Annotated in this window: 150 protein-coding genes and 1 pseudogene; 60 read left to right on the top strand and 91 right to left on the bottom strand. The window is 62.4% G+C overall.

Annotated features, from left to right (window positions below):
- Positions 1-165 precede the first annotated feature (165 nt).
- Complete coding sequence (locus M0D65_RS21880) at positions 166-1587, bottom strand: DUF1254 domain-containing protein (RefSeq protein ID WP_266254533.1); 1422 nt, start codon at positions 1585-1587, stop codon at positions 166-168.
- Between the two features lie 279 nt (positions 1588-1866).
- On the opposite strand from M0D65_RS21880, the gene M0D65_RS21885 reads away from it, so the two are divergent.
- Positions 1867-4407, top strand: a complete 2541-nt coding sequence (locus M0D65_RS21885) for a heavy metal translocating P-type ATPase (RefSeq protein WP_266254534.1) — start codon at positions 1867-1869, stop codon at positions 4405-4407.
- A gap of 25 nt (positions 4408-4432) precedes the next feature.
- Here the strand turns inward: M0D65_RS21885 and M0D65_RS21890 are convergent, their stop codons facing one another.
- The 6 genes from M0D65_RS21890 to M0D65_RS21915 form a co-directional block, all read right to left on the bottom strand.
- On the bottom strand, positions 4433-5044 hold the full coding sequence (locus M0D65_RS21890; protein WP_266254535.1) for a flavin reductase family protein: 612 nt from the start codon (positions 5042-5044) through the stop codon (positions 4433-4435).
- Positions 5045-5049: 5 nt separating this feature from the next.
- On the bottom strand, positions 5050-5973 hold the full coding sequence (locus M0D65_RS21895) for a 3-hydroxyacyl-CoA dehydrogenase family protein (protein WP_266254652.1): 924 nt from the start codon (positions 5971-5973) through the stop codon (positions 5050-5052).
- A gap of 211 nt (positions 5974-6184) precedes the next feature.
- Complete coding sequence (locus tag M0D65_RS21900; RefSeq protein ID WP_266254536.1) at positions 6185-6442, bottom strand: hypothetical protein; 258 nt, start codon at positions 6440-6442, stop codon at positions 6185-6187.
- A 408-nt stretch (positions 6443-6850) separates the two neighbouring features.
- The gene (locus tag M0D65_RS21905; RefSeq protein ID WP_170275672.1) at positions 6851-7009 is read right to left on the bottom strand and encodes a hypothetical protein; all 159 of its coding nucleotides are present in this window, start codon (positions 7007-7009) and stop codon (positions 6851-6853) included.
- A 337-nt stretch (positions 7010-7346) separates the two neighbouring features.
- Positions 7347-8615: a hypothetical protein gene (locus tag M0D65_RS21910; RefSeq protein ID WP_266254537.1), complete on the bottom strand. Its 1269-nt coding sequence runs from the start codon at positions 8613-8615 to the stop codon at positions 7347-7349.
- Positions 8616-8739: 124 nt separating this feature from the next.
- Positions 8740-9426 carry an MgtC/SapB family protein gene (locus tag M0D65_RS21915; protein ID WP_091012416.1) on the bottom strand — a complete coding sequence of 229 codons (687 nt, stop codon included), beginning with the start codon at positions 9424-9426 and terminating at the stop codon, positions 8740-8742.
- 146 nt (positions 9427-9572) lie between these two features.
- Here M0D65_RS21915 and M0D65_RS21920 point away from each other — a divergent pair, with 146 nt between their 5' ends.
- Entirely contained in the window at positions 9573-10691 is a 1119-nt protein-coding gene (locus tag M0D65_RS21920; RefSeq protein ID WP_266254538.1) for an AGE family epimerase/isomerase, read from the top strand.
- 194 nt (positions 10692-10885) lie between these two features.
- Positions 10886-11887, top strand: coding sequence for an alpha/beta hydrolase (locus M0D65_RS21925; protein WP_266254539.1), 1002 nt, complete (start codon positions 10886-10888; stop codon positions 11885-11887).
- 11 nt (positions 11888-11898) lie between these two features.
- Here the strand turns inward: M0D65_RS21925 and M0D65_RS21930 are convergent, their stop codons facing one another.
- Positions 11899-12783 carry a LysR family transcriptional regulator gene (locus tag M0D65_RS21930; RefSeq protein ID WP_266254540.1) on the bottom strand — a complete coding sequence of 295 codons (885 nt, stop codon included), beginning with the start codon at positions 12781-12783 and terminating at the stop codon, positions 11899-11901.
- Positions 12784-12919: 136 nt separating this feature from the next.
- Between M0D65_RS21930 and M0D65_RS21935 the strand changes: the two genes are divergently transcribed.
- Complete coding sequence (locus M0D65_RS21935) at positions 12920-13324, top strand: carboxymuconolactone decarboxylase family protein (protein WP_266254541.1); 405 nt, start codon at positions 12920-12922, stop codon at positions 13322-13324.
- Between the two features lie 41 nt (positions 13325-13365).
- Here the strand turns inward: M0D65_RS21935 and M0D65_RS21940 are convergent, their stop codons facing one another.
- Together M0D65_RS21940 and M0D65_RS21945 are read right to left on the bottom strand one after the other, a co-directional pair.
- Complete coding sequence (locus tag M0D65_RS21940) at positions 13366-13977, bottom strand: GNAT family N-acetyltransferase (protein ID WP_266254542.1); 612 nt, start codon at positions 13975-13977, stop codon at positions 13366-13368.
- Between the two features lie 14 nt (positions 13978-13991).
- Positions 13992-14213 carry a hypothetical protein gene (locus tag M0D65_RS21945; protein ID WP_091012866.1) on the bottom strand — a complete coding sequence of 74 codons (222 nt, stop codon included), beginning with the start codon at positions 14211-14213 and terminating at the stop codon, positions 13992-13994.
- 155 nt (positions 14214-14368) lie between these two features.
- On the opposite strand from M0D65_RS21945, the gene M0D65_RS21950 reads away from it, so the two are divergent.
- The 8 genes from M0D65_RS21950 to M0D65_RS21985 all read left to right on the top strand — a co-directional run bounded on the left by M0D65_RS21950 (position 14369) and on the right by M0D65_RS21985 (position 21592).
- On the top strand, positions 14369-14911 hold the full coding sequence (locus tag M0D65_RS21950; protein WP_266254544.1) for a DUF1003 domain-containing protein: 543 nt from the start codon (positions 14369-14371) through the stop codon (positions 14909-14911).
- 19 nt (positions 14912-14930) lie between these two features.
- Entirely contained in the window at positions 14931-15104 is a 174-nt protein-coding gene (locus M0D65_RS21955) for a hypothetical protein (RefSeq protein WP_170275640.1), read from the top strand.
- A gap of 313 nt (positions 15105-15417) precedes the next feature.
- Positions 15418-15621, top strand: coding sequence for a cold-shock protein (locus tag M0D65_RS21960; protein ID WP_091012403.1), 204 nt, complete (start codon positions 15418-15420; stop codon positions 15619-15621).
- Positions 15622-16601: 980 nt separating this feature from the next.
- The gene (locus M0D65_RS21965; protein WP_266254545.1) at positions 16602-17042 is read left to right on the top strand and encodes a hypothetical protein; all 441 of its coding nucleotides are present in this window, start codon (positions 16602-16604) and stop codon (positions 17040-17042) included.
- Between the two features lie 396 nt (positions 17043-17438).
- A complete protein-coding gene (locus M0D65_RS21970; protein ID WP_266254546.1) occupies positions 17439-17690 on the top strand; it encodes a DUF1488 domain-containing protein in 252 nt (83 codons plus the stop codon).
- 141 nt (positions 17691-17831) lie between these two features.
- Complete coding sequence (locus tag M0D65_RS21975) at positions 17832-18578, top strand: enoyl-CoA hydratase/isomerase family protein (RefSeq protein WP_266254547.1); 747 nt, start codon at positions 17832-17834, stop codon at positions 18576-18578.
- A gap of 169 nt (positions 18579-18747) precedes the next feature.
- Positions 18748-18960: a hypothetical protein gene (locus M0D65_RS21980; RefSeq protein WP_091012388.1), complete on the top strand. Its 213-nt coding sequence runs from the start codon at positions 18748-18750 to the stop codon at positions 18958-18960.
- A gap of 364 nt (positions 18961-19324) precedes the next feature.
- Positions 19325-21592 (top strand): glycoside hydrolase family 3 protein, encoded by a 2268-nt coding sequence (locus M0D65_RS21985; protein WP_266254548.1) that lies wholly within the window; start codon positions 19325-19327, stop codon positions 21590-21592.
- A gap of 2 nt (positions 21593-21594) precedes the next feature.
- Here the strand turns inward: M0D65_RS21985 and M0D65_RS21990 are convergent, their stop codons facing one another.
- Genes M0D65_RS21990 through M0D65_RS22005 form a run of 4 tightly spaced genes read right to left on the bottom strand, consistent with a single transcriptional unit; the run spans position 21595 to position 30656 of the window.
- A complete protein-coding gene (locus tag M0D65_RS21990; RefSeq protein WP_266254549.1) occupies positions 21595-23235 on the bottom strand; it encodes an efflux transporter outer membrane subunit in 1641 nt (546 codons plus the stop codon).
- 2 nt (positions 23236-23237) lie between these two features.
- Positions 23238-26453 carry an efflux RND transporter permease subunit gene (locus tag M0D65_RS21995; protein ID WP_266254550.1) on the bottom strand — a complete coding sequence of 1072 codons (3216 nt, stop codon included), beginning with the start codon at positions 26451-26453 and terminating at the stop codon, positions 23238-23240.
- Positions 26454-26459: 6 nt separating this feature from the next.
- Entirely contained in the window at positions 26460-29525 is a 3066-nt protein-coding gene (locus M0D65_RS22000; RefSeq protein ID WP_266254551.1) for an efflux RND transporter permease subunit, read from the bottom strand.
- Between the two features lie 12 nt (positions 29526-29537).
- Positions 29538-30656, bottom strand: a complete 1119-nt coding sequence (locus M0D65_RS22005; protein WP_091012860.1) for an efflux RND transporter periplasmic adaptor subunit — start codon at positions 30654-30656, stop codon at positions 29538-29540.
- Positions 30657-31090: 434 nt separating this feature from the next.
- On the opposite strand from M0D65_RS22005, the gene M0D65_RS22010 reads away from it, so the two are divergent.
- Entirely contained in the window at positions 31091-31894 is an 804-nt protein-coding gene (locus M0D65_RS22010; RefSeq protein WP_266254552.1) for a lipid II flippase Amj family protein, read from the top strand.
- Between the two features lie 26 nt (positions 31895-31920).
- Here M0D65_RS22010 and M0D65_RS22015 read toward each other — a convergent pair whose 3' ends face one another.
- Positions 31921-32217, bottom strand: a complete 297-nt coding sequence (locus M0D65_RS22015; RefSeq protein WP_143098075.1) for a hypothetical protein — start codon at positions 32215-32217, stop codon at positions 31921-31923.
- A gap of 722 nt (positions 32218-32939) precedes the next feature.
- Here M0D65_RS22015 and M0D65_RS22020 point away from each other — a divergent pair.
- Entirely contained in the window at positions 32940-33410 is a 471-nt protein-coding gene (locus M0D65_RS22020; RefSeq protein ID WP_091012373.1) for a PaaI family thioesterase, read from the top strand.
- A 108-nt stretch (positions 33411-33518) separates the two neighbouring features.
- On the opposite strand, the gene M0D65_RS22025 is transcribed toward M0D65_RS22020, so the two are convergent.
- The 9 genes from M0D65_RS22025 to M0D65_RS22065 form a co-directional block, all read right to left on the bottom strand.
- Positions 33519-34367, bottom strand: coding sequence for an ureidoglycolate lyase (locus tag M0D65_RS22025; RefSeq protein ID WP_266254553.1), 849 nt, complete (start codon positions 34365-34367; stop codon positions 33519-33521).
- Between the two features lie 80 nt (positions 34368-34447).
- A complete protein-coding gene (locus M0D65_RS22030; RefSeq protein WP_266254554.1) occupies positions 34448-35191 on the bottom strand; it encodes an SDR family oxidoreductase in 744 nt (247 codons plus the stop codon).
- An 82-nt stretch (positions 35192-35273) separates the two neighbouring features.
- Positions 35274-36140: an amidohydrolase gene (locus M0D65_RS22035; RefSeq protein WP_266254555.1), complete on the bottom strand. Its 867-nt coding sequence runs from the start codon at positions 36138-36140 to the stop codon at positions 35274-35276.
- Positions 36112-37161 carry an aldo/keto reductase gene (locus M0D65_RS22040; RefSeq protein WP_091012364.1) on the bottom strand — a complete coding sequence of 350 codons (1050 nt, stop codon included), beginning with the start codon at positions 37159-37161 and terminating at the stop codon, positions 36112-36114. The genes M0D65_RS22035 and M0D65_RS22040 overlap by 29 nt, the downstream gene beginning before the upstream one ends.
- 47 nt (positions 37162-37208) lie before the next feature.
- Complete coding sequence (locus tag M0D65_RS22045) at positions 37209-38516, bottom strand: UxaA family hydrolase (RefSeq protein ID WP_091012362.1); 1308 nt, start codon at positions 38514-38516, stop codon at positions 37209-37211.
- Positions 38517-38544: 28 nt separating this feature from the next.
- Positions 38545-38868, bottom strand: coding sequence for a UxaA family hydrolase (locus M0D65_RS22050; RefSeq protein WP_266254556.1), 324 nt, complete (start codon positions 38866-38868; stop codon positions 38545-38547).
- Positions 38869-38918: 50 nt separating this feature from the next.
- A complete protein-coding gene (locus M0D65_RS22055; RefSeq protein WP_266254557.1) occupies positions 38919-39971 on the bottom strand; it encodes an ABC transporter permease in 1053 nt (350 codons plus the stop codon).
- Complete coding sequence (locus tag M0D65_RS22060) at positions 39961-41484, bottom strand: sugar ABC transporter ATP-binding protein (protein ID WP_266254558.1); 1524 nt, start codon at positions 41482-41484, stop codon at positions 39961-39963. The genes M0D65_RS22055 and M0D65_RS22060 overlap by 11 nt, the downstream gene beginning before the upstream one ends.
- Positions 41481-42533 carry a sugar ABC transporter substrate-binding protein gene (locus M0D65_RS22065; RefSeq protein WP_266254559.1) on the bottom strand — a complete coding sequence of 351 codons (1053 nt, stop codon included), beginning with the start codon at positions 42531-42533 and terminating at the stop codon, positions 41481-41483. Before M0D65_RS22065 ends, M0D65_RS22060 begins: the two co-directional genes overlap by 4 nt.
- A 285-nt stretch (positions 42534-42818) precedes the next feature.
- Between M0D65_RS22065 and M0D65_RS22070 the strand changes: the two genes are divergently transcribed.
- Together M0D65_RS22070 and M0D65_RS22075 are read left to right on the top strand one after the other, a co-directional pair.
- Positions 42819-43607 carry an IclR family transcriptional regulator gene (locus tag M0D65_RS22070; protein WP_091012349.1) on the top strand — a complete coding sequence of 263 codons (789 nt, stop codon included), beginning with the start codon at positions 42819-42821 and terminating at the stop codon, positions 43605-43607.
- Positions 43608-43674: 67 nt separating this feature from the next.
- Complete coding sequence (locus tag M0D65_RS22075; RefSeq protein WP_266254561.1) at positions 43675-44106, top strand: GNAT family N-acetyltransferase; 432 nt, start codon at positions 43675-43677, stop codon at positions 44104-44106.
- A 9-nt stretch (positions 44107-44115) separates the two neighbouring features.
- On the opposite strand, the gene M0D65_RS22080 is transcribed toward M0D65_RS22075, so the two are convergent.
- Positions 44116-44886 carry an SDR family oxidoreductase gene (locus M0D65_RS22080; protein ID WP_266254562.1) on the bottom strand — a complete coding sequence of 257 codons (771 nt, stop codon included), beginning with the start codon at positions 44884-44886 and terminating at the stop codon, positions 44116-44118.
- 209 nt (positions 44887-45095) lie between these two features.
- Between M0D65_RS22080 and M0D65_RS22085 the strand changes: the two genes are divergently transcribed.
- Positions 45096-45638, top strand: coding sequence for a hypothetical protein (locus M0D65_RS22085; protein WP_266254563.1), 543 nt, complete (start codon positions 45096-45098; stop codon positions 45636-45638).
- Positions 45639-45689: 51 nt separating this feature from the next.
- Here the strand turns inward: M0D65_RS22085 and M0D65_RS22090 are convergent, their stop codons facing one another.
- Positions 45690-48053, bottom strand: coding sequence for a GNAT family N-acetyltransferase (locus M0D65_RS22090; protein ID WP_266254564.1), 2364 nt, complete (start codon positions 48051-48053; stop codon positions 45690-45692).
- A 326-nt stretch (positions 48054-48379) separates the two neighbouring features.
- Between M0D65_RS22090 and M0D65_RS22095 the strand changes: the two genes are divergently transcribed.
- The 4 genes from M0D65_RS22095 (at position 48380) to M0D65_RS22110 (ending at position 52246) form a co-directional block, all read left to right on the top strand.
- Entirely contained in the window at positions 48380-49249 is an 870-nt protein-coding gene (locus tag M0D65_RS22095; protein ID WP_266254565.1) for a LysR family transcriptional regulator, read from the top strand.
- A 103-nt stretch (positions 49250-49352) separates the two neighbouring features.
- A complete protein-coding gene (locus tag M0D65_RS22100; protein WP_266254567.1) occupies positions 49353-51416 on the top strand; it encodes a hypothetical protein in 2064 nt (687 codons plus the stop codon).
- Positions 51417-51614: 198 nt separating this feature from the next.
- Positions 51615-51845, top strand: coding sequence for an antitoxin (locus M0D65_RS22105; protein ID WP_266254568.1), 231 nt, complete (start codon positions 51615-51617; stop codon positions 51843-51845).
- 11 nt (positions 51846-51856) lie between these two features.
- Complete coding sequence (locus M0D65_RS22110) at positions 51857-52246, top strand: type II toxin-antitoxin system VapC family toxin (protein ID WP_266254569.1); 390 nt, start codon at positions 51857-51859, stop codon at positions 52244-52246.
- Between the two features lie 83 nt (positions 52247-52329).
- Here the strand turns inward: M0D65_RS22110 and M0D65_RS22115 are convergent, their stop codons facing one another.
- Positions 52330-53931: a peptide chain release factor 3 gene (locus tag M0D65_RS22115; RefSeq protein WP_266254570.1), complete on the bottom strand. Its 1602-nt coding sequence runs from the start codon at positions 53929-53931 to the stop codon at positions 52330-52332.
- A 10-nt stretch (positions 53932-53941) separates the two neighbouring features.
- Positions 53942-54112 (bottom strand): hypothetical protein, encoded by a 171-nt coding sequence (locus M0D65_RS22120; protein ID WP_266254571.1) that lies wholly within the window; start codon positions 54110-54112, stop codon positions 53942-53944.
- 406 nt (positions 54113-54518) lie between these two features.
- Between M0D65_RS22120 and M0D65_RS22125 the strand changes: the two genes are divergently transcribed.
- Positions 54519-55625 (top strand): OpgC domain-containing protein, encoded by a 1107-nt coding sequence (locus tag M0D65_RS22125; protein WP_266254572.1) that lies wholly within the window; start codon positions 54519-54521, stop codon positions 55623-55625.
- Positions 55622-57307, top strand: a complete 1686-nt coding sequence (locus tag M0D65_RS22130) for a tannase/feruloyl esterase family alpha/beta hydrolase (protein ID WP_266254573.1) — start codon at positions 55622-55624, stop codon at positions 57305-57307. Before M0D65_RS22125 ends, M0D65_RS22130 begins: the two co-directional genes overlap by 4 nt.
- A gap of 4 nt (positions 57308-57311) precedes the next feature.
- Here the strand turns inward: M0D65_RS22130 and M0D65_RS22135 are convergent, their stop codons facing one another.
- The 7 genes from M0D65_RS22135 to M0D65_RS22165 all read right to left on the bottom strand — a co-directional run bounded on the left by M0D65_RS22135 (position 57312) and on the right by M0D65_RS22165 (position 64461).
- On the bottom strand, positions 57312-58727 hold the full coding sequence (locus M0D65_RS22135) for an MFS transporter (RefSeq protein WP_266254574.1): 1416 nt from the start codon (positions 58725-58727) through the stop codon (positions 57312-57314).
- Positions 58728-58791: 64 nt separating this feature from the next.
- A complete protein-coding gene (locus M0D65_RS22140; protein ID WP_266254575.1) occupies positions 58792-60231 on the bottom strand; it encodes an NAD-dependent succinate-semialdehyde dehydrogenase in 1440 nt (479 codons plus the stop codon).
- Positions 60232-60238: 7 nt separating this feature from the next.
- Entirely contained in the window at positions 60239-61276 is a 1038-nt protein-coding gene (locus M0D65_RS22145) for an aldo/keto reductase (RefSeq protein ID WP_266254576.1), read from the bottom strand.
- A 47-nt stretch (positions 61277-61323) separates the two neighbouring features.
- Positions 61324-61848 carry a formaldehyde-activating enzyme gene (fae, locus tag M0D65_RS22150; protein ID WP_091012320.1) on the bottom strand — a complete coding sequence of 175 codons (525 nt, stop codon included), beginning with the start codon at positions 61846-61848 and terminating at the stop codon, positions 61324-61326.
- Positions 61849-62531: 683 nt separating this feature from the next.
- Complete coding sequence (locus M0D65_RS22155; RefSeq protein ID WP_091012318.1) at positions 62532-62825, bottom strand: H-NS family nucleoid-associated regulatory protein; 294 nt, start codon at positions 62823-62825, stop codon at positions 62532-62534.
- 163 nt (positions 62826-62988) lie between these two features.
- Positions 62989-64188 (bottom strand): serine hydrolase, encoded by a 1200-nt coding sequence (locus M0D65_RS22160; RefSeq protein WP_266254577.1) that lies wholly within the window; start codon positions 64186-64188, stop codon positions 62989-62991.
- A 72-nt stretch (positions 64189-64260) separates the two neighbouring features.
- The gene (locus M0D65_RS22165) at positions 64261-64461 is read right to left on the bottom strand and encodes a hypothetical protein (protein ID WP_266254578.1); all 201 of its coding nucleotides are present in this window, start codon (positions 64459-64461) and stop codon (positions 64261-64263) included.
- 347 nt (positions 64462-64808) lie between these two features.
- Here M0D65_RS22165 and M0D65_RS22170 point away from each other — a divergent pair, with 347 nt between their 5' ends.
- Positions 64809-65963 carry a helix-turn-helix transcriptional regulator gene (locus M0D65_RS22170; RefSeq protein ID WP_266254579.1) on the top strand — a complete coding sequence of 385 codons (1155 nt, stop codon included), beginning with the start codon at positions 64809-64811 and terminating at the stop codon, positions 65961-65963.
- 36 nt (positions 65964-65999) lie between these two features.
- On the opposite strand, the gene M0D65_RS22175 is transcribed toward M0D65_RS22170, so the two are convergent.
- Complete coding sequence (locus M0D65_RS22175; RefSeq protein WP_091012309.1) at positions 66000-66272, bottom strand: hypothetical protein; 273 nt, start codon at positions 66270-66272, stop codon at positions 66000-66002.
- A 216-nt stretch (positions 66273-66488) separates the two neighbouring features.
- Here M0D65_RS22175 and M0D65_RS22180 point away from each other — a divergent pair, with 216 nt between their 5' ends.
- Positions 66489-67889, top strand: coding sequence for a GntP family permease (locus M0D65_RS22180; protein WP_266254580.1), 1401 nt, complete (start codon positions 66489-66491; stop codon positions 67887-67889).
- Positions 67890-67936: 47 nt separating this feature from the next.
- Here M0D65_RS22180 and M0D65_RS22185 read toward each other — a convergent pair whose 3' ends face one another.
- The 6 genes and pseudogenes from M0D65_RS22185 to M0D65_RS22210 all read right to left on the bottom strand — a co-directional run bounded on the left by M0D65_RS22185 (position 67937) and on the right by M0D65_RS22210 (position 75243).
- Positions 67937-68848, bottom strand: coding sequence for a glycosyltransferase family 9 protein (locus M0D65_RS22185; RefSeq protein ID WP_266254581.1), 912 nt, complete (start codon positions 68846-68848; stop codon positions 67937-67939).
- A gap of 264 nt (positions 68849-69112) precedes the next feature.
- Entirely contained in the window at positions 69113-70270 is a 1158-nt protein-coding gene (locus tag M0D65_RS22190; RefSeq protein WP_091012302.1) for a porin, read from the bottom strand.
- Between the two features lie 649 nt (positions 70271-70919).
- Positions 70920-71480, bottom strand: a complete 561-nt coding sequence (locus M0D65_RS22195; protein ID WP_266254582.1) for an H-NS histone family protein — start codon at positions 71478-71480, stop codon at positions 70920-70922.
- 247 nt (positions 71481-71727) lie between these two features.
- Entirely contained in the window at positions 71728-73578 is a 1851-nt protein-coding gene (locus tag M0D65_RS22200) for a TonB-dependent siderophore receptor (RefSeq protein WP_266254583.1), read from the bottom strand.
- A gap of 37 nt (positions 73579-73615) precedes the next feature.
- A pseudogene (locus tag M0D65_RS22205) lies at positions 73616-73912 on the bottom strand (hypothetical protein); the annotation flags it as partial.
- A 173-nt stretch (positions 73913-74085) separates the two neighbouring features.
- The gene (locus tag M0D65_RS22210) at positions 74086-75243 is read right to left on the bottom strand and encodes a pyridoxal phosphate-dependent aminotransferase (RefSeq protein WP_266254584.1); all 1158 of its coding nucleotides are present in this window, start codon (positions 75241-75243) and stop codon (positions 74086-74088) included.
- Between the two features lie 32 nt (positions 75244-75275).
- Between M0D65_RS22210 and M0D65_RS22215 the strand changes: the two genes are divergently transcribed.
- Positions 75276-75932 carry a GntR family transcriptional regulator gene (locus M0D65_RS22215; RefSeq protein WP_266254585.1) on the top strand — a complete coding sequence of 219 codons (657 nt, stop codon included), beginning with the start codon at positions 75276-75278 and terminating at the stop codon, positions 75930-75932.
- A gap of 32 nt (positions 75933-75964) precedes the next feature.
- On the opposite strand, the gene M0D65_RS22220 is transcribed toward M0D65_RS22215, so the two are convergent.
- Positions 75965-76501: a methylated-DNA--[protein]-cysteine S-methyltransferase gene (locus M0D65_RS22220; protein WP_266254586.1), complete on the bottom strand. Its 537-nt coding sequence runs from the start codon at positions 76499-76501 to the stop codon at positions 75965-75967.
- The gene (locus tag M0D65_RS22225) at positions 76498-77934 is read right to left on the bottom strand and encodes a DNA-3-methyladenine glycosylase 2 family protein (protein ID WP_266254587.1); all 1437 of its coding nucleotides are present in this window, start codon (positions 77932-77934) and stop codon (positions 76498-76500) included. The genes M0D65_RS22220 and M0D65_RS22225 overlap by 4 nt, the downstream gene beginning before the upstream one ends.
- A 499-nt stretch (positions 77935-78433) precedes the next feature.
- On the opposite strand from M0D65_RS22225, the gene M0D65_RS22230 reads away from it, so the two are divergent.
- From M0D65_RS22230 to M0D65_RS22240, 3 genes are all read left to right on the top strand, one after another.
- On the top strand, positions 78434-78685 hold the full coding sequence (locus tag M0D65_RS22230) for a hypothetical protein (RefSeq protein WP_091012288.1): 252 nt from the start codon (positions 78434-78436) through the stop codon (positions 78683-78685).
- A gap of 277 nt (positions 78686-78962) precedes the next feature.
- Entirely contained in the window at positions 78963-79955 is a 993-nt protein-coding gene (locus M0D65_RS22235) for a DedA family protein/thiosulfate sulfurtransferase GlpE (RefSeq protein ID WP_091012286.1), read from the top strand.
- 53 nt (positions 79956-80008) lie between these two features.
- Positions 80009-81718 (top strand): FAD-dependent oxidoreductase, encoded by a 1710-nt coding sequence (locus tag M0D65_RS22240; protein WP_266254588.1) that lies wholly within the window; start codon positions 80009-80011, stop codon positions 81716-81718.
- Between the two features lie 75 nt (positions 81719-81793).
- Here the strand turns inward: M0D65_RS22240 and M0D65_RS22245 are convergent, their stop codons facing one another.
- Both M0D65_RS22245 and M0D65_RS22250 read right to left on the bottom strand, forming a co-directional pair.
- Complete coding sequence (locus M0D65_RS22245; RefSeq protein WP_266254589.1) at positions 81794-82996, bottom strand: pyridoxal phosphate-dependent aminotransferase; 1203 nt, start codon at positions 82994-82996, stop codon at positions 81794-81796.
- A 112-nt stretch (positions 82997-83108) separates the two neighbouring features.
- Complete coding sequence (locus M0D65_RS22250; RefSeq protein ID WP_266254590.1) at positions 83109-83837, bottom strand: transporter substrate-binding domain-containing protein; 729 nt, start codon at positions 83835-83837, stop codon at positions 83109-83111.
- A 123-nt stretch (positions 83838-83960) separates the two neighbouring features.
- On the opposite strand from M0D65_RS22250, the gene M0D65_RS22255 reads away from it, so the two are divergent.
- Positions 83961-84812 (top strand): LysR substrate-binding domain-containing protein, encoded by an 852-nt coding sequence (locus M0D65_RS22255; RefSeq protein ID WP_091012278.1) that lies wholly within the window; start codon positions 83961-83963, stop codon positions 84810-84812.
- Between the two features lie 143 nt (positions 84813-84955).
- Complete coding sequence (locus tag M0D65_RS22260; RefSeq protein ID WP_266254591.1) at positions 84956-86176, top strand: winged helix-turn-helix domain-containing protein; 1221 nt, start codon at positions 84956-84958, stop codon at positions 86174-86176.
- 59 nt (positions 86177-86235) lie between these two features.
- Here M0D65_RS22260 and M0D65_RS22265 read toward each other — a convergent pair whose 3' ends face one another.
- Positions 86236-86487, bottom strand: coding sequence for a hypothetical protein (locus M0D65_RS22265; protein WP_266254592.1), 252 nt, complete (start codon positions 86485-86487; stop codon positions 86236-86238).
- Positions 86488-86573: 86 nt separating this feature from the next.
- Positions 86574-87047: an Lrp/AsnC family transcriptional regulator gene (locus M0D65_RS22270; protein WP_091012851.1), complete on the bottom strand. Its 474-nt coding sequence runs from the start codon at positions 87045-87047 to the stop codon at positions 86574-86576.
- Positions 87048-87199: 152 nt separating this feature from the next.
- Between M0D65_RS22270 and M0D65_RS22275 the strand changes: the two genes are divergently transcribed.
- Positions 87200-88381 carry a M20 aminoacylase family protein gene (locus tag M0D65_RS22275; RefSeq protein WP_266254593.1) on the top strand — a complete coding sequence of 394 codons (1182 nt, stop codon included), beginning with the start codon at positions 87200-87202 and terminating at the stop codon, positions 88379-88381.
- A 25-nt stretch (positions 88382-88406) separates the two neighbouring features.
- Complete coding sequence (locus tag M0D65_RS22280; protein WP_266254594.1) at positions 88407-89642, top strand: diaminopropionate ammonia-lyase; 1236 nt, start codon at positions 88407-88409, stop codon at positions 89640-89642.
- 112 nt (positions 89643-89754) lie between these two features.
- Here the strand turns inward: M0D65_RS22280 and M0D65_RS22285 are convergent, their stop codons facing one another.
- On the bottom strand, positions 89755-90627 hold the full coding sequence (locus M0D65_RS22285; RefSeq protein WP_091012268.1) for a LysR family transcriptional regulator: 873 nt from the start codon (positions 90625-90627) through the stop codon (positions 89755-89757).
- A 146-nt stretch (positions 90628-90773) separates the two neighbouring features.
- Between M0D65_RS22285 and M0D65_RS22290 the strand changes: the two genes are divergently transcribed.
- Positions 90774-92213, top strand: a complete 1440-nt coding sequence (locus tag M0D65_RS22290) for an MFS transporter (protein WP_308076698.1) — start codon at positions 90774-90776, stop codon at positions 92211-92213.
- Positions 92214-92329: 116 nt separating this feature from the next.
- Here the strand turns inward: M0D65_RS22290 and M0D65_RS22295 are convergent, their stop codons facing one another.
- Positions 92330-93229 (bottom strand): DMT family transporter, encoded by a 900-nt coding sequence (locus M0D65_RS22295; protein ID WP_266254596.1) that lies wholly within the window; start codon positions 93227-93229, stop codon positions 92330-92332.
- A 139-nt stretch (positions 93230-93368) separates the two neighbouring features.
- Between M0D65_RS22295 and M0D65_RS22300 the strand changes: the two genes are divergently transcribed.
- The 3 genes from M0D65_RS22300 to M0D65_RS22310 all read left to right on the top strand — a co-directional run bounded on the left by M0D65_RS22300 (position 93369) and on the right by M0D65_RS22310 (position 96662).
- The gene (locus M0D65_RS22300) at positions 93369-94331 is read left to right on the top strand and encodes a helix-turn-helix domain-containing protein (protein ID WP_266254597.1); all 963 of its coding nucleotides are present in this window, start codon (positions 93369-93371) and stop codon (positions 94329-94331) included.
- A 237-nt stretch (positions 94332-94568) separates the two neighbouring features.
- Positions 94569-95699, top strand: coding sequence for an aminotransferase (locus M0D65_RS22305; RefSeq protein ID WP_266254598.1), 1131 nt, complete (start codon positions 94569-94571; stop codon positions 95697-95699).
- A 6-nt stretch (positions 95700-95705) separates the two neighbouring features.
- A complete protein-coding gene (locus M0D65_RS22310) occupies positions 95706-96662 on the top strand; it encodes a threonine/serine dehydratase (protein ID WP_266254599.1) in 957 nt (318 codons plus the stop codon).
- 115 nt (positions 96663-96777) lie between these two features.
- On the opposite strand, the gene M0D65_RS22315 is transcribed toward M0D65_RS22310, so the two are convergent.
- Genes M0D65_RS22315 through M0D65_RS22325 form a run of 3 tightly spaced genes read right to left on the bottom strand, consistent with a single transcriptional unit; the run spans position 96778 to position 102751 of the window.
- Positions 96778-98286, bottom strand: coding sequence for an efflux transporter outer membrane subunit (locus M0D65_RS22315; RefSeq protein ID WP_266254600.1), 1509 nt, complete (start codon positions 98284-98286; stop codon positions 96778-96780).
- On the bottom strand, positions 98283-99500 hold the full coding sequence (locus M0D65_RS22320) for an efflux RND transporter periplasmic adaptor subunit (protein ID WP_266254601.1): 1218 nt from the start codon (positions 99498-99500) through the stop codon (positions 98283-98285). Before M0D65_RS22320 ends, M0D65_RS22315 begins: the two co-directional genes overlap by 4 nt.
- A gap of 29 nt (positions 99501-99529) precedes the next feature.
- Positions 99530-102751 (bottom strand): efflux RND transporter permease subunit, encoded by a 3222-nt coding sequence (locus M0D65_RS22325; protein WP_266254602.1) that lies wholly within the window; start codon positions 102749-102751, stop codon positions 99530-99532.
- Between the two features lie 192 nt (positions 102752-102943).
- Between M0D65_RS22325 and M0D65_RS22330 the strand changes: the two genes are divergently transcribed.
- Positions 102944-103618 carry a heavy metal response regulator transcription factor gene (locus tag M0D65_RS22330; RefSeq protein ID WP_266254603.1) on the top strand — a complete coding sequence of 225 codons (675 nt, stop codon included), beginning with the start codon at positions 102944-102946 and terminating at the stop codon, positions 103616-103618.
- On the top strand, positions 103618-105006 hold the full coding sequence (locus tag M0D65_RS22335) for a heavy metal sensor histidine kinase (RefSeq protein WP_266254604.1): 1389 nt from the start codon (positions 103618-103620) through the stop codon (positions 105004-105006). The genes M0D65_RS22330 and M0D65_RS22335 overlap by 1 nt, the downstream gene beginning before the upstream one ends.
- 18 nt (positions 105007-105024) lie before the next feature.
- Here M0D65_RS22335 and M0D65_RS22340 read toward each other — a convergent pair whose 3' ends face one another.
- From M0D65_RS22340 to M0D65_RS22360, 5 genes are all read right to left on the bottom strand, one after another.
- Positions 105025-105303, bottom strand: a complete 279-nt coding sequence (locus M0D65_RS22340; protein ID WP_266254605.1) for a DUF4148 domain-containing protein — start codon at positions 105301-105303, stop codon at positions 105025-105027.
- A 174-nt stretch (positions 105304-105477) separates the two neighbouring features.
- A complete protein-coding gene (locus tag M0D65_RS22345) occupies positions 105478-108516 on the bottom strand; it encodes an FAD-binding and (Fe-S)-binding domain-containing protein (RefSeq protein ID WP_266254606.1) in 3039 nt (1012 codons plus the stop codon).
- Between the two features lie 37 nt (positions 108517-108553).
- Positions 108554-109285, bottom strand: a complete 732-nt coding sequence (locus M0D65_RS22350) for a 2-keto-4-pentenoate hydratase (protein WP_266254653.1) — start codon at positions 109283-109285, stop codon at positions 108554-108556.
- A gap of 47 nt (positions 109286-109332) precedes the next feature.
- Positions 109333-110622: an MFS transporter gene (locus M0D65_RS22355; protein ID WP_091012242.1), complete on the bottom strand. Its 1290-nt coding sequence runs from the start codon at positions 110620-110622 to the stop codon at positions 109333-109335.
- Positions 110623-110799: 177 nt separating this feature from the next.
- Positions 110800-112020 (bottom strand): alanine--glyoxylate aminotransferase family protein, encoded by a 1221-nt coding sequence (locus tag M0D65_RS22360; protein ID WP_266254607.1) that lies wholly within the window; start codon positions 112018-112020, stop codon positions 110800-110802.
- A 162-nt stretch (positions 112021-112182) separates the two neighbouring features.
- Between M0D65_RS22360 and M0D65_RS22365 the strand changes: the two genes are divergently transcribed.
- Positions 112183-112908, top strand: a complete 726-nt coding sequence (locus tag M0D65_RS22365) for a GntR family transcriptional regulator (RefSeq protein WP_091012235.1) — start codon at positions 112183-112185, stop codon at positions 112906-112908.
- A 19-nt stretch (positions 112909-112927) separates the two neighbouring features.
- On the opposite strand, the gene M0D65_RS22370 is transcribed toward M0D65_RS22365, so the two are convergent.
- Positions 112928-113644, bottom strand: coding sequence for a FadR/GntR family transcriptional regulator (locus M0D65_RS22370; protein WP_266254608.1), 717 nt, complete (start codon positions 113642-113644; stop codon positions 112928-112930).
- 139 nt (positions 113645-113783) lie between these two features.
- On the opposite strand from M0D65_RS22370, the gene M0D65_RS22375 reads away from it, so the two are divergent.
- From M0D65_RS22375 to M0D65_RS22385, 3 genes are read left to right on the top strand one after another with little or no spacing between them, the layout of a single operon-like run.
- Positions 113784-114590, top strand: a complete 807-nt coding sequence (locus tag M0D65_RS22375; RefSeq protein WP_266254609.1) for a (Fe-S)-binding protein — start codon at positions 113784-113786, stop codon at positions 114588-114590.
- The gene (locus tag M0D65_RS22380; RefSeq protein ID WP_266254610.1) at positions 114587-115288 is read left to right on the top strand and encodes a lactate utilization protein; all 702 of its coding nucleotides are present in this window, start codon (positions 114587-114589) and stop codon (positions 115286-115288) included. The genes M0D65_RS22375 and M0D65_RS22380 overlap by 4 nt, the downstream gene beginning before the upstream one ends.
- Positions 115285-116730: a LutB/LldF family L-lactate oxidation iron-sulfur protein gene (locus M0D65_RS22385; protein ID WP_266254611.1), complete on the top strand. Its 1446-nt coding sequence runs from the start codon at positions 115285-115287 to the stop codon at positions 116728-116730. The genes M0D65_RS22380 and M0D65_RS22385 overlap by 4 nt, the downstream gene beginning before the upstream one ends.
- A gap of 36 nt (positions 116731-116766) precedes the next feature.
- On the opposite strand, the gene M0D65_RS22390 is transcribed toward M0D65_RS22385, so the two are convergent.
- Positions 116767-117456 (bottom strand): haloacid dehalogenase type II, encoded by a 690-nt coding sequence (locus M0D65_RS22390; protein ID WP_266254612.1) that lies wholly within the window; start codon positions 117454-117456, stop codon positions 116767-116769.
- A 33-nt stretch (positions 117457-117489) separates the two neighbouring features.
- On the bottom strand, positions 117490-118122 hold the full coding sequence (locus M0D65_RS22395; RefSeq protein WP_266254613.1) for an ABATE domain-containing protein: 633 nt from the start codon (positions 118120-118122) through the stop codon (positions 117490-117492).
- A gap of 145 nt (positions 118123-118267) precedes the next feature.
- On the opposite strand from M0D65_RS22395, the gene M0D65_RS22400 reads away from it, so the two are divergent.
- On the top strand, positions 118268-118963 hold the full coding sequence (locus tag M0D65_RS22400; RefSeq protein ID WP_266254614.1) for an alpha/beta fold hydrolase: 696 nt from the start codon (positions 118268-118270) through the stop codon (positions 118961-118963).
- 79 nt (positions 118964-119042) lie between these two features.
- Positions 119043-119813, top strand: coding sequence for an SDR family oxidoreductase (locus M0D65_RS22405; protein WP_266254615.1), 771 nt, complete (start codon positions 119043-119045; stop codon positions 119811-119813).
- 3 nt (positions 119814-119816) lie between these two features.
- Here M0D65_RS22405 and M0D65_RS22410 read toward each other — a convergent pair whose 3' ends face one another.
- From M0D65_RS22410 to M0D65_RS22425, 4 genes are all read right to left on the bottom strand, one after another.
- Complete coding sequence (locus M0D65_RS22410) at positions 119817-120155, bottom strand: multidrug efflux SMR transporter (protein WP_266254616.1); 339 nt, start codon at positions 120153-120155, stop codon at positions 119817-119819.
- Positions 120156-120285: 130 nt separating this feature from the next.
- The gene (locus tag M0D65_RS22415; protein WP_266254617.1) at positions 120286-121491 is read right to left on the bottom strand and encodes a porin; all 1206 of its coding nucleotides are present in this window, start codon (positions 121489-121491) and stop codon (positions 120286-120288) included.
- 37 nt (positions 121492-121528) lie between these two features.
- Entirely contained in the window at positions 121529-123013 is a 1485-nt protein-coding gene (locus tag M0D65_RS22420) for a sodium:solute symporter (RefSeq protein ID WP_266254618.1), read from the bottom strand.
- Positions 123010-123291: a DUF3311 domain-containing protein gene (locus tag M0D65_RS22425; protein WP_266254619.1), complete on the bottom strand. Its 282-nt coding sequence runs from the start codon at positions 123289-123291 to the stop codon at positions 123010-123012. The genes M0D65_RS22420 and M0D65_RS22425 overlap by 4 nt, the downstream gene beginning before the upstream one ends.
- Positions 123292-123549: 258 nt before the next feature.
- Between M0D65_RS22425 and M0D65_RS22430 the strand changes: the two genes are divergently transcribed.
- The 3 genes from M0D65_RS22430 to M0D65_RS22440 are packed head-to-tail and all read left to right on the top strand — an operon-like array spanning position 123550 to position 125508.
- Positions 123550-124086: a cupin domain-containing protein gene (locus M0D65_RS22430; RefSeq protein WP_091012209.1), complete on the top strand. Its 537-nt coding sequence runs from the start codon at positions 123550-123552 to the stop codon at positions 124084-124086.
- Between the two features lie 4 nt (positions 124087-124090).
- On the top strand, positions 124091-124456 hold the full coding sequence (locus M0D65_RS22435; protein WP_266254620.1) for a TIGR04076 family protein: 366 nt from the start codon (positions 124091-124093) through the stop codon (positions 124454-124456).
- Positions 124453-125508, top strand: a complete 1056-nt coding sequence (locus tag M0D65_RS22440) for an aldo/keto reductase (protein WP_266254621.1) — start codon at positions 124453-124455, stop codon at positions 125506-125508. The genes M0D65_RS22435 and M0D65_RS22440 overlap by 4 nt, the downstream gene beginning before the upstream one ends.
- Positions 125509-125605: 97 nt before the next feature.
- On the opposite strand, the gene M0D65_RS22445 is transcribed toward M0D65_RS22440, so the two are convergent.
- On the bottom strand, positions 125606-126232 hold the full coding sequence (locus tag M0D65_RS22445; RefSeq protein WP_266254622.1) for an NADPH-dependent F420 reductase: 627 nt from the start codon (positions 126230-126232) through the stop codon (positions 125606-125608).
- A gap of 98 nt (positions 126233-126330) precedes the next feature.
- Between M0D65_RS22445 and M0D65_RS22450 the strand changes: the two genes are divergently transcribed.
- Both M0D65_RS22450 and M0D65_RS22455 read left to right on the top strand, forming a co-directional pair.
- Entirely contained in the window at positions 126331-127221 is an 891-nt protein-coding gene (locus M0D65_RS22450; protein WP_266254623.1) for a LysR family transcriptional regulator, read from the top strand.
- Between the two features lie 84 nt (positions 127222-127305).
- The gene (locus M0D65_RS22455; RefSeq protein ID WP_266254624.1) at positions 127306-128115 is read left to right on the top strand and encodes a DUF72 domain-containing protein; all 810 of its coding nucleotides are present in this window, start codon (positions 127306-127308) and stop codon (positions 128113-128115) included.
- A 13-nt stretch (positions 128116-128128) separates the two neighbouring features.
- Here M0D65_RS22455 and M0D65_RS22460 read toward each other — a convergent pair whose 3' ends face one another.
- From M0D65_RS22460 to M0D65_RS22480, 5 genes are all read right to left on the bottom strand, one after another.
- The gene (locus M0D65_RS22460; RefSeq protein ID WP_245811501.1) at positions 128129-128884 is read right to left on the bottom strand and encodes an ROK family protein; all 756 of its coding nucleotides are present in this window, start codon (positions 128882-128884) and stop codon (positions 128129-128131) included.
- Positions 128885-129083: 199 nt separating this feature from the next.
- On the bottom strand, positions 129084-130625 hold the full coding sequence (zwf, locus tag M0D65_RS22465) for a glucose-6-phosphate dehydrogenase (protein WP_091012192.1): 1542 nt from the start codon (positions 130623-130625) through the stop codon (positions 129084-129086).
- A gap of 131 nt (positions 130626-130756) precedes the next feature.
- Positions 130757-133489, bottom strand: coding sequence for a glucosidase (locus M0D65_RS22470; protein ID WP_266254625.1), 2733 nt, complete (start codon positions 133487-133489; stop codon positions 130757-130759).
- A 98-nt stretch (positions 133490-133587) separates the two neighbouring features.
- Positions 133588-135558 carry an amylo-alpha-1,6-glucosidase gene (locus M0D65_RS22475; RefSeq protein ID WP_266254626.1) on the bottom strand — a complete coding sequence of 657 codons (1971 nt, stop codon included), beginning with the start codon at positions 135556-135558 and terminating at the stop codon, positions 133588-133590.
- Positions 135555-135680, bottom strand: a complete 126-nt coding sequence (locus M0D65_RS22480) for a hypothetical protein (RefSeq protein WP_266254657.1) — start codon at positions 135678-135680, stop codon at positions 135555-135557. The genes M0D65_RS22475 and M0D65_RS22480 overlap by 4 nt, the downstream gene beginning before the upstream one ends.
- A gap of 193 nt (positions 135681-135873) precedes the next feature.
- On the opposite strand from M0D65_RS22480, the gene M0D65_RS22485 reads away from it, so the two are divergent.
- From M0D65_RS22485 to M0D65_RS22500, 4 genes are all read left to right on the top strand, one after another.
- Positions 135874-136233 carry a hypothetical protein gene (locus M0D65_RS22485; protein ID WP_266254627.1) on the top strand — a complete coding sequence of 120 codons (360 nt, stop codon included), beginning with the start codon at positions 135874-135876 and terminating at the stop codon, positions 136231-136233.
- Positions 136234-136286: 53 nt separating this feature from the next.
- Positions 136287-138425 carry a phosphocholine-specific phospholipase C gene (locus tag M0D65_RS22490; protein WP_266254628.1) on the top strand — a complete coding sequence of 713 codons (2139 nt, stop codon included), beginning with the start codon at positions 136287-136289 and terminating at the stop codon, positions 138423-138425.
- 1110 nt (positions 138426-139535) lie between these two features.
- Positions 139536-139898, top strand: a complete 363-nt coding sequence (locus M0D65_RS22495) for a hypothetical protein (RefSeq protein ID WP_266254629.1) — start codon at positions 139536-139538, stop codon at positions 139896-139898.
- Between the two features lie 244 nt (positions 139899-140142).
- Positions 140143-140667 carry a hypothetical protein gene (locus M0D65_RS22500; RefSeq protein WP_266254630.1) on the top strand — a complete coding sequence of 175 codons (525 nt, stop codon included), beginning with the start codon at positions 140143-140145 and terminating at the stop codon, positions 140665-140667.
- 1007 nt (positions 140668-141674) lie between these two features.
- Here the strand turns inward: M0D65_RS22500 and M0D65_RS22505 are convergent.
- From M0D65_RS22505 to M0D65_RS22535, 7 genes are all read right to left on the bottom strand, one after another.
- Complete coding sequence (locus M0D65_RS22505) at positions 141675-143075, bottom strand: MFS transporter (RefSeq protein ID WP_266254631.1); 1401 nt, start codon at positions 143073-143075, stop codon at positions 141675-141677.
- 260 nt (positions 143076-143335) lie between these two features.
- The gene (locus tag M0D65_RS22510) at positions 143336-144226 is read right to left on the bottom strand and encodes a LysR family transcriptional regulator (RefSeq protein WP_266254654.1); all 891 of its coding nucleotides are present in this window, start codon (positions 144224-144226) and stop codon (positions 143336-143338) included.
- A 111-nt stretch (positions 144227-144337) separates the two neighbouring features.
- Positions 144338-145153, bottom strand: a complete 816-nt coding sequence (locus tag M0D65_RS22515) for a CoA ester lyase (RefSeq protein WP_266254632.1) — start codon at positions 145151-145153, stop codon at positions 144338-144340.
- Positions 145150-146556: an MmgE/PrpD family protein gene (locus tag M0D65_RS22520; RefSeq protein ID WP_266254633.1), complete on the bottom strand. Its 1407-nt coding sequence runs from the start codon at positions 146554-146556 to the stop codon at positions 145150-145152. Before M0D65_RS22520 ends, M0D65_RS22515 begins: the two co-directional genes overlap by 4 nt.
- 19 nt (positions 146557-146575) lie before the next feature.
- On the bottom strand, positions 146576-147757 hold the full coding sequence (locus M0D65_RS22525; protein WP_266254634.1) for a CaiB/BaiF CoA-transferase family protein: 1182 nt from the start codon (positions 147755-147757) through the stop codon (positions 146576-146578).
- Between the two features lie 11 nt (positions 147758-147768).
- Complete coding sequence (locus M0D65_RS22530) at positions 147769-148932, bottom strand: acyl-CoA dehydrogenase family protein (protein ID WP_266254635.1); 1164 nt, start codon at positions 148930-148932, stop codon at positions 147769-147771.
- An 18-nt stretch (positions 148933-148950) separates the two neighbouring features.
- Complete coding sequence (locus tag M0D65_RS22535) at positions 148951-149808, bottom strand: MaoC family dehydratase N-terminal domain-containing protein (protein WP_266254636.1); 858 nt, start codon at positions 149806-149808, stop codon at positions 148951-148953.
- Between the two features lie 697 nt (positions 149809-150505).
- On the opposite strand from M0D65_RS22535, the gene M0D65_RS22540 reads away from it, so the two are divergent.
- On the top strand, positions 150506-151435 hold the full coding sequence (locus M0D65_RS22540) for an HpcH/HpaI aldolase/citrate lyase family protein (RefSeq protein WP_266254637.1): 930 nt from the start codon (positions 150506-150508) through the stop codon (positions 151433-151435).
- 133 nt (positions 151436-151568) lie between these two features.
- Positions 151569-152930: a DHA2 family efflux MFS transporter permease subunit gene (locus tag M0D65_RS22545; protein ID WP_266254638.1), complete on the top strand. Its 1362-nt coding sequence runs from the start codon at positions 151569-151571 to the stop codon at positions 152928-152930.
- Positions 152931-152981: 51 nt separating this feature from the next.
- On the opposite strand, the gene M0D65_RS22550 is transcribed toward M0D65_RS22545, so the two are convergent.
- Together M0D65_RS22550 and M0D65_RS22555 are read right to left on the bottom strand one after the other, a co-directional pair.
- Positions 152982-154313 carry an MFS transporter gene (locus M0D65_RS22550; protein WP_266254655.1) on the bottom strand — a complete coding sequence of 444 codons (1332 nt, stop codon included), beginning with the start codon at positions 154311-154313 and terminating at the stop codon, positions 152982-152984.
- A 5-nt stretch (positions 154314-154318) separates the two neighbouring features.
- Positions 154319-155794 (bottom strand): M20 family metallopeptidase, encoded by a 1476-nt coding sequence (locus M0D65_RS22555; RefSeq protein WP_266254639.1) that lies wholly within the window; start codon positions 155792-155794, stop codon positions 154319-154321.
- A 121-nt stretch (positions 155795-155915) separates the two neighbouring features.
- On the opposite strand from M0D65_RS22555, the gene M0D65_RS22560 reads away from it, so the two are divergent.
- Together M0D65_RS22560 and M0D65_RS22565 are read left to right on the top strand one after the other, a co-directional pair.
- Positions 155916-156815, top strand: coding sequence for a LysR family transcriptional regulator (locus M0D65_RS22560; protein WP_266254640.1), 900 nt, complete (start codon positions 155916-155918; stop codon positions 156813-156815).
- A gap of 166 nt (positions 156816-156981) precedes the next feature.
- Positions 156982-157386 (top strand): transposase, encoded by a 405-nt coding sequence (locus M0D65_RS22565; RefSeq protein ID WP_266254641.1) that lies wholly within the window; start codon positions 156982-156984, stop codon positions 157384-157386.
- Positions 157387-157424: 38 nt separating this feature from the next.
- Here M0D65_RS22565 and M0D65_RS22570 read toward each other — a convergent pair whose 3' ends face one another.
- Together M0D65_RS22570 and M0D65_RS22575 are read right to left on the bottom strand one after the other, a co-directional pair.
- Positions 157425-158825: a sigma-54 dependent transcriptional regulator gene (locus M0D65_RS22570; RefSeq protein WP_266254642.1), complete on the bottom strand. Its 1401-nt coding sequence runs from the start codon at positions 158823-158825 to the stop codon at positions 157425-157427.
- A gap of 475 nt (positions 158826-159300) precedes the next feature.
- Complete coding sequence (locus tag M0D65_RS22575; RefSeq protein ID WP_266254643.1) at positions 159301-159987, bottom strand: response regulator transcription factor; 687 nt, start codon at positions 159985-159987, stop codon at positions 159301-159303.
- 746 nt (positions 159988-160733) lie between these two features.
- On the opposite strand from M0D65_RS22575, the gene M0D65_RS22580 reads away from it, so the two are divergent.
- Positions 160734-161246: an OmpA family protein gene (locus M0D65_RS22580; RefSeq protein WP_308076695.1), complete on the top strand. Its 513-nt coding sequence runs from the start codon at positions 160734-160736 to the stop codon at positions 161244-161246.
- Between the two features lie 90 nt (positions 161247-161336).
- Here the strand turns inward: M0D65_RS22580 and M0D65_RS22585 are convergent, their stop codons facing one another.
- The 9 genes from M0D65_RS22585 to M0D65_RS33155 all read right to left on the bottom strand — a co-directional run bounded on the left by M0D65_RS22585 (position 161337) and on the right by M0D65_RS33155 (position 171695).
- On the bottom strand, positions 161337-162602 hold the full coding sequence (locus M0D65_RS22585; RefSeq protein ID WP_266254645.1) for a glycosyltransferase family 9 protein: 1266 nt from the start codon (positions 162600-162602) through the stop codon (positions 161337-161339).
- A 28-nt stretch (positions 162603-162630) separates the two neighbouring features.
- Positions 162631-163413, bottom strand: coding sequence for a class I SAM-dependent methyltransferase (locus M0D65_RS22590; protein WP_266254656.1), 783 nt, complete (start codon positions 163411-163413; stop codon positions 162631-162633).
- A gap of 124 nt (positions 163414-163537) precedes the next feature.
- Positions 163538-165352 (bottom strand): hypothetical protein, encoded by a 1815-nt coding sequence (locus M0D65_RS22595; RefSeq protein ID WP_266254646.1) that lies wholly within the window; start codon positions 165350-165352, stop codon positions 163538-163540.
- An 87-nt stretch (positions 165353-165439) separates the two neighbouring features.
- The gene (locus tag M0D65_RS22600) at positions 165440-166567 is read right to left on the bottom strand and encodes a DUF2827 domain-containing protein (RefSeq protein ID WP_091012125.1); all 1128 of its coding nucleotides are present in this window, start codon (positions 166565-166567) and stop codon (positions 165440-165442) included.
- The gene (locus M0D65_RS22605) at positions 166564-167040 is read right to left on the bottom strand and encodes a DUF4019 domain-containing protein (protein WP_266254647.1); all 477 of its coding nucleotides are present in this window, start codon (positions 167038-167040) and stop codon (positions 166564-166566) included. The genes M0D65_RS22600 and M0D65_RS22605 overlap by 4 nt, the downstream gene beginning before the upstream one ends.
- A 52-nt stretch (positions 167041-167092) precedes the next feature.
- A complete protein-coding gene (locus M0D65_RS22610) occupies positions 167093-167689 on the bottom strand; it encodes a hypothetical protein (protein WP_266254648.1) in 597 nt (198 codons plus the stop codon).
- The gene (locus tag M0D65_RS22615; RefSeq protein ID WP_266254649.1) at positions 167686-168843 is read right to left on the bottom strand and encodes a DUF2827 domain-containing protein; all 1158 of its coding nucleotides are present in this window, start codon (positions 168841-168843) and stop codon (positions 167686-167688) included. The genes M0D65_RS22610 and M0D65_RS22615 overlap by 4 nt, the downstream gene beginning before the upstream one ends.
- Positions 168844-168845: 2 nt before the next feature.
- The gene (locus M0D65_RS22620; protein WP_266254650.1) at positions 168846-170006 is read right to left on the bottom strand and encodes a DUF2827 family protein; all 1161 of its coding nucleotides are present in this window, start codon (positions 170004-170006) and stop codon (positions 168846-168848) included.
- A gap of 105 nt (positions 170007-170111) precedes the next feature.
- Complete coding sequence (locus M0D65_RS33155) at positions 170112-171695, bottom strand: YadA-like family protein (protein ID WP_308076696.1); 1584 nt, start codon at positions 171693-171695, stop codon at positions 170112-170114.
- Between M0D65_RS33155 and M0D65_RS33160 the strand changes: the two genes are divergently transcribed.
- On the top strand, positions 171688-173953 hold a 2266-nt coding region (locus M0D65_RS33160), incomplete at its 3' end, for a hypothetical protein (RefSeq protein WP_308076697.1). The two genes, M0D65_RS33155 and M0D65_RS33160, sit on opposite strands and share 8 nt — an antisense overlap.

Genomic DNA, 173953 nt, shown 5'->3' on the forward strand with positions numbered 1-173953 from the left:
GCAAATGTGCGGCAATTTGCACGGTACTGCGCTCATCGATGCAACAAGCATGCATGTGCATCGACAGGCTTCACACACACGATCCCACCCGCGGACGACACGCCCGAAGGGCAGCGAAGCACCGGCTCGCTGCCCCACCCGTGCGGTTATCCGCGCGTCGCTGCGCTACTGGCGCACAACAGCAGGCGGCGCCCACGAACCATCCGTGGCCTCGGGCTTCGGCGCATACACACGCATCATCAACTGGAAGTCGGCGCGCGGCACCGGCAGCCAGTTCGCAGCCTTCGCCCGCACCGCCGACACCGTCACGTCGACCGAACCGTCGCGGTTGCGCCGCAAGCCGTTGCGATCGCCGACCGCGAGGTGCGCCGGCGCACTTTCGCCCAGTGCGCCATCTTTCGTGTACGCGGTGATCGACCAGAAGCCGCGCGTCGGCGGCAACTGGTTCGGCGCGAAGTGGATCTGGTAGCGGTTCGCGCCGTTCAGCGCGCGGCCGTCGCCGTCAACCGCGACCGTGGCGCGGACTTCGTCGTCGCGGGTACCGATGCCGGGCTGCGCGAATGCCGCATACGCGCGCAGCGAGTAGTCCGGACCGTAGTTGCCGATGCCGTCGCCAAACCAGCTCCAGCCGTTGCCGGTCAACAGGTTGGACGGCGCAGTGGCGACGCGGTCGTGACCGTCGGCAAGGCCCGCGGAGATCGCATCGCTCGCACCCGACGGCAATGCCGCCGATCCGCCCGGCGTCACACCCAGATCGGAGAGGGTCTTCAACGCGTGCGGATCGACCGGTTCCGGCGGATTGTCTTGCAGCGCCTGGGCGAGCCGGCCGAAGAACGCATTGGCGTCATAACCGGCCACGAGGATGGCCGGCGTGGCGGCGGACGGCACATCGGCGGGATTGCCGCCTGCACGCGCCGCGGGCACCGCCGCCGCTGTCGCGGCATTCGACCAGGCGCTGAGCGGCGCGACGCGCATCGCGCGCTGCAGCTTGCGGACCGCCACGACGTCGCGCGGACTGCTCGACTGGACGCGCACCGTGAGCCATACGTTGCGGGTCGGCACGTTGACGCGCGTGACGCCCTTCGGCAGATCGCCCTGCCAGCCGGGGCCGACGAACGCAATCGTTTGCGCCTTGAGTCCCGCAGCGTGCGGGCCGATTTGCGCGGCCGTCGACCAGATCACGTTGGTCCACATGTCGAGCGCGCGCGCGTCGACATAGCGGCCGTGCGAATCGGGCAGCGAAACGATGACGGGTTCGGCACCGACGTCGAGCCAGCCGGTCGAGTCGAGCGTATCGAGGCTTGGCGTGGTCGGGTTCGCCGCGCCGACCGGCGGCAGGGTCTGCGCATGGCGCAGCGTGTTGACCGGCGCCTGGCCCATGCCGTCACCGACCGCGGCGTCGCGTGCGACGCTCATCAGTACGAGCGGGTAGCCGAACACATAGGAGTCAGCCACCTCGTCCTTGATCCAGCCCGTCGACTTCGGACTGTCACCCGGCGGGGCGGCACAACCAGCGAGGAAAGCGAGGCCCGCGAGCGATGCGCAGGTCCAGTAAAGCGAAACGGAATCTCGGCGACTTTTTATCATTCGTTGATTGTTACAGGCGTTCGGTGAAATAGCGCGAGCCGGATGCGGCTGGGTTCGCTGAGCCCCCGCTCATTGGCGAACCGGCGTGTCTCCGACCCTAACATCGGGTTTTAACGTATCCGTGACGGCGAAGCAAGTCCGAACGCGGTGACACCGGTCTGTCATGTGCGAAAGCGGCGTTTTACCAGGCGATTGCATATGTCCTTGACCTTCCCATGATAGGAAGGTCGATACTCCGTTTTATCGTGCGGCCAATGCCGCCTCAGACCGAGCCCCATCATGACTGACCTTGCCGTGCCAGAACGCACTGCCCTAGCGCAGGCGGAACTTGAAATCAGCGGGATGACCTGCGCGTCGTGCGCCATGCGCGTCGAGAAGGCGCTGGCGAAGGTGCCAGGCGTCTCGCATGTCTCCGTCAATCTCTCCACTGAAAAAGCCACCGTCGATCTGCACGACGCCGCCGGCACCGGCGCTCTTGTCGAGGCCGTTCGCAAGGCCGGCTACGACGCGACGCCGGTTGCGCCTGAAGCCAACCCAGGCGCAGCCGATACCGCGTCAGCGGGGCAGACCGCAGAATTTGCGATCGACGGGATGACCTGCGCCTCATGCGCGATGCGCGTCGAAAAGGCGCTGGCGAAGGTGCCGGGTGTCTCGCATGTCTCCGTGAATCTCGCCACGGAAAAAGCCGCCGTCGATCTGCACGACGCCGTGCCCATCGATCAACTCGTCGCGGCCGTGACGAAAGCCGGCTACACCGCCACACCGCTCGCTCGCGAAGCCGACGTAGAGGCGACGCAAGGCGCAGCCGGCCGGCCCGCGCAAGCCAACATCGCACAACGCGAACTCGTTGCCGTCGTCGTGTCCGCGCTGTTGACACTGCCGCTCATCGCGCCGATGGCCGGCGCGTGGCTAACAGGAATCGGCCTCGACCTCACGCCGCCGGTCTGGCTTCAGTTCGCGCTCGCCACGATTGTGCAGTTCGGCTTCGGCGCGCGCTTCTACCGCGCCGCGTGGCGGGCAGTCCGCGCGGGCGCGGGCAATATGGATCTGCTGGTCGCGCTTGGTACGTCGGCGGCGTATGGCATCAGCGTGTATGAGCTGGCCGTTCACCCCGGCGCCACGGAACATCTGTACTTCGAGGCCGCGGCCGTCGTCATCACGCTGGTGCGCTTCGGCAAATGGCTCGAAGCGCGCGCGAAACGCCAGACCACCGACGCCATCCGCGCACTCAACGCCCTGCGCCCCGAACGCGCACGCATCGTGGTCGGCGAACGCGAGCACGAGGTACCGCTTGCGCAAGTGCGCGTCGGCATGATCGTCGCGATACGGCCTGGCGAACGGGTGCCTGTGGACGGCAAGATCCTGCAAGGCCGCACGCACATCGACGAATCGCTGATCACCGGCGAGAGCCTGCCTGTGCCGAAGGAATCCAACGATCCGGTCACGGCCGGCTCGATCAACGGCGAAGGCGCGATCACCGTCACCACGACCGCCACTGGGGCAGAGACCATGCTGGCGCGGGTGATTCGCCTCGTCGAGAGCGCTCAGGCCGAGAAGGCGCCGATCCAGCGGCTGGTCGATCGCGTGAGCGCGATCTTCGTCCCCGCGATCCTCGTCATCGCCACGCTGACCCTGGTCGGCTGGCTGCTCGCGGGCGCATCGGTCGAAAGCGCGATTCTCAATGCGGTCGCAGTCCTTGTGATCGCGTGCCCCTGTGCGCTCGGTCTCGCGACGCCTGCCTCGATCATGGCCGGCACCGGCGCGGCAGCGCGCCGCGGTGTGCTGATCAAGGACGCCGAAGCGCTCGAGATCGCTCATCAGGTGAATATCGTCGCATTCGACAAGACCGGCACGCTGACGATCGGCCAGCCGTCGGTCACGGCTTTCGAGCCGCTCGGCATCGAGCGCGACGAAGCGCTCGCTCTGGCCGCGGCGGTGCAGCGGCACAGCGATCATCCGTTGGCGCGCGCGATACTCAAAGCAGCCGACGAGGCTTCCGCCGGGCAATCGCCTGGTGCCGATGCCGCTGACACTCGCGCCGCAACGCAGGCGCGTGCCGTGCCAGGCCGCGGCGTCGAGGCGCAGGTCGATGGCCGCACGCTCGGCATCGGCAGCAGCCGCTGGCTGGAGGAACTGCATATCGCACTGCCGCCCGAAGTCGCGGCTCGCGCCAAGGCGCTGGAGCAGGCTGGCAATACCGTGTCGTGGCTGATGGAGCTGGGTAGCGATAACGGGCCGTCAACCGCACCTGCCGCGCTCGCGCTGATCGCCTTCGGCGACACGCTGAAACCAACGGCGCGCGCGGCGATCGAACGGCTCGCAAAAATGGGCGTGAAAAGCGTGCTCGTAACCGGCGATAACGCAGGCAGCGCGGCCAGTGTCGCCGCCGCGCTCGGCATCGACGAGTTTCATGCGCAGGTGCTGCCCGAAGACAAGGCCCGCGTGATCCACGACCTGAAGATCCGCACCGCCGGCGTCGTCGCAATGATCGGCGACGGCATCAACGATGCACCCGCGCTTGCCGCCGCCGACATCGGCATCGCGATGGCGACCGGCACCGACGTCGCAATGCACGCGGCCGGCATCACGCTGATGCGCGGCGATCCGGCGCTGGTCGCCGATGCGATCGACATCTCGCGCCGTACGTGGCGCAAGATCCAGCAGAACCTGTTCTGGGCGTTCGTCTACAACCTGATCGGCATTCCGCTCGCCGCTTTCGGCCTGCTCAATCCGATGCTGGCCGGTGCGGCGATGGCGTTTTCGAGTGTCAGCGTCGTGACCAATGCGCTGCTGCTGCGCGGGTGGCGCGGCGCGAAGTGAGCCGCGGTGGCAGCTTCACCTTTGCTCACGCCGTCGGTCGCACCATCTGGAACATCGCTCCGATCTCCGCGTAGTCGGCGCGATACCCCGCACGCATGATCGGCTGGGCGGCCTGCGTATCGAACAGTCCGTCCTTCAGGTACGCAGGATCGATATGCACGCCAACCACCTGGCCAAGCGCGAGGAAGTTGTCCATCGGTGTGCCGTCGAGCGTATGCAGGCGGATTACCTGCAGCAACCGGCACTCGAGTGCCGCGGGCGTCTCGCCGACGTGCGGTACCGCGACGTTGCGACCCGGTGCCGGCGTCAGACCGGCCAGTGCGAATTCGTCGACATCGGGTGCGACCGGAGCCGACGAGCGGTTCATCTGCTCGGCTAGCGGCTTCGTCGCGAGATTCCACACGAATTCGCCGGTCGCTTCGATATTGCGGATGCTGTCCTTGTAGCCTTCGCTGCAGAATCCGATGATCGCTGGAAACGTCGCGAACGCGCCGAAGAAACTGTACGGCGCGAGGTTCAGGCGGCCTTCGGGATCGCGTGTCGAAATCCAGCCGATCATGCGCGGCGCGACGATCGCCTTGAACGGATCGTGCGGCAAACCGTGGCCTTGCGCGGGGTCGTAGAAAAGATGCGACATGGGGCTTATCCTCCGCCAATCAAACGCTTGCGCAGCGCGCGGACTTGCGCAAGACGCGCCTCGTCCCATTCGTAAAAGCCCGCGCCGCTCCGCACGCCGACGCGGCCTGCGTCCACCTGTTCGCGCAGTAGATCGAGCACGTCGTTATCGGTGGCGAGTTCGGGCAGCAGATGTGTGCCGACATTGAGCAGCGTATCGAGGCCACCCAGGTCCGCGCTTTCGAGCGGACCGACAATGCTCCAGCGACGCCCGAGCGATGCCTTCATCACGCGATCCACGACTTCCGGCGAAGCCGCCCCCGAGCGCACGATGTTGAGCGCTTCGCGCAGCAGCGCAAACTGCAACCGGTTACCGACAAACCCCGGAATCGCTTTCGTGAGCACGACCGGTTCCATGCCGATCGCTTCCATCAGCGCGACGGTACGGGCCGTGACGTCGGCGGACGTGGCCGAACCGGGCACGACCTCGACGAGCGGAATCAGGTGCGGCGGATTCCAGAAGTGCGCGATGACGAAACGTTCGGGTGCCTGCAAAGCGGACGCGAGCCGGTCGGGCGGAAAGCCGCTGGTATTGCTCGCGAAAATCGCGGCCTCGCCAAGCACTTCCGCAAGCGACGCATACAGACGATGCTTGAGTTCGAGTACTTCGGGAATCGCTTCGATCACGAAGTCTGCAACGGCCATCGCGTCGAGCTGCGCGCTACGCTCGATGCGCGCCAGCGCGGCCTGCTTTGCCGCAAGGTCGATACGACCGGCGTCGAGCAGTTCGTCGAGGATCGCCTCGGCCTTCGACGCAACACTCGCAAGGCGCGATTCATCGACGTCGTACACGATCGTCCGGTAGCCATGCAACGCGCTTTGCGTAGCGATGCCGACGCCCATCAACCCGCTGCCGATCACGCCGATGACGGTCGTGCCGGGCCAATCGATGCGCGAAGTACTGGCGCGCGAAGTATCCACGTTATCCAAGCTGTTCCCCTGCCGAGCCTTCGATAGAAGCTCCAGAGAATAGCCCAACGCGCCGCTTCGCGACGCCAGATGCAGCAAAGGCCGGCGCCCTTGCGAACGCCGGCCTTGCTGGGCCTGCTACCCGACGCCGCCCCACGCCGCATCGGGTTGACTGCTCGTTACACCGCGCCCGTTAAGGACGACGATCGTGGTCGCGCCGCGGATCCCGATCGTGCGGATGGCGGTGCATCCACTCGTCGTGCGCCCAGTAGCGGTGACCGTCCCAATACCGATCGCCGTGCCAGCCGATATTGATCTGCACACCAACCGGCATCATCTGCGGCTGTTCGTATACCACCGCCTGCGCGAACGCACTGCTTGCAGCCAGTAGTGCACCGCCTGCGAGCGCTGCGGCGAGGATCGTTTGCGAAACCCTGTTGCGTGTCTTCATGGAACATCTCCCTTTTTCTCAGGTTTGCCGCGAGGCGGTCGGCGTGCCCGATTAACTGGACATGTCGTCGTGATTCGGCCCCGCGCTTGCAATCCACTCTAGCGACCGATGCCGCGTGAATACGTGAGGACTTGTAAGCGCAGATTTCAGGATGACCGGGAGGTAAAAAACCGTATCGATACGGTCGGACCGCTGTTTATCGGGGCGATCGGAAGGCACGCGGCAACCGTCTGCCGGCGCGGCCGGTCAGCGGTCGTTACATTCATTTCGGTCTCGAAATATCGCGTAAAAGCAGAGGTGTGGATGACTCGAAGCGCAAAACCGTCAGACAAAACAAAACGGCGCGTCCAGACAGGACACGCCGCTTACCGACGATGCGCGAAACAGACCGCGCGATGTCAGCTGTGTTCAGTCGATCAGGCGGATACCGAACAGCGTGGACTGCGACTCGCGAACGCGTTGCGCTTCACGTGCGCGCGCTTCGTACGAGTAATCCGAGTCCATCGGCAGATGCGGCGACGCGAAGAGGCCGCTGACCTTTTGAAACAGTGCGAGGATAAAGCTCATGGCGACTCCCGGTTGATAGATGACTAGGGTTTTCCCTTAAGTTGAATTCTAGGGTTTTCCCTAGTCGATGTCTAGTGCATCGCACCATTTTTAACAATTGATGGTGTTTCTACGGTGGGAAGGCGGTTGATGCGTTGCATCAATGCAACGGGCGAGTGGCTGACTCGCGGTCAGAGCCGGTCTCCTTCGCCACGCGCAAACGCACGCCTGGCAAGCGTTACGGCCGGCTAGAGGGAATGGGGGGAGCCACCGGCGGAAAGGAAAGGCGGCAGGACGCGGCGCCGAATAGCCGCAACCCGCCTCGCCAGTACCCGCGCCAACCGCGGGCTCGCAAAGCTCAGTGCGCGTTCGTCGGCTTCGACTTATGCCCGTGCTGCGCTTTCGAAGGATGCCGGGCCGGCGCCGCCGGACGCGGTTGCGCCGCTGCCGGCGCGGGCGCCGTTGCAGCGGGTACCGGTACCGTGGCCGAATCGGTGTCGAGCAGCGTCGCGAGCGTCGCCTGCTGGTTCAGCATCATCTGCTCCATACGCTGTTGCTGCAGCATCGTGTTGCGCGCGAGACGCATCAGCAGCAGCGTTTGCGCGATACCGATCGCGACCGTCACGAGCAACGCACCCACGACGATCGACAGCATCCACTTCATACGACGCGAGTGATCGGTTGCCGAGCGACGTTGATCGGCGATCACGCCGTACAGCGCATCGACGGTATCGGCGAATGCCGTGGCGCGGGCGCGATCGAGCTCAGGCGTGGCGCGCGGGGTCTCATGCTGCATCGGTGTAGCCGCGGGCGGTATTGCGCGGAACGTGCTCGATGTGGACGGTGCGGGTGTTGTGGCGGCACTCGACGCAGTGTGGGTGGTACTCGCTGCTGTATCGGCAGGAGGTGCTTCCGTTGACGGTGTTGCTGACGCCGATGTGCCCGCTTCGCGCGATGCGCTCGCAGCTTTTGCAAACGTCGCGGCGAAACGTTGCGGCGGCGTTGCCGGCTTAGTGCCGCTCGTCGTGCCGGACGAGGACACGGTTGCGTCATCGGGTGACTGACGCAGCGCGGCGATGCTGCGCGCCACGCTTGCCGTCGCACTGGCCTGTGCGGCCTCGTCCGATACGGCCGGTTCCGCAGATTCGACTGCCGGTTGCGACGTACCGCTTGTAGCGTTCACGTTCGCGGCCGGTTCGCCAACGTTGGCCGAAGCAGGTGCATCGCTCCACTGGCCAGCACGCTCACCCGTTACCGCCTCCGGTGTGGTGTCGTCGGATTTCGGCGAGCGCGAAACGCGCCGCACGGCCTTCGTATCGGTGCCGTCCGGTGCCCCAATCGCAGCGAGCACCACTTCCGGCAACTCGAACCCCGACAGCGTGCCCTGGCGAACGTCGATATTCATCGCCTGCAGCGTCGCGCGAGTGGGATCGTCGGGGAACAGGTCGAGCGTGCTGTCGTCGCTGGGAACGTCGCTCAGCTGGGCAAGGCGCTGCGCGGATTGCGCGGCGCGTGCAAGCTTGTTCTCGGTTTCAGTCGAAACGCTCGAGGCTTGCGGCTTCGCTGCGTCGGAACGGCGCCGCCGGGTGGTGGGGGATGCGTGGGGATCTGCGGAATCTGCTGCCATAGCGATGCAAGAAAAGAGTAGTCGCGCAGCGCTCGTCGCCGGACATCGGGCGCCGGTCGCTGCTGCGCGATGCGGTCTGTGTTTTTTTGAAGACCGCATTGTCGCACGCCCGGGCGCGCTCGCATCACGATGGCAAGTTCTCCTCCTTGAATTCTTTCACGCCGGGCAGTTGTCGCAGTTGCTGGCAGATCGCCGCATATTCGGGTGCCGACACCCGGTGCAGCGTGATCATCACCACATCGAACTCGGGTGCGTCGTCGCTTTGCTGCATGACGAACTGCTTTACGCGCGGGCTCGCCGTACCGAGTGCGTCGTGCAGCGAATGAAACGTGAGCGCGCCGCGTTCAACCAGCATGGTGAACTGGCGTCGCTGCTTGACCGTGATGAAACGCCGCTCGATCGGCTTGATACCCGCGAGAATGATCAGGATGATCACCGTCGCTGCGATCGATGCGGTGTACAACCCGCCGCCCACCGCAAGACCGATGGCTGCGACCGACCAGAGGCTGGCCGCCGTCGTTAGCCCGCGGACAATCTCGCCGCGCAGCAGGATCGAGCCCGCGCCGAGAAAGCCGATGCCGGACACGACCTGGGCTGCCATCCGCGACGGATCGAGCACGATGTGGTCGCCGCCCAGTACGTCTGCGAAACCGAATGCCGAGACGATCATGATGAGCGCAGACCCCACGCACACGAGCATGTGTGTACGTAGCCCCGCAGCCCAGGAAAGCCGTTCCCGCTCGAAGCCGATGACGCTGCCGAGTGCGGCAGCCACGATCAGTCGTGAGATGAGTTCTACATTCCCCAGCATTGCTTTACCTCCTTATCGATATCGATGAATCAGAGCTCGCCCAGCCGTGACACCGTGCCGGATGCAAGCCCGGGCGCTGCGCCCCGGTCCAGCCGGTGTACAGTGCTGCATCCGTCGCCCTCTACCCGACTTCACGATACACACGCATGAACCCGTCCGCACCCCTGTCCACTTCCGCCATTTCCGCCATTTCCGCCGCTGCGCAACTACGCGAGCATTTCGCACAGGTCGTTCTGCCGGCCTGGCGCGGTCCTGGTTTCAACACGACATTGCATCTGCCGTATGAGGCGGTGCACAGCGACGGGCGTACTGCGCTGCCTGCCGTACGCTACCGCGCCATGGCATGCGCACGCCAGCTGTTTGTGTTTTCGCAGGCGGGCGATGCCGCACATGCCGATACGCTGTTCGACTCGCTGCGCCGCTACTTTCTTGACAGCACGCGCGGCGGATGGTTTTACAGCGTCGACGAAAAAGGTGCGCCGCTCGATACGACAAAAGACCTGTATACCCACGCATTCATCGTGTTCGCTTGCGCCGAATACGGTGCGCGCTCGGGCAACAGCGAAGCGCTCGATATCGTGCAGCACACATCCGCGCTCATCACCGAACGCTTCGCCGCGTCTGATGGTTTGCTCAACGCGGCTCTCGATGCGGACTTCTCGAACGTCACTGGCGCACCGCTGCAAAACCCGTTGATGCATTTAACCGAAGCCTGGCTCGCCGCCCGCGAAGCAACGCATGACGCCGCCTACGACGACGCGTTGCGGCAACTCGGCGGCGCTGTTGCACGCACGTTCGTCCACACGCCGACCGGTTGCATCGCCGAGCTGCCGATCGGTGCCGACGATAATCGTCTTGAGCCGGGTCATCAGTTCGAATGGTTCTGGCTCGTGCGGCGTGCTGGCGCATTGCTCGATGGATCGGGGCTCGCCGATGCGCTGCCGCGCGCGTTTGCATTCGCGCAGCGGCATGGTATCGACACGGCGACGGGCAGCGTGCACGCGGCGCTCGACGAAACCGGGCGCGTCAAGGATGCAACCCAGCGCATCTGGGCACAAAGCGAATATCTGCGCGCGCTCGCCACCCACGACGACGCTGCCGTGCAAGCGGAATTGACACCGCAGATCGCGCGTTTTCGCGAGCGGTTTTTGCAGCCGCATGGCTGGTTCGAATGCAAGACGCCCGATGGCAACGTCGCGCGCGCCGACATGCCGTCGACCACGCCCTACCATCTCGCCACGGCCTACGCTGCGTTGCCTGGCTGAGCGTGTGGTGCTGGGTGTCGTGTGATGCCCGGTGTGACGCCTGCGATATTTTCCAAATATCGCAGGCTACGTAAATATATATTTTACGTCCCATACGACGATCGATAAGCTACGTTTCCAGCGCCGCTTTTCGCATGAACTTCATCGCATGCGACGACGCGCGTTCGCTTTCGCAACAATCGCAAGGAAACGGTGTGAACAGGAATCGTCGATTGATCATGGGCGCTGGGCTGTCCGCCGTCGCTACGATGGCGTTTGCCCGTGGCGAGAAGCATCGCGGGCTTCGCGATGTCAGTGACGTCAGCGACGTCCGTGATGCCCGCACCGCGAGCCGCGCTTCGGAATCGCTGGCGCTATGGCCGAGCGGCAAGATGCCGGGCGGTAGCGGCCCCACCGGCCCCGAACACGTCAGCGCAAAAGGTTCGGTGACCAACGTCTCGCACCCGCGCATGAACGTCTATCGGCCACGCAAGGCAAATGGTGCTGCGGTTCTGGTGATCAGCGGCGGCGGTTACCGGCATATCGAACTCGGCAGCGAGAGCGGGCCGGCGTGTCGATGGCTGCAATCGCTCGGCGTGACTGCGTTCGAACTGATCTACCGCCTGCCCGACGAGGGATGGGTACGGACCGCGCCGCTGCAGGACGGCCAGCGTGCCATGCGCGTTATCCGCGCGGCCGCGCCTTCGTTCGGCATCGACGTTCAACGCATCGGTGTGCTGGGTTTTTCCGCGGGCGGACATCTGGCCGGTATGACGGCGGTCACGTCGCAAATCGACCGGTACGCATCTATCGATGCAACCGACAAGCTCTCGTCAAAGCCCGGTTTCGCTGGTTTGATCTACCCGGTGTTGAGTCTGGTGCCGCCGTTCGACAACACGGAAACGCGCCGTCAGTTGATCGGCGAGCATCCGAGCCTCGCAGAGGCAATCGAATTCTCAGTGGACCGGCAGGTCACCGGCACCTCGCCGCCCACTTTTCTCGCACAGGCAAAGGACGATCCGGTCTCGCCAGTCGACAACAGCCTGATGATGTTCAACGCGCTGCGCAAAAACGACGTGCTCGCCGAGATGCACATCTTCCAGGCGGGCGGTCACGGCTGGGGGATGGGTCAGCCTGGCTCGCTCGTTCACGCGTGGCCCGCGTTGTTCGAAACCTGGGCGGTGTACAACAAGCTGATCTCCGGCGTGCCCGTCTGAACAGCGCGCGGCTATCGCAACGACTCCACCACGAAGTCGACAAAGCTTCTTAACTTCAACGTGAGCCGCCGGTCCGCGAGATACAACAGATGCACCGGCCGCGACGGCAGTTCGTAGTCGGGCAGAAGGCGAATCAGCCGGCCCGTTGCAACGTCGTCTTCGACCAGCACCTCAGGCTGCATGATGACACCGAGCCCCGCAATAGCCGCCGTGCGCAGCGCCTGACCGTTGTTCACCGTGAGACGGCCCTTCACCGGCACGCTTTCCGTCAGCTCGCCGCGACTCAGCCGCCAGATGTTCTTCTTCTGCCAGTAGCTGAAGCCGAGACAGTTGTGCGCACTCAGATCGGCTGCCGTTTGCGGTATGCCCGCTTCCGCGAGGTACACAGGCGCCGCGCATAGCCACATCCGGTAACGCTTGAGCTCTCTCGCGACGAACCCCGAATCGGCCAGCTCGCCGATCTGTATCGCCGCGTCATAGCCCTTCTCGACCCAGTCGATCGGACGATCGGCCAGCGTCAGATCCACATCGACACCGGGATAGCGCCGCAGATAGCGAGCAAGCGCAGGCACGAGACGCTGACTGCCGAACGATACGGGCGCATGTACCTTCAATACGCCGCGCGGCGCGGCGCGCATTTCATCGGCACACGCGTCCGCTGCGTCCGCATCGGCCAGCACTTGCCGGCACCGCTCGTAGTAGAGCCGCCCAACTTCCGTCAGCGACTGCTGGCGCGTCGTGCGATTCAGCAGCTTCGCGCCGACCCGCTCCTCGAGAAAGCGCACGTGCTTGCCGACCATCGTCGGCGAGATGCCGAAGACTTCGGCGGCGGCGGCAAAACTGCGCCGGTCCGCGGCGCAGACGAACACCGACATGCTGAGCAGACGATCGAGCATTCCGAACCTATGGTTCTGAGTGAAGGCACCCGAGCCTACTTCAAAACATAGCGGTCAACAACGATATTAGAGGCACGGCACAGACGGCGCCGATGTCCGACGGGCCGCTTCCTTCAACCTCTTCAGGAGTGACACGATGCCTACCGATTCCCCTCTTCGTCGCCGCGGTCTCGAACTGTTCGAACAGCTTCACGGCGGTCATGCCGGCGCGGCAATGGTCGCCGAGGTCGCGGAGATCTGCCCGGCGTTTGCGGACATGACGATCGAATGGTCGATCGGTTCGATCATGGATCGACCCGGACTCGACCTCGCAACGCGCGAGTTGATCCTCGTCGCGTCATGCGTAACGCTCGGCAATGCGATGCCGCAATTGCGCGCGCATGCCGAGGCAGCACTGAGGGTTGGTGCGACGAAAGAGCAGATCGTCGAGACAGTTCTACAACTGACGTTCTATGCGGGTGGTCCCGCCGTCAGAAATTCGCTCGTGTTTTTGAAGGAGGTGTTTGCGCAGATGGAGAACGAAGCGACTGCTACTGAATGAATCACGGGTGTTTGCTGTTGGTCGTCGCTTGCTGTTCGTCGTCAATACGCAGCCGATCTCGCGATCTTCTGCTGCAGCAGCGCCTTCACGTCCGCCCACTCGGAATCGATGATGCTGAAACGCACCGAGTTGCGTTTGCGCCCGTCCGGCATGATGCGCTCGTGCCGGACAATGCCTTCCTGTTTCGCACCGATGCGCAGAATCGCCGCGCGCGATTTCTCGTTGAGTTCATCGGTGGTGAACTGCACACGCACTGCGCTCATGACTTCGAACGCGTGGGTCAGCAGCAGCAGCTTCGCTTCGGTGTTGACGCCCGAGCGTTGAACCGACTCGCTCAACCACGTGTGGCCGATTTCCATCTTCCGGTTCGCGCGATCGATCTTCCAGAAGCGTGTACTGCCGACCAGCGCACCGGTATCGCGCCGAACGATCACAAACGGCATCACCGTACCGGCGCGCTTTCCTTCAAGTGCGCTTGCGATGTACGCGTGCATCGTCGTGGGTCCGGGAACGACGGTCACGCTCATGTTCCACAACTCGCCGTCGGCCGCGGCCGCAAGCAGGCTGGATGCATGTTCCGGTCGCAGCGGATGAAGCTCGACGAGCGTACCTACCAGCGTGGGCTGAACAAGTTCGGAGACGTTGTGACTCATCGATGAGCGCGCGATCAATCCCAGAGGTTGCGAAACGCAACGGCTGCGATCACCGGTACGCAGACCACTAGCGGAATCGCGAAGTACGGCACTTCGAGATCGACGAACCAGGTGTAGATGAGCCAACCGATACCGGCGCCCAGCGTGATCACGCCAACCAGTGCGGTCAGGATATTCAACGTCAGGGTGGAAGGACGCTTGCGCGTTTTTTCATTATTGGCAGGAGGCGTTTTCATCGCAGCACCGAAGCATGTCATGACGGATATCCAGTCATCGATTCTACTCCGGCGCGTGTTATTTTCATTGCGCTGCAAACTGCTGGCTTTCGTCGCGTGCTGCGCTACGATTCCCTTCGGCCTCACTCCGTTCTCATCCCCGAACAGGATTCCCCATGACCGAGCCGACCCTCCCCCCCACCGACACGCCCAAGCATCATTCACACGGCATACATCTGCGTTTTCATCTTCCTTACGCGCATCTGTCGTCGCCGTTCGGCGACGACTGGTTCGCGCTAAAAGCCGAAGCGTTCGCGCGCTTCTTCGGCACGCCGACGTTTCTGATCGCGCAAACGCTGATCGTGCTGCTATGGGTTATAGCGAACGTGACCGGCATGACGAAGTTCGACGTCTACCCGTTCATTCTGCTGAATCTTGCATTCAGTCTGCAGTCGGCCTACGCCGCACCGCTGATCCTGCTCGCGCAAACGCGTCAGGCCGATCGCGACAAGGCGCATGCGGACGCCGACGCACGACATCGCGAAGAACTGGCGCTCGCGGCCGAACAGCGTGCCGTGCAGATTGGCGAGCAAACCGCGCAACTCACCGCGCTTGTCGAGCAGAACACGAAACTGACTGAACTCACGCGGCAACTCAGCGAGCGCATCGAAGCGCTGACAAGTGAAATGCATCGGAAGGTTTTGTCGGGCAACTTGTGACGTGTAGCCGGCGGGATGGGTGACCAAGGCGCAGATTTCGCTCGATGCGCCTTCAATGCTCCACTATTTCTTCTTGACGGGGACAGTGACCGGCGCGGTTTTCGGCGCAGTCGCCCAGGATACTCCGGCCGCGGGCGACGCCGGTTTTTTCGGTTGTTTAGGTTTTTTCACCTCGCGATTACTGCGCAGCTGACCCTTTGCCATCATGCTTCTCCCGTTTCGTCAGCCGCGAAAGCGGCCGCGCTTCAGGCATGATCGCTGCATTTGGCGAGGTTGTCGCGATGTATTTCGTCCGATATTTGGTGCGACAGTCGGGTTACATCGATTTCTTATAGTCCTTGACCTTTCCGGTCGCATCAGCGTATTGTGCGCGACGACGTTCAAGAAAGTCGATTGCTGCTCATCAATTGATCGCTGTGTTAGCGGTATTCGTGGTCCTCTCACTCCTTGATCGCTTCGAACGCTCCATTCCGGAGCACATTTTATTTTTCACCAAGGATTTGATTATGGATACCGGTACCGTCAAGTGGTTTAACGACAGCAAGGGCTTTGGCTTCATTACTCCGGATGCAGGCGGCGAAGACCTTTTCGCGCATTTCTCCGAAGTAACCGGCGAAGGCTTCAAGACGCTCGCTGAAAACCAGAAGGTTTCGTACGAAACGAAGCGCGGCCCGAAGGGTCTGCAAGCGGCTAACATCAAGCCGCTGTAATACAGGCGCAGCAAGTCTGAAGTGCGGCATCTGGTCTTGTACCAGGTGCCGCACTTCACAATACGCTTGCGTGCCCGCTGAAACACCCAGCACCACGTGAAGTTGAAGTGTGCTCGGGTTGCCGCCACGGCTTCAGCGCCGAACTAGCTTTGGCAGGCGCTACACCAGTAGCAGCTCAAAGACACCCACATCTCGGTCTACAGTCAGGACAAACTTGAAGCCATCGCGCTGACAGTCTGCCTCGTACGACTCTCGCCTCTCATTCATCACGCGAATTCTTCGCCGCGAACCTCGTTCCAGCCAGTCAATCCTTGGGCTTTGAACGTTAATCCCTCTATCGCGCTGCATCCTTGAAACTGCTTCGCGTAAAAGCGTCCGGTGCGTCGGTTAGACGTTGGTGGGCCAGCCTGGTCGTCCAGTCGGAACCGGATCCCCGAGATGGATTTGCATATGCGGCCGCCGGCTGCGTGGTGCTTGCGCTCACGGTTGCGGCCTGACGGAGTGGGTCGTCGAAGATCTTGACCGCTTCTTCCAGTGTCGCAGACATAAAGAAAGGCGAAGTCGTATCCTCGGGATCCAGAGACGGCGCAACCCGAGCGACGACGCGCGGTGCCGGCGCTACGGCCGACTTGCGGATTGCCGGCCCGGATGTCGCGCGTGCCACGACGAGAGGTTCGCTCCGGAATTTCTCACGTAAGCCAGCGCTATTGGCACCTGCCTCGGTACGTGTCGCGTCGTGTTGCGACAACGGTGTAGTAGACGATGAAGTCACCCCAGCGATTCGTTCCGGTGATGCCGGCGGCACGGTTTGCGGCACATTCGCCGTGGGCGTGGTCGCAGCGAGCCGGTTGTGCGATTGCTCGATATCGCCGGGCGCCGGGATGGACGGTCGCACGGAGTCTCCAGCGGTAGTTCCGGACACCACTTGGACCGATGTCGTGACGTGAGACGTCGGCGTGTGCGCAACGATGAGCCAACCGATGATTCCGAATCCACCGATGCTCAGGCCGGTCGCAAGTATTGTGCGTCGCCGGCGCATGGCAGCCGCAGTTGGAACGGTTGCCGCAGCTGGCAAGACAGCTGGCAAGACTCGCGCAACCGGGATGACTGGCGGCACAACCGGTAGTGACGGCGGCGTGACCGCTGCCTTGCCGGGAGGCGTCCAGATGCACCTGCTATGCGGTGCCTCGACGTCCATGCAGGTCGTCTTCGTCCAGGCGATTAGCGCGTTATGCATGCCCCGGTACGTCCACTCGCGGCCGAACGGAACGCCGTCGAAGAGCGTGGACCGAGGGCTGGCAAAAATGCCTTCGATGGTGATGGAGTCCGGTTCATTCATGGATATAAAGCGTCGTGCGGAGCAACGGTACGCCGGAGCCGGCACGAAGTCGGTAAATGAAATGGTGCGCCATATTGTCTGACGAGCAGTACGCCACCAATCAGATTGATCTGATTTTCATTTCTTTCGAAAAATGCGATTCAATGGCGTATTGAGCGGCGAATCCGTCCTCATAAAAAACCAACAAACGATGCTTTTATCGTGAACTCCTGACATTCGGGATGCCACCTATCCAGCGTGATTTTCACGGGTTTTCTGCAGTCGCAAATACAAGGCAGCGCACTTACAAACAAACCCTTGACCGCGCGAGTCTGCGGGGGCACTGTTCATCGCAAAGCTTGGAAAGTTTCGAGTATCCATCCGTCATATGTATCTCGTTTGTCTCGCGCCTGTAGCACCGTTTGCCGGTCGCAACGCCGTGCAGAACCCCTCGCGACGTGATACCGATACTCAACGCCTCAAGAACCGGGATGAGAACATGGCGCTCAATTTCCCCAATCCCAGCCGCAGCTACGATGCCTCACGACACTGCGTGTGCTTCTGGGGCTACGACAATGCTCGCGAGATCGCTTTTGCCATCAATGACTCGGTGATATCGAGCCTCGGGCCCGAAACAGCCCAGGACGAATCGGCCGTGCTTGCCGCATTCGATCGCCACCGCGAACGCATTTTGTCGCTGGCCAGGAATGTTTATATGGGCGGGCCACAGAACCGCTATACGATTTCCTGAAGGCATTTCTAACGCAGCGATAAAGCGGTGTATTTGTCGGCGGTTTTCTTTGTCTGCATGCGCGTGCGCAAAAGCAGCGCATGAATATGCGACGGTGTAGCCTTCCTGTTCAACCCGAACGCACACCACTCCCCGAACACCATGAACGACGAAACAACCGGCGGCACGCCGCGCTTTGCGATCCGCAACCAGATCGCCGAAATCACGCTCGATCGACCGCATCACCACAACCGGATCGACCCAGACGATCTCGCTCCATTGATGGAGCATCTACAGACCGTGCGCGCATCGCAAGAATGCCGCGCGCTCGTCATCACAGGAACGGGCACGCAAACCTTCAGTTCCGGCTACACGTTATCGGCCATCGTCGAACAACTGGACGGCCGCTTCGAAGCGTTTCTCGATGCACTCGAACAATGTCCGGTACCGACAATCTGCGCATTGAACGGCAGCGTCTACGGCGGTGCAACCGATCTCGCGCTGTGCTGCGATTTCCGTATCGGCGTGAACAGCGCGCAGATGTTCATGCCCGCCGCGCGCATCGGGCTGCACTACTATCCCGGCGGCATGCGCCGCTATGTCACAGCACTCGGCATCGCGAACGCCAAGCGCCTGTTCCTGACCGGCATCACGATCGACGCCGCTGAAATGCTGCGTATCGGTTTTCTGACCGACCTCGTCGACAGCCACACCGATGCATTGAACGAGCGCGTCGCACACTACGTCGATGCGATTCGCGCGTGCGAACCAGGTGTCGTGCGATCGATGAAGACACAGCTAAACCAGATCGCAGCCGGCGAACGCGACGCGCTAATCTCACGCACAGGTTACGAAAACTCGCTGGTATCGGAGGAGCTGCGTGCGCGGCTGGCGGCACTCAAACGTTGAACTGCGTCGTCGTACCCAAACGCAGTTCCGCCTTACATCCACCCGCGTCATCCGAAGCCTTTTCGTCAGCGATGTAACAGCGTAATCCGCGGAAAAAAGCCTGTAGCCAAACGTCAGAAGCGGCTCACTAGTATGACGCCATTGTCTGTGCTCGCCACGGAGGTGTCGAATGTTGAGCCATCACGAACTCGCAACCTTGCTGCTGTTTCGCGACGCAACCTTGCGCTTCGAGGAATTCGATCCCGACGTTCTCGCCTTGTGTCGCTACGAACTCGTGGAAGTGCGAGGACGCGATCCTCGCGGCTCGACGCTGGAGCTAACCACACGCGGCCGCGACCTGTTGCGACGCCTGCACCTCGATGGCAGCGACGCCCTGCAGTAGCCCTGCTGCAACCCCGGCGCCCCCTGCTCCATATAAACCCTGATTGACCCCATTGTGCGCGCTGGATAACTTACCAAATGTTAAATGGAAGCGCTTCCATTCGACGCGATTTCCCACCTGGCGCAACAACAATCTCCCCTCGGGTCGAGGGTAATTACTTCAGCTCGCATCATGAAAGTGTCCGCACGTCGCGCAGCACGACGAACGGGCACGTATCCATGATGCATAGCATTTCTTTACGTTTCTCCAACGTCACATTACGGCGCGCACGAGGCGACCAGAGCCGGCATCAATAGTCACGGTACGTATCTGCCTGTTTCAAGGGCGCATGCAGTGAACTAGACACGAACAATGGAGGGATGACATGAGATCACGTTATTCATTATGGATAGGCATCCTCACTACGGCGGGCGTAGTGAGTGTGGTGAGCGGTTGCGGCGGAGATAGCGGCAGCAGCCCAGGCAGCGCTGCGGCGCAACTATCCGCCAAGACCGCCGTAGCGGCGGCCGCTTCGAGCCCCGCAGCGAACCTGTCCGCTTCGCTCGGACTGGCCAACTTACGCGCGAAGGCGCTGCTGGCCCTGCTCACGCAGGATGAAAAGCTTCAACTGATTCACTCCGAGTACCAGATGAGCCAGGTTCCGCTTGGCGGCGGCGGCTATATCCAGGGCGTTCCCAGGCTGGGCATTCCCGACCTGAACATGGTCGATTCGTCGACGGGCGGCGGCAGCACCATGGAACCGAGCACGACATTCCCTGCCACGATCGCGGTCGCCGCAAGCTGGAACCGGCGACTGTCGTATGACTACGGTGCCCAGATCGCGAAGCAACTGCGCGAGCAGGGTTTCGCCATGGGACTCGGCGGCGGTACGAATCTCACGCGCGAACCGCGCGGCGGCCGAACCTTCGAATATCTCGGCGAGGATCCGCTGCTCGCGGGCGAAATGCTCGCGCAGCGTACGAGCGGTACGCAAAGCCAGAAAGTCATCGCAACGATCAAGCACTTCGCCGGCAACGAACAGGAAACCGGCCGCGGCGGCGGCAACAGCCAGATCGACGAGCGCACCTTGCGCGAACTCTATCTGCGGCCGTTCGAGATCGCCGTCAAGGAAGCCAACCCCGGCAGCGTGATGTGCGGCTACAACATGCTCAACGGTTTCTATACCTGCGAGAACCAGCACCTTCTGAACGACATTCTGAAAAACGACTGGCAATTCCAGGGGCAGATTCAATCGGACTGGGGTGCAACTCACAGCACCGCGAATGCAATCAATGCCGGACTTGATGAAGAAGAAGATGTCGGACCGACCGTCTTCCTGACGCCGACTCTCGTGACCCAGGCCCTGCAGAGCCATGCGATCACCCAGTCGCGCCTCGACGACATGGTGCGACGCAAGCTCTACACGATGATCCGCCTCGGCGTGATGGACGACCCGGCGAAGCCTGGCGGCACCGTGGACTTCGATCAGGCCAACGCGTTTGCGCAGAGAACCGCGGAACACAGCATGGTCTTGCTGAAGAACAACCAGGGACAACTGCCGCTTGCCGCAGCGAGCCTCAAGAACATCGCGGTGATCGGTGGGCATGCCGATGCGGGCATTCTCGCGGGCGGTGGGTCAGGCAATACGCGCGACCCGGTGACCGGCGCGTTCGCAGGGTGCGGCGGCTTGACGTTCCCGTCGGGCACAGGCTGCCACTGGTGGCCAGTTCCATGGTTGAAGGTGAATCCGACAATCGTCCAGTCGATTCAGCAAATGGCGCCCAACGCCACGGTCACCTATTCGGGCAATACCGACCAGAACAATCCGTTCGTCGCCTACACCCAGCAGCAGATCGACGCGGCAGTGGCGCTGGCCAGCAAGTCCGACGTGGCCATCGTCGTCGTGGTGCAGCCAGCAGGCGAGGATTTCGCCGATCTCGGCAGTCTGAGTCTGTCGAACCCGTCGAATCAGAACGAACTCGTCCAGGCGGTAGCAAACGTCAATCCGCACACGATCGTCGTACTCGAAAACGGCAACCCTGTGCTGATGCCGTGGATCGACAACGTCTCTGCCGTGGTCGAAGCCTGGTTCCCAGGTCAGGCCGGCGGACCGGCGATTGCCAACCTGCTGTTCGGCAAGATCTATCCGGAAGGCCGGTTGCCTGTGACCTTCCCGGTCCGCGATCAGGACACGCCGACGTGGGGACAAAACGGCACGTTCTCGCCGAATCCGGTCTACAGCGAAAAGCTGAAAATGGGTTATCGCTGGTATGACAGCCAGAACATCAAGCCGCTGTTCGAGTTCGGGTATGGCCTGTCGTACACGCACTTCAAGTACTCGCGTCTGTCCGTGCATACCACGCCGTGGCACGACCTGATCGTATCGTTCCGGGTCAAGAACGATGGGCAGGTTGCAGGTGTCGATGTGCCGCAGCTGTATCTCGGCATCAACGATCCGAGCGAACCACCGAAGCGACTCGCCGGATGGGACCGCCTGAACCTGCAACCGGGTGAAGAGCAGACCGTCAGGCTCGTGGTGTCGCCGCAAGATCAGAGCATCTGGGATGTCGCGAACAATGCGTGGAAGTTCGTTCCTGGCAGCAAGGTCTATGTCGGCGCATCCTCGCGTGATATTCGCCTGACGGGAGGCTGATGTTAGTCCGCGTGTGAAGTAGAGGTCGTCGTTGCATCTGCGTCGGGCGCCGGCTGCGAAACTGCAGTCGCAGCGGCCGGCGCGGCCATCGCAACGGCGGCCTCTTTCTGATCGTCCCACTGCCAGCCGCCGCCCAGATTCTTGACCAGTGCAACACTGCCCTGTGTCAGCAGCGCCTGTGTGTCCTTCAGGTTCTGTTGCGCCAGCAACAGCGTCAACTGTTGCGTAAGCAGCCCCTCTTCACTTGCCGTGCCGGCCTGCAACTGCGCGTTCTCGCTTGCAAAGAGCTGCTGGTTGCGCTGATACACGTTGTCGAACGCGTGCGCCTGTTGCCGCAGATGATTGCAGGTCGACAGACTGTCCTCGACATTCTGGAACGCGGTGAGCACCGTCTCGCGATAGTTCGCCACGTCCGCGTCGTAGGTCGCTTCGGCTTCGTGCACAGCCGCCGTGCGCGCACCGCCGTCGAAGATCGTCGCCGCGAGGTCGGGGCCGAGCGTCCAGATGCGGTTCGGCATCGAAAACAGATTCGCGAACGTGTTGTGCTGAAAGCCACCTTCGGCGCTCAGCGTGAGCGTCGGGAAGAACGCTGCTTTCGCTACACCGATTTTCGCGTTGGCCGATGCCGCCGTGCGCTCTGCACTGACCACGTCGGTACGCCGCTCGAGCAGTTGCGACGGCAATGCCAGCGGTATCGCCGGATCGGGAAACGTGTAGTCCGTTTGCGCGGCTAGTGAAAACGTCGCGGGCGGCACACCGATCAGCACTGCAATTGCATGCTCATCCTGTTCGCGTGAAGTCTGCGACGTCTGCAGATCGGCGATCACCACTTCGAGCGTGTCCTGTGCGGCAAGCACGTTATCGTTCGATGCCGTCCCCTGCTGGAAACTCACGCGTGTCATCTCGAGAATGCGCGCGTCAATACGTTGCTGTTCGCGCAACAAGCCGATGTCGACGTCGAACTGGCGCAGCGCGAAGTAATCGGTTGCGAGCGTCGCGGCAATCGACAGGCGTTCCCCTGCGAGCTGTGCATCGGATGCCTGCGCCGCGCCCTTGCTCGACTCGATTTCGCGGCGCACCTGGCCCCACAGGTCTGGCTCCCAGCTCGCTGCTGCCGTTACGCCGACGGTATTGCGCACGCCCGCCGTGGTGCCGTTATTGCTCGTGCTGCCTGTCGTCAGTCCGTTTGAACCCGCGCCCGATGTCGAACTGTTGCGGCTGCGGCTCCCAGACCCGTCGGCGGAGATCACCGGGAACAGGCTCGCGGTGCTGGCCGCGACGGTCGCTTGTGCAAGCCGGTACGCGGCTTCCGCAGCGACGATCGACTGGTTCGCCTGCTGCGACTGCTCGATCAGATGCGTCAACGTGTCGTCGTGGTACGCAAGCCACCAGGTGCTCGACAGCGAAGCCTGCGGGTCGGCCTGCGCACGTTGCCAGTCCACGCCTTCCTTGAATGTCGCGGGTACGTCGACCGGTGGCTTGTGATAGTCGGGGCCGACCGCGCACGCGGCAACGCTCAGCGTGACCGCAACCGCGCATGCGCGACGCAGAAGCGGAACAGCGAATCCGCCGGATAACAGCACTGCACGCGTACTACGGCGAGATGCGCCGCGGCGCGCCGCGCGAAGAGATCGTAGTTTCATCCTCAAGCTTCCTTGCGTCGACGGCGCAGGCGGCGATACGCCCGGTCGAGCCACAGATAGATCACCGGCGTCGTGTACAGCGTCAGCACCTGGCTGAACAGCAACCCACCGATGATCGAAATACCAAGCGGCTTGCGAAATTCCGACCCGTAACCGGAGCCAAACACCAGCGGCATCGCACCGAGAATTGCCGCCATCGTCGTCATCATGATCGGCCGGAAGCGGATCATGCAGGCACGCGTAATCGCTTCCTCGGGTTCGAGGTCGCGCTCGCGCTCTTCAGTGATCGCGAAGTCGATCATCATGATCGCGTTCTTCTTCACGATGCCGATCAGCAGGATCACGCCGACGAGCGCGATGATCGACAGTTGTGTGTTGGTCACGAGCAATGCGATCAGCGCGCCGACACCCGCCGACGGTAACGTCGAGAGAATGGTGAGCGGATGCATCAGGTTTTCGTACAGGATGCCGAGCACGATATACACCGACAGCAGCGCGGCGACGATCAGGAGCGGCTCGCTGGCGACCGACTGCTGGAACACCTGCGCGGTGCCCGCAAACTGTCCGATGATGCTGCCCGGCATACGCAGTTGCGCAACCGATTCGTCGACCTGCTGCGTAGCCTCGCCGATCGACGCGTCCGGGCGCAGATTGAACGACGCGGTCACGGCGGGGAACGTGCCTTGATGGTTGATCGAGATCGCGGTGCGCTGGATCGAGAAGTTCGCCATCGACGACAATGGTACGAGCGCATTGCCGTTCGTCAGCGCAGCGGTGGACGGTGTCGCGGTCGTCGTGGCGGGCGCGCCCGTCGGCAAAGGCGAGGCAACGCTCGCGGCCGAAGCCGCACTCGCTACCGTCGCGGCCGTTGGACTAGCGCTGCCGTTCGCCCCACTCGCCGTCGAACTCGGCGCGCCCGAAGGGATATAGATCCCCTTCAGCGCAGACGGATCCGTCCAGTACTCCGGCGCCAGTTCCATCACGACGTGATACTGGTTCGCCGCCCTATAGATCGTCGACACCTGGCGCTGGCCAAACGCGTCGTACAACCCCTGATCGATCGAATCGAAGTTAACGCCCATGCGCGCCGCCGTATCGCGATTCACGTTGACGGCCGCCTGCATGCTGTTGTCCTGCTGGTCGGTATTGATGTCCTGGAGAATCGGCAGCTTGTGCATCTGCGCGACGACTTGCGGCACCCACTTGTCGAGATCGGTCTGATCGTCCGCGGTCATCGTGAACTGGTATTGCGCGCCGCTCTGCCGGCCGCCCACAGTGATGTCCTGCGCCGATTGCAGATAGAGCCGCGCGCCGGGAATATCGCCGAGCGTACGGCGGATCTGCGCGATCACCTGGTCCGCATTCGCCTTGCGCACGCCGAGTGGCTTCAGCGTGATAAACATCTGCGCGCTGTTCACCGCATTGCTGCCGCCGATAAAACCGCCCACCGACGCCACGTTCGGATTCTTCAGTACGATCTGGTTAATCTTCAGGAATTTCTGCTGCATCGCGTGGTACGAGATGCTCTGCGACGCCTGGATCTGCCCGACCAGTCGCCCCGTATCTTCCTGCGGGAAAAAGCCCTTCGGCACGACGATGTAGAGCACGACGTTGAGCACCAGCACGAGCAGCGTGACGCAGCCCATCAGCAGCGGACGACGGATCACCCAGCCAAGCGTGCGTGCATAGAAGCGATGAAAGCGCGAGTCCGGATATTCCTCTTCGTGATGCCCCGCGTTGCTGCTACGCAGCGCGATGCTGGACAGCATCGGCGTGACCGTCAGCGAAATCAGCATCGACATCAGGATCGCTGCCGACAGCGACACCGAAAACTCGCGGAACAACCGCCCGACAATGCCACCCATCAGCAACAGTGGAATGAACACCGCAACGAGCGACACGCTGATCGTCAACACCGTGAAGCCGACTTCGCGCGCACCGGACAGCGCCGCCTGCACCGGCCCCTCGCCGCGCTCCATATGCCGCATGATGTTCTCGACGACAACGATCGCATCGTCGACGACAAAGCCCGTCGAAATCGTCAACGCCATCAGCGACAGGTTGTTCAGACTGAAGCCGAGAAAGTACATGATGCCGAACGTGCCGAGCAGCGACAGCGGCACGACGATCGCGGGCACAAGCGTCGTGCGCCAGTTGCGGAAGAACGCGAACGTCACGAGCGTGACGAGCAGCACCGAGATCGCCAGCGTGATTTCCACGTCGAGCAGCGAGGCACGGATCGTCGTCGTGCGATCCATCAGGATGTTCAGCTTGATGGTCGGCAGGATCGATGCTTCGAGAAACGGCAGCGCGGCTTTGACGTTGTCGACCGTATCGATGACGTTTGCACCAGGTTCCTTGAACACGACCAGCAGCACCGCGGGCTTGCCGTTCGAAAGGCCGTAGTTCTCGAGGTTCTCCACGTCCTGACGCACGTAACCGAGATCGGAGATATGCACGACATCGTTGCCGTTGCGCCGCACGATCAGCGGACGATAGTCGGCGGGCGCATACAGCATGTCGTTCGCGCCGATTTCGTAGCCGTTGCCGCTGGCCGTCACCGAGCCTTTCGGCAGATCGACGTTCGAGTTCGAGATCGCCGTGCGGATCTGTTCGAGGCTGATGCCGTAGTGGCTCACACGATCCGGATTCAGTTCGATGCGCACGGCCGGCAGCGCGCCGCCGCCCACCGTGACATCGCCAACGCCTGGTGTTTGCAGCAGCTTCTGTTGCAGCACTGTCGAAGCCGCGTCGTACAACTGGCCGCGTGTCGCCGAATCGGACGTGAGGCTGATGATCAGAATCGGCGCATCGGCCGGATTCACCTTGCGGTAGGTCGGGTTGCCGTCGAGGTTCGCAGGCAGGTTGGTACGTGCCGCATTGATGGCTGCCTGCACATCGCGCGCAGCGCCGTCGATATTGCGGTTCAGATCGAACTGCATCGTGATGCGCGTCGCGCCGAGCGAACTCACCGACGTCATCTGCGTGATGCCGGAGATCTGGCCGAACTGACGTTCGAGCGGCGTCGCCACCGAAGTGGCGACCGTCGTCGGATCGGCGCCAGGCAACGTGGCCTGCACGTTGATAGTCGGGAAATCGACTTCGGGCAGTGGTGCAACCGGCAGCAGCTTGAACGCAAGCACGCCGAACAGCGCGATGCCGATCGCAATCAGCGTGGTCGCAATCGGCCGCCGGATGAACGGTTCAGACAGGTTCATCGCACGTCACTCCATCGCGGGCTGTGCGCGTCGACTGAAGTAGCTTTCGACACGATGCATCGCCAGGTAGATCACCGGCGTCGAGAACAGCGTAAGCAGCTGGCTCACAAGCAACCCGCCGATAATCGCGATGCCGAGCGGATGGCGCAGCTCCGAACCCATCCCGGTACCGAACGCGAGCGGCAGCGCACCGAAGAGCGAGGCCATCGTCGTCATCAGGATCGGGCGGAAGCGCAGGCCGGCGGCGCGGCGAATCGCCTCGACCGGTGGCAGCCCTTCGTTACGCTCGAGCTCGAGCGCGAAGTCGATCATCATGATCGCGTTCTTCATCACGATGCCGATCAGCAGCACGATACCGATCAAGCCGATGATGTCGAACTGCGTGCCGGTAATCACGAGTGCGAGTAGTGCACCCAACGCGGCGGAGGGCAGCGTCGACAGGATTGTGACCGGATGGATAAAGCTCTCGTACAAAATGCCGAGCATCAGGTAGACGACGATGATCGCTGCCAGCACCAGGTACGCCTCGTTCGATAGCGACTGCTCGAACGTTGCTGCCGATCCTTCGAGCGTAGCCTGTACGGTCGTGGGCAAGCTGATCTTCGACTCAACGTCTTGCAGGTGTGTCAACGCCGTGCCGAGCGTGTAGCCGGGCGCAAGATTGAACGACACGTCGGCGTAGGGGAACTGCCCCTGGCGGTTGATCGTCACCGGCGACGGAATGATCTTCATCGTCGCCATCGATGCCAGCGGTGCAACATCGCCCGACGACGTATCGACATACAGCCCGGACAGCAGATGGCCCAGATCGTCGGCACTGCGATCGGCGGTCAGCACGACGTGGTACTGGTTGAGCTGCGTGTAGATCGTCGACACCTGACGCTGGCCGAACGCGTCGTACAGCACGTCGTCGATTGCCTGCGGCGTAACGCCGAGGCGCGATGCGGTATCGCGGTCGAAGGTCAGCTGAATCTGGTTGCCCTCCTGCAACGCCTGGCTCTGCACATCGGCGAATGCGGGGTCCTGCTTCAGCGCGGCGATCAGCTTCTGGGTCCACTGGGTCAGCACCGTCGGGTCGGTAGCCTGCAAGCCCACGCGGTAGCTGGTCGTCGAAATCGTGTCGTCGAGCGTCAAGTCCTGCACCGGATGCAGAAACAGCTTCATGCCGGCATTATTCGCGGTCACATCTGCAAGACGGCGGATCACCGCGGCGCTGCTATCGCGATCGCCTTTGTCCTTCAGGTTGATCAGCACGCTGCCCTGGTTCAGCGTCGGGCTCGTCTGGTTGATACCGACGAACGACGACAGACTCTCGACGGCCGGGTCTTTCATGATCTGCGCGACCAGTTGCTGCTGTTTCTCGACCATGTGGCTGAACGAGATCGACGGTGCCGCCTGCGAAATCCCTTCGATCAGCCCGGTGTCCTGTTCGGGGAAGAAGCCCTTCGGCATCAGCATCAGGATCAGGAACGTCAGCGCCGCCGTCACACCGACCGAGATCAACGTCAGCCCGCGATGCCCGAGCACCCAGTCGAGACCCTGCTCATAGCGCCGGTTCACGCGGTCGAAGAAGTCGACGCGGCGCTCGCCTTCGTGCTCCTTCAGCATCCGCGAGCACATCATCGGTGTGAGCGTCAGCGACACGATCGCCGACAGCACGATCGCGATGGCGAGCGTCAGCGCGAACTCGCGGAACAAACGCCCCACCACATCGCCCATGAACAGCAACGGAATCATCACCGCGATCAGCGACACCGACAGCGAGATGATCGTGAAGCCGATCTGCTTCGCGCCTTTCAACGCCGCCGCGAGCGGCGCTTCGCCTTCTTCGATGTAGCGCGTGATGTTCTCGATCATCACGATCGCATCGTCGACGACGAAACCGGTGGCGATGGTGAGCGACATCAACGTCAGGTTGTTCAGCGAGAAGCCGAGCCCCCACGCGACCGCGAGTGTGCCGATCAGCGAGAGCGGTACGGTAACGGCCGGAATCACGGTGGCCGGCACGTTACGCAGGAACAGGAAGATCACCATCACGACCAGCGCAACGGCCACGCCGAGTTCGTACTCGACGTCGGTGACCGACGCGCGGATCGTCTGTGTGCGGTCGGTCAGCACGTCGACCTTCAACGTAGCGGGCAGGCTCGCGCGAAGCTGCGGCAGCAGCTTCTGCACGCGGTCGACTACGTCGATCACGTTGGCGCCCGGCTGGCGCTGGATGTTCAATATGATCGCCGGCGTCTTGCCGGTCCATGCCGCCTGGCGCGTGTCCTCTGCCCCGTCGATCGATTTCGCAATCTGCGTGAGGCGAATCGGTGCACCGTTTTTGTACGCGATCACGAGGTCCGCATAGTCGGCAGCCGATTGAAGCTGGTCGTTCGCGCCGATCGAATACGCCTGGTACTTGCCGTCCAGATTGCCCTTCGCCTGGTTGACGTTGGCATTGCCGAGCGCGGTACGCACGTCGTCGAGCGACATGCCGAGCGAGTTCAGCGCGCCCGAATTCGTTTCGATGCGCACCGCGGGCCGCTGCCCGCCGCTGATCGTGACGAGGCCTACGCCGGAGATCTGCGAGATCTTCTGTGCGAGCCGCGTATCGGCCAGATCTTCGATCTTCGTGAGCGGCAGCACGCCGGACGTCAACGACAGCGTCAGCACCGGCGCATCGGCCGGGTTGACCTTGCTGTAGACCGGCGGATACGGCAGGTTCGCTGGCAGAAAACTCGCCGACGCGTTGATCGCCGCTTGTACTTCCTGTTCGGCAACGTCGAGCGACAACGCGAGATCGAACTGCAGTGTGATCACCGACACGCCGTTCGAACTCGTCGAGTTCATTGTCTTGAGGCCCGGCATCTGGCCGAACTGACGTTCGAGCGGCGAGGTGATCGACGAGCTGCTCACGTCGGGGCTCGCGCCCGGATACTGGGTGTAGACCTGGATCGTCGGATAGTCGACTTCCGGCAACGCGGATACCGGCAGCAGGTGATAGCCGAGCAGACCCGCGAGCAACAGCGCGATCATCAGCAGCGACGTCGCAATCGGTCGCTCGATAAAGGGACGCGAAATATTCATTGGACGCGCCCGCTAGTGCGAGACGACGCGCACACGCGAGCCGTTGTCGAGCTTGTCTGCGCCGTCGGTGACGACCTGTTCGCCGGCTTTCACGCCGCCGTCGAGAATCGCCGTGTTATCGCCGCTCACGGGGCCGACCTTCACGTTGCGTAGCGCAACCTTGTTGCCCGCGCCAACGATAAACACGAAGTCGCCGCTGCTGCCGTGCTGGATCGCCGAGGTCGGCACGACCGGAACCTGCTGCAGCGTATCGGCCTGCATCCGTGCGTTGACGAACTGATTCGGAAACAGCGTATCGCCCGATTGCGGGAATTCGGCCTTGACCTTCACCGTGCCGGTGGACGTATCAACCTGATTGTCGAGCGCGAGCAACGTGCCCTGCGCGAGCAAGGTCTTCTTGTCGCGATCGTAGGCAAGCACCGGCACCGCACCGCGCGTCATCGCCTTGTGGATCTGGCCGAGGTAGTCCTCCGGCACCGCATAGACGACCGTGGCCGGTTGCAGCTGCGTGATCACCGCGATGCCGGTCGTGCTCGCCGTAGTCACATAGTTGCCCGGATCGACGAGCCGCAGACCCACCACTCCATCCACCGGCGACGTGATCGTGCAATAGCTGACCTGCACCTGCAGGTTCTGCACGTTCCCGGTGTCGGCTTTGACGGTGCCTTCGTCTTCATTGACGGTGGCGACCTGGGTATCGAGCGTCTGCTGCGTGATCGAACCGGCCTTGATCAACTGACGGTAGCGCTGCAGGTCCAGACGCGCATTCGCCAGCGATGCCTGGTCGTGCACCAGCGTGCCCTGCGCCTGCACGAGCTGCGCTTCGAGGCTGCGCGAGTCGATATGCGCGATGGTCTGGCCTTTGCGAACAACCTGGCCTTCCTTGAAGTCGACGCTATCGAGAATCCCGTTGACCTGGGTGATGACCGTGACCGAGCGCGTCGGCGTGACAGTGCCGAGCGAATCGATATAGACAGGGACATCGGCAAGTTTCGTCGCCACCGCGGAGACCGGCGTGCCCGGTGCCGGCGCGGCTTGCTTGCTGGCCGGATGGCGGAAATGAAAGAACCACACCGCAAGGACCACCACTACCAGGACGACGATCGCCCAGCCGATATGCCTTCTCTTCATGAACCCCTCGTGCGGAAACCTGGACATGAACGGCATCGCCTGCAGCGCGGCGCCGTTCTGTCATCGATGGGCCGGAGGATGTCACGAAGAACTGCGCGAACGCGTTACGTGGGCTGTTTCGGCGGTCTCGAAATATTACTGACAGATTGACAGGTTTCCTTCGATTAGCTGAACGATCGGGCGCCGATTTTTGGCACATAAGTGTGGCTCATCGTCGCGCGAACGGTGTGCCCGTTCGGCGTCACGTCGATAACAAAAGCCTTTCATTCCGACGATGCACGATGCATTCCGGCAGCGGGCGGCGCACGTTACAAGCGATCACCGTTCCTTTCGTCAAGAATCTATTACGCGAGGTGACAGAATAGACTCGCGTTGCGCGCCGCGACCCTCCTATACAGTCATGCGTGCCTCACCCCATCACTTCGATCCCGACCATGGACATTCAACTGCTGGCCATCTGCGCACTGACGTTCGTCATCCACGTCATCGCCACGCTTGCGTACGCGGTGCGCATTGCCGGTGTGCGGACACGCCGCATCGCGGTTTCGTTTGCGCTGTTCGGCATCATCGCGCTCGTGTCGCGCACGGCGAACTCGTTTCAGGGACCGCTGCTCGCGAAGCGTGTCGAAGAAGGGCTCGCGCATCACATCGAACAGAACATGCTCGGAGACTTCCGCCTGTTCCTGCTCGCGGCAACGCTCGCGACAGTGATCGGTGCGATTCTGGTCCCGACGTTTCAGCGTTACTTCAGCCGGGCGGTCGTGCACTTTCATGCGCATCGCTCGATGCCGCGGCTCGTGCTGCATGCGTTCAGTCGCGGTGGACTGTCGTGGCTGCGCGACGGTGTGAGTCTGCCGGCAGCGGCCAACGTGACGCAGTTGCCCGCCGGTGCCGGCGTGTCGTGGAAAGTCGTCGTGCTGAATGTGCTGGCGATGGCGCTCTGGACGGTCGGCGTATTCGCGTCGCTGTATGCGGGCTTCCTGAAGCCGGAGTTGCGTGTGACATGTGCGAATCTTTCTGCGGTCGTCAACGGCTTTGCGACGATCGTGCTTACCGTTGTCATCGATCCGCAGATCTCGGTCATGACCGATGACGTGATCGAAGGACGCGTCACCGAGAATCGCTTTCGGCGGGCGATTACGACGTTGATTGGGGCGCGGTTCGTCGGGACACTGCTCGCACAGGCAATGCTGGTGCCGGCGGCGCTGGTGATTGTGCGGGTGGCTGAAGCAATTTAAGCGCACCCCGCCGCGCGGAATACCGGCTAGCTATTGATACACCCGCTCTCGTCGACGATATCGTCGGGGTGCGCCACACGCACGACCTCCGCAGCGGTCAGCGTCAGCACTTCGACCGCTTCCGCCAGAGCGGCGCGCTCTTCTGGGCTCAGGGCATCGTGCCGGGTGGGCCAGACTCTTGTCAGACGGTCGAGCGCAGCCCGCACACGTCGTTGCAGCTGCTGCGCCGAGTCCACTTTGTCGGCCAGCTTGTGGAGATTGCGTCGCGCGTTCTCTCTGCCCGTTTCCGTGCCATGCTCGATGGCCGAAATCAGTATCGGCATCAGGACCGTCCATCGTGGCGTCAGATCCACGACGTCGAACCTTGTCACGTGTCTGCGTCTATGCGCTTCGACTGCCATGGCGTCACTCCGTCTTCGACTGGCCGCAGGTGAGTTCGTGGACCAATTCCTCATCACCACCCCGAATTCTGAGGATCCGCAGTTCGCGCCGGCCCGGTATGCGTCAAACCGTCGGGCACGTTCGCGAGCGTGGTTACAGACGGCACGTACGTATGGCGCTCAGTTCCCCATCCGTGTACGACGTAAGCGAGCAGACACAGGCACGCAAGAACAGAGACAGCAAGGATTGACCACGCAACCCGGTTTGCCCACTGCATAGGCTCTGTCTCCCATTTCAGTTCAGCTGGTGGTCTCCCCGCGCCGCGTTGCCGCGATCGAACGACCGTCGGCACGCGAAATGGTGGCCAGCGCGATTGGCTGAAATGTTTGAATCCCGCGCTCAATCGATCGAAGGTTGCCGGTCGACTCGCTCGTGCCGAAGTCGAACCACACTGCATACCCGGGCCGATGTCGACGCGATCATACCGGGCACCAACGGCTTTTTCGCCCTCTTGCAAAGGCCATAAAATCGGTGTAGCCGCCGTTCGGATTTGCATTGTTTCGCGCAACAGTTCAGCAGCGATTTCTTCGATTTACCTTGACTCCGCGCCGCTGCTTCCTAGAGTGGGTAGAACCAGTGCGGGCTCAGCCCGAAGGAACCGGCGATGACAGATCTTCTCGATCGCGCGCGCGGCGCGTTGCACGCACAGCCGTTCAGCGTGCTGCTCGGTGCCGAACTGGTACACGTCGGCACGCAAGAACTGACGCTATGTCTGATGATCCGCGACGAACTGAAGCAGCAACACGGCTTCGTGCATGGCGGCGTTATCAGCTATCTGGCGGACAACGCGCTGACGTTCGCCGGCGCGCTGGCGCTCGGGCCGCGGGTCGTCATGGGCGAATACAAGATCAACTATCTGCGCCCTGCCGTGCGCGGCACGCTGGTGGCACGCGCGCAGGTCGTTTACGCGGGACGACATCACGCGACCTGTCAGTGCAACCTGTTCGTGATAGACGACCACGACGAACGGCTGATCGCCGTCGCGCAGGGCACCGTCGACCGGGTCGGCGACGGAACGGAAACCAGTGCGCCGGGGTGGGCGCCTTCGGTGGATAGCACGGGGCAAGCGACTTGAGGCCACGCTAGTCAACGTGGTGTTCGAGGGATCGAGCGGACAACAAAAAGGCCGCCTCGCGGCGGCCAGTTCGTTGTGCATGAAGAAGTACGCGAGCACCCTGCAGCGTTACTCCGCCGCGTACGTGCGCTGCTGCTGCTCGCCAAGCCCTTCAATGCCAAGTCGAATCGTCTGACCCGGCTTCAGATACACAGCTTCCGGCTTCACACCCATGCCGACGCCCGGCGGCGTGCCGGTCGAGATGACATCGCCAGGTTGCAGGCTCATACACTGCGACAGATACGACACGAGCTTCGCGACGCCGAACACCATCGTCTTCGTGCTGCCGTTCTGGTAGCGGTGGCCGTCCACTTCGAGCCACAGCGAGAGATTCTGCGGATCGGCAACTTCATCGCGTGTCACAACCCACGGGCCGATCGGGCCGAACGTGTCGAAGCCTTTGCCCTTGTCCCACTGGCCGGCGCGCTCGATCTGCCATTCGCGTTCCGACACGTCGTTGATCACGCAGTAGCCCGCGACGTAGTCGAGTGCGTTCGCTTCATCGACGTATTTAGCCGGCTTGCCGATCACGACGCCGAGTTCGACTTCCCAGTCGGTCTTCTTCGAGCCGCGCGGAATTTCGACGCCGTCGTTCGGCCCCGTGATCGCGCTCGTCCATTTGTTGAACACGACCGGTTCGGGCGGCACGGGCAGGTTCGATTCGGCGGCGTGGTCGGCGTAGTTCAGGCCGATGCAGACGAACTTGCCGATCTTGCCGACACACGGCCCGATGCGCGGATTGCCTTCCACCACCGGCAGCGAATCCAGGTCCAGCGCGCGCAGTTTGGCGAGACCGGCATCGGTCAGCGCGTCGCCGTCGATATCGTCCACCACCTTCGACAGATCGCGAATCCTGCCTTGCGCGTCGAGCAGGCCGGGCTTTTCCTGACCTTTCGGTCCATAACGAAGCAGCTTCATCGTGGCACTTCCTCTTTATCCAATGTGTGTCCAGTAACAACAACCTGTGCGCGGTCTGTCCGCCAGTGCTGCCAGCTCTCTTAGTTCGACCAGCCGCCGTCGATCACATGTGCCTGGCCGGTCGTGAACGCAGATTCGTCCGAGGCCAGATACAGCGCAAGCGCCGCGATTTCCTCGGGCTTGCCGACCCGGCCCATCGGCTGGCGTGCGACGAATGCAGCCTGAACCGCGTCGACCGAGGCGTTCTGCGCGGCCGCCTGCGCGGCGATCCGCTGTTCGAGCGACGGCGAATGAACAGTGCCCGGGCAGATCGCGTTACAGCGTACACCACGTGTGACGAAGTCTGCAGCGACGGCCTTCGTCAGTCCGATCACCGCAGCCTTCGACGCGCCATACACGAAGCGGTTCGGCACACCCTTCACGCTCGATGCCGCCGACGACATATTGATGATCGAACCACCGCCCTTCTCCAGCATCGCCGGTAGAAACGCGCGGATGGTCCGGTACATCGCCTTCGCGTTCAGATCGAACGCGAAGTCCCAATCTTCTTCGCTCGCTTCGAGAATCGACCCGGCGTGCACATAGCCCGCGCAGTTGAACAGCACGTCGATTGCGCCGAGTTCGGCGGCCAGCGCCGTAATGGCCGCACCATCGCGCACGTCGAGCTTGCGCGCCTCGACCGGCTTGCCGGCGAGACCATCGATACGCAGGTCGGTCGCGATCACGCGGGCGCCTTCACGGGCGAACAGTTCAGCCGTCGCGAGTCCGATGCCTTGCCCGGCGGCGGTAATCAAGGCCGTCTTGCCGGCCAGTCTTTGTATCATCTACGGCTCCAGTTGAAATAGCGTTTGCGTCATACCCGGTATTGCAGCGTGCGCTCACCTGCGTGCTGCGGGCATTTTATGGTCACAGGCGATAAAACGCCGCCGCGTTCGCGCCGAATATCGCGTCGCGCTGCGCATCCGGCAATGCGCCAAGCAGCTCGCTCGCCACAGCATGCCACTGCAGATAATCGCCGTTCAGATTCAGCACCGGCCAGTCGCTGCCCCACATCAGGCGCCCGGCGCCAAAGCTCGCGAGCAGATGCGCAACATATGGCTGCAAGCTGGCTTTGGTCCAGTCGTGCGACGCTTCGGTGGCGAGACCCGACACCTTGCAATGTACGTTCGGCAGACGCGCGAGCCGCTCGATCCCATCGGCCCACGGTTGCAAGCCTGCCGCGCCGTCGCGGACCGGCGGTTTCGCACCGTGATCGACGACGATGCGCAGGTCCGGAAACCGCGTTGCGAAGATTTCGAGCGGCGCGACGTGGCGCGCGAAGATCAATGCGTCGAATGCGAGATCGTGTGCGATCAACGCATCCACGGCGGGCGCGAGTTCGGGGTTCGCAATCCAGTCGTCGTCGGGGATATCCTGCAGCATCGGGCGCACGCCCTTGAATTTCGGCTGTGCAGCCAGCTCGCCGATCAGCGCCGGTGTGTCCGGCAGCAACATCGGCACCCAGCCGACCACGCCCGCAATCGAAGCTTCATCGCGCGCAAGTGCGAGCAAATAGCGGGTTTCATCGACGGTTGCTGCGGCCTGCACAACGACAGTACGCGAAACGCCCGCGCGTTCGCGTAGCGGCGCGAGATCTGCGGGACCGAAACGGCGATAGAGCGCCGCAAGATCGGGCGTGAGCCAGCCGTAGTCGTCGCGCGCGGGGTCCCAGTAGTGCTGGTGCGCATCGATCTGCGTCGTCACGTCAGACTCCCGGCACCGGCGCACGCGCATCGATCAGCCCTTCTTCGCGGAGCTTTTGCCACAACTCCACAGGAATCGGGCGTTCGAACGATGCGACGTTTTCATGCAATTCGGCGGGGCTACGCGCACCGGTGAGCACCGAGGCGATCGCCGGATGCGCATACGGAAACTGCAGCGCCGCCGCAGCGAGCGGCACGTCGCAGCTCTTGCAGACCGCTTCGAGCCGCGCGACACGCGCGATGATCTCAGGCGGCGCCTCGCCATAGTTGAACTTCAGATCGCCCTGCACGCCACGCGCAAGAATCCCCGAATTGAACGCGCCGCCCAGCAGGATGCTCACATTGCGTGCAGTGCAGGCAGGCAACAGGTCGTCGAGCGTCGCCTGTTCGAGCAGCGTGTAGCGGCCCGCAAGCAACGCGCAATCAATGTCGAACTCCGCCATCGTTTCGAGAATCGCCGCGCCTTCGTTGACGCCGAGACCGACTGCCTTCACCGCACCGGCCGTACGCAGGTCGTCGAGCGCGCGAAAGCCGCCGCCCGCTGTGAGCTGGTTCCAGTAGTGCGCGTTGCGCTCGCCATGCGTGACACGACCGATGTCATGGATGAGCAGGATGTCGATATCGACCATGCCGAGACGCTGCTGGCTGTCTTCGAACGAACGCAGGATGCCTTCGCGCGTGTAGTCGTAGTGCGCTTCGAACGGCAGCGGGTTCTGCCAGCCTTCGCTGCCGTCGTACGGTGTAACGCGCGGCACGAAGTGGCGTCCCACTTTGGTCGACAGCACGTATTCGCTACGCGGATAGCGACGCAACGCGGTACCGAGGCGATGCTCGGCTTTGGTATGGCCGTAGTGCGGCGCCGTGTCGAAGAGCCGCACGCCCGCGTTCCAGGCGGCATCGACGGTGGCCTGTGCTTCTTCTTCCGATAAATCGCGGTACAAACCGCCGAGCGGCGCGGTACCGAGCCCGAGTCCGCTGACCTGCAGCGCGCGCCGGCCGATGTTGCGGCGCTGCGCGACTGCGGGCGTCGTTGTTGATCCAGCCTCTGTCATTGCATCCGTCTCCGAGATTGAAGAGTGCGGTGCCGCACTCCCGCCCTTCAATGCGCCGCGATCTCAACCACACGCCGCGGCACCGCACCCGACGGCAAACAAGCCGGCCCGACCGGCTCGAACGTCTTGTACACCAGGATAAATTCCTGATGCCCCAACGACTCCGACTTCGACGCCGCGCCCTGTGCGATCGCCACGGTCTGATCGAACACCTCGCGCCCGACTTCATCGAGCGTGCCGCGACCTTCGAGAATCCGCCCGGCGTCGACGTCCATGTCGCCTGACAGATTGCGATACGTAGCCGGGTTCGCGCACACCTTGATCACCGGCGAAATCGCCGAGCCAACCACCGAGCCGCGTCCCGTCGTAAACAGAATGATGTGCGCGCCACACGCAATCAGCTCACCGATCTCGGTGTTGTCGCTGATATTCGGAAAACCGAAGCGCGGTTCGCCGTCCGGCACGACATCGAGCAGATACAGCCCGCCGGTAGGCGGGACGTCACCCGGTTTGATGATACCGACGATCGGTGACGCACCGCTCTTCGCATACGCACCCAGCGATTTCTCTTCCTGCGTCGTCAAACCGCCATCCGCATTACCGACCGCGAAACTGCCATGACCGAGAATCGAGTAATAGCGCGCGGCCTTCGCGACACATTCGACGATCGCATCGCCGAGTTCGGGCCGCGCCGCACGGCTCTTCATGTGGAATTCGCAACCGACGAGTTCGCCAGTCTCTTCGAAAATACAGCTCGCGCCCGCCTCGATCAGATGATCGAAGGCGCGGCCCACCGCCGGATTGGCGGTAATCCCGCTCGTACCGTCGGAGCCGCCGCAAATCGTCCCGATGATCAGTTCACTGAGCGCCATCGGCACCTTGGTCTGCGCCGCGAGCTGACGGCGCGCATCGCGCACCCAGTCGACACCGTATTGAATCGTGCTGCGCGTGCCGCCCTTTTCCTGAATGGTCAGCACCTCGACCGGCCGCCCGCTCGCGCGCACGACGTCGACGAGGTAATGCTTGTTCATGCTCTCGCAACCGAGCGAGACGAACAGCACCGCACCGACATTCGGATGCGTGGTGAGCTGCTCCAGCATCCGTTCCGCGTAACTGTTCGGATAGCAGCCCGGAAAGCCGATCAGATGCACGGGCGGTTCGCGTTCGGCAAGCGGATCGTCGAAGGCATCGAGCGGTTCGCGAAACTGCGTGACAATTTCACGCGCAACGTGATGCGCGCATTCGACCAGATAGGCCACCGCGACGACATTGCGGATACCCTTGCGGCCATCGCTGCGCAACCAGCCTTGCAGCACCGGTTCGGCGGTGGTATTTGCTACGGAAGAGTCAGTCATGATCGTTCCAGCACGGCACGAAGCCGCTTCAGTGATGCACGAATTCGTGGCCCGCGTCGTGCGTATAAGTGGGCAGATAATCGCTTTCGAGGTTGTGCGTATGCAGATGCTCGCCGCGCGCAACCGGTCCGTTGACATGGCCGATCACCGCACCGTAGCGCAGCACCTTCTCGTCCTTGACGAGCGCGCGGCGCGCAACCTTGTGGCCGAGTTCGATGGTCTTCACGAGCGTCACGCGCTCGCCTTCGATGTCGACCTGCGTACCCGCTTCGAGCCGCGCCCCCGCGATCAGGCAGTTGTCCTGCGGGCTCAGCAGGATCAGACGCGTGTCAGTGTTCGATAGACTACTCAAGAGAATTCTCCCCGTATTGCGTGCGCCGCCTGAGGCGGCGCTATGCGTTCTCAGTTCTGCCCTTCACCACTCGCGAGCCGCGCCACCATCAGCGAGCCGAGAATGATCGCGCCGTAGATCGCCTGAATCCAGAACGACGGCACCTGCGCAAGCGTCAACATGTTCTGCACGATGCCGAGCAGTAGCACGCCGGTCAGCGCGCCGAGCATCGTGCCCTTGCCGCCGTCGAGCGAAATGCCGCCGATCACCGCCGCCGCGAACACCGTGAAGATCATCCCGTTGCCCTGGTTCGCGTTGATCGCGCCAACATAGCCGGTTACCACGAGCCCACCGAGCGCCGCGAGCACACTGCCCAGCACGAACACGCCCCATGTGATGCGTTCGACGCGAATACCCGCAGCGCGCGCCGCTTCCGGATTGCCGCCGATCGCATATAGCGCGCGGCCGAGCCGGTGATAGCGCAGCATGAACGCGGCAATCGCGAACGCGGCGGCGGCGAGCCACACCGACAACGGCAGGCCGAACACGATCGTGGTGGCGAGTTCGAAGAACGACGGCGGCATATCGAACAGCGTGCCGCCCTTGGTTGCACCGACCAGCATGCCGCGCAGCACGATCAGCATCGCGAGCGTGACGATGAACGCATTCAGCCGCAGCCGCACGACGAGAAAACCGTTGATAAAGCCGATCAACGCGCCCACCGCGACGATGGCAAGCAGACCGATCGCCGCGGGCCACTGCGTGCCGAAACCGGCGGACGCAGCGGGCATAACGAGCATTGCGCCGACAGCCGGCGCGATACCGACCGTCGATTCGAGCGACAAATCGAACTTGCCGGTCAGCACGATCAGCGATTCGGCGAGTACGACCAGCGCAAGCGCCGCCGATGCACCGAGCACGCTAATCAAATTCGCTTTGGTCAGGAAATTCGGATTCACGAACGCGCCGATCACGAGCAGCAGGATCAGCGCCGGCACCAGGGCGAGGTCGCGCAGCCGGGCGAACTCGATGCGCGGACGTGCGGGACGCGCCGCGCCTTGCGCCGGGTTCGCAGATTGCCCGTGGCCCGCCGGAAAGGCGGGGCTTGGCACACTATTCTTCATGGAGACTGACTCCTTCAACGGATGCGATCAGGTCGTGGTCTTGCCAGCCTGCAGGAAATTCGGCCGCGATACGGCCACGGAACATCACGAGCACACGGTCGCAGGTGCGCAGGTCGTCGAGTTCGCCGGATACGACGAGCACCGCCTTGCCTTCCTCGCGTACGCGGTGCACGACCGCTAGTAACGCTTCTTTCGATTTCACATCGACGCCAGCGGTCGGATCGATCAGCACGAGCACGTCGGGATTGGTGGCCAGTGCGCGGGCCATGACGACCTTCTGCTGATTGCCGCCCGACAGTCCGGACACGACGTGATCGGGTCCGGGTGCGACGATTCCGAGCGCCTCGATCATCTTCTGGCCGAACGCGTTCTTCTTCGCGGGCGTTGCAATGCCGAACCGGCCGAGCAACCGTGCAATCGTCATCGAGGCGTTTTCCGCCACCGACTGCGTCAGCACGAGCCCTTCGTGATGGCGATCTTTCGGCACACAACCGATGCCGCGCGCGAGCGCCGCGGGCACATCGCCCGGCGGCAACGCGGTACCGTCCACGCGGATTTCGCCGCGCTGGGGCCGGCGCAGACCGGCAATCGCTTCGGCAACGCTGGTACGGCCGCTGCTCGTCGCTCCTGTGAGGCCGATTACTTCGCCGCGCTTCAACGTGAACGACACGTCTTCGTAATCGCCACCGCACAACCCTGCGAGTTCGAGCGCCACCGGCGTGCCAGCCGGCAATGCCGCACGGCCCGCCGCATCGGCGACTGCGAGGCCGCCGCGTTCGCCGGTCATCGCTTCGATCAGTTGTTCGCGTGGCAACGCCGATACCGGCGCACTGACGATATGCCGCGCATCGCGCAACACCGTCACCGCCTGGCAGATCTCGTACACCTCCTGCAAATGATGCGAGATGAACAGAAACGTCACACCTTCGCGCTGTAGTTCGTCGATACGCCGAAACAGCCGCTTGATCTCGTCGCCATCGAGTTGCGCAGTAGGTTCATCGAGAATGATGAAACGCGCGCCATACGACAGCGCACGTGCAATCTCGACCAGTTGGCGCGCTTCGACAGTCAGATCGCCGGCGCGCGCATCTTCGCGCACGTCAATCTTCCAGTGATCGAGCAACGCGCGCGCATCGCGGCGCATCACGTTCCAGTCGATCACGCCGCGTCGCTGCGGTTGCCGGTTGATAAACAGATTCTCCGCCACCGTGAGGTCGCGGATGATCGTCGAATGCTGATAGACGCAGGCCACGCGTTCGCGCCAAGCATCGCGATCGGCGATTACCGGCGCGGCCGTACCGGCAAACCGCACCTCGCCGATATCAGGTTTGCGCAGGCCGGTCAGTATCGACACCAGCGTCGATTTGCCGGCCCCGTTACGCCCGACGAGCGCATGCGACTCGCCGGGCATCACGCGGATGCTCACGTCGTTCAGCGCAGCCGTCGAACCGAAGCGCTTCGTGACACCAAGCGCTTCGACCACGGCCACTGCTTCACTTACAGGCACGTTCATTTGAGCGTATTGCCCCACAGGTTCTTGTCGTTGACGTTCGCCTTGGTGACGAGCGGCGCCGGCAACTGGTCTTCAAGCACGCCCGGCGACAACTGGATGATCGTGCTGTCGTGATCGGTCGGACCTGCCTTGAAGGTCTTTCCTTCAAGCGCGGCCTTGATGTAATAGAGGCCGTACTTCGCGTAGAGATCGGCAGGTTGCGAAATGGTTGCATCGATGTCGCCGCGGCGGATCGCGTCGTATTCCTGCGGAATGCCGTCATTGCTGACGATCACGATGTGCTTCGCATCGCCGGCGGGGAACAGCATCTGTTTGCGACGCAGCGTTTGCAGCGTCGGCGACAGATATACGCCACCCGCCTGCATATAGATCGCTTTCACATCCGGATTCGCGGTAAGCAGACTGTCGAGCGCGGTCGCGGCGACGTCGCCCTTCCATGCAGCCGGAATTTCGAGCAACGACAGGCCCGGATAATTCTTCAGGCAGGCGCGAAACGCTTCAGAGCGGTCACGACCGTTCACCGATGCGAGATCGCCCATGATCTGCACGACCTTGCCCGACTTCACGTGCTCGCCGATGTACTTGCAGGCGTTCGCACCATATGCGTGGTTGTCGGCGCGTACCACCATCGCAACCGTGCCCTGGGTCGGCGCGACATCGACGGCGACGACCTTGACGCCCTTCGCGGCGGCGTTGTCGAGCGCACGGCTGATCGCGGCGGAATCGATCGGCCCAACCACGATGCCCTTCGCACCGAGGTTCACCATATTGTTCATGTCGGTGATCTGCTGCGCGGGGTCGTTATTCGAATTGACCGGCGCGAGGATGTCGATGCCCATCTCTTTCGCGTACTTCGGCAGATACTTGTTATACGACTCCCAGAACGGCGAAGTCAGCAGCGGCAGGCCGAGGCCAACCTTGCCGATGTCCGCGGCTTGAGCCGCGCCGCTGGCGGCAAAACTCGCCACGCATGCAGCGGCCAGACCGGCCGATAAAACGGTGCGTAATGCCGAACGGCGAGCCGTGCGCGGCCCTTTTGCGAATGTCATGTCTGTCTCCTGATCTGCGCGTTGTGGGAACTGCGGGGTACTGCGTGAACCGGCCGGCAGATTGACCAGTGCATCGTCCTGCGTGTTGTTGTTAAATTGGCGAGCATCAATTCACCAATGAACGTATTATTCATATGCGGACTTTTTGAAGTCAAGTGAAGTGAGCATTGCAAACGTCCGTGTTTTCCCTGGCCTGCTTGCTGATACTGTATGCACCTTGGCCGGCGCGCGACGCTCTACACTCACGCGCCACTTACGAAAACCGCAATCGAACACCGACTCACGATGGATCAAGAAGAAAAAGACGACGCCGACCGTTATCGTGCTCCCGCGCTCGACAAAGGTCTCGACATTCTCGAATTGCTCGCCGAGCAGCGCGACGGGCTCACGCGCGCGGAAATCACCAAGTTGCTCAATCGCAATGCCAGCGAGATCTACCGGATGCTCGAGCGGCTGGTCGCGCGACAGTATGTGGTGCGCTCGGCATCGGGTGACCGCTACTCGCTGAGCCTGAAGCTCTACGCGCTCGCGCATCGCCATCCGCCGATGAGCCGGCTCATCGCCGAAGCGTTACCACGTATGCAGCGCTTCGCCGACATCGCCGAACAGTCATGTCACCTGGTCGTCTACGACCGCGGCAATCTGCTTGTCATCGCGCAGGTGGATGGACCTGGTTCGTGGGGGATGTCGGTGCGGCTCGGCTCGCGTGTGGGGCTGATCGATACCGGTTCGGGGCGGGTGATGCTCGCGTTCCAGAGCGACGAGCAGCGCGAACAGATGCTCGCCGAACATACGAAGGTGAAGGGCGAAGTGACGATCGATCGCGCCGCGCTCGATGCCACATGCGCCAAGATCCATCAGGCGGGTTTCTGGCAGAAGGACAGCCAGCAGACGTTCGGAGTCACCGACGTGACGTTCCCGATACTCGGGCCGTCGGGGCAGGCGATTGCGGTGCTGACGTGTCCTTATCTGCGGCGTATCGACGAGTACGCTGCGCCGACCATCGAAGCCGCGGCGGTGCTGCTGCGTGAGATGATCGAGGGGCTGTCGATGTTCCGCGAAGCGGAGGCTTGAAGGTTGCCATCTGCTTAGGTGCGGCAGCATCGACACGTTGCCCTTAACTCACCGGACCCCGCAGATCATGACCGCCCCTCTCGTTGCCGTTGCCGATACCTATGATGCCGAATTCGACGCACTGCTCGGCGAAGGGCTCGACCGTTTCAATATCGACACCACGGGTATCGACGACAAGCGGCCGCTGACCGTGCGGGTCACCGACCCAACTACCGGCGAAGTGGGTGGCATCACGGGCCGCACGTCGCTCGGCGTGCTGTTCATCGATCTGTTCTATCTGCCGCCATCGCTACGCGGCTCGGGCATCGGCAGCACGCTGCTCGCTCGGGCCGAAGAAGAAGGCCGACGGCGCGGCTGCCATACAGGCTTCCTCTACACGATCAGCTTCCAGGCACCCGACTTCTACGCACGGTACGGCTGGCGTGCGTTCGGTGATATCGCCAGCAATCCGCCGGGCACACGTCGCGTGTTCATGACCAAGAGTCTGAACGACGCCTAGCAAGCGGCATCACTGCGGCGGCAGTTCCCGCACATCCGCAGTCGGCACACTGCCGAAGCCATCGCTCAACGCATAGTCGAGCAGTTGCCGGGCCGCATCATCCGGCGTCGTGAGTTTGCCGCTGCGCTTCAGTTCGTCGAAGCGCTCGCGTTGCGGGAAACGTTCGATATCCACATTGCGGATCGCCGCCTGCATGTCGGTATCGACGACACCTGGCGCCACGCTGCAGATGCGCAGCGCGCGGTTCTTATCGAGTGCAACTGCGCGCGCGTGATGATCGAGCGCGGCCTTCGTCGCGCAATAGATGCTCCAGCCCGCAAGCGCATTGCGCGCCGCGCCGCTCGAAATATGCACGATGCGCCGGTCCGTTGCCGTAGCGCTTGCGGCAGCCAGCGCGCTCGCGAACATCAGCGGCGCGGCGACATTGACGCTCACCGCACGCACGATCGCCGCGATATCCTGGCCTTCGACCGGTCCGACCGGCTCGACGACACCCGCATTGTTGAACAGCACCACGCGCTCCGCACCGCCGACAAAGCGTCGCAACGCATCGCTCGCGAGCCATTGTGCGGTTGCATCGGAGTCAGCGAGATCGAGCGCGACTTCCTCATACAGACTGCCGAAGTGCTCCGCGAGCGCCGCATTGCCACCACGGGACACGCCGAGCACCGCGATGCCGCGTGTGAGCAATTGCGCGGCCAGCGCAGCGCCGAGCCCGCGCGTATGACCGGTGACGATCGCACGTGTGGCGGAAGAGGACGGAGAAGACGAAGAGGTCATGGCGATTTCCACAAGGAGATAGACGATGCGCGGCAAGAACATTCGAAGCAGGACGTCATTGTCGTCGATACGGAAAAGACTTGCAGCACATAGCCTGCCGCACAATTTGCTCGAACGACTGGAACCGCATCGCGCATGACGCTAGAATAGCGGCCCTTCCGGACCCACCGCACGCGATGCGCGCTCCTTCTCTTCCTTCACGACACGTCATGGCGAAACTTCTGACCGATTCCGAATTCCAGCGCTTTTCCGAGCTTCAGCAGAAGCAGGCAAACTTCACGATCAGCGCCGACGAGGCCGACGAACTGCGTGACATCGTCGCGCGCGCACAGCAAAAACGCGACGACCGCGCCGCCGCGATGCAGGCCATCGAAACCTACATCGAGCAATTCGCCATCACGCCCGACGAACTCTTCTCGCCCGATCAGATCGGCGACGCCGCGCGCACTTACGGCCTGATTCCCGCGACGAAAAAAGAACGCGTGCTGCCGCCGTCGATTACCTTCAACGGCAAGCCGTACCAGTGGACCCGCAGCCTGCCCGACGAAGTGCGCGATCCGCTGTTCGATGCGTTCAAGGCGGGGCAGTCGGTCAAGAGTTTCATCTCGACGCCCAAAGACGCTGCCCGCTGTGCGGCGACGATCGCGCGGCTCGAGCGTGAAACGGGTGCGGTTTACGCGGACTCGTGGCTCGACGAGCTGGCGGTGTCGCGTGGTCAGGTTGAGGACGCGGCGGCGAAGCTCGCGGCTTAAGCGGTTTTAAATCGGCTTAAGCAGTTTCCAGTCGTTTAAGCGCCTCGAGTGTCAAGGCTGAGCAGGCGCATCGAGCGCCATGCGAAAGCCGACGACGCCCGGGTCTTCAGTGGTGGTCATCGTGAAGCCGCAGTGCGTCGCGAGCGCGATCATCGCGGCGTTCTCTCGCAGCACCTCGCCGACCAGCCAGTGCGTGCCGCGTGCCCGCACGTACGCGATGATCTTCTCCATCAGCAGCCGTCCGAGCCGCTTGCCTTTCAGGTCGGAGCGGATGGCGAGCGCGAACTCGGCGGTCTCGTTGTCCGGATCGGCGACGGCGCGCACCACGCCGAGCGTGCTTGCGGTGCCGTCGTCGTTGGTAATGGTGGCGATCAGCGCCATCTCGCGGTCGTAGTCGATCTGCGTCATGCGGGCGAGCTGCGTGTGATCGAAGCTACCCACCGATCCGAAGAAGCGCAATCGTAAGTCATCCCGTGTCATCGAGCCAACGAACGCACGATGCGCGGCTTCGTCTTCCGGGCGAATCGGCCGCACCGTCACGCGCAGGCCGTGCCAGTCGAGCGTCGTTTCGAAGCGCCGCGGGTACGGCATGATCGCGAGCCGGCTGCGCGTCGTTGCAACGCGCACGATCGGTGCCACGAGCGTCGCGCGGTCTTTCAATACGCGCAGCGTAAGCGTCAGGCCGACAACTTCCTTGATCTCGCAGACGGTCTGCGATAACGCCGTCAGCGCGGCAAGCGTCGGCTCGGGTGTAACGCGCCGCGCGTATGGCGAATTGGCGGTAATGTCGCGGGCCAGCGTCGGATTGAACGGCGGCAACCCGTACACGCGCATCGGCGCCGCAACGCCGTCCGGTGACGGAGTCGTGAAGCGAAACACCGGGCCGAAGTTGTCGTCGTCGTGCAGTTCGACGGCGACATCGACGATGGCTGTGTCATCGGTCTGCTGTTCGTCGACCGTTAAACCAAAGTGACCGAAAAAACGCGCGGCCGCTGCGCCGCTCAGTTGCGTTGCGCCCTGTGCAAGCGCTGCGCGCGCTTCGGCCTGCGCTGCGTCAATCTCGGCGGGTAGTTGCGCGGGCGAACCCTCCGGCGTCTGCATCAGCAGTTCACGGCCCAACCGGTAATCGACAAGCCGCGCGAATGCGCGCGCGAGTCGCTGCGGTGTGGTGTGCACCGGGATGCCCTGCGCGTGCAGCGCATCGCGCGTCGCCGCATCGAGACCGCCGAAGAAACACGCGAGCAAGCCGCGATACGCGTAACGCTGATGAGCAATCAGCACGCGCGCGACATCGGCGGCCGGTGCACTGTGCGTCGATGCATGCACGACGAAGGCCGTGCCGCTCGCGCGATGTTCGGCGAGCGCCTGCAACGCAGTGCCGAAGTGTTCGGGACGCGCGTCGTCGCCGAGCACGAGCGGGTTGCCCGCGGCGACGTGCGGCAGGGCTCGCGCGAGCGCATCGGTGGTCGGCTGGGGCCAGTGCGCGAGTGTATCGCCGGCCGCACCGAACGCATCGCATGCGAGCGTCGCGACGCCGCGGTCGCTGGTGATCAGCGTGGCCGTGTCGCTCGCCGCAACTCGGCCCACGCCGAGCGTTTCGATTTCATCGAGCAGGTCGTCGAGTGCGTCGACGCGCACCATCCCGGCACGCCGGAACGCGGCGGTGTACAGCGCGTCAGCGGGATCGGCGCGGCCGCTGCGTAGCGCGAGCACCGGCTTGTTGCGTGCAGCCGCGCGTGCCGCCGACATGAACTTGCGCGCCGCGCGCACGGTGTCGAGCTCCAGCAGGATCGCCCGGGTGCCCGGGTCGCTCGCCAGATAATCGAGCACGTCGCCGGCATCGACATCGGCCTCGCCGCCGAGCGCCACCGCATGCGAGAAGCCGAGTCCACGCGCGTGCGCCCAGCCGAGCACCGCATTCGTCAGCGCATTCGATTGCGACACCCATGCAACGCCACCGGCGGGCACCGTGCACGACGGCGCGCCGAGATGCGCGCGCAGCGCGGGAGTGATAACACCGAGGCTGCCCGGCCCGACGATACGCAGCAGATGCGGCCGGGCAGCCGCGAGCGTGTCCTGCACGGCGCGGCGATCCGCTTCGCTACGCGCTTCGCCGACGATAATCGCCGCCCGCGTGCCGAGACCGCCCAGCCGGTGCACGATGCCGGGCCACGTCGCGGGCGGCGTGCACAGCAACGCGACAGTTGGCGCGTCGGGCAGATCGCCGGCGTCGGCGGCAACCGGATAGCCATCGAGCGTATCGAGCTTCGGATTGACCGGCCACAGCGGCCCCTTGAAGCCGCCTTGCAGCAAGCGTGTCCAGACCATCGCGCCGACGCTGCCGGGCCGCTGCGACGCGCCGATCACGGCAACCGATTGCGGGCGAAACAGCGCGTCGAGATTGCGAACGGTCACAGGGGGCTCCGCAGTTGGGTGGGTGCGCGATGGGCGGCAGGCAGCCGCGCACGTCATCAGGATAGGCGAAGTCGCGTGGAAACGCGCCGCCCGATGCGACGAATTCAACGCGCCGACAATACTGCAAGGCACACGAAGCCGCCTCTAACCGCAGTAAGATGCGGGCGGAGCATGGGCGGGTTTCCGGATGGCGTTCTCTGAAGGGCACCACATACCTGCGGCCGACGCGAACCGGCGCCATGCAACGGACGACATCAATAACCGCAGAGATTGCGAACGGCGAGGCAACACCTCGCCCGACAACCATCGAGACAGAAGGACCCGGTATGCGACGCTTGCCATCGCTGATTGCGTTGCGCTTCTTCGAAGAGACCGCTCGCCATATGAGCTTTAACCGCGCCGCAGCGGCGCTGTGCGTGACCCAGGGTGCCGTGAGCCGCCAGATCAGGATTCTCGAGGAATCGCTGGGCGCCAAGCTATTCGAGCGCGACCACAAGGGCATTCGCCTGACCGCGGCCGGCATGCAGTTGCTGCCATGCGTGACCGACGCATTCGATACGATCGAGCGCGGCGCGCGCCAGGTCGCCTCCGCCACGGGCCGCCGACGGCTCGTGCTGTCCGTGCCGCCAACCTTCGCGACGCAATGGTTTTCGCCGCGCTTAGGCTCGCTGGCCGTCGAGTTGCCGGACGTCGAACTGTCGGTACGAACGGGACCGAGCGACGACTGCCACTGCAATATCCGCTTCGGCAACGCGGCGCTGCCCGGCGCGCAATCCGAACTGTTGATGATCGAACGACATACGTTAGTCGGTGCGCCGCGTTTCGTGAGCGAATCGCTCGACGCGCTGCTGGCGCGTCTTCCCGCCCTGCATGTGCTGCACAACGATGCGCGCCTCGAGCTGTGGCCGAGCTGGCTCGCCGCGGCTGGGTTGCCTGCGCATCATGCCGAGAACGGCATCGAGTTTTCGACGCTCGAGCAGGCGATTCACGCGGCGCGCAAGGGCGCGGGACTGGCGGTCGTCGATCGCAACATGATCGTCGAAGAACTCGCGGAGGGTAGTCTCGCGCGGATGTCGGAGGTCGAGGTGACCGGGCCCTATGGGTACTGGCTCGATATCGCGCCGCGACATGCGGCGCTCGAACATGTGCAGGCGCTGGCGGGGTGGATGCGGGAAGAGGTGCTGAAGATGGGATGAGCCGGATTCGTTTTATGGGCGGTTGCTTCGCCTGGTTTTATCGGTCGATCGCGGAAAAACCTACGATGGGTCATGTCGTTCAATTTCCCGTGAAGATGGAATCATGACCAATATCTCCCGAAGCTCAAGCCCGGTCAGCGGGGACTCCGCTTATACGTCAGCGCGCGAAGTCCAGGTGCCAAGCGAATACGACACCGCGCCGGAGACTCAATCCCCACGCGCCGGTCATCCGCTGGAGAACATGAGTCCGCCTCCACGCCCCGATCAGTCGACCACCACTGGCAGCACAACCAACCCGCAATCCATGCCGGTCAGGCGCAGGGAATTTTCGTCGCGACCACTGCCCGCGCGGGTGCTACAGACAGGTTCAAGATCGTCGTCGTCCGACAGCCGCGCATCGATCAACAACCTCGCGAACCTGCCGGTCGGCGTTCCCGACGAGGAAGGCCTGAGCCAGCTCGGCGACGACGAGCGCGGGGATGAACCCGGTTCGTCCGACAACGCATCAGGCCGCTCGTCGCCGGTCGATCACACCGCATTACCCGCCGACCTGCTGCTCACGCAATTGCGGCCGCAACGCATGATCGGCCCGCTTGGCGGCCCAGGAACAGGTCGGTCGCGCGCCGATTCGCCGCCACAACCGGCATCGAAAGCCGGTTCGACTTCCGCCGCCAGTGGCGCATCGCGCGCCGGTTCAGTAGCCGGAAGCCAGAAGGTCGGGAAAACAGCCGCGCTCGACGAGACCGGCAGCGTGGCGCCCGTCGAAAACCCCGTTACGCCGGAGCAGTTAGAAGCGACAGTCAACGAAATCCAGCAGGCCGTGGACGATGTGGCTGCGGGAATTGTCGATGAGGTCGCAAGAGACGCCGACGCCGCGGAAGTGGCCGGGAGCAGCGCTACGAGCTCGTCTTCCGAAGCGCCTGCGCCGGGCACGCGCAACGACGCATCGCGCCCTTCGTCGCCGCTCCAGCGCTCCGCATCTCCCGGACCGACGCACGCAGAAACGATACAGATGCACCGTAACGTCAACGATATCTCTTATCTGAAGAACGCGTTACCGGAAGATCTGCGTGGAGGCGTGCGCCACATGCTTCTGCCACTGCGAGAGCAATTCCCATCCCGCGGCGCATTCGAAACGTTCGTCAACGACCAGAGTACCGTCCTCGAGGAATGCGGCATTCGCGGAAAGCGGGACCTCATCAACCTCATGCGCACGGTGAATCGCTCCGACAATCTGATGCGCGTCGCCCAGGGGACCGTAGGCGGTTTGCATTTCAACGGGCCAGGTCTCGCGTTTTCGTACGGCCCACTGTCAACCGAGATGACAGTCGGCACGGCGGTAGACACCAATGTGCTGCAAGGCGCGGCGAGTGGCTTCCTCGCGGGAGCGTCGGATGCGATCGCAACACCCGCCAAGGAAGCAACGTTCAAGGACGCCTACTACAAGCGTCCCGCAGCAGACCATCTGCCGGAGTTTCTGCGCAACTTCAATCCGCCGAGCCTCGGCGAGTCCATTAACGAAACCAACAAGGCCTGGGTCGGCGGCTTTGCCGCAGGCTATGTGGTGCGCGGCAGCGTGATGGCGGCGGTCACCTATACGAAGGGCGCAGAGGCGGCGGCCGCGATCGAGACGGCCATGGCTCCCGTGACGAACATCGCGTCAGGCGTCACCGCAACCTTCATCGGTCACTCGCTGGACGAACAGCTCGGCCGTACCGGGTTGCCGTATTTCCTCGCGCGGGACAACCTCGGGGAATGCGTCCGCGCGGCGCAGCAGTCCAACCTCGCCTACGCAGGCAAGGCTGTGGTCGGCGCAGGTACGCACGTGGTGAATGCAGTGACGAAGTTTCCGGAAGGCCTCAAACGTGCTGTCACCGACCCGGCGCTTATCGCGTCGACAGCGTCCCTCACTGGTGTTCTGACGGTACCAGGCACGGTCGCCGGCGTCACCGCGAATGCTATTTCCGATCCGAACACGGCCCATGTTGCGTCGTCGCTTGTGCATTACCCCGCGCTCCTTACCGCATGGGCCGGATGGGGCACGTCCTTCGCGGCTGCGGCACACGTGCACGCGGAACGGACCGCGAGAAACCGCCCGGGCGATGAGGAACAAGGCGCGCAGCTGACAGCGCAGCCGGCTACTTCCGGACGAACCAGCGGTAATTGAACTGCCGCTAGTGCACTGAGTGCGGGTGTGTGGGCTTATTGCGAGGCCACACACCGCGTATTCACAGCGCCTTCTTGAACGGCGCCCCCGAATGCAGCCGACAAAGGACACCAGCAAGCGGAAACCGGGGTAGATATTGACATATCCATTTTAGTATCTATACTTGTATCTACTTTATCTTGTGCGCTGGAGCCCGGTATGTCTCGCATTGCAAAGTTGTTTACCAGTGGCGGCAGCCAGGCTGTTCGGCTTCCCGCTGAATTTCGTTTTGATGGGAAAGAGGTCTTTATCAGTCGCGATGGAGAACGCATCGTTCTCTCTCCCAAACCGGATTCATGGGCCGAATATCTTGCGTCGGGACCACGTGCTACGTCGGACTTCATGGAAGGTGTAATCGATCTGCCTGTTCAGGACAGGGAGCCGATCTGATGCCGTTGTACATGCTCGACGCTGACACATGTGCATTTGTAATGCGTGGTCCATCCGAAAATCTCCGCGACAAACTACTGGCGACACCGATCGATACACAGGCGATTTCAGTCGTCACTCTTGCGGAATTGTTATTCGGTATCAAGATGTCGTCACAAGCAAAACGCAATCGGCCGGCGCTAGACGCTTTTGTGAAACACCTGACGGTGATGGAGTGGCCCGAAGAAGCCGCCGAGCACTACGCTGAGATTCGCGCGCATCTACACAAAAACGGCCAGATGATCGGTGCCAACGATCTCTTGATCGCTTCACATGCGCGCTGCGTCGGCGCGATTGTGGTCACGAATAACGTGCGCGAATTCAAGCGCGTACCGGGGCTAAAGGTCGAGAACTGGGTGTAGCAGACGTAACGAAAATACTCGACGTAAGCGGGCCTAAGCAGCCCCTGTCCGAAATCGCTTTCTATCGCCCCCCCCGCTTACCCTCACAGTGCCTTCTTGAACGGCGCCCCCGAATGCTCGCGCAGTTCGTTGAACACGATCTTCGGCCACGCCTTCTGCGCAACTTCGATCTCGGAGATATGCGACGCGAGATAGGTCGGCGCATTCGATGCATCGAGCGCAATCCGCGCCGAGTATGAATCGGTGAAACGCCGCAATTCCGCGGCATCGTCGCAGGTCACCCAACGCGACATGCGGTAGCGTGCCGGCATGATCCGCACGTCGACCTTGTATTCCGTCGACAACCGGTGCGACACCACTTCAAATTGCAGTTGCCCAACGGCGCCAAGAATCATCGCGCCGCCCATCACCGGACGAAACACCTGGATCGCCCCTTCCTCGCCGAGCTGCTTCAGCGCTTCGCCAAGCTGCTTCGCGCGCATCGGATCGACCACTTCGATCGTCTGGAAAATTTCCGGCGCAAAGAACGGTAGCCCGACGAACTGCAAGTCTTCGCCCTCAGTCAACGTATCGCCGAGACTGAGCGTGCCGTGATTGGGAATACCGATGATGTCGCCCGGATACGCTTCGGCCACCGTCTCGCGACGCTGCGACAGAAAGCTCACCACATTATTCGCGCGGAACGTTTTGCCCGAACGCGTCACCTTCAGCGCCATGCCGCGCTCGAAGTGCCCCGAGCACACGCGGATAAACGCCACGCGGTCGCGGTGCGCCAGATCCATATTCGCCTGCACCTTGAACACGACACCGGTGAACTTCGGCTCGTCGGGTTCGACTGCGCGCTGCACGGCCATCCGTGCGGACGGCGGCGGCGCGAGGTCGACGAGCGCATCGAGAATTTCTTTCACGCCGAAGTTGTTGATCGCCGAGCCGAACAGCACCGGCGACTGCTGACCAGCGAGAAACGCCGCGCGATCGAAGGTCGGCGTCGCGCCGGTAATCAGATCGATCTCTTCCTTCGCCTTGATCCACGAATGGCCGAAGCGTGCTTCGCCGTCCGCGTTGCTCAATGCGTGCAGCGTTTCGACAGCGCCGCCCGCCTTGTCCTGCCCCGCGCGGAACAAACGCACCTGGTCGCGCTGGATGTCGTAGACACCCTGGAATTCCTTGCCCATGCCGATCGGCCACGTGAACGGCACCGCCGCCACGCCGAGATGCTGTTCGATTTCGTCGAGCAGATCGAGCGGCTCGCGCACTTCGCGGTCGAGCTTGTTGATGAACGTAACGATCGGCGTCTTGCGGCTGCGGCACACCTCGAGCAGCTTCAGCGTCTGCGCTTCGACACCGTTCGCACCGTCGATCACCATCACGGCCGCGTCGACTGCCGTCAGCACGCGGTACGTGTCTTCGGAAAAGTCCTCGTGGCCCGGCGTATCGAGCAGGTTGATCACCGCGTCGCCGTATTCGAACTGCATCACCGAGCTCGCCACCGAAATGCCGCGCTGCTTCTCGATCTCCATCCAGTCTGAGGTCGCATAGCGGCTACTCTTGCGGCCCTTCACGGTGCCCGCGATCTGGATCGCGCCCGAGAACAGCAGCAGTTTTTCGGTCAGCGTGGTCTTGCCCGCGTCCGGGTGGGAAATGACCGCAAAGGTGCGGCGACGGTTGAGTTCTGAAACTGGCATCGGAGCTGGCTTAACGAGAGGTCGGGCGGCGGATCGAATAGCGCTGCGCGTCTAAAAGAGACGAAAAGCGTTCAAAAACGCAAACAGGAATCTGGCCGGACGCACGTGCGGCGGTGAGTTGGGCAAACGTGGCGAGCGCGGCGGCGATGACTGCGGAAGGGTCCGGATCGGCCCGCGTCATGCGCGACACCGTCCGACAGGTCGTGATGCGTCGTAACGGAAATAGCACGAGCGGTAAGAAATGCTGGAAACGCCAGCACAGAACAGCGCCGGGACGAATGATACACGTCGCGGACGGGAGCGGCTCGAAATGCACCCGGTGGATACAGACCCTACAACCCGTGCCCACCGCGACTGGAATCGCGCTCACTTACGTTTATATACAGCCTTGCCTGCGATTTGCCCGCGCGAAAATATGCTGTCTTACACAACCGTATGCGAACTGCCGCGCTCGCTGCAGCAGGTTCGGGTCGGAGCGCACAATGATTTCGCGCACGGGAACATTCCCGGCGCACGGTGTTCGTACCGGTTATGCGCGACGGCCAGCGCGCTGCATTTCTGCTTCCCTGTCAGCCAGCGAGAATCCAATGGAATCACGCCAACGGCGTTCAATCGAGGTCGATTTCTTTCGCGGTATCGTGCTGATCGTCATCGTGCTGGATCACATACCGGGCAGCGTGTTGTCGCACGTGATGTTGCATGCGTACGCGCTGTGCGACTCGGCGGAAGTGTTCGTGTTTCTGGGCGGGTATGCGTCGGCGGCGGCTTATATGGCCGTGCTTGCACGCGGTGGTGCAGTCGCTGCGCGAACGCGCTTCTTCCGGCGCTGCTGGGAAATTTACCGCGCGTACCTGCTCACCGCGATTCTTACGCTGCTGTCAGGCGCGATTCTCGCGCTGTTGCGCCTGAATCACCCGATGCTCGATCTGAGCGGCTGGCAGCCGTTCGCGGCGCACCCGATACGCACGGCATTCGATATCCTCACGCTGCGCCGGCAGCCGTATCTGTCGAGCGTGCTGCCGATGTATGTCATATTTGCGCTGTTCGTGCCGCTGGCGGTACCGCTCGCGCGCCGTTCGGCGGTCGCGGCGCTCGCGTGCAGCATCGGCATCTGGTGGTTCGCGCCGCTGCTCGCGTCTGCGTTCAGCATGGACGACGTCGGCGACTGGGCTTTCAATCCGTTTGCCTGGCAGTTGATGTTCGTGCTCGGCATGGTGTGCCGTCTGCATCCGGTTTCAGCGGTGCGGATGACATCGCCTGCGGGCCAGTGGCTCACACGTATTGCATTCGCGGTCGTCGTTGCCTTCGCAGTAGTCAAGCTGTTCGTTCTCGTTCAACCGTTGCCGGGTGCCATGAAGCAGCATCTATCGTTGGTGAGGGTCGTGAATTTCGGCGCCATCGCGTGGCTCGCCGCGTACTGCGTTGCGCGCGGCGCGGTCGCACGGCTCGCGCAGCGACTGCCGGCCGTGATCACGGTGGGCCGGACGGGGCTCGTGTGTTTTGTCGGCGGCACGCTGATTTCGCTCGTCGTCGATACCGCCACACCGCACGCCTGGCACGGTCTGGCGGGCTTCCTTGCCGCGCTCGCCGGCGATTTCGCCGCCATCGCCGCGATGCTCGCGCTCGCGAAAACCTGGCGCGACTGGCGCGGTCCGCATACGCGCGCGGCCGTGCAAGGGGCACGCATCGGATGACGGCGCGGGTCCGCAACGCCTGCGCCGTCGGCGCGCTCGTGTGGACGTCGCTCGCGATGGGCCGCGGCACGCCTGGTTCGGGTGGGGAGAAAGCACCGGTCCCACCGTTGCGCCTGCCGCCCACGGTGCCGATGCGTTGCACCGAGCTCGCCGGGCTCGCGCTACCCGCCTCCGAAATCGGCCTGCCGACACGCGGCGCGCAGATCGACAGCGCGACGATGATCGCAATCGCCGCGCCGGGGAATGTCGATGGCGAATACTGCCGCGTAGTCGGCAGCATCAAGCCGCTGAAGGCAAGCGCACCCGACATCCGTTTCGAACTGAACCTGCCGCGCCGCTGGAACGGCCGCGCGCTACAGTTTGGCGGCGGCGGCTACAGCGGCGTCGTAGTAAGCGGCACCGGCACCGTGCCGTTCTCGCCCGAGCAACCGCCGCTTGCGCGCGGCTACGCGACCTTCGGCGACGACTCGGGCCACGTGGGCAATCCGGGGCTCGCCGCGTTTGGCCTCGTCGACGAAGCGGTGATCAATTTCGGCTACGCGCATCTGAAGAAGACCCACGATGTCGCCCTCGCGCTGATCGCGCGTAGCTACGGGCGGTTGCCCGAGAAGATGTACTTCGCCGGGGGATCGACGGGCGGCCGCGAAGGCTACACCGTGATCCAGCGCTTTCCCGACGACTACGACGGCGTGATCGCCAACTCGCCGGCACTGAATTTCTCCGGTGTGCGCCTGCTCGGCGTGCAAGTCGGCCAGGCCGAATATCGCAATCCAGGTGGATTCATCCCGCCGGCGCTGCTCGATCTCATGTATCGGCGCACGCTGGCCGCATGCGACGCGCTCGACGGCGCCGCCGACGGCATCGTCAGCAACGTGGCCGCCTGTCGCGCACTCGAACCGCAACTGATCCAGTCGCTGCGCTGCGCACCACAAGCTCAAGCCGAGGACGACAACGACAACTGTCTCACCGACGCGCAGCTCAAGACGCTTCTGGTACTGCGCGACGGGCTGCAGTTGCCCTACCCGCTCGCATGGGGCGTCACCCGCTATCGCGGCTACAACGTGTTTCAGGGGACGCACTTCACCGGCATGCTCGGGCTCGCGCATTCAACCGAACGCCTGCCCGAGCCGGGGTTCTTTTCGAACGGCTATCTCTACGCGCAGGGCGACGCGTACATCCGCTACTTCGTCACGCGCGACGACACCGCCAGTTCCATGCAGTTCGATGTCCAGCATCCGGGGCGCTATCTGCCGCGGCTCGTCGATCTGTCGGGCACGATCGGCGCGATGAACCCGGACATGTCGCGCTTTATCGCGCATGGCGGCAAGCTGATCACGCTACAGGGTCTCGCCGACGAAGTGATCAGCCCGAACCAGACCATCGCGTACTACCGCGCATTGATCGCGCGTTACGGCGATGCGCAGGTCGATTCGTTCATGCGTCTCTATATGGTGCCCGGCTTCCAGCACGGCAACGGGGTATTCATCCCATCGGTCGACATGCTCGGTGCGCTCGACGACTGGGTCACGCACGGCCTCGCGCCGCAAACGCTCGTCGCCGTCGATCTCGCCCGCGCCACCAACGGCCGCTCGCGGCCGCTGTGCCGGTACCCCGCATTTCCGCGCTATACCGGACACGGCAATCTCGATCGCGCGGAAAATTTCCGCTGCGTCGAGCCTTAGAACTTCATTCGCCGCTCGCCTGGTTTAGCGTCAGGTGGCGCGTCTCCGGTGCCAGGACGATCGACACCAGCATACCCACGAGCAGTACCGCGGCGAGCGCAAACATCGTCGCGTGAAAACCGATCTGGGCAATGCCGAGCGGCAACAGGAACGTGCCGACGGCTGAGCCGAGCCGGCTGCATGCAATAGCCAGGCCCACGCCGCACGCCCGCACCTCGGTCGGAAAGCACTCGGGAGGAAACACACCGACCAGGTTCGAGAACGCAGACATCGTCAGCGTGAATACGGCGAACGCAAAGATCATCGCGAGCGCTGCCGAGTCGGGCAGCAACGACAGTGCCACCAGCGACAGGCAGGTCACCGCGAACGAACCGATCAGAAACACGCGGCGCGGCAGCTTGATCGTGAGCCAGATGCCGAGCACCGCGCCGAGTACGAGAAAACCGTTCAGCAGGAAATCGGCGCCGAAACCTTCGTTCAGGTGGATCGCCTTGAGGATGGTCGGCAGGAACGTGTAGATCGCGAAGTATGGGATCACGAGGCACACGAAGAACGTGCAGTTGAAGAATGTGCGACGGATCAGCTCCGGGGTGAAGAGGCGTGCGAAGCCGCCGCGTGCCGTGCGTGTTGTGTGATCGTGCGCGCCGCCGTCGAGCGTCACGTGCGGCCCGAAGTACTTGAGCACGATCGCCTTTGCTTCGGCTGCGCGCCCCTGGCCGAGCAACCAGCGCGGAGACTCGGGCGTGCCGATGCGCAGCACCAGCACGATCAACGCAGGCACACCGGCCGACGCAAGCAGCCAGCGCCACGCATCCGGTGAGGCATCGCCGTACAACATGCCCAGCACGTTCGCTGCGACATAGCCGACGGTCCAGATCACGCTGAACGAACCGAGCAACGCGCCGCGATGCCTGCGCGGCGAGAACTCCGCAAGGATCGCGTGGCCGACGGCGAAATCGCCGCCCATGCCGAAGCCGATGACGACACGCAACGCGCACAACATCAGCGGCGAGCTGACATAGAACTGTCCGAACGCCGCGAGCGTGATGATCAGGAAGCTCAGCAGAAAAATCTTCTGCCGCCCCATGCGGTCCGACAGCCAGCCGAACACGAGACTGCCGAGAAAAATCCCCATCAGCGCCGAACTGCCGATCATGCCCATCCAGAACGCGTCGAGCGGCATCTGCCGGTTCAGCGAGGCGAGCGCATAGCCGATCGTGCCAAGCGCGTAGCCCTCGGTGAAGTGCGCGCCGAACGTCAGGCCCGCGATCTTCACGTGAAAGCGATTGAGCGGCACGTCGTCGAGCGGGATGGAAGCGCGTGCGGCACTGGCCGCCGTCGGTACCACTCCTAACGTTGTGCGCGCTGCACCGGGCGTACGCCCGAGCGGTGCGGCCTGCATGTCGTGATGGATGCTCACGCTGTCTCCTATCTTCTAGTAGTGGTGCTGCCCTTACTGCCCCTGCTGCCTGGTACCGCGCGCATCAACCGCCCAAGCCCGCCATCATCATGTACTTCAGTTCGACGTATTCATCGAGCCCGTACTTCGATCCTTCCCGGCCCAGACCCGACTGCTTGACGCCGCCGAACGGCGCCACCTCGGTCGAGATGATCCCTTCGTTGATACCGACCATGCCGCTTTCGAGCGCGTCGGCGACACGCCATGCGCGGCCGAGATCGCGTGTGTAGAAATAGGCGGACAGACCAAACGGTGTGTCGTTGGCTGCGGCGATCGCTTCGGCTTCGGTCTTGAAGCGGAAGCACGCGGCAACCGGCCCGAAGGTTTCCTCTTCGGCGATCTGCATCGCGCGCGTCGCGCCGCTCAACACCGTAGGCTCATAGAACGTACCGCCGAGCGCATGACGCTTGCCGCCCGTCAATGCGGTCGCGCCTTTCTGCAACGCGTCGGCGACGTGGCTCTCGACTTTACGCAGCGCCGCTTCGTTGATCAGTGGTCCCTGCTCGACGTCTCCTTCGAGCGCATTGCCGACGCGCATCGTCCGCACAGCCCGCGTCAACGCTTCAGTGAACGCGTCGTAGATACCGTCCTGCACATAGAAGCGGTTCACGCACACACAGGTCTGCCCGGTGTTGCGAAACTTCGAGGCAATCGCACCCTGCACGGCCGCATCGAGATCGGCGTCGTCGAACACGATAAACGGCGCATTGCCGCCGAGTTCGAGCGACAGCTTCTTCAACGTATCCGCCGATTGCTTCGCGAGCAGCTTGCCGACCCGCGTCGAACCGGTGAACGACAGCTTGCGCACGACCGGCGAAGCCGTCAGCACGTTGCCGATCGCAACTGCATCGCCGGAGACGATGTTGAACACGCCCGCCGGAATGCCGGCCTGTTCCGCCAGCACAGCCAGCGCGAGCGCGGAGAGCGGCGTTTCTTCGGACGGCTTGAGCACCATCGTGCAACCTGCGGCAAGCGCGGGACCGGCCTTGCGCGTGATCATCGCGAGCGGGAAGTTCCACGGCGTGATCGCTGCCACGACACCGACCGGCTCGCGCGTCACGATGATCTTCGAGCCAGGCTTCGGGCTCGGAATCACGTCGCCGTAGCTGCGCTTCGCTTCTTCCGCAAACCATTCGAAGAAGCTCGCCGCGTACGCAACTTCGCCGCGCGCTTCGGCGAGCGGTTTGCCTTGTTCGCGTGTCAGCAGTTCGGCAAGCGCTTCGCGATGCTCGAGCATCAGTTCGCCCCAGCGCTTCACGCGTGCGCCGCGCTCTTTCGCGGTCAACGCGCGCCAGGCGGGAAATGCCCGCTCGGCCGCGGTAATCGCCTGCGCGGTTTCGTCGGCACCTGCCTTCGCAACCTGCGCGATCACGTCGCCTGTTGCCGGGTTGAGAACCGCATACGTGCTTTCGCTTTGATACCACTCGCCGCCGATGTAATGCCCTGTCCGGAGAAATTCGCTCATGTGTGCCTCACGCTGCCTTGCCGAACGTTTCGGCGAACGCGCCCTCGGCGGCTCGCGGTTCGCGTGCGATGCGCCGGCCGGCCGTGTAATCGTTGATCAGATCGCACGGGGTGTAGTTGCGTTCGAGTTCGAACAGTTCGTCGGCGTCGAGCTTTGTCTCGAGCGCGGCCAGCGCGCTATCGAACTGCGCAGCCGAATCCGCACCGACCAGCATGCTCGACACGCCGCCGTGGTTGAGCACCCACGCCTGCGCAATCTGCGCGGGCGTCACGCCACGGCGCGCCGCGACGCGCGCTACCGATGCGGCAATCTCGCGAGTCGTTGCGTCGCCGTACATCTGCGCAGTGAAGAAGTCGGTCTGGTTGCGTGTCGAGGTCGGATCGCTGGTCAGAAAACCGCGCGCGAGCGGACTGAACACCGAGACGCCCACCCCCTGGTCTTTGCAGTACGGGATCATTTCGCGCTCTTCCTCGCGGTAAGCGAGGTTCAGTTGCAATTGCATATTGATCGGCTTATGCCAGCCATTGCGTTCGCAGACCTGCATGATCTTTGCGAACTGCCACGTGTACATCGTCGACACGCCGAGGTAGCGCGCCTTGCCTGCACGCACGATGTCGTTCAGCGCGCCCATCGTTTCTTCGACCGGCGTATTCACGTCGAAGAAATGCAGCATGAAGATATCGACGTAGTCCATGTCGAGGCGTTTCAACGACCCGTCGATGCCGTCCATGATGTGCTTGCGCGAATGGCCGCCCGCGTTCTGGTAGCTGCCCATGTCGTAGCCGACCTTGGTCGCGACGACGATCTCTTCGCGGCGCGTTGCGCGCTTCAGTATCCGACCGACGACTTCCTCGCCGACACCGGTCGAATAGAAATCGGCGAGATCGATGAAGTTCACGCCGGCATCCAGCGCGTGACGCACGATGGGTTCGCTTTGCGCTTCATCGAAGATCCACGGCTTCCATTGCGGCGTGCCCATGTTCATCGTGCCGAGGCACAGACGCGAAACTTTCAGGCCGGACTGGCCGAGGCGGGTGTATTCCATGAAACTGTCTCCAGATTTTTTTAGCGGCGCCGAGTGGAGCGCTACGCTCAGCGTTGCTTCGGCGTATAGAACGGATTCGATACCTCGCGCGCGGCGGCAAACACTTCGTCGCGATGCGGCAAGCCCTTCATCGCCGCGACGATCGCGTTCTTGCAGGCGCGATAGTTGTTCTCGAACACGGCATCGAGATCGTCGGTCTTGGGGTTCACCCAGTTCGCCGACACCACCACCCAGTCGTTCTCCGCCTCGGGCGGCAGCGTGCCGTTCTCCAGCGACTCGGCCACGGCCTTCGCGATCCCGGCCTGCGATGCACCCCACGTCGCATTGCCGTGGAACTCGCCATCGATCTGCGCCTTGTTCACATACAGCGTCAGCGGCTTGGTCGGGATGCCGGGGCGCGCAATCACGACGAACGGCGCGTGACCCGTGCTCGGCGTGGCGAGCGCGGTCGCGAATGCCTGGCCTGCCGGGCCGTTGCGCGGGCCGACCAGCACATTGATGTGGGCGAGATTGACGCCCGGTCCTTCAAATCCTTCGCCGATATAAAGTTGTTTGTCCGTCGTGGCGCTCATGGTCGTTCCGTCAGCGGTTGAGTGAATGGCGCGATTGTGCGGGCCGCGACGAACGGCGGTGAATCGATGTTTTTTGATGCGGGGTATGAGGCGCGCTCATTTCCGGGTTTGTCCCAGGCGCGTGCTGCAGGTCTCGATCCGCCCAAAGGTGAGCGTTTTCAGGAGGGGCGAATTCTGGCGCTGTTCACGCGTTAGACGTGAGCGGAGATCGTCTTTGGTTTGCACCGTATGCAGCGTGCGTGGCACGTGCTTTGATAGCGGCTTCCGCATGCATACGCATGCGTGTTCTGTGTGTGTGCGAATCGTTTATGCGAGCTTCTTCGAGCGCCGCAAAGCCTTGTCAAATAAGCCTGTGCAGCCGATCTACCCAGACGACGCAAGTGACTTCGATACGAGGTTCGAGCATTCATCCGCATCGAACGGATGTCCGAATCGACATCGCCTCGACTCGGCGCCCTCGCGTGCGAGCAGCCTCCGCCGAACCACTCCATCACCCACGCGAGATCGGTCAAAGGTGAGCGTTTTCGGGAATTGCTCAACGGTGCGAAAAACGACACGTGACGCGTCACCGCGACATCGTCATCACGCAGCGCGCTATCGCTGCGCAAAGCAGACGGCCGATGCATCGCGTGGATGCATCGGCCGTCGGACGCTTCTGTCGTGCGGCGAAAACGCCGCCCGCTTCAGTCTTCGATCAGGAAGCGATCGCGGTTCTTGCCCACGAGCCAGCCTGGGGTGCGGCCGCGACCGCTCCATGTTTCATCAGTCTTGGGGTTGCGATAGCGCGGCGGCAGTGGCGCCTTGCGTGCACCGGGAGCGCGTTTGCTCGAGAAGCCGAGTTCTTCCGCCGTGATCCCGTATTCGGCGATCTGCTGTCTGATGTCGGCGATCGCCTGTGCCACTTCTTTATCGCGCGCGACGGCCACCTCCTTATGAAGCTTTTCGAGTTGAGCAGTCAGTTGCTTATAGGTGGCCATGACAGCAGTCTCCAATTGGTGTTAGGGCAACGGGGAGTGTGACCCTAACAGATCGAAAAAGTGCCGGATAGGTCCGGTTTCGCCCCAAGTGCTAAAGGTCAGTCAGTCGTGCGTTACGTGCCAGTGTCCCCGTAACGCCACACCACACCACATCACTGCACATTCAATCGTCGATTGCGTCGTACAGGCGCCGCTCGTATTCATTCGCCATCGGAAACGGTCCGTCGGTACGAAGCTGGATCAGCATGATGCCGATCATCTGCTCCACGGGATCGGCAAACCAGCTCGTGCCGAATGCGCCAGGCCAGCCAAACGAACCCGTCGACCGGTAGCCGAGCGGCAACTGTTGCGCCGGATCGTCGACCACCGACAAGCCGAGCCCGAAGCCCTGCCCCGCCCACGTAATCGGACCGATGGCCGGCATGCGCCGCTGCTCGCGGGTCAGGAAGTTGCTGCGCATCAGGTCGACCGAGCGGTGCGACAACAGCCGCGTATCGCCGACGCGCCCGCGTCCGAGCAGCAGCCGGGCGAACTGTAGATAGTCGTGGGCCGTCGAGACGAGCCCGCCACCGCCACTCTGGAAACGCGCCGCATTGGCCCAGCGACTCCCCGCCGCGCGCTCTTCGACAACGCGGCGCCGGCTCGGCGAATCGAAGCGCCATGCTGTGCTGAGCCGCTCGAGCTGCGTGCCCGCAATCGAGAACGCGGTATCGCGCATGCCCAACGGCTCGAAGATGCGCGTGCGGAAGAAGTCGCCGAGCGACAGGCCGCTCACGCGCTCGACGAGAACACCGAGGACGTCGGTAGCGACGCTGTAGTGCCAGCGCGTACCGGGTTGAAACATCAGCGGCAGTGACGCGACGCGCGCGAGCCATCCGTCGGAGCCGGCCCCCGAGTCGACTCCGTTGAACGCTTTGGCATAGGCCTCGGCAAGCGGTCCCGTCGAAGTGAAGTGATACGCGAATCCCGCACGATGCGTCAGCAGATCGAGCACCGTGATGGGCTCACGCAACGGGTCGGTGGTATCGAGGGCGCCTGCTGGATCGCGCAGCACGCGCAATGTTGCGAGTTCCGGTAGCCACCGGCTCACGGGCGCGTCGAGCGCCAGCTGGTCCGCCTCGATCAGCATCATCGCTGCGGCGCTCGTGACCGGTTTCGTCATCGAGGCGATCCGGAACAGCGTGTCGCGCTCCATCGGCAGCCGGTCCGCTTCGTCTCGCAGACCGAGCGCATCGAATTGCGCAATCTCGTCGCGACGCCACGCCAGCGTCACGGCACCCGCCACGTCGCCGCGCTCGACATAGGCCTGCATGGCCTCGGTCAAGCGTGCGAGCCGGTCGGGTGAAAAACCTGCTCTCTGCATCGCGGTCCCTGCAAGCTCGGTCGTTCTTCTACTGTAAACAGAAAGATGTGCAATCGGCCAGTACTGCCGGCATCATTTTTGGAGCCCCTCAAGGACGAGAAGCGCTTCGTTGAGCCGCTTCACGCGGCTCGCCTGCGATGGAACGAGAATCGCAGCCAGAACCGAATTGACCCGGTTGCGCCAGTAGGACAACGGGATGCGGTCGTCGGCTGAAATGCGCGGCATCACGTGTTCGAGATGTTCAATATCTTTTTCGAGTTGCTGGTGGTTCATTGCCTTTCCCCGGAATGCCAGTCTAAATCCACTACAAGCATTAACTGTGCCGTATACCGTCGAGTAAAAACGGGAGCAACTACCGATTTGTCTGCCTTTTTCAGACGCCTCTGGAAAAATTTACGGCGAATATTCGATTACCGGTCCTGAATCGACTCTAGAACTGCGGCGAGTGCTTTTCCGTTAGGCGCCGCACCGAACCCGGCGTCTCGTCAGAAGATAATCCAGCGTAAGAAACGGAAGATTAACGTCAGCTATTGGGACTGTATATTCCCCGTTTGTGGAAGACATAAGTCCAACCTGGTAGATCGAGTACGTGCAGTGTTTATGGAAAAAATCGAGGTCGCGTGGAATCAGATGAACAACAATATGACCGGCTTGTGCACCGCATTTATGACACCGTCGGCGAAGCCGCGGGATGGCAGGCGTTATACGCGGACCTCGCCGCACTGACCGGGGCCAGCACGATTCATGTGCTCGCCTTCGACAAGCATCACGACACGCTGTCCTTCAGCGACGGCTTCAATCTCCCGGTGGCGGCCGAACTCGGCTATATCCAGCACTACCATCGCGTCGATCCTCGGCTCGCGCTGTTATGGACGCAGCCTGTACTGCACTGGATGCATTGCCACGAGCATTTCGACGACGCGTTCGTCAGCGAGAACCGCTTTTACCAGGAGTTCCTGCTGCCGATGGGGCATCGTTATGTATCGGGTTGCAAGCTGATCGACGAGGCGCGCCTCACGGTCGTGTTCGCCTGCACGCGCAACGATAGCCAGGGGCCGATGACCGGGGACGCGATCGCGTTTTTGCAGCGCCTGACACCGCATCTGGCGCGCGCGATGACGCAGCAGATGCAGCGCTATGTGTACTCGACGGATGCGCTGGTCGGCCATGCGTTCGTGAGCCGCTGGGGGCAGCCCGTGATCCTCGCAACGACCGGCGGCGAAGTGCTGCACGTGAACGGAGCGGCCGAACGTCTGCTGCAATCGACCGAGCTGGTACGGATAACCGGTCGCACGCTGATGCTGCCGCCGCCCTTCATGAGCCGCTTTCTCGATGACTGCGCGCAGACCGAAGGGCAGTTGCGCGTGCCCGATCACGCCACCCAGGCGAGCGCCGCACAGTACCGGGTACTGCGCATCGCCGGCGACGACAGCGAGAAGACCGCGCTCTATGTGTTCTACAACCTGATCGTGCCCGGCGACGTGTCGGCGAGATTCGGCCTGCGTGCGATTGCCATGCTGATATTTTTCGATCCGCAATCGTCGCCGGTGGTCGACACCGATCTGCTCGCGGCGGCATTCAATCTGACGCCAGCCGAATGCCGGGTCGCATACTGCCTCGCGGAAGGACTCTCGCTAAAGGACATTGCGCTGCGTCTTGGTGTGCAGCACGACACCGTACGCAAGCAGTTGCAATCGATCTACCAGAAGACATCGACGAACCGCCAGCCGGATCTGATCCGGCTGCTGTTGCATCTGCCAGGCGCGATTGTCTGAGGCGGTGTTCGTTCGTGCTATTCGCGTTAGTTCGCGTTACTTCGCCTTGCATGCGTACAGCAAGGTACGCTGGCCGTCGTCGGTCGACTGGCGCACGGTATCGAACGCGCCGCCGCACGCGGCACGCGCCTGCTGTTCGCACGAGGTCTGGCTGTCCGGGCATTGCACCTGGGTGGTCGGACGGCCATCGGACAGAAACAGCGGCGCGCTGCTGCCGCAGCCCGCGAGTCCGGCTAACGCAGCGAGCGCGGCCAACCCGGCTAGCGAGCGCACGACAGCTACCTGAAATGATTGACGGCTGTGTTCCATGGAGAACCCCGATCGGCGTCTTGTTTTTCGACGATAGCGATTGTGCCATGCATAGCTTGCAAAGCGTTATTCGTGTCGTAGCGATTCTCCAGCGATGACGCGCAACAAACCTGGCCGGCGATTGCCCGCAAACAATAGAAACATTTATCCTGTATGAATCAATAACCAGCCGGCATTATCGATGCCTGCATTAAACGCACTCAATACGGAGACCCAATGTCATTTGTGATCGTCCTCGCCGCGCTAGTGTTTCTGATGTTTGCGGCCTATCGCGGCTACAGCGTGATTCTCGTTGCACCAATCGCGGCACTCGGCGCCGTATTGCTGACCGAACCATCCGCGGTCGCGCCGGTGTTCTCCGGCATCTTCATGGACAAGATGGTCGGCTTCGTGAAGCTTTACTTTCCGGTATTTCTGCTTGGCGCGGTATTCGGCAAGGTAATCGAACTGTCGGGATTCTCCGAATCGATCGTGGCCGCCGCCATTCGCTATATCGGCCGCTCGCGCGCCAATGCGGTAATCGTTGCGGTCTGCGCGCTGCTGACTTACGGCGGCGTATCGTTGTTCGTGGTCGTCTTCGCGGTCTATCCATTCGCCGCCGAACTCTATCGGCAGAGCAACATTCCGAAACGTCTGATGCCGGGCGCCATCGCGCTCGGTGCGTTCTCGTTCACGATGGATTCGCTGCCGGGCACACCGCAGATCCAGAACATCATCCCGACCACCTTCTTCAAAACGACCTCCTGGGCCGCGCCGGTGCTTGGCGTAGCGGGATCGCTGTTCATCGTCGTCGTGGGCCTGACGTATCTGGAATGGCGCCGCCGCGCCGCGATGGCTAAAGGCGAAGGCTACGGCACGTCGCTCGTCAACGAGCCGGAGCGCGTCGAGTCCTCGCATCTGCCGCATCCGCTGCTCGCCGTCGCACCGCTCGTTCTTGTTGGCGTCGCCAACTTCGCGCTGACGCGGCTGATTCCCGACTGGTACGGCGCCTCGTATACCGTCGCGCCGGACGTGCTGCCCGGCATACATGCGCCCATCACGACGCCGATCAAGGCCGTGGTCGCGATCTGGTCGGTGGAGGGTGCGCTGCTGCTCGGCATCGTGCTGGTCGTGCTGACCGCGTTTGGCCGCGTACGCGAACGGTTCGCGACTGGTACCAAGGCAGCCGTCGCTGGGGCGCTGCTTGCGTCGGTGAATACGGCGTCGGAGTACGGCTTCGGTGGCGTGATCGCGGCGTTGCCCGGCTTTCTCGTGGTCAGCGATGCGCTGAAGAGCATTCCGAATCCGCTCGTCAACGCGGCGGTGTCGGTCAGCTCGCTGGCGGGTATCACCGGGTCGGCATCCGGCGGCATGAGCATCGCGCTCGCTGCCATGTCCGATACTTTTATCAAGGCCGCGGACGCCGCCCATATTCCAATGGAAGTGCTGCACCGGGTCGTCGCCATGGCGAGCGGCGGCATGGACACGCTGCCGCACAACGGTGCCGTCATTACACTGCTTGCCGTGACGGGGCTCACGCACCGCGAATCGTATCGCGACATTTTTGCGGTGACGATCATCAAGACGCTGGCCGTGTTTTTCGTGATCACGGTGTATTACACGACTGGACTCGTTTGACGCAGTCGCTACGGACAGTTGCTAAGGCGGCCCGTTAGCGAACCCGCTTAGGCGGGTTCGCTGCTTTTCGCGTATAGGTCGACGGGGCGTTCGTCTTCAGGCTGATGCTCCCGAACCATGCGCTGAAACACCCGCAAAACTCGCGCGCATGTCAGTGTCTCGCGCCAGAATTTTTCTTTAAGCCGCGCAGTGGGAATCCATTGCCAGGGCAACACAACTGTCACCGTTCCCCATGCCGGACGCCAACGCTCTGAGACGCCTCGTCGGCGGAACAGACTGGTCGTCGGAATGCCGAGATTCGACGCAAGATGGCCGACGCCGGAGTCGTTGCCGATAAACCAGCCGGACTCGTAAAGCCAGCACGCGAGTTCGTGCAAATTGTCGAAAGCCGGTGCGGGAATACCGCCTCTCTCGCGTTCGCTCCAGTGCTCGCGTTCGTGCGGTGCGATCACGAACTGCACGTCGTAGCCACGTTTGCGCAGGCGCTGCGCCAGTTTCACGAAGCTTCGACGCGGCCAGCGCTTGTCGTCGGTGCTGGCCTCGGGATGAATCGCAATGCGGCGCACGTACTGGCGATGCCGTAACGAGGATGGCGGTGTGATGCCGTTGGTCAGGCCGACATCGCTAAGCCCGAGCTCCTGCCGGCAGAAGTCGGCGAAGCGCTCGGCCATGCAGCCTGGTGGATCGCTGTATGAGACCTCATGCAGATCGTAGACGCGGGAATGGAGATCCGCGAGGTTCGCCACCGGTTTATGTCGATGCATTTGCACGACGATCTCGTACGGCGCGAGCCATGCGTTGCTATCCGTTACCTCCGGTAACGGCCTGATCGCGACGTCGGGAAACCACTGCCGAAGCGCGTACGCCGGACGCCCAAAAACATCGACATCGATCCCGTTTCGCAAAAGATTGCGGACGATGACCATCAGGATCAGGGTGTCGCCAATTGCGTTCGACATAACGATGGCGAAGCGCCTCGGTCCATCTGCGTCTGTGGGATGCGGCAACAGTGGGTTCATGCGGGCGAGCAAGTTGGGCGCATTGCCTGAAGCGCCTGACGGTAGGAAAAGGATGCTCAGATGAGAGACGGGGACCTGTCCGCTAAAGCGACGTAGTGTAGATCTCCAGCGGATTATTTAAGTTACCGCGTTCATTACCTTCGCTTACGCCACCGATACATGGACGGCAGCGTGCCTAAGCCATGCTGCCGTCCATGCGCTTGCCTAGAACTTGTGACGAATACCCAGACTGATGATTTCCTGCGTAGAGGTCCCCGCGACCCCATACGATCCTATCGACGCCTCGGCACTGCTCACCGTGCCGTCCGCATTCAACTGGTTGCCGCTCGCGTGCTGCCATGCGCCCACCAGATAGACGTCGGTACGCTTCGACAGGTTGTAGTCGGTGCCCAGTGAAATCTGGTTGTAGGTCGCCGCCGTATCGCCACTTGCCTTCGTGTAGCTGTAACCGAGCCCTAAGAGCAGCGCTGGCGTTGCCTGGTAATTCAGGAACGCTTGCCCGGTGTTGAACTTCTCCGTCGCAGCGAAGGCCGACTGGGCATCCGCCTTGTATTGCGAATTGCTGTAGCTCGCGCCGATCGTGTAGGGGCCGGCAACATATTGCGCGGCGACGCGGGCGATATTGATCGACTTCGCCGTCGCATAGCCCGTATTGACCGGCCCGTCGAACGTACCATCCGAGGTCGACGACCAGCCTGTGCGTAGCGCCGCCGTGGTGCTGGCGTTGTCGGCGACGTAGTAGCCGGCCGACACCGCGATCGGACCGTTGGCATAGGCCGCCGCCAGCGACCATGTCTGGCCGGAGCCGGTCTGGCCGGCAACGCCGCCCAACGCGTACATGCCTTCGACCTGCAATCCGCCAAACAGAGGCGACACGTACTTGACTGCATTGTTGGTACGCGAGCTATTGTCGTAGTTGTCGACGTCGCCGGCAGTCGCAAACGTGCTGCCGAAGTAGTTGTCCGCCGTGATGCCCTGGACCAGGTCGACGAGCGGATCGTACTGGCGACCTAGCGTGAACGTACCGTATCGATCGCTCTGCAATCCGACGTACGCCTGACGGCCGAACTCCGACGTGGTGCCGTTATAGCTGCCCATCTTGCCGTTGTTGACGTTGAAACCGTCTTCCAGCTGGAAGATCGCTTTCAGGCCGCCGCCTAAGTCCTCCGAGCCCTTGAGACCCCAGCGGCTCCCCGACAGATTGCCCGAGTAGAGCCCGACCTGGTTCGTGCCGGTTGGCGTGGCGTTATGGGTGTACTGAATCGACTCGTCGATTACGCCGTACAGAGTGACGCTGTTCTGCGCGTGAGCCACTCCGATTGTGGCTCCCAGCAGCGCCAGGGTAATGGCGGACTTTTTCATTCCGGACTCTCCAAAGATACTGTTGAATAACGCGCGGCGCGCTTGCCGACGAATCGGCTACGAAACGGATTCGTCGGAGCATGCGCGCATCGCTTTGCTTTGATATCCGGTCGGTCGACTGGCCAACATCGGCCGGATGTCGCCATTAGGTCACAGCGCGTGTGGTCATCTGTTGGCAACGGACCACAGGCGCACTTACCACGCGTTGCATTCGCCTCGGTGCGTAATACGAGCGGTTTTGCGTGGGGTTTAGTGCGGCAATGGAGACTGGAACACGCGTGCCTTAGTAGGCTTGTGTTTGTGGCAAACCGGGCGGGAGGAACTGGTTCGTTCCGCACGCAGACCATCGGATCGACTTTGCGTCCGGTTGTGACGCGCCGTCATGCGATGAAAGACCTTGCAATGGGTTCGACACGTTGGGCGAATGCGCGCTCGATGCGGATTAACGTCTGTTCAGACGCGCCTTAACCGGGACGAGATGCAATGCGACGACTGCACGGAATGTTTGCAACCGATGGAGGGATTTGCAGCGGGGTTTGATGCGGGACGATCGGGTAACGCGTAAGCGACACGTTACCGGCAACACTTAGATAGGAGGGCGCTCCGTGCGCGGTAGCGCATCGGTGCAGCCCTCTCGCGTATTTACGCGTTACGCCGCAGCCGATGACGCTACCGGTGCCTTCTTCGCTGCCGCTTTCCTGCCAGCCGTCTTTCTGGTTGCCTTCTTCGCCGCCTTTTTGACCGGCGCAGTTTTGGCGCTTACTGCCTTTTTAGCCGCGGCCTTCCTGCCTGCTTTCTTCGCTCCGCGGGCACCTTTTACGGCCGCCTTAACCGTGCTCGCCGCGCTATCCACCGCGCCTGCGATCAGAAACTTCGAACGATCCTTAACGTCCTTGATCCATGCCGGCGGGCGGGCGTGGCCGCTCCATGTTTCGCCGGTCTTCAGATTCAAATATTTCGGCGGGAGTTTTCCCTTTTTGGTGGCGACCTTGACGCGTTTGCCCGTTACGCCTTTTGCGGCATTCGCCGCTTTACGGGTACCTTCGCGTCGTGCCTTTGCGCGAGCTTCGATATCTTCGGTGGTCAAACCATGCTTGATCATCAACGTGCGGATCTGATCGACTGCGGCTTGCGCGCGCTTCGCAAGGATCTTTTCTGCTTGCGCCTGTAGCTTTTTCATACGCGCCTGAATCTGTTCGAGCGTAGCCATATGGACCTCCCAGTGAGTTATGTAGGGGCACTATGCCATGAATGGCAAAACCAAAGCTAGACTTTGAGCAATTAACCAGCCTGCTTTGCAACAGTCGATCTTCACTGGGATAGGTGTGTCATTGAATCCAACGCATGCCTTAGCCGTGACGATCTCGAGATCCATTCGTCCTGCAAAACGCATATAACGTAGCGCGCGACATTCGATCCTATTTTTAGCTTTAGCGACGACTAGAACCCGGCATGCATCAGAAATCGACCCGCGCGCTCAGGATGAACTCACGCGATGGGCCAATCGTGACGAACGGCGTGCCAGTACAGCAGCTCGACGTGTAGTAGGTCGAATTGAAGACGTTCTTTGCGTTGAACTGCCAGGCAATGTTCTGACCGACGATTCGCGAATCCCACGCGATAAACGCATCGGCGACGCGCCCCCAAGGCATGTGATAGACCTTGCCGGTGCCGTCGCCGACTGGCAGCGTGCTAAATACCCGGCCGCCCGCACCGGCGCGCAGCCTGCCGCTCACGGGCGCCGCACCGATCACGCCGAAATCGTGTGTCAGATACAGCGCTGCTTCGTGCTTCGGCGCATTGGGCAAAGGGTTGCCCGCAAGTTTCGGATCGTCCTGATAGCGGGCCTCGGTATACGCATAGCTACCGATCGCGCTCCACGTATCGCTTAGCTTTCCGTTCACTTCGAGTTCGACGCCACGCGAATGGGCGCGACCCGCGTTGCGCGTGTAGTTGATTCCACCGATGGTTTCGGTAGTCTGGATGTTGCGCTTGCGAATATCGAACAGCGCAAGCGTCGCGGTCAGATTGTGCGCCACGTACTTCGAACCGATCTCCCAGGCTTTGGCCTGCTCGGGCGGCAATTCGCCGATCGGTTGCGCGATCGATGTATTCGGGCGGAACGATTCGCTATAGCTGGCATACAGCGACCACTGCGGATCGATCTTGAAGACGACGCCCGCGCGCGGAACCACCTTGCTCGCATTAACGTTGGTGCCCACGACGAACGGTCGCCCCTTGCCGGTCATTTCGCTAAACGACTCGTAGCGCAGGCCGCCCAGCACGATCCAGCGGTCGCTGAGGTGTATCGCATCCTGAATGAACGCGCCGCGCGAAATGAGCTTGTCGGTCTGGTCGCTATCGGCCGGCGAGAGCGTGCTGATCTGCGGCAGCAAACCGTATACCGGCGCGTACAGGTTAAAACCCGAATTGTTCCTGCCGCGGTACAGATCGCCCAGCACGCGATAGCTGCGCATATAGTCGACGCCCGCGAGCACATCGTTCTGCAAGCCGGCAATCTGCACCTTGCCCTCGAGGTTCAAGGTCAGATTGTGCGTGGTCTGCGTACCGTTCTGCGTCGCGTCCACACGCCGGGTCAACACGCCGGTGTTGAAGTTCGCGCTCATTACACGCGCTTGCCAGTCGTTGTAGTACGTTCGATTGAAACCGTACCCGGCATGCACGGTCCAGTTGCTGTCCAGCTTGTGATCGATGCGCAGATTGAGCGCATCCGAACGACCCGCCGACACGTTGTAGCGCTCGTCGAGACGTTCCTCGTTCGGTATCGCAACCGGGTTGCCGGTACGTGTGTCGATGATCGTGCCGCGATCGAACGGCACCGCGTAGCTCATGTGTTCATACGCGAGCAGCACGGTGGTGTCGCGACCGTACCAGGCGACTGACGGCGCAATCACGTCCTGGCGCGTCTCGCCGAAGTCGCGCCAATAGTCGGTGCGGCGATGGTCGGCAATGAAGCGATACGCGAGACCCGACGAACCGATCGGGCCGGTCAGATCGATCTGCGCGCCGCCGCCACCGTAGCTACTGCCGGATCCTGTGACAGAACGCGCAGCCTCGAGCTGCGGTTTTTTCGTCACGACGTTGATGATGCCGCCAGGATCCTGGATGCCGTACAGCATCGATGCCGGACCCTTGAGTACTTCGATGCGCTCGGTGGTCGGTGTGAAATTGCGTGGCTGAACGGATTGCATGCCGTCGCGCAGAATCGAATTGTCGCGGTTGTCGCCGAAACCGCGCTTGACGATCGCATCGAGTGATGCCGGCCAGCGTATTGCCCATGCGGACACCGGGTACCGCCGATAACGCGTCGGCGAGACTGTCGGGCGCGCGATCGCTGATCGATTGCTGGGTCACGACGTTGACGGCCTGCGGCACGTCGATCAACGGCGTATCGGTGCGCGTCGCAACCGATGCACGGCGCGGCTGGTAACCCACTTCATCGATTGGCTTCGTGCTGTTGACGGTGACCGCCGGCAGCGTACCCCGGTCGCTGGCGACGGTATCTATCGCGCTGTCCTGCTCGACCGCTTCGCACGCTCCCGCCACGAGCAACCCGTGCGAGAGGATCAACGACCCCAAAACAATCCCCCGACGCCCACTGCGCCGCTGACAGCCTTTCATCCTCACACCCCGTAGCCATACGATTAGCTTTCGACGGGGCGGATAATATCGATAATGAGAACCATTCGCAACTGCAAATTATTCTTTCCGCATGTGTGCGAACGATTCGGACAAGCTCTTTCGATGCCGCAACACGACCGCTGCGTACTATATAGAGCAGCAAAGCAAACCCATCAGACACCCCACGCAGCGCGCACACGGCTACGAATATCGGCAAGCCGCGACACCGGTTCGTTGGAAAACACGAAGCGCAGATAGCGGCCGGCTTCGGGCCCCCAACCCGTCATCGGCGTGGCCGCCACTTCACCGAACTCGAACAGCCGCCGCGATGCTTCCGGCGAGGTGAAGCCCAGTTGCTCCGTATCGATCAACAGCGACCAGCCGCCGTCGGGTCGCACGAGCGGCAGGTCGTGCAGTTCACGCAACAGGAAGTCGCGCCTCGCCTGCCACTCGGCCACCGCCTGCGCAACGCCGTCATCCGCCGACGTCAATGCAGCCGTCGCGCCCGGCATACCAATGCCGACCTGGCACACGACGTTGCAAAGACTCGTCAGGCGAACATCGGCCATGATCGCTTCGGGCCCAACGATCCAGCCGACCCGCCAGCCGATCATCCGGTATTCCTTCGATACCGAGCCGACCGTGATGGTCCGCTCGCGCATCTCCGGCAACGACGCCGGATGAATGATTGCGCGCCCATCGAAGACAATGCGCTCCATCGCGGCGTCGTAGACGAGCCATGCGTTCGTGCGCCGGCAGTACTGGGCGATCGCGTCCCACTCGGCACGATTGGCGACGAAGTCGGTCGGCATCGACGGCGACATCACGAGCAGTGCGCGGGTGCGCGGACCGACCGCCGCGGCAAGGCTGTCGAGGTCGAGCCGCCAGCCATCGGCTCCCGGAATGAGTCGCGCGAAACGCGGCTCGCCGCCGGCAAGCCGCACACGATTGATCAGCCCGGCGTAAGTCGGGTCGGTCAGCACGACCTCATCGCCGGGCTCGAGAATGGACAGCAGCACGTTGAGAACGCCAGCCATACCGCCCGCGGAAATCACGCATTCGCGTCCGGCGTCATACTCGACGCCGGCACTGCGTGCAATCCGCGCGACAACCGCCTCGCGCAGCGCCCGCTGACCGATGAACGGCAGATAACTGTTTGCGTCGTCGTCCTCGACGGCCTCGTGCGTGCGCCGGATCGCGTCGGCGGGCGGCCGCAGGTCGGTGTCGAGATTCTCGAGCCTTAGAATGTTGTGATTGTTCGTCGCATCGGCTGCATCGCCCATCTTGTCGACACCGATACCGGGAATATTTCTCAATCTAGATACCGTCATAACAACCTCCTCACTTGTTTTAATATATTAAGATGAAGAAGTCAGCCGACGCAAAAGTTTTCTCCGAGTCGCTGTCCGAACGTTTGCGCGAGCGCATCCTGCGCGGCGAACTGGCGCCCGGCACACAGTTGCGTCAGGACCGGATCGCCGAGGAATTCGGCACGAGCCACATCCCGGTACGCGAAGCGTTCATCCAGCTCGAGGCCCGCGGCTTCGTCACGATCGTGCCGAATCGCGGCGCGTTCGTCTCGTCGATGACCCGTGATGAAGCGGAGGAATTGCAGGCCATGCGCGTCGCGCTCGAACTGCTCGCGCTCGACGCCGCGCTCGACGCGTTCACTGCCGCCGACGTCGCGACGGCCCGCGCGGCGCTCGATCAGGACGCGCACGCCACCGAGGTGGACCAATGGTCAAAGGACAACTGGGCGTTTCATCGCGCGATCTATGCCCCGAGTGACAAACGGCATTTGATGGAAGCGCTGGAATCGCTGTGGCAGAAGGCCGATCGGTATCTGCGGCTGGTCTGGCAACTGGCCGCGTATCAGGACACGTCGTTTGCGGAGCACACGCGCATTCTCGAAGCGATCGAAGCGAAGGATCGACGTCTCGCCAAACGTCTGACGAAAGAACACATCACCGAGGCAGGTGTCGTGATGATCGAAGCGCTGCATGCGCATCGTTCGAAGTAGAAGCTTGTGTTGCAGCGTTGGGAAGCCGTCGATTACACGCTGCCCAGATCGAGCAGCTCCATCTGCCGCGGCGCGATCGAACGTGGCCGTTCTAACGCAAGCAACGCCTCCTTCCGATGCAGACCGCCCGCATAGCCCGTGAGATCGCCCGCACTCGACACCACGCGATGACACGGCACGACAATCGAAATCGGGTTACGTCCATTTGCGGCACCGACCGCACGCGCACTGCCCGCCGCGAGGCCGAGACGCTGCGCAATACGCCCATAACTGTCGATTTCACCAAACGGAATCTTCACGAGCTGATCCCACACGCTGCGTTGAAACGCGGTCCCGACAGGACGTAGGCGCAGCGTGAAACGTTCGCGCTCGCCCGCGAAATATTCGTCGAGTTGTTGCTGGGCTTCGCGCAGAACACGCGGCGCATCGGCAATCGAATAGCCATGCGCGGATGCATCGGCGGAAGGGAAATATTTCTGGCCGACGAAGAAGACACCGGTCAGCGCGTCGTCTTCGGCGCGCAGCAGAATCTCGCCGAGCGGGCCCGGTATCAGTGTGCAGTACTTCATGCGGCGCTCGCCTCCTGTCCCGCTGCATACGCAAAATGTTGAGCTGCATAGGCGCGCCACGGCGCCCAGCATGCGCCGTCGTCGGGTGCCATCTGTGCGATCAACGGATCGCCGAGCGGATAGGCGTTAGGCCAACCAAGCGCGCGCATCGCCACATATTGAACCGACCATTCGTCGAGACCGATCACGTCGCGCAAATGCGCGAGCGTTTCGTCGAGTGGCGTAAAAAGTTCGAGAAACACGCGTTGCTGTACGACCTCGTCGGCTAGCTTCAAGAGACACGTCACACCGCGCAACGGCAAACCCGTCGCACGCAGCGTCTGCACCGACACGCCGGTCAACGCATGCGCCGACGGAAACGCCGTGCGCAATCCATCGGGCGCCTGCGCGACCGGCGTGCCAAACGCATCCGCGATACGTTGCAGCCAGGCATGTGCGTCGGCGTGCGGCCAGTGACGCAGCGCAATCGCCCGCACACCGGTTTCGAAACCGTCGAACGCACCCGGCACACGCATGCCGGGCAGCGCCGCGGCCAACGCACCGAGGCGCGCATCGATCAGATCCGGCCGGCAATCGAGATCGAAGAATCGCCGCACCTGCGCAAGCAGCGACGGCACGACCGGCGTCAGCGACGACGACAGCGTAATGCGCAGCGCGAGCCGCTGCGGCAGATGGTCCGCGCGCAGCCAGCCGGTTACGCGCGTACCGTCGTGCGGCACCTCGATCGCACGCGTATAGCTGTCGTGCGTCACGCGCTCGACACCGCTAATCGCCTGACCGGTGAGGGAATACAGGAGCGCGTCCCACGCAAACGGCGGCCGGTACGGCAAGTCGAGCGTGAGCGTATCGGCAGTGGCGGCGCGCGCGGCGTCGGTGGCATGTTTGCGCACGCGAGCCGGGGTGAAACCGTAGCGACGGCTAAACAGATCGTTAAAGCGCCGCACGCTGCCGAACCCCGCCGTCAAGGCGACCTGCGCAGCCGGCAAGGTCGTGTCCGCCAGCAGACGCTTGGCCATCAACAGACGCTGCGTTTGTGCGTAGTCGATCGGCGACACGCCGAATTCCGCCTCGAAGATGCGCCGCAAATGCCGCGTGCTGACGCCGACACGTGCCGCTAGCGCGGAAAGATTCGCATCGTTGAGAAAGCCCGCGCCGATCAGCGCGGCCGCGGCCTGGGCCAGCCGACGCGAAACATCGAGCAGCCCGTGGCCGGGCGCAAGTTCCGGGCGACAGCGCAGGCAAGGCCGGAAACCGGCCTGTTCCGCCGCAGCGGCGTTCGCATAGAAACGGCAATTCGCGAGCTTCGGCGAGCGCACCGGACAAACCGGCCGGCAGTAAATACCCGTCGACGTCACCGCCACGAAGAACCAGCCGTCGAAGCGCCGGTCGCGCGCCAGCACGGCTTCATAACAGGAATCGCGATCGAAGGTCATGGCATTACTCTAGCGCAGGCCGCCGCTGAACTCTGGCCGGAATCGGACATGAGCATGCAGCGGCAGTCGAAGCCGTAGGGTTTGCGCGCTGGGCACGCCGCGCTCGCAGCGTTTCCTCTGACAGTTGCGCTGTCGCGCGCAGACGGTCTTCGTAGTCGGCGCGCTGCGACATCGCGCTCGTGCCCGTTCCCTACGAATTCTTTCTGTCCGCTAACACTTTGGCACACGAGCACTGCGCACTTTCCCGCTCAGCCTTAATACACGGGTACGACACAGGCATGACACCGGCGGCCCGCGCGATGCACCGCGCCAGGGCACGTAAAAAGGCAGTCGTCGAAATGGCGAGTCGCGTTAAACTGGCTCCCACTACTCTGCGGCAGGTCAGGCGCGCAGTGGCGCAAATCGCCGGATACGTACGCCGGTATGAGCGCCACGCGACAAACAGCGCGTGCACCAGCCCGTAAAATGGTTCGATCCAACAATGAAACGAGGACACTCGATGCGCACTACCGGGTCTTCCGGGTCCATGGCCCTGCTCACCGAATTCGACGATGCGACGGCGCGCGAACTTCGTTCGCTGCGTCTCGAATCGACAGAAGACGGTAAAGGCATTCTTCTGGTCGAAGTCGACGAGCGCAAGCCCGGCATTCATCGCGAAGTGCGCTACGAAATTACACCCGCGGAACTGATCGCCGCGATCCGCGCCCACGGCGCCGAATTGCCCGGCGAACAGCACAACCACCGTCAGTGACACGATAAGCGGCAGCGTGCGGCCGGTGCCGTATCGCTGCCGTATCCGATTCCCTCGCTGCTGTCTTTCCCGCGATTCGTAGTGCGCCCAGCCGGACGCTTGACCGGCTATCCGGGCCGCGCGACACCAGGTGGCGCGCGCAGCCGTCCGCATATCTCAGTCGTCTTCGCAGTTGCCATCACAGCGCGCATTCCAGAAGGCTTGCACGTCTCTAAAATGCGTCCATAATCGTTGGGTTACCGTCAGATCGCAGCCTGCAAGGCCGCCAAGTAAGCCGATGCTACATGACCTCGTTGAGCAATACGGACCTGCACTGGTGTTCGCCAATGTGCTCGCCGCTTCGCTCGGATTACCCGTGCCCGCCCTCCCCACCATCGTCCTGTTCGGGGCGATGGCGGCGCTTCATCCCGGTTCCATCGGTACGCAGTTGGGACCGGTGCTCGTGCTGTCGGTGTTCGCGACATTGATCGGCGACAGCGTCTGGTTTTTCGCCGGGCGCGTGTACGGCGGCAATACGCTGAAAACCATCTGCAAACTGTCGCTGTCGCGCGATACCTGTGTGAAGAAAACCGAGCGCTTTTTCGGCCGCTGGGGCGTGCGCGTGCTCGCCGTGGCGAAGTTCGTGCCGGGCCTGTCGATCGTGTCGATTCCGATGGCCGGCGCGATGGGCACGTCCTACCGTGCGTTTCTCGGTTATGACGGCATCGGTGCTGCGCTATGGGCCGGCGTCGGTCTCGTGATCGGCGTACTATTCGCGCCGCAGATCGACATGCTGTTCGCAGGCGCGAGCCGCCTCGGCCGGATGACCGCGGCGGTGGTCGTCGTTCTGCTGCTGCTCTATGCGAGTTATCGCTGGTATCGCCGCCGGCAACTGATCAAGAAACTCGCCACGGCGCGCATCGGCGTCGACGAGCTGTATCAGTTGATGCTTGCGAAGGCGCCACCCATCGTGGTGTTCGATATCCGTTCGCACGAAAAGCGCAAGCTCGATCCGTTCGTGATTCCGGGCTCGCTGTACGCGGACGAACGGCAGCTCGACGAGATCGTCGCGAAGTATCCGCACGACCAGAAGCTCGTCATCTATTGCTCGTGTCCGAACGAAATTTCTGCGGCGTGGATGGCCAAGCAGCTTACCGAAGCAGGTTTCAGCGACGTGGTCCCGCTGGCGGGCGGTCTCGACGCCTGGCGCGACGCGGGCTGCGAACTCGAAGCGATCGTTGAGGAAGCGCAGCATCACGTCGAGGCGCATATCGCGCCGAACGCGGTCTAGTACCACTGCCGCGGCCGTCCCTCACGGCGCGCGGAAGGTGAAGGAGTCATTCGATGGGGTCGATTCAGGCAGTAGAAGTGCAACCGGACGTCGTCGCCGACGCGCCGTTCTCGACGCTGTCCACGCGGCGTCACCAGATGTTCCCGAAGCTCACCGCCGAAGAGATCGAGCGCATGCGCCGCTTCGGCGAACTGCATCACTGGCAGCCCGGCGATCTGCTGTTCGAAACCGGCCTGCCCGGTCCCGGCATGTTCGTGATGCTGTCGGGCGCGGTCAAGGTTTATCAGCGCGATGGGCTCGGGCGCGAGCACATCATCACCGAGCACACTCGGGGCGACTTCATGGCCGAAGTCGGCCAGTTGTCCGGGCGGCCGGCGCTCGTCAACGGTGTCGCACTCGAACCGGTCGATTGCCTGTTGATCGCACCGGAGCGGCTGCGCGCACTGATCATCGCCGAGGCCGACCTGGGCGAGCGCATCATGCGCGCGCTGATCCTGCGCCGCGTGTCGCTGATCGAAAAAGGCGCGGGCGGCCCGATTCTGGTCGGCAAGCGCAACGACTCGCGGCTCGTCGCGCTGCAAGGCTTCCTGTCGCGCAACGGTCATCCGCATTCGGTCATCGACGAAAGCGACGAAGACGCGCTGGGTCTGATCGAACAGTACGCAGCGCGCCTTGAAGACCTGCCGCTCGTCATCTGCCCGGATGGCTCGGTGCTGCGTCGACCGAGCGATCCCGAACTCGCGACATGCCTCGGCCTGCTGCCCGATCTCGACAACTCGCATGTGTACGACGTTGCGATTGTCGGCGCTGGACCTGCCGGGCTCGCGACAGCCGTTTATGCAGCCTCGGAAGGACTGTCGGTGATCGTGCTCGATAGCCGCGCGCCTGGCGGCCAGGCCGGCGCCAGTTCGCGGATCGAAAACTACCTCGGCTTTCCGACTGGCATCACAGGTCAGGCACTCGCGGGCCGTGCATTCGTGCAGGCGCAGAAGTTCGGCGCGCACGTCGCGATTCCGGTCAGGGTGAAGACGCTGCATTGCGAGGAAATGCCGCATCGGCTGGAGCTGAAGTGCGGCGGCAGCATCACCGCGCATGCGATCGTGATTGCGAGCGGCGCGGTTTACCGGCGGCCCGAGATCGAAGGGCTCGAGCGTTTTGATGGACGCGGGGTGTACTACTGGGCATCGCCGGTCGAAGCGAAGCTGTGCAAGCACGAGGAAATCGTGCTGGTGGGCGGCGGCAATTCGGCGGGACAGGCGATCGTCTATCTCGCGACGCACGCGGCACGCGTGCACGTGCTGATTCGCCGCAGCGGGTTCGAAGCGACGATGTCGCGCTATCTGATCGATCGCATCAAGTCGCTGCCCAACGTGATCGTTCATCCGTATTCGGAGATCGCGCGGATCGACGGCGACGACAGCGGTATGACGACGGTGGGACTCAAGAAGCCGCTCGCGGACGGCACTGACCATTTCGACACGCGGCATCTGTTCCTCTTCACCGGCGCCGATCCGAATACCGACTGGCTGCGCACCTGCGGCGTGCAGCTCGATCAGAAAGGTTTTGTGCTGACCGGCATCGACGGTGTCAATCCGGTGTGCGGGCTCGGTACTAGCGTCGAGGGTGTGTTCGCGATTGGCGATGCGCGTGCTGGATCGACCAAGCGTGTGGCAGCGGCTGTCGGCGAAGGTGCTGCGGTCGTGTCGCAGATTCACCAGATGCTCGCCGCCACTTCCGGCGAGGCGGTAGCGCTCGGCGCATAACAGCGCTTTCGTAGCCTGGCACACCAGCCGGCCTTGCACGACGATGCGAGGGCCGGTCGGTGTGCAGCAACAACTTTACTTCAGACGTTCCGCGAAATCGGCAATACGGTCCATCCCCTTGCCGATCGTCTCGTGTCCAAGCGCGATGGACATGCGGATGAAGGGCCCCGCTCCGAATACTTCACCCGGCACCGTAGCGACATCGGCCTCTTCAAGCAGTGCCTCGACAACCGCCACGTCGCTCGTCAACACACGGCCGCCACGCGTAACCCTCCCGATCCATCCTGCGCAATCGACCAGCACATAGAACGTACCGGCAGGCTTGATCGCCTTCAGACCGGGGATCTGCGCGAGGCGTTGCAATGCGAAGTCGCGGCGCTCCTGGAACGTCTTGCGGTTGCGCTCGATATGTGACTGATCGCCTTCGAGCGCTTCGATGGCCGCCGCCTGGGCCACGCTATTGGGCGAGCCGGTGATCGTGCTCAAAAGATCGCCAATCGACTTCATCACCGGTTGCGGGCCAGCCGCAAATCCCAGGCGCCAGCCTGTCATCGCATAGCCTTTCGAGAAACCATTGATCGTGATGATCTGCCCCGCGAGTTTCGGCATGGCTTCGACAAAAGTGACTGTGCGCTGCTCGTCGTAGTAGAGATGCTCGTACAGTTCGTCCGTGATGATCCAGACGTCCGGATAGTCCTTCAGCACCTCACCGAGCGCCTGAATTTCCTCGCGTGTGTAGATCGCGCCGCTCGGATTCGTCGGCGAGTTGAAGATGAGCGCGCGGGTACGTCTGGTCAGCGCGGCCGCGAGTTTTTCGGGCGTGAGCTTGAAGCCCGATGCCGCGTCGGACGCTACAAAGACAGGCGTACCACCGGCGATCTGCACATGGTCCGGATAGGTGACCCAGTACGGCGCGGGGATGATGACTTCGTCGCCGGGGTTGACGGTGCACATGATGGCGGCCAGCAAGATGACCTTGGCACCGGAACCGATGACGATCTGACCCGGCTCGTACTGCGCGTGGTTCTCGCGCAGCAGCTTGTTCGCCACCGCTTTCTTCAGCGGACCGAAGCCATCCGCTGCCGTGTACTTCGTGAAGTTGCCGTTGATGGCCGCGATCCCGGCCGCCTTGATGTTTTCAGCGGTGTGGAAATCGGGCTCGCCGAGGCTAAAAGGCACGATGTCTCGTCCGGCGCGCGTGAGTTCGGCGGCTCGCACGTTCATTGCGATCGTCGGTGACGGACGGATTTCGTTAACCCTGTTAGCGATGCTCGGCATGTCTGACTCCGCTTGTTATGAGTGTTTGATGTTTATCGGTTTATCGAAAATCTGGATGCAGCGTTTGCTTCGACGGCGATGAGGTCGTGCCGCAACCGTCGAATATCGGTGCTTATACTCCGGCGCGCCTGAATGCGGCCTCTACAAACCCGGACGACTTCGCCTGTTCGAGGAAATCGCTTGCTGCGTCCAGCGCGACAGGCTTCCCTTTCGGCACGGCAATGGCTACCTTGATCGCATGGAAAGCGCCATCGAGCACCCTGGAACCTGGAAAGCGCGTCTGATAACGCTCAAGCACATCGCGTGAGAGAGCCACGGCGTCGGCGTCGCCCGCCTTCAACAACTCGAGGGCCGCGCTGACCGAACTCACTGCCTTGAACTGCGCCGCGGGCAACGCCTTTTGCGCGGCCCGGATGGTGGTGGTTTCAGCGAGGCCGACAACCGTCATCCGGGCATCGTCGAGCGCCGCGAAGTCGGGCACGACGGCTGCATCGCGCACGAGGCAGGTGCTCTCGACGACGTAGTATTCCGGTCCAAAATTCACGCGCTTCCTGCGCTCATCGTCGACCGGCATAAATGCGACGTCGAGTTGCCCTTGCTCGAGGGCATCGACGAGCTGGCCGGAACCGGAGAAACCGAGCACTTCGCCCGGTACGTTCAGCCTCCTCGCGAACTCGTTTGCCAGGTCGACCGTCACGCCATGCAGACCGCCATCAGCGGTTCGAAGCGCGAAAAATGCCGAGGGCTCGGGCGCATACACCACGCCGACACGCAGCACACCCGTTGGCGTGAGTTCGCTGCGTCCAGACTCGCTAGTGAAGCTGCCCTGCAAGTTGCCCATCTGCGTCGCTCCTCGTGTCTTCGTAGTCTTCGTGCGCGCCTCCGCGAGACCTCAGTATCCAACAGCTTGAAGAGTTAGCAAAACGGGATAAACTTAACAAATTATTAAGATTTTCTTTTTAACATGAAGAAACTCGATCTCGACGTGCTGGAGATGGTGGTGACAGTCGCCGACGTGGGCTCGTTTGCGCGCGCCGCCGAACTTATCCATCGGTCGTCTTCGGCTGTCAGCCAGCAGGTCAAAACGCTCGAAGACGCACTGGGCAAGCCGATCTTCACGCGAACCACGCGCAACGTCACGCTCACGCACGACGGCAGCGTGCTGGTCGAATACGGCCGCAAGATGCTTGCGATGCGCGCGGAAGCGTGGGCGACGGTGGTGCGGCCGGAGGTACGCGGCAGCGTGACGATCGGTGTGCCCGATGACTACGCTTCGTCATTGCTGCCGCCGGTGCTGCGTCGCTTCGCGGTGGCGCATCCGCGCGTGGAGATTCGCGTGATCGGCATGCAAACCACCGCACTCGTGCCCTTGCTGAAGGACAACACGCTTGACCTCGCATGCTTCACACGACCGAAAGGCATCGTGTGCGAGAAGATTCGCAATGAACCGATGGTGTGGGCCGCGGCCCGCGGTTTTCGCTCGGTGTGGACGGACCGCCCGCTTCCGCTGGCCGTGTTCGAGCACGGCAGCACGGCACGCGCGCATGCCATCCGCGCGCTCGAGAAAGCGCGCATCGAGTACTGGATGTCGTCGGAGAGTCCGAGTCTGCTCGGGCTGCTCTCGGTGGTCGAAGCCGGGCTCGCCATTGCTCCGCTCCCCAAATGCAGCGTGCCGCCGCACCTGCTTCATCTGGGCGAAGCCGAAGGTTTGCCGCCTCTGGAGGATGTCGAGATCGTCCTTGCCCGGAGCGCGCGGTCGGCCCGCCCGCCCTGCGATTTCCTCGCCGAACAATTGATGCGGGACCTTCGTTCGTGAGCACGATGTCTGCGCGAACGCGTGGCGATCTAGTCGCACGCGGCCCATCGCACACGCGCCGTTCACGCTAAAGTAACGCTTGTCCCGCACGGCAACCGGCCCACCGCCGGCGCCGCCGCATCCGTCAACCACCGATCGCCCGCGTGAACACTCTTCCTCTCTCCGCCGCCCGCACGCTGCATCTCGCCGCCCAGGGCCTGCTAACGCCGCCGCGCCGCAAGGCGACCAAGCCCGACGTACTCGCCGCGATCCGGCAGATGGCGCAACTGCAGATCGACACGATTCACGTCGTCGCGCGCAGCCCCTACCTCGTGCTGTTCAGCCGGCTCGGGCCGTATCTGCCGCAGTGGCTCGACGAACATCTCGCTGAAGGCAACCTGTTCGAATACTGGTCGCATGAAGCGTGTTTCGTGCCGATCGAGGACTACGGTCTGCTACGTCACCGGATGCTCGATCCGTCCGGGATGGGCTGGAAGTACGCCGCCGACTGGCACAAGAAGTACCGGCGCGACATCGCAAAGCTGCTCGAGCACATTCGCGCAACCGGCCCGGTACGTTCCGCCGATTTCGCGCGCGAGGGCGGCACAGGCGGCGGCTGGTGGGACTGGAAGCCCGAGAAGCGGCATCTCGAAGTGCTGTTCGCAATCGGCCACCTGATGGTCGCGGAGCGGCGCAATTTCCAGCGCGTCTACGACCTCACCGAGCGTGTGCTGCCTGGCTGGGACGACGCACTCCATCTTCAGCCCGTCGACGTCGTCGAGCAAACATTGCTGAACCGCAGTTGTCGCTCGCTGGGCGTGGTTCGCGCCGACTGGGTCGCCGATTACTACCGCTTGCCGCGCCGTCCGTACACCGACGCGCTGCATGCTCTCGCGGATGCGGGCGAGTTGCTGCCGGTGCGTGTCGATGGATGGAAGCAGGATACGTTTGTGCATCGCGAGCTGGCACCGCTCATCGACGATGCAACCAGTGGGCGCCTCGCGTCGACGGTGACGACCGTGCTGTCGCCGTTCGATCCGGTCGTGTGGGATCGCAAGCGGGCGGCCGCGTTGTTCGATTTCGACTATGTGATCGAGTGCTATACGCCTGCTGAGAAGCGCAAGTACGGTTATTTCGTGCTGCCGCTGCTAAGCCGCGGCAAGCTGGTCGGGCGCATCGATGCGAAGGCGCATCGCGCGAGCGGCGTGTTCGAATTGAAGTCGGTGCATCTTGAGGAAGGCGTGCGTGAAAGCGGTCGCCTGATCGCGGATCTGAAACGCGCATTGCAGCGCTGCGCGCAATGGCACGGCACGCCGCAATTGCAGATCACGTCTGCGCCGGCGGCGCTAAAGGCAGCGCTGCTCGCCGACGACGAGAGCGAGTAAGCTGCTGCGTCGTCGCTGATAGCAGACGGTCTACGCACCGCCTGCATGAAGCTCCGGCGTTAAAGCTTCGTGCGCAGTTCGCGTGCGGATTCGAGCAGATCTTCGTAACCGGAGCGCACATGCTCGGGCAGGTCCGGGTCGCCGACCAGCGTGCCCAGGCTTTCGATCAGGCCATACAGAAGACCCTTCGCGGCGCTCGTCGCGATGCTGCCGGACGAAACCAGTTTGTCGATATGAGTGACTGCCGCATCGAGATGTTCGAGATCGGGACGTTCGCCCGCTTCCTGCTTGTCTGGGACATCGCGCGTCATGATGGTACGGCTCTCCTTCCAGGCTGCGTTGAATGGATACGTGATGGTGTTATATACCGATCGCGAGTAGTCGTCCATTCGGCGCATTAGTCCGACGGTTCGTCGAGCGCGATCTTCGTTTCGAATTTCGAGCAGTTCATCGCAAAGTTGCTTTTGAAATTGCGCACGTTGTTGTTCGACGAGAAAACGCGTCGCGTAAACGCGTGATAAGCATCCATCGATGTCGAATTGACAATCAGCATGAAATCGAATTCGCCGGATACTTCGTAGCAGGCCATCACGTCGGCTTCCGCGGCCATTCTCTTTTCGAATGCGCGCAGCAGTGCGTTGTTCTGCCGATCGAGTTCGACGGAGACAAACGCGGTTAGCGCACGGCCCACGCGCATGCGGTCGACGATCGCGACCTGCCGGATCAGCACGCCGTCTGCCTTCAACTGGTTGATACGCCGCTGGCATGTCGCCACCGAGCTATGCACACGCTCCGCCAGCGCGCGCAGCGGCATCGATGCGTCCTCCTGAAGCAGGTTCAGTATCTGCACATCGAGACGATCGAGCGTCATCGCAGCCTCCAGTCCGTGTAATCCGATGAACGGATTTTCCATTCTCGCAGGCAACTGTGCAAAGTTTTCTCATTGATCTGGTATTTGCTGGGAAAACGTCTCATGGACCGCTTTTATACTCGTTGCACCATTCCTTTTCCGGAGTCGTCGTCATGAGCACTGCAACCTCGTTCGAGCAGCAACTGACGCAATGGCGTCACGGCCTGCACCGTCATCCGGAAACCGGCTTCGAGGAAGCGCACACGTCAGACTTCGTCGCGCAGGTGTTAGGCGGACTCGGCATGGAAGTGCATCGCGGCATCGGCAAAACAGGGCTGGTCGCGAGTCTGACACTTGGTAGCGGCCGTGGCGTAATCGGTTTGCGTGCCGAGATGGACGCGCTAAACATCGCCGAGGATGCAACCGCCCGCCCCTACGCGTCGCAGATCGCCGGTAAGTCGCACGCGTGCGGACACGACGGCCACATGACGATGATTCTCGGCGCCGCACAACTGCTGTGCGAGCGGCGCGACTTCGAGGGCACCGTGCGCTTCATCTTCCAGCCGGCGGAAGAGCATGGCCGCGGTGCGAAAGCGATGATCGACGACGGCCTGTTCGAACGCTTTCCCGTCGACGAGATCTACGGCGTGCACAACATGCCTGGCATGCCGGCAGGACACATCGCCACGCGCGTGGGCGGCATCATGGCCAGCGAAGACAACTTCACGATCCACGTGAAGGGGCGCGGCACGCACGCGGCGCGGCCGCACATGGGTGTCGATCCGATCGTGATTGCCGCGCAGATCGTGCTCGCGTTGCAAACCATCGTGTCGCGCACGCTCGACCCCGGCGTGCCCGCCGTCATCTCGTGCACCGAGATTCTCACCGACGGCATCCGTAATGCGATTCCGGGCAACGTGATCATCAAGGGCGATACGCGCAGCTATACGCCGGAGGTGCAGGCGCTGCTCGAAAAACGCATGCGCGAAATCAGCGAGGGATTGTGCGCGTTAAACGGCGCGCAATGCACGTTCGAATACACGCACGAGTTCGCGCCGACGGTGAACTGGGAAAGCTGTGTGCCGACCGTCGTCGAAGCGGCGACGCGCATCGTCGGAGCCGAGCGTGTCGAGGCAAACGTCCCGCCGATGATGATCTCCGAAGACTTCGGCGCCTTCTTGCGTGTCGTGCCGGGTGCCTTTGCGTTTATCGGCAACGGCGATGGTAGTGGCGACGGCCGCGGTAGCACGCCGCTGCACAACGCGCACTACGACTTCAACGACGATGTGCTGGTAACCGGCGCACGCTACTTCGCCGAAATTGCGCGCCTGCGATTGCCGCGCCTCGCACAGTAAATCGAAACCACCTGTACAAGACGATATGACGACGTTCATCACCAACCCGCAAGCCGTGCGCGACACCTACGACGCAGCGCTGCGGCAGATCATGAGTATCGAGCGCGCCGAAGAAAGCCGTCGCTGGCTCGCGCACTGGCCGATGCTTGCGGCCGGACCGACTCCGCTGTGGTCGCTGCCCGATCTCGCCGCGCGCCTCGGCATCGCGCAGCTTGCGCTCAAGGATGAATCGAAGCGCGCGTCGGCTGGCAGCTTCAAGGTGCTCGGTGCGCCGATTGCGCTCGTGCGATTGATCATCAGGCAGTTTGCCGCGCAGGGATGGAGCGCGGCGGATCTGTTTGCCGGGCGGCACGCGGAGGCGCTCGGCAGCTTCACTGTCGTCAGCGCCACCGACGGCAATCACGGCCGCGCGCTGGCTGCCGCTGCGCAGAGCATCGGCTGCCGCTGCGTGATCGTGATTCATCGGCACGTGAGCGACGAGCGGGCTGCATCGATTGCGGCGTTCGGTGCACGCGTGATTCGCATCGACGGCAATTACGATGCGTCGGTAGTCGAGGCCGCGCGTCTTGCCGAGGAACATGGCTGGCATGTCGTGTCGGACACGTCGTGGGACGGCTACGAAGAGATTCCACGCGATGTGATGCAGGGCTACGGCACGATCGCCGCCGAAGCGATCGAACAGGCCGGCGGCGCGTCGCACGTAACCGACTGTCCGTTTACGCACGTACTGTTGCAGGGTGGCGTGGGTGGGCTCGCCGCCGGCATCGTCAGTTATTTTGCGGAGATGTGGGGCGCGCAGCGACCGACGTTTATCGTCGTCGAGCCGCAGCAAGCCGACTGCCTGCTGCAAAGCGCGCTCGCACAGCGCGCGGCGCTCGCGACCGGTTCGGTCGATTCGGTGATGGCCGGGCTTGCGTGCGGTGCGACTTCGCCGTTGGCGTGGCGTTTTCTGGCGCCGTCGGTGGACGGCTTCATGACCGTCGATGACGACGAAGCCATCGCCGCGATGCGGCTCATCGCTGCAGGCGGGCCGCGGGATGTACCGATTGTCGGCGGTGAATCGGGTGTGGCGGGACTCGCGGGCCTGATCGCGCTTGTAAACCACGCCGAGTGGCGCGAACGTGCGGCACTCGATGCAGCTTCACGTGTGTTGCTAATCAACACCGAAGGGGCAACCGCGCCGGCTCTTTATCGCGAACTCGTCGGCCGTAGCGCGGACGATGTGCTTGCTGCGCAAGCGCGTCACCCTGGCAGCCGTTAAAGCGAAACGCTCAATACACCGCCCCGCAATGGCCCGTGAGCGGTATGCGCGGCGATCAACCGGGTCCGCTCAAGATCCCCTCGCGTTGACGCAGAACGCACACCGTCCGCACTCAATGCGCGAGCGAAGCAAACTCATCGGTCACGGCCGCGATCAACGCCTGCATCCGCGCGGTCTTGTACAGGTCGGCATGCGCGACGAGCCAAGCATCGAAGCGATCGGTGCGCTGCGGCATCACGCGCACCAGCTGCGGCTCGTGGTCGGCACGAAAGCACGGCAACTCGGTCACACCGAGCCCGGCGCAGGCGGCCTCGAACAGCATCATCGTCGACGAGGTCTGAAACACCACGCGCCCGCGCGTCGTCGGCTCGCCGCATAACGCGTCCCACATCGACGGCACGACCGGCTGCTCGTACATCACGAGGTCGTGTCCTTCGAACGCTTCGCCTTCACGCGGCTCGCCGCGCGCCGCCACATACGAATGCGACGCGTAGAGACCCGCTTCGAGCTGGGCCAGCCGCCGCGCGATCAGGTCCGGCGCGTCGGGCCGCAGCGTGCGGATCGCGAGATCGGCCTCGCGTCGCGTCAGGTTGGCGATGGCCGGCGAAGTCAGACAGACGATGTCGATGCCTGGATGCTCCTTGCGTACCCGCGCGATGGCGGGAATCACGAAGCGCTTCGCCAGCGAATCGGTCGTCGCGACGCGGATCGTGCCGGACAGCTGGTCGTCGAGCCCCGCGACGCGACGCTCGATCTGCAACGCAGCCTGCTCCATCGATTCGGCCGGTTCCAGCAGCGCCTCGCCCGCCGGCGTCAGTACGTACAACGTCGGCGTGCGCAGGAAGAGCCGCGCGGCCAGCGTTTCTTCGAGCGCGGCAATGCGCCTGCCGACCGTTGCCTGATCGACGCTCAGGCGCGCCGCCGCGCCGCGCAGCGTGCCCACCCGCGCTACGGCCAGAAAATAGCGTGCGTTGTCCCAGTTCATCGTCTTCCGCCTCCTTGTACGGGGTCTTGCACGTCCCGACGTACCCTCGCCCGATGATGCAATTCTGCATCATATACCTGCGAAATCACTGCTTTATTGCATCGTAGAACGTTTGTAGACTGCAGGCTATGAATCAGGAACCCGCCATGGCCGATTGCGCACTTGCCCCGCTGTCTCCTGCTACGACGTCGACCGACGACGCCGCGGCACGCCGCATCGCCAACCAGCGCCGCCTGACGCTCGCGCTCGTCGCGAGCGGCATGTTCATGGCGGTGCTCGACACGACAATCGTCAACGTCGCGCTGCCCGCGCTGCGCGCCGATCTGCACGCGAGCGTCGGCGGGCTCGCGTGGATCGTCGATGCGTACACGCTGAGCTTTGCCGCGCTGATCCTCGCCGGCGGTCTCGCCTCCGATCGCTTCGGCGCGAAAACCGTCTACCTGTGGGGACTGGCGCTGTTCGTCGGAGCATCCGCGGCGTGCGGACTGGCGCCGACGGTCGGCCCGCTGATCGTCGCGCGCTTCGTGCAAGGCATGGGCGCCGCGCTGTTCCTGCCGGCGTCGCTGGCAATCGTGCGCAGCACGTTCGAAGATCCACGCGAACGAGCCCGCGCGATTGCGATGTGGGCCGGCATTGCATCGGTGGCGGCGTCGATTGGACCGGTCGCGGGTGGCGTGCTGGTGGACGGCTTCGGCTGGCGCAGCGCGTTTCTGATCAATGTACCGACCGGCCTCGCCGCGCTTGCGGGCGCGTGGATCGTCGTGCGAAGCGCCACACGCAGCCGCGCGCGACGCTTCGACTGGGGCGGCCAGCTCGCGAGCATGGTCGCGCTCGGTGCGCTCTGCTACGCCGCCATCGAGCTGCCTACCCGCGGCCTCGCGTCACGCGAAGTCTGGGTGGCGGCACTCGTCGCGGGGCTCGCCACGCTGACGCTGATTGCCGTCGAGCGGCGCGCGCACGATCCAATGGTGCCCGTGCACTGGTTCCGCAATCGCGTGTTCGTCGCGATGAACCTTGCCGGCACGCTCGTCTATATCGGCTACTTCGGGTTGCTGTTTGTGCTGAGTCTGTATCTGCATGGCGAGCTCGGGCTCAATGCACGGCAGACCGGGCTTACGTTGCTGCCGCTCGCAGCAAGCCTGTCGCTCGGCAACCTGCTGTCGGGCAAGCTGCATGGTCGTTTCAGCGCGACTCAACTGATGGCGAGCGGCCTTGGACTCGCCGCGTGCGCTGTCCCCGCGATGGCCGCACTGCTCGAGGCGCACGCGCCGTGGCTGCTGGTGTACGGCACGATGGTCGCCTTCGGTATGGGCACGGCGCTGTCAGTTGCACCGATGATCTCGACGGTACTCGAACAGGTGCCCGCTGAACTGGCCGGTGTGGCGTCGGGTCTGCTCAACGCGTTGCGTCAGTCGGGCAGTCTGTTCGGCGTCGCCATCGCGGGGGCTGCGACGATTCTTGCGCCGCATCTTTCGGTGGCGTTGTGGGTGGTGGGCGCGGTGGGTTTTACGACCTATGCGATCGCAGCGGTGGTGGCCGGCACGGCTACGGCGACTACGGCGAGCAAGCGGAATGCCGCGCGGTAATCGCGTGAGCTTGCGCGCGGCGATCCGTAGCTAGACCTCCATACGCACAACTCCCGAACCTTCTCACCTTTGGCGTCCGGCCACGCTGCTTCGCGCAGATCCACGCGGCCTGCGATCTACCGTGACACAGCTGGCCGCACGAAGAACCGCCGCGTCAGATTAAATGCAACGAGGTTGCCGGCGACGACGAGCACGAGGCCGAGCACGGCGAGTGCGGACCACTGGTAGCCCTCGAATACCGTCGATACCGCAAGCGCCACGATCGGAAACAGCACCGTGCAGTACGCCGCGCGCTCCGGCCCGATCCGCCCGACGAGCGTCAGATACGCAGTGAAACCAATCACCGAGCCCGGCACCGCGAGATACGCAAGCGCGCCCAGATAGCGCGCAGTCGGTTCGACCGTGAACGGCAGACCCGCAAGCGCACTGCCAACCGTCAGCACGACGGCACCGATCAGCATCGCCCAGCTATTGGTCACGAGCGGATGCAGCCCCATCGATTGCATCCGGCTCGACAGCAGATTGCCTGCCGAAAAGCACAGCGTGCCGAGAAACGCGATGCCGAGGCCGAGCCACGTAGCGTGGTCGCCGATGTGGCCGGCCATCTGTTGCAGGAACAGGCACACGATACCGGCAAGGCCGAGCAACGCGCCGACGATCGCCGCCGGTTGCAGCGGCCGCCCCATGAACAACCGGCCATTGAGCGAATTCAACAGCGGCGCCGTGGAAAACACGACCGCTACGAGACCGCTCGGCACGACCTGCTCCGCGTAGTAGAAGCACAGGAAATTCACGCAGAACAACGCGAGGCCCTGCGCGACAAGAAAGCGCCATGCCTCGCGCGGCGGGAGCACGGGCCGACGCATCACACGCAGCAGCGCGAACAGCACTGCCGCGGCGAGCCAGAAGCGCCACGCAATCGACACCGGCGGCGCCACGACGCCGAGCTGCCACTTGATGGCAATCCAGGTGGTGCCCCAGATCAGGACGGTCAGCGCGTAGAGCGAAAGATTCATGACGGCTTGCGGTAAAAGGACCCGGACAATCCCGGAGCACGACTATGCGCCGCACGCCGTCGGGCCGCTTGTCCAGGATTGCGCACTTTTTCGCTGGCGCGGGCAGTGCTGACAGCTCACGCTCTATACTTCACCCATCATGTCCCGCCGCTCATCGCCTCCCGCTCCCGACGCCGTTTTGCTGCCTGCCGGAGCGCCCATTCCGCAAGCCGGTTCCGCCGATACCCCGTTCGGCCTGCAATCGGTATGTCATACGCTGCGCGACGCCAACGCAACGCTCGAACGTTTTGCATGGCTCGGCGACCACCTGGCCGTCGCCGAATGGACACGCCTCACTGAAGAAGCGGAAACCGTCTACGAACAGCCTGGCCATCACACACTGTCGTGCTATCTGGACGGCGGCTACCGCACCGAGCGCCAGAAGCTGCCGGGCCGCTTCGGCGCGCCGAGCCGTCTGTGCGCGCTGCCCGGCGATCACGAATCGCGCTGGTGGGTGCGCGGCCATATGCACTTCATCCATCTGTACTTCCTGCCCGAGCATTTCACGCAGCGCGCCGTTCAGGAACTGGACCGCGAGCCGCGCGAAATGACGCTTGCCGATCGCACTTACTTTGAGGATGCGCGTATCGCCAGCTTGTGTCAGTCGCTGGTGTTCGAGCAGTGGGATGATCCGGATGGGCGGCTGCGGACCAACGAAACAGCACACGAAGTTCTAAGTCTGCTGCTGCGTTCGCAGGGTGTGCGCCGGATCGGCGCGGCATTGAAGGGCGGGTTGTCGGTGGCGATACGCCGCAGGCTGCGTGACTACATCGATAGTCATTTGACGCAATCGATTACGCTCGGTGAGCTTGCCGGTGTCGCGGGTTTGTCGGAATTCCACTTTGCCCGGATGTTTCGCACATCGTTCGGTTTGCCGCCGCATGCGTGGGTTGCGCAGCAGCGTCTGGAACGTGCACGTACGCTGTTGCGTACGACCGCGCTTCCGCTAGTGCAGGTTGCTGCGGCGTGTGGGTATGCGAATGCCAGCCACTTTAGTCACCGGTTTCGCGAGGCGTTTGGGGTTGCGCCGGTGGTTTTTCGGCAGGCTGTGCAGGCGGCTTGATACGAGTGGCCTGTGTGGCTGTTCGCTTGAAAATTCGCCGGGTTCGACTACGCACTTCTTCCGTCTTTTCTGCCCGGTGCCTGTTGCCGCGGCCCGTCCACGACCGCTTCGACACGATTTATTCTAATTCGTCCACTTGAGACTTTTAGTCTATACTCGTTCGCTTATACGTCGCGAGCTACGTACGACGGCATATGCAAGCAACGAAACGCGTACCCAACCGGTGAGGCAGAAGTCATGAAGATCAGGGAATTCGGTGTCGAGCGCTGGATGGATCAGTACGAAAACCACTGCGAGCTGAATCTGGCCGAAACCTGTGTGGAATCGCTGACTGTCGAAGAGCTGCTCGATCTCGCTGGCAAGAAGGATGCGATCCTGGCCGACGTGCTGCCGATGAAGCTGACCTACGGAGCCATCGACGGTACCGAGCGGCTCCGTTCAAACGTCGCGTTGTTGTATGAGAAGCAAGCCGTGCCGAACGTGCTGATCACACACGGTGCGATCAGCGCGAACGCGCTGGTCTACGAAACCCTCGTCGAACCTGGCGATCACGTTATCTCGGTGTTGCCCACGTACCAGCAGCACTATTCGATTCCGGAGAGCTATGGCGCGCAGGTGGAGATTCTGCGACTGCGTCCCGAGAACGGTTTCCTGCCCGACCTCGACGAACTCAAGCGCATGATCCGGCCCGACACGCGGCTCATCGCGATCAACAATCCGAACAACCCCACCGGCTCGCTCATGGAGCGGCCGTTCCTCGAAGCGCTCGTCGCGATTGCGCGGTCCTGCGGCGCGTACATTCTGTGCGATGAGGTCTATCGCGGCACCGATCAGCATGGTGACGGCTTCACCGCATCGGTTGCGGACCTGTACGAAAAGGGCATCAGCACCGGCAGCATGTCAAAAACGTGGTCGCTTGCGGGCCTGCGGGTAGGCTGGATCGTCGCGCCGGTCGAACTGATCGGCCGTGTGCAGATTCACCGCGACTACAACACGATCAGCGTCGGCATGCTCAACGATCTGTTCGCGTCGATTGCGCTGGAGAACCGCGCCGCGTTGCTGAAGCGCAATCACGAGATCCTTCGCACCAACCTCGCGGTGCTCGATGCGTGGATCGCTAAAGAACCCGTGCTCTCGTATGTGAAACCGAAGTCCGGCACGACGGCGCTGGTGCGCGTCGATCTGCCGGTTTCGTCGCGTGACTTCTGCGTTGCGTTGCTGGAGAAGACTGGCGTGATGTTCACGCCCGGTAGCGCGCTCGACATGGAAGGCTACGTGCGTATCGGCTACACCAACAGCCGTGCGGTGCTCGAAGCGGGACTTGCACGCGTCTCCGAGTTTCTGACCACATACGCTGCACCGAGGTAAGCGACCATGGATCAACTGTACGAGCGCATCGTCGAAGCCCATCGCGCGATCCGGCCGCAGGTTGCAGTGACGCCGCTCACGCATAGTCCGCTGCTGTCCGCCGCGACCGGCTGCGACGTGTACCTCAAGTGTGAACATCTACAGCACACGGGCTCGTTCAAGTTCCGCGGCGCGACGAACAAGCTGCGCCTGCTCGATCCCGTGCTGCGTCGTAACGGCATCGCCGCTGTGTCGACCGGTAATCACGGTCAGGGTGTGGCACTGGCCGGCAAGCTCGCCGGCGTGCCGGTCACTGTATATGCGTCGGTGGCTGCATCGCCTGTAAAGCTCGAAGCAATGCGGGCGCTCGGCGCGAACGTCGTGACAATCGATGCCTCGACACTCGAAGTCGAACTCGAAGCCGCGCGTCGCGCGCAACGCGATGGCCTGCCGTTCGTGCCGCCGTACAACGACATCGACGTGATCGCCGGACAAGGCACGATCGGTATCGAACTCGCGGAGCAACATTCACAGCTTGCGGCGGTGTTCGCATCGGTGGGCGGCGGCGGAATGATCTCGGGCATCGGCGCCGCGCTCGAACAGGCGAGCCCGACTACCGATATCGTCGGTTGCTGGCCAACCAACGCGCCGGCGCTCTATCGATGCCTGGAGGCCGGCAAGGTGATCGACGTCGACGAAACCGATACGATCTCGGACGGCACTGCGGGCGGTGTCGAGCCTGGTGCGATCACGTTCGCGCTTGCACGGCGTTTGATCGACAGGACGGTGCTGGTTTCGGAAGACGAGATCAAGGCTGCGATGAAACGCCTTGCGCAGACTGATCGCTGGATGGTTGAAGGCGCGGCCGGCGTTGCGCTCGCGAGCATGCTGCGATGTGCTGCTGCCTATCGCGGCAAGGCAGTCGCGGTCGTTCTATGCGGGCGTAACATCATGCTCGACAAGTTCGTCGCGGCGGTGCAATGAAGATCCAGACGATGCCCGATGTCATCGTGCGTTTCGAAGCGACACAATAATCCGCGCAACCCGTACGAATGTCCTTCCTTGACTCGCTGTACGGTGCCGCGCAGGTCGTCCCGGGTTACCAGATTCCCCCCAGCGCCTTGACGAGCAAAACGCTGGCGTCCATCTGACGACGCTCCAGATCGACAGCGGTCCGCTCATTCGTCAATGCCGTGCTCTGCGCGGTCACCACTTCGAGATAGCCCATCGTCCCGATCCGGTACTGGTCCAATGCAAGCTGCAGGGTCTTCTGGGCCGACGCCACAGCTTCATTCTGCTTGCTGGCCTCCTGATGCAAGATACGCAGCGACGCGAGGTTGTCTTCCACCTGCTGGAAGGCGGTCAGCACGGTTTGGCGATAATCGGCCACGCTGGCATCGTATTGCGCCCGCGCCTTCTCGGTCATCGCGTGACGCCGACCGCCATCGAACAGGGTGCCGACCAGCGCCGGCCCGATCGCCCACATCTGCGACGGCGCAGTGAGCCAGTTCGTCAGTGTCGAACTCTCGATGCCTCCAGTGGCCGACAACACCAGATCGGGAAAGAACGCGGATTGCGCAATGCCGATCTGGTCGTTGGCCGCTGCGACGCGTCGCTCGGCAGCGGCGATGTCGGGCCGGCGCTGCAGCAGTTCCGAAGGCAACCCCACTGGAATCGCAGGCGGCGCGAAATCCGCAGTGGCAGGCGCTAACGTGAACGTCGACGCGGGCACGCCCGTCAGCGTCGCAATCGCGTGCTCGTATTGCGCGCGGGCAACACCGAGGTCGATATCCTGCGCTTCGGTCACCTGCAGTTGCGTCTCTGCCTCGCTCACGTCTGCCTGCGACGACACGCCGACCGTGAAGCGGCTTTTGGTCAGATCGAGCGTCTGCCGGTAGTCGGCAATCCTCTCGTCGAACAACTGTTTTGACGCGTCGAGTCCGCGCAGGTTGAAGTAGTCGACCGCCAGTTCGGCATGCACGCCTAGACGTACGCTCTCGAGATCGGCCGCGCTCGCCTCGGCACCGGCGCGCGCCGCATCGTTTTCATGCGCAATCCGGCCCCACAGATCCGGCTCCCAGCTCGCATCGAGCGCGCCCCCATAGTCGCCGAATGTCCTGCCAGCCGTCTGCTGATGGCCGATCACATTCGCCGAATCGTGCAGGCGGCTCGCGTTAGCGGTGGCGCCGACCGTCGGCAGATACGCGGCGTGCGCGGCCTGCACCATTGCGCGCGCTTCCTGAAGCTGCGCGACGGCCTTCTGGATCGTCTGGTTCGACACGTTGACGCGTGCTTCGAGTGCCGTCAGTTGCGGGTCGTTGAAGTGCGTCCACCATGCGCCGCGCGGTTCGGTATCGGCGGGCGCGGCGGCAATCCAGCCGGAGTCGGCCTGCAATGACGCTCCGGATGCCTCGCCGCCGGCTGTCGACAGCACGCCGCTCCCGGTGCCGTTCTCCTTATAAGCCGCGGGCACCGTCACCGTGGGTCGCACATAATCCGGTCCAATCGAGCAGCCTGTCGCGCTCAACACGCTGGCCACACAGAGCGTACCGAGCAGCAGCGAGCGGACCGAGTACAACCGCACAAGGTCGAACGGTCTGAGCTTCATGAGCGACCTCCCGCGCCATTCGCTGTGGCGTTCGAGGTTCCCGTACCCGCACTACTCAATACCCTCACGGCCTGACCATCGGTAATCGAGTCAGACGGATTGAGAATCACCCGGTCCGTCGCGGCGAGTCCGTCCGTCACTTCGATCCGCATGCCGAAGTCACGGCCGGGTTTGATCGTCTTCAGCAGCACTTTCTGCTGCGCATCGACGGTGGCGACCTGCAAGCCCTGTGGCCGGTACAGCAAGGTGTTGACCGGCAGCGACAGGCCCGGCCTCGCGCTGCGCACCGATACGCGTATCTGGCCGAACGAACCCGGCAGCACCGCACCGTCCGCATTCGGCACGTCGACCTCGATGCGCAGCGTGCGGGTGACCGGATTGATTGCGCCGCTGTTGCGCGCCACCGTCCCCGGCACGCAGCGGCCTGGAAATTGCGCGATCTCGAGGCACGCCGGTGTGCCGTCCAGCGACGTGCCCACTTCGTTCTGCGGCACATCCGCATAGACGCGCAGCAGGCTCGTCTGCGCCAGATCGAACATCTCTTTCGAGGGACCACCAGCGCTACCCGCATCGATCAACGCGCCGACGTCGACGTTGCGCGCGGTGATGACGCCATCGAACGGTGCATAGACTTTCTCATACGACTGCATTTGCGCAAGCCGTGCCACGTTCGACTGCGCTGCTGCGAGCGCCGCGTGTTTGGCTTGCGCATCGCTTTCCTTCATATCCGTTTCCTGCTGCGAGACCGCATGCGTCTGCACAAGCTGTTGCCAGCGCGTCGCCGTGACCTCGGCAAGCTGATCGTTCGCCTGCGCCTGCTGCGCATCCGCGCGGGCCTGACGAAGCGCGGCATCCACTTCGGGGGCATCGATCCTCGCCAGCAACTGGCCGGCTTTCACATGCGTGCCGATGTCCGCATACCAGGCCTTCAGATAACCGTTGGTGCGCGCAAAAATCGCCGTCTGCTGATTGGCCTCGATATCGGCGGGCAACACCAGCGTCTGGTCCGGCGGCGCGACGACGGGTTGCGTAATCTGGACGGCCTGCACGGCAAGCGCCGCGGTTTGCCGTCGCAACGCGGCGCGCGCATCGAGTCGCGGCACGATGCCCACGGCCAGCGCCAGTGCCAGGCCCGCGGCGATTGCAGCAAGACGCAACGCGCGACGCTTGCGGTCGACCGCAGCCGGTGCGGACTCGGGATGTTGAGTGGACATACGACGTACTCCGGTCAAGTCAGATGAGATCAGGTCAGGTCGGATTGCGGCACACCGTGCGGCCGGCGCTTCGCGAGCCAGCCGTGCACGAGCGAGAACACCACCGGCAGGAAGATCAGCGTCGTGACCGTGCCGATCATCAGGCCGCCGATTACCGCCCTACCGAGCGGTGCGTTCTGCTCGCCGCCGTCGCCCATGCCGAGCGCCATCGGCACCATGCCGATCACCATTGCGAGCGCCGTCATCAGCACCGGACGAAACCGCCCGACACCGGCGGCCAGCGCCGCCTGCAGCGGTGCCATGCCTTGCGCCAGTTGCTCGCGTGCGAAGTTCACCACCAGAATGCTGTTAGCCGTCGCCACGCCGATGCACATCATGGCGCCGGTCAATGCGGGCACGCTCAGCGTCGTGCGTGTCACGAACAGCATCCACACGATGCCGGTCATCGCACCGGGCAAACCGGCGATGATCACGAGAGGATCGAGCCACGACTGGAAATTGACCACCATCAGCAGGTACACGAGCAGCACCGCGAAGGCGATGCCCATCGCCAGACCGTCGAACGAACTCTGCATGGTCTGCACCTGGCCGCGAATCACGACACGCACGCCGCGCGGCAAGTCCGCTTTGGAGGCGTCCACGATCTTCGTCACGTCCGTCGCTACACCGCCAAGATCGCGGCCCTGCACCGAGCCGAAGATATCGATCACCGGCTGCACGTTGTAGTGCGACACCACTGCCTGCTCGGTTGCTCGCGAGAACGTGCCGAGCGAACCGAGAATGCCGCTCACGCCGCCCGCGTTACTGCCCGAGCCGCCGGTGCCCGGCGTGAAGGTCGACGCTAGCGGGATATTGGCGAGCGCCTGCAGCGAGTTGATGTCGTATTGCGGCGCTTCCGTCGTCACCGGGTAGCTCACACCGTTCTGCGGATTGAGCCAGAAGTTCGGCGAAGTCTGCGAGCTGCCCGAGAGCGCGATCAGCAGACTGCGCGCGACGTCCTGCTGTTGCAGTCTTGCCTGCAGTGCTTTCGTGCGGTCGACGTCGACATCGATCGCCGGCTGGTCATCCGGCTGCTGGATGCGCAGATCGACGAGTCCCTCTACATTGCGCAGTTTGTTCAGCAACGTATCGGCGAAGGCACGGTTGTCGTTGAGGTTGTTACCGACCACCTGAATGTCGATCGGAGCCGGCAGTCCGAAGTTGAGAATCTGGCTGACCATGTCGGCGGGCAGGAACGAAAACGTCACGGCCGGGAATTGCTCGTCGAGCATCTGCCGCAGCTTCGCAACGTACTGCGCGGTCGGCTTGTGGTTTGCGTTCAGCGTGATCAGGATGTCCGCATCGGCCGAGCCGATCGGCGCGGAGCTGCTGTACGACAGGTTGATACCGCTGGTCGGCAGACCGATGTTGTCGACGATGGTGGTGAGCTCGCTGGCCGGAATCACGGCGCGAATGCTGTTCTCGATTTCGTCGGCGAGGCGCGCGGTCTGCTCGATGCGCGTGCCGGTCTTCGCCCGCATATGCAGACGGATCTGCCCGGAATCGATCTGCGGAAAGAAATCGCGACCGAGAAACGGCACCAGCGCCAGCGAGCCGATACACACAAGCAGAAAGCCCGCGATAAAGCGCCGCGGCGTAACGAGTGCCCGCTCGAGCACACGCTGGTAACGGTCCCGCAGCCCTTCGAAGCCCGCTTCGAAACGCTTCTGGAAGCGCTCGAAGCGGTTCAGCGAACGTGTGTACTGGATGCCTTCCTCGCCTGCCGGACGCGAGCGGCGCAGCAGGTACATCGCCAGCGTCGGCACCAGCGTGCGCGACAGAAAATACGAGGCCAGCATCGCGAACACTACGGCTTCCGCAAGCGGCGTGAACAGATAGCGGGCCACACCGGACAGCAGCAGCATCGGTACGAACACGATGCAGATGGACAGCGTCGAGATCAGGGTCGGCACGGCGATCTCGCCGGACCCGTCGAGAATCGCCTGCAGCAAGGGCTGGCCTTTCTCGAGATGGTGCGTGATGTTCTCGATCGCGACCGTCGCGTCGTCAACCAGAATCCCGACCGCCAGCGCCAGCCCGCCGAGCGTCATGATGTTGATGGTCTGGCCGAGCAGCGACAGCATGATCAGCGACGAGATCATCGCGAGCGGAATCGAGATCGCAATGATCAACGTCGCGCGCCAGCTGCCGAGAAACAGCAGGATCATCACCGCGGTCAGACCCGCCGCAATCAGCCCTTCGCGAATCACGCCCCGCACCGCGGACTTGACGAATACGGACTGGTCCGTGACGGTCTGGATATCGAGCGCGCTCGGCATTTCGGCGCGAATCCGCGGCAGCAAGCTCTTGATATTGGCAATGATGTCGAGCGTCGACACATTGCCGCTCTTTTCCACTTCGAGTAGCGCGGCACGCTGACCGTCATGGCGCACGATATTGGTCTGCGGTGCATAACCGTCGCGTACGGTGGCGACGTCGCGCACATAGGTCACGGTGCCGTCGGGCTGCGTGCGGATCGGGATCGCGTTCAGTTCCGCCACCGAGCGCGCCGCGCCGTTCATGTTCACGTTGTATTCGAAGGTGCCGATCTTGGCCGTGCCGCCCGGCAACACCAGGTTCTGCGCGTTGACGGCATTGACCACATCCGTGGGTGTCAGGTGCTTCGCCTGGAGTGCCTGCTCGTTGATATCGACCATGATCTGCCGCACCTTGCCGCCGTACGGAATCGGTACGGCCGCCCCTTCGACGGTGGCCAGTTGCGTGCGGATAAAGTTGTTGCCGAGGTCGTAGAGCGTCTGTTCCGGGAGCGTCTTGCTCGACAGCGCCAGTTCCATGATCGGTACTGTCGACGCGTTATACGTCAGCACGAGCGGCGGTAGCGTGCCGGGCGGCAGCACGCGCAGCAGCGACTGGGCGCTCGTCGACGCCTCCGTCATGGCCCGCGTGATATCCGCACCCGGGTGAAAAAACACCTTGATGACCGCCACACCGTTGAGCGACTGCGATTCGACATGCTCGATATCGCCGACATCCGAGGTCAAGGCGCGTTCATACGGCGAGACGATGCGGTGCGCCATATCCTCCGACGACATGCCGGTGTAGCTCCACACGATGCTGATCACCGGGATGTCGATGTTCGGGAAAATATCGACGGGCGTGCGCAGGATCATCAGCGGCCCGATGATCAGAAGCAGCAGCGCCAGCACGACGAACGTGTACGGGCGACGGAGAGCGACTTTGACGATCCACATGAGAAGACGACGCCTGAAGGGAAGCAATGGCCGCAGTCTAGTGAGCCGCGTTTTGCGTCGCGATTGCGCCTGCATGACAAACCCGTAATGAACCGCGAGGCGCCGCCCGGGTATCATCGGCAGCATCTGCCGGGCTCGAAACCGACGGCAAACTAGACCAACCCGAAAGCAACCCGATGGAGGGCGACTGCGATGAAGGTCCTCGTGATCGAAGACGAACCGAAGGCTGGCGATTACCTCAAGAAGGGTCTGGAAGAGTCGGGCTTCGTGGTTGACGTGGCGCGCAGCGGCGTAGACGGCCTGCACCTGGCACTCGAAGAATCGTACGACGTCGTCGTGCTCGACGTGATGCTGCCAGGCATGGACGGCTGGCAGGTACTGCAGGAATTGCGGGGCCGCAAGGACACGCCGGTCCTGTTTCTGACCGCGCGCGACGAGATCGAAGATCGCGTACGCGGCCTCGAACTCGGCGCCGACGACTATCTGATCAAACCGTTCGCATTCGTCGAACTGCTCGCCCGGGTGCGCACACTGGCGCGCCGCGGCCAGACGCGCGAGAGCGACACACTGACGATCGGCGACCTCGAGATCAACGCGAACCAGCGCAAGGTGCGGCGCGCGGGCCAGCGCATCGACCTCACGCCGCGCGAGTTCGCGTTGCTGCATCTGCTCGCGCGACGCAGCGGCGAAGTGCTGAGCCGCACGCAGATCGCGTCGTATGTGTGGGACATGAATTTCGATAGCGACACTAACGTCGTCGATGTGGCGATTCGCCGGTTGCGCGCGAAGATCGACGACAACTATGCCGTGAAGCTGGTGCACACCGTGCGCGGGGTCGGCTATGTGCTCGAAGTGAAGGACGCATGATGCGTGAACTCTCCCTGACCGCCAGACTCGCGACCTGGTTTGCGCTGATCACCGTGCTGGTATTCGGTGTGGGCGGTGGCGTGCTGTATCACGCGATGGCGCAGCAAATCCGTGCCCAGGACGATTTCGACCTGGTGCTGACTGCCCGGCATCTGCGACGCCTTGCCGAAGAACTGGATTCGCCACAAGGCGTCGTGCTGCACGAATCCCGGCTCGACAGCCTCGTGCTCGGCAATCAGGCGTTCTTCCTGAGAGTGCAGGACGAAAGCGGTCACGTGCTGCTCGATCGCAATCCATCACACATTGCGATCGGCGACCTGAAGGAAGTAAAACCAACGAACCGGATTCTCGAGCACGACGTGCAGGAGTGGCATACGCCGGGCGGCCTGACGATGCGCGGCGTTGCCACCGATATCGCGCTGAGCGATGGCTCGGTGGTGGACGCTGTAGTGGGGCGCGAGATGAGCGATCGCGAAGCACTGCTCGCACGCTATCGCAACACGTTGTACCTGACGACGCTGAGCGCGCTGCTGGCGACGCTCGTGCTCGGCTATCTCGCCGTGCGCGTATCGTTGCGCCCGCTGCGCGATATCGCAGGCAGCGCAACCCATGTCACGGTGGGCAAACTCGATACGCGCATTCCGTCCGGCGGCGTACCGCGCGAACTTGCGGCTCTCGTCAGCGCGCTGAACTCGATGCTCGCGCGGCTCGAACTAGGTTTTCAACGGCTGTCGCAATTCACCGCGGATCTCGCGCACGATCTGCGCACGCCGCTCGGCAATATGCGCGGCGCAAGCGAAGTGGCGCTCGCGCGTTCACGCTCGGCCGACGAATATCAGGCCGTGCTGATATCGAATATCGAAGAGTGCGAGCGTTTGTCGCGGATGGTGGAAAACGTGCTGTTTCTCGCCCGCGCCGACAATCCGCAATACATGACGACGGCAACCCGCTTTCCTGTGCGCGACGAGCTTCAGCGCGTGGCCGAATACTTCGAAGGCATCGCCGACGATGCGGGCATCGCGATTCAAGTCGCGGCGAGCGGCCAGTTGCATGCGGACATCGATCTGTTTCGCCGCGCGGTCAGCAATCTGCTGGCGAACGCGTTGCGTTATACGCCGCGGGGCGACACAGTCACGCTGACAGCCAGCGAAACTCACGACGGGGTAACGGTGACGGTCGCCAATCCCGGCACACCGATCGCGCAACAACATCTGTCGCGGCTGTTCGACCGCTTCTACCGCGTCGACGAATCGCGCAGTAATCCGTCGGGCTCGACCGGCCTGGGACTTGCCATCGTGCGAACCATCATGGAACTGCACGGCGGCAGTGCATCCGTCGAAAGCGACACAACCGCCACGCAGTTCCATCTGCATTTTCCGCTCCGCTGAGCACCTGGCAGTTCTCCGTCATTTCGCTGCGGTACTGACGTTGTCGTGCATGTAGCGCGCCTGATATTCGGTGCGGTTGCGGGCAATCGTCTGTGCTGACGGCGGGTAGTCGGTCTTCGAAACGGGAAGCAGCCCGTCCGCTTCGGCCCGGATCAGCTCGGCGCGAACCTCGGCGCGGGTCTTGCCGGTATTCACTGCGGCATTGCCAGGGTCCACGTTCTGCGCGAACGCGGCTTGACCGAACGAGAACATCGCGCCAACGAGTGTGGCGAGTACGGCATATCGAATGGGTTTCATGAGAGGCTCCTGAGTAAGGGTTTGCCGGCTTCACGATTGCCTCGTGCTTCACCGGACACGTAGCTATCAGGCTACGAACCCATTCTCGGCAGCAGCGGTTTGCGTCGCGGTGACGCGGACATGACGAATCTGTAACCTCGTGTTGGGTTATCGCTTCAGGCAGCGATAAAACGACTAGCTCGCTGCTTTCAGCGCCCGCTCCAGCACCCGCACAACATGCAGCGCATCGACACCCGCGCCGTCATGAATCTGATGCCGGCAACTCGTACCGTCCGCCACCGTCACCGTATCCGCACCCGCGCGCCGCACAGCCGGCAGCAGCGACAACTCCGCCATCGCCAGCGACGCATCGTAGTGCTCGGCCTCATACCCGAAGCTACCGGCCATCCCACAGCACGACGACTCCACCGTCGACACCTTCAGCTGCGGAATCCATCCCAGCACGGTCTGCACCGGGGTGAACGCAGCAAACGCTTTCTGATGACAATGCCCATGCACGAGCGCCTGTGACGCCTCCGGCAACGGCTGCAGATCGAGCTGCATCCGTCCCGCCTCTGCCTCGCGAACGAGAAATTCTTCAAACAGGAAAGCAAGCTTCGACAGCTTCACGGCATCGTCGCCGAAGCCGTAGTGCAGGAATTCATCGCGCAAAGTAAGTAGGCACGACGGTTCGAGGCCGACCACCGGCACACCGCGCGCGACGAACGGTCGCAACGCATCGAGCATGCGGCGCGCTTCCCGCTTCGCTTCATCGACGAGCCCGGCCGCGAGAAACGTACGGCCGCAACACAACGGCCGCTCGCCTGCCACCGTGTTGAAATGCACCGTATAACCCGCCGCTTCCAGCACGCGTTGCGCTGCACGCGCGTTGTCGGGTTCGATATGGTTGTTGAACGTATCGACGAACAGCAACACCTCTTTCTGCGCGACTGCGTTCGACACTGGCGCAACAAGCGGCGGTACCGTCGACAGAAACGATTTGCTGAAACGCGGCAACGCGCGCTGCGCCGCGAAGCCGAGCATGCGCCGCGTCCATGCGGACAACACCGGTACGTTGTTCGCCAGCGCGACGAGTCGAGGCATACGACTCGCAAACGGCGCATACCGCGGCAGGTACGCGACCAGCTTCTCGCGCATCCGCACACCATGGCGGCCAGCCCAGGCCGCACGCGCTTCGATCTTCAGCTTCGCCATATCGACGCCGGTCGGGCAATCGCGCTTGCAGCCCTTGCACGACACACACAGGTCGAGCGCATCCTTCACTTCGACGCTAGCCAGCCCGGCATCGCCGAGCTGTCCCGACAGCGCGAGGCGCAGTGTGTTCGCGCGACCACGCGTGACATGTTGCTCGTCCTTCGTCACGCGATAGCTCGGGCACATCGTGCCCGCATCGAACTTGCGGCAATGGCCGTTGTTGTTGCACATTTCGACCGCTTTCGCGAGCCCGCCGGTCAGATCGCCGCCGCTACCGGCCGGCGTTTCGGCGCCGGTCAACGGATCGCGTTCGACGTTCCATGCGGACCAGTCGAGCGCGGGAGTCAGCGCGCGCTCGCGATACCCAGGCGCGAAGCGGAAATGACGTGCGTCATCCATCGCCGGCGGACGCACGATCTTGTCCGGATTGAAGCGGTTGTCCGGATCGAGCAGCTGCTTGATCTCTCCGAATGCCCGGTTCAAACGCGGACCGTACTGCCACGCGATCCATTCGCCGCGACACAACCCGTCGCCGTGCTCGCCCGAATACGCGCCCTTGTATTCGCGCACGAGCGCCGCCGCTTCATCTGCGATGGCGCGCATCTTGTGCGCGCCGTCACGACGCATGTCGAGAATCGGCCGCACGTGCAGCGTGCCAACGCTCGCGTGCGCGTACCACGTGCCTTCGGTGCCGTGACGATGAAACACCTCGGTCAGGCGGCTCGTGTAGTCGGCGAGATGTTCGAGCGGCACCGCGCAATCTTCGATAAACGACACCGGCTTACCGTCGCCCTTCATGCTCATCATGATGTTCAGACCGGCCTTGCGCACTTCCCACAAGGCCTTTTGCGCATTCGCGTCCGGCATCTGCACGACCGACCCGGGCAAGCCAAGATCGCCCATCAACTCGGTCAGTTGGCCGAGCGCGGCGAGCTGCACATCGCGCGCATCGCCGGCGAACTCGACCAGCAGGATCGCTTCTGGCGCGCCAACCAGCGCCTGCTCGATCACCGGACGAAACGCCGGGTTGCCGATCGCGAGATCGATCATCGTGCGATCGACCAGTTCGACTGCAACCGGATGCAGCTTGACGATGTGTTGCGTGAGTTCCATCGCCTGCCGGAAAGTCGGGAAGTTCACGACGCCGAGTGCCTTGTGTGCCGGCAATGGCGCAAGCTTCAACGTCAGCTGCCGACTGAACGCGAGCGTGCCTTCCGAGCCGACCAGCAGATGCGCGAGGTTCGCCGAACCATCGTCGGTATAGGCGCGCGGGTTCTGGCAGTCGAACAGGTCGATGTTATAGCCGCCCACACGACGCAACACTTTCGGCACGCGTTCGACGATCTCATCGCGTTCGCGCAACGCGATGCGTTTCAATCCATCGACGATCTGCTGCATCCACGCACCGTCCGGCGCCGTATGCAACGACCCAAAGCGCGCGTTTGTACCGTCCGCAAGCACGGCATCGATCGCGTCGACGTTGTGCACCATGTTGCCGTATTCGATCGAGCGCGAGCCGCACGAGTTGTTGCCGGCCATTCCGCCGATCGTGCACTGCGCAGCCGTCGATACATCCACCGGAAACCACAAGCCATGTGGCTTCAGCCACGCGTTCAGATGATCGAGCACGACGCCGGGTTCGACGGTGACGGTGCGCGCGGCTGCATCGAACGCGACGATGTTGTTCAGCCATTTGCTCGTATCGATCACCAGCGCTTCGCCTACCGTCTGTCCGCACTGGCTCGTGCCCGCGCCGCGCGCAAGCACCGGCACTTTTTCGCCGCGCGCGACTTCGAGCGCGATGCGCAGATCGTCCTGATCGCGCGGCACGACGACGCCGAGCGGCGTGATCTGATAGATCGACGCATCGGTTGCATAGCGGCCGCGGCTGGCTGCATCGAACAGCACGTCTCCTTGCAGCGCACTGCGCAGGCGGCTTGCGAGCGGCGTCAACATGCGCGACGCGGTCGGCACCAGATGAATCGGTTGCGCGAGCAGTGAAGCAGTGGGATTCGTCATGAGGTCGTCGATCGGGGAGATGGGCTACACGCTACGTTCAACGCAGCACGAGATTCACCGGAGCGAGGCCATCGATATGCCCGCTCAGTTCGCCCGCGGTTTCCGGGAAGAACATGCCGGTGTACGAGCCAGTCGTGATCACCCATTCGGGCGTCACTGCAATGCGCAGCTTGCGAGTGCAATGATTGACGAGCCATGGCAGCAACCGCCGCGGATCGCCCGCTGGATTCGACGGTGCGTTGTGCAACACGTCGCGACCTTCAAAGTGAAGTTGCAACGCGGGTGCGACGAACGGGAAGTCCGTGCGATAACGCGTGAACTCGCCGACAATCAGCGCCCCGTGATTCTGCAGATCGGCGAGCTGCGCAAGCCGGTCGATTTCGGGCCAGCCCGTGTAGCGACTCGCCACGATCTCGACGGCGGCAGCGATCCCATCGATACCTGCGAGTACTTCGGCATCGCTGTACGGCTCATTCGATGGTTCGAAGCGGCGCGCAAAACGAAACGCGATCTCCAGCTCGAGACCCGCCGGCACGTACTCGCTGCGCGTCAGGCGCGCACCGCTCGCGTGGATGCCGGCAGCCGGCAACGGTGCGCCCTGCACCGCCGCTACCGGCGATTTCGCGCCAACCTTCCAGCCGCCGATGCGCGCATCGGCAAGCCACAGCGTCTCGTGCTGGATCGCATACGCGGCATCGGCGTCTGCAGGCACGAGGTCCGGTGCGGGTGCGTCGAGCCGCGTACGCGCCGCGCGGGCACTCGCGAGCATCTCGCTCAATGCATGAAGTGGCGCATCCAGGCGCCCGGCGAACGAGCTCATGCTCCGACTCCTGTTACCGGCGGATGTGCGCCTGGGGGCACGTCCAGTTCGAAACGGCTGTCGGGCTGCATGCGGAACGCGAGCACGACGCCAATCGCCATCAACAGCATGCTGCCGGCAAACGGCAGCTCCCAGCTACCGAACGTATCGATCAGGAAACCCGAGAAAACCGGCGAGATGATCGCCGCGAGCGCAGAGCCGGTATTCATCATGCCGCTCGCGGTGCCCGAATACTGCGGCGCGATGTCCATCGGAATCGCCCACATCGGACCGATCGTCATTTCCGCAAAGAAGAAGCCGCCCGCGAGACATACCATCGAGACATACAGGTTGTGCACGAACATCAACGGCACCAGCGAAAGCAGGGTAAGCAGCATGCAGATCGACACCATCCAGCTGCGCGCCCGCTTCAGGCTGCGCGTGCGTTCGAACAGACGATCGGTCACCACGCCGCCGAGCGTATCGCCCAGCACCCCCGCGAAAAACACCGCCGAGGCAAACACCGCCGACTTCTTCAGATCGAGCTGATAGCTATGCAGGAAGTACTGTGGAATCCAGCTCAGAAACAGCCACAACGTCCAGCCGTAGCAGAAGTACACAATCGTGACCGGCGTCATGCGCTTGAAGAGACGCCGCCACGGCACGTCGGCGGCTTTCGGTTTCGGCGCGGGCAACACGTCGAGTTCGTCCGTCGTGATACGCGGATGATCCTTCGGATATTCGGTGAACGTCACCGCCCACACAATCACCCACAACAGACTGATCGCGCCGCAGATATAGAACGATTCGCGCCAGCCCCACGTCGCCATCACGAGCACGATCGCACCGGGAGCGATGGCGTTGCCGATGCGCGCTGCGGCATGCGTGATGCCCTGCGCGAAGCCGCGCCGTTCTTTCGCAACCCAGCGCGACATCGCGGCGGTGGCCGCCGGAAACGTGGCGCCCTCACCGAAGCCGAGCAGAAGGCGAGCGGCGAGCAGCGACGTGAGACCTCCGGCAAAACCCGTCAGCAGCGTGGCCAGTGCCCAGATCGCACCGCACGCGATCAGAGTGCGCTTCGCGCCGAAACGATCGCTTACCCAGCCGCCGACAATCTGGAACACGAGATACGGATACGCGAACGCCGAGAACACCAGTCCGACTTCGGTATGCGACAGCTGAAACTCCTTGCCGAACCCGGCCGCCGCAGTGCTGACGTTGACGCGGTCGAGGTACGTGATGAAGTACATGATGCACAGCATGATGAGAACGATACTGGTCGGACTGGTCACGCGAAACCGCTTCATCGTTTGTCTCCGTTGCTGGTCGACGGCGCGCCGGTGTGGGTCCGGCGCCCGCATGGGGTGAACGGCTGCGTTCAGTTCGCGCAGTCCGGTTCGCCACTCGCTAATGTGATACCGACGTGTGATGCCTGCCGGGTTTGCGGGGTTTGCTCGACCCGACGCCGAGCGCCCCGCGACACCTCAAGCCGCGGCTTTCAAACCCGCCGCATGCGCTTGCCCGGTCAGCCACGCCATCGCCTCAGGCAAACCGCTCGCGGCCAGCGGCACACCGGCGAGTTGCAACCCCATCTCGCAGCCAGCGAGCGTCGCCAGCAACGTGAGGTCGTTGCAGTCGCCAAGATGACCAATGCGGAACATGCGGCCTTTCATCTTGCCGAGCCCCGTGCCCAGCGACATGTCGAAGCGCTCGTAGATGAGCTTGCGCACCGCATCCGCGTCGATGCCGTCGGGCATCATCACGCCCGTGAGCACCGGGCTGTACACCGCGGGGTCCGCGCACTGGATCTCAAGGCCCCACGCACGAACCGCACGACGACACGCTTCGGCAAGCCGCGCATGACGGGCAAATACGTTGTCGAGCCCTTCGTCGAGAATCATGTCGAGCGCTTCGGACAACCCGTACAGCAGGTTCGTGTTCGGCGTGTACGGCCAGTAGCCCGTCTTGTTCATCTCGACGATCTCGGTCCAGTCCCAGAAGCTGCGTGGCAACTTCGCCTCGCGGCTCGCGGCGATGGCTTTCGGCGAGAGCGCATTGAAGCTGATACCCGGCGGCAACATCAAACCCTTCTGCGAGCCCGACACGGTGACGTCGACGCCCCATTCGTCATGGCGATAGTCGGCGCACGCGAGACCCGAGATCGTATCGACGAGCAGCAGCGCCGGATGGCCGGCCGCATCGATGGCGCGGCGCACAGCCGCGATGTCCGATGTCACGCCCGTCGAGGTTTCGTTGTGCACGACGCAGACAGCCTTGATCGCGTGCTGCGTGTCTTCGCGCAGCCGCGCTTCGATCATCTGCGGCTGCACGGCGCGCCGCCAGCCTTCGATGCCCGGCAAACCGATGAACTCCGGCTTCAGTCCCAGGCTTTCGGCCATCTTCTTCCACAGTGTGGCGAAGTGACCGGTCTCGAACATCAGCACGGCGTCGCCGGGACTCAGCGTGTTCGACAGCGCGGCCTCCCATGCGCCGGTGCCCGACGCCGGGTAGATCACGACCGGCTGCTGCGTCTTGAAGATCTGTTTGATGCCGTCCAGCACTTTCAGACCGAGCGCGCCGAACTCCGGGCCGCGGTGGTCGATGGTCGGATAGCTCATCGCCCGCAAAATCCGGTCGGGCACCGGGCTCGGCCCGGGGATCTGTAGAAAGTGGCGGCCGGCGGGGTGGAAGTCCAGTTTCAGCATGCGATTTCCTTGAGTTGAATTTTGCATTCAAAAAACTATATCAAACGAATCAGCTCGTACCCAAGGTCAAAATCGCCAGGGTATACGCCTGTCATTGCTCATGCTTACTTATTTCGACGCCTTTCGCTAAAATGACGCGAAACCTAGGTTGGAGATTTTTGTATGCAAAATTCGGACTTTGACGCGCAATTTGCCGGTGCGACGCGGATGCCGAAGGTGGAGCGCCAGCGGCTCCACGACACGGTCGTCGAGCACATCCGCCGTTTTATCGTCGAGGGGGTGCTGGAGCCGGGCAAGAAGCTGAACGAGCGCGAGCTGTGCGAAACGCTCGGCATTTCGCGCACACCGCTGCGCGAAGCGTTGAAGGTGCTCGCCGCCGAAGGGCTGATCGATATCGAACCGAATCGCGGCGCGTCGGTATCGAAGATGTCGGAAGCGGAACTGCGCGAAACCTTCGAACTGATGAGCGGGCTCGAAGCATTCTCAGGCGAACTCGCGTGCGAGCGCATCACGGCCGCCGAACTCGCGGAGATCAAGGCACTGCACTACGCAATGCTCGCGTGTCGCGCGCAGAACGATCTGCCGGGCTACTACAGCCGCAACCAGGCGATCCACGAAAAGATCAACGAGGCAGCGCGCAACACCGCGCTGCGGCAAACGTATATCGCCGTGAACCGGCGCCTGCAGGCACTGCGGTTTCGTTCGAACTATCAGATTCCGAAATGGGACCGCGCGATTCATGACCACGACGAAATGCTGAAGGCGCTCGAAGCGCGCGACGGCAAGCGGCTCGCCGCGATCCTGCGTCAGCATCTGCTCGACAAGCGCGACGCGGTGCTGCAACTTCAATCCAGCGAGAACGCAGCGGGCTCGTCGTTGCAGGCCTGAGCGCTGCGCGGGCTAGCGCTTACTCGTCGTCCTCTTCCGTCCTGCTGCGCACATAGTCGATGTGCGCCTGCATTGCCGTGCGCGCCTCCTCGGGGCGTCGTGCGCGAATCGCCTCACACAGCGTGCGATGCTGCAACAACAGCAGCGTCGACGCCTCTTCGTCGCGCTCGCGCAAGCCCGTGCCGCTAATCGCAATGTGTTCGCGCAGCATACCGATCACGCTGGCATGCAGATGCAGGAACATCGTGTTGTGTGACGCGTGGGCAATCGCTTCGTGAAGACGGGCGTCGGCGATGGCCTCGGCGGATTTATCGTCGGTGCGCCTTGCGTGCTCCAGCTCGCGCATCTGCGCACCGATGCGCTTCAGGTCCGCCGCATCCGCGCGTTGTGCCGCAAAGTAAGCGGTCGCCCCTTCCAGCACGCGTCGGAATTCGAGGATGTCGTCGCGCAACGCCGGGTGATCCGCTACCAGTTGGCCCCATGGCGACGCGATGCCGGTGCGTAGTTTGTCCGTGACGAACACGCCCGCGCCGCGCCTGCTCTGCAGCAGGCCGCGCGCCGCCAGCCGCTGGATCGCCTCGCGCACCGTGTTGCGCGACACGTCGTATTGCTCGGCCAGCACACGCTCGGCGGGTAGTCGCATGCCGACGCTCCACGTACCGTCCAGCAACGCGGTTTCGAGCCGGCGCATCACCGCTTCGACGCGGCCGCGCGTGAGCGTGCCCGATGGTTTCATCGTTGCGTTTCCATTTTGTATGTTTGTCTGTAGTGGTCCAACCAATTTGAACCCGCGCGAGGAAGCTGGGATTATGCGCCGATCGATGCGGCGGCCGATACGAATACGGCACCACCGCGTGTCATACGGAGCGCTCCCCATGCACGACCGGCACTATCCCTCGACGCGGCCCGACCACGTCTATCTGTTCGCGACCTGCCTCGTGGATATGTTCGTGCCGCAAGCCGGGCTCGATGCGGTGAAACTGCTCGAACGCGAGGGGCTGACAGTCCACTTCCCGCGTGCGCAAAGTTGCTGCGGGCAACCGGCCTACAGCAGCGGTAATCCTGAGCAGGCGCAAGCGGTTGCGCGCGCGCAACTCGATCTGTTTGGCGAACCGTGGCCGATCGTCGTGCCGTCGGGTTCGTGCGCGGGCATGATGCGCCATCACTGGCCGCTGCTGTTCGAGCACGACCTCGATGCGCAGAAGAAAGCTCAGGCACTGGCTGGCCGTGTTTACGAACTAAGCGAATTCCTGTTGCGCGTATTGAACGTGCGGTTCGATCGCGCAACCACCGCTGCGGCTGCGTTGCCCACGGAAAACGTGGTGCTGCATACGTCCTGCGCCGCGCGCCGCGAAATGGGTACGCGTGTGCATGGCGTCGAACTGGTCGACGCGTTGCCCGGCGTGACGCGAATCGAACACGTACGCGAGTCGGAATGCTGCGGCTTTGGCGGTACGTTCTCGCTGAAGCATCCGGACATCTCCGGTGCGATGGTGCGCGACAAGGTTGCTTCCGCGTGTGCGACCGGGTGCGACCGGCTCGTGTCGGCGGATTGCGGTTGTCTGCTGAACATCGGGCACGCTGCGGCTCATCAGAAGGCGCCGTTGCCGGTCGAGCATCTCGCGACATTTCTGTGGCGACGCACCGGTGGCGATCGTGTGAGCGAAGGAGAGTCCGCATGAACGCGCGCGAACGGATGCTGGGCCGGTTGCGCGCTGCGCCGCCTGCGGCTGCAGTAGCAATCGACGATCTCGACCAGCGCATCGACGCGCACTACGCCGCCCGACATGCTCGCGATCCGCACTCCGCGCAGGCACGGATCGAGTCGATGCAGGCGGCGCTGACGGCGGCGCACGCCGAAGTGTGGTGTGCGGATGCTGCGTCGTGGGCGACCCAGCTCGCCGATCGGCTCGCTGCCAACGGCGTGCACCAACTGCTACTCGATCCCAACACACGCGAAGGTGCTGCCCTGACGCGTGCGTTGCCGCCGTCCGTTGCAGCACGCGCCTATACACAACCGATCGAAACCTGGAAAGCCGAACTGTTCGACACCGTCGACGCCGGCTTCACCGTCGCGCGCTCGGGACTTGCAGCAACCGGCACGCTGGTGCTGGCACCCGATGCCGGCACACCGCGCACCGTCTCGCTCGCGCCGCCGCTCCATATCGCGCTCGTCTACGCGCATACGTTGCACGCAGACCTGCACGCGGCAGCTAAGGCCGAGCGCTGGTGCGACGGCATGCCGACGAACCTGGTGCTGATCTCCGGCCCGTCGAAAACCTCCGATATCCAGCAGACCCTCGCATACGGCGCACACGGCCCACGCCGCGTGTGGGTCATCATCGTGACGGACGACACCAACGACGGAGCCAACCGATGAGCACCCAACCGCTGCACTTCGTCCCCTCCGCCGATTTCAAAACCCGCGCCCGCGCCGCGCTCGATGATCCGAAGTTGCGCAACAGCTTCCGCGGCGCCATGGATTTCCTGCAACAGAAACGCGCAGTCCAGTTTCGCGACGACGCCGAACTCGACACACTGCGCGATCTCGGTGAAGCGGTGCGTCAGCACGCGCTCTCACGACTGCCCGAACTACTGGTCCAGCTCGAAGAGAAACTCACCGCGGCCGGTGCTCACGTCCACTGGGCCGAAACCGCCGAAGAAGCGAACGAGATTATCCATCGCATCGCGCAGTCGCATGAGGCGCGGCGTGTGATCAAGGGCAAGTCGATGGCGAGCGAGGAAATCGAGCTCAACCATTACCTGGCGGCGCGCGGTATCGAATGCATCGAGTCGGATATGGGCGAGTACATCGTCCAGCTCGCCGGCGAAAAACCGTCGCATATCGTGATGCCCGCGATCCACAAAACGCGCGGCGACATCGCCACGCTGTTCGAGCAGCACATCCCCGACACGCCCTACACCGAAGATGTCGACGAGCTGATCCAGACCGGCCGGCGCGCGCTGCGCCACGCGTTCGTCGATGCCGACATCGGGTTATCGGGAGTAAACTTCGCCGCCGCCGACACCGGCACGCTGTGGCTCGTCGAGAACGAGGGCAACGGCCGCTTATCGACGACGGTGCCCGATGTGCACATCGCAATCATGGGCATGGAGAAAGTGGTCGCGAAGCTCGAGCACATCGTGCCGCTGTCGAGCCTGCTGACGCGCTCGGCGACCGGTCAGGCGATCACCACCTACTTCAACCTGATCTCGGGGCCACGCCGCGCAGGCGAACTGGACGGTCCGCGCGAAATGCACGTCTTGCTGCTCGACAACGGCCGCACCCAGGCGTATGCCGACACGCAACTGCGCGCGACGTTGCAATGCATTCGCTGCGGTGCGTGCATGAACCACTGCCCGGTGTACACGCGGATCGGTGGACATGCGTACGGCACGACCTACCCGGGGCCGATCGGCAAGATCATTTCGCCGCATCTACTCGGCCTCGACGCAACCGCCGATCTACCCACTGCATCGAGCCTGTGCGGCGCCTGTGGTGAAGTATGTCCGGTACGCATTCCGATTCCGCAACTGCTGATCCGTCTGCGTACCGAAGCGAATCGCTCACCGGATGAAGCGGTGGCGCATCCGCTGCGCGGTCAGGGAGCAAACTTCAGTCGCCGCGAGCATATCGTCTGGCGTTTCTGGAGTGGCGCGTTTGCGCATCCGCGCGTGTATCGGATGTTTCGCTGGGCTGCTACGCGGTTGCGTGCGTTGACGCCGGCAAAGCAAATGGGTTGGACCCAGCATCGGATGCCGCTCAAGCCAGCGGCGCGCAGTCTCGCGGATTTATTGCGTGAGCGGGGGCAGGCGGAATAGGTTTTAAATCCGGTTGGCGCCAGGCGGCTACGAATCTCAAGTGGCTGCGTTGGCCGCATCGAACAACCGCACGATCTCATCCACCCCACCCACCTCCCAGTCCGGCCTCTGCCCCATCTCTTCGAAGACGTTGTCGGCGCGATTGATCCAGCAGGTCGGGAAGCCGAAGTAACGCGCCCCGGTGGCATCCCAGGCATTCGACGATACAAACAGAATGGCGGTGCGGTTAACACCGAAAGCCTGTTCCGCCAGGGTGTAAACGCGGTCGTCCGGTTTGTAGATGCGGAGTGGATCGACACTAAGCAGATGATCGAATGCGTCACGCAGTCCGGCATGGTCGACCACAGCGCCTATCGAATGCGGCGAACCATTCGACAGCACCGCGAGCTTCAGGCCACGACGCCGGAGTTCGCGCAGTGCATCGGGGACCTCGGCGAACGGCTTTAACCGCAGATAGGCCTCGCACAGCGCATCGCGGGTAGAGTCGTCGAGTGCAAGCCCTAGATGCCTGCACGTATAACGCAGTGCATCTTCCGTCGCCTGCTCGAACGTCACGTAGCGGTTCATCAAGCTGCGCAACCACGTGTATTCGAGTTGCTTCTGCCGCCACAACGCGCTGATCTCGCGTCCACGACCTGGAAACCGCTCATTGCACTGCTCGGCAACCGAATGGACATCGAACAACGTCCCGTACAGATCAAATGCTATCGCACGAATGTGCTTCATCTCACGCCTCCTCGATTACTCATTAGCCGCGCTTCAACCGGCCGCCTGTTCCTTGAGTCGCCGCCGATGCGCCGCCACCTTCGCACGGTTACCGCAGATCGCCATGCTGCACCAGCGGCGCGCGTGGCCACGCGTGTGATCGGCAAACATCAACGTGCATCTCGGACCTTCGCACGCCTTGACCTGCGTGAAGTCTTCGTCGCACACAAGCTTCGCCATGGCTTCGGCGAGCGGTAGCAGCAACGACTGCGCCGAATGCCACCGGCGCGTCTCGCGAAACTCGAACACGGTCTCGTCATCACGTTCGCTGGCGACGATTTCGCTATATCGCTCGTCGCGCTCGAGCAACTGGTTTAGCGGTTCGAGTTCGCGCAGATTTTTCGCGCTCAACGGCTTGCCTTTGCGTTTCTGTACGAACTCTCTGAACCACTCGCGCAGGCCCCGCGCCTGCGCTGCGATCTCGTCGAGCTCAATGGCCGTCGATTGAACCCGCATCGTTTCGAGCACCGTGCGCGGCACCATCCCCGCCTGCTCCAGCCACGCCAGCAAACCCTCCCCGTCGCTGATCCAGTCGACTTCCTCATCCACCGGCGTAGCAACCGAATTGAGGAAATCGAGCCCGGGCGCATCGGCCACGAATATCGCGGGAATCTGTCGGTAGTTCATATCTCGGACGAGTGTGAAGTGATGATTACACATCGTAACCATCAAAATACTTCTTGACAAGTTACATCTCCATTTTGTAACCTCTAAAACAACATCAATTAGGTTACAAACACAAAACAACCCCGTCTTTCAAAGGAGCGAAGAAATGAGTTCTGACAACGTGAGCGCGGTACTGGTACACGGCGCATGGGCAGACGGCTCGAGCTGGAGCAAGGTGATCGACCGTCTGGCGGCGCGAGGTATTCATGCGATCGCGGCACCGCTGCCGCTCACGTCGCTCGATGACGACGTGGCCGCCCTCGAAAGAACGCTCGAAAGGATCGAAGGTCCGGTGGTGCTGGTGGGCCACGCGTATGCCGGCGCAGTCATCGGTTCGGCACGCGCCGCGAATGTCAGGGCTTTGGTCTATGTTGCAGCGCTCGCGCCGGATGAAGGCGAGACGGTTGGCGACGTGTTCAATCGCGGTGAAGCGCACCCGCAGGCGCCGAAGATTGCACCGGACCGTCACGGTTTGATCTGGCTACCGCAAGACGCATTCGCACAGGCGTTTGCACAGCATGCGAGCCCGCATGAGTTGACGGTGCTCGCCGCCGTTCAGCGGCCCATTGCGGTTGCATCGATTGGCAACGCTGTCGCGCGGCCGCTCTGGAAAGACCTGCCGTCGTGGTTCCTCGTAGCCGGGCAGGACCGGATGATCAACCCGGACACGCAACATTTCATGGCGAACCGCATGAACGCAAACGTGCGTTCACTCGAGGTCGACCATACGCCGAGCGTCACGGCGCCCGATGCGGTAACCGACATCATCGGCGAAGCAGTCCAGTCCGTATCGGCGCACTAACTCGTTAGCGATTCGTTGTAAGCGCGCCAATGCAGTAGTCATCGCCCACCCATTCATCATTGAGCCAAGGAGAAACGAAATGTCCACGAAAGTAGCCATCGTCACAGGTGCGAGCCAGGGTATCGGGCGCTCGACTGCAATCAGACTGGCGCGCGACTTCACGTCGATCGTGCTGGTTGCGCGTAATCGCGAGAACCTCGAGCAGACCGCCGCGGAAGTGACCAAAGCGGGGGCTACGCCGCTTTTGATCGACGCTGACCTCTCCGAGCCCGAAGTTGCACAGGATGTGGTCAATCAAACGCTCGCCGCATTTGGGCGGATCGACGCGTTGCTCAACATTGCGGGTGCGGTACCGCAAATCGACGTGTTCGATATGACCGACGAACAGTGGGACAAGGGGCTGGCGCTGAAACTCCATGGCGCGCGTCGATTGACGATCGCAGCGTGGCCGGCGTTGAAGGAATCGTCAGGGTCGGTCGTATTGATGTCGGGTAATTCGGCGTTGTTTCCGAAGGCACCGTATGCCGCCGTAGGTACGATCAACGCGGCGATCGTGGCGCTGGCCAAAGCGTTCTCGGATCGCGGTATTGCCGACGGCGTGCAGGTCAACAGCGTATTGCCCGGCCCTGTGATGACCGGTCGGCGGCAATCGTATCTCGAGCATTGGGCGCCGCTGCACAACATGACGGTCGAAGAAGCGACCGCCAGGTTTCCGGTTGAAGCAGGCATCTCGCGATACGGCACGCCGGAGGAAATCGCGGAGTTGATGGCGTTCATCGTGTCGCCCGCAGCGCGCTGGATGACCGGGTCGACATTGAGAATGGACGGTGGAGAAGTCAAATCGATCTGATCTTCAGGAACCGTTGCCGCTGAGATTGAGCAAAACGATCCCGCATATCGCGGTGCCGATGCCGATTGCCTTGACGAGACTCAGGGCCTCGCCGAACCAGATAATCCCGATCGCCGCGGTCAATGCAGCACTACTGCCCGCCCAGGCCGCATACGCCATGCCCATTTCGATTCGCTTTGTTGCGAGCGCCATGAGCCAGACTGCGGTCGCATAGCACGCAACCGTCAATATCGAAGGAAGTAAGCGCGTAAAGCCGGAAGAGAGATTGAGCGCCGCGGTACCCAGCGATTCGGCGGCAACGCTTGCAGCAAGAAGAGCCCAAGCGATCTGCGTGGTAAGCATTTCCAGTCCTCGCGAGCCGAACGTTTATACCGAACGTTCAGCGAGCGGGAATGGATAGCGGTACCCGTAAGGCGCTCAAAATAACATCTCATAACGGGCGTTGCAACTTGAGCCCGTTGCACGCATCGCGTTAGAACGCGTGATACATCCCAACGGACATCAACAGTTGTTTCGAACTGCTCGAGTCGTAACCGGCGCCCGCAATCTCGGCAATCGCAGCACGCCCGGTTACCGCGCCGTTCGCGCCGAGCACCGGTGCAATGCCGTCACCGCCCGCCTTCTGGAAGATCGCAATCGCGTACAGACTCGTACGCTTCGACAGCGCATAGTTCACGCCCAGATTGATTTGCTGGAAGTCGGGCTTCAGGTTCTGATAGTCGGCCTTTCCTGCGTTGTAAATGTATGCGGCGCCCAGCAGTAACTCTGGAGTCACCCTGAAGGTCGCACTGGCTTCATACGCGTCCATCTTGAAGTCGTTACCGTTGCCCGCGCCCGCGAAACCATTGACGACAAAGTACTGACTGTTCTCGAGGTCGGTGTGCGAATAGTTCAGTGCGAAGGTTGCGGGGCCGAGCGCGTACGAACCGCCCACCGTGAACACCTTCATCGCATTGGCATCCTGCAGTCCGACGTAGTTGTTCAATGAACCCACGTAGTTGCCGTTCGACGCGTACACGCCGCCCGTGCCGCCCGCAGTCGTAGCAGGATTCTGAATGTCCAGATACCCGGCCGCCACCGAGAACGGCCCGCGTGTATAGGCGGCCGCCAGCGACCACACGCGATTCGTCGAGAAATCGCCCGCCACGCCGCCGAAGCTGAACATCCCTTCCACATGCAGACCGCCCCAGGTCGGGCTCACATACTTGACGGCGTTGTTGATCCGGATCGACTGATTCAGATTATCGAGGTCGCCGAAATGCGATCCGTAGCCGGTCGCGAAGTTGTTGCTCGAAGGAAAGTAGCCGACTGTCAGCGAAGGCGGATCGTACTGACGTCCCAGCGTCACCGTGCCCCACCGGTCGTTGCTCAGGCCTACGAAGGCCTGTCTGCCGAACTCGGTGCCGCCTTGCCCGAGTCTGCCGCTCTGGATGTTGAAACCGTTCTCGAGCGTGAAGATCGCAGAAGTACCGCCACCGAGGTCTTCTTTGCCCTTGAGTCCCCACAGGTTGCAGCTCGGCGGCCCGCACGTGTCCGATTCGACGACGCGACCTTTGCCGGTATTGTTGACGACGGTAATGCCCGCGTCGACAAGCCCATATAGCGTCACGCTGCTCTGGGCTTCGGCTAACGCAGGGAGTGCCAGAAGCGCAGCAACGCAGAGACTGCTCTTTTTCATCGGGATCTCCAGATTGTGGGCATGACTATTTGCGTGCTTATTTGCTCGCGGCAAGCGCTTCAACCGTTACCCCAAGCGACACCGCATGCCCTGTCGGCCGCGGCGTCGCCAGACTGACGAGCACCACCGTCACAGCATTGATCGCCATCGCAATCAGCCCCGGTTCGCACTGAGGTGCAAGCGCGGCCCAGTAGTGCGCGGCAAACGGCGCAAGCAGCGCAACGAAACCGGCGATGAGCCCCGCAAGCACACCGATTGCCGTCGTCCGCTTCCACAAAAAACCGAGGAAAACAGCAGGCGCAAGCATGCCGATGGCCGAATACGCATCGAGCAGAATCTTGACGAGCGAACCCTTCTGGCTGACCGACAACCACACGGCAATCGCCGCAAACACGATCAACGATCCGCGCGATATCAACAACGATGTACGGTCCTTGAGACCGGGAAGAAACGGCGCAACGACATTGCGGCTAAAGATCGAGCCAGCAGTCAGCAGAAGCAGTGCACCCGGCGCGAGCGCCAGCAGAAATCCGGTTCCGGCCACAAGCCCCACGACAGGCGCTGAATAACGCTCCGAAATGAACTGCAGCAACGCCGCGTTCAGATTGTTTCCAGGAGGATGCGTACCCGCGAGCAGCGCCGCAAAACCTAGCAGGACGATGAAGAAATACGCCAGCGAATAGAGCGGTTGCCAGATCGCATTACGCCGGATCGCGGTCGCGCTTTGCGCCGTGTACGACATCTGGAACAGATGCGGAAACACCCAGTTTCCGAGCGCAATGTTGATCGACGACGTCATCAACCAGATCGCCGTCGTAGGCGACGAAGGATCAAGGCCCGGAAATCTGCCGATGCCCGGATGCTGCACTTCTGCCATGTGAAAAATATCGAGCATCGATGCGGCACCGACTTTGCCCGCCACCGTCGCACTGAGCAGCACGACGACCACGATCATCAGTACATCCTTGACGCCCGCTGCAAACGCCGCGGAGCGAATCCCTGCGACAAACACGAACGCGATCATCAGCAAGCCGGCGATCAGCGTAGCGGCCTGGATGGAAATCAGATCGTCGAGCGTCAGTTGAACGATCAAACCGAGACTGACCAGTTGAATCTGTACGTAGACGATCAGCGAAGCAATGCCGATCACACCGGTCAGCACACCAAGCCAGGTCGCGTCGTAACGCGCAGCAAAGAAGTCCGCCTGCGTAACGAGTTGCCGCGTACGGCCCGCGCGCCAGATTTTCGGCATCAGCCAGTAGCCGATCGCGTAGCTCATCGATACCGAACAGAATGCCAGGTAAGCCGGTGCGCCCAACGCCCACGCGTAACCGGAAATGCCGAGCACGGCGAAGGTCGTATAGACCTCGCCTGCATTCATGAACCAGAAGATGAGCGCACCGAGACTGCGACCGCCGACCGCCCAGTCCGCAAACGTGTGCCCCTTGCGGGTACGCCGACCGTAGCTCACCGCTCCGGCTACCGTCCCTAGCAGGATCACCACGACGATGGCGAGCTTCATCGCGGTTCTCCTCTCGAGGAAACCTGCGTCGCGGTAATAAAGGCCTCCTCCTCGCGCTCGACGCCGTGCGCCCGATCGAGCCGGAACACCACCGCGATCAGCACGCTGGTCAGCACAATGCCAGCGAGCTGCCACAGCATCGGAAACGGCAGGCCGAACGGAGACCATGACACACCGTTGACGGCGGGCGCGAGACCCGCCTGCCAGATGAAAGGCACGACCAGCAACCATCGATACGTATGACGGCCGGTGCCGTCCGTCGCAGGATCTTGTGCCACAGCGCCTTCTCCTTGTGAAGTTACACTGCACTACTCGACGCGAAGTGTGCACCCGGATTGCACAACATTTCAAGCCAGTCAAAAATAACTTCGAGTCGATATGGATAAGGAAAACCCTGGAATTTTGCGGTATTTCATGAAATATAGGGATTGCCGCCAACACGCGGGCGCCTCCGCTCCGCGACATTGACGGTGCATTTCTGTGCGCCTATACTGCACATCAATGTTCGATGCAGCTGTACAAGCCGAGGTTAAAAATTGATCGGTGAACGACTCAAGGAATTACGCACCGCGCGCGGCATGTCGTTGCGCCAACTGGCAAGTCTCGCGGACGTTTCGCCTACCCTGCTGAGCCAGATCGAGCGGTCGGTCACCGACCCGAGTCTCGAAACGATGCGGCGTCTCGCGGGGGTATTCGGAGAATCGGTTGCCTCGTTGTTTGCCGGAACCGTGACGTCTTCGGTATGGATCAGCCGGCCGGGCAATCGCTCGCGGTTGATCGCACCGAAGGGACGCGTCGGTTACGAACGGCTGACCGCCGGCAACGGGCAACTCGAGGTACTACGTGCCGTGTTGCAACCGGGCGAGATCTCAGCAGATGAGCCGCGCAGCCATGCGTCCTCGGAGTGCGTGTATGTCATCGCGGGTGAGTTGATTGCACAGATAGACGGCATCGAATACCCGGTGGCAGCCGGCGAAAGCATTTCATTCGACTCGCGCTTGCCGCACCGGTATCGCAACGGCTCCACCGCTCCCACCGAAATCATCCTGTCGGTCACGCCACCGAACCCCTAAGCCCATGACTTCCGATACCCACGACGAGCACTCGTTCGAGCTCTACGACCTGCGCGTCGAGGTCGTCGCTCCTGAAGGCGCGAAGCTCTATTGCGGCGCAAACGTCGGCGACTACTTCGAACTACGCGGCGAAATGCTGCACCTGCCACCCGGGCAGGCGTTTTCGATTTATTCGCTAGCGGCACTGCTGCCGCTTCTGCCGGCCAAGCAGCGCGCAACCGATCCGCACGACTGGATGTCGACAGATGCCGAAGTCGCGTGTCCCGATCCCAATTGCCCCTCGCGCTTTCGCATTACGCGGCTCGGCAAACGCCTCTTCCGGCATGCGGATACCACCGCCGTCAAACTCGCTGACAAGGACCCTGAATGACACAGATGGAGCGGGTCGAACTGGCGCCCGGCTATTCGGTTTCACGCATTTTTAAAGGCGGCTGGCAACTGGCCGGTGACCACGGCAGCGTGGATCGCGCGGCTGCAATCGCGGACATGGGCGCGTACTACGACGCAGGCATTACCGCATTCGATTGTGCCGACATCTACACCGGTGTCGAAGAAATGATCGGCGAGTTCCGCGACGATTACCGCAATCATCGTGGCGCAAATAGTCTCGCCCAGTTGAAGATCCACACAAAGTTCGTCCCCGATCTGTCTTCGCTCAAGACGATCGGTCGGCCACTCGTCGAACAAACCATCGACCGCTCGCTATCGCGGCTGCGCGTCGAGCGGCTGGACCTCGTGCAGTTCCACTGGTGGGATTATTCGGTGCAGCGTTATCTCGAGGTTGCACACTGGCTGCGCGAGTTGCAGCAGGCGGGCAAGATCGACCGGGTGAGCGGCACGAACTTCGATACTCAGCGTACGAAGGAGCTAGTTGAGTCAGGCGTTGAACTGACGAGCATGCAGGTGCAGTACTCGCTGCTGGACCGGCGTCCCGCGCAGCAACTGAGCGCCTATGCGCGCGAGCACGGCATTCATCTGTTTTGCTACGGCACGGTAGCCGGCGGCTTTCTTTCCGGGCGATGGCTCGGCGCGACCGAGCCGGGGCGCGACATACCCAATCGCTCGCTCATCAAGTACAAGCTGATCATCGACGATTTCGGCGGCTGGGATATTTTCCAGGCGCTGCTGCAGACGCTCGACAAGATCGCGTCCAGACATGGCGTATCGATTGCCACTATCGCGACGCGCTGGGTGCTCGATCAGGAACAGGTGGCGGGCGCGATTGTCGGTGTGCGTCGCGGGGACCATCTGCCGGAGCATCTGAAGGTCATGGCGGTCGAACTCGACGCGCAGGATCGGGCAGCGATTGCGCAGGTGCTGGCGCAAAGTTCGACGATCGACGGCGACGTGTATGGCGTCGAGCGCGATATTCATGGGCGGCACGGCGCGATCATGAAGTACGAACTGAATGCCACTGCGTGACACTGCATGACACAGTGCTAAAAATTCCACCTGTCGACGCCGCACCGGCACCAGCCGGCGCTGCATGACAGGCGGAACGGAGCACTGCCCCAACCACTCAGACCTTGATCCAGGCAGGTGCGGTGACCGGACCCCAGCCAAGAAAGAAGCCGAAGTGGATATTCATTTCACCGATCGGCTCGATGAACCGGCTGTTGCTCAACGGGCCTGCGTCCACGGGCTCAAAACCAATTGCGTTCGCCAGTTGCGAGACCTCGCGCTTCGCAGTGTCGTCGTCACTTGCCACGAACACCTGCAGAGTCTTGCCCTTACGCGCGTCGGCCGCCAGAAGCCCCGCAAAAATCGTGTTGAAGGCTTTAACGACCCGCGCCTGCGGAGCGATCGACTGGATCTGCTCGGCGGCCGACGTGGTGTGGCCTACGACCAGACTCTTGAAGTCGGCACTGATCGGGTTGCTGATATCCACCAGGATCTTGCCCGACAGATCTCCTGCCACTCCAAGCACTTCGGCTATCGCCTGATACGGCAACGCCAGGATGACGACGTCCGCCAGCTTGACCGCCGCGGCTATCCCTCCTCCCTGAACCTGGGAGCCGAGATCGCCGGCTAGCGCCGCCGCTTTCGCAGGATCGTGGTGGCCGATGACGAGTGGAATGTTCGCGGCTGTCAATGCACGAGCCAAACCCGCGCCCATGTTGCCGCTACCGATAATCGCTACTTTCATGGATGTCTCCAGTTCGTTGCAGGAGTCCCCACTTTGAACTGCAAACAGAACGAGATAAATCCGTGATATTTTTTCACATTCCAAACAGGGCGTGTGGAATGGATCAACTTGCCAGCATGCGTGTCTTTGTCAAAGCCGTCGATCTCGGGTCGTTTTCGGCAGCCGCCGACGCGCTGCAAATCTCGTCCCAACTGGTAGGCAAACACGTGCAGACGCTGGAGCATCACCTCGGTGTGCGACTCCTGAATCGAACCACACGCCGGCAAAGTCTCACCGATATCGGGCGCGCCTTTTACGAGCGGACCAAGATCATCCTCGCGGAAGTGGAGGCGGCAGAGAGCCTTGCGGCCGAAACGCGTGCCGTGCCGCGCGGGCGCCTGCGCATCAACGCGCCTGTCAGTTTCGGCATGCATACGCTTGCACCCGAGCTTCCCGACTATATGCAGGCATTTCCGGAGGTGTCCGTCGATCTGACGCTGTCGAATCGCGTAGTCGATGTGATCGAAGAAGGTTATGACGCAGTGTTTCGGGTCGGCGATCTGTCGGATAGCGGCTTGATTGCCCGTGCGCTTGCGCCGTATCCGTTGATCGCGTGTGCAGCGCCGTCGTACCTCGCTTCTCATTCTCCGCTGCGAACACCGGCCGACCTGCGGCAACACGAGTGCCTCGGTTTTTCCGCGACATCCCTCAGACACAGCTGGACATTTGAAGGACCGGAGGGGCGTGTATCAGTGCCCGTGTCCGGGCGCTTCATGACCGATCATGGAGAACCGTTGCTCTCTGCGGCGGTTGCAGGGCTTGGCATCATGCTTCAACCGCTGGAACTGGTAAGAGGTGCGCTGAGCCGGGGAGAGCTCGTCGTCGTGTTACCGGAGTACCGGATCGCTCCGCGTCCTCTTCACATTCTGTATGCCCCCGATCGGCGCGCGACACCTAAACTGCGCAGCTTTCTGGACTTCGCTGTCGCGCGGTTTGGACAGACCGCCTAGCTGACATTCTTTCGAGCGTCGCTAACTCTGTCCACCAATTCGCTAAACTTGCCAGAGCACCGAACCCACCCGGAGACGTCACTCATGGCAACCAGACAAGCGCGCATCTTCACCGGCATTGGCGGCTGGACGTTCGAACCATGGCGCGGCGGCACGTTCTATCCGGAAGGTCTCACGCAGAAGCGCGAGCTCGAATATGCGAGCCGCAAGCTGACGTCGATCGAGATCAACGGCACGTTTTATGGTTCGCAAAAGCCAACGACGTTCGCCAGATGGCGCGAAGAAACGCCAGACAACTTCGTGTTCTCGTTAAAGGCGCCGCGTTACGCGACGCATCGTCGGGTGCTGGCGGAAGCGGGCGAATCGGTCGAGCGTTTCATCGCAAGCGGCATACTCGAACTGCAGGACAAACTCGGCGCGGTGAACTGGCAATTCCCCACGACCAAGCAGTTCGACGCCGAAGATTTCGACGCCTTCCTGCAATTGCTGCCGAAACGCGCCGAAGGCCGCACGCTGCGTCACGCAGTCGAAGTCCGTCACGAGAGCTTTCGGTGCGATGAATTTGTCGCGCTCGCCCGCCGGCACGGCGTTGCGATCGTGACCGCGGGCGATTCGGATTATCCGCAGATCGCCGATGCCAGCGCACCGTTCGTCTACGCGCGGATCATGGGCACGACCGAAGCGCATCCACAAGGTTACGATGCGCGCACACTCGACCTGTGGGCTTCGCGTGCGCGTACGTGGTCGAAAGGCGACACACCGGATGGACTCGACACGTTCGGCAAGAAACCGGCTGCACAAACGGCGCGTGACGTGTACCTGTATGTGATCAGCGGCTATAAGGCGAGCAACCCTGCCGCTGCGATCGCATTGATCGAGCGGCTGGCAGGTTGATGGAACGGAACGCCTAGCTAAACGCGCCGGTGCGCTGATTCGCTTCCGGCAGTTGCCGCGATTCGCGCAGCGAGCGCGGATGCCAGAGCTTTGCACCACCCTCGATACCCGCATCGTTGGAAACAATAGCCACGTTCGACGGCAACGTGAACTTGAGCCGCGCGGCGTTGCCACCGCCAATCCACAGCTTGTCGTAGTTCACGACCACGGCGAGGATGCGAATGATCCGCTGCACCCGCTTGTTCCATTCCTTGTTGCCGGCCTTCTTGCGCGCCGCGTCGCCGATGTACTCGTCGTAAGTACGACCCTTGCTGACCGGATGTTGCGAGAGTTCGAGATGCGGCATCAGTTCGCCGTCGCGAAAGAACGCCGTGCCCGCGCCGGTGCCGAGCGTCAGAACAAGCTCGATGCCGTGGCCCTCGATCGCGGCGAATCCCTGCACTTCTGCATCGTTGATCATCCGCACCGGCAGGTCACCGAGCCGCGACGAAAGAGCACTGGCAAGCGGAATGTCATGCCAGCCTTCCACGCCGAAATGCGGTGCCGTCAGGATGCGGTTGTTACGCACGAAACCCGGAAAGCCGATCGAGATCTGCGTCGGCGGATGCTGGGCGACGATCGGTGCGACCAGCGCCACGAGTGCATCGACGAGTTGCCCCGGTGTGCACGGATGCGGCGTCGCGACGCGCACACGTTCGGTCAGCATCTTGCCGTGCGCATCGAGGATCGACGCCTTGAGCCCGGTCCCGCCGATGTCGATCGAGAGAATCTGCTCGGTTTTCTTGCCGCGCTTTACCGCAGCCGTCTTGCGCGCAGCACGCGGCTTCGCGCTGGAAGCGGGCTTCGCTTTTGTCGTGGTGGTCTTTGCCTTGCGAGTCGTCACGCTGTTTCCCCTGTCAGTTGAGTGGGTTCGTCTGCTCTAATCGATCCGAGCGTTTCACTTCTTCGGTTGAGTTTGCGGGTCAGGCTTACACGAGCGGCCGCCATGTGTGGCCATCGCGTGCGAGCATCGCATCGCTTTCCGCCGGCCCTTCGCTGCCCGCCGCATAGCCATGCACGGGCACTGCGCCGCCCTTCGGATGCAACACGTCCTCCACCACGGCCCAGCTAGTCTCGATGCTATCCGCACGCTGGAACAGCGTCTCGTCGCCGAGCATGCAGTCATACAGCAGCGTTTCGTAACCAACGTTTGCGCGTTCCGCGAAGAAGTTGCTGTAGTCGAACGACGACTGCACCGCGCCGAGCTGCATTACCGGGCCCGGCACCTTGACGTTGAAGTCGAAGCTGGTGCCGTGCGCAGGGTCGATACGCAATGTCAGCACGTTCGGCACGAGTTGATCGACGGGTGTGTCGCGAAACAGGCGGTACGGTACCGCTTTGAGCTGCACGGAGATTTCCGTGCGACGTAGCTTGAGGCGTTTGCCCGTGCGCAGATAGAACGGCACGCCGGCCCAGCGCCAGTTGTCGATGAAGACGCGCGCGGCTGCGTAGGTTTCGGTCGTGCTGTTGGGCGCGACGTCCTGCTCCTCGCGATACCCCACGCCCGCTGGACCCTTTTCGTACTGACCGAACACGACGTCGTCGGGATGCAGCGGTTTCATCGCGTCGAAGATATCGGCCTTCTTGTTGCGCACGCTTTCGGCATCGAAGGAATTGGGCGGCTCCATGGCAACCATGCCAAGCAGCTGGAACAGGTGATTGGGCAGCATGTCGCGAAACGCGCCGGTCTGCTCGTAGAACTGGCCGCGCGCTTCGACGCCGATGGTTTCCGCCGCGGTGATCTGCACCTGATCGATATACTCGCGCCGCCAGATCGGCTCGAACAGCGCATTCGCGAAACGCACCGCGAGGATGCTCTGCACAGTGTCCTTGCCGAGAAAGTGATCGATGCGATAGATCTGCGATTCCTGCGCATACGTGAGGATGTGCGCGTTGAGATCGCGCGCCGAGGCGAGATCGGTGCCGAACGGCTTCTCGATGACGACACGCCGGAACACGTTGTCGCCTTCCTTCAGCAGACCGGCCTTGCCGAGCCGTTCGACGATCGGCTTGAAAAAACGCGAGCTAACGGCGAGATAGAAAATCACATTGCCGCCGCCCGCGCTGTCGATCTGCTGCTTGAGTGTGTTGAACACATCGTCGGATTCGAACTCGCCGGCCATGTATTGCAACCGCTGCGCGATCCAGTTCCATGCGGCATCGTCGAGCTTGCCTGCGTGGAAGGTGCTGGCCTTGTCGGCAGCGAACTGGTCGAGCGACTGCTTCAGGTCTTTCGACCACGCCGCCGTTTCCATTTCGCCGTGATTCACACCGACGATCTTCATGCCTGCATCGAGCAGGCCATCCACCGCGAGGTTGTACAACGCCGGCATCAACAGCCGTTTGGTCAGGTCGCCGCCCGCGCCGAAGATGACCAGCGTGCAGGACGGCGCGGGGCGTCGGCCGGCCGCGGCGGGTGGCGTCACTGCGTCAGTGGAGGAAGAAGCGGATGTGTTCGGAGTGGTCGTCATGGGAAGCGCCTGAAGAAGAGTCGGACGGGCAGCACAGGAAAGACAACACCCGGACCCGCACAGTTCAAAACAATCCGCAAAACGCGCCGGCGTCAGCGTGCTGTCGCATCGCCGCCAGGCGCGTGCCTACTTCATTTCATTGCCACAGCCACATCGGCACCGGACATCACCGGCAAACTGCCCGACGCAGCCGCTGCGCGTGGTTGTAGCAATAACGCGACCAGCCCGCTCCAGCCGGTCTGATGCGATGCGCCCACGCCGCGGCCGTTGTCGCCGTGAAAGTATTCGTGGAACAGCAAGAGGTCCTGCGAACGCGGATCGGCTTCGAGCAGCGGGTACGCACCCATCACCGGGCGCCGGCCGTCCTTGTTGCGCAGGAACAGCGTCGTGATACGGCGCGCGAGTTCGTCGGCGATCTCGCTCAGCGAGAACTTCTCGCCCGAGCCGGTCGGATACTCGACGCGAAAATCGTCGCCGTAATAGCGATGGAATTCGTACAGCGATTCGATCAGCAGATAGTTGACCGGCATCCACACGGGCCCGCGCCAGTTGGAATTACCGCCAAACACGCGCGAATCCGATTCGGCCGGTAGATACTTCGCACCGAAGCTCTGGCCGCCATACTTGAACTCGAACGGCGCGTCGCGATGCACACGCGACAGCGCACGCACGCCGTGATCGGACAGGAATTCGGTTTCGTCGAGCGTACGACGCAGCAGTGCCTTCATGCGGTGCCCGCGCAGCAGCGACAGCAGCAGGCTGTTGCTCTTGCCGGGCTGGTCCCAGCGCGAGACGAGCCGCGCAAGATCGGGCCGGTGTTCGAGGAACCACACGAGCCGCGCGCGCAAGCCGGGCAGATCGCCGTGTAGTCGTTGTTCCAGCACGTGCACCGCGAACAGCGGAATCAACCCGACAATCGAGCGGATACGCAGCGGAATGCTCGTGCCATCGGTCAGCCGCAGCTTGTCGTAGAAGAATTCGTCGGCGCTGTCCCACAGGCCCGTCTCGGAGTCGTCCTCGCAGCTGACGGCCTCGGCGATGTACAGGAAGTGCTCGAAGAACTTCACACCGATATCGACGAACACGTGGTTCGCCACGGCCAGTTCGAGCGCGATACGCATCAGGTCGAGCGCATAGGCCGCCATCCAGGCGGTGCCGTCGGCCTGATCGAGATGGCCGCCGGTCGGCAGCGGTGCCGAGCGGTCGAAGATGCCGACGTTGTCGAGGCCGAGAAAACCGCCCTGAAAAATATTGCGGCCGTCGGCGTCCTTGCGGTTCACCCACCACGAGAAATTCAGCAGCAGCTTGTGGAACACCAGTTCGAGAAAATCGCGGTCCGCCTTGCCGGTCAGCGCGCGGTCGATTTCATAAACGCGCCACGCGGCCCACGCATGCACCGGCGGATTCGCGTCGCCAAAAGCCCACTCGTAAGCGGGGAGCTGTCCGTTCGGATGCTGGTAGCGGTCTTTGACGAGCAGCAACAACTGGCGCTTCGCAAACGCGGGATCGATCAGCGCAAACGCCGCCGCATGAAACGCGAGATCCCACGACGCGTACCACGGGTACTCCCACTTGTCCGGCATCGAGACGATGTCAGCGTTGCACAGATGGCGCCAGTCCGTATTGCGCCCGTGCTTGCGACCAGCGGGCGGCGCGGGCTGCCCAGGGTCGCCCTCGAGCCAGCGCTGCACGTCGAACTGATAGTACTGCTTCGACCACAGCATCCCCGCGAGCGCCTGGCGTTGCACGAGCCGTGCGTCGGCATCGGCGATTTCATGTTGCAACGCTGCGTAGAACGCGTCGGCCTCGGCGAGGCGTTGCGTGAACAGCGCATCGACGTCGAGCGGCGCGTCATCCGGCGCCGACTCCGGCCGCCAGCGCATGAACACGACCGCGCGACCGTGCGGCCCGAGTTCGAGCGGCACATGCGCCGCAGCGCGCGTGCCCGAATCGTTACGTACCGCATGCGTGTCGCCCTGCACGATCCAGTCGTTGAAGCCGTCCTTGAACGGCCCTGTGCCATCCGTGCCGAACAGGCGCTTCACATTGGTCTCGTTCTCGCAGAAGCGCCAGTCGGGCACGGCGCCGTCCGCGTCCTTCGTCCATGCGGTGACGACGATCGTGTCGTGCCCCTGCTGGCGACCCGTCACCTGCACGTTGCCCTGCGCGTTCACGCTCTTGACCAGCGATGGCTTGTCCTGCTGTCCTTTCCACGACCATTTGTTGCGGGCCCAGATCTGCGGCAACAGATCGATCGAGGCCGCCTGATCCGCGCGGTTTTCGACCGTCACGCGCATCACGATGTCCTCGGGGGTGTGCTTCGCGTACTCGACCTGCACGTCGAAATAACGCTCGTCGTCGAACACACCGGTGTCGAGGATTTCGTATTCGGGCATGTCGGCGCCGCGGCGCGCGTTTTCCTGAATCAGGTCGTCGTAGGGAAAGGCCGCGTGCGGGTACTTGTAGAGCATGCGCATGTACGAATGCGTCGGTGTGCCGTCGAGGTAGAAGTACAGCTCCTTCACATCCTCGCCGTGATTGCCCTGCGCGTTCGTGAGGCCGTACAGACGCTCCTTGAGAATCGGATCATGGCGGTTCCACAGTGCAAGTGAAACGCACCAGCTGAGCGTGTCGTCGCCGAAACCGGCGAGGCCGTCCTCGCCCCAGCGGTAGGCACGGCTGCGGGCGTGATCGTGTGGAAAGTAATCCCAGGCGGTGCCGTTCTCGCTGTAGTCCTCGCGCACCGTGCCCCACTGGCGTTCGCTCAGATACGGGCCCCAGCGTTGCCAGCGCGGACAGTCGTGCGAATGCAGACGGGAGCCTTCGATAGTGTCGAGCAGATTGGCGGCGCGCAACGGTGGCATGGATATCCTCGTGCTAGGCCCGGACATCGGGACCCACATCGTAGCGCGGTTTGCCGGAGACCGCGTTTTTACTGGGCGCCAATGCCAGTCCCCAGCCCCTATGCGGGCCCCAGCAATTTTTCGAGCCGCAGCAGCTCGCCCATCGACCACGCCTGGAACGGTGTGCCACCAGGCGTATGCGGCGCATCGCCGCCGGCAACCTCCGACACATGATCGAGGCCCGCTTCGTCGAGATGCGCATGCAGCGGTGCAACAAAGCCGGCGTACGCCTCGGCGCGGCTCACGTCGGTGACGCCGTGCACGCGCAGCCACGCCTCGACGAACGGCCCGATCAGCCACGGCCACACCGTGCCCTGATGGTAGGCGCTGTCGCGTGCGAGTGGATCGCCGGCATAGTGGCCGCGATAGGCCGGGTCGGTTGGTGCGAGCGTGCGCAAGCCCAGCGGCGTCAGCAGATGCGCTGCGACCTGGTCGACGACCGCGCGCGCCGACGCGCCTTCGAGCAGCGCAAACGGCAGGCCACCCACCGCAAAAATCTGGTTCGGCCGCAACGAGCGGTCGACGGTGCCGGGCACGTGATCGACGTCGACGACATCGAACAGCGCGCCGCTCGCGGGATCGACGAAGCGCTGCGCGAACGCAGCCGTTGCGCTCGCAAGCAACGACTGCCACTGCGGATTCCACGCTGTTGCAATGCGCAACGCGTTGATCCACAGCGCCTGCACTTCAACCGGCTTGCCAATGCGCGGCGTGACGACCCAGTCGCCGACCTTCGCATCCATCCACGTGAGCTGTACCCCAGGCACGCCGGCGCGCAACAGGCCGTCGCGATCGGCAGCGATGTTGAAGCGCGTGCCGCGCGCGTAGCCGGTGAGGATCGCGTCCACGGTGTCCTGCAGGCGCTGGCGCGTCGCCGCCGACGCAACGCCGGTCGCAAGATAGTCGTGTACCGCGACGACGAACCACAGTGAGGCATCGACGGCGTTGTACTCCGGCGCGCTGCCGTAGTCGGGGAAGCGGTTCGGCAACATGCCTTCGGACAGCGTGCCGACCCATTCGAGCAGGATCGATTCCGCTTCCTCGTAGCGGCCGGTGGCAAGCAGCAGGCCGCGCATCGAGATGAACGTGTCGCGGCCCCAGTCGGTGAACCACGGGAACCCGGCGACGATCGTGCGGCCGGTGTTGCGCGCGACCACGTAAGCGTCGGCGGATCGTTGTAGACGGGAGCTTGCGGAGGCGCGGCGTTGCTGTTCGGTAGTGGCAAGGGCGGCGGCATGTTGCGCTGCGGTTTGCGTAGTTTGCGCGAGCGGCAAAGCGTTCGCAGCGGGCGCGGCCCGCAGGATCATCACCGCCGGGCCCGCAGCGAGATCGAACGAGAACACGCCCGGCGTCGCCAGGTCTTCGCTGAAGTCGAGCCCACGCTCCTGTTCGCGCAGATAGCAGAAGTTGCGGTACCAGTCCGGCGCGTGCGCGTAGGTGCCGTTGCTCGACGCGACGATTACCGGCAGATCGCCGTAGGGCTGCCAGGCCACCTGCTCGCCTTCCACGTGCGCCGCGAAATTGAACGCGGGGTTCTCATGGTGCAGTGCGTGATAGTCGCGGCCCGACAGCAGCGGCCTGACTTCGAGCCGTAGCGCACCTGACGTTAATGCGGCATTGGTGGATTCGAGTCGCCAGCGCAGCACGGTCTCGCAGGTCGCCTTCGCGACGAATACCTCGGCCACGAGCGTCGTGCTGTCGTCGATACGGATACGCCACGTCGGCCACGGTTGCGTATCGAAACCGAGCAGGTTCGCTGCGATGTCCGGATAGACCACGTCGGAGCCGTAGCGCTGCATCGTCAGCGGATGACGCTGTCCGTTCACCTCGAGCCACGCTTCGACGCCGTTCACCAGCACCACGCGTCCAGATGGCGCCTGCGCGGCGTCGCGCGCCGCAAGCAGCAGCGCCTGATAGCGGCGCGTGCGCGCGATGCCGACCGTGCCCGAGGCGAAGCCGCCGAGGTTGTCCGCTTCGAGCCATTCGTCCTGCAGGCGGTGTGCGTCGAAAGGCGAGGTGAACTGGGTCATGGATTGGGATTGGCCGAAAGGTTGTCTGCACCGCTCATGAAATGGACAAAGCCGTCGACCGGTTCGCGTGTGCTGACGAGACCGTTCTCCGGCTGCGACGGGTCAGCATAGCCGAGGCTCATGCCGCAAACCAGCATCTCAGTGGCGATCGCACGGCCGCGAGAAATTCTTCCCAAAAGCTTTCTTATTACTTTCGAAAAACAGACGTTACGAGTGGTTACGAATCACTCGCAAACGTTTCACAATTTTTTCTTCAATGCATTGGAGACTGCATGCGCACACCGCCTGACTGCTTCAATCCACGAGGATGCCCAGATGAACGGAGACGCTCTTTCGCGCGCAACCCCGGTTGCGCTCGCGCTCTTCGCGGCCGTTGCGCTGACCGCCTGCAGTCCCGACGACGCCGGCAGTGCGTCGGGTAATACGCCGGTCAACGCGGCTACTAACGCAGCACCACAGCCCACACCTGCCAGAAGCGATACGCAGCAAACACCCGTGGCAGCCGCAACCCCCGCTGCCCCGCCAAGCTGGTCCACAGCACTCGACGCACCACCCGGCAACAGTTCCAGCAACGACACGCCCAGCGCGATCCTCAGCGCGCAAGCGAGCCTCGCCGCAGACAGCAAGCAAGTAACCCCCGTCATGCACTTCGCGCCTGGCGACAACAGCAATTGATCAGTAGCGCGCCCCACGCGCTATCCTTTCCCCCGAGAAGAAGGTGATAAGCAATGACCTCGAATAGCCGCCGCCGTTTCCTTCAAACCGTGGCATCGTCGGCGGGTGCCGCTGCCGCGATGACCGCGTTGCCCGAGTCGATCCGTAACGCGCTTGCCATTCCCGCCGCGTCGCGCACCGGCACGATCAACGATATCGAACACATCGTCGTGTTCATGCAGGAGAACCGTTCGTTCGATCACTACTTCGGCCATATGCGCGGCGTACGTGGTTACAACGACCGCTTCCCGATTCCGCTGCCGGGCGGCAAGCCGGTGTGGTATCAACCGTCGAAGGAAAATCCGGCCCAGCCGGTGCTGCCGTTCCACCTGAACACGCAGACCACGAGCGCGCAGTGTATCGGCGACCTCGACCACAACTGGTACCCCACGCATTCCGCGATCAATAACGGCGCGTACAACCAGTGGCCGCAGTACAAGACCGACATGACGATGGGGTATCACCTGCGTAGCGACATTCCGTTTCACTACGCGCTCGCCGATGCCTTCACGGTCTGCGATAACTACTTCTGCTCGCTGGCAGGTCCGACGCACCCGAACCGCTCGTACCTGATGACCGGCATGATCGATCCGACCGGCACGCACGGTGGCCCGCTGCTCGACAACAACGACTTCGTCGACGGCGATGCGCCGCCGAAGTATCAGTTGCTGTCGTGGACGACGTACCCGGAACGCCTGCAAGCCGCGGGCATTTCGTGGCAGGTGTATCAGCAGGGCCTGACCGGTGACGATCCGATCAACGGCAACTACGGCACGAACGTCCTGCAGAACTTCACGCAATTCATCAACGCGCAGCCCGGCACGCCGCTGTACGAGCGCGCGCAGACCGTGCGTACGATCGCCGATCTGAAGTCGGACGTGCTCGCCAACAATCTGCCGCAGGTGTCCTGGCTGTGCCCGCCGGCCGCGTTCTCCGAACACCCGAAGTACACACCGCTCTATGGCGCCGAATACACGTCACAGATCCTCGACGCGTTGACGTCGAACCCCGAGGTCTGGAGCAAGACCGTGCTGTTCATCATGTACGACGAGAACGACGGCTTCTTCGATCACATCGTGCCGCCGCAAGCACCGTCGAATAGCACGCAGGGCAAGTCGACAGTGACCGTCGATGGCGAAATCCATAACGTCATCAACCCGTCGGGACGCGGAGGCACCTACACCGTCGACAACCTGCCGTTCGGTCTCGGACCGCGCGTGCCGATGACGGTCGTATCGCCGTGGACCAAGGGCGGCTTCGTCTGCTCGCAGGTGTTCGACCATACGTCGGTGATCCGCTTCATCGAGCAGCGTTTCGGTGTAGAAGAACCGAACATCTCGCCGTGGCGTCGTGCAGTGTGCGGCGATCTGACTACCGCGTTCGACTTCCGCACACCCGATGCAAAGTTGCCGCCGCTGCCCGACACGAGCAACTACATCAACGAAGCCAACAACCAGTGCTCGTCGTTGCCGCCGCCAACCGTGCCGGCCACACCGGGCCCGATCGATCCGCAGGAACCCGGCATCCGCTTCGCCCGTGCGATTCCGTACGAACTGCATGTGAACGGCCACGTCGACACGCGCGCGAACAGCTTCGTGATCGAGTTCGGCAACACCGGCAAACAAGGCGCGCACTTCTACGTGTACTCGACGAACCGTACCGACGGCCCGTGGCGCTACACCGTCGAAGCCGGCAAGTCGCTCAGCGAGACGTTCGATCTCAGCACGACAAACGGCGCTTACGCGTTCATCGTGTACGGCCCGAACGGCTTCGTGCGCCAGTTCGGCGGCGATGTGTCGGCCCAGCAGACGCAAGGCCATGGTCACAACCATCCGGCGCATCCCGAGATCAAGGTGCATTACGACGTCGCGAACGGCAATGTGTTCATCCGCTTTGCGAATCACAGCGAAGGCTTCGCACGGCTGACGGTGGTCGACAACGCGTACGGCGCATGGCCGCGCCCCGTGCTGCTGCCGCCGGGCGTGCAGATCGAGGAACCGTGGATTCTCGCGTCGAGCCATCACTGGTATGACCTGACTGTGACTAGCAGTAGCGATGCAAGCTTTATCCGTCGTGTGGCGGGTCACGTCGAGAACGGCCGGCCGAGTATTAGTGATCCGGCGGCGGTTGCGCCGGTTAGTACGGCGCTCTGAGTGAGGTAGGTGCAGGAACTGCCGCTCCTGCAGGGTGATTCGAACCCCGCACGTGGATTCTTATCTGCTGGCCACGTGTTCGAGTCACGTACGGCCTACTAGAGGATTCAAGGGCTTAGCTTCGGCTAGGCCCTTTTCCTTGCTCCGCAAAATCTATTTCGCTCCATGCCCTGGTGAAAAGCGAATACTGCTTAATAGACTAGCTACCTGGCTCCTCACAGGCGCTACACGGGTGCAAAATCTCTCCAGCCGTGTCCACGCGATCAAAGCGAAAGCCCCTCGCGGGGATAAGTCGAACTGGAATTCACGCATCCTGAAAAAGTCCTTCGGGGAATGACTCTGTCGATCAAAGACAGCGTGGTGGGCGACCGTCGGAGCGTCAAGCGGATTGAGCCTGGCCACGCCACCTCTCAGGCGCCGGCCTCCAGTCTTTCAGGCTGCTCGTTCGCGCGATCCCCGAATCGGTCGCCCATCGACGAAAGTTCCTTTGTGAAGGTTGCGAGGAGGACATCGGAATCATCGACGAAGTCTGTTAGCCGGGTGGATGCGACTGCCGTGTGTTTGCTGGCAAGTAATGCCGCGTTTGCGATGCTCGCGCAATTTGGACAATTGAAGCTTGACGATGTGGAATGCCGCTTTCACTTAATTCGGTACGGAGCACTCGATGTTTCGCGCGCACATGAAGCAGCCAGTTCGCGTGGTAGTGATACTGCGATGTGACTTAGTACCGAGCGCAGCGCAGCGTTAGTCGTCTCCTTCTGTCGGTCCTCAGGGCCGGTTCTTTTTGGCACATCGTGGATGTCGATAAGAAACAGACCATCGACAGGGCTGCCTATCTCATCGACAATTGATCCCCGTTTCGCCAGCAACGTCTAGCGACGTGGAGAGGATGAGTATTCGCTATCTTTTAACGTAGCGGTACCAACCCATTTGAATATATATCCGTGAGTTGTATCTTGATCTACTGCGCCTTCATTTGATATGCCTTTAACAGTCTTTCGCGGGCTTGCCGCTCTCCTCACATTGCTAACGCTCTCGGGCTGCGCATTCCATGAAACTCCGTATGTAATGTACGAGGGGACGCCGGAGCTCTCGAGTACTACCGTATTCGTGGCACTCGACGACAATCAACCAGAGTACACCGTCATTGGAACGCGGCTGATCGATGGTAAAGAACCCTCGTGCTGGCAAGTCGGCTGCCCTATTTGGGTTCGCCTCTTGCCCGGCACGCACAAGTTCGTCGTGCGCTTCGCTACGGGTTTTGAATCGGCGCCGCCCCTGATCAAATATTGGCAAACGGACGTGAAGATCGAGGTTAAGGACATGATGCCGCGGCACGTGTACGTCGCGCGCTACAAGAGAACGACCGAAGGTTTAACAGTGCTTGTCGAGGATCTTGGAGAAAACCCGGAGTTCGGCGTCTGGATTGGCCTTAAAGGTGTTAACCGCAAGTATCATCGGGTCAGTTTTTAAAGTATCACCGACTTGCTCGTTAAGCGGGCCAGATGCCCAGACGGGCTTGCATGTTTTGGTACGACCTCGATGGGAGCCTTCCGATCGTGTCGGACGGTAGTCGGCCAGGATGGGATATCCGACGACGTTGCACCGATCGCTAACGGTTTCGGATAAATTTTAGAAGAAATTCTGTGACGATATATTCATTTTGTCCGGTGTTTGTATCTATCAACGGCCACAAAAAACTTGCAAAGCAAAATATATGAAAAAAACGATCCTTTTCTTGCTGCTCGCGTGCATTTATGTGAATTCCGCTTTAGCACAAGTGCTCAAATACGACAGTGAAGCGGAACTGATGGGGGCCGCTGCCACTTCCCCGTCGTCCACCGGCGAGATTCTTGTACGCCTCGTTGGCAAATGCGGGACCTATGATGATTCGCTACGTACCTCTGGCGACCAAGTGTTGCGTTCGTGGCAAGAACGCCATCATGCCTATCTGGATGAAAATCGAAGAGTCCGGACGCAGCTTGAGGCAATGTACACCACACCTGAAGCTCGCAACAAATTCGAAGATATGATGGAAAAACAGGTTCCCGCTTTGGTAGATAAACAGTATCAAGTATATGCGGCGATGATTGACGCAACGTCGGATCGTTCTGGAAAGGTGCAATTGTGCAACTCATACTTTCAAGCAATTTCGGCGCAGAAATTTGATCTGAAGGTCAACGATCCTACACTTGCAGCCTACCTCGATAAACGTATTCGAGGGCGTTCAAAAACGAAGTAATCGTGATTCTTGAAAACTTTGTAGAGTACCACCCATGGTGGAATGCTAGCCATGACACGCTACTCAACATCAATGCGTATCCCCGTGATTTTGAGCAGCAGGGGCTGCTGGTTTAAGAAGGGTTGGGATGTTCATTTCGACTCGGCCCCTTGGTTCGGATATCGATGATGGAATACCCCGCGCTTGCTGTAAACGAGCTGGTTGACCGTATCGCTGATCTCCACGGAAAACCCGTCGCAGTTGTCGGACTGCTAACGTTTGAGTTTGAAAATATCTCTGTTGATCATTACCCTAAGGCGGAACGTCGCAATGACACCTACGACGTTGGGTCGCCATGTAACCCCTCGAGCATTTGGCTTGCATTTGGGGCCGGGAGTATGCGACCGAGCGAACGGGTACTTTCGAGTTGGAACGGAAAGCGAGTGAGAGTTACAGGGATCGCCTACGGTTCAAGAGGCGCCATGGGGTGTGGGCATTTAGGAGGTTGGGCCTGTGAGATCGAGCCTTACTCGATTGAGCGCGTGTTCTGAGGCCGTGTACGGGCTACTCAACGCATGCGAAGGTGTTGGCTCCTTCTTTCGAGAAAACAAGAATCCGTCAAGTTGCCGCGTAGCGATCCCGAAGGGCCTGGACCTGGCGGCCACGAGATCGTCTTCAGGCGCGGAGCGGAAGTGCATGCGGTTGGCGATGATTCCCACGCCGAGCGCGCCAGCGTCAGCGCGCTACTCATTACCGGGCAGGCGGTCCGAAAGGACCACGAGTAACTCGCTTGTACGCTGATGATCCGGTGTATGACAAAAGCATACAAAACGCAAATAACGTACAAAAGTGCAGAAAACGGCATCTCTGGTAGAAAGCGTAGCTCAGTGACAGATCCATGTACGTTATTGGACAATGTTCGCTAAAAACGTACACGTCAAAAAAACGTACAATCAGCAACAGCTTTGTCCGCAACCTTTGACTCGACTCGGACTGCCCGTTCGCGTGCGTGGTCGCTTCATTCAAAGTCAATGCGCGCCACTCGGCTCGCGGGCCGTTAGTGCGCTGCTGGATCCGCCGGTACCATCGCCCAACCCCGGCGAAATCGCCTCAAGCGTCAACTGGCTCGTCTCGATCCTCAGCGCGAGGATCGCGATGCTCAACAGCACCAGCGCACCGCTCACCATCGTCACCACACCGGTCACCCCGAAGTGCGTATAGAGCACGATCGCAACATACGGTGTCGACATCGACGCGGCGCGTCCACAAGTGCCGGCAATACCGGTGCCGCGCAGCCTGTGCGTAGTAGGAAAGAGTTCAGGAATGTAGCCGAACAGGCCGAGCGTGCAGACCGTATAGATAGCCGTCACCAGCGTAAAGCCCACGATCGAGATCGCCGCCGGCTCGCGCATCTGCACATACACGTAGCTGAGCGCGACGGTCACGGCCGAGAACAGCACAAGCCCATTGCGCCGACCGATCCGGTCCGCAGCAAAATAGCCGACCACGGCACCCGCTGGCGCGCCAAACGACATCAGCAGCACGAAGCCCAGCGACTGCACGATCGTCAGCCCTTCCTTCACGAAGAACGTCGGCAGCCACGCGACGAAACCGTACAACGACATATTGATCGCCATGCAGGTCAGCGCCGCGACCAGCGTGCGACCGAGCATGCCGCGCGTGAACAGCGCCGAGATCGGCGCATGCGGCGCCGCGTGGCTCATCACGTGCGCGACCGGCGGCAGCACACCGACCTGCGCCGCGACTTCGCGTTCGATCGCCGCCACGGTCGCTTCCGCCTCGTCCAGCCGGCCGACGGTTTCGAGCCAGCGCGGCGATTCCGGCATCCGGTGCCGCAGCACCCAGACGATCAACGCGCCGATACCTGCGATCGCAAACATATAGCGCCAGCCGAGATGCGGAATCACCCAGTAACCGATCGCAGTCGCACCGAGCAGCCCCGAGTTGATGATCAGCGCAAGCAGCGAAGTCCAGCGTCCGCGCGAGGCTGGCGGCACGAACTCGCACAGCGTACCCGCTGCAACGACCAGTTCCGCGCCGAGCCCGACGCCCATCACGAAGCGCAGCACGATCAGCCAGTAGATGTCCGGCGCAAAACACGCTGCAAGCGACGCAAGACCGAAGATCGCGAGATTCGCTTGGTACGAATAACGCCTGCCGAAGCGATCGCCGAGATAACCCGACAGCCCCGCGCCGATCATCATGCCGAGGAAGGTCGCTGAAATGAAGAACGAGCCGAGCCGCAGGTCGGTGAAGCCGCTCTTCACCATCGCGGCCAGCGAGCCGTTGGCGAGGTAGATATCGAACGCATCGAGGAAAGCGCCCGCACCGATCAGGCCGAGAATTTTCCAGTGAAAACGGCTGACAGGCAGCCGGTCGAGCCGGGCGCCCGAATTGACGATAGCCAAATGTGTCTCCGATTGGTTCTATCGACGGCAACGTAGCGGACCCGTGCTTTCTCGCGATGCACTTCGGGGCGAACTGGGCGGCGTCGAACTGGGTTGATCTGCAGTGGGAGCTTGCGCCCGCCGAAACGCCAGCGGAATTTGCTTTTTTGGAAGGGCTCGTTCAGGCGCTGCGAATAGCCGCGATCGGATGCGTTCAGACGCGCGATCGGGTTATCGAAGCACGGGTTTTCCCGCATCGAACGGTAGGTCCAGCACGTGTGTCAGCTATCGCTGCTCAACAGCATATCGATCAGCTTGCGGGAAAATTGCGGCAGGTCGTTCAGGCTGCGTACGCAGATCTTGAGCTTGCGTTCGGCCCACGCATCGTTGAGCCGGACAATCGCGATCCGCATCGTCGTCGCGTGTCGCAGCGCGACCGATTCGGGCACGATGCCGATCCCGACACCGGCAGCGATCATCCGGCACGCCGCTTCGAAATTGCCGACCTGGATGCGCAACTTGATGCGCCGTCCAAGCGCATCCGCGGCAATCGTGATGAACGAGTGAATCGCGCTCGATGTCGGCAGGCTGATGAAGTCGTCGTCGAGTGTCTCCGAAAAATCGACGGACGTGCGTTGCGCGAGCGGATGACCAGGCGCTGCGACGAGCACCAGCCTGTCGTCGCGATACGGCAGCATCTCCAGATGTCCGGCATCGACGTTGCCGGCGACGATGCCGATATCGGTCGCGCCGTCCGCGACGCCTTTGACGATCTCGCCGCTCAGCACTTCGCGCAGCTCGATGTTGACGTCGTGATGATCGCGCAGGAACTGGCTCAACACCGCCGGAAGAAACTCGCTGATCGCGGTCGTATTCGCCCAGATGCGCACGTGCCCCTTGATGCCCTCGCCGAAATCCTGCATGTCGGCCGCAAGATGTTCGACGCGCTCCAGCACGAGCCGCGCATGCCGCACGAACGATTCGCCGGCCGGCGTCAGCGTCATGCCCTGGCTCGTGCGATACAGCAGACGAAACCCCAGGTCCTCTTCGAGATTCTTCACGCGAGCGCTCGCGGCCGGCGGCGACAGATGGCAGCGTTCGGCCGCGCGCGCGAGGTTCTTCGTGTCGGCGAGGGTGACGATCAGATTCAGGTCGACGAAATCGACGTGCATGTCGGTAGATAAAGGCGGCATCGAAACGATGGACATCGATATTAACCGAGTGTGCGCTATACGTTTGGAAATGCGCCCTTCCACCGAGGCCGCGCGCGTGGCCCGTGTCTTTCATGTCTGCCCGCTATACCCACTGCCGGCTGCGATGCGCTGCGCCTTCAGGATCACCGGCAGATCGACCATCTTGCCGTCTACTGCGACGGCCGAGCCGCCGCTTGCCTGCACCGCTTGCAGCACGCGCGCCGCCCACGCTTTTTCGTCGTCGCTCCAGACAAAGGCGCGATGCACCGCGTCGATCTGCTTCGGGTGAATGCACAGCTTGCCGCCGAAACCGAGGCGCCGGGCGCGTCGCGCGTCGGCCTCGATCGCGGCAGGATCGTCGAGTACGGTCGACGGGCCGTCGACGGGCGCCTCAATGCCCGCGAGCCGCGACGCGAGCACGATCTGCGAGCGAAAGAACAGCAGCTCGTCGCCGTCGCCTTCGATATTCATGTCGATCTGGAAATCGAGTGTGCCGAATAGCACGCGTTGTACCTTCGTTACTTCGCACAGCGTCGTGACGTGGGCCAGTCCGCGCGCGGTTTCGAGGATCGGCAATACGGAGAGCGCGGGATGCGCACGCGCCGCGACCGCGTCGATCTGCTCGCGCGTTTCCGCTTTCGGCAGCACGATCCCCGCGACACCTGGATGATCGGCCAGCGCGGCGAGGTCATCGGCAAACCATGGTGTATCTGCTGCATTAATCCGCACGAACGCGGGCCGCGCGGGGTCCAGGTGTGCGAGCACGCTATCGCGTGCGGCGGATTTCTGGTCCGGCGGCACGGCATCTTCGAGGTCCAGGATCACTGCATCAGCACCCGCCGCGCGCGCCTTCTCGAAACGCTCCGGACGATTGCCGGGCACGAACAGATAGGAACGCGCGCTCATGCCGCGGCCGGGATCGACACCGCGGACTGCGGCGTGCCACCGAACAGCGCGCCGACATGCGGCGCCGTGGCCACGTTCCACGCGGCAGCAAGCAACTGCGCCGCTTCAGCGTCTGTCGCAGCGCCGGAGAACGCCGCAAGCTGGCGAAACTTCGCGTCGATCTCGCCGCGCGACAACGTATTGCCCGGATCGCCTTTCGGTTCGTCGACGCGACCCCGCAGTGTCCGACCGTCGCGCGTAAGCACACTGACCTTGCCGATCCAGCGAGCCGGATAGGCGCGATCGACTTCGTCGTCGAGCGCCATGCGCACCTTGTCGCGAAACGCGACGATATCGCCGGCCGAGAAATCGCGCTCGAAATCGTTCACGCCGGCCCGGCCACGATACGCAACGAGACCCAGCACCGTGCCCATGTTGAACTTCGCCTGATGGACGGTGACGGGTGTGTGCACCGGACCAAGCACATCGAGCGCACCCTGATGCACATGCGCCGTCACCTGGACGATGTCGTCCGGTTCGAGCCCGTGTTCGGCGATCACCGCAAGCAGCGCGTCGGCGGCCGGGTGCGTATGCCGGCATGCGGCGTGGTACTTGAACGATGTCTCAATGGTGGCCCAGCGCTCGCCAAGGCGGTCGGTAAGACGCGCTGGGTCCGCATCCGTCGACATCCCCGCAGCCATCCCCTGCGCGCCCTCCAGGATATGCGTGGCGCCCTTGAAACCGTCGGCCGCGAGCGTCGCGGCCATCACACCGTTCGCAGCCGCCATCGCGGTGTGGAGTTGCTTCGAATCGGCGGCGTCGCGCAGGAATTCCCATAGGCCGCTTGCCTGCGTGCCGGCCGAACCGAACGCATCGAGCATCTGTTCCGGCGTAAGCCCGAGCAACCGCCCGGCGGTCGCCGCGGCGGCCACTGTGCCTGCCGTGCCGGTCGTGTGGAAAATCTTGTAGTGCGAGCGCCCGAGAAATTCGCCGATCCGGATGCCTGTTTCGTAGCCCGCGACGACTGCCGCGATAAACTCGCGGCCCGACGCATTCGATGTCTGCGCAAGCGCAAGTGCAACCGGAAACACAACCGCCGCCGGATGGAACACCGACCCGTTGTGCACGTCGTCCTGCTCGACGAAATGCGAGGCGGCCGCATTGATCATCGCGGCGAAGTAAGGTGTCGTGCGCGTGCGGTCGATCAATACTTCTGCCGTACCTGCATGCTCACCCGCGCAAGCGCCTGCCGCGCGCGCGAACCGCGCAACGCTCTCGACCGGCCGCGCGCCCTTGCCCGCGAGCGCCGAGCCGAGCCAGTCCACATACAGGTTCACCGTGCGCTCCACAACCTCGTGCGGAATCGCGTCGAAGCGCAGTTGCGCGGCAAAGGTTGCGAGCGTGCGGCTCGGATGATCGCTCATGTCTTGATCTCCAGAAAGTTCAGATAGCGCCGGCTGCGCGCAACGCGTCGATCTGCGCGGACGTATAGCCGAGCTCACCGAGTATCGCGTCGGTGTGTTCGCCGAGCGCGGGCACTGCGTCCATGCGCGGGTCGACGGTATTAGGCACACCGGGTGGCAGCAGTGCGGGTACGTCGCCGGCCGACGTACCGACGGTGCGCCAGCGTTCGCGTGCCTGTAATTGCGGATGCGCCCATACATCGTTGAGCGTGTTCATCTGTGCATTGGCGATACCGGTACGATCGAGCCGCGCGATCACATCGGCGGCACTAAGTGTCGAGAACGCGTCGACGATCACGGCGTGCAGCGCGTCGCGTGCGGCGGAGCGCTTCGAATTCGTGTCAAAGCGCGGATCGTCGGCAAGCGTTGCGGCTTCGAGCACCTGCTCGCAAAAGAGCTTCCATTCGCGCTCGTTCTGCAATCCGAGCATCATGGTCTTGCCGTCACCGGCCGGAAATGGACCGTACGGATAGATCGTAGCGTGCGCAGCGCCCGACAGCGCAGGCGGGCTCTGTCCATCGATCGCGTAGTACAGCGGATAACCCATCCATTCCACCATGCTCTCGAGCATCGACACGTCGATGCGGCAACCCTTGCCGGTACGTCCTCGCAGCAGCAGCGCATTGAGGATGCTCGCATACGCATGCATGCCTGCCGCGATGTCGGCGATAGAACAGCCAGCTTTTGCGGGCGCACCCGGCGACCCTGTGATCGACAGAAAACCCGACTCGCTCTGGATTAGCAGGTCGTACGCTTTCTTGTCGCGGTACGGACCGTCCGCGCCATAACCCGAGATGTCACAGATAATCAGCCGCGGATAGCGCTCGCTGAGCGCGGCGTAGCTAAGTCCGAGCCGCTCCGCCGCGCCAGGCGCGAGGTTCTGCACGAGCACGTCCGCATCGGCGACGAGCGCGTCGAGAATTTTGCTTGCGTCTTCATGCTTCACATCGAGCGTGAGACTTTCCTTCGAGCGGTTCACCCACACGAAATGCGACGCGAGGCCGTGCACGCGCTCGTCGTAACCGCGCGCGAAATCGCCCGAGCCGGGGCGCTCCACCTTGATGACGCGCGCGCCCATGTCGGCGAGTTGCCGAGTGCAGAATGGCGCGGCGATCGCGTGTTCGAGCGTGATGACCTTGATGCCGTCGAGCGGTCTTGTCATGTCGTCGGCCCTCAGAACGAACGCGGCAAGCCGAGAATATGCTCGGCGACGTACGAAAGAATCAGATTCGTCGAGATCGGCGCGACCTGATACAGCCGCGTCTCGCGAAACTTGCGCTCGACGTCGTACTCGCACGCAAAGCCAAAGCCGCCGTGAAATTGCAGGCAGGCGTTGGCGGCTTCCCATGATGCATCCGCGGCAAGCAGCTTCGCCATGTTCGCCTGGGCGCCGCATGGTTCGTGCGCATCGAAACGGCGCGCGGCCTCGAAGCGCATCAGGCTCGCAGCCTCGACGTTGACGAACGCGCGCGCAATCGGAAACTGCACGCCCTGGTTCTGTCCGATCGGCCGACCGAACACGATGCGCTCTTTCGCGTAAGCGCTGACCTTGTCGATGAACCAGTAACCGTCGCCGATACACTCGGCGGCAATCAGCGTGCGTTCCGCATTGAGTCCGTCGAGTATGTATTTGAAGCCCTGCCCCTCTTCGCCGATCAGGTTTTCCGCGGGAATCTCGAGGTTGTCGAAGAACAGTTCGTTGGTCTCGTGATTGACCATGTTCAGGATCGGTTGCACGGTCATTCCGTGGCCGATCGCTTCGCGCAGATCGACGAGGAAGATCGACATGCCTTCCGATTTCCGTGTGACATCGGCAAGCGGTGTCGTACGCGCGAGCAGGATCATCAGGTCCGAATGCTGGACGCGCGAGATCCACACCTTCTGTCCATTGATCACATAACGGTCGCCACGACGCTCGGCGGTGGTCTTGATCTTCGTCGTGTCGGTGCCGGTGGTCGGTTCGGTCACGCCCATCGACTGCAAACGCAGCTCACCGTTCGCGATTTTCGGCAGATAGCGCTGCTTCTGTTCGGCCGAACCATGGCGCAGCAGCGTGCCCATGTTGTACATCTGGCCGTGGCACGCACCCGAGTTACCGCCCGCACGATTGATCTCCTCCATGATGATCGACGCCTCGAGCAAGCCGAGGCCTGAGCCGCCGTAGTCTTGCGGGATCAGCGCAGCGAGCCAGCCGGCCTTCGTCAGCGCATCGACAAACGCTTCCGGATAGCCACGCGCCTCGTCGATCTTGCGAAAATATTCACCGGAGAATTGCTGGCAGAGATCGCGCACTGCTTCACGGATGTCCTGGAACTGGTCTGAGTGAGTGGTTTGCATGGCGGGTTCGGAGGGAATTCAGGCAAGCGTCGCCGACGCACGCATCGTCAGATAGCCGCCGTGGTCTTTCGCCCACAGCTCGACGCCGCGGCCATCGGCCGACGGCTTGCCGCACACGCTGAACGGCTGCGGCGCAAAGGTCGGGCGCAGCGCGCGGTACGAAAACGTCGACAGCGTTGCATCGGGCAGCTCGCGGCGCACGAGGTCGACAAGCAGTGTGGCAATCAGCGGGCCGTGCACGATGAGGCCAGGATAGCCCTCTTCCTGCGTGACGTAGGGATAGTCGTAGTGAATGCGGTGACTGTTGAACGTCAGCGCCGAATAGCGGAACAACAGCACCGGATCAGGATGGATGACGCGCGAGAACGTCTCGTCGGACGGCGCGCGGGCAGGTCCCTTCTGTGACTCATGAGCCTCGGCGGAAGGCGCCTCGCGATACACGAGGTCCTGCTCTTCTTCGATTCTCGGCTCGCCGTTCACCTCGATCTCGTGCCGCACGGTCACGAATACGAGCCGGCCCGTGCGCCCGGTTTTGTCCTCGATATTGACGATGGTCGACGTGCGCTGCGCAACGTCGCCAGGCTGCAGCGGTGCGTGGAACGTAACCCGGCCGCCGGCCCACATTCTGCGCGGCAATGGAACGGGCGGCAGAAACTCGCCGCGCTCGGGGTGGCCGTCCGCACCCGCAGTAGCGAGCGGCGAGACTGGCAGAAAGTACAACCAGTGCCACAGCGGCGGTACATCCTGCGTGGGCTGAGCCGTCTGCGGATAATCCAGCGTCGCGGACAACGCCGCGAGCGGAAATGCGGTCACGGTATCGCGGCAAGTCTCGGTCCTGTCGAGCCATGCATCGAGCTTCGCGGTGGAATCGGACACGTTGGGGTCTCCCGTTGGCGGTGGTCGTCAGCCTCAACTATGGACCCGAACGGCGTTCGCTGCGAAGTCGCGAATCCCGAATCGGGGCTTCGGGATTCGTTAATGCGGCGATCGCCGCGCACGATGCGCCTGCAGAACATCGACCCACGGCTGGGGCTTTTATTCGCCGTTATTCTTGCTGATTCACTGCCTGAAATTGAATCTGGCAATGGAATTATTTCGAATCTTATTTCGATCGAGTGACAAAGTGACAAAGCGCTACAAGGGGGTATTACATTCACTCCCATTCAGGTTATGCGAGTTGTCACGTTAAACCGCATAAATTACATTTCTCCACTAAAATTCTTTGAAATTCCTTTCAGCATGTCGTAGCATTGAAAAAAACAAAGCCGGCAGTTAGCGGAGAGACGCAGGTCGGAGGGGATTCCAGCGACATGTGATTCCATTATGCGAATTAGCGTAATGCATTCATGCATGTTTGATTCACCCTTAAATTTTCTTGCTCATTTCATCAATTCCGAACGTCGTTAATTCCGAATCAGGCAATTAATCGGAATTCCCACTTTTCATCGCAGATACACGTAGATGTGTACCTGCGGGGATACCTATCGCTCATCAGGTTTAGCGAAACCGGGAATATGCATTATTTGCTCCTGATTGAATAGTCGTTCCGAATTCAATTTATCGGGAGTATCGAATGAAAAAGATTTCGCCTTTCAGACTGGGCGGGACGCTGTACATGCCTGCGACGCGCACTGACATCCTCGACGTGGTTTTCCGGGAGAAATTGCCCGAGTTGCGCTCTCTGGTCGTCTGCCTCGAGGACTCGGTCAGTGCTTCGCAAGTCGACTATGCATTGAGCAATCTGCAGGCGTTGCTCGAGCAGATCGACTCGCGAGGGGGGCGCTCCGGGAATGGTCCGCTGCTGTTTGTCCGGCCTCGTAACGCCGGTATGGCGGCGATCCTGAACAACTGGCCGCTGATCGGACATGTGGATGGGTTCGTATTGCCCAAGATCTCCCTGAGAAACCTGCACGAATGGGACACAGCCGTCAGCAACCCTGCGCTCGCAGTAATGCCGACGCTGGAGACATCGGAGGTATTCAGCCCCGGCGCGATGGTCGAGCTGGGCGAAGGACTCAAGGCCAGCTTCGGCGACAGGGTGGTCGCGCTACGTATCGGGGCAAACGATCTGCTCGGCTCCATGGGGTTACGCAGAAATCCGCTGGAGACGCTGTACAGCACGCCCATGGCCTACGTTATTCCGATGCTCGGCGGCATCATGGGCGCACAAGGTTTTTCGCTCACCGCGCCCGTGTTCGAGCAGTTTTCCGCGCCCGAATTACTCAAGAAAGAACTGGCGCTCGATATCTCTCATGGGCTCGTGGGGAAAACAGCGATTCATCCGGCGCAGATCCCGCTCATCAACGAGGCTTTCAGAGTTCGGAGGGAAGACCTGGACTGCGCACGGCTGATCGTGACGAACGACGCGCCGGCGGTATTCAAGTTCGACGACGCGATGTGCGAGCCGGCTACGCACTACCAATGGGCGACCAGGATCATCGATCGGGCCGAGTGGTACGGCGTGCGCGAAGAGATCGAAGACCTGGAGATGGATGCAGCCTGAATCCGCCTGACGTGCGTTGAAACAGGGGAGTGGCGAGGTTACACAGACAGCGCTTCTCCCCTCTCGCCAGAAGCCAGACGCAGCACGACCTGTGCTGCGCGCCCTCTCACACGCTGTCATTTTCTTCGCTCCGATGTCCAGGACCTCCTCTCATACCGCACTGCTTTGGACTGTAGCCGCCGGCTTCTTCATGCAGTCGCTCGACACGACCATCGTCAACACGGCCCTGCCGTCGATCGCCCGCGCCTTCGGCGAAGATGCGCTCGCGATGAGCAACGTCGTCGTCGCCTATACGCTGACGATGGCGACGCTCACACCCGCGTCAGGCTGGCTCGCGGATCGCTTCGGCACACGACGTGTCTACTTCGGCGCCATTCTCGTGTTCGTAGCCGGCTCGCTATGTTGCGCGGCCGCACATAGCGCGACGCAACTGGTCGCGGCGCGGGTACTGCAAGGCGTCGGCGGTTCGATGTTGCTGCCGGTCGGCAGGCTCGCCGTGCTGCGCAGTGTGTCGGGCAAGGACTACGTGTCCGCTATCGCATTCATTTCGATCGCGAGCCAGGTCGGGCCGATCGTCGGGCCGACAGTCGGCGGCTGGTTGATCGAATCCGCGTCCTGGTACTGGATCTTCCTGATCAACGTACCGATCGGCGCGATCGGCCTTGCCGCGGGTTATCGCTACCTGCCGCGCGATTCGCTGATCGATCCGCCGCCGTTCGACTACATGGGCTATGCACTTCTCTCACTCGCGATGATCACCGCTTCGCTCGCCGTCGATATCCCAACGGGTGGATCGCGCGGCATGTGGACGCTCGGTGCCTTGACGGTCGCGATCGTCGCCGTGCTCGCGTACATAGCCTATGCACGCAAACACGCGAATCCGCTGTTCCGGCTCGGTCTCTTTGCCGAGCCCAATTTTGCGGTGGGCCTCGCCGGTAACCTGATCTGCCGGATCGGCACGACAGCCACACCGTTCTTGTTGCCGCTTTTGATGCAGCTCGAGCTTGGCTATTCGCCGTTGCGCTCGGGGCTGATGCTGTTGCCTGCCGCTGTCGCCGGCACGGTCGCGAAGCGCTGGATTACACCGCTTGTACGCCGCTTCGGCTACAGCGTGTTCCTGCGTATCAACACGCTCGTGGTCGGCATCACGATTGTCACGTTTGGCCTGATTACCCCAGCTACACCGCTGTTCGTCGAGATCGTATTGCTCGCCATTTTCGGCGCCGCCAATTCGATGCAGTTCGCCGCAATGAACAGCGTCACGTTGAAGGACCTGTCGCATCGCGACGCCGGTAGCGGCAACAGCCTCTTTTCGATGGTGCAGATGCTCGCGATGGGGCTCGGCGCATCGCTTGGCGGCGCGCTGGCGAGTGTGTTCGGTGCGCACACGGGGTCGCCCGCGCTGGGTTTTCAGCTGAGCTTCGTTTGTATCGGTGCGGTGACGCTTGCTTCAACGGGGATTTTCTGGCGGTTACGGACGTTGGCGCATGGGTAGGTCGAGAGGGGAGTCCTTCGTCGGTAGCGTTCTGAATTCGCTCACGTGTCATTAATGCGGCGAGTCGGCGGCGATGCCAGCTACATCGGTCTGCTCCGCACGATGCGAAGCGGAGGCACTGCGCCGGCCACGCCTCGACTGACTGCGCGCCACACCCGCGAGCGCAACAAGACTCACGGTGGCCGTGAACATCAGGTAAAAGCCCGGCGCACTGCGATTGCCGGTGGCGCTCAGCAGCCACACGGTGATCATCGGTGTAAAGCCGCCGAAAACCGTGACGCCGATGTTGTAGCCGATCGACATGCCCGTCGCGCGCGTAGCAACCGGAAACAGTTCGGCCATCAATGCCGGCAGCGCGCCGAAATAGATCGATTTGAGCAGCGCGAGCCAGCCGACCAGCACGAACAACGAGACGACCGACACATGGCCGACCGCATACGAAAACGCCGGATACGCCGTGACGAGACACAGCACCGCGGTGACCGCCATCTGCTTCAACCGGCCAATGCGATCGGACAGATGGCCCGCAAGCGGCGTGACGACGGTGAGCACGAGCCCGGCGAAGGTACTCGCGGCAAAACCGGTCGACGTGTCGAGATGCAGTTCGCGAATCGTGAAAGTCGGCACGTATTGCAGCAGATAGTTCATCGACGTCGATACCGTCAGCGCGCCGATCGCTGCGAGCAGCATCCACTTTTGCGTCGTGAACACGTCGCGCACCGGAGTCGCGGTGCGCGTTGCTTCGCTGAAATCCGGCGCATCTTCGAGAAAGCGCCGCAGATACAAGCCGACCGGGCCGATCAGCAAGCCGAAGAAGAACGGCACACGCCAGCCCCACGCATCCAGTTCGGATGGCGACAGCAGTTTCGCGAGCACGTAGCCCCAGCCGGATGCGAGCAGGATCGCGCAACCCTGGGTCGCGAACTGCCAGCTCGCGATAAAGCCGCGTCGATGCGGCGCATGTTCGATCAACATCGCCGTCGATGCACCGAACTCCCCGCCCGCCGAAAACCCCTGAATCAACCGCGCGGCGAACACACCGAGCGGCGCCGCGAGGCCGATCGTCGCGTAGGTCGGAATCACCGCGATGATCGCGGTGCCGGCCATCATCAGCGTGACGCTCAGCACGAGCGCGGCCTTGCGTCCGCACTGGTCCGCATACGCGCCGAGCACCATGCCCCCAAGCGGTCGCACCAGATACGACGCGCCGAATGAGCCGAACGTGAGCAGCATCGACGCAGTATCGTTGGCCGTCGGGAAGAAGTGCTTCGCGATATAGATGGCGAAGAAACCGTAGATCGCGATGTCGAACCATTCGAGCGCATTGCCGACCGAGGTCGCGAGCACGATCTTCGTCAGGCTGAGGGGTTGCTTTTGCATGATGCCGCCTATTCGCGCGATGCTGCGCTTGTTGGTGCGCTCGCCGGTACGCTTGCCGATGCACTCATCGCCGCGCGCGCCGCCACGACGCTCGCGGCCGAATCGCCGAGATCCCACCACAGCCCGGCCATCACACCGAGCGCTTCGCGTGCGACCGAGCCAAGCAGATGCTCGTTCGGCGCATGCTGCGAGCACGCGGGATACGAATGCGGCACCCACAGCGTGGGCAGGTTCAGCGTGCCGGCAAACGCATCGTTCGGCACCGTGCCACCGAGATTCGGCAGCAGGGCCGGTTCCTTGCCGGTGGTCGCGCGCATCGAAGCGAGCGCCCAGTTCACCCACGGGTCCTCGAGATCGAGCCGTGTTGCAGCACTGCCCGTCGAGACCTTCACGCGAACCTCGTCGAATCCGAGCCGCGCGAAATGCGTCTCGAGATGGTGTGCGGTCCGCTCCCAGTCCGTACCGACGACAAAGCGCAACTGGCACACCGCTTTCGCTGACGGCGGTATCGCGTTGACCGGCGCATCCGCATTGCCCGACTTGAACGCGAGCACCTCGAGCGCATTCCACGCGATCACACGCTCGGTCGGCGTCAGACCCGGTTCGCCCCAGGCAGGGTCGATCGCCGGCGACTGCTCGTCGCGACCGAGTTCGATATCGGCAAGCGCGTTGCGTACGGCGGAAGAAACGGGCGGCGGCCGCAGCCCGTCCACCGCGATGCGCCCATGACGATCGACAAGACTCGCGATCGCATGCGCGAGCACCACCGCTGGGTTGCGCAACACGCCGCCCCAGTTGCCCGAATGATGGCCGCCGTCGCGCAGATCGACCGACAGCGCGAACAACACCGCGCCGCGTGAACCGAGAAACAGCGTCGGGCGTTCGGCCGATACGCGTGGGCCATCGCTGGCGAGGAATAGATCGGCGGCGAGCGCGGTCTTGTTCGCTTCGCAGACCGCATACAGACCCGGCGAGCTGACTTCCTCGCCGGTTTCGAAGAGCACCTTTACGTTGTAGCCGAGCCGGCCGCCGCGCGCGTCCAGCACGGCGGCGAGTGCGGCGAAGTTGATCGAGTGCTGGCCTTTGTTGTCGGCGGTGCCGCGGCCGTACCAGCGGTCGCCCTCGACGACGATGTCCCATGGTTTAAGTCCGGCGCGCCACTGGTCGTCGTAGCCGCGCACGACGTCGCCGTGGCCGTAGGTGAGGACCGTGGGCAGTTCGGCGTCTTCATGGCGCTCGGCGATCAGCAGTGGGCCGCCGTGCGGTTCGGGGTTCTCAACAATCCGGCTCGTGAAGCCGAGTTGCTGAAGCGCCGGCGCGATCTCGTCAGTCAGATACGCGTGCAACGTCTCCGCCCGCGATGGATTCTGACTCTCGGTCCGGCACGCGACGCGGCGCGCCAGTTGTTCGAGCAACGCGCCCGAATCGAACGTGCGAAAAGCCGCATCGACTGCTGCTGTGCGGGTGTTCTGGCTTGTGGTCACAGTGCGCTTCTCCAGCCTGGTTGCAGGGTTGCGAAGCAGTCTAGGAAGGCCAATAATTCGCCACAATTTCAATCTTTGCGGATAGCATTGCCGAAACGGCAACGCACAGACGGGGGACTCCATGCTGCACGGCATCGCGTTGCGCTATTTCGTCGAAGTCGCCCGCACGGGCTCGCTGGCCGCCGCATCGGAGAATCTGCACGTCGCGGTGTCGGCACTCAGCCGGCAAATCGCCAAGCTCGAACAGGAAGTCGGCACCCCGCTCTTCGAACGTTTGCCGCGCGGCATGGTGCTAACCGAATCGGGCGAGTTGCTCGCTCAGCATGCGCGCCGCGCGCTGATGGACGCGGACGCCGTGCTCGCCGATATTTCCGCGGCGCACGCGCTGGGCGGAGGTATCGTGCGCGTCGGTTGCACCGAGGGCTTCACGCGCTACTTCCTGCCATCGGTACTCGCCGCGTTCCATGTCGAGCACCCGCTGACCCGCTTCGTCCTGCGCTCGGGCACGCCGGCCCAGGTCGAGCATTGGGTGGAGATCGGCGACGTCGATCTTGGCCTTGGGTTCTCCACGGCGACATCGACGGCGGTGAGTGTCGAATTCACGCAGAGCGCTCCGGTCTGCGCACTGCTTCCCCCTACGCATCCGCTCGCGCACAAAGACCGGCTCACGCTCGACGATCTGCTTGCGCACCCGGTCGCGGTGCTCGAACGCGGTACGACGGTGCGTCAGTTGCTCGACTGGTGTTGCTCGGTACGCGGCCATCATCTCGAACCGCTGATGACCGGCAATAACTCCAGCGCGATGCATCACTTTGCCGCACTGACCGGCGTCATCACACTGGGCAGCCGCATTGCGCTACGCGGTATGCGCAATGATGCATCGCTGCTCGCGAAGGACATCGACGAGCCGTTGTTGCAGCAACGCCAGATGCAGTTGACGACGATGAAGGATCGTCGTCTGCCGGCTATCGTCGAGCGGTTTCTCGTGAAGCTGAAAGAGGCATTGAGTGCGACGGACTAATGCGAGCTAGCGCGTATTTGTCAATCGTTAACAGTTGCTCGCAGGCATTCGCGGTAGCCTAGAACCGCATGTCGTGCGCTTCACCGTGAGCCTCGGCATTCAATTCCTTCGCACTCACGCCGCCGGTTTGGAGCGCGTTTTTCCGTCTGCCTTTTTCAGCCTGCGAATGTCGTCGAATCCATTACTACTGAGCCCTACGCTGCCCGAAAAGCCGTTCCGCGAACTCACGGAAGACGAGTGGTTGCGCGTCGCGCAGCTGCTGCCGGAAATGAAGACGAGCGCGCCGCGTCGTGGCCGCCCGCATGCGGATATCCGCCAGGTCGTCAACGGTATCTTCTGGGTGCTCCATCATCGCAAGCCGTGGAGCGCGCTGCCCAACACGTACCCGGTGCATCAAACCTGCCATCGCCATTTTCAGCGCTGGCACGAGAACGGTGTGCTGTCGGTCATCGCCACCGAGCTGTTCGGCTCGGACACGATCTGTGCCGACTACGGTTTGCGCAGCCGCAGAATGGTCGTTCAGGCCCGGCCCCTGGAAACGCTCACTGTCGACTGGCCAGCGCGCCGCTAGGCGCCCGCTCGCCGCACCTTTTGTCGCCGTGCCAACGGTCAACGCGCGCTGCGCGACGACCTGAAGTTCGCGGCACTCATCCCTCGCGCGCGCAGCAATCGCGTTAGCGTGACGCGTGAAATCCTCAGATCGATTGCTGCCTTGCTCAGGCTGCCGCGATTTCTCAGTAGCGCCATCTGGATCACGTCGCGATCCGCTTCTTCGCGCGCTTCGGCAAGCGACACCGTACTTCGATCCGCATAGTCGCCGAGATCGAGATCGTCCGCCGTGATGAACGGTCGCTCCGACATGACGATCGCGCGCCGCACCCGATTGATCAGTTCGCGAACGTTACCCGGCCACGAGTAGGTATAGAGCGCGGCAATCGCGTCCGGCGCGAAACCGCGCACCGTACGCCGCGAATCCGAACGGTAGCGATCGAGCATGCGCCGTGCGAGCAACTCGATATCCGTACCGCGTGCACGCAGCGGCGGCTCGTCGATGCGCAGCACGCACAGACGGTGAAACAGATCCGCCCGGAAGCGACCGCTTTCGATAGCAGCCGGCATATCGATGTGCGTGGCCGCGATGATCCGCACGTCGATATCGTGCAACTGATTCCCACCGATCCGCTCAAGCTTCTTCTCCTGCAGGAAACGCAGCAGGCTCGCCTGGCTTTCGAACGGCAGATCGCCGATCTCGTCGAGAAACAGCGTGCCGCCCGTGGCCGCTTCGACGCGACCGATCTTGCGCTGGTTCGCACCGGTGAACGCACCGCGCTCGTAGCCGAACAGCTCCGATTGCAGCAAATGCGGCGGGATCGCACCGCAATTGATCACGACAAACGGCCGGTCGCGGCGCGCCGAGCGCTCGTGGATTTCGCGCGCTGTCAGCTCTTTGCCGGTACCGGATTCGCCCGAAATAAACACCGGTGCATCTGTTCTCGCCACCTTACGGATCGAGCGGAACAGCGCGACCATCGCTTCGCATGAACCGATCATGCTGCCTTCCGCATGCACCTGGTGACCGCCCTTGAGCCCCGCGCGCAGCAGCAGATTACCGTCGATATCGCGCTCGTGCATGCGCGACTCGAGCATATCGAACGCATAGGCAATCGACAGCGTCAGCTGTGCCGGCGAAGCAGGTGTTGAAAGCACATCGAGGCAGTGGTCGACTGCGAGGTGGCGCACCAGCGGGTCTTCGAGCTGGCCTGCAGCGACGAGGCCGACGGCCCCGACGTTCGGCAACGCGAGCAGCCGTTCAAGCGCCGCATGTGCATCGCTATTGAAGCCGTGCGTGAAGTCGACGACAACGCACGTCAGGACGTTCGCGTCCAGCGTGCGTCTCAGTTCGTGCGTGGGCAACGCCGTGGCAATCGACCACGCCTGACACTCGAGGTCGCGCACCCATCCGGACGATTGCCCGGCTGTGAGGACCAGGGTGTGTCTCGTGGTTTGCATTTGTAGTGCTTGTGCCGAGTACGACCGCAGCCTGTTATGGGGCCGGCCGATCACTTCGATCAGGACATTATTTAATTACCTGGTTTGGCACAACTCAATTTGCGGGGTTTTGACAATAGTTAAAGGTCTGCCACTGGCGACCAGGCTAGACTCGATTCCACGCTGTGTGCTCCTACGTCGCCCTGACGTCGATCATGCGCACACACGGCGACCGACCTGACGGGTGCCTATGAAAAAGCATGCGCGGTTTAAGACAGCGTCACAGCTCGGCGAGCGTCGCGCAGAGAGCGCGATGTATGCGGGCAGACGGATAGCGGCACCCGCTTCAACGCTGGACCGGCAAGCGCAGGAGCGTCCGCCTAGCAGCGAGAGCGAACGGACCACGACATTGCCATCAGTCGGCGCACGTGTTCGCCTCTGGGACGAATGATCCGGACACATCGGTACGACCCTGGCTGCGATAGGTTCAAGCGCTCTACGTGCCGACCGCTTCAAGACGGTAGCCGTATCCATAGATCGTCGTGATCCTGAATCCTGTGCCCGGATGCAGCTGCATCTTTTTTCTCAATACGGAAATGTGCGTGTCGACCGTTCTCGACTCGAATCGCACGTCCGACTTCCACACCACCTCGAGCAGATGGTCACGCGACACCGGCTGGTTGACATGCTGGAACAGCATCAGTGCGAGATCGCGCTCCTTGCGTGTTAACGGCAACACGTTGTCGTTCATCGTGACCGTGCCGCCGCCGTGGAACGTGTAAGGGCCGTACGAGACGGAATCCGCAACAGACGCAGCTGTGTGTTTGCGACGCAGTAGCGATTCGATACGCGCCGCCAGCACGCTCGGAGACACCGGCTTGGCCACGCAGTCGTCCGCACCGCCGTTGAAGATGGACACGATATCGGTATCGCGGCGCCGGTTGGTCAGAAACATAACCAGGACGCCAGGCGGTAGATGCTTGCGAACCCAGCTCAGCACCTCGCCGCCTGAAATGTCGGGCAGATTCCATTCGAGTATCACAAGATCGAGCGATTGCCGCTGGAGGTGCTTGATCAGCATGCGGCCTTCAGTAAACTGGTGGCAGACATGACCCGCGCCTTCCAGGACGCGGCTGATCATATCGAGGATCTGGATGTCGCTATCAAGAATACAAACTCTCATGCTGATACCGGTCCTGGTAGCTGGCCTACTGTCGTAATACTCATGGTCTGCTGCGCCGCGCGACAAAAGCGGCGATGTTTCGCCGTTTGTGACGCTCCCCGTAAGACACCACGATCGCGATTCTTTTATTAGATGAGAGTTACCGGGCGATCGAGAAACTGTGCCAAGCCTACGCGGCGCAACCTGCTGTACTAGAGGTATTCTCCTGGAAGCCCCAAACAAAAACTGTCAAACAATGAAAAATCCGGGGCTCACCTAGCCGGGTATTGGCACATTACAGAAGCCGATACCGGTCTGATACCGGTCTTTCTCCCGGCGGGATGCATATCTTTCAGAATCATCGAAACGTCCGTTTCAGGTCTGGGCAAGCGGCTTTTATCGGCGGCGGGTAGTGAATTTATGCGGGATGCACCAATGCGGCTATAAGCCGATATTTGATCTGACATTTCTTGGCAAACCGGAGAAATGCACTAAGCTATAGTCGACATCGGTCAAGCGGCTGTGCCGCTTTCTAATGGGCAACAGTGCGCGCCGGGTCCGGCAATGACCAGCCGCCAGTCGAACTTCATTATTCAAACACCAACATGAAAAAGATCGCCCTTTGCTGGTTCGCTCTCGCTGCCGCCCTGACGGGTTGCACAGCGTCGTCCGGACCGACGTACACCGCTTATTCAATCGATATGCCGGGACATTCGAAGGCGTATCGCGTCGAATGCGGCGGTATCTTCGAAAGCTCGAATAACTGCATGAAAACCGCACAGCATATTTGCGGCGATCAACCCGTGCAGGTCATTCAGTCGATCGACGCGCTTCGCACCGACGGCTCCGCCGCCAATCCGCGCACCCTCACGTTCCAGTGCGGCGCGCCGGAAGTGGCAGCCGCTCCGCCGCCGCCCGCGCCCGTTCCGGCCGCCGCGCCGCAAACGCTCGAGCTGAGCGGTGAAGCGAACTTCGTTACCGACCGGGCAGACCTCACGCCGGCCGCGACTGCGAAGCTCGATAAACTGATCTCGGACAGCAAGGATGCGACGTTCGCCAACGTGACCGTGAACGGTTATACCGATTCGACCGGCTCGCGTGCGCATAACGAGGGACTCTCCCGTCGTCGTGCCGAGAGCGTGCTGAGCTATCTGAAAGAGCACGGTTTGAAATCGGCGGCGTTCGAAGCGCATGGCTTCGGTCCGGACAATCCGGTCGCATCGAATGCCACGCGGGAAGGACGCGCGAAGAACCGTCGCGTGACCGTTAGCGCGCGCTGACCGCTGGACTGAAGGTTTGTATCGCCGCGCACCGTGACCGGTGCGCGGCGTTTTGCTGCGTCAGTCGATTGTCGATCGTCGAGAGAATGCTCAACAGATAGCCGGAAGCGCCAGCGCGACTTTCGCTTCGTCCAGCGGCTCAGTCCAGTCACCGAGCGTACGTTGGCGATAAAGGCGCATTGAGGCATACCAGGGTGTAAAACGCGGATCGTCGTACCATCGGCTATCGCAAGCTTGCGACAGCAGCAACCAGACAGGGCAACCCAGCGTACCCGCGAGATGCGCGGGGCCTGTATCGATCGATATCAGAAGGTCGAGCTTCCGCATGATGGCCGCGGCATCGGCAAACGTAGCCAGATGCGGACCGAGATCGACAATGCCGTGTTCGCTCATCAACGCTTTCTCGTCGGCGCTCAATTCACCCACCTGCAACGAGAAGAACCGGCACGACTGGTTCTCCAGCAAGGGCAGCAGCTTGCGCAGATCGATTGATCGATAGGGCTCGTGACGGACGCCCGAAGTACTGCGCCAGATCAATCCAACCTTGCGTTCCGTTGTGCCCTCGTCGATGAGCGTTGCCGGTGAACCGGAGAATGCATGGAGCGGCGGCAACGCAATGATCGATGATGGCGCGTTCGGAAAATACGGGTTGCTTTGATAGCGCGCGAAGAGGCTGAACATCGTGGTGATGAAGTCACATTCAAGCAGTTCAGCATCCAGTTGCTCTACCAGCGTGATGCGCGGATCTGGCTTGATGCAACTGCGAAGCGCCGGTGGGGTTTGAATGCAAACCGAACTCGCGCCTTCCTGGAGAAGCATGTCCACGTAGCGCGAATACATGATCAGATCGCCCATGCCGCCTTCCTGGACAATGCCGACCCGTCTGCCCGCTATCGAATCGGACAATGCGAGAAATTTCTGCTGAAAATGCCGCCACGTATCTTCACCGGCATCTGGATACAGCAGCCGCACCAGATTGGCGCTTTCTCCCTTGTCTCTGAGTGACCTGAAAATGTCGTGCGCTTCGTAATACTTGCCAAGCTGGTATTTGGCAATGGCGAGCTCCGACATGGCCAGATGCCGGTTCGTACCATGTGGGAAGCCTCCGATAGCAGCACTCAACAGCGCCTCGCCCTGGGCAAACATACCCAGATAAATCATGTCGATGCCGAGTTGGGCGCACTCATATGTTCCGTCCACCTTATCCAGCCACCTGGTGCACAGATCCTGTGCCTCGCCGGCACGACCGCTCAAACGCAGCGCACGACACCACGACATCGCGGATGCAAAGTCCCCCTTGCTGAGATAGGTCGTGTAGGCGCTGACCAACGCCTCTTCATCGATTGACTGTTGCATCCTGGTTTCCTAAGTCTTGCCGGGTGCCTCAACTCCAGGCCTGATGAGAGAATTTCACAGCCCATGCTGGAGGCTGTTGCCTGAAAAAGAAATGAAATCCCTCGTTGAACGAGCCCAGCTTGAGACCGTGTTCCGCGCCGATCCGGCTTAACGACTGCGGCGTAAAAAAGGAAATATGGCCGTTACGTGGAGCGCAGTACCACCATTTATCGATGCCTTCGCTGGCGATCTCGTCGCTCACCAGCAGCGTGCTGAAAAAAATCGCGCCATCATCGTCGAGAAGCGCGGCGAGATCGGCCATCAACTCACGCGGCTGCGGATGATGCTCGAATACTTCAAACGCCACCACAGTACGGTACTTCGCCGCGAGGCCGGTACGCCCAGTTTCGCCACTTGTGTAGGGATCGTATGAATCGATCTTCGTAAAACCGCGCGCTCTCAGTTCCTTCTCGAGCAACCCGAGGCCCGAACCGAAATCGAGCAGGTTGGCCTGTGCCATCTCCGGAAAATTTCCGGCAATTATCTCTGCATTGTCCCGTGGCCGTTTGCCCAGATAGTCGGGGTCGTGCCGATCATAATCGTCGTTGTAAATACACGTTGCGAAGTCCTGATTGGTCCACGCGTCCATCGCCTGCGTGAAAACGAAATGGCACTCGTCGCAACGGTAGTAATAGATGGGTACGCCGACATAGGGGTCGACTTTCTTGCCCGCCTGTTGATCGGCACCGCAACGCGAGAAATCGACTACGCCGCACAGGCGACTGCTCTGACCGCAGCATTTGCATAGCGTCTGCTGCGGCACGACTTGCATATTGGCTAACGACATGGCGCCCTCGGTTCGTCCGGTTACCTGATGTTACTGCGTTCAGGCCGCGGTTCCGGAGCGTCGATTGATTTCGCGCGCAAACCGAAGCGAGGGCGGCAATCTGGTAGTGTCAGCCGGTGTGCTGCCGCGCGTGTTGTTCCGTGCGTTCCCGCAATGCCGTCTGCAACGCGTCGAGAACCGGCGACCAGTCCCCGTAAGCAGACTGTCGAAACAACTTCAGGCTGCTGTACCAAGGACTATCGCTACGCTCGAGCATCCACACCCAATGCGGATTGACGTCGAGCAGCAACCACGTCGGCACACCGAGCGCGCCGCCCAGGTGCGCAACCGACGTGCACACTGTGATCACCAGATCGAGGCTGCTCATCAGCGCAGCGGTGTCGTCGAACGACGCAAGCTCCGGCGTCGGATCGCTCACCGGCAAACCTGCGTCGCGCATCCGGACCACACTGTCGCGGTCGTCGACCTGCAGGCTGTAGAACTCGACGCCCGCCACACCGGCGAACGTCTGCGCATACTTCATGGGATCGATCGAGCGTAGCGGATTGCGCTGATGTCCACGGCTACCGCTCCAGACCAGACCGACACGCAGCTTCTCCGGGCCGCCTAGCTTGCCGCGCCACTGTGCAATCCTGTTCGCGTCCGCCAGCAGATAACCTTCGGGCACAGGTATTGTCTCGGCGGTCATACCGAACATCAGCGGCAGGCTGCCGATCGGCACATGAAAGTCGAACGCGGCCAGGTTACCGGCGTTGTGCGCAACCGGTTCGATTCCATAGCGCGCAAGACTGCGCTGGAACAAAGGCAGTACCCCGGCAAAGCAGTTATAGGCAAGCGTGCCGCCTGCCGCCTTCACACGTTCCGCGATCAACGGAACGAAGCGCACGAACTGGAGCGCATCGCCAAAGCCCTGCTCGCCCCACACGAACAACGTCTTGCCCGCGAGATCCTCGCCCTGCCAGCGGTGCTCCGGGCGAAATACCGGCACCTTGGCCAGTTCGCCCGAGCCTTGCCAGCGCGCCTCATGATTGATGAGACCGTTTGCGTAGTCGCCGCGAACCAGTTGCAGCATGGCGACCGTCCATTGCACCCGCCGGTTGTTCGGCGCGAGTTGTGCGAGGTGGATCGCTGTAGCCAGCGCCTCGTCCCAGCGCTGCAGTTCCTTGAGCGCACTGATCCGGCCGCCGAGCGCCTCATTGTAGGAAGGCGCGAGCACGCACGCCCGATCGGCCGCGATCAGAGCGTTCTCGGGCTGGCGCAGCGCCAGGTAAGCACTCGACAGGTTGACCCACGCGAGCGAATTGTCCGGGTCGCCGCGGATGACATCCATCGCGAGCCGTCGCGCCGTCTGCGCGTCCTTCAACTGGTTGTATAACGCAGCGAGATTGCTGCGCAGCATCGGCAGATCGGGGTCGATCTGCATGGCGCGGCTGTACGCATCGAAGGCAGCGTTCAGTTCGCCGTCGCGCTGGCACGCGAGACCCAGCGTGAACCACGGCGCCGCGCGCTTACCGTCCCGTTCGCACCATACCGCTGCAATATCGCGCCCTTCCTGATTGCGTCCGGATTGCGAGAGCAGTTCCATCCATTCGGCAGGCCAGTCGTGGTCGCCATATTCACCGTGCGTCGCTTGCTGGGCCTGCCAGGCGCGCGCGAACCATTCGGCAGCCGGCCCGGCCTGCCCTTGCGTGCGCGCCGTACGCGCCATCTCGACGAGAGCCGGTACGTAGCCGGGCACGACCCCAAGCGCATGACCGAGCGTCGTCGTCGCTTCGCCGTAACGGCCGCACAGGCGCATCACGCGGGCAGCCAGCGTTAGCGCGCCGGCATCGTCCGGCTGCGCGCTGCGCCAGTGCGCAATTTCGTGTGCGGCGTCCACCAGATCGCCAGCCTCGATGAGCCCCGCAATGCGCCCAAACAACATGATCGAATCCACCCGTCGAAGTGCTGCCCGAAGTTACTTTTGACTACCGCTGTTCCACCGATGCGGCAACCGCATCGAACCCGCGTCCTAACGAATCGGCTTGCGAACGAGATCGTCGAGCAGTGCGCTGTACGTGGCGACCAGTTGCGGATTGTCCGGCAGAAAACGGCCGATCATCGTGCGCTGCCGCTCGCGATACCAGGACGCGTGCGCGTCGTGCTGATCGAGCGCGCTCAGCACCTGCTGCGCCCCTTTCGCCGCGTCGTTCGCCGGGTAGTAGTAGCCGAGCTCCGGACACAGCGACGCGTTGTGCACGAGCGCATAACCCTGCCAGCACACTTCCAGATAAATGTAGTTCAGCGGATTTTCCAGCTGATGTGAAATGACGATATCGGTATTGCGCGCCAGAAATTCCGGAGTGTCGTGCCGCCCGAGAAAGACTGCCTTGTGGTTCCTGACGATATCGAGCTGGTTCATCAGCGCGATGAACTCGTGGCTTTCGCGAGCGATCTGCTCGGCGTTGGTGACCTGCAGTATCGCGATGCTGTCGGGCCGCTCGCGATAGACCAGTTCGGCGATCAGTGCCGGGTATAGGCAGAACTTGACGACATTGTGGTTCGGCTCGATCACCGAGAGCCGCTTCGGACCGCTGCCCGGCCGGTATCGACCGCTCTCGGGCAGATCCTTGCTGCGTTCCTCGACGAACATCGGGCTCCAGATGAACGGCGCGACACGCGCGGGCAAACGCCGCAATACCTCGAAGTACGACCGGCTGATGTTGTCGACCTGCGGAATCATCCAGATGTCGTCGTAGCGCTGGTTGACGAACAGGTTCTCGCCCCATAGCGGCCGTCGAAACAGCACCGATTCCATCGCATGCACGTATTCGAAGCCGCAGCAGTAGGACACGAGTCGCACGCCGCGCTGCTTCAGGTACTCCGTTTGCGCCGCGTCGATCTGACCGCCGAGTTCGATCAGCACATCGAGTGTGTCTTTCGCATCGTCGAAGGTGCGGGTCGGCCAGCGTGTCTGGTCCCACGGCAGCTTGTCGGTAATCGCGGTCTGCGTCGTATTGACGAGCACCGTCGCCGCAACGTTCGGGCATTGCCGCAACGCCTCGGCAAGGAACACCGCGTTCTGCTTGATGCCGTTGTTCCAGAGCGTTTCCGCCTCGTGGTGCAAGCCGATCGTGATACCGACGCGCAATGCGTTCATGGTTTCGGCGCCGCGGGCTGGACCGTCGCATTGCGCTCCTGGTTCCGGCGCGCGTTGTAGCCGACCAGTCGCCATTGACCATCGGGTTCCAGCCGGAAGCTGACCAGCTCGAATACGGTCTGGCCATCGGTGGTGTGCGATGCGTAGTCGACGTTTGCGTACAGGCCGTCGGGGACGTCGTGACTGTTCGTGTATTGCAGTCGCGTCACGGACGCCCAGCCGCGCGAACTGACGGCACCATACGACTGCCGCTGCTGCTGTAACTGCGTGATGAACTGCGATCTCTCGAACTTCGTCTTGACGAACGGCGCGGCGTTGTCCCACAGCGCGCCGCCGTGCGACGCATCGATCTGCTGCAGCACCGCGTCCGCATCGTGCAGCAGTTCGTCGGCCGAGGTGCCGGCGGCCATCGCGCCCGCTGCGAAAGACATCAGCAGCGTGGTGGCTGCCAGCTTCGTGAACCTGTGTTTCATCCGTTCTCTCCTCGTTTGCAGTCATCCCGCGAAACGCGGGTCATGGCCGTGATCAGTGGGCGCTTGCCGCTTTCGAAAACGCCACGTAGCGGCGAATCACCAGACAGCCCGGCGGCGAGTCGATCAGCGACACCGACGAGCCGGGGTCCTTGCCGTCGGTGTAGACGGTCATCTGGTTGAGCAACGGTGTCGCGCGATAGCCATGCAGCTCCTGGGTCGCGATCGTCTTGCACGCGACCGGCGCCGCCGAAATCCGCTCCGCCAGCACCGAGCACGAGCCATCCGCTTCCGGCACGGCGGTGATCGACATCGCCGCCGCATTCGAGCCGTAGTCGAGTCCGATCAGCGAAAACACCGGGCTGGTGTTCACGCGCTTGTGATCCCAGTCGAGCAACAGGTCGTTGCTCGCCGTGCCCTGCACGCCGAGCGTCGACAGCGAAGTGAGTTGCGGACGGCATTGCTTGATGCCGACGTTGTTGACGGCGGCAGCCATCGAATTCAGCGGGCCGGACGGCGTCGGTGCGCTCAGCACGCTCTGTGCGGACGCAGCGGGCACGAACATCGTCATCGACACGGCACAACACGCGGCAGCGGTCGCGCACGCACCGCTGCGGAAATACGCTGCAACACGGGAAAGAGCGGAGATCATGGCTGACGGTTCACGTAGAGTGCATCGATTGCATCGGCATATGCGCGCACGTTGACTTCGTTTTCCGGATCGAGCCGGCGCAGGTAGGTCTTCGCCGTCTGCCGGTACGATGCGAGATTCGCATCGTGCTCCGCGAACGCCCGACGCAGTGCCGCGCCACCTTCTTCACAGTCGAAATCGTGATAGCGATACCCGCAATCGCCGAGCAGGTGCGAATTGTGGATCAACGGATAGCCACCGTAGAGCGCTTCGTAATAGACATAGTTCTGCGCGTTTTCCCAGTGATGCGAGACCACGACATCGACGTTGGCGGACACGATCTGCACGAACGGGAAACGCCCCTCGAACGACGAAAGACCGTGTTGCACGATGTTCAGGCTGTGCGCAAAACCGTTGAAGGTCACATGCTCTTTCAGGTGGAACGTGTTGTACGCCCAGACACGCTCGAGCATGTCTGGGTCGGCGCGATGCGCGACCTCGCAGCACAGCATCGGGATGAAACCCGTTTTGACCATGCAGATGTTCGGCTCGAAGATCCCTGCGCGCCAGCGCCCGCGGCCGGGCTGATAGCCAAAGCTCGTACCGGCTGGCAGCGCCGCGACCTCGCGCTCGAGCACCGCGGAGCTCCACAGATGCGGCACGATGCGCACCTCGGCGCGCATCGCGCTGCGATAGTACGGAGCCGCCGTTTTCTCGTACTGCGGCAGCGTCCAGATCTCGTCGTACGGCGCGCCGGAAATGAGGAGCCCGTGTTGCTTGTCGAACACCATCCGCTCGGCGTCGATCACATAGTCGTTGCCCACGCGCATCGTCGCGACCTTGCCGCCGCGCTCGCGAAACGCAACGATCCATTCGCGGCCGAGTTGCGCACTCATCTCGATCATCAGATCGAGGGTTTCCATCGCCGTGTTCATATCGATCACGGGTGCTGGGGAGTCGCCGAGAAAATTGCGTGCATCTTCAGTGCTGCCGTCGCCGCCGGCGACGAGAAACACCTTGTCGATGCGCGGCACGCGCGTGAGCAGCAGCACGAGAAACAGGCAGTTCTGGAAGATGCCGTTTTCCCACAACGACTGCGTGCCCTTGCGCACATGAATCGTCACGCCGACGTTGAGCCGGCCGGTACCTTTCTGAAGGGGCGTGGGTGTAGTCATGTTCAATGCCGCCCGTCGACGAAGTCCGTATCGCGGCACAAATCGAGCAAACGGTCCGCGTAACCCTGCAGGTTATGCGCGGCGAATGGATCGACTGCATCGAAGACGCGCTGTGATGCGCTGTGATAATCGACGAGGCCTGCGTCGTGATGGGCCAACGCGTGCCGCAGTTGCGCGCCGCCTCGCACCGCATCGAACTCCGGATAGTAGTAGCCCGCGCCGAATTCCTTCAGCCATTCGGAATTGTGGATGAGCGGGTAATCGCCGCTCAGTGCGTCTAGATAGCTGTAGTTCTGGTCGTTTGTCCATTGATGCGAAACGACCGTGTCCGCGTGTTGCACCATGAACCCGACGATGTCGTGCCGGCCATGGAACGTGGATTTGTGCTCACGTACAAGATCAAGCGAGTTGGCGAGGTGCAGCATGGTGGGATGGTTGGCCATGTGCAGCGTATTGAGCACATGCATGGCTTCGATGCTCGAACGATCGGCGCGATACGCTTCGTCGCAGGCAAGCATGGAGATCGTCGAAGTCTTCGCCACCGAAATGTTCGGTTCGAAAATAGCGACGCTCAAGCCCTTGTGCACGCCGCCCGCCGTGCTCTTTGCACGCGCTGCTTCCCAGCCGAAGCGATAGCCCTGCGTTTCCACTTCGGCAATGCGTTGCCGGACAAACTGCTGATGCCAGAGGTAAGGCACCGTGAACACCGGGCAGCGATGTAGTGTGCGCTGAAAACTGGCGAATAGCCGGTACTCGGGCAGCGACCAGATTTCGTCGCAGCGGTCGGCCCGCGAAAAGTGACTGGGTTTCTCGAAAACGGCGGGTTCCGCAAGACCGGCAAACGGATGGCCGCAGCAGTAATAGACCGCTTTCTTGCCGCGCGCGCGCATCAGGGCGAGCCACTGGGTGTCGAGCGCACCGGCCATTTCGATGATCACGTCGACCTGGTCGCTGGCCTCGCGTTGTGTCATCACCGGCAGACCGAGCGTGGCCGTGTCGACCTGTTCCGGCATCACGCCCTGGTCGCCGACGTCGATCAGCGTGACGCCGCGCACGAACGGCAACCGCTGGAACAGGCGAGCCAGAAAGATGATGTTCTGGCCCAGACCGTTCTGCCAGATATTCTGGCCCTGGTGGCTGATAACGGAGATTCCGATGCGCATGTTGCCGTAAAGCAGAAGTGGAGCGGACCGCTGTCAATGACAGCGGTCCGCCAGGGGGTACGGCAATAATAGCGTCAGAGCTGCGCCGACGCTACATTTGCGGGCTTACCACGAGTATCCAACGCCTGCGTTGAACATCATGCGCTCGCCGCTCACCGTGCTCACGCCGAACTTGACGATCGTGTTCTGCGTGACCCGTGCACTTCCGCCCACCGCGAGGGCCGTGTAGCCGCCGTAGTTGCCCAACCCTGCGCCGAGCATGAAGGTCTTGCCCGGTTCGACCTGCGGCAACCCGGCCAGCGCGCCGGCCATCGCGACACCCGAATACGCATATTTCGCGACCGTGTTGACGTTGCTTTGCACGCTCTGCAACTGTTGCAAATTCACGGCATCGGTCGGATTCACACCCGCTGCGACGTTCGTGATCGTGCGTTCGTTGCCCGGCGAGCCCACCGACACCGAGTTCGACTGGCTGGCCACCGACCCTGCACCGAGCGCCACCGAGTTCGCGCCGCTTGCCACCGCGTTCGAACCGATCGCGGTCGACTGCGTGCCGGTTGCCTGCGACTGGAAGCCCACCGCCGACGAACCTTGACCCTGTGCCGTTGCACGGAAGCCGATCGCCGTCGTGTTCGTGTCCTGAGCAAGCGACTGCGAACCCATCGCCGTGGCGCCGTTGGCAACCGTCGTGACGGTCGCTCCGTTCACCCCGGCGACCGTGCCGGCCTGCGCACAGGTGCCGACTGCCGTCGTATCCGCGCCATTGGCCGAACCGCAGCTGGCGGCGTTCACCGTCGACGTCGACGTGTTGTCGAACGTGCGGCCCTGCGTCGTCCTCGTGCCCGTACCGCTGCCGTTACCGCTCGACCCGCCTGCGCCGATCGTCGAGATCGTCGTGGAGAGGCCTGTGGACAGCGAGGTACTCAGGCTACCGGTCGAAGTCGACAGGCTGGTCAGGTTGCTGTTGGTCGTGGAGAGACCTGTCGACAGCGACGAGATCTGACCGAGCGATGCGCTCAACTGGCTGGCTACGGTGAACAGCTGGCTGCCGTTGATCGCGTCGGTGCTGCTTGCCGTGACCTGGCCTGCTGCGACGTTGGTGATCTGTCGTTCGAAGCCCGGCGAGCCGACGCTCACCACGCCCACCGGCGACGTACCGGCGAACGGTCCGAGTTGCAGCGAGCCGATCGTTGCGGACGATACCGCCACCGCGGCAGCCGTGATCGAACCCGAGCCAAGGGCTACCGAGTTGGCAATCGACGCTGTCGCACCGTTGCCGAGCGCTACCGAGCCGCTGCCCGAGGCGGTCGCGCCGTTGCCCACCGCCGCGCTGCTCGTGCCCGACGCAAGCGCGTTCGTGCCGGCCGCCAGCGCGTTGAGACCGGTTGCGCCGTCGTTGTTGTAGTTGCCCGTCGGTGTGCCGCCGTCGTTGACGCTGTAGTAGTGCGTACGCGTTGCCGAGACGACCGTGGACAGGCTCGAGAGACCGCTACCGGAAGTGCTCAGGGTAGTCGACAGACTCGAGAGACCGGTCGACAGGCTGGTCACGTTGCTGTTGGTCGTGCTCAAACCGGTCGACAGCGAGGTGAGGCCCGTCGATGTCGTGGTGGACAGACTCGACAGGTTGCTGTTGGTCGAGCTTAGGCCGGTCGACAGTGAGGTGAAGCCGGTCGAGGTCGACGTGGACAACGAGTTCACGCCGGTCGACAGCGAGCCGATGCTGCTCGAAGTCGAGCTCGACAGGCTTGTTACGTTGCTGTTCGTCGTGCTCAGGCCCGTCGACAGGCTGGTGATACCCGTCGAGGTCGACGTGGACAGCGAGTTCACGCCGGTCGACAGCGAGCTGATGCCCGTTGATGTCGAGCTCGACAGGCTTGTTACGTTGCTGTTGGTTGTGCTCAGGCCAGTCGACAGCGAACTGATACCGGTGGATGTTGAACTCGACAGGCTCGTTACGTTGCTGTTGGTCGTGCTCAGGCCGGTTGACAGGCTCGTGATGCCGGTCGAGGTGGACGTGGACAGCGAGCTCACCCCCGTCGACAACGAGCTGATGCCGCTCGACGTCGAGCTCGACAGGCTTGTTACGTTGCTGTTCGTCGTGCTCAGGCCGGTCGACAGACTCGTGATGCCGGTTGAGGTCGATGTGGACAGCGAGTTCACTCCTGTCGACAGTGAGCTGATGCCGGTGGACGTCGAGCTCGACAGGCTTGTTACGTTACTGTTGGTTGTGCTCAGGCCAGTCGACAGCGAAGTGATCCCCGTCGAAGCCGAAGTCGACAAACTCGTCACATTGCTATTGGTCGTGCTCAAGCCCGTCGACAGCGAGTTGATGCCCGTGGACGTCGAGCTCGACAGGCTCGTTACATTGCTGTTTGTCGTGCTCAGCCCAGTCGACAGACTCGTGATGCCGGTCGAGGTCGATGTGGACAGCGAGTTCACACCAGTCGACAGCGAGCTGATGCCACTCGACGTAGAACTCGACAGGCTTGTTACGTTGCTGTTGGTTGTGCTCAGGCCAGTTGACAAACTGCTGATGCCGGTGGACGTCGACGTGGACAACGAATTCACACCCGTCGACAACGAGCTGATGCCGCTTGACGTCGAGCTCGACAGGCTCGTTACGTTGCTGTTGGTCGTGCTCAGACCCGTCGACAGGCTGCTAATGCCGGTTGAGGTGGACGTGGACAGCGAGTTCACACCGGTCGACAGCGAGCTGATACCCGTGGACGTGGAACTCGACAGGCTCGTCACGTTGCTGTTGGTCGTGCTCAGGCCGGTCGACAGGCTGCTGATGCCGGTCGATGTGGACGTGGACAGCGAATTCACGCCGGTCGACAACGAACTGATGCCGGTGGACGTCGAGCTCGACAGGCTCGTTACGTTGCTGTTGGTTGTGCTGAGTCCAGTCGACAGACTGCTGATGCCGGTCGAAGTCGACGTGGACAGCGAGTTCACTCCTGTCGACAGCGAGCTGATGCCCGTGGACGTGGAACTCGACAGGCTCGTTACGTTGCTGTTCGTCGTGCTCAGGCCAGTCGACAGACTCGTGATGCCGGTCGAAGTGGATGTGGACAGCGAGTTCACGCCAGTCGACAGCGAGCTGATGCCGCTCGACGTCGAGCTCGACAGGCTCGTTACGTTGCTGTTGGTTGTGCTGAGTCCAGTCGACAGACTGCTGATGCCAGTCGAGGTCGACGTGGACAACGAGCTCACGCCAGTCGACAACGAGCTGATGCCCGTGGACGTCGAACTCGACAGACTCGTTACGTTGCTGTTCGTCGTGCTCAGACCCGTCGACAGGCTACTGATGCCGGTTGAGGTGGACGTGGACAGCGAGTTCACACCGGTCGACAGCGAACTGATACCCGTGGACGTCGAGCTCGACAGGCTTGTTACGTTGCTGTTCGTCGTGCTCAGACCCGTCGACAGACTGGTGATACCCGTCGACGTCGATGTGGACAGCGAGTTCACACCGGTCGACAGCGAGCTGATGCCGGTGGATGTCGAGCTCGACAGGCTCGTCACGTTGCTGTTCGTCGTGCTCAGGCCCGTGGACAAACTGCTGATGCCGGTGGACGTCGAGCTCGACAGGCTCGTTACATTGCTGTTGGTCGTGCTCAAACCAGTCGACAGACTGCTGATGCCAGTCGAAGTCGACGTGGACAACGAATTCACACCCGTCGACAACGAACTGATGCCCGTGGACGTCGAGCTCGACAGGCTCGTTACGTTGCTGTTGGTTGTGCTCAGGCCAGTCGACAGACTGCTGATGCCAGTCGAAGTGGACGTGGACAACGAGCTCACTCCAGTCGACAACGAGCTGATGCCCGTTGATGTCGAGCTCGAAAGACTCGTCACGTTGCTGTTGGTCGTGCTCAGGCCAGTCGACAGGCTGCTGATGCCAGTCGAAGTGGACGTGGACAACGAGCTCACTCCAGTCGACAACG

This window comes from Paraburkholderia sp. CHISQ3, assembly GCF_030464945.1.
Taxonomy (GTDB): domain Bacteria; phylum Pseudomonadota; class Gammaproteobacteria; order Burkholderiales; family Burkholderiaceae; genus Paraburkholderia; species Paraburkholderia megapolitana.

Bases quoted from the DNA above. Each gene is read 5' to 3' on its own strand.
- M0D65_RS22025 (WP_266254553.1), bottom strand. From the start codon at position 34,367: ATGAAGCTGCTTCGTTATGGACCGAAAGGTCAGGAAAAGCCCGGCCTG.
- M0D65_RS22130 (WP_266254573.1), top strand. From the start codon at position 55,622: ATGACGGCGCGGGTCCGCAACGCCTGCGCCGTCGGCGCGCTCGTGTGG.
- M0D65_RS22390 (WP_266254612.1), bottom strand. From the start codon at position 117,456: ATGAAGCACATTCGTGCGATAGCATTTGATCTGTACGGGACGTTGTTC.
- M0D65_RS22020 (WP_091012373.1), top strand. From the start codon at position 32,940: ATGACAGATCTTCTCGATCGCGCGCGCGGCGCGTTGCACGCACAGCCG.
- M0D65_RS21995 (WP_266254550.1), bottom strand. From the start codon at position 26,453: ATGAACCTGTCTGAACCGTTCATCCGGCGGCCGATTGCGACCACGCTG.
- M0D65_RS22445 (WP_266254622.1), bottom strand. From the start codon at position 126,232: ATGAAAGTAGCGATTATCGGTAGCGGCAACATGGGCGCGGGTTTGGCT.
- M0D65_RS22210 (WP_266254584.1), bottom strand. From the start codon at position 75,243: ATGACGGTATCTAGATTGAGAAATATTCCCGGTATCGGTGTCGACAAG.
- M0D65_RS22310 (WP_266254599.1), top strand. From the start codon at position 95,706: ATGGATCAACTGTACGAGCGCATCGTCGAAGCCCATCGCGCGATCCGG.
- M0D65_RS22375 (WP_266254609.1), top strand. From the start codon at position 113,784: ATGCACGACCGGCACTATCCCTCGACGCGGCCCGACCACGTCTATCTG.
- M0D65_RS22080 (WP_266254562.1), bottom strand. From the start codon at position 44,886: ATGACCTCTTCGTCTTCTCCGTCCTCTTCCGCCACACGTGCGATCGTC.
- M0D65_RS22530 (WP_266254635.1), bottom strand. From the start codon at position 148,932: ATGCAAACCACTCACTCAGACCAGTTCCAGGACATCCGTGAAGCAGTG.
- M0D65_RS21990 (WP_266254549.1), bottom strand. From the start codon at position 23,235: ATGAAACTACGATCTCTTCGCGCGGCGCGCCGCGGCGCATCTCGCCGT.
- M0D65_RS22515 (WP_266254632.1), bottom strand. From the start codon at position 145,153: ATGAGCGCGCGTTCCTATCTGTTCGTGCCCGGCAATCGTCCGGAGCGT.
- M0D65_RS21940 (WP_266254542.1), bottom strand. From the start codon at position 13,977: ATGAGTCACAACGTCTCCGAACTTGTTCAGCCCACGCTGGTAGGTACG.
- M0D65_RS22595 (WP_266254646.1), bottom strand. From the start codon at position 165,352: ATGTTGTTTGGGCGCATTGCGGGGCTCATCGAGGCTGGCGATCTGGTG.
- M0D65_RS21905 (WP_170275672.1), bottom strand. From the start codon at position 7,009: ATGAGCTTTATCCTCGCACTGTTTCAAAAGGTCAGCGGCCTCTTCGCG.
- M0D65_RS22000 (WP_266254551.1), bottom strand. From the start codon at position 29,525: ATGAATATTTCGCGTCCCTTTATCGAGCGACCGATTGCGACGTCGCTG.
- M0D65_RS22120 (WP_266254571.1), bottom strand. From the start codon at position 54,112: ATGACGCGGGCCGATCCGGACCCTTCCGCAGTCATCGCCGCCGCGCTC.
- M0D65_RS22070 (WP_091012349.1), top strand. From the start codon at position 42,819: ATGGATCAAGAAGAAAAAGACGACGCCGACCGTTATCGTGCTCCCGCG.
- M0D65_RS21970 (WP_266254546.1), top strand. From the start codon at position 17,439: ATGGCGCTCAATTTCCCCAATCCCAGCCGCAGCTACGATGCCTCACGA.
- M0D65_RS21975 (WP_266254547.1), top strand. From the start codon at position 17,832: ATGAACGACGAAACAACCGGCGGCACGCCGCGCTTTGCGATCCGCAAC.
- M0D65_RS22590 (WP_266254656.1), bottom strand. From the start codon at position 163,413: ATGCAAGTCGTGCCGCAGCAGACGCTATGCAAATGCTGCGGTCAGAGC.
- M0D65_RS22490 (WP_266254628.1), top strand. From the start codon at position 136,287: ATGACCTCGAATAGCCGCCGCCGTTTCCTTCAAACCGTGGCATCGTCG.
- M0D65_RS22165 (WP_266254578.1), bottom strand. From the start codon at position 64,461: ATGAACCACCAGCAACTCGAAAAAGATATTGAACATCTCGAACACGTG.
- M0D65_RS22605 (WP_266254647.1), bottom strand. From the start codon at position 167,040: ATGAAACACAGGTTCACGAAGCTGGCAGCCACCACGCTGCTGATGTCT.
- M0D65_RS22610 (WP_266254648.1), bottom strand. From the start codon at position 167,689: ATGATCTCCGCTCTTTCCCGTGTTGCAGCGTATTTCCGCAGCGGTGCG.
- M0D65_RS21920 (WP_266254538.1), top strand. From the start codon at position 9,573: ATGAACCCGTCCGCACCCCTGTCCACTTCCGCCATTTCCGCCATTTCC.
- M0D65_RS21890 (WP_266254535.1), bottom strand. From the start codon at position 5,044: ATGTCGCATCTTTTCTACGACCCCGCGCAAGGCCACGGTTTGCCGCAC.
- M0D65_RS22405 (WP_266254615.1), top strand. From the start codon at position 119,043: ATGTCCACGAAAGTAGCCATCGTCACAGGTGCGAGCCAGGGTATCGGG.
- M0D65_RS22370 (WP_266254608.1), bottom strand. From the start codon at position 113,644: ATGAAACCATCGGGCACGCTCACGCGCGGCCGCGTCGAAGCGGTGATG.
- M0D65_RS22565 (WP_266254641.1), top strand. From the start codon at position 156,982: ATGTCGTCGAATCCATTACTACTGAGCCCTACGCTGCCCGAAAAGCCG.
- M0D65_RS22225 (WP_266254587.1), bottom strand. From the start codon at position 77,934: ATGACCTTCGATCGCGATTCCTGTTATGAAGCCGTGCTGGCGCGCGAC.
- M0D65_RS22600 (WP_091012125.1), bottom strand. From the start codon at position 166,567: ATGAACGCATTGCGCGTCGGTATCACGATCGGCTTGCACCACGAGGCG.
- zwf (WP_091012192.1), bottom strand. From the start codon at position 130,625: ATGACGACCACTCCGAACACATCCGCTTCTTCCTCCACTGACGCAGTG.
- M0D65_RS22585 (WP_266254645.1), bottom strand. From the start codon at position 162,602: ATGCAACAGTCAATCGATGAAGAGGCGTTGGTCAGCGCCTACACGACC.
- M0D65_RS21930 (WP_266254540.1), bottom strand. From the start codon at position 12,783: ATGCTCGATCGTCTGCTCAGCATGTCGGTGTTCGTCTGCGCCGCGGAC.
- M0D65_RS22290 (WP_308076698.1), top strand. From the start codon at position 90,774: ATGGCCGATTGCGCACTTGCCCCGCTGTCTCCTGCTACGACGTCGACC.
- M0D65_RS21945 (WP_091012866.1), bottom strand. From the start codon at position 14,213: ATGAAAACGCCTCCTGCCAATAATGAAAAAACGCGCAAGCGTCCTTCC.
- M0D65_RS22455 (WP_266254624.1), top strand. From the start codon at position 127,306: ATGGCAACCAGACAAGCGCGCATCTTCACCGGCATTGGCGGCTGGACG.
- M0D65_RS22615 (WP_266254649.1), bottom strand. From the start codon at position 168,843: ATGACTACACCCACGCCCCTTCAGAAAGGTACCGGCCGGCTCAACGTC.
- M0D65_RS22420 (WP_266254618.1), bottom strand. From the start codon at position 123,013: ATGAAGCTCGCCATCGTCGTGGTGATCCTGCTAGGGACGGTAGCCGGA.
- M0D65_RS21885 (WP_266254534.1), top strand. From the start codon at position 1,867: ATGACTGACCTTGCCGTGCCAGAACGCACTGCCCTAGCGCAGGCGGAA.
- M0D65_RS22570 (WP_266254642.1), bottom strand. From the start codon at position 158,825: ATGCAAACCACGAGACACACCCTGGTCCTCACAGCCGGGCAATCGTCC.
- M0D65_RS22475 (WP_266254626.1), bottom strand. From the start codon at position 135,558: ATGACCCAGTTCACCTCGCCTTTCGACGCACACCGCCTGCAGGACGAA.
- M0D65_RS22485 (WP_266254627.1), top strand. From the start codon at position 135,874: ATGAACGGAGACGCTCTTTCGCGCGCAACCCCGGTTGCGCTCGCGCTC.
- M0D65_RS22440 (WP_266254621.1), top strand. From the start codon at position 124,453: ATGACACAGATGGAGCGGGTCGAACTGGCGCCCGGCTATTCGGTTTCA.
- M0D65_RS22320 (WP_266254601.1), bottom strand. From the start codon at position 99,500: ATGTCCACTCAACATCCCGAGTCCGCACCGGCTGCGGTCGACCGCAAG.
- M0D65_RS22195 (WP_266254582.1), bottom strand. From the start codon at position 71,480: ATGGCTACGCTCGAACAGATTCAGGCGCGTATGAAAAAGCTACAGGCG.
- M0D65_RS22500 (WP_266254630.1), top strand. From the start codon at position 140,143: ATGAAAAAAACGATCCTTTTCTTGCTGCTCGCGTGCATTTATGTGAAT.
- M0D65_RS21980 (WP_091012388.1), top strand. From the start codon at position 18,748: ATGTTGAGCCATCACGAACTCGCAACCTTGCTGCTGTTTCGCGACGCA.
- M0D65_RS22275 (WP_266254593.1), top strand. From the start codon at position 87,200: ATGAGCACTGCAACCTCGTTCGAGCAGCAACTGACGCAATGGCGTCAC.
- M0D65_RS22315 (WP_266254600.1), bottom strand. From the start codon at position 98,286: ATGAAGCTCAGACCGTTCGACCTTGTGCGGTTGTACTCGGTCCGCTCG.
- M0D65_RS22220 (WP_266254586.1), bottom strand. From the start codon at position 76,501: ATGAAGTACTGCACACTGATACCGGGCCCGCTCGGCGAGATTCTGCTG.
- M0D65_RS22580 (WP_308076695.1), top strand. From the start codon at position 160,734: ATGAAAACCGCACAGCATATTTGCGGCGATCAACCCGTGCAGGTCATT.
- M0D65_RS22470 (WP_266254625.1), bottom strand. From the start codon at position 133,489: ATGCCACCGTTGCGCGCCGCCAATCTGCTCGACACTATCGAAGGCTCC.
- M0D65_RS22325 (WP_266254602.1), bottom strand. From the start codon at position 102,751: ATGTGGATCGTCAAAGTCGCTCTCCGTCGCCCGTACACGTTCGTCGTG.
- M0D65_RS22045 (WP_091012362.1), bottom strand. From the start codon at position 38,516: ATGACTGACTCTTCCGTAGCAAATACCACCGCCGAACCGGTGCTGCAA.
- M0D65_RS22450 (WP_266254623.1), top strand. From the start codon at position 126,331: ATGGATCAACTTGCCAGCATGCGTGTCTTTGTCAAAGCCGTCGATCTC.
- M0D65_RS22400 (WP_266254614.1), top strand. From the start codon at position 118,268: ATGAGTTCTGACAACGTGAGCGCGGTACTGGTACACGGCGCATGGGCA.
- M0D65_RS21960 (WP_091012403.1), top strand. From the start codon at position 15,418: ATGGATACCGGTACCGTCAAGTGGTTTAACGACAGCAAGGGCTTTGGC.
- M0D65_RS22280 (WP_266254594.1), top strand. From the start codon at position 88,407: ATGACGACGTTCATCACCAACCCGCAAGCCGTGCGCGACACCTACGAC.
- M0D65_RS22235 (WP_091012286.1), top strand. From the start codon at position 78,963: ATGCTACATGACCTCGTTGAGCAATACGGACCTGCACTGGTGTTCGCC.
- M0D65_RS22385 (WP_266254611.1), top strand. From the start codon at position 115,285: ATGAGCACCCAACCGCTGCACTTCGTCCCCTCCGCCGATTTCAAAACC.
- M0D65_RS22155 (WP_091012318.1), bottom strand. From the start codon at position 62,825: ATGGCCACCTATAAGCAACTGACTGCTCAACTCGAAAAGCTTCATAAG.
- M0D65_RS22140 (WP_266254575.1), bottom strand. From the start codon at position 60,231: ATGAGCGAATTTCTCCGGACAGGGCATTACATCGGCGGCGAGTGGTAT.
- M0D65_RS22250 (WP_266254590.1), bottom strand. From the start codon at position 83,837: ATGGGCAACTTGCAGGGCAGCTTCACTAGCGAGTCTGGACGCAGCGAA.
- M0D65_RS22545 (WP_266254638.1), top strand. From the start codon at position 151,569: ATGTCCAGGACCTCCTCTCATACCGCACTGCTTTGGACTGTAGCCGCC.
- M0D65_RS22435 (WP_266254620.1), top strand. From the start codon at position 124,091: ATGACTTCCGATACCCACGACGAGCACTCGTTCGAGCTCTACGACCTG.
- M0D65_RS22345 (WP_266254606.1), bottom strand. From the start codon at position 108,516: ATGACGAATCCCACTGCTTCACTGCTCGCGCAACCGATTCATCTGGTG.
- M0D65_RS22100 (WP_266254567.1), top strand. From the start codon at position 49,353: ATGACCAATATCTCCCGAAGCTCAAGCCCGGTCAGCGGGGACTCCGCT.
- M0D65_RS22245 (WP_266254589.1), bottom strand. From the start codon at position 82,996: ATGCCGAGCATCGCTAACAGGGTTAACGAAATCCGTCCGTCACCGACG.
- M0D65_RS22010 (WP_266254552.1), top strand. From the start codon at position 31,091: ATGGACATTCAACTGCTGGCCATCTGCGCACTGACGTTCGTCATCCAC.
- M0D65_RS22160 (WP_266254577.1), bottom strand. From the start codon at position 64,188: ATGCAGAGAGCAGGTTTTTCACCCGACCGGCTCGCACGCTTGACCGAG.
- M0D65_RS22030 (WP_266254554.1), bottom strand. From the start codon at position 35,191: ATGATACAAAGACTGGCCGGCAAGACGGCCTTGATTACCGCCGCCGGG.
- M0D65_RS22035 (WP_266254555.1), bottom strand. From the start codon at position 36,140: ATGCGCGTGCGCCGGTGCCGGGAGTCTGACGTGACGACGCAGATCGAT.
- M0D65_RS22620 (WP_266254650.1), bottom strand. From the start codon at position 170,006: ATGCGCATCGGAATCTCCGTTATCAGCCACCAGGGCCAGAATATCTGG.
- M0D65_RS22560 (WP_266254640.1), top strand. From the start codon at position 155,916: ATGCTGCACGGCATCGCGTTGCGCTATTTCGTCGAAGTCGCCCGCACG.
- M0D65_RS22540 (WP_266254637.1), top strand. From the start codon at position 150,506: ATGAAAAAGATTTCGCCTTTCAGACTGGGCGGGACGCTGTACATGCCT.
- M0D65_RS22380 (WP_266254610.1), top strand. From the start codon at position 114,587: ATGAACGCGCGCGAACGGATGCTGGGCCGGTTGCGCGCTGCGCCGCCT.
- M0D65_RS22265 (WP_266254592.1), bottom strand. From the start codon at position 86,487: ATGACGCGCGATGTCCCAGACAAGCAGGAAGCGGGCGAACGTCCCGAT.
- M0D65_RS22300 (WP_266254597.1), top strand. From the start codon at position 93,369: ATGTCCCGCCGCTCATCGCCTCCCGCTCCCGACGCCGTTTTGCTGCCT.
- M0D65_RS22285 (WP_091012268.1), bottom strand. From the start codon at position 90,627: ATGAACTGGGACAACGCACGCTATTTTCTGGCCGTAGCGCGGGTGGGC.
- M0D65_RS22055 (WP_266254557.1), bottom strand. From the start codon at position 39,971: ATGAAGAATAGTGTGCCAAGCCCCGCCTTTCCGGCGGGCCACGGGCAA.
- fae (WP_091012320.1), bottom strand. From the start codon at position 61,848: ATGAGCGCCACGACGGACAAACAACTTTATATCGGCGAAGGATTTGAA.
- M0D65_RS21915 (WP_091012416.1), bottom strand. From the start codon at position 9,426: ATGCTGGGGAATGTAGAACTCATCTCACGACTGATCGTGGCTGCCGCA.
- M0D65_RS21900 (WP_266254536.1), bottom strand. From the start codon at position 6,442: ATGAAGACACGCAACAGGGTTTCGCAAACGATCCTCGCCGCAGCGCTC.
- M0D65_RS22240 (WP_266254588.1), top strand. From the start codon at position 80,009: ATGGGGTCGATTCAGGCAGTAGAAGTGCAACCGGACGTCGTCGCCGAC.
- M0D65_RS22065 (WP_266254559.1), bottom strand. From the start codon at position 42,533: ATGACATTCGCAAAAGGGCCGCGCACGGCTCGCCGTTCGGCATTACGC.
- M0D65_RS21965 (WP_266254545.1), top strand. From the start codon at position 16,602: ATGATTCCGAATCCACCGATGCTCAGGCCGGTCGCAAGTATTGTGCGT.
- M0D65_RS22005 (WP_091012860.1), bottom strand. From the start codon at position 30,656: ATGAAGAGAAGGCATATCGGCTGGGCGATCGTCGTCCTGGTAGTGGTG.
- M0D65_RS22095 (WP_266254565.1), top strand. From the start codon at position 48,380: ATGCGACGCTTGCCATCGCTGATTGCGTTGCGCTTCTTCGAAGAGACC.
- M0D65_RS22175 (WP_091012309.1), bottom strand. From the start codon at position 66,272: ATGGAACACAGCCGTCAATCATTTCAGGTAGCTGTCGTGCGCTCGCTA.
- M0D65_RS22105 (WP_266254568.1), top strand. From the start codon at position 51,615: ATGTCTCGCATTGCAAAGTTGTTTACCAGTGGCGGCAGCCAGGCTGTT.
- M0D65_RS22305 (WP_266254598.1), top strand. From the start codon at position 94,569: ATGAAGATCAGGGAATTCGGTGTCGAGCGCTGGATGGATCAGTACGAA.
- M0D65_RS22480 (WP_266254657.1), bottom strand. From the start codon at position 135,680: ATGAGCCTCGGCTATGCTGACCCGTCGCAGCCGGAGAACGGTCTCGTC.
- M0D65_RS22295 (WP_266254596.1), bottom strand. From the start codon at position 93,229: ATGAATCTTTCGCTCTACGCGCTGACCGTCCTGATCTGGGGCACCACC.
- M0D65_RS22340 (WP_266254605.1), bottom strand. From the start codon at position 105,303: ATGAAACCCATTCGATATGCCGTACTCGCCACACTCGTTGGCGCGATG.
- M0D65_RS22335 (WP_266254604.1), top strand. From the start codon at position 103,618: ATGCGTGAACTCTCCCTGACCGCCAGACTCGCGACCTGGTTTGCGCTG.
- M0D65_RS22115 (WP_266254570.1), bottom strand. From the start codon at position 53,931: ATGCCAGTTTCAGAACTCAACCGTCGCCGCACCTTTGCGGTCATTTCC.
- M0D65_RS22085 (WP_266254563.1), top strand. From the start codon at position 45,096: ATGGCGAAACTTCTGACCGATTCCGAATTCCAGCGCTTTTCCGAGCTT.
- M0D65_RS22075 (WP_266254561.1), top strand. From the start codon at position 43,675: ATGACCGCCCCTCTCGTTGCCGTTGCCGATACCTATGATGCCGAATTC.
- M0D65_RS21950 (WP_266254544.1), top strand. From the start codon at position 14,369: ATGACCGAGCCGACCCTCCCCCCCACCGACACGCCCAAGCATCATTCA.
- M0D65_RS22510 (WP_266254654.1), bottom strand. From the start codon at position 144,226: ATGCACGTCGATTTCGTCGACCTGAATCTGATCGTCACCCTCGCCGAC.
- M0D65_RS22255 (WP_091012278.1), top strand. From the start codon at position 83,961: ATGAAGAAACTCGATCTCGACGTGCTGGAGATGGTGGTGACAGTCGCC.
- M0D65_RS21880 (WP_266254533.1), bottom strand. From the start codon at position 1,587: ATGATAAAAAGTCGCCGAGATTCCGTTTCGCTTTACTGGACCTGCGCA.
- M0D65_RS22060 (WP_266254558.1), bottom strand. From the start codon at position 41,484: ATGAACGTGCCTGTAAGTGAAGCAGTGGCCGTGGTCGAAGCGCTTGGT.
- M0D65_RS22270 (WP_091012851.1), bottom strand. From the start codon at position 87,047: ATGACGCTCGATCGTCTCGATGTGCAGATACTGAACCTGCTTCAGGAG.
- M0D65_RS22360 (WP_266254607.1), bottom strand. From the start codon at position 112,020: ATGCTGAAACTGGACTTCCACCCCGCCGGCCGCCACTTTCTACAGATC.
- M0D65_RS22395 (WP_266254613.1), bottom strand. From the start codon at position 118,122: ATGAACTACCGACAGATTCCCGCGATATTCGTGGCCGATGCGCCCGGG.
- M0D65_RS22365 (WP_091012235.1), top strand. From the start codon at position 112,183: ATGCAAAATTCGGACTTTGACGCGCAATTTGCCGGTGCGACGCGGATG.
- M0D65_RS21985 (WP_266254548.1), top strand. From the start codon at position 19,325: ATGAGATCACGTTATTCATTATGGATAGGCATCCTCACTACGGCGGGC.
- M0D65_RS22125 (WP_266254572.1), top strand. From the start codon at position 54,519: ATGGAATCACGCCAACGGCGTTCAATCGAGGTCGATTTCTTTCGCGGT.
- M0D65_RS22185 (WP_266254581.1), bottom strand. From the start codon at position 68,848: ATGTCGAACGCAATTGGCGACACCCTGATCCTGATGGTCATCGTCCGC.
- M0D65_RS21935 (WP_266254541.1), top strand. From the start codon at position 12,920: ATGCCTACCGATTCCCCTCTTCGTCGCCGCGGTCTCGAACTGTTCGAA.
- M0D65_RS22525 (WP_266254634.1), bottom strand. From the start codon at position 147,757: ATGACAAGACCGCTCGACGGCATCAAGGTCATCACGCTCGAACACGCG.
- M0D65_RS22330 (WP_266254603.1), top strand. From the start codon at position 102,944: ATGAAGGTCCTCGTGATCGAAGACGAACCGAAGGCTGGCGATTACCTC.
- M0D65_RS22415 (WP_266254617.1), bottom strand. From the start codon at position 121,491: ATGAAAAAGAGCAGTCTCTGCGTTGCTGCGCTTCTGGCACTCCCTGCG.
- M0D65_RS22040 (WP_091012364.1), bottom strand. From the start codon at position 37,161: ATGACAGAGGCTGGATCAACAACGACGCCCGCAGTCGCGCAGCGCCGC.
- M0D65_RS22215 (WP_266254585.1), top strand. From the start codon at position 75,276: ATGAAGAAGTCAGCCGACGCAAAAGTTTTCTCCGAGTCGCTGTCCGAA.
- M0D65_RS22230 (WP_091012288.1), top strand. From the start codon at position 78,434: ATGCGCACTACCGGGTCTTCCGGGTCCATGGCCCTGCTCACCGAATTC.
- M0D65_RS22355 (WP_091012242.1), bottom strand. From the start codon at position 110,622: ATGAAGCGGTTTCGCGTGACCAGTCCGACCAGTATCGTTCTCATCATG.
- M0D65_RS22145 (WP_266254576.1), bottom strand. From the start codon at position 61,276: ATGGAATACACCCGCCTCGGCCAGTCCGGCCTGAAAGTTTCGCGTCTG.
- M0D65_RS22575 (WP_266254643.1), bottom strand. From the start codon at position 159,987: ATGAGAGTTTGTATTCTTGATAGCGACATCCAGATCCTCGATATGATC.
- M0D65_RS22350 (WP_266254653.1), bottom strand. From the start codon at position 109,285: ATGCTCGCGAGTGCCCGCGCGGCGCGTACGCGGCTCGACGCACCCGCA.
- M0D65_RS21910 (WP_266254537.1), bottom strand. From the start codon at position 8,615: ATGGCAGCAGATTCCGCAGATCCCCACGCATCCCCCACCACCCGGCGG.
- M0D65_RS22110 (WP_266254569.1), top strand. From the start codon at position 51,857: ATGCTCGACGCTGACACATGTGCATTTGTAATGCGTGGTCCATCCGAA.
- M0D65_RS22190 (WP_091012302.1), bottom strand. From the start codon at position 70,270: ATGAAAAAGTCCGCCATTACCCTGGCGCTGCTGGGAGCCACAATCGGA.
- M0D65_RS22520 (WP_266254633.1), bottom strand. From the start codon at position 146,556: ATGAGCGATCATCCGAGCCGCACGCTCGCAACCTTTGCCGCGCAACTG.
- M0D65_RS22410 (WP_266254616.1), bottom strand. From the start codon at position 120,155: ATGCTTACCACGCAGATCGCTTGGGCTCTTCTTGCTGCAAGCGTTGCC.
- M0D65_RS22015 (WP_143098075.1), bottom strand. From the start codon at position 32,217: ATGCCGATACTGATTTCGGCCATCGAGCATGGCACGGAAACGGGCAGA.
- M0D65_RS22180 (WP_266254580.1), top strand. From the start codon at position 66,489: ATGTCATTTGTGATCGTCCTCGCCGCGCTAGTGTTTCTGATGTTTGCG.